This is a genomic window from Stenotrophomonas sp. KH_029, assembly GCF_057839765.1.
Genome location: NZ_CM174498.1, coordinates 479,268 through 707,048, shown reverse-complemented (window position 1 = coordinate 707,048; position 227,781 = coordinate 479,268). Strand labels below are relative to the sequence as shown.

Sequence of the window (227,781 nt, the reverse complement as noted above, 5' to 3'; positions counted from 1 at the left end):
TGGATCGGGAACACGCCCACCGACATCCCCGACAGCCAGTCCACGTCGAAGATCTCCACCGTGCGCAGGTAGTTCTCCAGTTCGGTGCGGGTACCGCCCAGGGTGATCACGTTGCGCCCGCTGTCGACGTTGACGATCGCGTTCGGGCGCGCATACGGCTCGAGCACCTTCTTCATCTCGGTGGCCGAGATGAACTGCAGCGGCACCACGCGCACCTCGAAACCGCGTGCGCTGGACGCCGGCGCGGTACTGGGGGCGACCGTACCGGCCAAAGCCTGGTCGGCGGCGACGATGTTGTAGCGCCCGCCGCTGTAGACCATGCGCGCGTTGTTCCAGCCCAGCACCATCTCCAGCAGGTTCAGCGCCTGCGCCGAGGACACCGGCTTGGGCGTGGCCAGGGTGACGGTGCCCTGCACGCCCGGGGCGATCACGTAGTTCTGTCCGAGCATGTCGCCCAGGATCGCCTTGACCACGGCATGCACCGACTCGCCTTCGAAGTTGAAGGTGGCCTGGCCGCTGCCGGCCTGGGACAGCGACGGGGCCGCCGCCGCGGCCGCGCTGCGGTTGATCATGGTGCCGCTGCCGCGCCGGATTACCGCCTGCGGGGCGCCGCTGTCGGCCAGCGGCTCGGCGGCAACGCCGTCATGCGAGCCGTCGCCGGCCACCACCTGGTGGCCGCCGTCCGATGCCGCGTTGCGGCGTACTTCCGGTGCCGGCACCGTGGCGCAGCCCACCAGCAGGGCCACGGCGAGTGACAGGCAGAAATGACGCGGGGAGAAAAGACGCAGTGTCATGCTTTGCACTCTAGTTGTTTTTGCCGGAGCCGCCCGCGGGCGGTTGCTGCGACTGTTGCTGCTGTTGTTGCAGCTGCTGGCGGCGCGCCTGGATGCGCGCGCGGATGGCTTGCATCTGCTCGTCACTGGGGCCCTGGGCCGGGGCGGCCGGCGCCGGTGCCGGTGCCGGTGCAGGCATGGCCGTAGCCACCGGTGGGGGCACAGGCCGTGGGGCGGCCGGGGCGGGAACCGGGGGCGGCGGCGCCACACCGGCACCGGCCGGCGGTACCCGCGGGCCATTGGCAGTGTTGACCAGCACCGTCGGCGGCTCACCGCCCTGCCCGTTGAAGACGTTCAACTCCAGGGTCTGGGTGCCGCCCGGGCCACTGACCGTGGCGCTGCGCGGTGCCAGCGACAGCAGCTGCCAGCCGTTGACCGGCTCGCCATTGAGGCGCAGCCGCAGCGACTGCTTCTGGTCGGTGGTCAGGATCGCCATGCCGAACTCGCCGGTGAGCAGCACCCCGGTCAGACTGACCGTGCTCGATGCGCCCGGCTCGCTGCCGCCCAGCAGGTACGGGCGCGGCTTGCGGTCTTCGGCGAACAACGGGCGCGCGCCGATCTCGGCATAGGCCTGGGCCGAGGCGATGCGTTCCGGTGCGGCCGGCGCCAGTACCGGCAGCGCCGCCGCGCCGCGCGCGGTGCCGTCGGCGGCGGCGATCCGCCCGCCCAGCCCGAACAGGCTGGCCACCCAGATCGCGGCCGCCCACAGCACCACCACCCCCAGCCAGCCGCTGCGCAACGAGGCCAGTTCAATCTTCATGGCTGTCCTCCTCCCCGCCGCCGGCCGCGTCGGTAGCGGCGTCGGCGGCAGCATCGGCGGCGCGGGAGGCCTCCTCGTGCGGGGCCTGCGGGTCCGGCGGCACCGCCATCGCCGCTGCCGGGGCAAGCCCGGTGCCGGCCGGGGTGGCCGGCGCCGCCGCGCTGGCGGTGTTGCTGTCGGCCAGCGCATCCGGCTGCAGGTACCCTACCAGTTCGAAGGACACATCCAGCCCGGTGCCGGCTTCATTGGGCGATTGCTGGAAACGCTGGGCCAGCAGGTTGAGATTGCCCACCAGCAGCCGTGGGCTGCCGGTTTCCAGGGTATGCAGCACCGCGGCCATTTCCGGCACGCCGCAGCGCAGCCGCACCTGCAACGCCACCCGCGGGAACGCCGCATCGGCGCGGGTGTCCTGCAGCGGCGAGCGGTTGCTGATCACGCAGCTGCGGTTGCCCGGGCTGGCCGAAGCGACCGCGTCCTGCAGGCGCGAGGACAGCGCGGCGGCGGCCGATTCGGCGGTGGCTTCGCGCAGGAAACCGGGGCGCTCGGCCAGGGCGCTGCGCACCTGCTGCAGGGCCTGGGCGACCTGGCCGCGCTGCTGCAGCTGTGCCTGCACGCGTTGCTGGCGCTCCTGCAAGGTGGCGATATCGGCATTGATCGCCTGCAGCGGTACGGTGAACCAGGGGTGCACCAGCACCAGGTAGGCTGCGGCGATCACCGCCAGCAGCAGCGCCAGCGCCAGCCAGCGGTCACGGCGTGTGGTCGGCACTGCCATCGGCAACCTCCGTGGCAGGCGTGGCGGCAACCGGTGCGCCGGGCAGCGGCTGCAGTTCGGCGGTGAGGGTGAAGCGGTCGCGGCCACTGGCGCCGCCATCGGCCTGCAGCACGCCGGTCAGGTTGACCTTGCGCCACAGCGGCGAGTCCTGCAGCAGCGGTACCAGCTGCGCGGCTTCGCGGCTGAGCCCGATCAGCTGCAGGGTGTTGCCCTCGACCGAGAGCTTTTCCAGGTAGGTGCCGTCGGGCAGCAGGCGGGTCAGTTCGTTCCACAGCTCCACGGTGCTGGCATGCGCGCCGCGCTGCTGTTCCAGGAAGGCCGCGCCGTCGACCAGGTTCTGCAGCTGCTGGCGTTGCGCGGCCACCGTGCGCGCCTGGCGCGCGGCGGCATCGACCTGCGCGCGCAACGCATCGGCGGCGGCCTGGCGGTTGGCCAGGATCTGCTGGCCGGCCAGCGCAAGCAGCACCAGCGCCGCGACGGCCAGGATCAGGTTCCAGCGCCGCATCGGATCGCGCGTGGTCTGGCGCTGCTCGGCCGGCAACAGGTTCACGCCCAGCGGCTGGCCATCGGCGTCGGCCACGTCCACCCCGGCCAGGCCCTGCGCCCAGGGACCGACCTGCCCGGCCCATTGCTCCAGCGCCAGCCGCGGCATCACCACCAGTTCGACCTGCAGCTGGCCGTCTTCCAGGACGCCCAGCTCGCGCACGTCATAGCTGACCTGCGCCGGCTCGAACGGGGTCTGCCGGTCGATCTCGAATCGGACCACGTCGCGCAGCCGCGTGGCGGCGGCCGCCGGCAGGCGCAGCGGCCGGCGCAGGGCCGCGCCCGGTGGCAGCAGCCAATGCCGCGGCAAGGTCCGCAGGCGGGCATCCAACCGTTGTTCCAGTGCCTGCGGGGTTTGCGGCCAGGGCAGTTCAAGCACGGCATCGCAGCGCGTGCCGGTATCGCGCTGCAGCACCAGGCGGTCGCCGTCGTGCTGCAGCAGCAGCCGCGAACGCGACCAGCCCAGCGCCCATTGCCAACGCTCGGGCAACCAGGCCAGCAGCGAACGCCGCCACCAGCGCAGCCCGTTGCCCACGCCCGGCGCCATCTGTTCCCGCGCCCGCACCAGACTGTCCCGCCATGCCGTCATCGTGCTGCCATTCCCTGTTCCCAGCGAAGTACTGTGTAAGTCGTCCCCGGCGTGCCCGCCGTACCCATCCGCACCACGCCACGCAGGACCGACACGCGGCCGCGCGCATCCATTGCGCGGCTCTCGATACTATAGGTGCCGCTGCCGCTGGCAAGCGTTGGGCCGGTCACGTTTCCATCTTCGCCGTTGCCGGTCTGTTCGCGCTGGGCAAGCAGCGCCTCGGCATCCAGCCCCAGCGCGGTCAGCACCGGGCCGGCGGCAAAGCGCGGATCGGGGCGCGGCTGTCGACTGTACAGGGTCAGCATCGGCTCCAGCCGTTCATACAGGGCATTGTCCATGCCGAGCACGCGCTGCAGTTCGCCCAGCGTCTCAAAGCGGTTGTTGCGCGGGCCATACGGCAGGCCGGCGGCGAGATAGTCGGGCAGTTCGGCGCCACCGCCGGGCTGGGTCAGGCTGTCGGCATCGCGCCAGTCCACGATCGCCCCGGCCAGCTGCGTGGCGCGCTCGGGGGGCTGGCCCATGGCACGCAGGAACGCGGCCAGCAGGGTGGCATCGGCCAGGTTGAGATTGATCTTGCCGTTCTCATCGATGATCCGCAGGTCGATCCGGCGCGCGTCGAACTGCCAGCGGTAGCGGCGCCCGTCGGCCAGCCACGGCGGGCGCGTGGCGCTGGGCTGCAGCCGGTACAGCGCATATTCCAGGCCGGCGCGGGCATGTTCCTGGCCGATCGCATCATCGCCGGTGACCCGCTGCTGCATGTGTTCGATGCGCGCGCTCAGCGCGAACGCGCCGACCACCGCGGTCAACAGCGCGATCAACCACAACACCAGCACCAGCGCCGCGCCACGGGTACGGTTCATCGCTGCAGCCCGCGCGCCTGACCCTGCGCCTGGGCCAGCGCGGCCACCATCGGCGGCCACGGCGGGCCCTGGCGCGGGGTGACGCTGATCCAGACCAGGCTCGGCAGGCGCCGGGTGTCTTCCCAGCGGTCCTGCCAGTCGCCCAGTTCGCCGTTGCGCGGGTCGATGCCACGGTACTGGAAACGCACCGCGCGCAGCCCATCGGCCAGCACCTCCGGGGCGCGCGGCGGGTCTTCCTGGATCTGTTCGCCGTTCTGCACCAGGGTCAGCGCCAGTTCCAGCCGCTGCGCATCGCCGCTGCCGCGGACCTGCAGGTCATGCACATAGGGGCCGCCACGGCCGAGATAGCCGGGCAGGTCCGAGACGAACAGCAGCTGCTGCGGCTGGCCCAGGAAGTACACCGGTTCGCGGGTCGGGTCCGGCGGCGTGGTCGCGGTCGGCATGGCCATGGTCAAACGTCGGCGCAGGAAGCCTTCGACCGCGCGCATGCGTTCGTTGTGCGCGGCCATCCGCTCGCCGCGCTGGGTGATCGCCAAGGCCGAGCGCACCGTGGCGAAGGCCAGCGCCAGGCCACCGACCAGCAGGGCGGTGGCCAGCAGCACTTCGATCAGGGTGAAGCCGCGCGGCGCGCGCACCGGCCGGCTCATCGCAGCGTGCCCGCGTTGGCCGGCAACAGGCGCAGGCTGCGCCACTGCAGGCGCTGGGCGTCGGCCTGGCCCCACCACACCTGCAGGGTCAGCTGCGCCAGCACCGGCCCGGCCACGGTGTCGGCGGCGGCCAGCGCGTCGGCGCGGGCGTCCACGTAAGGCTCCACCTGCAGCCGCCAGTGGTAACGGCCGTCTTCCCATTGCCCGCTGCGTTCGCCCTGCTGCAACGGTTCGATCACCCCGGTGGTAGCCAACAGCGATTGGGCATGCAGCACCGCGCGGCTGCGCAGTTCGGCCTGCCCGACCTGGCGGGAGGCACCGGACAGGCTGCCCAGCAGCAGGGTCAGGGCCAGCGCCAGCAGCGCGAAGGCCACGATCACCTCCAGCAACGAGTAACCGCGCTGACGCTTCATCGGCCGCCCCGCGGCTGGCCCGAGCGCACTTCGCCGGTGATCCAGCCGACGTCGATCTTCCAGACCGCATCGCGTACCTGCAATTCGATGCCGCCGCCGCTGGAGGCGCCATCGGGGTAGAACGCGATGGCGCCCTGGCTGGGCGCAACGGCCACTTCGCGGGCACCGCGGAAGCGCACTTCCAGCGCGGCCGGCAAGGTGCCGTGGCGGCCGTTGGGGGCCTGCCAGGTGCGTGCCTGCGGGTCGATCAGGAACCGCTGCCGCTCACCACGGGCGATGGCCTGGGTACGGGTATAGCGCAGCTGGCTGGCCAGTTCCTTGCCGGCCGTGCGCAGGCGCAGGCCGTCGATGCCGCCGCTCATCGCCGCTGCGGTGACCACCCCGACGACGGCGATCAGCGCCACCACCAGCAGCATTTCCAGCAGCGACATCCCGCGCGCGCCCGGAGGCGCGCGGTAGGGCCGGAGCCTGCGCGGGGATGCGGAACGGGCCAAGGGCGCTTACTCGTACTTGATGTCCGCGTCGTAGCTGCTGCCGCCGACCTTGCCATCCTTGCCGAGGCTGATCAGGTCGAACGGCTGGCCCTCGCCGGGCACGCGGTATTCCAGCGCATTGCCCCACGGATCGTTGAGTTCGGCCGGCTTGGCGTACGGGCCCAACCAACCGCTGCTGCCACCGGGCTGGGTGACCAGGTCGTCGAGCTTGGCCGGCAGCTTGCCGGTGTCCAGCTGGTAGTTCTCGACCTTGCCGGCCACGGTCTGGATCTGCGACTTGGCGATGTTGGCCTTGCCGCGGTCGGCGCCGCCGAGCACGCGGCTGCCGACCAGGGTCAGCACCGCGCCGATCAGCACGATCACGATGATGATTTCCAGCAGGCTCATGCCCGACTGGTGGCGCGGCGAAGCGAAACGGGTGAGCTTGCGGCGGTGGGTCATATCGGCTCCTTGCAGGGCATCGGGTTGTCATTCACCACGGCCGGTCAGCCGATGGCATTGGTCAGGTCGTACAACGGCACCAGCACCGCCACGATCACCAGGCCGACCACCGAGGCCAGTACCAGGGTGATCACCGGCACCAGCGCCGACAGCAGTCGGTCGATCGCGCGTGCGCTTTCCTGTTCGAAGGTATCGGCGGTCTTGAGCAGCATGGTGTCCAGCGCACCGGACTCCTCGCCGACCTGGATCATCTGCAGCGCCAGCCGCGGGAACCGCTTGCCGCGCGCCAGCGACACCGACAGGCCGTTGCCGTTCTTGACCTCGTCGCTGGCGGTATCCACATCGGCGGCCAGCGCGCGGTTGCCGAGCACGTTGCGGGCGATGCCCAGCCCGGCCAGCAGCGGCACGCCATTGCGCAGCAGCGTGCCCAGGGTGCGCGCCAGCCGCGCGGTTTCCAGCTTGGCCAGCAGCGCGCCGATGCCCCTGCGCTGCAGCAGCCAGCCATCCATCGCCAGGCGGAACGCCGGCTGGCGCAGCTTGCGCTCCAGCACCAGGGCGGCCAGCGCCGGCACCACGATGAAGGCCAGCCAGCCATCGCGCACCACCAGCCCGGCGCTGAGCACCCACTGGGTGAACCACGGCAATGCCACATCCAGGCTTTCGTACATCAGCGCGAACTGCGGCACCACGTAGCCCAGCAGGAACAGCAGCGCCCCGCCAACCACCGCCAGCAGGATCGCCGGGTAGATCAACGCGTTGATCACCCGGCCCTTGAGTTCGGCGCTGCGCTCCAGGTAGTCCGACAACCGCTGCAGGGTGTCGTGCAGGCTGCCACCGGCCTCGCCGGCGCGCACCATGTTGACGTACAGGCGCGAGAACAGCCCATGCTGGCGTTCCAGCGCCGAGGACAACACCGCGCCGCCGCGCACCACATCGCGGATGTCGGTGATCACCCGTCGGCTGCGCTCGTCCTCGGGCAGCTCCAGCAGGATGCTCAGCGCGCGGTCCAGCGGTTGCCCGGCACCGAGCAGGGTGGCCAGCTGCTGGGTGAACTGCAGCAGTGCGGCTCCATCGAACGGCTTGCGCCGCAGCAGCGCCGCCCACGAGGTGGCGCTGGCCACGCCCTCGCTGGCCAACCGCGCCTCCATCGGCAGGTGGCCCTGGTCCTGCAGGCGCGCGACCACGTCAGCCTCGCTGGCAGCCTCCATCTGGCCGTCGAACAGCTCGCCGTGCGCGTTCAACGCCTTGTAGCGGTACTGCGCCATGCTCAGCGGCCGCCCTGCCGGATGTGTCCACGGCGCATCAGGATTCCTCCGTCACGCGCAGCACTTCCTCGATCGTGGTCAGGCCCAGCAACGCCTTGGACAGGCCATCCTCGTACATGGTGCGCATGCCGGCCGCGCGTGCCAGCTGTTCGATCTCGCCCATGCCGGCGCGGCGCATCACCGCGCCGCGCAGCGCATCGTTCATCACCAGGAACTCCATGATGGTGGTGCGGCCGTGGTACCCGGTAGGCGCCAGCGCCGAGGGCTGGGCGCGGTACAGGAAGATCTCGCCATCGGGCTGCAGCCGGCGCAGGCCGAACTTTTCGATCTGCTCGGGCGAGGCCGGGTAGCGCAGCGCATGCTGCGGCTCCAGCCGGCGCACCAGGCGCTGGGCCAGGATGCCGTTGATGGTGGAGGTCAGCAGGTAGTCTTCCACGCCCATGTCGAGCAGGCGGGTGATGCCACCGGCGGCGTTGTTGGTGTGCAGCGTGGACAGCACCAGGTGGCCGGTCAGCGCGGACTGGATGGCGATGCGCGCCGTTTCCAGGTCGCGCATTTCGCCGATCATGATGATGTCCGGGTCCTGGCGCACGATGCTGCGCAGCGCATTGGCGAAATCCAGCCCGATCTGCGGCTTGGCCTGGATCTGGTTGATGCCTTCGATTTGGTATTCGACCGGGTCTTCGACGGTGATGATCTTGACGTCGGCGGTGTTGAGCTGGCTCAGCGCGGTGTACAGCGTGGTGGTCTTGCCCGAACCGGTCGGGCCGGTCACCAGCAGGATCCCGTGCGGCTGCTCCAGCACCCGGCGGAACTGCGGCAGGAAGGCATCGGTGAAGCCCAGGCGGTGGAAATCGAATACCACCGTGTCGCGGTCGAGCAGGCGCATCACCACGCTTTCGCCGTGCGCGGTAGGCACCGTGCTCACCCGCAGGTCCAGCTCCTTGCCCTGCACGCGCAGCATGATCCGGCCATCCTGCGGCAGGCGGCGCTCGGCGATGTTGAGCCGGGCCATGATCTTGACCCGGCTGATCACCGCCGCGGTCAGGTTGGCCGGCGGGCTCTCGCCCTCGATCAACACGCCATCGACGCGGTAGCGCACCTTGAGCCGGTTCTCGAACGGTTCGATGTGGATGTCCGAGGCGCGCAGTTCAAACGCACGCTGGATCACCAGGTTGACCAGGCGGATCACCGGCGCTTCGGAAGCCAGGTCGCGCAGGTGTTCGATGTCGTCGATCACCGTGCCCTCGCCGTCGGCGGTTTCGATGATCGCGCCCATCGCACTGCGGCCCTGGCCATACCAGCGTTCGATCAGGTCGTCGATCTCCGAACGCAGGCCGACCTGCAGGCGCACCGGCGTGCCCATTGCCAGGCGCACCGCCTGCGCCGCATACGGGTCGTGTGGATCGCTGACCCACAGCTGCAGCACGCCATCGTGCAGGGCCAGTGGGCAGACATGGAATTGTTTGAGGAAACGCAGCGACAGCGGCAACGCGTCGAGCAGCGATTCGGGCGGCGCTTCGGGGACGGACTTGGCCTCCAGCAGCGGCAGGCCCAGCACCTCTGCGCTGGTCTGGGCATGGTCGCGTTCAGACACCAGGCCCAGGCGCACCAGCAACTGCAGCAGGCTGCCGCCGGCCTGGCGGTGCAACGGGCGGGCACGCGCCAGGTCGCCGTCCTTCAGGCGTCCGTTGCGCAGCAATACCTCGACGATGCGGGTTTCCGCGTCGGATTCTGCAGTGGGATCGTGGGTTACCGCGTTCACGAAGCTCTCCTGGCGACCCCGCGACTTTAGCAGTTCGCCGCGACGCCAGACGCGCCGGGCCACGTGCCGATGAAAAAACGGGAGCCCGTCACAAGACGGGCTCCCGCAGCCACACACGCAGTATTACTGGTTGGCAAGGATGCTCACGCCGCTGAACGCGGACTCGCCCACCAGCTTGATGTAGTACGTCCCGGTGACCGGCGCGTTGAAGCGTACGGTTTCGCTATTGCCCGGGCGGGTCGACTTGGCGTCGTACACGGTGGCGGTCGGCTCCTTGCCCTGGCTGACGTACAGCGACACGTTGCCGCTGCCGCCGTAGGTGATCAGGCTGAGCTTCTTGCCTGCCTGCGCGTCGAAACTGTACAGCGCTTCGCTGCCGCCGGCGCCGCTGAGACCGGTCACCGCCACCTTGTTGGTCAACGGCGTCGCGGTCGGGCCACAGTTCTCGGTGCACTCTTCTTCCAATGCCTTGTCCAACGCGGCCTTGGCATTGACGATGCCGGTCCCGATCGGGGTGGCAGCCGGAATGGTGACCGGGAAGGTGCGTGCGGTCTGCTTGAGCAGGGTCTCCAGCTGTGCCGGGGTCAGCGGGTCCTTGCCGGCCGCCGCCAGCGCGCCCTGCACCAGAGCCGCCACCGCCGCCACGTGCGGTGAGGCCATCGAGGTGCCGCCCATGCCCATGTAGCTGTAAGCACCGGAGGTCGGGGTGGTGGTGCCGTCGTAGCCGGACTGCCAGACGTAGCCGCCCGGGTTGCCGTCCACGCTGCCGCCGCCGCCGGGACCGGACAGATCCACCACCGTACCGAAGTTGGAGTAGTAGGCGATGCCGCCGGTGATGCGGGTAGCGCCGACCGAAACCACGTTCGCGCAACTTGCCGGACGATAGCCGGACGCATTGGAGGCCTGGTTGCCGGCTGCGACCACCACGGTAGTGCCGCGCGACACCGCGCCGTTGATCGCGTCCTGGTAGGCTGCATCGCACGCACCGCCGCCGCCCAGGCTCATGTTGATGACTTCGGCCGGATTGGCGTTGGCCGGAATCCCGGCCACGGTGCCACCGGACGCCCAGGTGATGGCGTCGGCGATGTCGGACAGGTAGCCACCGCACTTGCCAAGCACGCGCACCGGCAGCACGCGCGCCTTGTAGGCAACGCCCGCCATGCCCACCCCGTTGTTGGTCGATTCGGCGATGGTGCCGGCCACGTGGGTGCCGTGCCAGGAGCTGTCTTCGGCCAGCGAGCCGGCATAGCACTCGTTGTCGTTCTCGACCCAGTCGCCGTAGTCCAGCGCGCCGGGCACGCGCTCGTCGGTGGCGCGGCGCGAGGTTTCCGCATCGCTGATGAAGTCGTAGCCGGCCAGCAGGTTGCCGGAGAAGTCCGGGTGCTGCGGCAGGATGCCGGTGTCGAGCACGGCTACCACCACTCCCTCACCCTGGGCGACGTCCCACGCGGCCGGAGCGTTGATGCCACCGGTGGCGCTGTTGAGGTGCCACTGGTACTGCGCGTAGTACGGGTCGTTGGGCACCAGCTGCGGGGTCGCTTCGCGCGGGCGGACGTCCACGCGCTGCAGCTTGACGTCCGCTTCGGCGTACTGGACCGACGGATCGGCCTTGATTTCCTTCAGCACCTTCTGCAGCTCGACGGCACTGAGGCGGCCCTGCAGGCGGATCAGGTCGGCACCGGTGCCGAGCTTGCGCACGTGCTGCGGGCTTGCGCCGGCCGCGCGGCCGGCGGCGGCACCCAGGCTGGCACGCGCCACCGCCGACTGCACCGCGGCCAGCTTGGCCGACCGGTCGGTGGACGCGGCGGTGCCGGTGCGGTACTTGACGATGATGCGCTCCACGCCCTGCTGGGCAGCGGCGGACTGGCGGACCGGTTCCTTGACCGGCAGGCCGGCGGCGTAGGCGCTGGCGCCGACGGAGAGCGACAGCACGGCGGCTGCCAGCACGTTGATGCGAAGGTTCTGCTTACTGGTCACGTTGAAATCCTCTTCAAGGTCATGATCAAACGACTGTTCAGGCCAACATTCCATGCGAGTTCCCTGGCCGGCCCTGGCCAGGGTTCCCGTGACCCGCCCCCTCAGGCCTTGCATTGCTTTCAGCGTGGCCCACCAGGCCACGCCTTGCCGCCTGCGCCTACCAGCCGAAACCGGCGCCCACACCCACCGAGCTGTCATCGCTGCTGAACGCACCGCCGATGGTCACCGTGGCGCGCTCGCTGAGCGCACGCTGGTAGCCCAGCGACAGGGCCGACTCGCCGCCCTGGTAGCCGACGCCGACGCCGACCCGGTTCTGGGTGCGCACGCCGGCAGCACTGGTGGCCATGTTGAGCATGGCCGCGCTCATCGCGCCCTGGCGATCGATGCGACGGTCCTGGTGGCGCAGGCGCTGGTCGATTTCGCCCTTGTAGATGTCAAAGCTGTCGGCCATCGCGCCGAAGCGCTGGTCGGTATAGCTGTTGGCGGTGGCGATGCCACCGTCCAGCTGGCCCTTGTTGACCGCGTCGGTAGCCTGGGTACCGGCGGCGACGTTGGCGACCTGGCGTTCGTTGCCGACGCTGCCCACCGACACCGTGTCGGCACGGTCGGCGACCGAGCCCTGGCCGAGCGCGACCGAGTTGGCGGCCGATGCGTTGGCCCCCTGCCCGATCGCCGTGGCCGACGCGCCACTGGCCACCGCGCCATCGCCGCTGGCCAACGCGTTGATGCCGTTGGCCGGCGCAGGTGCCACCGCCGGTTGCGCGCTGCCGACGCTGGCCACCGTCGGGCTGCCCTGCACGGCGGCTGCGGCGGCCGGAGCGGTGTCCATCACCGTGGCACTGGCCAGACTGGCCGCCGCCGGTGCCGCGGCAAGCCGCGCCCGTGCCGTGCCACTGCCGCCACCGGCCACGCGCTGGTCCAGATCGCTGACCTTGCGGTCCAGCGCGCCCAGCGCATCGCCGACGTTGTTGTAGGTGGTGCCCTGGATCACATAGTTGGGCGCCACGAACACCCCCTGCATGCCGACGCTGGCACCGCCGCCGAGGAAGCTGGCGGCATCGGACAGCGACTGGAACAGCTGGCCGCCGTTGATCGCCTGGCGGCTGCCCGAGGCGATCGAGCCGCTGCCGACGTTGTCCAGCACTGTGCCCTGAACCCCGGACAGGGTGACCTTGTCGCGGCTGGCATCGTCGTAGCTGAGCGCATTGGCGGTGACGGTCTCGACCGAACCGATCCGCTCGTCGATATCGCCCACGCGGGTCTCCACCGCACCGACGCGCTGGTTGGTGGTGTTGAGCTGGCCGCCGGTAACCGCATCGGTGCTGCCGGCGGCGATGCGGCCGGCGCCGACATTGACGATGCGGCGCGTGGCCGGGCTGTCGCTGCCGTTGCCGCCACCGACCGAGACCACATTGGCCTCGACCGCACGCGAGCCTGCACCCAACGCCACCGAACCGGCACCGGACACGCCCGCACCGGCACCGATGGCGATGCTGCCGGCGCCATTGCTGGCAAACGCGCCGTTGCCGATCGCCACGCCGTTGACCGCATTGGTCGAGGCCTGCCGGCCCAGCGTGGTGCTGTTGTCACCGCGCGCGGACGCATCGGCGCCCACCGCCGTGGCGCCGGTGGCCGAGGCGACCGCCGCAGTGCCCAGTGCGCTGCTGCGGTTACCGCTGGCCGCCGCAGCCGATCCGGCCGCCAGCGCATCGCTGCCGCTGGCGCTGGCCACGCCGCTGCCGCTGGCCTGGAAGTGCTTGCCGAGCGCATCGGCGGTGGCCGCCACGCTGTCCAGCTGCGCCTTGTTGACCGCGTCGTTGGCGTTCACCGCCGCGCCCACGTTGGTGATGCGGCGCGTGGCCGGGCCGGTGCTGCCGTTGCCGCCACCGACCGAGACCACGTTGGCCTCGCTGGTGCGGGCACCGGCGCCGAGCGCGACGCTGCCGGCACCGCTGGCCGACGAACTCTTGCCCAGCGCGGTGGCGTTGATGCCGCTGTAGGCATAGCTGTCCTGGCCGAGCGCGGTGGAACCGGCCGAGGTGGCCCAGGCCAGCTGGCCGACGGCGGTGGTCTGCGCCGCGGTGGCCCAGGCGTTGGAACCGGCGGCCACGCTGTTGGCACCGCTGGCCTGCGAGGAATAGCCGATCGCATTGGCATAGGCACCCGATGCGGTGCTGCCCCAGCCCAGCGCGGAGGCATAGTCGCCGCTGGCCTCGGCGCCGTAGCCGAGCGCGGTGGTGCGCACGCCGCTGGCGGCGCTGAACGCACCGACGGCGGTGCTGTAGTCGCTGCCGGCTTCGGCGCTGTAGCCGAACGCGGCCGACTGCAGCCCGGCCGAGGTGGCGCCGGCCCCGCTGGCGGTGCTGAACACCCCGGTCGCCTGTGCACCTGCACCCAGTGCGGTGGCGCCGGTGCCGCTGGCGCTGGTGGCCTTGTCCAGGACCACGTTGCCGTTGGCATCTTCGTAGTACAGCGCGCCGCCGATGGCGGTGGCCGAATCGGCGGTGGCCGATGCATTGAAGCCGGATGCCGAGGCATTGCGGCCGGAGGCCAGCGCGCCACTGCCGTAAGCCGACGCACCAGTGCCGAACGCATTGGCCGCCTCACCGGCGGCGGTGGCGTAGGCACCGTCGACGTAGCTGCCGACGTCATCGCCGTTGCCACTGCCGGAGGCCTTGAACTGGCGGTTGGTCTGCTCGGCCACCTCGGCCACCGCACTCAACTGGTTGACGTTGACCGCATCGGTGCCCTCGGTGCCGTCGGCGACGTTGGTGATCTGACGCTGCGCCGTCGCCGTGCCGACCGAGACCGTGTTGTCGCGGTCGGCGGAGGAACCGGCACCCAGCGCGACGCTGTTGACGCCTTCGGCGCTGGCGTTGGCGCCCAGCGCGGTGGTGTTGGCCGCATCGGCCCAGGAATTCCAGCCGATCGCGGTGGCGTAGTCGTCGGTGGCCCATGCGCCGGCACCGAACGCCGCCGCACCGGTACCGCTGGCACGGGCGGGGATCAGGCCAAAGAACGTGGAACCGCCGATGGCCACGCTTTCATCGCCGGTGGCTTCACTGGATTCACCCAGTGCCACCGCGCTGGCACCGGAGGCGGTGGCCGAGGTGCCGACTGCGGTGGCCAGCGTGTTGGAGGCGATCGCGCCGTAACCCAACGCGTTGGACAGGCGACCACTGGCTTCGCTGTAGCTGCCGAACGCGGAGGCGCCGGCGTCGGAGGCGCTGCTGCGGAAGCCGTTGGCGGTGGCCTGCTGGCCGCTGGCCGCCGATTCGAAGCCATTGGCAGTGGCATAGGCGCCGCTGGCGATGGCACTGCCACCGACGGCGCTGGCACCGATCTCGCTCGCATTGGCATTGCTGCCCAGTGCCACGCTGTTTTCACCACTGGCCTGGGCATTGCTGCCCAGTGCGGCGGCGCCGTCGGCACCGGCCAGGGCGCTGACGCCCACGGCGGTGGCGTTGGCGGCCACGGCCGTGGCCCCGGCACCCAGCGCGGTGGCGCCATCGCCGATCGCGTTGGCCGCTTCGCCTGCGGCCAGCGCGTCATCGCCTTCCACATACGCGCCAGCATCGCTGTTGTCGTTGCCGCTGGCCTGGAAGTACTTGCTGGTGGCTTCGCCTGCGGCAGCCACGGCGTTCAACTGATTGAGATTGACCGCGTCGGTGCCTTCGGTGCCGGCGGCCACGTTGGTGATCTGGCGCTGCGCATCGGCACTGCCGACCGACACGCTGTCATCGCGGTCGGCGATGGAATCGGCACCGAGGGCAACGCTGTTTTCGCCGCTGGAAGTAGCCGCATTGCCCAGGGCGGTGCTGTTCAGGCCCGGCGACCACGCCCCGCCACCGACGGCGGTGGAGTAATTGCCCGAGGCCTCGGTGGCCAGCAGGCCGAACAACGAACCACCAACGGCCACGCTGTTGGTGCCGGTGGCCAGGCTGCCCTGGCCGGTGGCGGTGCTGTACGCGCCGGTTGCCTCGGCATCGCCGCCGACGGCCACGCTGTTGGAGCCGGTGGCCTGGGCGAAACTGCCCAGCGCGGTGGCGTTGAATGCACTGGCCACGGCCAGCCCGCCGATCGCGGTGGTGTAACCGGCGGTGGCCTCGGCGCCGAAACCATAACCGGACGACAGCGTCCCGCTGACCACGCTTTCAGCGCCCACGGCGGTGGCGCCCTGGCCGCTGGCAGAGCTGTAGTACCCCAGCGCAACCGACTCCTCGCCGGCCGCTTCGGACAGCGCGCCGCCAGCCAGGCTGCCGGCACCGGAAGCGATGCTGGCCGCGCCGGTGGCGGTGCTCTGCTCGCCGGTGGCCTCGCTTTCGGCACCGCTGGCGGTGGCGTACTCGCCGCTGGCCTGCGCATTGGCGCCGACCGCGATTGCATTGGCACCACTGGCCACTGCATTGAAGCCCAGCGCACTGGCGTTGTCGGCCAGCGCGAAGGCACCGCTGCCCAGTGCGGTGGCGCCGCTGCCGACGGCAAAGCTGGCCGAGCCCACCGCGGTGGCGTAGTCGCCATCGGTGGCGGCATTGGCACCGGCGGCCACGCTGTCCTCGCCGCCGGCCACGGCCACGCCCTCGCCGCTGGCCTGGAACTGCGCGGTGGCCGCGCCGAGCTGGTCCACGTTCACCGCATCGGTGCCTTCGGTACCGGCGGCCACGTTGGTGACCTGGCGCTGGCGGGTATCGCTGCCAACCGACACCGTGTACGCACGGTCGGCGACCGAACCGGCACCGAGCGCCACTGCGTTGGACCCACTGGCATTGCTGCCGGCGCCGATGCCGATCGCGCTTTCGCCGCCGGCCACCACGTTGGTGCCGATGGCGATGCTGTTGATGCTGTTGCCCAGTGCCTGGAAGCCGACCGCCACGCTGTTGTCGCCGTAGCCGAAGGCACCGCGGCCGAGCGCGGTGGCGCTGCTGCCACGGGCCCAGCTGTTGTAGCCGATCGAGGTCGAGCCGGTGCCGCTGGCCCAGGCCGACTGGCCTACGGCGGTGCCGTTGGCGGCGGTGGCCCAGGCGCTGGCGCCGTATGCGCTGGCACCGTCTTCGGTAGCCCACGCATAGGCGCCGGTGGCGGTGGTTTCCTCGCCGCTGGCGAAGGCATTGTCGCCCTGCGCCACGCTGTAATCGCCGGTGGCGCGCGCCTTGTAGCCGGCCGCCAGGCTGTTGTTGCCGGTGGCCTGCGCGCCGCTGCCGAAGGCATTGCTGGTGGTGCCGGTGGCCTGCGCGCCGGCGCCCACCGCCACCGCATCCTGCGCGGCGCTGGTGCCCACCTTCACCGCGTTGCCGTCGGCATCGACCAGCGGCTGGTTGTACTGGTCGTAGGCCTGGCCCAGGCCACCGATGGCGACGCTGCCGTTGCCGTTGGCGCTGACGTTGCGGCCGACCGCCACGCTGTCATCGCCGATGGCGTTGGCACCGTTGCCGAGCGCGGCCGCACCGGCGCCCAGCGCGTTGCTGGCTTCGCCGGCGGCCACTGCGCCATCGCCGTCGGCGAACGCGCCGACATCGCTGCCCTCGGCCGCATTGGCCTTGAAACGACTGGCGGTGGTATTGGCCACCTGCGCCACGCCGTCCAGTTGCGCCTTGTTGACCGCGTCGGTGGCTTCGGTGCCGGCGGCGACGTGGGTGATCTGGCGTTCGTTGCCGGCATCGCCGACCGACACCGTGTTGGCGCGGGTAGCGGTGGAGTTGGCGCCCAGGGCCACGCTGTTGGCGCCGCGCGCGGTGGCATAGAACCCCACCGCGGTGCTCAGTTCGCCGCTGGCCCAGGTTTCCGCGCCGAGCGCGGTGGCGCCCTGGCCCGGTGCGTAGGCGAAGTAGCCCACCGCGGTGGCTTCGGCGCCCGATGCCTCGGTCAGGGTGCCGTTGGCGGTGGCGTAGTCGCCACTGGCGATGGCGCCGGCGCCCACGGCCGTGGCCGCTTCGCCGCTGGCCTGGGTCTGGACGAAGAAGCCCAGGCCCGGCAGCAGGTCGGCCGGGCCGCCGATGGCGGTACTGCTGTTGCCGGTGGCCACGCTCTGGGTGCCCACCGCGGTAGCGTAGTCGCCGGTCGCATTGGCGACCGCGCCGAACGCCGAGGACTGCGCGCCGCCGGCATAGGCGCCGACGCCGTAGGACGATGCGGCAAAGCCGGACGCTTCGGCGCTGGCGCCGACTGCGGTACCGCCGACCCCGGCACTGGTGGCGCCGGTATCCACCGGCACGCCGCCGTTGGTGATCAGCGGGTTGCCGTCGGCATCCACCGCCGCGCCGCCTACCGCCACGCTGCCCGGGCCGGTGGCCTGGGCGTTGTTGCCGAACGCGGCGCTGTTCTGGCCGCTGGCCAGCGCATTGAAGCCAACCGCCGTGGCGTTCTGCGCGTAAGCCGCCGCGCCGCCGCCCAGCGCCGTGGCCCCGTTGCCGATCGCGTTGGACGCTTCGCCGATGGCGGTAGCGTTGTCGCCGTCGGCGATCGCACCGGCATCGCTGTCGGCGCTGCCGGTGGCCTGGAAATACTTGCTGGTGGTGGCGGCAACGTCACCAACCGCATCCAGCTGGGCCTTGTTCACCGCGTCGCCGGCTTCAGTGCCGTCGGCCACGTTGGTGATCTGCCGGCGCAGGCCGGTTTCGCCATTGCCCACCGACACCGTGTCGATGCGATCGGCGTAGGAGCCGGCGCCCAGCGCCACGCTGCCCACGGCAACGGCAGCCGAGTTGGAGCCCAGCGCCGCGCTGAAATCGGCCACGGCCACGCTGAACGCGCCAACCGCGATGGACGCTTCACCGCCGCTGCCGGCGCCGCGGCCCAGCGAGGTGCTGCCCGCGCCGATGGCCAATGCGCCGCCACCAATGGCAGTGGCACCGTCGGCGCTGGCTTCGGCCAGGCCACCGATCGCGGTGGCGGCGCCATTTTCACTGGCGGCCAGCGCGTGCGCCCCCAACGCCACATCGCCCAGGCCGAACGCTGCCGCGCTCTGGCCCAGGGCGGTGCTGGCGTCGCCGATGGCGAGCGTGTTCTGGCCGAACGCGCTGGCGCCCAGGCCCGCTGCAATGGCCTGGCTGCCGGTGGCCGTGGTGGCGTTGGCCAGTGCCTGGCTGCCCTGGCCGACGGCGGTGGCGGCATCGCCTTCGGCGTTGGCGCCGGCACCAGCGGCCAGCGCGCCGTCACCGTCGATCGTCGCCGCGTCGCTGTCGTTGCCCGCGCCATCGGCCTTGAAATAGCGGGTCGCGCCTTCGGCAGCGACCGCAACCTTGTCCAGCTGGGCCTTGTTCACCGCGTCGGTCGCGGCCGTGCCGGCCGCCACGTTGGTGACCTGGCGCTCCTTGCCCGCATCGCCGACCGACACCGTGTTGGCACGGTTGGCCCGGGAGCCTGCACCGAGTGCCACGCTGTTGGCGGCCGAGGCGGTGCTGTTGCTGCCGACCGCCACCGCGTTGCTGCCCGAGGCGGTGGCATTGCCATCGACCACACAGCTGTCGATCACGTTGCTGTTGAGCACCACGCAGTTGGCATTGCCACCCACTTCCACCGACTGCGCCTGCGCGACCGGCGCAATGGCGGCCGTGCCCAATCCCAACGTCAATGCGATGGCGGCCGACAGCAGCGAAGCGGCGCGCGTGCCGGAGGATCGTCGCTGGTCGATGACCACGCCGGCCGATGCGCTGGTGGCCAGTTCCGAGGCAACAACCATCTGCCCCAGTGCTTTGTTCCAGACCTTGCGATAAATCCGATTCATCGATGCGACTCCTGAGTGGGCTGGTATTGGGCAAAGCGACGCCAACGCCGGACCGCATGGCCCAACGTCCCCTGGGGGCGTTCATTCGCTTGATTTACCGCATTGCGCCGAATGGCTTGCGACAGAGGTGCTGCTGATTCGCCGTCCGTGCGGTTACTGCAGAACTGAATGCATTCCTAATGAGCAATCAGTGTTAACGCAGCCTGCCGATAACGTCAAGACTTTGACATCCAAAAATGTACGACCGCGATGTTCGTCACAAAAACGACGGAAATACCGGTGTTTTCGTTAGCTCGTTGTGAACAAATGGCATAAGCGCATTTCACCTTGTAACGCGCTGTAACTCCTTGCTGCGGATGGTTTTTGCCAACGGCAAAAAAAAACCGCCGGATATTCCGGCGGTTTCTTCACGCGACTTTCATCGCATCAAACAGGTGGCGTGCTGCCGATCAGCCGCACCATGCGCGGGCGTTGCGGAACATCCGCAGCCACGGGGAATCGCCCTGCCACTCGGCCGGACGCCAGCTCAGGTTGATCGCACGCGGGGTGCGTTCGGGGTGCGGCATCATGATGCTGACCCGGCCATCGGTGCTGGTCAGGCCGGTGATGCCGTCCGGCGAACCGTTCGGGTTGAGCGGGTACTGGGTGGCCACGTTGCCATCGCCATCCACATAGCGCAGCGCCACGCGTGCGGCGGCCTGGTCCACGGCCGAGGCGAACACCGCCTGGCCTTCGCCATGCGCCACCGCCACCGGCAGGCGCGAGCCGGCCATGCCACGCAGCAGGATCGACGGCGACTCCACCACTTCCAGCAGCGCGGTGCGGGCTTCGAACTGCTCGCTGCGGTTGCGGCGGAACTGCGGCCAGTGCTCGGCACCGGGAATGATGTCCTTGAGCTGGCTCATCATCTGGCAGCCATTGCACACGCCCAGCGCGAAACTGTCCTCGCGGGCGAAGAAGCCGGCGAACGCATCGCGCAGGGCGTTGCGCTCCAGCACCGAGGTGGCCCAGCCGCGACCGGCGCCAAGCACATCGCCATAGCTGAAGCCGCCGCAGGCGACCAGGCCGGTGAAGTCCGACAGCGCCACGCGGCCTTCGATCAGGTCGCTCATGTGCACGTCGAACGCACTGAACCCGGCGCGTTCGAAGACATTGGCCATTTCGATCTGGCCGTTGACGCCCTGCTCGCGCAGCACCGCCACGCGCGGACGCGCGCCGGTGTTGATGTACGGCATGGCCACGTCGTCGTTGAGATCGAAGGTCAGCTTGGGCTTCAGGCCCGGCGCATTGAAGTTGCGTGCGATCGCACGCTCCTGGTCGGCATTGTCCGGGTTGTCGCGCAGCTTCTGCATCGCATGGGTGACCGACCACCAGGCATCGAACAGCGCTTCCCAGCGCCACTCTGCCAGGCTCTCGCCCTGCAGCGACACCCGCACCACCGGCGCGGTGGTCGGGCGGGCGATGCGCTGGGCGCACTCGGTCAGTGCGTGGCGCTCGACCAGGTCGGCGAACGCGGCACGATCTTCCTTGGCGATCTGCACCACCGCGCCCAGCTCTTCGTTGAACAGGCTGCGGAACGGATCATCGCCCCAGGCGTCCAGGGCGATGTCCAGGCCCAGCCGCGAGGCGAACGCCATTTCGCACAGCGCGGCAAACGCGCCGCCGTCGCTGCGGTCGTGGTAGGCCAACAGCAGCCCGGCCTGGCGCGCATCGCGGATCAGTTCGAAGAATGCCCGCAGGCGTTGCGGGTCGTCCAGGTCCGGCACCGCGCCGCCGAAGGCCGGCAACGCGCTGTGGTCGGCATGCACCTGGGCCAGGATCGAGCCGCCCAGGCGCTGCTTGCCGGCGCCCAGGCCGATCAGCCACAACTCGCTGTCGCCCTCGCGCTCGAGCAGCGGGGTCAGCTGGCCGTTGGCATCGGCCACCGGGGCGAACGCGGAGATCACCAACGACACCGGCGACACCGACTTGTGCGCCTGCCCGGCCGCCTGCCACTGCGCCTGCATCGACAGCGAGTCCTTGCCCACCGGAATGCTCAGGTCCAGCTGCGGGCACAGTTCCATGCCCACCGCCCGTACCGCGTCATACAGCAGCGCGTCTTCGCCGTCGTGGCCGGCCGCGGCCATCCAGTTGGCCGACAGCTTGACCGTTTCCAGCGTATCCACCGGCGCGGCGCACAGGTTGGTGATCGCCTCGCCCACCGCCATGCGGGCCGAGGCGGCCGCATCCAGCAGGGCCAGCGGGGTACGCTCGCCGATCGCCATCGCCTCACCGGCGACGCTGTCGAAACCGGCCAGGGTGATGGCCACGTCGGCCAGCGGCAACTGCCACGGGCCGATCATCTGTTCGCGTGCGGTGAGCCCGCCGACGCTGCGGTCGCCGATGGTGACCAGGAAGTTCTTGGAGGCCACCGACGGGTGCGCCAGCACGCGCAACCCGGCTTCATGCAGGTCCAGCCCGGCGGTCTTCAGCGCCGGCCAGCGCGGTGCCGGCGGATGCACGGTGTCGCGGTGCATCTTCGGCGCCTTGCCGAACAGCACGTCCATCGGCAGGTCGATCGGGGCATCGGCGGGAATGTTGCCCGGCGTGGCGCCATAAGCGACCACCAGGTGTTCTTCGGCGGTGGCCACGCCGACCGCGGCGAACGGGCAGCGTTCGCGCGCGCACAGCGCGGCGAACTCGGCCAGGCGCGCCTGCGGCACGCCCAGCACATAGCGTTCCTGCGATTCGTTGCACCACAGCTGCATCGGCGACAGCGACGGGTCATCGGTGGGCACCTTGCCCAGGTCGATCACCCCGCCCACGCCGGAGTCGTGCAGCAGTTCGGGGATGGCATTGGACAAACCACCCGCGCCGACGTCATGGAACCAGCGGATCGGGTTGTCCAGGCCGAGCGCGACGCAGCGGTCGATCACCTCCTGGCAACGGCGTTCCATTTCCGGGTTGTCGCGCTGCACGCTGGCAAAATCCAGGTCCTCGGCGCTTTCACCGGAAGCCACCGAACTGGCCGCGCCGCCGCCCAGGCCGATCAGCATCGCCGGGCCGCCGAGCACGATCACTGCGTCGCCCGGCTGCAGGCGCAGCTTCTCGACCTGGTTCTGGTCGATCGCGCCCAGGCCGCCGGCCAGCATGATCGGCTTGTCGTAGGCACGGGTCAGGCCGTCGCCTTCGGCAAGTTCGAAGCTGCGGAAGTAACCGAGCAGGTTGGGGCGGCCGAACTCGTTGTTGAACGCCGCCCCGCCCAATGGGCCGTCGAGCATGATGTCCAGCGCCGGGGCCATGCGCGGGTTCAGCGCGCGCGGCGCTTCCCACGGCTGCGGCAGGGTCGGGATGCGCAGGTGTGACACCGAGAAACCGGTCAGGCCGGCCTTGGGCTTGCCGCCGCGGCCGGTCGCGCCTTCGTCGCGGATCTCACCGCCCGCACCGGTGGCCGCGCCGGGGAACGGGGCGATCGCGGTGGGGTGGTTGTGGGTTTCCACCTTGATGCAGAACGCCGAATCGACCACCGGCTCACTGCGGTATTGGCCGCTGGCCGGATCGGGGCGATAGCGCGCGGCCGGGAAACCGGCAACCACCGCGGCGTTGTCGCTGTATGCGCTCAACGTGTGCTGCGGGGTCTGCTGGTGGGTGTGCTTGATCATCCGGAACAGCGAGTGCGACTGCTCGGCGCCGTCGATGGTCCAGCTGGCGTTGAAGATCTTGTGCCGGCAATGCTCGGAGTTGGCCTGCGCGAACATCATCAGTTCCACGTCCGACGGCTTGCGGCCCAGTTCGCCGAAGCGCTGGCGCAGGTAGTCGATCTCGTCCTGGGCCATGGCCAGGCCGAGGCGGCTGTTGGCCGCCTCCAGGTCGTCCAGTGCGATCCGCTCCAGTTCACCGCGCGCCGGCGCGCTGAACAGCGCCTGGGCCTGCGCGGTCCCGGCCAGCACGGACTGGGTCATCGGGTCGTGCAGTGCACCGATCACCGCTTCCTGCGCGGCGGCATCGGCCGGCCAGCCGGCCAGATCGATGCGCAGGCCGCGTTCGACCCGGCCGATCGGCTGCCCGGCCCCGCGGACCAGTTCGGTGGCCTTGCTCGACCACGGCGACAAGGTCCCCAGGCGGGGGACCACGAAGCGCGAGGTCGCGCCTGCCTCCAACGGCGCCAGCGCGGGCCGGGCTTCCAGGATCCGGCTCAGGATCGCCGGGTCCGGGGCCACATCGCCCTCGGTCTGGATGAAGTAGACATGCCAGGCACCGGTGATGCGCAGATCGGCGGCCAGGGACTGCAGGCGGGATTCAAGACGTTCGCGGCGGAACGGCGAAAGGGCGGATGCGCCCTCGAGGACCATCATGTCCGGGGAACCGTGGTTGGAGACGGGGCCGGCTATTGTACCCAAGTCGACCGCCGCGACCTGCCCCGCAGGGCCACCCGACGCCCCCGCTCCCGGCACAAACCTTTAACTGGCTCACAGTTGGAACCATCGACTGGTTCACAGATTGGCGGCAGGCTTCATGACAACGTTATCACCGCCCGGCCAGGGGGACTCCCTGGCCGGTCCCGCGTCCGCCCCCACTGCTGTCGCCGGCCTCTCTCACCGGCATCCGGACCTGCTGCACGCGAGCCGCCATGCCGGCGGCCCGCGCCCATGACCAGATCGGAGAAAGACCATGCCTGACCCGATTGCGCGCAGTGCGGTGACATCGATATCTTCCCTCCTCCCGGTTCCCCGCAGGCGCTGGGGGCTGCTGCTGGCCCTGGCCGCGGCGGCCAGCCTGCCCGGCCTGGCCCAGGCGGCCAACTGTACCGGGGTGGCCGAATGGAACCCGGCGGTGATCTACCTGTCCGGGACCACCCTGCAGAAGGGCGGCGTGCTGTACCGGGCCAACCAGGACATCTGGAATGCCCCGCCCGACCATCCCGCCGGGGCGCCCTACTACACCAACCTGGGCGCCTGCGACGGCAGTGCCGGCAACCAGCCGCCCAGCGTGGCCCTGACCTCGCCGACCGCCGGGGCCAGCTTCAGCGCCGGCAGCACCATCACCCTCAGCGCCAACGCCGCCGACAGCGATGGCAGCATCAGCAAGGTCGAGTTCTTCCGCGGCGGCACCTCGCTGGGCATCGACACCAGCGCGCCGTACAGCGTGGCCTGGGCCAATGCCGTGGCCGGCAGCCATACGCTCAAGGCGGTGGCCACCGACAACAACACGGCGGTGACCTCCTCGGCCACGGTGACCATCACCGTCACCGCAGCCAGCAACGACACCACCGCGCCCAGCGTACCCGGCGGGCTGGCCTCGCCTTCCCACACCGCCAGCACGGTCAACCTGGCCTGGAACGCGGCCACCGACAACACCGGCGGCAGCGGCGTGGCCGGCTACGACGTGTACCGCAACGGCAGCCTGGTCGGCTCGCCGGCGGCCACCCAGTACACCGACGGCGGCCTGGCCCCCAGCACCGCCTACAGCTACACGGTGCGGGCACGCGACAACGCCGGCAATGCGTCGGCACGCAGTACCGCGATCAGCGTGACCACCGCCGCCGGCGGCGGCGGCGGGGCCAAGCGGGTGATCGGCTACTTCACCCAGTGGGGCATCTATGGGCGCAACTACCGGGTCAAGAACATCGACACCAGTGGCTCGGCGGCCAGGCTGACCCACATCAACTACGCCTTCGGCAACGTGCGCAACAACCGCTGCGAGGTCGGCATCACCCAACCCTCCGATGCCAACACCGGCGCGGGCGGGGATGCCTTCGCCGACTACACCAAGGCCTTCGGTGCCGGTGAAAGCGTCAGCGGCGGCGCCGACAGCTGGGATCAGCCGCTGCGCGGCAACTGGAACCAGCTCAAGCAGCTCAAGGCCAAGCATCCCAACGTGAAGGTGCTGATCTCGCTGGGCGGCTGGACCTGGTCGCGCGGCTTCTCCAGCGCGGCGCAGCCGGCCAACCGCCAGGCCTTCGTGGCCTCGTGCGTGGACGCCTACATCAAGGGCAACCTGCCGGTGACCGACGGTGCCGGCGGGGCGGGCGCCGCGGCCGGGGTGTTCGACGGCATCGACATCGACTGGGAATACCCGGTGGCATGCGGGCTGAGCTGCGGCAGCGCGGCCGACAATGCCAACTACACCGCGCTGCTGGCCGAGTTCCGCCGCCAGCTCGATGCGGTTCGGCCGGGGCTGCTGTTGACGGTGGCGGTGGGTGCGGGGATCGACAAGGTGCGGGTGACCGACCCGGCCGCCTACCATCCCTACCTGGATTTCATCAACGTGATGACCTACGACTTCCACGGTGCGTGGGATGCGCAGACCAACCATCACTCGGCGCTGTTCGACTCACCGGCCGACCCATCCACCGGCGACCAGAAGCTGTACAACAGCAACGATGCGATGGAGGCCTTCATCAGCCGCGGGGTGCCGGCCGGCAAGTTGAACCTGGGCATCGGCTACTACGGGCGCGGCTGGACCGGCGTGGCCAGCGGCAACAACGGCCTGTACAAGAGCGCCAGCGGTGCGGCTCCGGGAACCTACGAAGCCGGCATCGAAGACTGGAAGGTGCTCAAGAACCTGGCCTGGCCGGGTTATACCGACCCGGTCGCCAAGGCCACCTGGATTTCCAACGGCAGCACGTTCTGGAGCTTCGACACCCCGGCGATGGTCACCGAGAAGATGGGCTACGTGAAGGCCCAGGGCCTGGGCGGCGCGTTCTTCTGGGAGTTCAGCGGCGACGATGCGCAGGGCACGCTGACCAAGGCGATCAGGGACGGGTTGAACTGACAACAGCCGGCCAACGGCCGGCACCTGCGGCATGACCACAACGCCCCGGCACTGCCGGGGCGTTGTTTTTTCAGCGGCTGCCGCCGGCCGTGATGCGCTCCAGCGCGGCTTTCAACTGCGCCGGCGGCAGGTAACCGCCGAGCTGGGTGCCGTCGGCGGCGAAGATCGCCGGGGTGCCGTTGACGCCCATCTGCTGGCCCAGCTTGTACTGCATGGCCACCGGGTTGGTGCAGTTCTTCGCCGCCACCGGCGTGCCGGTCTTGGCCGCGGTCAACGCCTGCTTGCGGTCGGCTGCGCACCAGACCGAAATCATGTCGGTGTAGTCCTGGCTGCCCAGGCCCATGCGCGGGAAGGCCAGGTATTCCACCGTGACGCCCTGCCGGTTGAGCTCGGCGATGTCCTGGTGCAGCTTGCGGCAGTAGCCGCATTCGATGTCGGTGAACACGCTGACGGTGTACTTGGCATTGGGCGCGGCGAACACGATGCGCTCGTTGTGCGGCACCTGCGCCAGCAGCTTCTGGCGGTAGGCCAGCAACCCGGGGCTGCTGACCGGGGCCTTGTTCTGGATGTCGTAGGGCTGGGACTGCATCAGGTAACGGCCATCGTCGGACACATACAGCACCTGCCCGGACACCAGGACTTCACGGAAACCCGGGAACGGCGCCGCGCCGATGTAGTCCGGCTTGAAGTTGGGGTCCAGCTTCAGCAGGGCCGCGCCTACGCGCTGGTCGGCAGTGCCGGCCGCGGGCGCGGCGGCGGCCTTGCTGGTGGCGGGCGCGGACGGTTGCTGCGCGCAGGCAGTCAGGCTGAGCGCGCCAAGGAAGGCGGCAAGGGCGACACGGAGCATCGAGCATTCCGGTGGGGAAGAAGGTAAGCGCGATTCTCGCACAGCCACCCTGTCACCCGGCTGCACCACCGCCCAGCCGGCCGGCCTCAGCCGCGCGGATGATGGCGGGCGTGCAGCTTCTGCAGGTGCTCGCGGGCGACCAGGGTGTAGATCTGGGTGGTGGACAGCGAACTGTGGCCCAGCAGCATCTGCAGCGCGCGCAGGTCCGCGCCCCGGTTGAGCAGATGGGTGGCGAAACTGTGGCGCAGGCCGTGCGGGCTGATCCGCACCGGATCGATCCCGGCCAGCACCGCGTACTTCTTCACCAGCGCCCAGAACTGCTGGCGACTGAGCGGGTGCAGCGACGGTGCCAGGAACATCGGCACCGCACCGTCCTGGGCCACCGGCACCGGCCGCTTGCCGGCCAGCTGCGGCCGCGCCTGCGCCAGGTAGCGTTCCAGCCAGTGCTGGGACTCCTCGCCCAGCGGCACCAACCGCTCCTTGCTGCCCTTGCCGGTCACCCGCAGCACGCCCTGGCGCAGGTTGACCGCATTGGCCGGCAGCTGCACCAGCTCGCTCACCCGCAGGCCGGCGGCATACATCAGCTCCAGCATGGCGCGGTCGCGCAGGCCGATCGGATCGGCGATGTCCGGCGCGGCCAGCAACGCATCGATCTGGCTTTCGGCCAACGCCTTGGGCAACAGCCGCGGCAACCGCGGCGGGTCCAGCAGCGCACTGGGGTCTTCGCTGCGCCGCCCCCGGCGCACCGCATCGGCGAAGAACGCGCGCAACGCCGACAGCAGGCGCGCGTTGCTGCGCGGCGACCAACCATGCCGCGCGCGCCAGGCCAGGTAGTCGAACAGACCGGCGCGGTCGACCCCGTCCAGGCCGCCGCCGGCCCCATCGCGCCAGCGCGCCAGCCCTTCCAGGTCGCGCCGATAGCTGTCCAGGCTGGCCCGGGCCAGGCCTTGTTCGGCCCAGATCGCATCGAGGAAACGCTGGATCGCCGCATTGTCGGCATCGCGCAGCGGCGGCAGCTGCTGGACCCGTTGGCGGCGCTGTGCAGGGGTGGAGGCATCGGACATGCCATCAGCATACGGAGCCTGCCGCGCGGCGGCCATCGAACCGGCGCGGCGGCGCAGGTATGCTCGGCGCATGCCCACCGCCACGACAGCCGCCGCCCCCCCCGACCGCCCCGCCGCGCTGCTGGGCTGGCGGCTGCTGGCCCTGCTCTACGACTTTTTCCCGGCCCTGGCGCTGTGGATGCTGCTCGGCGCGCTGTTCACCGCCGGCTATACCCTGGCCGGTCACGCCGAGCGCGACAACATCGCCCCGTTCAGTGCCCTGCAATGGCTGCTGTGGCTGTGCTGCTGGGGCGTCACCGGGCTGTACGCCACGCTCAGCTGGCGCCGCGGCGGCCAGACCCTGGGCATGCGCCCCTGGCGCCTGCAGGTAACCGACGCCGACGGCGGCGCCCCGACCCGCCGCCAGCTGTGGCTGCGCTACAGCGTGGCTACCCTCTCGCTGCTGCTCGGCGGCCTCGGCCTGTGGTGGGCCCTGTTCGACGGCCAACGCCTGACCTGGCATGACCGCGCCAGCGGCACGCGGATACGGCGCCTGCCCAAGCGGTGATCGCGGGAATGCCGACCCTGGGACGGCATGCAGCGACGACCGGCGGTCGTCGCCTACCTGCCATCCTCCAGGCGCCGCCGCGCTCTACCGCGCCTTACCCCGACTTGCGCCGGAACAGCATCCCCGACACGGCCAGCATCACGATCGGCGGCAACGCATAGGCCAGGCGGTAGTCGAACTTCAAGGCACCGGCCATGCGCCCGAAGAACAGCTGCAGCAGCCAGAACCCCAGCGCGAACAGGATGCCCAGGAACAACCGCTTGCCCATGCCGCCGCTGCGCAGCGAACCGAACGCGAACGGCACCGCGGCCAGGCACAACGCCAGCACGTTGACCGGATAGAACCAGCGGCTCCAGTAGATGTCCTCGTAATCGCGCGCATCCAGCCCGTTGCGCTTGCGGTACTCGATGCTGGTGCGCAGATCCATCGCGGTCAGGTTGCGCGGCTTGGACAGCCCGCTGGCCAGCGCGGCCGGATCCAGCTGCGTCTGCCACGGCTCCGATTCCACCGTCTGCCGCGTGGCCGAACGTTCGCCGAAGGTATCGCGGCGCACCTTGTTGAGCACCCAGCCGCTGTCGCCATGCTCGGCGCTGCCGGCATAGGTCAGCGAGGCCAGCTGCCCGTCCGCGCCGATCTTGTACAGGCGCACATCGCGCAGCACCAGGCGCGTGCCGCCGCCGGGCTGCAGCAGCTCGTCGCCGCTGCCGGCACTGAGGAAGGTATCGCCCTCGCGCGCCCACAGCCCCGAATACCGCGACGCGGCCAGACTGCCGCCGGACTTGGCGCTGAGCTTGATGTTGTCGGCCCGGCTCTGCGCCCACGGCGCCACCACTTCGCCACTGAACACCATCACCGCGGTCAACAGCGACAACGCGATCGCCACCGACACGCTCAGGCGTTTGCGCGACAGCCCCAGCGCGCGCAGCGCGGTCAGCTCGGAGGTGGCCGCCAACTGGCCCAGGCCCATCAGCGAACCGATCACCGCGGCGGTCGGGAAGAACGTATAGGCGCGGCGCGGCACCGTGTACAGCACCCAGGCCGCAGCATGGCCCAGCGTATAGCCGCCCTTGCCGACGTCCTTGAACTCGCCGGAGAACGCCATCACCACGTCCAGCCCGACCAGTACCGCCCAGGTCAGCAGCACCGTGCCGAACACCGCCCGGCCCAGGTAGAGGTCAAACCGCATCGGTCGAAGCTTCATGCGGTCCTCCGCGGGCGCGACAGCTTGCCATCGCGCAGATACATCCAGATGGCCAGGCCCAGCAACGGCAGGCTCAACCACCACAGGCCCAGCGTGCCCGACAGCTTGCCGTCGGCGATCCAGCGGGTACCGATGAACATCAGGTTCATGCCCACCATGTAAGCCAGGAAGGCCAGCATCATCCGCCCGTAACGCTGCTGCCGCGGCGAACTACGCGCCAGCGGCAGGGTCATCAGCGCGAACGCCAGCGCGATCAGCGGCGGGGTGATCCGCGAATGCAGCTGCGCCTGCGCGGCCGGCCGCGGGTCACCGAACAGCTGTGCGGTGGGCAGCAGCTCCGGGTCGTCCTTGTCGCGCGTCTGCGCGCCATCGGGCATGGCCACATCGTTGCGCGCGAAGGTCATCAGCTTGTAGTCCAGCGCCCCGTTGGCCGGGCCCTCGACCTGGTGGCCGTCTTCCAGCTCCAGGTAGCGCTGGCGCGCGCCCTCGAAGAACATCCGGCCACGGTCGGCCGACACCACTTCGATGCGGTCGTCCTTCTGCCGCTGCAGGAACACCTTGCCCAGCCGGGTGCCATCGGGCGATACCGAAGACAGGTAGACCACCCCGCCATTGGGCAGCGAGGTGAACTTGCCCGATTCCAGCCCGGCCATCACCACGCTGCGGTTGGCCTCCTCGATCATCGCCTCGCCGGTGCGGTCGGCCCAGGGGCCCAGCCACAGCGAGCACAGCCCGATCAGCACGATCACCGGCAGCACCAGCATCAGCACCGGGCGCAGCAGCCGTTTGGGCCCCACCCCGATGGCGGTCAGCACGGCCATTTCCGAGTCCCGGTACAGCCGCGCGGTGGCCAGCAGCAGGCCCAGCATCAGCGCCAGCGGCAGGATCAGCGGCATGTAGACGATGAACTGCAGGCCCAGCTGGGAGAACAGCAGGCGGGCCGGCAGGCGGCCGTCGGCGATGTTGCCCAGGATGTCCACCAGGACACCACCGACGCTCACCACCAGCAAAACGATCAGGGTGGCCAGGAAACTCTGGACGAAATCACGCAGGAGATAGCGATCGAGCTTCGACATGGGGCGGTGGTTTAAACTCTCGGATTCGTTCGCGGTGCTGCCCAGTCTACTGACGGGACGTAAACAGCCCGCGATTGTACGGATTTGCCAACGGAATCTGATCAATGGCCCTGGAATTCACCCTGAACCACGTCGCGCCGGCCTCGGCCGAGTGCGATTGCGTCATCGTCGGCGCCTACGCCGACCAGTCCCTGAGCCCGGCGGCGCAGGCCCTGGACGCCGCCAGCGGCGGCCGTCTGGCCAGCCTGGTCGCCCGTGGCGACGTCGGCGGCAAGACCGGCAACACCACCCTACTGCACGACCTGCCCGGGGTGACAGCCCCGCGCGTGCTGGTGGTCGGGCTGGGCGAGCCGGCCAAGTTCGGCGTGCCGCAATACCTCAAGGCGGTCGGCGATGCCAGCCGTGCGCTGAAGAGCGGGGTCAACCACCACGCCCTGTTCACCCTGAACGAAATCCCGGTCAAGGGCCGCGATGCAGCCTGGAGCATCCGCCAGGCCATCATCGGCGCCGACCATGCCGCCTACCGCTACAGCGCCACACTGGGCAAGAAGAAGGCCGACGCCCCGGGCCTGACCCGGCTGGCCATCGCCGGCCAGGACACCCAGGCGCTGGCCCAGGGTCAGGCCATCGCCGCCGGCGTGCAGTACGCCCGCGAGCTGGGCAACCTGCCGCCGAACCTGTGCACCCCGGCCTACCTGGCCGAATCCTCGGTCGCCTTCGCCCAGGCCCATCCCGGCGCCGAAGCGGAAATCCTCGACGAGCACCAGATGGAAGCCCTCGGCATGGGCTCGCTGCTGGCCGTGGCCCGCGGCTCGGCCAACCGCCCGCGCATGGTGGTGCTCAAGTGGAGCAACGGCGGCGACGCCAAGCCCTACGTGCTGGTCGGCAAGGGCATCACCTTCGATACCGGCGGCGTCAACCTGAAGACCCAGGGCGGCATCGAGGAAATGAAGTACGACATGTGCGGTGGCGCCAACGTCATCGGCACCTTCGTCGCTGCGGTCACCGCCAAGCTGCCGTTGAACCTGGTGGTGGTGGTGCCGGCGGTGGAAAACGCCATCGACGGCAACGCCTACCGCCCGTCGGACGTGATCACCGCGATGTCGGGCAAGACCATCGAAGTGGGCAACACCGATGCCGAAGGCCGCCTGATCCTGTGCGATGCGCTGACCTACGCGCAGCGTTTCGAGCCGGCTGCGCTGATCGACGTGGCCACCCTGACCGGTGCCTGCGTGGTCGCCCTGGGCCACCAGACCGCCGGCCTGATGAGCAAGCACGACGACCTGGCCAACGAACTGCTGGCCGCCGGCGAGCATGTGTTCGACCGCGCCTGGCGCCTGCCGCTGTGGGACGAGTACCAGCCGATGCTGGATTCGACTTTCGCCGACGTCTACAACATCGGCGGCCGCTGGGCCGGTGCGATCACCGCCGGCTGCTTCCTGTCGCGCTTCACCGAAGGCCAGCGCTGGGCCCACCTGGACATCGCCGGCGTGGCCAGCGATGAAGGCAAGCGCGGCATGGCCACCGGCCGTCCGGTCGGCCTGCTGAGCCAGTGGCTGCTGGACCAGGCCGCGCGCGCCTGATGCCGTGCCGATCGGGGCTGCCGCCAGGCGGCCCCGATCACGCCCGGCCTGGCGCCGGGCCTCCCCTTTCGTTCCAGGCCTGCCCATGTCCCGTGCTGATTTCTACCTGATCGCCAAGCCCCGTTTCCTGACCGAGCCATTGCGCCTGGTCTGCGAACTGGCGCGCAAGGCCAACGACGCCGGACTGTTCACCCTGGTGCTGGCCCGCGACCAGGCCCAGGCCGAGGAACTGGACGAGCTGCTGTGGTCGTTCGACGACGAGGCCTACATCCCGCACCAGATCGCCGGCGAGGACATGGACGAGGAAGAAGCCCTGGTGCTCATCGCCGTCCCCGGCACGCCGGCCCCGGCGCGCCCGCTGGTGATCAACCTGCGCGACGATCCCTACCTGGCCGACTGCGACCGCGTGCTGGAAGTGGTGCCGGCCGATCCGCAGGCGCGCGAACCGCTGCGCGAACGCTGGCGCCAGTACAAGGCCCTGGGCTTTGACCTGAACAAGTACGACATGTAGCCCGACGCCGGCCCCCCTTGATGGGCGGCCCCGGCGCCCTGATCCTTCTACGATTGCCTTCCGGTTCCCCCGCATGACCCAACTCGCCTCCAGCTACGACCCGAAAACCTTTGAAACCGAGTTGTACGACTCGTGGGAGAAGGCCGGCCATTTCAAGCCGTCCGGCAAGGGCGAGCCGTACACCATCCTGCTGCCGCCGCCGAACGTGACCGGCACGCTGCACATGGGCCATGCCTTCCAGCAGACCCTGATGGATGCGCTGGTGCGCTACCACCGCATGCGCGGCTACGACACCCTGTGGCAGGTCGGCACCGACCACGCCGGCATCGCCACCGAGATGGTGGTCAGCCGCAACCTGGCGCTGGAAGGCAAGGGCGAGACCCGCGATTCGCTGGGCCGGGAGGGGTTCATCGGCAAGGTCTGGGAGTGGAAGCAGCAGTCCGGCGACACCATCGAACGGCAGATGCGCCGCCTGGGCACCTCGGCCGACTGGTCGCGCAGCACCTTCACCATGGACCCGCAGCCATCCGAAGCGGTGATCGAGGCCTTCGTGCGCTGGCACGAGCAGGGCCTGATCTACCGCGGGCAGCGGCTGGTCAACTGGGACCCGGTGCTGAAGACGGCCATTTCCGACCTGGAAGTGGAGAGCGCCGAGGAAGACGGTTTCCTGTGGTCGATCGCCTACACGCTGGATGAGGGGCTGAGCTACGAACACGTCGAGCGTGACGCCGATGGGGTGGAAACCCTGCGCGAAACCCGTGATTACCTGGTGGTCGCCACGACCCGCCCGGAAACCCTGCTGGGCGACACCGCGGTCATGGTGCACCCCGAAGACGAGCGCTACGCGCACCTGATCGGCAAGAGCGTGGTGCTGCCGCTGACCGGCCGCCGGGTGCCGGTGATCGCCGATGACTACGTCGACCGTGCGTTCGGCACCGGCGTGGTCAAGGTCACCCCGGCGCACGACTTCAACGATTACCAGGTGGGCGTGCGCCACGGCCTGCCGATGATCAACCTGTTCACCCCGGTGGCCGCGATCAACGACAACGCGCCGGAACGCTTCCGGGGCCTGGACCGCTACGATGCGCGCAAGGCCGTGCTGGGTGAGCTGGAAGACCTGGGCATCCTGGTCGAAACCAAGGCACACAAGCTGCAGGTGCCGCGCGGTGACCGTACCGGCCAGGTGATCGAGCCGTACCTGACCGACCAGTGGTTCGTGAAAATGGACGAGCTGGCGCGTCGTGGCCTGGAGCTGGTCGAGGGTACCGATGGCAAGCCGGGCGCGATCGGTTTCGTGCCGCCGAACTGGATCAATACCTATCGCCACTGGATGGGCAACATCCAGGATTGGTGCATCAGCCGCCAGCTGTGGTGGGGCCACCGCATCCCGGCCTGGTTCGATGCCGCCACGGGCGCCTGCTACGTGGGCCGCAGCGAAGCGGAGGTGCGCCAGAACAACGCGCTCGGCGCGCAGGTGGTGCTGAACCAGGAAAGCGACGTGCTGGAGACCTGGTTCTCCTCGCAGCTGTGGCCGTTCTCCACCCTGGGCTGGCCCAACCCGCAGGCGATGGCCGAGCGCGGTTTCGACCGCTACCTGCCGTCGTCGGTGCTGGTCACCGGTTTCGACATCATCTTCTTCTGGGTGGCACGCATGATCATGGCCACCGACAACCTGACCGGGAAGATCCCGTTCAAGGACGTCTACTTCACCGGCCTGATCCGCGACGGCCAGGGGCAGAAGATGTCCAAGAGCAAGGGCAACGTGCTCGATCCGCTGGACATCATCGATGGCATCAGCATCGACGACCTGGTCGCCAAGCGCACCGGCGGGCTGATGCAGCCACGCATGGTGGAGAAGATCGAGAAGGCCACGCGCAAGGAGTTCCCCGCGGGTATCGCCGCCCACGGCGCCGATGCGCTGCGCTTCACCATCGCCGCGCTGGCCACCCACGGCCGCGACATCAAGTTCGACATGAGCCGCGCCGAGGGCTACAAGAATTTCTGCAACAAGCTGTGGAACGCCAGCCGTTTCGCGCTGATGAATACCGAAGGGGCAGCCTTCACCGGCGTGCCGAGCCCGCGCACCGATGCCGAGCGCTGGATCCTGGCGCGCCTGGCCGCGGTGTCGGCCGAAGCGCAGGGCCATTACGCCAACTACCGCTTCGACCTGCTGGCGCAGTGCCTGTACGAGTTTGCCTGGAACGAGTTCTGCGACTGGTTCCTGGAACTGAGCAAGCCGGCACTCAACGCCGGCGATGCCGCCGATGCGCACAGCACCCGCCACACCCTGCTGTACGTGCTGGAAGCGCTGCTGCGCCTGCTGCACCCGCTGACCCCGTTCATCACCGAGCAGCTGTGGCAGCAGGTGGCCCCGCGCCTGGGCCTGGCCGAAACCACGCTGTCGCTGCGCCCCTACCCCACCGCTGCCGAGTTCCAGGGCGATTTCGCCCAGGCCGAGGCCGATGTGGAATGGCTCAAGGTGGTCATCAGCGCCCTGCGCCGGGTCCGCAGCGAACTCAACGTGGCCCCGTCCAAGCTGGTCCCGCTGCGCCTGCTGGGCGGGCTGGAACTGGACCGTGTACGCGTGCAGCGTTACAGCGCATCGCTGTCGTTCCTGCTGAAGCTGGACAGCATCCAGTGGCTGGACGATGCCGCCGGCACGCCACCGGCCGCGACCGCCATCGTCGGCGAGCTCAAGCTGCTGGTACCGCTGGAGGGCCTGGTCGACCTGGGTGCCGAGCGTGCCCGCCTGGACAAGGAAATCGCCCGGGTGGAGTCGGAGAAGGAAAAGAGCGAAACCAAGCTGTCCCGGTTCACCGACAAGGTGCCGCCGGCGGTGATCGAGCAGGAGCGCGTGCGCCTGGTCGAATGGACCGCGCAGCTGGCCGGGCTGGTCGAGCAGCGCGCCAAGCTGTAAGCGCGGCGCGGTTTGTCCGGGGGTACCGGCCGATGGTCGGTACCTGTCGGGCGGGCCACCGGCGCGTACCCGTCGGCTGGGCCGATACCTGCAGCCCTCCATGGGGTGGCGCCACCGGGTGGGGGCCGTTGCCGATATACATCGCCTGACACACGGTTTTCCATCTGCGGCATGATGCGCATTCGCCCATGGAATGCGTGCCTACCGACACGATGTCGCCCTCCATTTTCTGCACCGTGCTGCTGGCCGCCCTGTTGCATGCCAGCTGGAACGCAATCGTCAAACGCGGCAGCGATACGCTGCTGACCACGATCCTGGTCACCGGCTCGGCGGCGCTGATCGCGGCGATCATGCTGCCCTTCCTGCCCGCGCCGTCGTCGCGCAGCTGGCCGTGGCTGGCCGCATCCACGTTGCTGCAGGTCATCTACTACGTCCTGGTCGCGCGCACCTACCGGGTGACCGACATGAGCGCGTCCTACCCGCTGATGCGCGGCTGTGCGCCGATCGCGGTGGCGCTGGTCGGTGCCCTGCTCCTGGGCGAATCGTTGCCGGCGGTCGCGTGGTGCGGCATCGCGCTGATCTGCACCGGCATCCTGTGCATGGCCCGCGGCAGCGCGCGCCAGCACCTGTGGCTGCCGCTGCTCAATGCCGGGGTGATCGCCACCTACACCCTGGTCGATGCCTGGGGGGCGCGCCAGTCCGGCGCCGCGCTGAGCTACACGCTGTGGCTGTTCCTGCTGTCCGGGCTGCCGCTGCCGGTGTGGGCGTTGTGCACGCGCGCGCCACGGCTGTGGACCTACGCCAGGGGCAACTGGGGATTGGGCATCATCGGCGGGATCGGCACGCTGACCTCGTATGGGTTGGCGCTGTGGGCGATGACGATCGCACCGGTGGCGATGATCTCGGCGCTGCGCGAAACCTCGATCCTGTTCGGCATCCTGATCTCCGCGTTCGTCCTGCACGAGCGGGTCACCCGACCGCGCTGGATCGCGGCGGGGTTGATCGTAGCGGGCGCGGCGGTGTTACCGGTGGCGTGATGCGGATCAAGGCGGTCGTGTTCGACCATGCCGCTCCCGCGTTCGCATTTGTGATGGACGGCACCGGCAATGACGCCAATCGCAATGCTGTTGTTCGCCTTTGAGCGGGTCGGCCTTGCCGCGCACGATTTGACGTTATCGGCCATGGCAGTCCCGGCCTTGCATCCGCATACTCTGGGCAGGCGGGCTAGGCAGGTGCGCAGTAGTATTCCCCATCCCGGCGACAACGGAGGTCCAGCGTGTTCAAGTTCGATGGTCTGTTCAAGAAAGTGACCGCACCACTCAGCGCCCCCGCCGAGCGCCCCGACTGGCCGCTGTGGTTCGATGACTATTCATTCGGCGCACGCTGCTACAACACGCTGCGCTGCAGTACCGTCTTTGCGCGGAAAGAGCATTCTCTGCGTCTCGATAGGCCCTCCGGTCAACCTCATGCACCAGACTGGAAAGACAAATGGGAAGCCTCCTTCGGCAGCGGCGGCGACTTCAAGCGCCATGGCTTCCCCAGCCCGGTGGAGATCCGCTGGACGGCCCTGGACGGCATCGAGCGCGGGGTGGTGCTGGATCTGGACGCGGTATTCCCTGAGCGTTTGATCCTGCACAAGGTGCCGCGCGAAGAGGTGCGGGAAGATTGGCCGACGTCGCGCTCATTGCGGCGTGTTGAAATCCTGCTGGAAGTCAATGACCGCACGCTCAACGTATATATGCGGGCCTGGGTGGTCACCAAGCATCTGCTGGATCGTGCCAATCCACACAGCGATAGTCGCCGGGACCTGATGCTGGCCTGGACCCACACCTATGCCGAGGGTGTGCGCGATGCCGGCTGATCAGCCGTCCCCGGCCGCCCGCCCCCCTCCACGGGTGGTGATACGCATGGGCGCCGATGGGCTGCCGATGGATGATGTGCCACATTTCAGCGCCGACCAGACCCATCTGCACAGCTATACGCAGGCCTCCGAGGCACTGTCGCGCTTCAAGGCGCCAATCCTGTTCGACCGCGCCGATCCACACTCGCATTTGATCGTGGCTTTGATGGACGGCACCGGCAACGATGTCGAGCAGGATCCGGTGCATGCCACCAACGTCGCTCGGTTCCAGGATCAAATTGAAGATTTGAAGCTGGCGGGCGTAGAACGCATCCACGTCGAGTACACCGCAGGCCCGGGCACCCAGGCCAACCCACTGACCCGGACCCTGGACGGCGCGCTGGGGCGCACCAGCCTGGAACGCGCGGCAATGACCTATGACATGGTGCTGGAGCGTGCACAGACCATCTTCGAAGCCGACCCCGCCGCCAAACTCAGCCTGCACCTGGAGGGCTTCAGCCGCGGCGCCAGCCAGGTCCCGCTGCTGGCGCGGATGATCGAGCAGCACGGCATACCGGATATGAAAAGCGCCACGCTGTTGCGCGGTGCCGACGGCGAGCTGCACCCCATGTACACCCGCTACCACAAGGCCCCCGGCCTGACCCCGATGTCGGTCGGCCTGTACGACCCGGTGCCCACCGGCTATATGGAGCTGATGGACCGCCGCCTGCCGCCCTCGGTGGTGTCCGGCTTCCAGATCAGCGCCGCGCATGAGCGGCGCGGGCTGTTCCCGGCCGACCAGATCCTGCCGCAGGGCATGTCCGAAGATGGCCGCTTCCTGCAGGTCAGCGTGGCCGGTGCGCATTCGGATATCGGCGGCAGTTACCTGCGCGGCGGGCTGGGGGTGCGCAGCCTGAACCTGATGACCGACTACCACAATGCCCTGCTCAGCGAGCCGCTGCTGCAGCGCGTGCACGAACCGCAGGACCCGCGGATCAACGTGGTGCACCACTCCGAGCAGGGCAACCTGCTGTTCCGCCTGGCGCCGAAGGTAGAGCGCGCCGCACTGGCCGGACAGATCCACCAACTGGTGGCCGACCCGTCGCGGCACAGCCCGCCCGGGGCGGTGGTGGATCTGCCGGTGCAGCGCCACGCGCCGATGCGCACCATCCTCGAACAGGCCATCGGTGCGCGCCAGGATGTGGGCCGGACCGCCGCGCCAGCGGCCCCGTCAAGCAACGACGGGGAGGCACTGGTAGCGCGGCTGCGCGGCAAGGGGTTCGACCCGCTGCCCTATCAAACGCCGCTGCTGGAGCGTCCCGGCGTGCGCATGGCCGCGGGGCTGGGCGCGCTCGGGGTGGCCACCAGCATTTACGACGCCCGCCACACCGCCCACCGGGTTGGTCTGTTGTACGGGCAGAGCAATCCCGACGGCGCGCAGGCCGAACTGAACCAGTACATGGGCCGTGGCATGGGCGGCTGGTCGGGCGGGGCCGCGGCCGGCGCCGCGGCCGGCAGCGGCACCGGGCCGGGCGTGCTGGTGTTCATCGCCTACGGCGCGCTGCTGGGCGGTACGGTCGGTGAGAAACTGGCCGAGCGCTGGGACCAGTACCGGATCTTCAACCAGAGCGACCGCGAGCACGTTGCCTGGTCGTTCAACGGGTCGCAGTGGACCCGCGAGGAACTGGCCGACCTGTCCGGCACTGGCACTGGCAATACCGACGCCGCAGGCGCGTCGGCCGACGCCCGCCCGCAGCGGTTTTCGGCGTTGCCGGAGAAAGCCTCGGAATTGAATTACCTGGCCAGCAACCGGGCCGCGGCCCTGGCGATGGGCGATGCGCCCCGGCCGATGGACCCGTACAGCCTGCCGACCACCGCGGCCGACCGCCCCAGCCTGCGCCCGGCCAACTGGGAGCAGGACCCTCATACCAGCCAATGGTCGCGGCTGGTGGCGGCCGGTTACATGGAAAAGGGCGTCCCCTATTACGAGCGCGAGGATGCCAGCACGCAGCGGGCGGCCGAACTGGACCGGCTATCGGCGCAGGTGGTGGAGAGCAACGTGGCCCAGAGCAGCGCGGCCATTGCCGCGCGCTACGAGGCGGTCTACACCGCCCAGGACTGGCAGCGCCACGGCTGGGTGCCGCCGGCGATCCAGGCGGCGCTGGATGCCGAGGCGCTGGTCGCCTCCGATGGCCGGCAGTACCAGCGCGGCGCCGATGGCCATTGGCGCGACGGCGAGCGCCCGGCCGAAGGCAATCTGCGCCGCGAGCTGGACGCCACCCATGCCGTGCTGCAACCGGCACTGGCCGAACACCGCGCGCAGATCGCCGCGATTGAACTGCCGGCGCCGCTGAGTGAACGCGAGCAGGAGCGGGCCGACCTTGCCGCCACCTATCTGCAGCATGGGGTGCAGCCGTTCCCGCAGACCCTGGATGCGGCCCTGGAGGCGGTCGAGAAGACCCGCGCGGCGCACGGCATCGCGGCGGGGACGACTTCGTTGGCGTTGGAGCCACGCGGGGACGGCAGCTGGGACGTGGACAGCCCGATCGTGCATCTGCAGCGTGTTGATGGCGTGGTGGTCAAGGCGGCGGCAACCAGTACCGCGGAACTACGTGAGTCGCTGCAGGCGCACCAGGTCGCCCTGCCGACAACGACTACGGAGGCCACACAAGCGCAGGCCGCCACGAATGCGCACACTCCGCCCATCGTGCCGGCATCGGCCTCCAGCGTAGAACAGACACCTCCATCTGCACACATCGAGCAAGCCACCCATGAGTTGACCGCGCCGTTGGCTGGCAGGCAGGAGGCACCGTTAGCTGAGTCCACACAACAGGACGTCGTGGGTGGCCCGATGATGCCCCTGCATCCTGCTCACCCCGACCACGCGCTGTACCAGCAGATACGCGACGGTGTGGCGGCGCTGGATGCCAAGCACGGACGCGGTTTCGATGCGGTCAGTGAGCGGATGACTGCCAGTCTGCTGGTGCTGGCCAAGGCCAACGATCTGGACCGGGTGGATCATGTGCTGCTGAGCAATGCCACGGCCGATAAAGGCGCCGGGTATACCGTGTTCGTGGTCCAGGGCGCGCTGGACAACCCGGCCCATCAGCGTGCCGCCATGCCGACCGAACAAGCCGTGCAGACACCGGTGGACGACTCCATGGAGCAACTGGACGTGGTCAGCCGGGAACAGAAGCAACGGGCACAGGCGCAGTTGCTGGAGCAACAGATGCACGATGAGCGCGAACAGCAGGCGATCCAGGTCGCCGCGGCCAGCGCGGGCGGATGAGCCTGGGCACCCGTGCGGTCGCCGCTCATCGCTCCACGCTACGGATCTGCGCTGCGATCTGCATGATCCATGCATCCGGCGCCGCTACAGCGGCGGCATCGTCTGGATGTCCCCGTCCACCAGTTCCATCGCCATCACCAGCGCATCCTCGCGGCCCTCGCGGGCCGGGTAATACCGTGGGCGGCGGCCGATCTCGTTGAACCCCTCGCTGTGGTACAGCGCCACCGCCGGCGTATTGGACGGCCGCACTTCCAGGAATACCCGCTGCGCGCGATGCTCGCGCGCCAGCGCCACCAGCGCGCGGAACAGATAACGCCCCAGCCCGCACGACTGGCGCTGCGGATCCACGCATACATTCAGTACGTGCGCCTCATCGGCGGCCAGGCTCAACACCCCGTAACCGATCAGCGCGCCGTCGTCTTCCAGCGCCAGTGCCGGGTAGCCGGCACGCAGACAGTCCACGAAAATACCGCGCGTCCATGGAAACGGATAACCGCGCAGCTCGATCTCCATCACCACATCCAGGTCCGCCTCGCGCAACGCACGCAGCGACAGCGGGCGCGGTGAACTGACCGCACTCACGGCCGGCCCCGCTTGCGCAGGGCCCGCAGCTGCGGCCACAGCGCGCGCTTGGCGGCCGCGTTGCCGCGCAATTGGTCCAGATTCCAGCCGGCCATGAGCGCCTGGGTGTCCGGCTCGGACGGGTTGCAGCCCGATGCGCGCAGCAGCGCGATCTGCAGGCGGTCGGGCATGCGGACCGCCGGGCGCCGGGCGCCACTGCCACGCTCGGGCAGCACCGCCGGGGCGGCAGCGGCCGGCGCCTCGGCACTGGCCGGTGCGCTGCGCCGCGGCGGCGCGGCGCGCGGGGCGCTGTCGGTCGCTGCCGGCGAATGCGGCGGCGCGGCCACGGCGACCTGTACTTCCATCGCCGCCACCGGGGCGACTTCCTCGATCTGCCCGTCCACGAACACGGTGTAGCCCATCGCCTGCAGCCACGACTGCTGCGCCGGGGACCACAACGGCGGCAGGGCCGGCGTGCTCACGCGCCCGGCTCGGCCGTCTTGCGCACGCGCTGCCACAGCCAACAGCCCGGCCCGGACAGCGCGTAGACGAAGCCCACCGCGAACAGCACGCGCGGCAGGTCGATGACCATGATCGCAATGGCGATCGGCACCAGCGCCAAGGCCAGGAACGGCACCCGGTCGGCGCGCGGGCCCTTTTCACCGCTGCCCTTGAAGCTCCAGAAACGGATCCGGCTGACCATCAGCAGGGCGGCCACCAGGGTCACGCCCAAGGCCACATAGCGCAGTTCGTTGCCGTCCCAGCCCAGGTTGCCATCGGCGAAGGCCCACACGAAGGACATCATCAACCCGGCCGCGGCCGGGCTGGCCAGGCCGATGAACCAGCGTTTGTCGACCACGCTGACCTGGGTATTGAAGCGGGCCAGGCGCAGCGCCGCGCAGGCCGCATACAGGAACGCCACCGCCCAGCCGACCCGGCCGAGCACCGGATCGTCGAATTTCAGCCATGACAGCGACCAGTGGTACATCACCAGGGCCGGGGCCATGCCGAAGCTGACCAGGTCGGCCAGCGAGTCGTACTGCACGCCGAATTCGCTGCTGGTGCCGGTCAGCCGGGCCACGCGGCCGTCCAGGCCGTCCATGACCGCCGCGACGAATACCGCGATGGCGGCATTGACGAAGTCGCCGTTGGCCGCGGCGATGATCGCGTAGAAGCCGGCGAACAGGCCTGCGGTGGTGAACAGGTTGGGCAGCAGGTAAATACTGCGCGAGCGCGGCGGGGGTTTCATCTGATCCATACCGGCCAGTTTAGTGGCTGCGGTGCCCTTTGGGGCAGTACCGTGCCGCAAGCGCCGGCGACCGCTGCCGCCGCCCGGGGGGCCGCCTGTCGCCAGCGGCTTGCCAGCGCCCGGCCGGGATGCTGCAATCGGCGGCCTGACCCGATGCCCGGAGTTGCCATGCGTGCCCTGCCCTCGCTGTGCTGCCTGCTGCTGCTCGCCAGCGCCAGTGCCCATGCCGGTACCGTCTACAAGTGGAAAGACGCCAATGGCGTGACCCAGTATTCGGAAAAACCCCCGGCCGGCCAGAAATACGAATCCCGCCAGGTCCAGGGCCGCGACCCGGCCCCGCGCAGCGAACCGGTCGCCGCCGCACCGGCCGAACCGGGCGAATGCACCACCGCGCGCAGCAACCTGGAGCTGCTCGACGGCACCGGGGTGGTGATGCAGGACACCAATGGCGACGGCAAGGCCGATACCCCGCTCAGCCCGGAACAGCGTGGCGCCCAGAAGGAACTGGCCACGGCGGCGATCAAGGCCTACTGCAAGCCGGCCGGCTGAGTCCGGCCGGGCCGTGCGGGCCCCTGCTTCGGACCTGATCGGCACCGTGATGGGCAGCGCGGCGGCAGGGCTGGCAGAATATCGGCTTCTGCCGTTCAGCGAAGCCGACGATGCGCCTCTCCCAGTTCCACCTGCACACCACCAAGGAAACCCCCAGCGACGCGGAGCTGACCAGCCACCGCTTGATGCTGCGCGCGGGCATGATCCGCAAGCTGGCCTCGGGGCTGTACATCTGGTCGCCGCTGGGCCTGCGCGTGCTGCGCAAGGTCGAGCGCATCGTGCGCGAGGAAATGGAACGCGCCGGCGCGGTGGAATTCCAGATCCCGACCATCCAGCCCAAGGAACTGTGGGAAACCACCGGGCGCTGGGAAAAGTTCGGCCCGCAGTTGCTGAAGATCAAGGACCGCAAGGAGCAGGTGTTCTGCTACAGCCCCACCGCCGAAGAGGCCGCGGCCGATTTCGCGCGCCAGGAGCTGTCCAGCTACAAGCAGTTGCCGGTCAATTTCTTCCAGATCCAGACCAAGTTCCGCGATGAGATCCGCCCGCGCTTCGGGGTAATGCGCGCGCGCGAGTTCCTGATGAAGGACGCCTATTCCTTCCACCTGCACGATGAGTGCCTGGTGCGCGAATACGAGAACATGAAGTCGGCCTACAGCCGCATCTTCACCCGCCTGGGCCTGGACTTCCGCATGGTGCAGGCCGATTCGGGCGCGATCGGCGGCGATGCGTCGCAGGAATTCCACGTGATCGCCGATTCGGGCGAAGACGCGCTGGTGTTCTCCACCGGGTCGGACTATGCGGCCAACCAGGAGGCGGCGGTGGCCGCAGCACCGGGCCCGCGCCCGGCTGCCAGCGAAGCCCGGCGCATGGTGGAAACGCCCACCCAGAAGACCTGCGAGGCGGTTGCCGCCCTGCTCGGCATTGGCCTGGAGCGCACGGTGAAGTCGATCGCGATCATGAGCGAGGGCGGTTTCGTGCTGGCCCTGGTCCGCGGCGACCACGACGTCAACGAGATCAAGCTGGGCAAGGTGGCCGGCCTGCAGGGCCACCGCATGGCCAGCGAAGCGGAGATCGCCGCGCACCTGGGCAGCGAGCCGGGCTTCCTCGGCCCGCTCGACCCGGTACTGCCGATCCGCATCGTCGCCGACCGCGACGTGGCGGCCATGGCCGACTTCGTGATCGGCGCCAACCAGGCCGGCCGGCATATCGCCGGGGTCAACTGGGGCCGCGACCTGCCCGAACCGGGCACACCTGGTACCGACGTGGCCGATATCCGCAACGCCAAGGAAGGCGACCGCGCCGCCGATGGCGGGCAGCTGAAGATCGCGCGCGGTATCGAAGTGGGCCATGTGTTCCAGCTCGGCCGCCAATATGCCCAGGCACTGAATGCCACCGTGCTCGATGAGAACGGCAAGGCGGCGGTGCTGGCGATGGGCTGTTATGGGATCGGTATCTCGCGCATCGTCGCCGCGGCGATCGAACAGAATCACGACGACGCCGGGATTATCTGGCCCGAAGCGATGGCGCCGTGGCAGGTGGTGGTGTGCGTGATCAACCCCAAGCAGGACGAAAGCGTCAGCGCCGCCGCCGCCGAACTGCTCGCCCAGCTGCAGGCCGCCGGCCTGGATGCCGCGCTGGACGACCGTGGCCTGCGCCCGGGCGCGATGTTCGCCGACATGGAACTGATCGGCGTGCCGCATCGGGTAGTGGTATCCGAGCGTGGCCTGGCCGCCGGCACGTTTGAATACCGCTCGCGCCGGGCCAGCGAGGCCGAAAGCCTGGACCGGCAAGCCCTGCTGGGCCGGTTGACGGGTTGAGCGGATGCCGGGTGCAATATCCCGGCATTTGGTTTGTGCGGCCGGTCGGGAATATCCGCGGCGGCGCTGTGCAGCATCGGAATGGAAATGTATGCTGTCGGCGACGCCAAGGACCGGCTCACCCCGTCCTTAATCAGATTTCGGAGTAGTTGAATGAGTATTGACCTGAGTGGCCTGTCCGCCAAAGAGCTGGGCGCCCTGATCAAGAACGCGAAAAAGCAGCAGACCATCGTGGCCAAGCGCCCGGCGGTGACCAAGGTGCGTGCGCAGCTGACCAAGCTGGCCAAGGCCCACGGTTATTCGATCGAAGAAGTGTTCGGCGGCACCGCCCCGGCCCGCGGCCGTGCGGCCAAGGCCACCAAGGCCCCGGCCAAGGCCGTGCGCAAGCTTGGCAAGGTGGCCCCGAAGTACCGCAACCCGGCCAACCCGAAGGAAACCTGGACCGGCCGTGGCAAGCAGCCGCGCTGGCTGGCCGCGCTGACCAGCAAGGGCAAGAAGGTCGAGGAGTTCCTGATCAAGAAGGCCTGAGCAGGCCTTGCTGGTCTGAACGACGCCGGCTGCGAAGCCGGCGTTTTTTTTCTTCTTCGCCTGGCATGCGCGGTGCCGGAACGAAGAGCGTCCGATCATGGGCCGGATTTGCCGACTTTCCATTCCGCACACTTGGAACTGTCCAGAGGAGGGTGGGCAACCCCATGCGGGACTGTCGAAAACATGGGTCCGGCGTATACGCCGGACGGGTTGGGCAGGATGCCCAACCCCGGCCTTGCCGGATGCGCAGGAAAGCGCGTGCGAGCAAGTTTTCGCCAAGCCCCCAGGGGTGAGGGCGGATTGCTTGCGAGGCACTGCCTCGCATTCGCCCGAACGCACAGCCGCCAGCGGCTGGGCCGGACCGCGGAGCGGGGTTTACGGCGTGTCCCGCATGGGGTTGCCCGCCCTCCTCCCGCGCGGAAGATCAAGACGCCGCTCTTCACCGTGCATCCATGCAGTTGCCGGCAAACACCGGTTGTTCAGAGATTCTTCCGCGCCGGAATCAACAGATTGCCGAACAGCAGCCCGGCCACCAGCGCCATCACCACGTTGAGCACGGTCATCAGCACCGTCTGGCCGGCGCTCATGTCCTGCTGCTGGACCAGGGTGAGCACGCCGCGCAGGCTGGTGCTGCCGGGCACCAGCATGATGATGCCGGGCAGGCGGATGATCGCGCCGGGGCGCTGCACCAGGCGGCCGAACAGATTGCCCGCGGCGGTCATCGCCATTGCCGACATGAAAATGCCGGCCGGCAGGCCCCAGGCCTGGCCGGCGAATTTTGAAATCGCATACCCGGCCACCGAGGCCGCCATCACCCACGGATAATCGCGGCGGTTGGCCTTGAACAGCATCGCGAAGGCGAACGCGGCCAGCAGCAGCGCGCACCATTCCACCCAGTCGGCCTGCGGGCGCGAAGCGCGCACATCCGGGTCCAGCCCGATGATGCCCGACAGCGTTACCGCGATCACCGCGCCCACCGTCAGTTTCAGGATGGTGGTGATCGCGCCGGCAAAGCGCGCCGTCCCGGACACCCAATGCTGGCTGGCCAGCTCGTTGACCGCATTGGTCAGCGACATCCCCGGCAACATCACCACCAGCGAGGCGATGATCACCGTATTGAGATTCAGCGGGCCCAGGAACGAGGCCACCAGCGCGGCCACCGTACCGGCCAGTAGTGCCGCCAGCGCTTCGCTGGCTTCGCGGCTGGCCGGGCGGCGGTCGGTATACAGCGTCATTACCCCGATCAGCAGGCCGATCACGCCAGCGGTGGCGATATCCAGCCACGGCAGTTTCCACAGGCCGGCCACGCCGGCCGCGCCCAGGCTGTAGGACAGGATCATGCGGATCTTGCCGCGGCGCCCCGGATCCTTGTCCAGTTGCCGCAGTGCGGTATGGCCCTGGGCGATGCTCATCGTGCCGTTGGCCACCGCGTCGGTGATCTGGTCGGCGATGCTGAGTTTATGCAGGTCGTTTTCACCGGGGGCCAGCCGGATCACGCGGGTGATGTCCGATGAACCGATCGCCTTGGTCGGGTCGCTGAAACTCAGGATCAACCCGGTCGGGTTCGACCAGGGCTCGCAATCCAGGTCCAGCCGCTGCGCCAGCGCCACCACGGCCGCCTCCAGGCGCTGGGCGGTGGTGCCATAGCTGTGCAGGCGCCCGGCGATCTCGGAAACGAACGCCACCCGCTGTGCGTAGGTGGCCTGGGGGGTTGCGATGGTGGCGGTATCGGCGGACATGCGACGTAGTATTACCCGAAGCCCGCCCCGGCTGAACAACCGTGTCGTCCTGCGCATACTTGCCGTCCACGCGGACAAGGTATGCTGCGTGCAGGACGCCCCCATGACGCCAGCCCAAGCCCCCCATCTCGAACTGGATGCGCAGGACCCCGGCCTTGTCCGGTTGTCCGGCCACTGGACCCTGCATACCGCGCTGGCCGCGGCCGAAGTGCTGCGCGGCATGCCCGAGGGGCTGACCGCGATCGACGCCAGCGGCATCACCCAGCTCGATTCGGCCGGCGTGCTGCAACTGCTGCGCGTGGCCCACCGCGCCGACCTGGCCGAAGACGCATTGAATTTCCGCGCCGATCACCGTGCGCTGGTCTGCACCATCGAAGAGGTCGCCGACGACCGGCCCAAGCCCAAGCGCGACTTCGGCGTGCTCGCCGCGCTGGAACGGCTCGGCGTCAGCGTGCATGGCATGGGCCACAACATCGTGGCGCTGGCCAGCTTCCTCGGCGAAAACCTGGTCAAGGGCGGCCGGCTGATCCGCGAGCCGCGTCGTTTCCGGCTTACCGCCACCGTGCACCACATGGAACAGGTCGGGCTGGACGCGGTGCCGCTGGTCGCGTTGCTGTCCTACCTGGTCGGTGCGGTCATCGCCTTCCTCGGCTCGACCATCCTGCGCGACTTCGGCGCGGAGATCTACGTGGTCGAACTGGTCAGCATCGCCTTCCTGCGCGAGTTCGCGGTGCTGTTGACCGCGATCGTGCTGGCCGGGCGTACCGCCAGTGCGTTCACCGCGCAGATCGGCTCGATGAAGGCGCGCGAGGAAATCGATGCGATCCAGACCCTGGGCCTGGACCCGGTCGACCTGCTGGTCCTGCCGCGCCTGATCGCCTTGCTGGTGACCCTGCCGCTGCTGACCTTCGTTGCGATGGTCGCCGGCCTGGCCGGCGGCGTCACCGTCGGCGCGTTCGACCTGGGCATTCCGCCGCAGATGTATATCGCGCGCATGCACGACACCATGGAAGTGCGCAACATGCTGGTCGGCCTGTCCAAGGCCCCGGTGTTCGCCCTGGTGATCGGCCTGATCGGCTGCCTGGAAGGGCTGAAGGTGGAAGGCACCGCGCAGTCGGTCGGCGAGCGCACCACCTCCAGCGTGGTGCAGGCCATTTCGCTGGTGATCATCATCGATGCGTTCGCCGCCCTGTGGTTCATGAAGATGGGCTGGTAGCGATGAGCGCCGACACCGACACCGCTACGGTCACCGACGACAGCACCGCCGACGCCGCCGGCCTGGCCATCCGCGTGCGCGGGCTGAGCAACCGCTTCGGCAGCCAGACCGTGCACGATGGCCTGGACCTGGACGTGCGCCGCGGCGAAATCCTCGGCGTGGTCGGCGGCTCGGGTACCGGCAAGTCGGTGCTGATGCGCAGCATCCTGGGCCTGCGCACGCCCGATGCCGGGCAGATCGAAGTGCTCGGCGTGGACGCGCGTTCGGGCAACCGCGCCGACCGCCTGCATATCGAGCGCAATACCGGCGTGCTGTTCCAGGACGGCGCGCTGTTCTCCTCGCTGAGCGTGGGCGAAAACGTACAGGTGCCGCTGAAGGAACACCACGGCGAACTGCCCGAACGCTGGCATTACGAACTGGCGCTGCTCAAGGTGAAGCTGGCCGGCCTGCCCGCCGATGCGATCAACAAACTGCCCTCGCAGCTGTCCGGCGGCATGCGCAAGCGCGCCGGCCTGGCCCGCGCGCTGGCACTGGACCCGCCGCTGCTGTTCCTGGACGAACCCACCGCCGGGCTGGACCCGATCGGTGCGGCCGCCTTCGACCGCCTGATCAAGACCCTGCAGGAAGCCCTGGGGCTGACCGTGCTGCTGATCACCCATGACCTGGATACGCTGTATGCCATCTGCGACCGGGTGGCGGTGCTGGCCGACCACAAGGTGATCGCCAATGCGCCGCTGCACGAGATCGAGCAACTGGACCACCCGTGGATCCAGGAGTACTTCCACGGGCCACGTGCGCGTGCTGCGCGACGTACGAAGAACGAGACCGAGTAAGCCATGGAAACCAAAGCCAATTACGTCCTGATCGGCGCTTTCACCCTGGTGGTGGGGCTGGCCCTGCTGGCCTTCGGCCTGTGGGCGGCCAAGTACTCCTCCGATCGCACCTGGACCGAGTACCGGGTGGTGTTCCGCGAAGCGGTCACCGGCCTGACCGTGGGCAGCCCGGTGCAGTACAACGGCATCGCGGTCGGCTCGATCACCGAACTGAACCTGGTACCCGACGACCCGCGCCAGGTGGTCGCGCGGATCCGCCTGAACTCCAACACCCCGGTCAAGACCGACACCCGCGCCAAGCTGGCGATCACCAGCCTGACCGGGCCGTCGATCATCCAGCTCAGCGGCGGCACCCCGCAGGCGCAGGCCTTGACCACGGTCAACAAGGACCCGGCACCGATCATTCCGACCACGCCCTCGGCGCTGCAGAACATCACCGATGTGGCCAACCGCATCGTCGAGCGCATGGACCAGGTACTCAGCGACCGCAACGTGGCCAGCATCAACGCCACCCTGGCCAACCTGGAAACCATCAGCGGCGGCCTGGCCGACCGCGACCAGGGCACCCAGGCGCTGCTGCTCAGCGCACGCGATGCCGCGCGCAGCCTGGATGTCACGCTCAAGACCACCAACGGCACCATCGAGCGGCTGGACCAGAACCTGGTGCAGCAGCTGCCGACCATCCTGGCCAAGCTGGAAACCACCCTGACCAAGCTGGATTCGGCCGCCGGCAGCGCCGATTCGATCCTCGGCGAGAACCGCGCGGCGATCAACAGCTTCGCCAACGACGGCCTGGCCCAGCTCGGCCCGACCCTGACCGAACTGCGCGGGTTGATCCGCGACCTGCGCCGGGTCAGTGACCGTCTGGACAACAACCCGGCCCGCTACCTGCTGGGCCGTGACGCGCCCAAGGAGTTCGAACCCAAATGAGCCGCCTGCCGCTGATCCGTTCCCTGTTGCCGATCGCCCTGGCCACCCTGCTTGGCGGCTGTTCGCTGCTGGGCAGCAACGAGCGCAGCGCGGTGACGATCTATTCGCCGATCGTGCGCATCCAGGCCGACCCGGGCTGGCCGAAGGTCGACTGGCAGTTGATCCTGGTCAAGCCCAGCGCCGCCCGCGTGATCGACAGCCCGCGCATCAACGTGCGCCCCACCCCGTCCGAACTGCAGGTCTACAAGGGCGTGAGCTGGGCGCAACCGGCCACCGACATGCTCGATGACGCGCTGCTGCGCGGTTTCGAGGATTCGGCCCGGATCGGCGGGGTGGCGCGCGCCACCACCGGCATCCGCGCCGACTACAAGCTGGCCATGGATGTGCGCCGCTTCGAGGCCGACTACCGCGGCCAGCCCACCCCGACGGTGGTGATCGAAGCCAATGCCAAGCTGATCCATGTGATCGACCAGCGCGTGGTGGCCGACCGCAGCTTCCGCCAGGAACGGCCGGTGGCCGGCACCGATACTGCCGAGGTGGCCGCCGCCTTCGAACAGGGCCTGCAGGCGCTGACCACCGAGGTGGTCGGCTGGACCCTGGTCACCGGCGAGGCCGATTACCGGTAGCACCACGCCCTACAACAGCATGTTCCATCGCGCTGCGGCCAGCTCCCGGCGCGTGGCGACGCGTTCACCCCATCGGCGCGCGTCGGTCAGGGGGCGCTATCCAGCGGAAAGTGAGGTTGATGCGCTCGGCCAGCGGCCGCGTGCTTTTCGGCAGCGCGTGCTGGTAGTGCTGCTGGGTAGGCCCGCCCATCAGCAGCAGGTCGCCATGCCCGAGCACCACTTCGGCCTTGCGGGCATGGTCGTCGCGGCGGCGCAGCAGGAAGCGCCGCTCCGCGCCCAAGCTGAGTGAAGCGATCAGCGGTGCCGGGCCCAGCTCGGGCTCGTTGTCGCTGTGCCAGCCCATGCCATCGTCGCCATCGCGGTAGCGGTTGAGCAGCACGCTGTTGAACGGCCCGCCGCAGAACCCGGCCAGCCGCTCGCGCAGCGGCAGCAGCGCCGGGTGCCAGGGCACCGGCACGAAGTCGGTCCCCGAATAGCGGTAGCGCGCATCAGCATCGCCCATCCAGCAACTCAGGCGTGGTGAATCCACCTGGCGGCCGAACAGGCGGATGCGGTGCACTTCCCATGGCACGGCCTCGCGCAGGGTGCGTTGCAGGGCGTCGGCTTCGGCGGTGGGGAGCCAGTGGCGGTGCCAGCTGACGTGTGCGTCGCGCAGGTGCAGGTCCATGCCCGCAACGCTAGCACGCAGGCCGCGGCGTCGCCCCGCCCGCGGCCGGCCGCACTACTGCGCCCGCTGCGCGGCCATGCCCGCGCCACTGGTCGATCACCACCAGCAACGCATACATCAGCAGCAGGTTCACCGGCAGCACGGTACGGCGCACGCTGGCGCTCAGATGCCAGTCAAGATCATGCGGCGAGCCCAGGTAGACCGCATAGAGCACACCGGCATAGGCTACTGCCGCCAGCGCACCAGCCAGCACTGCCGGGCTGCGCCAGGTCCGGCGCCACACCACCAGCAGCACCAGCAGCGGCAGCAGCGCCCAGCCACGCAGCAGCTTCTTCAGGATCAGCACGCTGTTGGACAGCTCCGGCAGCCGTGCCAGCAGCTGGCCCTTGAGGTCGCTGCCGGCCAGGTCGTTGCCCAACTGCGCATGGGCCACGGCCAGCTTCCAGGCCAGCGCCGGCAGCAGGGCCACCACCAATGCCGCCGCCAGCGCCCATGGTACCCGGCGGTCATGCAGCGTGAAGGCGAGCATGCCCGCCACCGCGACCAGCACCGCCAGCACCAGCCCCTCGTTCTTGATCAGCGCCAGCGTGGCGGTCACCAGCACATAGGGCAGCAGCGCCGACCTGGCGCTACCGCTGGCCGAGGAGCGGCATTGGCTCAGCGTGGCCAGCGATGCCACCGCATACACGGCCAGCAGCGCATCCATGTAGCCATCGGCCAGGTAGGTGCCGCCCACTCGCAGGGTGACAACGGCAAACAGCCCGGCCACCCACCACGCATGCAGGCTGCGCGCGATCAACAGCAGTGCCGGCAACAGCAGCAGGGTGCCCACCGCCTTGGGGAACAGCTCATTCCAGTGCCCCACCAGCCTGGCAGCGGTGGCAGACAACAATGGCAGCAGGGTCGGGTAGTCGTTGTGGCTCCAGCGCGCGTAACCATCGAGCTGGGCATACAGCGAACCGTCGACGAAGATGCGCCGGGCATGGAACAGCCAGATCGAGCGCGGGTCCCATTCGTCCGACGGGCTGCCCAGCGACAGCGCCAACAGCACCAGCACCACGGCCACCATCCACACCGCGCGCCGGTCGCGCACGGCCAGCAGCGACCATGCCGCGCACCCAAGCACCGCGACCAGGGCCAGCACCGTTGGCAAGCCGAACCCGCCCAAGGCAGCGATCACGTAGGTGGCCAGCACGCAGCCCAGCATGGCGGTGGCCGCGCGCGGTCCGGTTTTTTCAGCGGCAGTGGGCGAGAACAAGGCTGTCGCTCCTTCCAATCTCGGTGCAACCGGCGCGCTGCGGGCCGGGCAGCTTCCACAGCATCCGGCCGCGCTGGGCATAGTGCAGCCTGACCGGGTACAGGGTCTCCCCCAGACGCTGCTCCAGCAGCGGGTCCTCGACCAGTCCCGGGGCCAATGCCAGCAACACCCCCGGCGCCGGGTGCGCAGCCACCAGTCCGCGCGCCTGGACCACTTCGCGCGGAACCGATGCCGCAAAGCCGGCGTCGGCACGGAACGCCTGACCGAGCAGGTCCATGCGGAAGCCCACATCCTTGGCGATGCCATGCAGCGAGGCGATGATGGCCACCGCAATGGCCAGGGCAGCGGCATAGCGTCCAAGCGACGCACGGCCCGTCGTGCTGATTGTGTTCACAGCGGCATCCGGCAAGCATGATCGTGGAAACCCGCGCCCCGGCACGTCATCTGCGCGCGGGCCCGGCAAGCATTCCAGCTTAGCAGCCGCCGCGAAGGCCCCGCAACGCGGTACCACCCTGCAGCGTGCAGGCCCCGCAGCGGGGCCTGCACCGCGCTACGGCTCAACCGGTGAAGGCCACGCCGGTCTTTTCCTTCAGCTCGGCCGAATCCACGCCGGGAGCGGCCTCCACCAGCACCAGCCCGGTGTCGGTCACATCGAACACGGCCAGCTCGGTAATGATGCGGTCGACCACACCCACCCCGGTCAACGGCAGCGTGCACTCGGGCAGGATCTTGTGCTCGCCATTCTTGGCGGTGTGCTCCATCAGCACCACCACCCGCTGCACGCCGGCCACCAGGTCCATCGCCCCGCCCATGCCCTTGACCATCTTGCCCGGCACCATCCAGTTGGCCAGGTCGCCCTTGTCGGTCACCTGCATCGCGCCGAGGATGGCCAGGTTGATATGACCGCCGCGGATCATCGCGAAGCTGTCGTGGCTGCCGAAGTAGCTGGCCCCGGCACGCGCGGTGACGGTCTGCTTGCCGGCATTGATCAGGTCCGCATCCACCTCGGCCTCGGTCGGGAACGGGCCGATGCCGAGCAGGCCGTTCTCCGACTGCAGCCACACGTCCACGCCGTCGGGGATATGGTTGGCCACCAGGGTCGGCAGGCCGATGCCCAGGTTCACGTAGGCGCCATCGGTCAGTTCACGCGCGGCGCGCTGCGCCATTTCATCACGGGTCCAGGCCATCTCAGTTCGCCTCCTGGCGCACGGTGCGTTGTTCGATGCGCTTTTCAGGCGTGGGGTTGTGCACGATGCGGTGCACGTAGATGCCCGGCAGGTGCACCTGGTCCGGGTCGATGCTGCCTACCGCCACCACTTCCTCGACCTCGACGATGCACAGCTTGCCGGCCATCGCGCAGGCCGGGTTGAAGTTGCGCGCGGTCTTGCGGAACACCAGGTTGCCGGCTTCGTCGGCCCGCCACGCCTTGACCAGCGCCACGTCGGCGCGCAGCGCGGTCTCCAGCACGTAGTGCTTGCCGTCGAACTGGCGTGTTTCCTTGCCTTCGGCCACCACCGTGCCGTAGCCGGTCGCGGTGAAGAACGCCGGAATGCCCGCTCCACCGGCGCGCAGGCGCTCGGCCAGGGTGCCCTGCGGGTTGAACTCCAGCTCCAGCTCGCCGGCCAGGTACTGCCGCTCGAACTCCTTGTTCTCGCCCACGTAGGACGAGATCATTTTCTTGATCTGGCCGGTCTCCAGCAGCTGGCCCAGGCCGAAGCCATCCACCCCGGCGTTGTTGGAGATCACCGTCAGGCCCTTGGCCCCGCTGTCGCGCAGCGCGGCGATCAGCGCCTCGGGAATGCCGCACAGGCCGAACCCGCCCACCGCCAGCGTCTGGCCGTCGGCGACCACGCCCTGCAGTGCCTCGGCGGCGCTGGCGTAACGCTTGCCACGCCTGGCCGCCGTGTTGGACTTGTCCATTGCTCTACTTCCCCAAACGATAAGGATCCGCGCATTCTAGCGGGACAACGACGCCTGGCAGGGATGCGCCGCAACATCGGCCGCGCCGACCACGAAGGCCGGGCCTGCCCCACCCACCACAGCGCTGGTAGAGGTCGCCCGATGCCCATCGGACGGTCAGCCCGCACTAGCGGCAGCGGTAATCGACAGGCATGTGGCTGTCGCGGAACGGATCGGTCAGCGCATCGGTGTACCGGCCCATCAGCAGACGGTGGGTGGGCAACAGGTTCTGCCGATAGAAGCGGCTGAACGATGCCAGGCGCGCGCCGCGCGCGGTCAGCCTGACGCAGCCGTCGTGGATCTCCACCGTGCCCGACTGCAGCTGCTCGGTCAGCCGCACCTCCACCAGATGGTGCTCGCGCATATATTCGTCGGTGAATACTTGGCCGAACGCATCCTCACGGATACCGCCGCCGCGCTGCTGCAGTTTCTCCAGCAGGTAGAACGACAGCGAACGATCGATCACGGTCGGCACGGAAATGGCGAACACATACCCACCCAGCAGCCAGATCACCGCCAGTTGCAGCCGTTCGAGCCGGCTGAAATCGTGGAACCACTTCAGCAGGTACAGGCCACCGAACACCAGCACCAGGGCGATGACGGCGTCGAACATACTAGCATACAGCACCACGTCCACGCGGAAATGGCGCATGTGCAGGTAATACACCAGCAACAGGCCGGCGATGAAAACAAGCGTGGCCAGCATGGCGCGCAGGTATTTGTTCATTTGAACACCAGGAATTTGTTGGCAAGGAAGCTGAAAGCCATCTGCATGCCGGTGGTCAACACGAACCCGATCCGGTAATCGTAGCCAAGCCGGTCGGCCCATGCGTACATCACCAGCGCGTGCAGGAGGGCAATGCCGGCATACACCAGCACGAACAGCGCGCCCTGCCGCACCACGTTGCCGGCCTGCCCGCGGAACACGAAGTAACGGCTGCCCATAAACGAAACGGCGATACCGAATACCGCAGCGATCGCATTGGCGGCAGCGGCCAATGGTACGTGCAGCACTTCGATGCAGAAGTGCAACACGCCGAAATGCACGGCCGTGGCGACCACGCCGTTGACCACGTAGCGCAGCAGCTGGCCAGCAGGCAGGTCAGGCGCTGCGACGGCGGGCATGCTGGACCTCGTCGACGAACTCGCGATAGCCGCCGATGCCGAGCACGCCACCACTGCGGATCATGCCCGACAGCATCAGGATGATCAGGGTCAGCGCGGCGGTCTGCAGGAACACCAGCAGCAGGATGCCAAATGCCAGCGAGAACCAGCCCGGCGTGGCGAACCCCAGCATCTTGAGCACGGTGGCGATGATGCCGCCGGCCACCGACAGCGCAGCCACGATCGTGCAGGCGATGCCCACCCGCACCAGCACATCCTCGGCAAACACCATCAGCGCGCGGAAGCCATGCAGCGCCAGGCCGACGAAGTTCATCTTGCTGCGGCCGGCGTAGCGCGGGCCGCGGTGCAGTGCGCAGCTGTGCACGCGCAGCTTGGAGCCGAGCACGCAGGCGGCCACGTGCGTCCACAATTCCTGCATCGCGGCCAGGCGGCGCACCGCCGGCATCTTGGCCGCCATGAAGTTGCCGAAGCTGATGCTTCGCCCACTGAGCAACCAGAACAGCAGCTTGTAGACCAGGTAGAAGGATTTGAACTTCAGCGTTTCCACCCGGCTGCGGCGGCTGGCGACAACCACATCCACGTCGGCCGCTGACAGCCCGCCCACCAGTTCGGTGATGCTCTCGGGGGTGTCTTCGCCATCCGAATCCATGGTAACCACCACGGCATCATCGCCGAAGTGCTCGGCCACATAACTCAATCCGATCGCGATCGCCCGCTGGTGGCCGACATTGCGGCGCAGCTTGATGACCACGCCCTCCAGTCCCGATGCCTCGATGGCCGCAACCTCCAGCGGCTGCCGCACAGAGCCATCATCGACCGCGACAATGTAGGTATCACCGCCCTGGGTACGGGCCAACTCAAGGAACAGCCGCGAGGCGGCTTCGAGATCCTCGTATACCGGCATCACCACAATCTTGCGCATCGCGTTGCCCTCAGGCCTGCAGCCGGTGGCGGAAGTAGGCGATGGTTTCCTTCAGCCCGTCTTCCAGCGCCACCTGCGGCACCCAGTCGAAGGTCGCCTTGGCCAGGCTGATGTCCGGCTGCCGCTGGCGCGGGTCATCGGACGGCAGGGGATGGAACACGATCTTCGAGCGGCCGCCCACCAGCCGCACCACCGTTTCGGCCAGCTGCAGCATGGTGTACTCGGCCGGATTGCCGATATTGACCGGGCCGGTGAAGTCGGCCGGGGTCTCCATCAGCCGCAGCATGCCTTCGATCAGGTCGTCGACGTAGCAGAAGCTGCGGGTCTGGTTGCCATCGCCGTAGATGGTGATCGGCTCGCCCCGCAGCGCCTGCACGATGAAGTTGCTGACCACCCGGCCGTCATTGGGGTGCATGCGCGGCCCGTAGGTGTTGAAGATGCGCATCACCTTGACCTCCAGCTGGTGCTGGCGCCAGTAGTCGAAGAACAGCGTCTCGGCGCAACGCTTGCCTTCGTCGTAGCAGCTGCGGATACCGATCGGGTTGACCCGGCCCCAGTAGCCTTCCACCTGCGGGTGGATCTCCGGGTCGCCATACACCTCGCTGGTGCTGGCCTGCAGGATGCGCGCACGGACCCGCTTGGCCAGGCCGAGCATGTTGATCGCACCGTGCACGCTGGTCTTGGTGGTCTGCACCGGATCCTGCTGGTAGTGGATCGGCGATGCCGGGCACGCCAGGTTGAAGATGCGGTCCACTTCCACGTACAGCGGGAAGGTGACATCGTGGCGCATCAGTTCGAAGCGTGGGTGGCCCAGCAGGCCCTCGACGTTGGCCTTGCTGCCGGTATAGAAGTTGTCCACGCACAGGACGTCATGGCCGGCCTGGACCAGGCGGTCGCACAGGTGGGACCCCAGGAAGCCGGCGCCGCCGGTCACTAGTACGCGATGCTGATCGTGGGCGAATTTCAAGGCATTCCTCGGCGTAGCGGAGCGTGGCAGGCCTGGCCTGCGACGGCAGGAAGGCACGGCGCCACAGCGGCGCCTGCGTCCAACAGCAGGCGATTGTATGCGAACTCCCCGGCAGGCAGCCGGCAGGGCGATCGCAGGGGATCGCCCCAGGCTATCGCGTGGCCTGGCCTGCGGCGATCTGCGCCATCACCATCGCAAGCCCGTCCTGCCAGGGCGGCAGCACGATACCGGTATCGCGTTGCAGCTTGTGGTTGTCCAGCACCGACCACGCCGGCCGTTGCGCGGGCGTAGGGTAGTCGGCACTGGGGATCGCCTTGATATCCGGCGCCTTCGCCAGCAGCCCACGGGCCACTGCCTCGGCGAAGATGGCCTGGGCAAAGCCATGCCAGCTGGTCTGCCCTGCCGCGGTCAGGTGCCAGGTACCGGAAAGCGCCGGGGCGCGCTGCAGTGCGCGCACGCTCGCCTCGGCGATCCAGGCCGCCGGCGTCGGCGTGCCGACCTGGTCGGCCACCACCGACAACGCGTCGCGTTCGGCGCCCAGCCGCAACATGGTGCGCAGGAAGTTGCGGCTGTGCGACGCATACACCCAGGCGGTGCGGAAGATCAGATGGCGGCCACCGGCCTGGCGCACCGCTTCTTCCCCGGCCAGCTTGCTGGTGCCGTATACGCCCAGCGGCGCGACAGGGTCGTCTTCACGATACGGTCGTGTGCCGCAGCCATCGAACACATAGTCGGTGGAGTAATGCAGCAGCGGCACGCCGGCGTCGGCGCACCAGCGCGCGAGCACGCCCGGGGCCTGCGCGTTGACCCGCCAGGCCAGGTCCTGCTCGACCTCGGCGCGGTCCACGGCGGTATAGGCGGCGGCATTGACCACCGCGGTCGGGCCGATGCGGTCGAGCAACGGCGCCAGCGATGCCGGCGCGTCGAAATCGGCTGTTTCACAGGCCGCCCCCTCCGGCAGCCTGCCACTGCGGGTGGCGGCTACCACCCTGCCCAGCGGCGCCAGCGCACGCAGCAGCTCGGTGCCAAGCTGCCCATTGGCGCCGAGTACCAGCACGGTCACGGCGGGTAGACCGGCAGACGCTCCTGGGCAATATCGCCCAGGAAAGGCGCGTGCTCATCCTTGGCCGAAATGGTCGGTGCACTGATCGGCCAGTCCACCGCGATATCGGCGTCGTTCCAGCGGATGCCGGCATCGGCCTCTTTGACATAGACGTCGGTGCACAGATAGTTGAACAGCGCGTTGTCGGACAGCACCGCAAAACCGTGGGCAAACCCCGGCGGGATCCACAGCTGGCGGCGGTTCTTGCCGCTGAGGATGAACGCTTCCCAGCGGCCGAAAGTCGGCGAGCCACGGCGGATGTCGACGGCGACGTCGTAGACCTCGCCTTCCAGCACGGTCACCAGCTTGCCCTGCGGGCGTGGCCACTGGTAGTGCAGGCCGCGCAGTACGCCCTTGCTGGAGGAAGATACGTTGCTCTGCACGAACGTGGCGGGCAGGCCATGCTCGGCATACCGCTCGGCATTCCAGGTTTCAAAGAAGAACCCGCGCGCGTCGCCGAACACCACCGGCTCAAGTAGCACGCAGCCCGGCAGCGAGGAAGGAATCACTTTCACGGCACCACGCCCCGCTGCACCAGCTTGTGCAGGTACTGGCCGTAGCCATTCTTGATCAGCGGCGCGGCCAGGGCCTCGAGCTGTTCGGCATTGATCCAGCCACGCCCGAACGCGATTTCCTCCGGGCAGCACACCTGCAGGCCCTGCCGGGTCTGGATGGTCTCGATGAAGTTGGAGGCTTCCAGCAGCGACTGGTGGGTGCCGGTATCGAGCCAGGCGTAGCCGCGGCCGAGCGCTTCCAGGTGCAGTTGGCCTTCGCGCAGGTAGCGCTGGTTGAGATCGGTGATTTCCAGTTCGCCGCGCGGCGAAGGCTGCAGTGCGGCCGCGTAATCGCTGGCGTTGCCATCGTAGAAGTACAGCCCGGTGACGGCGTAGTTGGAACGCGGTTGGGTCGGCTTTTCGACCAGGTCGATCACCTTGCCGGCGGCGTCGAACTCGGCCACGCCATAGCGTTCCGGGTCATTGACCCAATAGCCGAACACCGTCGCGCCCTGCTGGCGCTCATCGGCGCTGCGCAGCAACTGGGTCAGGCCATGGCCGTGGAAGATGTTGTCGCCCAGCACCAGGCAGCTCGGCTTGCCGCCGACGAAATCTCGGCCGATCAGATAGGCCTGGGCCAACCCATCCGGGCTGGGCTGCACCGCATACTCGATGCTCATTCCCCACTGCGAGCCGTCACCGAGCAGCGCCTGGAACAATGCCTGTTCGTGCGGGGTGTTGATGATCAACACCTCGCGGATACCGGCCAGCATCAGCACGCTGAGCGGGTAGTAGATCATCGGCTTGTCGTACACCGGCAGCAGCTGCTTGCTGACGCCCTTGGTGATCGGGTACAGGCGGGTGCCCGAACCGCCGGCGAGGATGATGCCTTTGCGTTGTGTCATCGATGGGTTCCTTGCCTTGGGGGGCGCGCGGCAAGGGCCCGCACCCGGGGTGCAGGGCCGCGCGCCGGACGCGCGTCAGATGTCGGTGCCGATACGCTGCAGGCGGTAGCTGCCGTCGAGCACCCCCTCCACCCACGGCTGGTTGTCCAGGTACCAGTCCACGGTGAAGGCGATACCCTGGTCGAAGCTGTACTTCGGTTCCCAGCCCAGCTGGTCCTTCAACTTGCTGGCATCGATGGCATAGCGGCGGTCGTGGCCCGGGCGGTCGGCGACATGGGTGATCTGGCTGCTGCGCGGCTGGCCGTCGGCACGCGGGCGGCGCGCATCGAGCAGCGCGCAGATCGCGTGTACCACCTCGATGTTCTCTTTCTCCGCGTTGCCGCCGACGTTGTAGGTCTCGCCAACCTGGCCCTTGGCCAGCACGGTGCGGATCGCCTCGCAATGGTCGGACACAAACAGCCAGTCGCGCACCTGCCTGCCGTCGCCATACACCGGCAGCGGCTCGCCGGCCAGCGCCTTGGCGATCACCAGCGGAATGAGTTTTTCCGGGAAGTGGTACGGACCGTAGTTGTTGGAGCAGTTGGTGGTCAGCACCGGTAACCCGTAGGTGTGATGGAAGGCGCGCACCAAGTGGTCCGAGGCGGCCTTGGAGGCCGAGTACGGCGAGTTCGGCGCGTAGGCGGTGGTCTCGCTGAATTTGCCGGTCGCGCCCAGGGTGCCATAGACCTCGTCGGTGGACACGTGCAGGAAGCGGAACGCCTGGCCCTGCCCGGCCGGCAGCGCCTTCCAGTAGTCGCGCACCGCTTCCAGCAAGCCCAGGGTGCCGACCACATTGGTCTGGATGAACGCGCCGGGGCCGTCGATGGACCGGTCCACATGGCTTTCGGCGGCGAAATTCAGCACCGCCTCGGGCTGATGCTCGGCCAGCAGCCGTGCCACCAGGGCGCGGTCGCCGATGTCGCCGTGCACGAACACGTGGTCCGGGTTGCCCTCCAGCGGGGCCAGGGTCTTCAGGTTGCCGGCATAGGTCAGGGCATCCAGAGTGATGACCCGCACGCCCTTGGCGACCGCTTCGAGCACAAAGTTACCGCCGATGAATCCGGCTCCGCCGGTGACAAGCCACGTGGGCACTAGCCGTTCTCCTGTTCGATATGCGTACGGCCCCCTCTCGGGGCCCCGGTTCAGCACAACAGGATACATCGCACCTGCGTTCACCACTGCCTGCCACAGGTGAACGAGGGGCTGCGGAGGTCGTTTTGTGCCGCATTGCAGCATAACCATACGCATTCGCATGGTCACCCCGGGCCAGTTAGAATCGCGGTCCCACCCCCGAACCGGTTGCTGTTGCCAGGACCGGATGCTCAACCGCAATGCGAGCCGGCCAGCGGCCTGCACTACAAGGATCCCGCAGCAGATGAAAATCCTCGTCGCGTACAAGCGCGTGGTGGACTACAACGTCCGCATTCAGGTCAAGCCGGACGGTTCCGGCGTGGTCACCGACGGCGTCAAGCTCTCGCCCAACCCCTTTGACGAGATCGCACTGGAAGAAGCCCTGCGCCTGCGCGACAAGGGCATCGCCAGCGAAGTGGTGGTGGTCACCATCGCCCCGGCCGACGCCCAGGCGCACCTGCGCAACGGCCTGGCCATGGGCGCCAACCGCGCCATCCACGTGGTCACCGACCAGGCCATCCAGCCGCTGACCGCCGCGCGTACCCTGCTCAAGCTGGTCGAGAAGGAACAGCCGGACCTGGTGATCCTGGGCAAGCAGGCGATCGATGACGACGCCAACCAGACCGGCCAGATGCTGGCCACCCTGTGGGGCCGCCCGCAGGCCACCTTCGCCAGCAAGCTGGACATTGCCGATGGCAAGGCCACGGTCACCCGTGAAGTCGACGCCGGGCTGGAAACGCTGGAAGTGGACCTGCCGGCGGTGGTCACCACCGACCTACGCCTGAACGAGCCGCGCTTCATCAAGCTGCCGGACATCATGAAGGCCAAGGCCAAGCCGCTGGAGACCCTGCAGCTGGCCGACCTCGGCGTGGACGCCGCCGACACCTTCAGCACCACCCAGTACGCCGCGCCGGTCAAGCGCAGCAAGGGCGTGATGGTCAAGGACGCGGCCGAACTGGTCGCCGCACTCAAGCAGAAGGGGTTGCTGTAATGACCAAGATCCTCGTTGTCGCTGAACACCACGACGGCAAGCTCAACGCCGCCACCGCCAAGACCGTCAGCGCCGCAGCCGCCATCGGTGGCGCCAGCATCGACGTACTGGTACTGGCCGCCGACCCGGCCGCCGTCGCCGCCCAGGCCGCCCAACTGGCCGGCGTGGCCAGGGTGCTGACCGTGGCCAACCCGGCCAATGCCCAGGCGCTGGCCCAGGTGCTGGCCCCGCAGATCGCGCAGCTGGCCACCGGCTACACCCACGTGTTCGGCCCCTCCACCACCTTCGGCAAGGACCTGATGCCGTGCGTGGCCGCCCTGCTCGGCGTCAACCAGGTCTCGGACCTGATGACCGTCGAAGGCAGCCACAGCTTCAAGCGCCCGATCTACGCCGGCAACGCGATCATCACCGTGCAGGCCCCGGCCGACCAGATCGTGGTCGCCACCGTGCGCGCGGCCTCCTGGCCCGAAGCAACCGGCGGCGGCAGCGCCAGCATCGAAGCGGCCAGCGTGGATGCGGCCCTGCCCACCCACACCCGCTTCATCGGCCTGGCCGCCGGCGCCAGCGACCGCCCGGACCTGCAGAGCGCCAAGCGCGTGGTCTCCGGCGGCCGTGGCGTGGGTTCGGAAGAGAACTTCAAGGTGATCTTCCAGCTGGCCGACAAGCTTGGCGCCGCCGTCGGTGCCTCGCGCGCCGCGGTCGATGCCGGCTATGTGCCCAGCGACCTGCAGGTCGGCCAGACCGGCAAGATCATCTCGCCGGAGCTGTACGTGGCCGTGGGCATCAGCGGCGCGATCCAGCACCTGACCGGAATCAAGGACGCCGGCACCATCGTGGCGATCAACAAGGACCCGGATTCGCCGATCTTCGAGATCGCCGATATCGGCCTGGTGGGCGATCTGTTCACGCTGCTGCCGGAGCTGGAAGCGGCGCTGTAAGCGCCCCGCCCGCGGCTGTGGGCACCGCGCCGCGGGCACCTTACGTCGAAAATCCCGATGCAGGCCCGGCCATCGTCTGGGCCTGGGTCAGCCCTAGGTCGGCCGGTGAAGCTATAATCTCCGACCGCTGGCACTGATCGTCGCGCGGGCCGTGGGATGCCGGGATGAAGTGCGGCGTCGCGTCGTCGGCCACGCCGCTGAAAACGTGTCCACCGACCCTCAACGAGCCTGGGCGCCGAAGGATGCTTGACCCGATGACAGCCACTCCCCTATCTGCCCCCTCGACCGATCCAGGCGATCGCGTCGAGCTCTCCGTGGTGGCCCCGGTCTATGGCTGCCAGGGTTGCCTGGAGGATCTGGTGGACCAGATCCAGGCAGCGGCGACCATGATGGGCGTGGCGTTTGAGGTCATCCTGGTCGACGACGCCAGCCCTGACGGGGCGTGGGCGCGTATTCAGGAATTGTCGGGCAGCCGCCCGTGGCTGCGTGGCTTGAAACTGTCGCGGAATTTTGGCCAACATTCGGCGATTTCCGCGGGGATCGAGCATGCCCGGGGCCGCTGGACCGTGGTCATGGATTGCGATCTGCAGGATGCGCCCAGCGAAATTCCGGCGTTGTATCGTAAAGCCAACGAGGAACAACTCGATGTGGTTTTCGCACAACGCACCGAACGCCAGGACAGTCTGCTAAAGCGATTGTCCTCTTGGGGATTCTTTACCTTGCTGGGTTGGCTGACCGGCGTACCCCAGGATCCTTCCACGGCCAACTTCGGCATCTTCCACCGCAAGGTGATCCAAGCGGTCTGCGCGATGCCCGAGCGCGACCGCTCATTCCCGCTGATGGTCAAATGGGCCGGGTTCCGCACTGGCAAGTTGCCGGTCCAGCACCAAGCCCGCACGGTCGGCGAGACGTCCTACACCTTGCGCAAGCTGCTCAAGCTGTCGATGAACATTGCCTTGGGCTATTCGGAAAAGCCGCTGCGCATGGTGGCTGGTACCGGCATCGTCTGCTCCCTGGTCGCCTTCATTCTGGTTGGCATGAGCTTGATGCGCTGGTGGGAAGGTGACGTCGAAGTGGCCGGTTACACGTCCATCATCGGCTCAGTGTGGTTGATCGGCGGCTTGGTGATGTTCTGCCTGGGTGTGGTCGGGTTGTATGTCGGGCAAGTGTTCCGCAATGTGCAGAAGCGCCCGTACTACATCGTTGCCGATGCCGTGAACTACGAGCAGGAGGCCCGATGACCGTCAGCTTCGACCATGGCCAGGGCCGCCTGTCTGCGCGCCTGACCCCTTGGGACCAGCGCGCGTTGGGCTTTGTCACCGCCGAAGTCACCGCACTGGAGATCGATTCGATAGAACAGGCTGCACCATTGCTGGCCGAACTGGAGCGATGGTGCGCCGAGCAGTCGGTGCACTACCTTTTCGGTCGCATCGATGCGACCCGGCCGATCGCCAAGGCCGCACTGCTGCAGCATGGCTGTGCATTCGTGGAAACCTCGTTGACTGTCTCGCGCAGCGGTTTTGCCAATCTGCCAGCAGTTCCGCGCGGCATGCTGCCCACGCTGCGCCCGGCCACTGTCGCCGATATTACGGAACTGCGCCGAATAGCGGTGACCGATTTCGCCCACGGCCGCTTCCTTGAAGACCCCGCCATCGATACGGCGAAAGCCGCCGCGCGCACTGCGAACTGGATCGAAGACCTGGTCAGCGGGGGCTTGGCGTATGTGGCCGAGTCCCGCGGACGCACCGTCGGCTTCCATGCCGAGCGGGTAGACACGGCCCAGCGCAGCGCCGAGCTGCTGCTGACCGGTGCGACTGGCGCCTACGCCATGCTCGCCCTACCGCTGTGGATCACTGCGCTCGACGCTCTGGCTGCGCGCGACATCCAGCAATGCACCACCCTGGTTTCTGCCGCCAATACGGGCATCCTCAATCTGTATGCCCGGCTCGGCTTCCATTTCAACAGCACCCTGCTTGGGTTCAGGAAATTCCTATGAACGATGCCGTTACCGAAGATCAAGTTGTCGCCGTGTTCGCCCGCGTGTTGGGGATCGCTGCCGACGCCGTCAATGATGACCTGCGCTATGCGACCATCCCGCAGTGGGATTCGATCGCCCATATGTCGGTCATTGCCGCGCTGGAAGAAGCGTTCGGTGTGATGATCGACATGGATGAAGTAATCGACATGAGCTCTGTCGGCAAGGCGCGCGAAATTCTGCGCAAACACGGCGCGGCCGTCTGAACATGTCCGGATCGGCGCCTGTCGTTCTGGTCACCGGCGCCTCGCGCGGGATCGGCCGAGCCATTGCCCTGCGTCTGGCCGCACAGCAGGCCCAGCTGGTGCTGGTCGCACGTGATGCACAGGTATTGTCCAGTCTGGCCAGCGAAGTGGAGGCATGTGGCGCTCCGTCCCCATTGGGCGCACCGCTGGACCTGACCGATGACAAGGCCATTGCGGAGTTGTTCAAGCAGATATTCTCACGGTTCGGCCGGCTGGACGGTTTGGTCAACAACGCCGGGGTACTGCATGAAGGCCTGCTCGGCATGATCCGCGCCGAGGATATCGACCAAGTGCTGGCGGTGAACGTCAAGGCACCACTCATGACGATGCAGTACGCAGCACGGCTGATGGCACGCGCCAACAAAGGCAGCATCGTCAACCTGGTGTCCATCATGGGCGTCAACGGTGCAGCCGGCCTGAGCCTCTACGCCGCAAGCAAGGCCGCGCTGATCGGTGCGACCCGCTCGGCATCCAAGGAACTGGCGGCGCGGGGAATCCGCGTCAACGCGGTCTCCCCCGGCTTCATCGACACCGATATGACCCGTAGCATGCCCGAGGCCGCGCATGCAAAGCGCGTGGCCTCGATCGCCATGGGTCGCGCCGGCACTCCAGAAGAGGTCGCCGCTCTGGTTTCCTTCCTGCTCGGCGATGAGTCGGGCTACATTACCGGCCAGGTGATCGGCATCGACGGGCAGATGGTGGTCTAATGGCCTTCTGGGACCTGGAACAGCACGGCACGCGCGTCGCACTGATCGGCGGCCAACAGAGCTGGGATTTCAATACGCTGGCGCAGCTGGCCGATCAACAAGCCGCCATGCTGCCGTCCGGGCACGGCATGGGTCTGCTGTACATGCCCACCCATGTCGAGGCAGTCGCGCTCTATCTCGGTGCGTTGCGCAGCCGTCGCCAGGTTCCACTGCTGCTGCCTGACACCACCCCTGAAGTTCTCGCCGCACTCGCAGAGCATTATTGCCCGGACTGGGTCGCCAGTCCGGGCGACGCCCCTGACGGCTATCACACCGTCCATCGCGGCCATGCACTAGCGGTGCACGTGCGCAATAGCGATGCCGCCGACATCGCGCCACACCCGGAACTGGCACTGCTGCTCAGCACCTCCGGCAGCACCGGCTCATCCAAGCTGGTCAGGCTGTCGGCCAACGGCCTGGATGCCAATGCAAACGCCATCGTCGAGTACCTTGCGCTGCAGCCGTCGGATCGGGCGATCACCACGCTTCCGCTGGCGTATTCGTTCGGCATGTCGATACTCAACAGCCATCTGGCTTGTGGCGGTTCGGTCGTACTCAGCAACGATAGCCTGATGACCCGCGAATTCTGGGACAGCGCACGCGCCAATGCGATCACCTCGCTGTCCGGTGTACCGGCCACCTATGAGATTCTTCGCAGGATGGGGCTGGCACGCCTGCAGTTGCCAAGCCTGCGTATGCTCACTCAGGCCGGCGGCCGTCTGCGCGACGAGCTGGTCCAATATTTCGCCGAATCCTGTCAGCAGCATGCGTTGGAATTTTTCGTCATGTATGGCCAGACCGAGGCGTCGCCGCGCATCAGCTACGTCCCTGCGGCGCGCTTGCTCGACAAGATCGGCAGCATCGGCATACCGATTCCCGGCGGCAGCGTGCGGGTTGAGCCCGACAGCAGTGAACTGGTCTACAGCGGGCCGAATGTGATGATGGGCTACGCTATCGGTCGTGAAGACCTTGGCAGGGGGGACGAGATGCAGGGTGTCCTGCATACCGGCGACCTGGTGCGAATCGACGCCGATGGCTTCCTCTACATCACCGGCCGTGCCAAGCGCTTCCTGAAGATCTCAGGCAACCGGATCAACCTGGACGAGGTCGAGGCAATGCTCTCGGCCGAGTTCGGCCAACAGATTGCCTGCTCGGGCAGCGACGACGACCTCGTGGCCTTCAGCCATGGCGACAGGGTCATCGACCAGGCCCAGCTTCGCCAACTGGTTCAGGAGCGCTACAAACTGTTTGCCGGCCATGTCCGCGCCCTCCACCTGGAGGAGCTGCCATTGATGGGAAGCGGCAAAGTGGACTACCAGAGCCTGCGGCAGAAGACCGAACGAGGAACTCCAAAGTGAACCTGCCCACATTGCCTTCGGGCTCCGCCGTTGCCGCACTGGACGCTGATGTCTTCGGCCTGGACCGTGTAAGCAAGCGCAGCTGGCTGCTGGATGGTCTCAACCGCCTGACCGCTCATCATCAGGCGCACTGCACAGCATACGCACGCATTCACCAAGGGCTGTGGCCACACGGGCCCGTTGACAACCTGGAAGCGGTGCCGTGGCTGCCGGTGCGACTGTTCAAGCTGCTCGACCTGAAGAGCATCGAAGACGTCCAGGTATCCCGCACGCTGGTTTCCAGCGGCACCAGCGGTACGGCGGTGTCGCGCATCTTTCTTGATGCCGATACCGCTCGCGCTCAGGCCCGCGCGTTGACCCGGATCTTCTCGCACTTTGCCGGCACCAAGCGTATGCGCATGCTGGTGGTTGACGATGACAGCTTCCTGCGTGACCGCAGCCGCTTCAACGCGCGCGCGGCTGGCATCCTGGGCTTCTCCAACTTCGGCCGCGACCACCTGTACCTGCTGGACGAAGCGTTGCAGCCGGACTGGTCTGCGCTGGACCAATGGCTACAGACGCATCCGGACGAACCAGTGCTGCTGTTTGGGTTCACCTTCATCGTCTGGCAGTCATTCGTGCAGGCCGCTCAGCGCGACGGCAAGCAGATCCGCTTCCCCCCCGGCAGCATGCTTGTCCATGGTGGCGGCTGGAAGAAGATGGAGGAGCAGAAGGTTGACAACGCTGCGTACAAGGCCGCGCTATCGGCCACCTTCGGCATCGAACGCGTGCACAACTACTACGGCATGGTCGAGCAGGTCGGCTCCATTTTCTTCGAATGCGAGCACGGCCATCTGCATGCACCGGCCTACGCCGACGTGATCGTGCGCGACCTGCAGGATTTGCGGCCGGTGCCGAATGGCACTGCTGGCGCAATCCAGGTACTCAGCCTGCTTCCTGAAAGCTACCCCGGCCACAGCCTGCTGACCGAGGACATCGGCGTGATTCACGGCGAGGATGACTGCGCCTGTGGACGCCCCGGCAAGCACTTCGCTGTCTTGGGGCGTATAAAGAACGTGGAAATCCGTGGTTGCAGCGATACTCGGACGGTACCCAACGTATGACCACCCTGCTGTTTTCCATTCATCCCCGGGCCACTCTGGAAAGCGAACTGACGAGGCTTGCGACGTTACCGCCCCTGCTGCCATTCGACGCCCCGCAGCGCGATTTCGTCGCCGAGTTCTCCAAGCGGATCTTTGCCTTGCCGCAATTGCGTGAGCATCCCGAGCTGGCCACACTTGGCCATTGGTTTCGCAGTGCAGCCGTCAACCAGCTGTCGCAGCGGTTGGCCGGCCGGCCCTCGGAACTGCATCTGGCGCGCGGACTGGTATTCCACTTGGCGCCAGCCAACGTGGATGTCCTGTTTGCCTATGCCTGGTTGATGTCGGTGCTGTCGGGCAATACCAATGTGGCCCGGCTGTCGCAGAAGCCGAGCGCCCAGCGCGATGCCCTGGTATCGATCCTGCACGACATGCATCAGCAAGGCCTGCACACTCAGGTACTGGAACGCGCAGTGCTGTTGACTTACCCGCACGATGATTCGATCACCAGCCTGATTTCCAGTCACTGTCATGCCCGCATCATCTGGGGCGGCGATGCCACTGTCGCCAAGATTCGTTCGCTTCCGATCGCCCCACTCGCCCTTGAGCTGGCGTTCCCCGACCGCTTTGGGGTCGCCGTAGTGCGTGCCAGCGCCATTGCCGATTGCAGTGAGGTAGATCTGCAGGAACTTGCACGGCGTTTTTGCAATGACGTGCTCTGGTTCGGCCAGCAGGCCTGTTCCTCGCCACGCTGTCTGTACTGGATCGGGGACGCCAACGAGGCACTGGCAGCCAAGTCGCGCTTCTGGCCGGCGATTCGTGCCCAGGCGCAGAATGTCGAGGATGAACCGGCCGCCCTCATGGCCCGCGTCACCGATGCCAATCTATTGGCGGCGCTCGGCCATGAAGTACACAGCCCCGATCCGCTCGGCTTGTATCCGCTCCGCCTGGAAGCCGCTCGGGCCGATGGCCAGATCCGAGAGATTCAGTCCGGGCACGGCTTGGTGATCGAGATCGAGCTTCCGTCACTGGCCGCTTTGGGTGCTCAGCTGGACGACCGCGACCAGACCCTGGTCCAACATGGCTTTGATGCCGGCACATTGACCGCCTTCCTGTCCACACTCGGCAACCGCGCCGTGGATCGCGTGGTGCCGTTCGGACGTGCGCTTGATTTCCACCCCGTATGGGACGGCACCGATCTTCTCGACGTCCTCACCCGCAAGATCACCCTGCCTGCGAACTGAATTCCGATGAGTTACGTTTTTATCGCATTGACCATCCTGCTGACCGTCTATGGTCAGATCACGTTGAAGTGGCAGGTTGGGCTGAATCCGGGCGCCACCATCGACGGGCTCAACCTGCGCGCCATTCTCGCCCTTCTGCTCAACCCGTGGGTCATCAGCGCCTTCGTCGCCGCATTCGGCGCATCCCTGTGCTGGATGGCAGCCATCGGCAGAATGCCCCTGAGCAAGGCATACCCGTTCACTGCCTTGAGCTTTCCGCTGGTCGCGGTGCTTACGGTGTGGCTCTTCCGGGAGTCCTTCGACTCCCATAAAATCGTCGGCACTGCCCTGATCATCCTTGGGGTCATTGTTCTATCACGATCGGGAGCTTGAATATGTCGCAGAAGACAGATGGTTTGCATGCGGTGCTTTCCCATCCAAAGATCTATGATCTTCTACAGAACGTGCTCGGTGCGAAACGCTCGCGTGCCAAGCTGATCCGCGACCATATTCGGCCGCGCCCCGGCGACCGCATCCTGGACATTGGCTGCGGTACTGGTGAGTTGTATAGCCAGTTGCCCGATGGTTTGCACTACGTCGGCTTCGACCTGTCTGAGGACTACATTTCCGCAGCGCGCCAACGCCACCGCCAAGCGCGCTTCGAGTGCATGGACGTGGCCGATTACCAGGTAGCAGGCGGCGACGAGCAAGGCGCAGACCTGGTCCTGGCAATTGGCATCCTTCACCACCTTGACGATGATCGTGCACGCGCGCTGATGCGTACTGCGCACGCGGCGTTGAAACCTGGCGGTCGTTTCATTTCGCTCGACGGCACATATATCCATGGACAGTCGGCTATCGCCCGTGCACTGATTTCACGTGATCGCGGCAAGAGCATCCGCACCCCGGAGGCTTATCTCGCATTGGCGCAAGCCGAATTCCGCGAGGTAACCAGTCGGGTACGAGGCGATATGCTCTATGTTCCCTACACCCACTACATCATGGAATGCGTGCGTTAGGCGTCGCCCAGCCACGATCAGGAGCAACAGTGATCCCGTTCAACAAGCCCTACATGACCGGCCAGGAGCTGGTAAACATTGGCCACGCGCACGCCAACGGCCATCTGAGCGGTGACGGCCCGTTCACCAAACGCTGCAGTACTTGGCTGAACGAACGTACCGGAGCCAGTACTTCGCTGCTCACGCACTCCTGCACCGCCGCATTGGAAATGGCCGCATTGTTGCTGGACCTGGTGCCGGGCGATGAAGTGATCATGCCGTCCTACACCTTCGTGTCGACCTCCAACGCCTTCGTCCTGCGTGGTGCGGTGCCGGTGTTCGTCGATGTCCGCGCCGACACGCTGAACATCGATGAAACCCTGATTGAAGCAGCCATCACCCCGCGTACCAAGGCCATCTGCGTGGTGCATTACGCCGGCGTTTCGTGCGAGATGGATGAAATCCTGGCAATCGCCGCGCGACACGGCCTGGCCGTGGTCGAGGATGCGGCCCAGGGCATCATGTCCACCTACAAGGGCCGCCCGCTGGGCACCATCGGCGAGATGGGCGCCCTGAGCTTCCACGAAACCAAGAACATCATTTCCGGCGAAGGCGGCGCATTGCTCTGCCGTGACAGCACCCACGCCGAGCGTGCCGAGATCATCCGCGAGAAAGGCACCAACCGCAGCCGCTTTTTCCGCGGCCAGGTGGACAAGTACACCTGGGTCGACGTGGGCTCCTCTTTCCTCCCAGGAGAGATCACCGCTGCGTTCCTGTCTGCGCAGATGGATGCGGCCGAACAGATCACCGCTCAGCGCTTGGCCATCTGGGACCGTTACCATGCCTGGGCTGAAACGCACGAGCGCAACGGCCTGGTCCAGCGCCCGACCGTGCCGGCGCACTGCACCCATAACGCGCACATGTATTACCTGCTGCTGCCCTCGCTGGAAGTGCGCACGCGGTTCATCGCCGAGATGAAGCAGCGCGGGGTACAGACCGTATTCCACTATATCCCGCTGCATTCCTCGCCGGCAGGTCTGGAACATGGCCGTTGCGGTTCAACCATGGCCGTCACTGACGACATCAGCGCCCGCCTGGTGCGGCTGCCGCTTTGGGTGGGCGTGGAGCCCGACATGGACACCATCCTGGAACAGGCCGACGCGGCGCTGCAGGCCGCGCTGGGCTGAGCAGGGCCGCCCTTGGCGGCCCTGGCTGCCAAGGAGAAGCTGAATGCCGGTTCCAGACCACGGTTTTCCGGCTGACGCGCCCTTACATGGGCTGTCGTTATAATCAGCGGCTACTCCCAGCGAGGACTTCATTGATGACGCTCCCCTGCTTCAAAGCCTATGACATCCGTGGCCGGGTACCGGACGAACTGAACCCGGCCCTGGCCGAACGGATCGGTGCCGGCACCGCAACCCTGCTGGGCCCCGGCCCGGTCGTGCTGGGATACGACATCCGCTTGAGCAGCCCCGGGCTTCACCAGGCGGTGGCCGCCGGCTTCCGCAATGCCGGCCGTGACGTGATCGATATCGGCCTGTGCGGTACCGAGGAGGTCTATTTCCAGACCTTCCACCGCCAGGCGGCCGGCGGCGTGATGGTGACCGCCAGCCACAACCCGATGGACTACAACGGCATGAAGCTGGTGCGCGAACACGCGCGTCCGATCAGCGGCGACACCGGCCTGTTCGACGTGCGCGACTATGCCGCCAGCGACACCGTGCTGCCCGCGGGCGGTGCCGGCCAGCTGCGCCAGGACACCGATAAAAGCGCCTACATCGACCACCTGCTCGGCTATGTCGACCGCACCGCGCTCAAGCCGCTGAAGATCGTGGTCAATGCCGGCAACGGCGGCGCCGGCCTGGTCATCGACCAGCTTGCCCCGCACCTGCCGTTCGAGTTCATCCGCATCCAGCATGAGCCCGATGGCAACTTCCCCAACGGCATCCCCAACCCGCTGCTGCCGGAAAACCGCGCCGCCACCGCAAACGCGGTACGCGAACACGGCGCCGACTTCGGCATCGCCTGGGACGGTGATTTCGACCGCTGCTTCTTCTTCGATGCGCAGGGCGATTTCATCGAGGGCTACTACCTGGTGGGCCTGCTGGCCACGGCCCTGCTCAAGCGCCATCCCGGCGGCAAGATCATCCACGACCCGCGCCTGACCTGGAACACCGTGGAGATGGTCGAACAGGCCGGTGGCGTGCCGGTGATGAGCAAGACCGGCCATGCCTTCATCAAGGAGCGCATGCGCGCCGAAGATGCGATCTACGGCGGCGAGATGAGCGCGCACCATTATTTCCGCGACTTCGCCTACTGCGATTCGGGGATGATCCCGTGGCTGCTGATCGCCGAACTGGTCTCGCAGACCGGCACGTCGTTGGGCGACCTGGTCGCCGACCGCATGCAGGCCTTCCCGTGCAGCGGCGAGATCAACTTCCGCGTGGAGGACGCCAAGGCCACCGTGGCCCGCGTGATGACCCACTACGCCGCGCAGGAGCCGATCCTGGATTACACCGACGGGGTCAGCGCCGAGTTCAAGGACTGGCGCTTCAACCTGCGCAGCTCCAATACCGAACCCCTGCTCCGCTTGAACGTGGAGACCCGTGGCGACGCGGCCCTGCTGCGCGCCCATACCGAAGAGCTGACCGCCCTGATCGGCGGCAGCCCGGCCCAACACTGATCCAGGACCCGTCCATGTTGCCCATCGTTCCCGTCATCCTTTCCGGTGGTTCCGGCACCCGCTTGTGGCCCGTGTCGCGCGAGGCGTATCCGAAGCAGTTCCTGCCGCTGGTCGGCGAGGACACCATGCTGCAGGCCACCTGGAAGCGCGTGGCGCAGATTGCCGGCGCCGCGCCGATCGTGGTGGCCAACCAGGAGCACCGCTTCATGGCGGCCGAGCAGCTGCGCGAGTGCAATGTCACCCCGCAGGCCCTGATCCTGGAGCAGATCGGCCGCAATACCGCACCGGCCATTGCCATTGCCGCGCTGCAGGCCCTGGCCGGCGGCAACGACGCCCTGTTGCTGGTGTTGCCGTCGGACCACGTGGTGCGCGATGAGAAGGCCTTCCACGACGCCGTCGCACAGGCCGCCGCCGCCGCCGACACCGGCAAGCTGGTGACCTTCGGAATCGTGCCGACCGCGCCGGAAACCGGCTATGGCTACATCAAGGCAGCCAAGGGCGATGGCGTGCGGCCGGTCGAACGTTTCGTCGAAAAGCCGGACCTGGACACGGCCAAGCGGTATGTAAGCTCCGGCGAATACTTCTGGAACAGCGGCATGTTCCTGTTCAAGGCCTCGCGCTACCTGGCCGAACTGGAACGCCTGCAGCCGGCGATCCTTGCCGCCAGCCGCGCCGCCCTGGAAAAGGCCTCGCGCGACAGCGATTTCATCCGCCTGGATGCCGACGCCTTCGCCGCCAGCCCGAATGATTCGATCGACTACGCGGTGATGGAAAAGACCGCCGATGCCGCGGTCGTGCCGCTCGATGCGGGCTGGAACGATGTCGGTTCGTGGTCGGCGCTGTGGGAAGTATCGGACAAGGACAGCAATGGCAATGCCTGGCACGGCGATGTGATCGCAGTGGATTGCCGCAACAGCTACGCCTACGGCAGCCGCCTGATCACCATGGTCGGGCTGGACGATGTGGTGGTGGTGGAGACCGACGATGCGGTGTTCGTCGGCCACAAGGACCGGGTCCAGCACGTCAAGGAAATCGTCGCGCAGATCAAGCGCGATGGCCGCAGCGAAGCGGCCGCGCATCGCAAGGTGTACCGCCCGTGGGGTGCCTACGATTCGATTGACAATGGCAGCCGTTTCCAGGTCAAGCGCATCACCGTCAAGCCCGGCGCCACCCTGAGCCTGCAGATGCACCACCACCGCGCCGAGCACTGGATCGTGGTCAGCGGCACCGCCGAGGTGACCCGCGGCGAGGAAGTGATCCTGCTCACCGAGAACCAGAGCACCTACATCCCGCTGGGCGTGACCCATCGCCTGAAGAACCCGGGCAAGCTGCCGCTGGAGCTGATTGAAGTGCAGTCGGGCAGCTATCTGGGCGAAGACGATATCGTGCGGTTCGAGGACAGTTACGGGCGCGCTTGATAGGCGTGACCTCCCCTTCCAACCCCGCCCTCTGGCGGGGTTTTTTGATGCCTAATCAACCCCACTTCGGCACTAGCATTTGCGCCGAAAAATGTCTGCAGGTCACAGTGCACCACGACATGATCCACGCCCGCTACACACACCAGGCGCTTGAGAACGCGGTCTGATGCGGCGGTGGCTCAGGATCGGCGCGCGCGTTGGTGAACGCCGGCGAAGCGGTTTCATACAGTTTACCAACGGCTCCGGGAACGTCGGCACCAGCCTAGCCATAGTGGGGCTGGCGCCTTTCGTTCAGGGCACCGGAGAAAGTGTCAGGCCGCGGTAGGTGACCTCACCGCCTCCGTTGGAAAGAACGCGCATCTCGAGATTGGATACTGACTTGTCCAAGCTAAATTCCAGCACCTTTCTATCCGTTCCGTCGGCATGAATTTCCGCCCGCGCAAACTCCTGCGTCCCTTCCCCAGATACGACATCAACGGCAGCCAAAGCTGCCTGTGCATCGTCGGCCTTGGCCGACACATCGAAGACGACTCTGTAGCGCCCTTCAGCCAGCATCATGTAGGGACCGAAGTGAAGATAGCCAGCCTCGCCCTGCGCCGATCTCAGCGCCTGCTTTGCATCCACCCAGCGACCGACCGTCTTCTGTCCATCGGGTGCGGCATCCAACCTCAGTGGTTTGCGCAAATGAATACTCCACCCGGGAAGATCAAGCGACAGGTTCCGTTTGAACACGAACACTTGCTTGTCGCCAATTCGTGTTTCCCGTATGGGCTGCCCCACATAACGGACTAACGCACCCCAGTTGATCGCCGCGACCTCGGCATCAGTCAACAACAGAAAGCTGGAGCCCTGCCACGCCTCAGGTTCATACCATTGTTCGGAGGACAGGTGACGCATCGGCGTTGGCAGCCCGTTGATAATCAGGATCTGACGAACCTTGACTTGGTCTTCGCTGAGCACGGTGAGTGCGCCTGCGTTCCAATAGCTTGCATAGCCATAATGAAGCCCCATGGATCTGAGCTCCTCAACCAGTGCATCGCGCTGTGGATTCTTCCAGCCCGGATTGATCAGTGAGCCCGTATTAGTCCTGACAATACTATTGGACGCCAGCAGAATTGCGAGCCCGACGATCAGAACCGTCTGTAGCCACGAGGCCTGTCTGATGGGCGAGGCGAACAGGACCATTAGGCCAAAGGCCAATGAGGGTGTCAGATAGCGGGCGGAAACCAACGGGTCGTTCATGACTGGTACTGTAGTGGTGACCTGCAGGAACAGGAAACACAGCGCCAGCCCTCCAACCAACCCTCCAACAAAGCGGGCCTGCGGCGAGGAGTCGCGGCAGAGATGTATCACCTTCCGCCCGATCAATACGATAACGATGAGCGCCCCAACAAGTCGCAGTGCCGCATAGATGCCCCTGCGCGACACGACGTCGCTGTTGACCTCAGGAATCCCGCCCAACAGTCCCATCAAACCATGGAGCGTATGGACAGCGTTCTGCACCATACCGTTGAAATCAAGCCAGCGCGCCGAACCCGCGCCAGGAATATTGTTCACATGAGCCAACGTCCAGAGACTCAATGCTACGCCCACGACAAAGCCAGAAAGCGTTATGGCGACTACTGGCCACATGACGCGTACTCGCGAATTCCAGCCCTCGCCCCACAGATAGGCGGCCAAACCAATGTACAGGGGCAGCAGGTACGTCGGCGCAGAGCGTTGAGGATTACTCCAGGTTACGAGCACCACCAGCACAAACAACAGGAACCAGTAGACAGGCCGCCGACGATCGACGGATGTGATCGACTTCCATGCCAGTACCATGAGTAGGCAGGTCAGGCTCAACAGAACGCCGTACGCAGCCTGCCCGAACATGTCTTCAGCAAAGTGGACTGAAACGCCGCCAGCCAGAATCGCCACTGTCAGCACGCGTTGCCACCTAGTGCCACCAAGCAGCCCGGTAAACCACCAGACGCAACCTAGAACAAACAGAACGGTGAGAACGCCAGCCATCGCAAAGAGCATGTAGCTGCTCTGGAAAAAGAACAACAATCCCCACACGATGAGATGGGGAAAGAGCAGCATCAAATCCTTGTTGACGTAGTTCCATCCTGGCGGAAAGAAGCTGCCGGTGCTGTGCATTTCCTGGGCGAGCAGAACCCGCACAGAAGAATCGGAGTGAAAATACCCCTTATAGGACGTAAAGAGGAACACCGCCAAGGCGCCGATGTTCACCATCAGCAACAGGCTAGCCAGCGATATCCGCGCAACGTCCTTGGAGAAAATCAAGGAAAGCGATGTGATCATCCGCCTGCCCGCATGTGAGGGCAACAGCGGATCGAAAGGAATCTTACTCACGCGGGCGCCCCGTACATCCAGCTCAGGGTGGAAGAGAAATCGAATTCTGGCGCTCCGCCCAACACAAATTCCAGCTTTGCGTTTGAACCACGTAACGTTTTCACTTCATTATCGCGGACAAAATCCGGGTTTATCCGGACTTCAATGTCGTGGCCCGACAACCCCCGCAGCGCATCTAACACCTGGTTCAGTGACCATTCGGTACCCGAGCACACGTTGTATACTTCACCCGACGCAGGCATGGATAGCAACCCTGCATAGATGGACGCGACAGATCGCACGTCGTAGAAATCACGTGACACGTCCGTGTTTCCCAGTTCGATCACAGACGCTCGGCGACGAAAGTGGGAAACGATCTTGGGAATCAAGAAGCGCTCAGACTGACCAACACCGGTGTAGTTAAACGGCCGCACGATGGTCAGCGGCAAGCGTGACTTCCAAAGTGATGCCATTGCCTCCATCGCCATCTTGCTGACTGCATAGTCATTCTGTGGCGAAAGCGGCGAATCCTCGCTCAGGACACCTCCGACGTTGCCGTACACGTTGGCGCTGCTGGCCAGCAAGACATGAGAGGGTACTGCGGGAAGATCCGCCAGCCCCTCCAACAGGTTGCGGGTACCAACAACATTGACTCGGTAGATTTCATCCACATCACCATGGGCGACGAACGAGATCGCTGCCAGATGAACCACCAGCTCGGGCTGAAGGCGCTGCAGCGTCTCGCGCAGCAACTTGCGGTCAAGCAGATCGACTGAGGTCTCTACGCCCGATGGCGTACGGGAGCCAAGAGTCAAGACCTGGCATCCCGCATCGGTCAGCTGCTGGCTCACATAGCGCCCGGTAAAACCAGATGCTCCCGTGACCAGCACCCGCTTCCCAACAATATCAGAACGAGAAACCACGCGCGTTCCTCTTAAGATCGGCTTCGACCATCATCTGGCACAGCTGTTCCAACGTGGTCTTCGGCTTCCAGCCGAGAATGCGCTCGGCCTTTTCCGAATTACCGATCAACAGATCGACCTCGGCGGGGCGATGGAACTTGGCATTGATACGCATCACCGTCTTGCCGCTGGCACTGTCGATCGCAACTTCGTCGACGTCCTTGCCTTTGAATTCAACATCGATCCCAGCGCCTTTGAAAGCCATGCTGACGAAATCACGCACGGTTTCGGTACGATTGGTGGCCAGCACGAAGGTATCCGGCTGATCAGCCTGCAGCATACGCCACATGCCTTCCACGTACTCCTTGGCGAAGCCCCAATCGCGCTTTGCATCGAGGTTACCCAGCTCCAGGCATTCCAGTTGGCCCAGTTTGATCTTGGCAACCGAGTCGGTGATCTTACGGGTCACGAACTCGCGGCCACGCAACGGACTTTCGTGGTTGAACAGGATGCCACTAGAACCGAAGATGCCGTAGCTCTCTCTGTAGTTCACCGTCATCCAGTGAGCGTAGAGCTTGGCTACGCCGTAGGGGCTGCGCGGGTAGAACGGGGTGTCCTCGATCTGCGGCACGGCCTGCACCTTGCCGAACATCTCCGAGGTCGACGCCTGGTAGAAGCGAATCTTCGGATTTAAAAGACGGATTGCTTCCAGCAAGTTCAATGCACCGACGCCAGTGATCTGCGCGGTGGTGGCCGGCTGTTCGAAGCTGACACCAACAAAGCTCTGTGCAGCCAGGTTGTAGATCTCATCCGGCTGGATCTTCTGCACCATTGCCAGCGATGTGCCCATATCGGTCAGATCGTACTCGATAAGGTGAAGATTCGGATGGTTGGTGACTCCGACTTCGTCCAAGCGCCAGAAATTCACTGAGCTAGTGCGGCGATAGGTGCCGTACACCTCGTATCCCTTCTCAAGCAGAAGCTCGGTCAGGTAAGCACCGTCCTGGCCGGTGATGCCGGTAATAATCGCCTTCTTTTTGCTCATTCCGATCTCTCTTCAAAAGTCTGGTATGGCCGATCCCGCCAGATCGCGGGAACTGACAGGCCGGGGGACCATGCGGGTCCATGCAACTGCGAATCATATCTCAGGAACACTGACGGGGCCGTCCATGCCGGGCCTGTTCCTGCAGCAACACCTGCTGTAGTTGTGAAGCGCTCTGCGCCCAGGTGAGCCACGGCAAGGTATCTGAACGCGGATGGGACCCCTGCGCTTGAAGCAGGAGCCAATCACGGATCGCCTGCGCGATCGGCGCATTGCCGTGTCCAGCGAAGTAATGCGCATGTTCCCCGGCCACCTCCCTGAATACGGGGATATCGCGAGCGATGATCGGCAACCCACGCTGCGCTGCCTCGATCAGCGGCAAACCGAACCCCTCGCCTTCTGACGCAGCCATCAAGCAGCTGGAGTTCGCGTAGATGGCGTCCAGATATTCGTCGCTGGCGCTCTCGAACCAGAACAACTGACGACCGAGCCGCTCATGGCCTGCCAACCGGCTGCACAAGGCATCGACCAGCCAGCCCTTGCGGCCGACGATGACAAGATTGATGTCCTGACCCTCCGCCCATAGCTTCTCGAATGCAGAGAGCACCACCTCGTGCCCCTTGCGGGGTTCAATTGTCCCCACCATCAGGAAACTGGGCACAGCGGTGACGCGCGAAAGCACCCGCCCCGCATCCTCGGGGAGCCCCCGGGAAGGAACACTGCCATCAAGATCGGCACCGAGGTGGAACCAATCGATCGAGGCACGGCTCTGTACTTGCTGCTCGTCCATCCAAGCGCAGACGTCGTCGGCCACGGCCTTGGAGATGCAGATAAGCTGGTCTGCGCAACCGAGGATTTCGCGCAGCCAGGCTTCGTGATGGGGACCGCCACCGCCCGGCCACCACTCGGAATGACGGACCGGCAGAATGTCGTACACCACGAAACTGATTTTTACGCCACTTCGACGCAGATAGCGGAACCACTCGCTGCCCAGCTTTACCGCAGAGCCGACGAGATCAAGGCCCAGGAAGACGTCACCGGCATGGCAGACCACCGGCACATCCGCCTGCTGCGGCAAACCCAGCAGGGTCGCCGCATACATATTTGCGCAGACATGCTGGCCAGTGCTGCGGTCCAGACGCACCAGCTGCAGTCGATAGCCCGCCGGCGCCACCTTTGCCCATTCGGCCACCACCGCGCGGGTGACCCGCTGGATGCCCGTGCGCAGGTCCTTTTCGGCCAGTTCGGTCACGTCCACCAGCAATTGCGGCTCAGCCGCACAGCTGCGATCAAGGGCATCGGCGGCGGCCAGCAGATCATGGGGCTGCGCGCCGTCGAGCGCGCCCAGCTTCGCTGCGGCCTCTCTGATCGCTGTTTCCGGCGAGCTGCTTTCCAGCCCCAACGCAACCACGTTCTCGCAGGCATCGATGAAGACAGAAGCAACTTTGTCCCAGGAAAACGCTTGTGCCCTCTCCAGCGAATAGGCACGCAGGCGCTGGTTTTCTTCTGGATTGAAGAGGAAGTGGGCCATACGCTCACGGAGCGAAGCGATGTCCATGGGATCGAACAGCGCCGTGGTTTCGGTTGCGATCTCGCGGATGCTGGAAGCATCCGACGCGACCACCGGGGCCCCACAGGCCATGGCCTCCAGCACCGGCAGGCCGAAGCCTTCGTGCCAGGACGGGAATACGAAAAGACTGCATTCGTTGTACAGCGCGACCAGCTGTTCGTCGGAAACATAACCAGTAAAGACCAGGTCCCGCTCAGCCAGACCCAGCGCCGCAGCCTGCCGCTGAAGCTCAGCCACGTGCGGCCCGGGCATGTGCCCGGCAAATACCAGTTGCAGGCCCGCGCGCAGTTGCGCGTCCAGGCCCGCATAGGCTTCCACCAGGCGCGGCAGATTCTTGCGCTGATCCGCGCCGCCGGTGTAAAGCACGAAGCGACCGATTACACCCATCGCTATGCGGGTCAGGCTGCGCTGAGGGTCGGCGACACCCAAGGGACGGAACACGGCATCACAGGCTGCTGAAATGTTGAAGATGCGCTCTGCCGGGAACCCCGCCACCTCATGGGCTTCTTGCGCCGAGCTTTCTGAGATCGCAACGAGCGCGTCGGCCCGCTTCAGCTGTGCCACCTTCCCGTCGTAGAACTTTCTGTAGCGCGGATCGGGATCCAGGTACAGCGTCGGATTCATCAACGGAATCATGTCGTACAGCGTGACGATCGTCGGCACCCGGCAGTGCTGGTTGACCGTTCCCACCGCGTTGTCTGCAAAGCCTTCAAACAAGCTGGATACGTGCACGACATCAGGCTGCAGCGTAGCGATTGCTGCCTCACGCACGATCTCAGCCTGGGCGCGGCGCAGGTCGTGTTCCGCCTCACGCTGGGCAACAGGCAGCGGGACGTGCAGCACATGGATATTGGCCATCGGCAGCAGGCCGGTGAAGGCCTCCCGGATCTGATCGATGCTGTCGGGGAATGCCCCGTTGACAAGCAGGTGCAGCTCGTGGGCGCGCGCATTACGTGCCGCAGACAGCGCCAACGACAACGAGTAGCGACCAATGCCACGAAGGCGGCTTTCACCTTGGGCGCCCTGCAAGTCCAGAAGAATCCGCATTACCTGCTCTCCTCGCGATCACCAGCGGTGATTTCCATATAAATCGCCCGTCCGCGCAGTGAGAGGCTCTCCATGGCTTGCGCTTCGGAAAGACCAGCGAATGACCCGACGCCACCTATCACGCCTTCCTGCAGGGCCATCGGCACCTGGGCGATGATCTGGTTGTTGACTGCCACCGACACCAGCTTGCCGTGCAGGGCCGGCACCCGCTTCAGCAACGTGTTCAGCGGACGGGCCAGCGCGGGACGCCGGACAACACGGCGCATCGCGGCCAGAACCACGCGGCGCAGGACCATCATCGGCTGCGTGATCAAATACTTCACCCCGCGCAGCGGGCGGGTGAAGCGCCACGAACGACTGTTGAACACGGCATGCAGGACCGCATTCTGCCGCGCGATCTCCACATCACGCCGGGCAACCTCAGAGTCTCGCTGGGCAATCTCGGTGACAGCGCCATTGCTCTGCGCCAGCGCCCACTGGTAGTCCTCCCTGAACCCTCTTGCAGCGTCGAGAAGAATGTCGCGCTCCTGCTGGAGAACTGCCGCCGCAGCCTTCTGGGCCTGCAGCTGCGCCTCCAGCCCGTCGCTCTTCTGCACTGCCGCCGTCAGCTGCGCTTCCAGCGCTCCGCTGTTCTGCACTGCAGCCATCAACTGTGCGTGCTGCTGCTCCGCCGCTTCCGCAGCGAGCGCATTGGCTGCCGCACAGAAAGACGATTGCGGCGCGAGCACGAAGTCGTCGAACACGTTCGGGCCGCACGTCAACGCGGCTGCCAGTTCGGCGTGTGCGTCGCTCACGTAGAAGCGGTTCAGCCCGTCGAAGTAAGCAAAAGTATATCCCTTGCCCACGACCATGGGATCCCATTCGTGGTGGCTCAATTCCGGACTCTGCGGTCGCGTCGCTTCGATTACCAGAACCCAGGGGCGGTGGGCACCCTTCCAGCCCTGGACAACCTCGCGCTCGGCGCCCTCGACATCAATCTTGAGCCAGTGGATCTCGCCAGGGCCGGCCAGTTCGAGCACATCATCCAGCGTCACTGCAGGGACGCGCACTTCACTGACCTGGAAGCCTGCGTCACGATGTTCCTGGGCAATCTGCTCATCCAGCGTACTCAGGCCAGTGTTGGCGACATCGAAGAAACGGAATTCGCCGGAAACGTCGCTCACGGCAACCTGCAGCACCTGTTCATCCGGGCGCCTGGTGCGCAACAAGTCCGAGTAATGCTGGGTCGGCTCGACGTGGATACCGCGCCAACCACGTTCGTGGAACACGCGACTCACCGAATCGATGTCCGGACTCTGTGCACCCACGTCGATGTAACGGCCACCTTCAATGTGACCCAGTACGCGCCACAGAATGACGTCTTCAAAATTCTGGGCGTAGGAAATGAGCTTGGACATGATTACCCGGGAGTTCAAATGACAGTAGTACGTTCGACAGCGAACTCGGCGTCCAGCCAATTGCTGCCGATAAACATGGCGTGGTCTGCGTTCATCACTTCGAAGACCAGCAAATTATCGACCCACTCGAAGTTGTCGATCATGTGCGTATCGCTGCTGACCAGTGCTGGCGATACCGAGTAGGAACCCGGCCCCATCCTGCAGGTGAAATCCAACGTATAGCGCAGACGCTCACCCGCGCGCACGTCGCTCTGGACCTGTTCGGTATGCCAGGTATTGCTGCCCCAGACCACATGCCCCTGCTTATCGCGGATCATGAAACCCAGCACCAGACTCGGCAGCGCAACACGCACCTCCGCCTCGAGTACCAACCGCAGTTGCTGTCCGACCATTGCCAATGCGACCTCGCTGCCGGTAGCGGCATCGATCAGCTTGAGACTACTGACCACGGCCTGGCCGCTGCCGCTGCGCGTGGTCACCCAACCCGACCCATCGCGTTGCTGTTCAATGCTGAGCTTCTCATTTTCCTTCCGGGCGATCAGCGCGTTGTAGAAATCGATCACCTCGTCCGGGGCGCCATCCTTCAGCACCTGCCCTTTGTCCAGCAGGATCACACGGTCACACAGCGCCTTGACATCGCTGGGACTGTGCGACACCAGCATGATCGAGGTACCTTCGGCACGGAACCGCCGCATGCGCTCGAAACTCTTGTGCTGGAAGTAGCTGTCGCCGACGGCGAGGGCCTCGTCGACAATCAGCAGGTCCGGAGTGAACGCGGTCGCGACCGCGAAAGCGACGCGGACTTGCATGCCACTGGAGTAGGTCCGCACGGGCTCGTCGAAGTACTCGCCGATCTCCGCAAAGGCTTCGATTCCTGGCATGGCCTCCGTGATCTGCTCCTGGCTGTATCCCATCAGCCCGGCAGAATGGAACGCATTCTGTCGGCCGGTCAGGTCCTGGTTGAAGCCCATGCCCAGTTCAAGGATGGCGGCGACCCGCCCGGTACGCGTGACCGTCCCCTCCGTCGGCTGCGCGGTACCGGTGATCAGCTTGAGCAGCGTGCTTTTACCAGCACCATTCTGCCCGATCACGCCCACCGCTTCGCCTGGCGCGATCGAGAACGACACATTTCTGAGTACCCAATGCTCCTCGCGCGGGCGGGTTGGCAGACCGAACCAGCTCGCTGCACGCAGCCACTCGCTGCCCCATACCCGATAGGCCTTGCCGACCCCTTCCACCTGCAGCTCACCACTCATAGCGCATCCACCATCTCGGGACTGGCACGACGGAAAACGATCAGCGACGCCAGCGCCAGTACGCATGCAGCGCCAAGCAGCCAAGCCAGGTCAGCCCAGACCGGCGGCTTGTCGTACAGCAGGACGTTCTGGTAGCTGCTCACCAGCGGATACAACGGGTTCAATTTGAACAGGCTCTGCACCTGCTCAGGCAGGATTCGGATGTTGTAGACGATCGGCGTCAGCCAGAACAGCGCCTGCAACACAACGGGCACCACCTGGCCGATGTCACGCATGAACACGTTCAGCACCCCCAACAGCAACCCGATCGACATCGCAAAGAAAAGCGTGATCAGGACCAAGACCGGCAACCACAATGCCTGCACACCGGGGTAATGGCCGAGTACGGCAAACACCGCGAAGATTGCAACGAGCAGCAGCAGGTTGTTGACCAGCATCGTGCCGCCGGCGATGAAGGGCAGGCAGATGCGCGGGAACGCCATCTTCTTCATCAGGTTGCCACTGTCCACGAACAACGATACGCACTTGCTGACCGTTTCAGAGAACATGCTCCAGCACAGCGTGCCCGCCATCAGGTAGAGAGCGTAGGCATATTTGTTGTCAATGCCAGGCAGCTTCGCCGACAGCACCTCGGACAGGATGGTGGCGAAGATGACGACCTGCATCAGTGGGTGGATGATCATCCACAGCGCACCGAGCTTGCTGCGGATGAAGCGGACCCTCAGTTCATTCCTGATCGACGAAAGGATGAAATACCGGTAGGCCCATATGGAGCGGATCATGTCACTCATTGTCTGCCTCGTACTTCATTATCTGCATGACATCCTGCGTCTGTGGTGCGTGGGTCTGGAGCTGGCGGACACGTTCAACGATGCTGCCGGCGGCGACCAGCGGGGATAGAGTTGCCTCGGCTCGCTTGCGCCCTGCCTGGCCCAGCGCAGCGGCAAAGCCGGGGTTGTCGGCCAAACGGCGCATCCACGCCGCAGCTGCGGGAACATGCGGCTCAGCCCAGCGCTGACCCTTGCCGGCGGGATATTCACCGTTACGCAGCGGCACAAGGGTGAAATCAACCAACGCAGCCGACTCGGCATCCATGAATTCCATGTTGCCCGACCACCCCGTGGCAATCACCGGCTTGCCCATGGCCATGCATTCTGCCAGCCCAAGCCCGAAGCCTTCGGCACGGTGCAGTGACACGTAGGCATCGCTGCAGCGCTGCAGCGCATTGAGATGCTCGCGCGCGATCACCTCGTCACGGATGATGATGCGCTCGTCGCCGCTGGCGGCAGCCAGAAGATGCTTGAGCAGATGCGGAAAGCGGTGGCCGTTGCTGCTTTTGACCAGCAGTCGCACATCACCACGCTCCGGTGGAAATGCTTCGCGGAAGGCACGGATCACGGCTTCCGGATTCTTGCGTTCCATCCGCGAACTGAAATCAAAGGACGTCAGAAAGACGAACGCTTCATCCGGCAAGCCGAAATCCGGGCGCTGCAATCCACTGTCCTGCAGCACGCCCAGCGGCATCGGGATTCGCGTCACGGGCTTGCGGGTAACCTGCGAAACAGCCCGCTGGACGAAATCTGTGGCGACGAGTACTTCATCCACCAGCTCCAGTGCCGGCACCCAACTGTCGGGGATGCGCTCCAGTTCCCAGAACCAGCAGGCGATCAGGTGATGTCCCTGCCTCCTGGAAAGCGCGACTTTGGCCAACGCCTGTTCAAGGTAATCCGGATTGACGAAGACGATGCTGACCGCATGAGGCATGCTGTCGTCCAGATACGCATCCAGCGCATGCTCGTCACGTGCATTGGGCAGACCCAGGTCGACATCGCGCAGCGCGACCGGCACGCCGTTGTCGATCAGTGCGCGTGCATAGCTGCGCGCGGCTTCGGCAAGACCGAACTGGCCGTGGATGTAACCGATGATGTTGACGCCTGCAACGCCTGCCAGAGGGGCAGCCGCGCGCGCAGGCAGGGCCTGTTCACCTGGCTGCCATGCCAGCCAGGCGGCCGTGCGCTCGAAGCGGGTCCGTGCCTGCAGCCGACGGGTCAGCCGACGCAGCATGCGTTCGCGCAGCGGGCCGGGCAGCGCACGGTAGGCACTGCGCAACCACGACTGGTCACGCAGCCATGCCAGCATGCGCACCGGTAACGTCGGATGGCTGGGGTCGGAGGGCTTCATGGCGGCCGAAGGCGTGCTCAGGCGCCCAGCGCCCGTTCCAGATCCACCTGCAGGTCGCCCAGGTCTTCCACGCCCACGCTCAGTCGCACCAGCGCATCGCTGATGCCCAGCTGGTTGCGGCGCTCCACCGGGATGGAGGCATGGGTCATCACCGCCGGGTGGTTGACCAGGCTTTCCACGCCACCGAGCGATTCGGCCAGGGTGAACAATTCGGTCTTCTCGCAGAAGCGCTTGGCCGCCTCGAAGCCGCCCTTGAGCACGATCGAGACGATGCCGCCGTAGCCATTCATCTGGCGCGTGGCCAGTTCATGCTGCGGGTGCGAGGCCAGGCCGGGGTAGATCACCTTTTCCACGGCCGGGTGCTTGTCCAGCCACTGCGCCAGGGCCAGCGCGTTGGCGCAGTGCGCCTTCATGCGCAACGGCAGGGTCTTCAGGCCGCGCAGGGCCAGGAAGCTGTCGAACGGGCCCTGGACGGCGCCGATGGAGTTCTGCAGGAAGGCCATCTGCTCGGCCAGCTCGGCGTTGTCGCCGGCCACCACCATGCCGCCGACCATGTCCGAGTGCCCGTTGAGGTACTTGGTGGCCGAATGCAGGACCAGGTCGGCGCCCAGTTCCAGCGGGCGCTGCAGCATCGGCGAGGCGAAGGTATTGTCGACCACCACGATCAGGCCATGGCGCTTGGCGATGGCGGCCACCGCGGCGATGTCGACGATCTTCAGCATCGGGTTGGTCGGGGTTTCGATCCAGACCATCTTCGTCTGCGCGGTGATCGAGGCCTCGAACGCGGCCAGGTCGGTCAGGTCGACGAAGCTGAACTGCAGTCCGGCGGTGCGCTTGCGCACGCGCTCGAACAGCCGGAAGGTGCCGCCGTAGATGTCGTCCATCGCCACCACGTGGCTGCCGGCATCCAGCAGTTCCATCACCGTGGAGGTGGCCGCCATGCCCGAGGCGAACGCGAAGCCGCGGCTGCCGCCCTCCAGGCTGGCCACGCAACGCTCGTAGGCGAAGCGGGTGGGATTGTGGGTGCGCGAGTATTCAAAGCCCTGGTGTTCGCCGGGGCTGGACTGGGCGTAGGTCGAAGTCGCGTAGATCGGCGGCATCACCGCGCCGGTGCTCGGGTCCGGCGACTGGCCGCCGTGGATGGCCAGGGTGGCCAGGGCGAGCGCACGGTTGCCGTGCCCGGAGGATGCGTGGTCGGACATGTTGTTTCCCAGCAATGGAGAGCCCCTATCGGGGCCCCCGCAAAAGGAGCGGAAGTCTATCAGCGCTGGCTTAATCAGCCGTTGACGCGGATAAACGGGAGTTCAGCGCGGCGCGCGGGCCGTTGCCGGCTTACTGCACGCGCCGGCGCAGGTAGTTCAGCAGGTCGATGCGGGTGATCAGGCCCAGGAACGTACCGCCGTCCATGACGATGGCGACCTGGCCGCGGTCGAACACCGGCAGCAGGGCCTCGATCGGCGATTTGACGTCCAGCCGGTCCAGCTTGCTGACCATCGCGGTGGCGACCGTATCGCGGAAGCGGGTTTCATCGCCATAGACGTGCAGCAGCACGTCGCTTTCGTCGACGATGCCGACCAACTGGTCGCCGTCCATCACCGGCAGCTGGGACACGTCATACAGCTTCATGCGCTGGTAGGCGGTGGTCAGCAGGTCGTTCGGGCCGATCACGACGGTGTCGCGCTGGCCGTACGGACGCAGGATCAGGTCGCGCAGGTCGCCGCTCTGCGGGCGCTCCAGGAAGCCGTTGTCCAGCATCCAGTAGTCGTTGTACATCTTGGACAGGTACTTGTTGCCGGTGTCGCAGACCAGCACCAGCACCTTCTTGGGGGTGGTCTGCTCCTTGCAGTACTTCAGCGCCGCCGCCAGCAGGGTGCCGGTGGAGGAACCGCCGAGGATGCCCTCCTTGCCCAGCAGCTCGCGCGCGGTATGGAAGCTTTCGGCATCGCTGATCGCATAGGCCTTGGTGACCCGGCTGAAATCGGCGATCGAGGGCAGGAAGTCCTCGCCGATGCCTTCCACCAGCCAGCTGCCGGACTTGTCGTTGAGCACGCCGTCGTTGATGTACTCGGCCAGGATCGAGCCGACCGGATCGGCCAGTACCAGTTCGGTGTTCGGCGAGGCGGTGGCGAACGCGCGCGACAGGCCGGTCATGGTGCCCGAGCTGCCGCAACCGAATACCACCGCGTCCAGCTCGCCGCCCATCTGCGCCAGGATCTCCGGGCCGGTGCCGAATTCATGCGCGGCCGGGTTGTCCGGGTTGCCGAACTGGTTGATGAAGTACGCGCCGGGGGTTTCCTCGGCCACGCGCTTGGCCATGTCCTGGTAGTACTCCGGATGGCCCTTGGCCACGTCCGAACGGGTCAGCCGCACTTCGGCGCCCATCGCCTTGAGATTGAAGATCTTCTCGCGGCTCATCTTGTCGGGCACCACCAGGATCAGCTTGTAGCCCTTCTGCTGGGCGACCAGGGCCAGGCCCAGGCCGGTGTTGCCGGCGGTGCCCTCGACCAGGGTTGCGCCGGGCTGGAGTTCGCCGCGCTTTTCAGCCGCTTCGATCATCGACAGGCCGATGCGGTCCTTGATCGATCCTCCGGGATTGGCGCTTTCGAGCTTCAGGTAGAGCTCGCAGACACCGGTGTCCAGGCGCTGGGCCTTGACGATCGGGGTCTGGCCAATGAGGTCGAGTACGGAGGAGTGGATTGCCATCGGTTCACGTCGATTCGCGCCGCAATGCGGCCGGACCGGTGATTATCCGACGGTTGGCGTAGAAAGTCAGGTAACGGCGTGACCGGCGGCCCGCGCAGGCCGGCGGACGGCACACCGCTGCGGCCCCGGCAGGGCCGGAGCGACGCGGACGGCGCCCGTCGACGAGGAATCGGACGCCGCCCGCGGCGTTGGGTGGCAGTGCCGGCCGCTGGCCGGCACACATGGAGCGTCAATGCATGGGGGAGTGGTACATCCGTTCCAGCTTCTGCTTGGCCAGCAGCTTCTCACGCTTCATCCGGCCCAGGGTGAGACCATCTATCGGAAGTACGCCCAGTTCGGCATCCATGCACTTCTTGTTCAACTTCTGGTGCCGTTCGTAAAGCGCCTTGAATTCCGGGTCACGCTGGCGGCGTGCGTCGATCTCGCTCTGGGGTTGCCCTTCAAACATGATGAACCTCCTCTCGCTGTCTTACAGAAACAAGAACGCCCCGGCCTTGCGGCACGGGGCGTTGCTTTCGGGTGGAGTGCAGAACCATTGCCTCGGACGTACCTGCAGGCGCACCCGGAACTGCCCGGACTGCAGACTGCTGTGGTGCGTGCCCTCGGTTCATCGGCCCGGCCCTCCAATCGTCCGGGGCGCGGAAGGCGACCCGGACAATCGACCCTACGCCTGCCGGCGAGGGGGTTCAAGCACTTCGACGACTATTTTCGATGCGCCCCAGCCGAGGTTCAGTCTGAACGCGCAGTTCAACGAAATTTAAACAAAAACAGTGGGTTGCGTCACGGCCAACGGTCGTGACCCACCCCCCATCACGGCGCGATGATCACCTCGGCCGCGCGTGCCTTGGTCGCCGCTGCCTTCTTGCCGCTGGCCTGCAGCCGGCCGGCATTGACCCCGGCGGCCACCAGCGCATCGCGCAGGGCCTGGGCACGCTGCTGGCCCACCCCGGCGGCGGCGTCATAGGCCTCGATCCGGATCCGGCCCTTCTTGCCGATGTTCAGGTATTCGGCCAAGGCCTTGGCCTGGCCCTTGGCCCCGGCCGACAGGCTGCCGTTGCCGGCGGCAAAGGCATCGCCGTTGAAGGTGAAGACCTCGCCGCGGCTGTCGAACTTCGAGCCCGGCAGCTTGTTGCCCGAGACCAGCTCGGCCTCTTCGCGGGCCAGCCGCGCCGCGTTCTGCTGGGCCGCGCTCAGCCGTGCGGTCTGCTTGCCGGCCACGCTGGTCAGCGCGGTTTCGGCATCCTGGCGGGCCAGCGCCTCGGCCTCGGCGGCCTGGCGCAGCTGTTCGGCCTCCTCGGCCTGGATCTGGGCCTGCACGCGCAGGCGCTCGGTTTCCTGGCGGGCGCGCTGGGCGTCACGGCGGCTGGCTTCGATCAGCAGTTCGCTGCGGGTGCGTTCGAGCCGGTCCACCTCGCGCCGGGCCAGCGCGGCGCGCACGCTGGTTTCGGCGATCTCGACCCGACGTTCGGCCAGGTAGCGCGCCTGGTCCTGGTCGCGGCGCTTGGCCTTGGCCAGTTCGGCCACGGCCTGCTGGGCCTGCAGGCGCTCGAAGGCGGCCAGCTCGGCGGCATCGGGATTGGCCTGGATGGTCATCAGGCGCTGGCTCAGCTGGGCCACCGCCGGGTCCTCGGCGGCGGCGGCCAACCCCGGCAGGGCCAGGCTGAGCGCCAGGAACAGGCGGCAGGCGCGCAGCGCGGTGGTTTTCATCGGTGCAGGCTTCATCAACGGCTCTCCCCGGTGGCCAGCTGGCGTTGCAGCTGGGCCACTTCATTGCGACGCAGCTGCAGCTGGGCGGTGGCGGTGGCTTCGTCGCTGCGGGCGCGGGCCAGGTCGGCATCGACCGTGGCGCGAACGGCCAGGGCCGGCGCGTTCTTGCGCTCGCGGCGGTCGCCGGCGGCCCGCTGGGCCTGTTCCAGGCCCTGTCGGGCCACCGCGATCAGGTCTGGCGCGTACTGGTCGGCGTCGGCCTGGGTGGCCTTGTCGACCGCCTGCCGGGCCTGCATCAGCTCCAGCGCACCGTCCTGCGCCTGGGCGGCACCGGCGAGCGCAAATGTGCCCGCCATCACGCAAATCAGGATGGCCAGATACGGGATGGGGCGTATTTGTGCGAAGCTAGATTTCATTGGGGGTGCCGTCGCCAGAGGGTTGGGTGCGCGGCCATTGTCGGAAGCCTGCGGCGTGCTTGCAATGGCACGCGGCCGATTGTTGGGGAAACATTTCGCATGGATATCGGCTATTTCCTGAAGCTGATGACCGAAAAGAACGCTTCGGACATGTTCTTGACCACCGGAGCACCGGTATACATCAAGATCGAGGGCAAGCTGTACCCGTTGGGGAACACCGGGTTGCCGCCGGGCATGGTCAAGAAAATCGCCTACTCGCTGATGGACGAGGGCCAGGTGCCCGAATTCGAGCGCGAGCTGGAACTGAACATGGCCATCGCCCTGGCCGAGGCCGGGCGTTTCCGCGTCAACGTGTTCAAGCAGCGTGGCGAGGTCGGCATGGTGATCCGTGCGATCCGCAGCAAGATCCCCAGCATCGAAGAGCTCAACCTGCCGCAGGTGCTCAAGGACGTCATCATGACCCCGCGCGGGCTGGTGCTGGTGGTCGGCTCGACCGGTTCGGGCAAGTCGACCTCGCTGGCGTCGATGATCGACCACCGCAACAGCACCACCACCGGTCACATCCTCACCATCGAGGACCCGATCGAGTACCTGCACAAGCACAAGATGTCCATCGTCAACCAGCGCGAGGTCGGGCTGGACACGCACGCCTTCCACAACGCGCTCAAGAACGCGATGCGCGAAGCGCCGGACGTGATCCTGATCGGCGAAATCCTGGATGCCGAAACCATGGAGGCGGCCATCGCCTTCGCCGAGACCGGGCACCTGTGCCTGGCCACGCTGCACTCCAACAACGCCGACCAGACCATCGAGCGCATCCTCAATTTCTTCCCCGAGAGCGCGCACCGCAACGTGTTGATGAACCTGTCGCTGAACCTGCGCGCGGTGGTCTCCCAGCGCCTGGTCAAGGGCAAGGACGGGCGCCGCCTGCCGGCCACCGAGGTATTGATCAACACCCCGATGATCCGCGACCTGCTGCGCCGCGGCCAGGTGCACGAGATCAAGGCGGCGATGGAAGCGTCGCTGGAGGAAGGCATGGAGAGCTTCGACCAGTGCCTGTTCCGGATGGCCAAGAGCGGCATCATCGAGCAGGAGGAAGCCCTGCGGGCGGCCGACTCGCGCGATGGCCTGGCGCTGAAGTTCCGCCTGTCCGAAGGCGGCAGCGGCGATCACGACCCGTACGCCGATTACTCGGCCAGCACCCCGGCGGCGATCACCCACGGGTTCTGACCGGGAACGCGTGCCGACCAACGGTCGGCACCTACCGGTTCAACGTGGCCGGTGACCATCGGTTCAACGTGGTGGGTATCCAGCGTTGGCGGATACCCCTTTTCAGGCCGACGCGTCGGCCTGAACCTCCGGGCGCGCCGCATCGAACGCCGGCAACGCCGCGCAGGCCGCATCGATCCGGGCGATGGTCGGGTACGGCGCCAGGTCCAGGTTGAACCGGCGGGCGTTGTACAGCTGCGGCACCAGGCAGCAGTCGGCCAGGCTCGGGCTGTCGCCGTGGCAGTAGCGGCCGGTATCCACCGACTCGACCAGCATGCGCTCCATTGCCTCCAGGCCGACCCGCATCCAGTGCCGGGTCCAGTCGTCGCGCTCGGGCGCCGGCACGTTCCAGGTATCGCCAAAGAACTGCATCACCCGCAGATTGTTCAGCGGGTGGATGTCGCAGGCCACCAGCTGGGCCAGTGCACGCACCCGCGCCCTGCCCGGCGCATCGTCGGGCAGCAGGGCCGCGGCCGGGAACAGCTCGTCCAGGTATTCCAGGATCGCCATCGACTGGGTCAGCACGCGCCCGCCATGGCGCAGGGTCGGCACCAGTTCCTGCGGATTGAGCGCCGCATAGGCGTCGGTGTGCTGCTGGCCACCGTCGCGGACCAGATGCACCGGGGTGATCTGGTGCGGCAGGCCTTTGAGGTTCAGCCCGATCCGCACGCGATAGGCCGCGCTCGAGCGCCAGTAGCTGAACAGCTCGATCGGCTCCATCGGCGGGGCGGCGGAGGCGTTCAGGGCGCGGCGGCCGGTTCGATGCGCTGCTCGATCGCACCGAAGATGCTGGCCCCGGCGGCATCGAACATTTCGATCCGGACCACATCGCCGAACGACATGAACGGCGTGCTCGGCTTGCCGTCGCGCAGGGCTTCGACCGTGCGCAGTTCGGCAAAGCACGAGGCGCCCTTGCTGGTGTCCTCATTGGCGATGGTGCCCGAGCCGACGATCGCCCCGGCGCCCAGCGGCCGGGTCTTGGCGGCGTGGGCGACCAGTTGGGCGAAGTTGAACTGCATGTCCACCCCGGCCTCGGGCGCGCCGAACCAGGCGCCGTTGACGTGGGTGACCAGCGGCAGGTGCACCTTGCTGTCCTGCCAGGCCGGGCCCAGCTCATCGGGGGTGACGAACACCGGCGACAGCGCCGAGCGCGGCTTGGACTGCAGGAAACCGAAGCCCTTGGCCAGTTCGCCCGGGATCAGGTTGCGCAGCGACACATCATTGACCAGGCCGACCAGCTGGATATGGCCGGCGGCCTGCTCGGCGGTGACCGCCATCGGCACGTCGTCGGTGATCACCACCAGCTCCGCTTCCAGATCGATGCCGTAGTCCTCGCTGACCACCTTGACCGCATCGCGCGGGCCATGGAAGCCGGCACTGGTGGCCTGGTACATCAACGGGTCGGTATAGAAGCTCTCCGGCACTTCGGCACCGCGGGCGCGGCGCACGCGCGCCACGTGCGGCAGGTAGGCACTGCCGTCGACGAATTCATAGGCGCGCGGCAACGGCGCGGCCAGGGCCTGCAGGTCGATGTCGAACACCCCGTCGGCACTGCCGTCGTTGAGCGATTCGTACAACGCGTTCAGTCGCGGCGCCAGATGGCTCCAGTCTTCCAGTGCCTGCTGCAGGGTTGCCGCGATGCCGGTGGCGCGCACGCCATGGCGCAGGTCGCGCGAAACCACGATCAGGGTGCCGTCGCGGCCGCCTTCCTTCAAAGAACCAAGCTTCATGGGTGGGTATCCGGGATCGCGAAATAGGTTTCAAGTGTAATCAAATGCGCGACAGGGTCGCCAGTTGCACCGCCGCATCGCCCACCCTAAAGCATCCTTGCCGCTGCCGGGGCCAAGTGGCAATGCCCGTAGATCCACGCTATGCGTGGATAGCGCGCACAGCGCGGCCCCCCTCCGAAGCCACCTTTTCCTCGTGCTCGCCCCCAACCGGTGTTGAACACCGATCGAAGCCCCCATCAGGGCGTGCAGCCCGGGGCGGAGAGCATCCACGCATGGCGTGGACCTACGGCGTCCGATGCGCTCCGCCAAACTGAACAGGGGGATTTGGTATGGATCTCAACTATCCGTTAGACTATCCGGGTCTGCAACGGCCGTCCGTTTCCCTTCGGGACCGCCGGCGATATGGATCAACGATCCGTCGCCCGCCCCCACTCCGACGCCATTCGTCATGCATTCCAGTCTGCGCACCGCGCCGGCTGCACCCAATTCTCGCAGCGCGGTTTACGGGAACGCTCCGAGTCAGCCGATCACTTTGATCTGCCTCGCGTCCGGCCATTCGGCCTGGCGTTACTTTGTCTTTGGAGCTTCCACCCGATGTCTTTTGAATCCCTGGGCCTTGCCCCGTTCCTGCTGCGCGCGTTGGCCGAGCAGGGCTATGAAACCCCCACCCCGATCCAGGAACAGGCGATCCCGCTGGCCCTGGCCGGCCGCGACCTGCTGGCCGGCGCACAGACCGGCACCGGCAAGACCGCCGCGTTCGGCCTGCCGCTGCTGCAGCACCTGGGCACCAACCCGCAGGCCGTCAACGGCCCGCGCAAGCCGCGTGCGCTGGTGCTGACCCCAACCCGCGAACTGGCCACCCAGGTGCATGACAGCCTGCGCGGCTACAGCAAGTACCTGCGTATCCCCAGCGCCTGCATCTACGGCGGCGTGGGCATGGGCAACCAGTTCGACGTGCTGCGCCGTGGCGTGGACCTGCTGGTGGCCTGCCCGGGCCGCCTGATCGACCACATTGAGCGCCGCAGCGTGGACCTGTCCGGGATCGAGATCCTGGTGCTGGACGAAGCCGACCGCATGCTGGACATGGGCTTTTTGCCCTCGATCAAGAAGATCCTGGCCAAGCTGCCGCGCCAGAACCGCCAGACCCTGCTGTTCTCGGCCACCTTCGAGGAAAGCATCAAGCAGCTGGCGCTGGAGTTCATGCGCGACCCGGAACAGATCCAGGTCACCCCGAAGAACACCGTTGCCGAGAACATCAGCCACCGCGTGCACCCGGTCGATGGCCCGCGCAAGCGCGAGCTACTGCTGCACCTGCTGGCCCAGGACAGCCGTGAGCAGACCCTGGTGTTCGGCCGTACCAAGCACGGCTGCGACAAGCTGGCCATGTTCCTGGACAAGTCCGGCATCAAGACCGCGGCGATCCACGGCAACAAGAGCCAGGGCCAGCGCCTGCGTGCGCTGGGCGACTTCAAGGCTGGCCGGGTGACCGTGCTGGTGGCTACCGACATCGCCGCGCGCGGCATCGACATCAACGAGCTGCCGAAGGTCATCAACTACGACCTGCCGATGGTGGCCGAGGATTACGTGCACCGCATCGGCCGCACTGGCCGCAACGGTGCGACCGGCCAGGCGATCTCGCTGGTGGCCCAGGACGAGGCCAAGCTGCTGCGCCAGATCGTGCGCCTGCTGGACAAGGACATGGACATCCGCGACGTGCCCGGCTTCGAGCCGCAGACCCCGATCCGCTGGGGCAACAGCGCGCCGGGCAAGGCCGAACTGCCCGGTGGCGATCGTTCGCCGCGCAAGCACGCGCGTCGTCCGCACAGCGAGGCCCCGCGCCACGCCCATGCCGGCCCGAAGAAGGCCGGCGGTGGTCAGCGTGATGGTGCCGGCCGCGGTGCGCCGCGTGGCGGCCAGCCGCAGGGCCAGCGCCGTGGCGGTGGCGGCGCCAATGCCGGTGGCGGCCGCAGCCAGGGCGGCGGTGGCGCGCGCGCCAGCTGATTCCTTCGGGCATCGCTGAAACGCAAAAAGGGCGACGCATCTGCGTCGCCCTTTTTTTGTGTCTATCGGGAGCCGGCCATCGGCCGGCACTACCGATCCGGCCGATGGTATCGACCCGGCCGTTGATCGGTGCGTTGTCTCAGAAGCTGTAGGCCACCGTGATCCGCGCATTGCGGCCCGGCTCGCTGTAGCGGCCGATGCCCTCATCGTTGACGTAGCCGTACAGCGTGTTGGTGCCCTTGTTGATGTTGCGTACGCGCTGCCAGAGGTAGTACTCCTCGTTGGTCAGGTTGTAGATGCCGGCGCTGAGCTTCCACTGCGGGGTGACGTTCCAGGTGCCGTACAGATCCAGCACGGTGTAGCCGTCGGCCTTGTCGACAAAGGCCGGCGTGGTAACCCTGCCGGTGACGGCATCGGTGGTGTAGGCATCCTTGGCCTTCTTGGCCACGGCGTGGGTCAGGCTGGCGGTGACGTTCCACACCGGCGACGGTGCATAGCGTACGCCGAGCACGGCACTGGCCGGCACGATGCTCTCCAGCGGATCTCCGTTGCGCTTCTCGCCTTCGCTGTACGAGGCAGCCAGGCGCGAGGACCACGCATCGCTGATCTGCCAGCGCCCTTCCAGTTCAATACCCTTGACCGTCACTTCGCCCGCGTTGGTCGGCATCGTGTAGTTGCGCGAATACAGCACCGGGCCGGTTGCCGTCGTGCGGAACCCACCCGGCACCGACTGCGCCAGGTTGGTGTACTCGATGAAGTTCTCGTAGCGGTCGCGGAACACCGACAAGCCCAGCTGCGCGCGGTCCGTGCTCCAGCGGTAGCCGAACTCGAGATTCAGGCTTTTCTCCGAGTCCAGGTCTGGATTGGACACGGTGTCGTTGAGCAGCAGCGGCTGGCCAGTCTGCGCGTTGATCACCTGGGTGGCGCTGGTCGGCGAGTACATGTCCGCCACGGTCGGCGCACGGAAGCCTCGACCCACCTGGGCCCACAGCGCGTGGTCGGGCAGGAAGCGATATTCGGCACCGGCCTGCCAGCTCGGCGAGGCGAAGCTCACATCACGCACGGTACCGGTGCGATCCACGAAGGTGGCATCCACCTGCGGCGAATAGTCATAGCGGTCATAGCGCGCGCCGGCGCTGAGGGTCAGACGCTCGTCGAGCAGCTGCACGCTGTCGCGCCGGTACAGGTTCCAGGCGGTCACGTCGGTCTTGGGAACCTGGCGCGGATCGATCTCCACCGAGGCGACGGCGCCGGCGGCATTCCAGCGCGTGTCGACCGCGGTGAAATCGATGTCGCGCTGCTGCCAGGCCAGCCCGTACACCACGTCATGGCGCGCGCCCGCGGTGGCGAACACCTTGCTGAAGTCGGCCGCGGCACGGTCCAAGGTCTGCTTGGTCGAGCGGTTCTCGCTGCGCAGGCACGGCGTGGCGCCGCCCGGGCAGCCGCTGCCGGCCACGATGGTGGTGATGCCACGGCTGTCGGTGACCTGGCGGTCCACCTGCGCATCCAGGGTATCGAACAGCGCGTTGTCGGCCCGCCACTGGTAGTTCACCCCGTAGCGGTCACGGTCGTTGCTGTCATGGCCTTTGCGCGACAGGTACCCCGGTGCATAGACACGCGACAGGTTGTCCACGTCGTTGGTGGCGCGGCCACGCTCGTACAGAAAGCCCAGCGTATTGGCATCGTCGAGCTGCAGGTCGAGCTTGCCGAGCAGGTTGTCGCGGGTGCTGTCGACCGGATCGGGCGTGCGGCGACCGACACCGATGCGATCATTCGTGGTGTCGTACCACGACTCGGATTCATGGCCTTCGCGCCGGGTGTAGACCAGCATCGATTCGACGATCCCGCTACGGTTGGCAAAGGTGAGCGTGCCCATGGATTCATCATTGGCGCCCGAATGGCCCGCCTTGAAGCCCAGGTGGGTATCGTTCCCGGTGGGCGTGAGGTAGTCCGCCGGATCCTTGGTGGTGAACACCACCGCGCCGCCCAGTGCGCCGCTACCCGCGCTGATCGCGTCGGCGCCCTTGATCACGGCCAGGCTCTTGAGCGTATCGATGTCCACGTCACCGCGGCCACCGCGGAAGAACTCGTAGGAGCGCGCGGTTTCCACCGATTCGCCCAGGCTCAGGCCATCGACAGTGATCGCCACGCGGTCGCTTTCCAGGCCACGGATGTTGAAGCCGTTATCGCCGAAACGGCCCATGTCCACGATGCTGACACCGGGGATGTAGCGGATCGCTTCTTCCATCGTGTTGGCCATCTCGCTGTCGAGATCGGCTGAAGTAAGCACGGTGACGTTCTGGTTGGCCGAGCGCGTTTTCTTGGCACGCTCGGCCTGCACGCGCACGGTATCGAGCGTACTGGCATCGTTCGCCGTTTCGGCGTGTACGGTGGCGGTCAGGCTGGCGGCGACCGCCAGGGCCAGCAGGGTGAGGGACGACTTCATGATCAGACTCCGCAGGAGGAAAAGGGAATGGCGTGAGCACCGCGGTGGCGGCGGGCCGTTCCTGGCTGCGGCGATCGGTGGATCGGGCTGGGCTGGGAGGCACAAGGGCGCGCAGGGAGCCGCGCGCCGGGATCATCCTTGGGTGATGCGGGGGACGTGCACGGCACGTCCGGGCCGGCCCCTCCCCGGGCAGGCCATCGAACAGGTGGCAGCGCCGCCGATGGGCCGCTAGCGGTTACCGTTGGCCGAGTGCGCGCCGGCGACCGGCTCGGGATCGCGTGCATCGACGACGCCGTCGCCGTTGCTGTCGGCACGCTCGAACATGCGCCTGCCCGACAGCTGGTACTCGGCGAAGGTCATGCGGCCATCCTTGTCCTTGTCCAGCGAGGCGAAGCGCACCCGGGCCTGGCGCTCGGCATCGGCGCGGACACGCTGGCGCTGCTGGTCCAGGCGGCCTTCGAACTCGGTGCTGTACTCGGCCAGCGACAACGTGCCGTTGCCGTCGGTATCGGTGGCGGCGAAGCCCGCCGCACGCACCGCGTCGAACTCTTCGCGATCGACCGCGCCATCCTTGTTGCGGTCGTACAGGTCCAGCATGCCGTTGGCGGTATGCGAGGTCGGCATCTTCAGCGGATCGCGCGAGGACGCCGCGGCAGTCTCCTGCGTGGCGTTCTGCGACTTTTCGTAGCCGGCCCAGGTGCGTTCGCCGGCGGCATCGTATTCGGCGCGGCTGATCGCCCCGCTCTTGTCGCGGTCCAGGGCCTTGAAGCGGGTGTCGGTCTGGCGCAGGTGGCCGGCGCGCGCGTCGGCCAGGCGCACGTCGAAGCGCTGCAGGTACTCGTCGACGTATTCCTGTTCGTCGACATGGCCGTCGTGATTGCGGTCGGTCTCGGCGTAACGCTGTTTGCGGAAGGCCTCGAACTGGGCCCAGCTGACGCTGTCGGTGCCCTCGGTGGCGAACTGCGCGAGGAAGGCGGCGGCGGTCGGCGAGGCGGTGGCGGTCCTGGTGGCCGGCTGCGCGTGGGCGGCCGGGTCCAGCACCAGTACCAGCAGGGCAGCGGTGAGTGGGACGATCTTCATGGTGGTTCCCCTGGAGAAAGGACGGTTACGGTTCGAGGACGCGGAAGCTCAGCGTGTAGTTGTTGCCGTACATCGGGGCGGCAGCGCCGGCCGGTGCCGGACCGCGATAGCGGATCAGCGCGAGGTAGGTCCCGGCCTGATCGAGCGCGAACGAGGCCTTGCCTGCGGTATCCGTAGTGAGCGTCAGCGGCGCGGGCTGGCGGGCGCCGTCGCCGAGCGCGCGGTGGATCTCGACCGTCTGCGCAGGCAGCGGCTGACCGTCGTACTGCACGGTGAAGTCGAAGCGCTCGCCACGGTACAGGTCGCTGGGGTGCGTGACCGGGACCAGTTCCAGGCCGGTGCCGTAGGGCTTCAGCGCGGCGGTGGTCGGTGCGCCGGCGGTCAGGTAGACCTCCGAGCGCGACAGGCTCTGGTAGTGCGTGAGCAGCGTGGCGCCAGCGGGCAACGGCATGGCCGGATCGCGCGAGGAGCCAGTCTTGCCGTTGAGCGACCAGGTCCGGAACACCGCGCCCAACCGGTTGCCGGTACTGAAGCGGTAAGTGCCCTTCTGGCCCGGCAACGTGTGTTCGATCACCGCACGGCTCTTCAGGCGTACGACGGTGTCCGGTGCCTTCTGGCTGCCATCCGGGACGGTGACGACGAACTCACTGTTGTCGAACACCACCTCCGGGACGAAAAAGGTCTCGGCGAAGCTGGCGTCCAGCGTGACCCGGCTGTCGGGGCGGACCTCGAAGCTGGCCGGGGCCAGATACGGGGTATGCGCGGCCGCGGGCAGGGCCAGGGCGGCCAACAGCAGCGCAGCGATCGGGCGGAACGACATGGCGGATTCTCGCGGACGGAACCGGGCGATCCCGGCGGGCGCCATCCTATTCGTATTGCGAATGATTCGCAATACGAAATTTTCACATAGGGTGTGATGGGTGTCCGACAACGGAAAACAGCCGACGTGGGTCGGCTGTTTCTGGGCGATGGTCCGGAAGGCCGACGCGTTGCGTTGGAATCGGTCGAGCGCCGGCCAGCGGCCGGCACTACCCCGGCGCGGTCTCAGCCGCGCGGCTTGGTCGGGTTGAGCTGGTTACCGAAGAAGATCGCGTTCAACAGCAGGCGCTCGGTGCCGTGCCAATACTTGCGGTGCGCCGGATCATCGGCGAACAGCACCACATTGCCCTGCCCCTGCGGCGACACCACCAGCCACGCGGCACCGGCGACGCGGCTGCGGTTGCGCTCGGAGAGGTAACCGTTGACCTTGGGCGCCTGGTCGATGCGCACCACAGTGGAGAACGGGTTGCGGCTGGGCTGGAAGCTCAGACCGTTTTCCTTGTTCACCGCCAGCTGCCGACGCGGCACGCCGAAGCCCAGCGGATGGGTGTTGTCCACGTCCGCGCTGAGGATGTTGCCGCTCACACGTTCGATCGCCGCGATGTCGCGTTGATCGCCGAACGCACGTCGTGCTGCTTCGGGCTCCTTCTCCTCCGGCCCGAGCACTTCATCGCTGAGCTTCTGCTCGATCGCCCAGCGCGCGGCGGTGCCATAAGTGACCAGCGAGCCACCGGCGTTGATCCAGCGCTTGAGCGCGGCCACGGCGGTGGCGTCGACGCCGGCATAGGTACCGCCGGCCAGGACGATCGTGGTGTAGCGGTCCAGCGTGATCTTGCCCAGCTGGGCCGGATCGATCTTGCTGGCCGGCAACTGCAGGTGCTGGTCGAGCAGGAACCAGGCCGAGCCGATTTCGGTGGCGCTGACGCCCTCGCCCATCACCAGCGCGACCGCCGGCTTGCGCAGCGCCTTGACGCTGTCGCTGCCCAGATCGATGCCGCCACGGCTCTGCCCGCTGGACAGCGCCTGGATATGCACGCCACTGCTGCGCGCCACCGCGTCGACCGCGGCGAGCAGTTCGGCGCCTGCCAGCGGCTGGCCCGCGACCGGCACCACGATGCTGCCGTAACCGAACGACTGCTCCCCCTGCGCGGTGGCCGCCGTGAACGGCTGGAATGCGGCCCGGGTCAACAGACCCTTGGCCTGCAGTGCGTACAGCGCGCGGCTGGCGTTGTAGTCGCGCCAATCGAACACATAGGCGTAGCCCGCCTGGCCACCCGCCACGCCACCGTTAGCGGCCGGCACGCCGGCCACACGCTCGCCACCGTCGATCCGGCTGCGGCTGGCGGCGAAGGCGATGCCGTAGGCCGGCGCGATCGCGTAGGAGGTGCTGCCGTAGAACACATCGCCCTTGATCGGCGGCGTATCGGCGAAGATCGAATGCACCAGGCGGAACTGCGGTTGCGCTGCCGGTACCACATAGGCGCTGCCCGGCTCGAAACGCTGGCCGTCCACCGTCACCGGCGCGCTCAATGCCTGCACGGTGATCTGGTGCTGCAACAGCAGGTCCAGCAGCCGCTGGGTCAGGCCCGGATCGGCCGCATCGCCGAACACGAAAGACTTCACCGGCTGCTGGTTGGCCTGCTTCAACGCGGACTGGAAGAAGTCCTTCTGCAGCTTCAGCAGCCCATCGCGTTCGGTCACCGCACCGCGCACCGTGCCCAGGCCGGTCGCCACCTGGTTGCGGATGGTGAAGCCGAAGGTCAGCAGGCCGTTGGCCGATTCCTGCACGCGGCCACGCGAACTGGCCTGCTCGACGGTCACGCCGACCGCACCGTGGAAGTCCGGATAGGTCGAGCCGTACACCGGGGAGAAGTTGTCGAAGTTTTCCCCGGTGTAGTACAGCGAGCCCAGCGCATCCAGCGACTGCGCGTGGTACTTGGCCAGGGTCTTGTTGAAGTCATACGACGCCGCCGGAATCAACGGGCTGTGCATGCTCGCCGGCGACGGTTCGAAGTAGTAGGTGCTGTCCTTGCCCATCTCGTGGAAATCGATCTGGACGTTGGGATACCACCGGTGGAAATAGGCGATCTTTGGCCGCGTGTCTTGCTGGGTCAGGGCCAGCCAGTCGCGGTTGAGATCGGTGAAGTAGTGATTGGTGCGACCCTGCGGGAACGGTTCGACATGTTCCTTGTCGGCCGGATCGGCCGAGGCCGGCGAAGATGCATAGGCGTTGTGCCAGCTCGCCGCGCGGTCGCGCCCGTCCGGGTTCTGCGCCGGATCGAACAGCACCACCGCCTGCTGCAGCCACTGCGCGGTTTCCGCGCTGCGGTTGGCGACCAGGTAGTAGGCGGTCAGCATCGCCGCTTCACCGCTGGAGGTCTCGTTGCCGTGCACGCTGTAGCCCAGCCACACCACCACCGGACTGCTGCCGGCGGCCGAAAGTGGCTGCGCCGGATCGGCCAGGGTGACGTGCTGGCGACGCAGCGTCTCCAGGTTCTGCAGGTTCTGGGCCGAGGTCACCGTGGCGATCAGCAGCGGGCGGCCCTCGTAGCTGCGGCCGATCTCTTCAACCTTGATCCTGTCGGAGTGCCTAGCCAGCTGTTTGAAGTAGGCCACTAGCTGATCGTGCCGGGTGAAGCGGCTGCCGATCTCGTAGCCCAGGAACTGTTGCGGGGTGGGGATGGACGGATCGAAGTCACCGCCCTGCGGAAAGAAGTACGCGCTCTGCGCGAACGCCGGCGCAGCCAGCAACCACAACGAACCCACCAGCCAGGCGATGGGACGCGACACGACACGATGCAAGGACACAGCAATTCCCCATGGAACGGGGGCCGGCATCGACGCCGGCCCCGATGGATACGGACGGTGTTAGAAGCGGTAGTCGAAGCCGACCGTGAAGTAGCGCCCGCGCAGGTCGTACTGGCTGAAATCGTACGGCGCGCGGATGCCCGGGAACGAGGCGTCGTACGGCGGTTCCTCATCGGCCAGGTTCTGGATCTTGGCGTAAACGGTCAGCTTGTCGATGCCGCTGTAGGCCAGATACAGATCGAACTGGCTGTAGGCATCGACACGATCCTGCACGGCGGTGGCCGCCGCGCTGGCCTTCTGGTCGTAGCCGCTGGTGTAGTACCAGGTCAGCGCGGTGCGGAAGTCGCCGTAGCTCCAGTCGAAGGTGGTGGTGGCCTTGTTCCTGGGCAGGGTGGCGCCCAGGTTGCTGCCGGCATAGTCCACCAGCGGGCCACCCACCACGGTCGGGCGGCTGTAGTTGCGCACGTGGGTGAAGGCGCTGCTGAGCGCGAAGTCGCCGGCGCGTTCGATGGGGAAGCGCTGGCGCAGTTCCACGTCGAAGCCGGAGGTCTTCAGTTCGCTCAGGTTCTGGTAGCGGTTGTATACCGCCAGCAGCTTGCCGCGTTCATCGCGCAGCACCGCGCCGGGCACGTTGTCGTTGACCAGGGTCTGGGTGTTGTTGGTACCGACCAGGTTCTCCAGTTCGATGCGGTAGTAGTCCACGCTCAGGCTGGTGTTGGACCACGGCGACAGCACCGCGCCGACGTTGTAGCTGCGGGTACGCTCGGGCTTGAGCGCGTTGTTGCCGACGGTGAAGAAGGTCGGGTTCTGGCGCGAGCCGGGCACGTCCGGGTCGCGCGGGTCGATCACGCTGCCGTAGGCGATGCTGGTGCTGTTGGAGTTCTCCGACAGCGACGGCGCGCGGAAGCCCTTGGAGGCGGCCGCACGCACCAGCAGGATGTCCAACGGCTGCCAGCGCAGGCTCAGCTTGGGCGAGAACGCATCGCCGAAATCGCTGTAGTGGTCCGCGCGCGCGGCGGCCTGCAGTTCCAGGCGTTGCGCCAGCGGCACGTTGACTTCGGCATAGGCCGCGGTGACCTTGCGCTCGCCATGCACTTCGGCGATGGCCGGGCGGATCTGCAGGCCGGCGTCGATCTGCCAGGGGTTGTTGGAATCGAGCTTCTCGCGGCGCCACTCGGCCCCGGCGGCGAAGCCGATCTCACCGGCCCAGGTGTGGCCGAGCGCGCCGGAGATCTTGGCATCCACGCCCTGCAGCACCGACTCGGCCGGGCGCAGCGTGCTGATGTTGATCGCGTTGAGCACGTCGGCCGGGGTGGCCGACGGGTTGAGCAGGTTGTAGCTGCCACTGGCCAGTGCGCTGGCCAGCGCGTAACGGTTGGCGAAGCCGCCGGAGACGGTTTCGCGCTCGCTGCTGCGCGCGCCGAACGCGCCCACTTCCCAATCCCAGTTCTGCAGGCTGCCGCGCAGCCCGACCAGGCCGCGGTAGGCCTGCGAACGGTTGGTCTTGATGGTCGGGCCGAGGTTGAAGAAGGTGTATTCGATCGGCACCGCGCGGCCGTACGGGTTGTACGGGCTGCTGGCCGGCAGGCTGGAAGACACCGGCTCGGCCAGGCCGGTTTCGGCGTTGAGCGCGAAACGCCCGCTTTCCAGGGTGAAGAACGGGCTGCTGCCGAACCAGGCCACGCCCTTGATGTCGCTATACAACGCCTCGGCGAAGGCTTCGACGTTGTCGTTCACCCTGAAGGTGCCGTTGACGTAGGCCTGGTAGCGTTTTGTCGACGGAATCAGAGTGGTGTACGGGGCCTGGTTGAAGCCGCAGGTGTTGCCGGCCAGGCCGTCGATCGGCGCGCTGGCCACCAGTTCGGTGCCCTGCGGGCACTGGCCGTTGGCATCGAGCATCGGCACCGAGGTGCCGTTGATCAGATAGCGGGCGCCCTTGGCCGACCAGCCGTTCCAGCGCCCACCGGGCTGGTCGCTGTAGATGCCCGATCTGGTCAGGTCGCGCTGGTCCTGGTCCAGGCGTTCGCGGTTGTACCCCTCCAGGCTGACCAGGATGTTGTAGCCATCCGCATCCAGGTCGCCGATGCCGCCGATGAATTTCAGCTTCTGCTCGTCCAGCCCGCCCTGGTCGGCGGTGCCCAGGCTGCCGCCGAGTTCGGCGCCCTGGAAATTCTGCCGGGTGATGATGTTGACCACGCCGGCCACGGCATCGGAGCCGTACACCGCCGAGGCGCCGTCCTTGAGCACTTCGATGCGCTCAACGGCGACCAGCGGCAGCGCGTTGAGGTTGACGAAGGTGTCCGACAAGCCGCCGGCCGGGAAGCCGTAGTTGGCCAGGCGGCGGCCGTTGAGCAGCACCAGCGTGTTCTTCTGCGACAAGCCGCGCAGGCCGATGCCGGCCGAACCGGAGGCCCAGCCGTTGTTGGTGGTTTCGTTGTTGGCATTGCCGGTGTTGGCCGAGATCGAACGCAGCAGGTCGGCGACGGTAGCCTTGCCGGTCTCCTCCAGTTGCTGGCGGTCGATCACCTGCACCGGGTTGGCGGCCTCGGTGTCGCTGCGCTTGATGTTGGAACCGGTGACCCGCACCGCGGCGAGGGTCTTGCTGTCGCCGGCGGCATCGGCAGTGGGGGAGGCATCGCCGGCGGCGAGGGCGGAGGCGGGCAAAGGCGCCGCCAGCGCGGCAGCAAGTGCCGCTACAAGAAGGGTTGGCTTGGGCATGACTTCAGTGGGGTGGTGAACGACAAGTTCCGCAGTAGTCCATGCCGGGCCATGAACCGACCAATAACATCTCTTCATACGGATATAAGAGAAAATAACATCTCTTCATCCGGATGGACATGTTTTGGTGAAGGGCAGAACGGCCATTGCCGTCACCGCCCGGCACCGGCCCCGTACAATGGGCCCATGGAAATCTTCAAAGTCTTTGCCCTGGAGGCCGCCCACCGCCTCCCCAACGTGCCGCCGGGCCACAAATGCGCGCGCCTGCACGGGCATTCGTTCCGGGTGGAACTGAAAGTGGAAGGCGAGCCGGGCGAGCACAGCGGCTGGATCATGGACTTCGGCGATGTCAAAGCCGCCTTCCAGCCGATCTACGAGCGCCTGGACCACCACTACCTCAACGACATCCCCGGCCTGGGCAACCCCACCAGCGAACGCCTGGCGATCTGGATCTGGAACGAGCTCAAGCCGTCCCTGCCCCAGCTGAGCGAAGTCACCGTGCATGAAACCTGCACCTCCGGCTGCCGCTACCGCGGCTGAGGCCGCACGACCAACGGTCGTGCGCTACCGGTAGGTACCCACCGTCGGTGGGTACGGCGCTGCCGTAGCCAACCCTTCGCAATCACACAAGTCATTGATTTAATTTTATTTTCATCAATCCCGGATCATCCCGGAAAAATTTTGTTGCAACGCACCACAATCGGCGTATGCTGCAATGCATCAACGTTCTCGAGCCGTCCCATGACGTCCGCGTTCACCGATTCCTTCAGCGACTACACCCGCCAGCTGGCCGCCACGGCCACGCGCGCCAATCGGCTCGCCCTGGAAAATGCCGAAAGCATGTTCGGCGTGCAGTTGAAGACCCTGGAGAAGAGCATCACCGCCACCAGCGGGTTCCTTGGTGACATCGTGCAGTCACACGAACCTGCCACGCTGGTGCCCAAGGGCGCTCAGCTGGCCCGCGACAACCTCGCCCGTTGGGCCAGCGCCAGCCAGGAAGTGATGGGACTGGGGCTGAAGGCCTCCCAGGCCCTGGGTGAACTGGCGCAGCAGCCCCTGGCGGGCGTCGGCAGCACCCCTGGCGCCAGCAGACGCTGAGCCCTACCGACATCGAATTTGCGTGGGTCCCTCCCCCCACGCAATCCCAGACCCGACAGAACCCTCCCTCTGTCGGGTCTTTTTTTTGTTCTTCGCCTATGTGCGGGACTACAGCCGACCATTGTCCGGATGCATTGGCGTTGCTGTTTCCGCTTCGCTGCTAAGTTCAAAAGCGTTTCGTGCCCCTTCGGGGCGCGAGTCACTTTCTTGCTCGTGCAAGAAAGTAACCAAAGAACACGCCCCCATCCGCTCGCCGTCGGGCTACGCCCGCCGGTGCCCTGCGCTTCTCGCGTCGGCAAGGGACGGTGCGGAACTCGCTACGCTCAGACACCCGCACCTCTTCGCCCTTGCCGCCGCTGCGATGCTCGGCTCGCTCCAAGGGGGTGGTAGATCAAGATCGCGGGCAACAGCAACAGCAACAGCGGCCGATCAACGGTCGGGTCTACGCAGCTTGGTCCAAGCCCTACCATCGCAGGTAGTTCCGACCCGCGGTCGGACACCTTTATTTGGACGCCGGGCTGTCTGAACGTAGCTCGGATCTGCCGTTTTTCTGTGAGTGCCAGCAATGTATGAAGGGTTGGCGCGGGTGGATTGGCGGGACTGTCGAAAACATGGATGTTTTCGCCAAGCCCCCAGGGATGGGTTCACGGCGTGTCCCGCCAATCCACCCACGCCAAGCCCAATCAGCTCACACGTCAGTCACTGTCTTTGATCTGAGGCTGTAGTTCGCAGCTGGCACCCCATAAATCGGCGAAGAACCTTTTTTGCCCGTCATGCACGCGCAGGTCCGGGCCATGCCCGGACATTATGGTGCCCGAACGCGGCCCTTCAGCCCGGTGGCGACGCCAGCTCGGCCTGGTAGCGCGCGTACCAGGCCTGGAACATCAGGATCGGCCATAGGTGGGTGTGCCATTTGCGCTGGCCGGCGCAGAAGTCCTGCCACATGCCGCGCACGATGCGCACCTGGAAACAGCCTTCGCGCTGCAACCGCACCGGATCCAGCAGTTCCTCGGCCCAGGGCCGCAGCGGACCGGCCAGCCAGCTCGCCAGCGGTGGGCCGAAACCGCGCTTGGGGCGATCCACCAGCGCATCGGGCAAGTGCCGGCGCAGCACCGCCTTGAGCACGCGCTTGTGCATGCCCCCGGCGTACTTCAACTCATCCGGCAGCGACCAGGCGAACCGGATCACCTCTAGGTTCAGCAGCGGGGCCCGGGTGTCCAGCCCGAACGCACGGCCGGCGCGGTCGACCTTGGCCAACACCCCATCGCCCAGGTCCATCCGGAAGTCGAGGTAGCGCACCCGGTCGGCATCGCTGCCGGTGCGCAGCCATTGCGCCGGGTCGGTGAAACAGGTCGCCGGTTCGGTAGCGCCGCGTACCACCCGGGCCGGATCGCGCCACCGTGACACGCGCAGCAGGTAATGCCCTTCCACCTGCTGTGCCGCCGCCTCGGCAGCAACCGCGGCCAGCCCACCCAATCGCGCCCGTTCGGGGTCGCGCGCCTGCCAGGCGCCCAGCCGCCGGCGCAGCGGCGCGGGCACCTGCCGCGCCCAGCGCGCATTGCGTACCGCCCGCGCATAGCTGGCGTGGCCATGGAACAGCTCGTCGCCGCCGTCGCCGGTCAGCACCACCGGCACGTGCCGGGCCACCAGGCTGCTGGCCAGCAGCGTCGGCAGCTGCGAGGCGTCGGCGAAGGGCTCGCACCATACTTCGGGCAGGCGTTGCACCTGCGCCAACGCCTCCTCGCCCTGCATCACATGTTCGGTATGCCGGGTGCCCAGCTGGCGCGCCACCTGCGCCGCCCAATGGCGTTCGTCATGGCCAGGATCGGCGAACCCCAGGGTGAAGGTATCGATCGGCAACGCGCTCTGCGACTGCGCCAATGCCGCTACCACCGACGAATCGGTACCGCCGGACAGGAACGTGGCAACGCGGCCGCGTTGTGGCCCGGCGCTGGCGACGGCGCCGCGCAACAGCACATCCAGCTGCCCGGTCGCGGTAGCCAGGTCGCAGGCCGTTGCCTCCACCTCGGCCTTGGCCGTTTCGATCTCCGCGCGCGGGCACCAGTAGCGGCACACCGCATCTTCGGGGCGGTGCGCCGCCGCACCGGCGGCCAGCGCGGCGGCATCGAGCTTCACCGCGTGGCCCGGCGCCAGCTTGAACACCCCCTGCAGGATGCTGTGCGGCGCCGGAATATAGCCGTAGCGCAACAACAGGGTCAGCGCATCGCGGTCGACCCCGGCATGGAAACGCGGGTGGCCGAACATCGCCTTGAGCTCGGAACCGAACAGGAACATGCCCGCGTTCCAGCCGTAGTACAACGGTCGCTGCCCGGCGCGGTCGCGTACCAGCCACAGGTGCCCTTCCTGCGCATCCCACAGCACCAGCGCGAACGCACCCCGGCAGCGCGACAGGCTGCGCCGCAGCCCCCAGCGGACGATGGCCTGCAGGATCAGCTGCGCATCGCAGGCCGGATGCTCCGGATCCAGCCGCAACGCCCGCCGCAGTTCGCTGCGATTGCACACGCTGCCATCGAGCGCCAGCACGAAACGGCCGCACGGCGATGCCACCGGTTGGGCGTCGCTGGTGCGCAGCGTGCCGCAGTGGGCCAGCGCCACGCCGCTGGCCGGGTCCAGCCAGCGGTGCTGGCCGCCGCATGCGCTGCGATGCAGGCGCTGGATCATGCTCTGGATGGCCTGGGCCTGCAGCGCCGAGCCACTGTCGGTGCGATCTACAACGCCACATATCCCGCTCATGACAGCCTCCTGTCACAAGCACACGGGCGGGGCTGGTATTTCATTTGACCTCTCCTTCGGTGACATCGGTCGGCAGTGCCTTCCGTCGATCAGAACCGGTAGTTCAGGCCGGCCGTCCATTGCCCGGTGGCCAGCGTCTGGGCACCGATGGCATCGCGGAACTCCTTGCTCGAGATGCCCAACGTGGACCATTCCATGCGTACCGACAGCGCACGGTTGAGGTGGTAGTTCGCGCCCAGCGCCAGCATTGGCGAGGAACTGGTGCCGCGCACCGTGCGCGGGCCGGTGCGCTCGGCCGCGGGCTGGAAGTCGTAGCGGGTCCTGCCCACGCCGGCCTTGCCAAACAACTCAAAGCGGCTGCCGATCGGCAGGTAGCCCACCGCCCCTACCGCCAACGATTTGCCGTCCACGCCACCGATGCCGTCGCGCCGCACCTGTCCGGCCATGTCGGCATAGGTGCTTTCCACTCCGAAATAGTTGTTGAAACGGTAGCCGGCGCCCAGCTGGTAACCGGTGTTGCTGCTGGTGCTGCTGCGCTTGCGCCCGGCCGGCGGCGTCTCGGCCTTGCTCTTCCACTCGGTGCTGGCCGAGCCCACGCCGGCAAATACGTAGGTGCCTTCACGGCCATCGGCCATGGCCGGAGCACTGGCGGCGAACAGGGACAGGCATACCGCGATGACAACGTTGCGTTGAATGGACATGTTGCATTCCTTGGTTGGGGTGCATCCATGCTCGCAGCGCCACGCCCGGCACTCAGCCGCAAAATCGTCGGCGGTGTGCAACCAAGCCGCAGCATTGGGTAACCGTGTGTAACCACGCGCCATATACGACACCCCTCCGTGCCTGCGAACCGACCCCTGCCACCTCCACTGGACCGATTGCGACATGCCTTCCCCCCCGGCAGATCGGCAGCGGCGGGCACAGATGCCGCCGCATCCACCTCTGCGCGGCAGCTGAACCGCGCGGTCGGCCGGGTGGTTGCCCGGCGCGCAGCGCCGGCAGCAAGATCGGCCCGATTCGTCTTCCTGCCTGGAAGCGACAGGAGCATGCAGATGGTCGATATCGTGGTGGTCGAGGACGATCCGCGCCTGGGCGCGTTGATAACGCAATACCTGGAACGGCACGGTTACCGCGTGCTGCTTGAAGCGGACGGGGCACAGGCCGAGGCCACCGTATTGGCGCACGCGCCGGCCGCCGTGCTGCTCGATGCCACCCTGCCCGGCCGCGACGGTTTCGACATCTGCCGCACGCTGCGCCCGCGCTACGCCGGCGTGATCTGCATGCTGACCGCCCGCAACGACGATATCGACCAGGTGCTGGGGCTGGAGCTGGGCGCGGACGACTACATCGGCAAGCCGATCGAGCCGCGCGTACTGCTGGCACGGCTGCGTGCGCACCTGCGCCGCCAGTCGCCGGCGCGGCAGGAACCCGATGCGCTGTGTTTTGGCCGGCTGCGGATCGACCGCGGCAGCCGCGAGGTGCACCTGCACGAGGCACGGGTAGACCTGACCGATGCCGAGTTCGACCTGCTGGTGGTGCTGGCCGAAGGGGCGGGGCGCATTTTCAGCCGCGAGGACCTGTTCCAGTCGCTGCGCGGGATCAGCTTCGATGGCACCGACCGATCCATCGATGCGCGGGTGTCGCGGCTGCGCCGCAAGCTGGGCGACGACCAGGAGCCGGCGCAAGGGATCAAGACCGTGCGCGGCCGTGGCTATCTGTTCAACCGGGGCGCCTGGGAATGAACCGCATGCCACCATCCGGTGCCGAGCCATCCATGCCACCCCAGCCCGGCCATTTCCGTGTCTTCCTCAGCTACTGCCTGCCGTTCGTGCTGGTCTATCTGATCCTGCTGGTCGCCGGGATATGGCTGTGGTCGGGGGTGACGTTCTGGGAAGAAGGCGAAGAGGACAGCGTACATTGGCGCGCACAGGCCCAAGGCACCCATGCCCTGCTGCAGGACCGCTACGCTGCCACCGAACCGGCCCAATGGCCGGCGCTGACCGCGCAACTACAGCGCAAGTTCGCCTACCCGCTGCGGCTGCAGCCACTGGCCGACGCCGCTGCCGATCTCAGCCCCGCCAAGGCCAGGGCGCTGCACGCGGGCAGGCAGGTGGTTTCCGGCGAGGACACCAAGAGTTATGAGCGCCTGCGCGGCAGCGACCAGGTGGCGGTGTTGGGCGACTTCCTGGACTACCCCGATCCGGACAAATCCTGGCAACAGACCGCCGAACAGATCGCCCATCTGATCGTACTGCTGCTCAACATCATGCTGGCACTCGCCTTGCCGCTGTACTTCCTGGTCTACCGCGTCTGGGCCGATGTCTATGCGCTGCGCGGGGTGGCCCGGACCCTGCGCGAAGGGCCGGCGCACGCCGGCATCCCGTCGGTGCGCACGCGCCTGGTGCGCCCGTTGCAGGAGGCCCTGCGCACGCTGTCGGCGCGCCTGCAGGTGCTGCTGGAGGGCCAGCGCATCCTGTCCGATGCGGTCGCCCATGAGATCCGCACCCCGCTGGCACGGATGCGCTTTGGCGTGGAGATGCTGCGCGAGGCCGGCAGCGAGCACGAGCGCGAGCAGCTGCTGGACGGCATCCTCGGCGATGTGCTGCGGCTGGAACAGTTGGCCGAGGCCGGCATCGACTATTCGCGGATCGGGCGCATGCAGCGCCTGGACGGCGAACGCATCGGCGTACGCGCGCTGTTCCAGCAGCTGCGCCATGCGGCCTGCGTGCCGGCTGCGGTCGACATCACCCTGCACGGTACCGAGGTCGGCGTACTGCATGCCAACCGCGCGGCGCTGCAGCTGGCGCTGCGCAACCTGCTGGGCAATGCCCTGCGCCATGCGCGCAGCCAGGTGCAGCTCAGTGCCGAGCGCAGCGGACAGTGGCTGGTGCTGGCGGTGGACGACGACGGCCCCGGCGTGGATGCCGCGCTGCGCGAGCGGGTTTTCCAGCCCTATGTGCAGCTGCAGCCGCATGACGATGGCTTCGGCCTGGGGCTGGCGATCGTGCAGGTGATCGCCGAGAAGCACGGCGGCCACGCCGACGTGGTCGACTCGGCGCTGGGCGGAGCGCGTTTCCGCATCCTGCTGCCGCCGGCAGCGTCGCCGGGATCGGTCAGCGCGGGGGCGCCGCCGCCGGCAGGGTGAACACGAACAGGGCGCCTGCGCGGCTGTCGAGCAGGCGGATCTGGCGCTGATGCAGCTGCACGATGCGGTGCACGATCAACAGGCCCAGCCCGCCGCTGTCCGGGCGCTGGCTGCCCAGTGCCGGCGGGGCGGTGAACAGGGTGTCGCGGCGCTCGGCCGGAATGCCCGGCCCGCTGTCGGCGATGCTGACCTGCACCTCGCCGTCCTGCGCACGCAGCACCACCTCGATGCGGCCGCCTTCGGGGGTATGCCGGATCGCGTTGTCGAGCAGGTTGGTCAGCACCCGCTCGATCAGGCCCAGGTCGGCCACCACCGCCGGCAGGCCCGGGGCGATATCGGCCTGCAGGGCCTGCCGGCGCGCCTGCGCGGCCAGTTCGAATTTCTGGAACACGTCCTGCACCAGGTCCGGCAGCGAGAACGCCTGCCGGTCCAGCACCACCGCGCCATGCTCCAGCCGGGCCAGTTCGAACAGCGCGCGGGCCAGCGCACCGACCTTCTGGCTCTGCGCCAGGGCAATGCCGAGGTAGCGTTGACGTTCGTCGGCACCGAGCGTGGCGTCCTTCAGGGCCAGCGTTTCCAGGTAACCGTGCAGCGAGGACAGCGGCGTGCGCAGGTCGTGGGAGATGTTGGCGACCAGTTCGCGCCGCTGCAGGTCCTGCTGGCGCAACTGCTGCCACTGCTCGCCCAGGCGCTGGGCCATATGGCCGAAACTGTGCTGCAGGATGGCCAGCTCGTCGCGCTCGCCGGCGCGCAGCGGGGTCGGTGGCAACGGCGTGCCGGCACCGGCGGCGTCCACGTCGAAGGCCTGGATGCGCCGGGTCAGCTGGCGCAGCGGGCGGGTCACCCAGCGGAACGCGACCATGCCGGCCAGCAGGCCCACCACCGCCACGATCGCCAGCGACCACAGGGTGGTGCGCAGCGTGGCATTGCCGGCGATGCTGGCCGCCAGCGCCTCGCGCTGCTCGCCCACCAGCACCACGTAGATATAGCCGGCCTGGCGGCCCTGCACCCACAGCGGGGCCGCGTTGAACACCTTGCGCCCGCTGGCGCTGCGCGGGTCATCGCCGAGGATCGGCAACGGCGCGCCGCCGAGCAGCGCGCGTACCGGTGCCAGGTCTACCCGGTCGCGCTTGAGGTGGCCGCTGGGCGCATCGTGGCCGAGGATGCGGCCCTGCTCGTCGAGCAGATACACCTCCACGCTGGGGTTGACCGCCATCAGCTTGCCGAACAACGCGCGGACTTCACCGCCGCGCATGCCACGCGCATCCATCAGTTCGCCACTGCGCGCGATGTGTTCGGCCAGGCCGCGCGAGAGCCGCTGCACGGTCTCCTGCTCGTGCATGCTGGTGCTGCGCATCTGGATCCAGACCAGCGCGCCGCAGCACACCAGCAGCAGCGCGCAGAACACCACCGACAGCCGCTGCGACAGGGTCAGGCGGATCATGCCGGCGCCCCTTCGTTGGCATCGACCAGCTTGTACCCGCGCCCCCACACCGTCTGGATGCGTTGCGGCGCGGCCGGGTCGCGCTCGATCTTGTTGCGCAGCCGGTTGATGTGGGTATTGACGGTGTGTTCGTAACCGTCGTGCTGGTAGCCCCAGACCTGGTTGAGCAGGTCCATGCGCGAGTACACCTGGCCGGGATGGCGGGCGAAGAAGTACAGCAGGTCGAACTCGCGCGGGGTCAGCTCCAGCGCACGACCTTCCAGCTGCACGGTGCGCGCGACCGGGTCGATGCGGATCCCGGCCACGTCCAGTTCGCCGGCATCGATGCGCGCGTTCTGCGCCATCGCCTCCACCCGACGCAGCAGCGCCTTGACCCGCGCCACCAGTTCCAGCATCGAGAACGGCTTGGCCAGGTAGTCATCGGCGCCCAGTTCCAGGCCAAGGATGCGATGCACTTCGCTGGCGCGCGCACTGGTGATGATGATCGGGGTGTAGCGTGCCATCGCGCGGGCGTGCTTGCAGATTTCCAGGCCATCTACGCCGGGCAGCATCAGGTCCAGCACCAGTGCGCTCCACGGCTGCGCCTGGAGCAGGGCCAGGCCTTCATCGCCGGTGGCGGCGTGGGTCACCTCGTAGCCCTCGTCGCGCAGGTGCATGCGCAGCAGGGTGGCGATATGGACATCGTCCTCGACGATCAGGACACGCTTGGCGCTGCTCATCGGTGCGGGGTGGCCGGCCAGGGGAATGGCTGCATTGTCGACGGATCCGGCCTGGAATGTGTCACGGAAAATTTAACCCTGCGTGAGGATTCGTTGATCGGCCCGGGCGCAGCATGGCGCCATCGTCCTCAGACCCGGAGATCGGCCATGCGTTACACCCGTCGCAATATGCTTGGCATGGGCGGCATGGCCGCCGCGGCCGGCCTGTTCGGCCTGACCGCGTGCAGCGGCCCGGCCCCGGCCGCCCAGCCGGCGCCGACGCGCCAGTTCGAGGTGATGCGCAGCGATGCGCAATGGCGCCAGCAGCTCAGCCCGGCGCAATACGCGGTGCTGCGCCGGCAGGGCACCGAACGGCCGTTCAGCAGCGCGCTCAACAAGGAGCATCGGCGCGGCACCTTCAACTGCGCCGGCTGCGCACTGCCGTTGTTTTCCTCGTCCACCAAGTTCGACAGCGGCACCGGCTGGCCCAGTTTCTGGGCCCCGCTGCACAACGCGGTCGGCGAAGACCGCGATACCACGCTGGGGATGATCCGGGTGGAAGCACATTGCCGTCGTTGCGGCGGCCACCTCGGCCACGTGTTCGACGACGGCCCGCGCCCGACCGGACTGCGTTACTGCATGAACGGCATAGCCATGACCTTCGCGGCCGCCTGAGCGCCGCCCTCCTCCCCTTCCCCGCAAGGACCTTCCATGCTGCTTCTGTTGGCCTATCTCGGTGGCGTACTCACCATCCTCAGCCCGTGCATCCTGCCCGTGCTGCCGTTCGTGTTCGCCCGCTCGGACCGGCCGTTCCTGCGCAGCGGCCTGCCGCTGCTGGCCGGCATGGCGCTGATGTTCGCGGTGGTCGCCAGCCTGGCCGCGGTGGGCAGCCAATGGGTGGCCCAGGCCAACCAGGTCGGGCGCTGGATCGCGCTGGTGGTGATGGCGGTATTCGCGCTGGCGCTGCTGTGGCCGGCGCTGGCCGACCGCCTGCTGTCGCCGTTCCAGCGGCTGGGCGCGCGCCTGAGCGCCTCGGCCGACGCCGCGGCCGATGCCGGCCGCGGCGGGGTCGGCACGTCGCTGCTGATCGGCGTGGCCACCGGCCTGCTGTGGGCACCGTGCGCCGGGCCCATCCTCGGCCTGATCCTCACCGGCGCGGCCCTGCAGGGCGCCAGCGTCGGTACCAGCGGGCTGCTGTTGGCCTATGCGCTGGGCGCGGCCACCTCGCTGGCACTGGCGATCTGGATCGGCGGACGGGTGTTTGCCGCGCTCAAGCAACGCCTGGGCGTGGGCGAGTGGATCCGCCGCGGGCTGGGCGTGGCCGCGCTGCTGGGGGTGGTGGCGATCGGCATGGGCTGGGACACCGGCGTGCTGACCCGGCTGTCGTCGGTCAGCACCGCCCGGCTCGAACAGGGCCTGCTCGATGCCGTGCCCGGCCAGGCACCGGCGCCCGGCAGCGCGATGATGATGGCCGCCGCCGGGCAGGCCGGCGGCGAGTTGCCGGTGGAAGGCACCCTGCCCTCGCTGGCCGGCGCCACCGGCTGGCTCAACAGCCCGCCGCTGAGCGCCGAGCAACTGCGCGGCAAGGTAGTGCTGGTCGATTTCTGGACCTACTCGTGCATCAACTGCCTGCGCGCCATGCCCTATGTGCGCCAGTGGGCCGAGCGTTACCGCGACCACGGGCTGGTGGTGATCGGCGTGCATGCCCCCGAGTTTGCCTTCGAGCGCAACCTGGGCAATGTGCAGCGCGCGGTGAAGGACCTGAAGGTCACCTACCCGGTGGCGATCGACAACGACTTTGCGATCTGGCGCGGCTTCAACAACCGCTACTGGCCGGCGCATTACTTCATCGATGCAAAGGGCCGGATCCGCGCGCACCACTTCGGCGAAGGCAATTACGTCCAGTCCGAGCAGATCATCCGCCAGCTGCTGCGCGAGGCCGGCAACCGCCTGCCCGGCGAACCGGTGCAGGCCATGGCGATGGCGATGAGCGCGGACGCACCGCGCGACGGGGTGGAACTGCAGGCGGACATGCGCAACCTCAAATCCCCGGAGACCTACCTGGGCCACGCCCGCGCCGAGAACTTCGCCTCGCCCGGCGGCCAGCAGGCCGACCGCGCCAGCGACTACCGCGCACCGGCGGTGCTGACGCTCAACCAGTGGGCGCTGCACGGACGCTGGACGGTAGGCGATGAAGACGCGCGCCTGGACCAGCCCGGCGGTGGTATCGCGTTCCGCTTCCATGCCCGCGACCTGCACCTGGTGCTGGCCCCGGGCCAGGACGGCAAGCCGGTGCGTTACCGCGTGCGCATCGACGGGCAGGCACCGGGCGCCGCAGCCGGCGGCGACGTTTCGGCCGACGGCAGCGGTCAGGTCGGCGAACACCGTCTGTACCAGCTGATCCGCCAGACCGGGCCGGTGCGCGAACGCACCTTCGACATCGAGTTCCTCGATCCGGGCGTGCATGCCTACGCCTTTACCTTTGGTTGAGTCCGGGAGGACACCGATGAAGATCGCCATGGACAAACTTGCCGCCGGCGGTATCGCCGCGTTGATCGCCGCCGTCATGGTCACCGCCGTGATCAGCCTGGACCGCCCGGCCCATGCCGCCTCGGCGCTGGTGGCCGTGCCTGCCCCCAGCGGCAGCGCCGAGTTCAGGCAACCGGGCGTCCGCCGCGCCCAGGTGGTGTTCGCCGGCGGCTGCTTCTGGGGCGTGCAGGGGGTGTTCCAGCACATGACCGGAGTGGACAACGCGGTGTCCGGCTACATCGGCGGCAGCGCCGCCGACGCCAGCTATCCGCGCGTGGGCAGCGGCAGCACCGGCCATGCCGAGGCGGTGCAGGTCACCTACGATCCGGCGCAGGTCAGCTATGCGCAGCTGATGCAGGTGTTCTTCTCGGTGGTGCACGACCCGACCCAGCTCAACCGCCAGGGACCGGACCGTGGCACCCAGTACCGCTCGGCGGTGTACACCGATGATGCCGCCCAGCGCGATGCCACCAAGGCCTATATCGCCCAGCTGCAGCGCGCCCGCGCCTACGCCGCGCCGGTGGTGACCCAGGTCGACGGCGGCAAGCGGTTCTACCCGGCCGAGGGCTATCACCAGAACTACCTCACCCTGCACCCCGAATCGCTGTACATCCGCATCAACGACCTGCCCAAGGTGGAGGCGCTCAAACGCCAGTACCCGGCGCTGTACCGGGACAAGCCGCGGTTGGTGTCCACGTTGTCGGCACGATAATCGGCCAGGACAACGCCGGTACGTCCGCACCATGCCCGGACATCGCGGTACCGAACCCGGCGCGCCCAACCACGGATTGGACCTACCGGCTTTACTGCACCCGCTCTACGTTCCGGACATCCGAATCTGTCTGGAGGAGGGCAGGCAGCCCGAGGCGGGACTGTCGAAAACATGGGTCCGGCGTATACGCTGGACGGGTTGGGCAGGACGCCCAACCCCGGCCTTGCCACATGCGCAGGACAGCGCATGCGAGCAAGTTTTCGCCAAGCCCCCACGGATGGGTTTACGGCGTGTCCCGCCTCGGGCTGCCTGCCCTCCTCCCAAGCGGAAAACGAAACGCTGCGCTCAGACGTTCGTGAGGTTGCTGACCAGCGACCGGCACTATCCTGCGCTGTAACCCCAAGCAGCACATGCCCACCGACGTTGAGCGACGAAAGAAAATAGCGCACGGCCAAATACAGCACCGCCGTGCGCCAGGGAAATCCGGCAAGGCGCATCGAGCGATCCCGATGCGCTGGCCAGACCATGCTAGGCTGCGTAATCCAGCGGATACAGTGCCAGCGACAGGCCATCCGCATGGATACAGATTCCCTCGGACCGTCTGATGGCAGCCAACCTCTACCAATCCCTGGCCGATGAAATGGCCGATGCCATCCACAGCGGCCGGCTGCCGGTCGGCACCCGCCTGCCTTCGTTGCGCGGGCTGGCAACGCAACGGCAACTCAGCCTCAACACCGTGATCGCCGCCTACCGGCAACTGGAAGACGCCGGCCTGGTCACCCCCCGGCCCAAGGCCGGCTTCGTGGTCAGCCCGCGCCTGCCCGAGCCGACCCGCTCGCTGCGCCAGGCTCCATCGCTGGCCACCACCCAGGCCCAACAGCTGATGATGGCCCGGGTACTGGCCGCACAGCAGCAACCGGGCGTCATCGACCTGGCCTTCGCCGGACCGCGCGGCCGCCGCTTCTATCCCGGTGCCAAACTGGCGCGCAGCACCGCGCAGATACTGCGCCGCTCGATCGGCATGGTCGAAACCTATGCGCGCCCCAATGGCGCCCGGCGGCTGCTGGAACAGATCGTGCGGCGCGGCCCGCGGCTGGGCCTGCATACCAGCGTGGAACGCCTGGTGCTCACCCATGGCGCGATGGAAGCCCTGCAGCTGGCGCTGCGCGCGGTGACCCGGCCCGGCGATGCGGTCGGCATCGAAGCACCCTCGTATTTCAACCTCTATCCCTTGCTGACCAGCCTGGGCCTGAAGGCGATCGAACTGCCCACCGACCCGCGCCAAGGACTGGACGTGGACGCGGTGGCCGCGCAGCTGGAGCAACGCGCCCTGGCCGCGATCGTGGCCATGCCCAGCGTGCACAACCCGCTGGGCTGCACCATGCCGGTGGCGGCCAAGCAGCGGCTGGCGGCGCTGGTCAACCAGTACCGCATCCCGTTGATCGAAGATGCCGTATACGCCGAACTGCAGTACCAGGAACCGCTGGCGCCGCTGCTGAAATCCTTCGACGAGGACGGCTGGGTGATGGTGTGCAGCAGCTTCTCCAAGACCCTGGCACCGGATTACCGCATCGGCTGGCTGGACGGCGGCCGCTTCGCCGCCGATATTGGGCTGCTCAAGTTCCAGTCCACCGGGGCCGAATCGCGCCTGCTCGGCGAAGCGGTGGCCGCCTTCCTGGAAGCGGGCAGCTACGAGCACCACCTGCGCGGGCTGCGCCGCCTGTACAGCGAGCAGGTCGGGCGCGTGCGCAGCCTGGTCGCCCAGCATTTCCCGCCGGGCACCTCGGCCACCCAACCCAGCGGCGGCTTCCTGCTGTGGGTGGAACTGCCGCCCGGCATCGACACCGGCGCGCTGTTCGAACAGGCGCTGGCGCGCGGGGTGGTGTTCATGCCCGGCCAGGTCTATTCGCGCGGCGCGCGTTACCGCCACTGCCTGCGCCTGTCGTGCTGCCAGGAACTGGACGCGGCCTACGTCGCGGCGATCGCCACGGTGGGGCAACTGGCCTGCGCACTGCTGGACGGCGCGCCAGCCTGAACCACGCCGTGCAGGTGCCCGGCCAGGCTGGCCGGATCGGCGCCCGGCGCGTACGGCAGGCGGCCCCAGCACGGCATCGGCAGGCGCGCCTGCAGCATCGCCACGTTGTCATCGATGCGCGCCATCGCCGGGTCGACCTCATTGGCGATCCAACCGATGCATTGCGCGCCACTGGCTGCGATTGCCGCAGCGGTCAGGCGCGCGTGGTTGAGGCAGCCCAGGCGCAGCCCGACCACCATCAGCACCGGCAGGCGCAGCGCGCCGACCAGGTCGGCCTGGTCCAGGGTGGCCGACAGCGGCGCCAGCCAACCGCCCACGCCCTCCACCACGACGTGGTCGGCCTGCGCGCGCAGGCGGGCGAAGGCCGCCTCGATCGGTGCCAGCGCCAGGCTCACCCCGGCATCGGCGGCGGCCAGTTCCGGCGCCAGCGGCAGCGGCAACGCATAGGGGTTGAGATCGGCATAGACCGGGGCCGGGTAGCTGGCCGCCAGCAGCGCACTGGCATCGTCGTTGCGCAGGCCCTGGGCGGTGCGCACGCAGCCGCTGGCCACCGGCTTCATCCCCAGCGCGGTAGCGCCACGCCGGCGCAGCGCATGCAGCAGCACGCAGCTGCTGAAGGTCTTGCCGATCCCGGTATCGGTACCGGTGACGTACAGCGCGGGGGGAAGCAGGTCGGTCATGGGCCGGGCCGTCGGAAAAGAGCGGTGCATTATCCGTGGTCCCGGCGCGGGCTGCCGCTTGCTAGACTCCGGGCATGTTCAGTACTTCCTCGCTCACCGGCAGCAAGCCGGAACAGTACGCCCAGCTGACCGCCCAGGCCCGTGCGCTGGTGCATGGCGAGCGCGACCGGATCGCCAATGCCGCCAACCTGGCCGCGCTGGTCTACCACGCGCTGCCGCACCTGAATTGGGTGGGCTTCTACTTCCACGACGGCCGCGAGCTGGTGGTCGGCCCGTTCCAGGGCCTGCCGGCCTGCGTGCGCATTCCGCTGGACAAGGGCGTCTGCGGTGCCGCGGCCAGCCAGCGGGTGACCCAGCGGATCGAGGATGTGGATGCCTTCCCCGGCCATATCGCCTGCGATGCGGCCTCGCGTTCGGAGCTGGTGGTACCGCTGGTGCGGGGCGATACGCTGGTCGGGGTGTTCGACCTGGACAGCCCGCTGCTGGCGCGCTTCGATGCCGACGACCAGGCCGGGCTGGAAGCCATCGCCGCGGTGTTCGTCGAGGCGCTGGGATGAGTGCCAAGCTGCGCAACATTGGCCCCAAGAGCGCGGCCTGGCTGCGCCAGGTCGGTCTGCGTACGCCCGAAGACCTGGTTGCCGCCGGCTCGGTCGGCGCCTTCGTCAAGGTCAAGCGCGCCGGCTTCAAGCCCAGCCTCAACCTGCTGTACTCGCTGGAAGGCGCCCTGCTGGACTGCCACTGGCAGGAACTGCCCGAAGCACGCCGGATGGAACTGGTCGCCGCCTACGATGCGATCATCGCCGACAAGCCGCTGAAGAAGCCGCCGCCGGCCTCCGGCCCGGTCTACGACCGCACCGCCGAACGCATCGATGATGATGATGCCGGCGATGCGGCGCCGTTCGCGCTGGACGACGATACCGTCTGATCGGCAGGCGTACCGGCCAACGGCCGGTACCTACCCGGGTTTGGCGTACCGGCCAACGGTCGGCACCTACGGCTGCTGCCGTTCCAGCAGCTCGCCCCACCGCCGCCCGTCCTCGCGTTCGGCGCTGATGCGGCGCCGACTTTGCTCTACACTGCGCGCACTTTCAGGTGACCTGCGGCGCATGCCGGCAGGTTGAAACGGGAAGCCGGTGACGCATGGGCCCTGCCCGCCGCCACTCCGGCGCTGCCCCCGCAACGGTAAGCGTGGAAACACCAGGCAATCGACCACTGTGCTTCGGCATGGGAAGGCGCCTGGCACGATGGCCCCGCCATCGACCCGCAAGCCCGGAGACCGGCCTGGAAGACGACTGGTTGCGATGCGGCGGGCATGGCGGCGGCAAGCGGCGCCGTGCGTCCGCCCACCGTCGAAAGCCCCCTGCAGCGCCACCATCCCCACCCCTTGCCGCGCGGGCGTGCGCGGTGCATGGAGTCATTGATGAAGCTGCAGAACCGAATCCTCACCCTGGCCGTGCTGTCCGCGCTGCCCCTGCTGGCCGCCGCACAGGACGATGCCACCGCGCTGGACCAGGTGCTGGTGACCGCCACCCGTACCCCGATCGCCCTGCAGGACAGCATTTCGCCGGCGCAGGTGATCGACCGCGCCGAGATCGAGCGAAGCCAGGCGCCATCGCTGCAGGACCTGCTGCGTGGCCGCGCCGGCATCAACCTCAACAACAGCGGCGGCCTGGGCAAGCAGAGCTCGCTGTTCCTGCGCGGCACCAACTCGGCCCACACCCTGGTGCTGGTCGACGGGGTGCGCATCAATACCGGCGACCTTGGCCTGGCCATGCTGCAGGACCTGCCGCTGGCGCAGATCGAGCGCATCGAAATCGTGCGCGGCCCGCAGTCCAGCCTGTACGGCGCCGACGCGATCGGCGGGGTGATCCAGATCTTCACCCGCCGCAACACCGGCAGCTTCGCCCCGCACCTGCAGCTGGGCGCCGGCAGCAACGGCCTGCGCGAAGCCAGCGGCGGCTTCGGCGGCAGCGGTGAGCGCGGCTGGTTCGGCACCGACATCGCCTACCAGCACACCGACGGCATCAATTCCTGCCGTGGCGATGCGGCCACCTTCGCCGGCTGTGGCGCCGACGAGCCCGACCGCGATGGCTACCGCAACCTGTCGATGAGCCTGCGCGGCGGCTATGCGCTGACCGATGCGCTGAGCGTGGAAGGCACCGCGCTGCGCGCCGAAGGCGAGAACCACTACGACGGCTACTACAACTATTCGGAAACGCTGCAGCAGGTGCTGGGCGGCAAGGTGGTGTACCGCCCCGGCGAGCGCTTCACCCTGACCGCCAACGTCGGCCGCGCCGACAACGAGTCGGACAACTACAACGGCAGCACCTGGCTGGGCGCGGCGCAGACCCACCGCGACAGCGCCTCGGTACAGGCCGATGTCGGCATCGCCGACGGCCAGTTGCTCAGTGCCGGCGTGGACTGGAGCCAGGACAACCTGGACGGCAGCAGCGCCGGCTACCTGGTCGACAACCGCGACAACACCGGCGTGTTCGTGCAGTACCAGGGCCGTTTCGGCGCCCACCAGCTGCAGGCCAGCGTGCGCAACGACGACAACCAGCAGTTCGGCAACCACACCACCGGCAGCCTGGGCTGGGGCATGGCACTGGGCGGCGGTTTCCGCCTCAACGCCAGCTACGGCACCGCGTTCAAGGCGCCGACCTTCAGCGATCTGTACGATCCGTGGAGCGGCGTGCCGGGGCTGGACCCGGAGAAGTCCAAGAGCGCCAACCTGGGCATCGCCCAGGAGGGCGACGGCTGGCGCTGGGGCCTGGACGTGTATGAAACCCGCATCGACGACCTGATCACCTATGACGCCACCACCTTCATGATGTCGCAGGTGGAAAAGGCCCGTATCCGCGGCGCCGAGTTGACCGGCTCGATCAGCGTGGCCGGTGTCGACTTCAATGCACAGCTCAGCCACACCGACCCGCGCAACCGCACCGACGGCAGCGCGCAGTTCGACAACTGGCTGGCACGCCGCGCGCAGAACACCGCCCGCCTGGACATCGACCGCAGCTTCGGCGACTTCCGCGCCGGGGTGACCGCCAACGGTGCCGGCAAGCGCTATGACGATGCCGCCAACACGGTGCGCCTGGCCGGCTATGGCACCGTCGATCTGCGCCTGGAATACGCGATCAGCCGCGACTGGTCGGTGCTGGGCCGGGTCAGCAACGTGTTCGACCGCGACTACGAAACGGTGGCCTGGTACAACCAGCCCGGCCGCGAGTACCGCCTGAGCGTGCGTTACCAGCCCAAATGAGGCGCCGGGACGGCGGTACCGCCGCCGTCCCACCCGTAGCGGGTGCCGACCGCTGGTCGGTACACGTTCGCCCGGTAGGTGCCGACCGTTGGTCGGCACACTGCCCAACGCGTCACAGCGCCAGCAACTCTCGCAGGTCATCCACCACCGCCACCGCCTCGACGTTGTCCAGGTCCAGGCCGCGCGGATACCCATAGCGCACCAGCGCCACCGGCATGCCCGCCTCCACCGCGGCGCGGAAATCGGTGATCGAATCGCCCACCATCAGCGCCGCTTCCGGCGCGATCCGGAAGTGCGCGGCAATGTGCCGCAACGGCGCGCCGCTGGGCTTGCGCTCGGGCAGCGAATCGCCGCCCAGTACCAGCGCGAAATGGTCCTGCAGACCGAAGTGCTGCAGCAGCGGCGCCACCAATGCCGACGGCTTGTTGGTACAGATCGCCAGGATCACCTGTCGCTCGCGCAATGCGGCCAACGTCTCGGCCACGCCCTCGAACAACTGCGGGCTGCGCAACAGGCACGCCTGGTAATGCCGCATGAAACCGGGCATGACCGCGTCCAGATCGATAACGCTGCCGGCCGCGTCGAACGCCTGTTCGACCAGCCGCCGCACGCCATCGCCGATCCAGGTCAGCACCGTCGCCTCGGGCACGCGCGGCAGCTGCCAGTCCTGCAGCGTGCGGTTCAGCGCTTCGGCGATATCGGCGGCGCTGTCCACCAGCGTGCCATCCAGATCGAACACCACCAACGGATACGGGTAGGACAAGGTACGGCTCACTTCGACGGCGTGGGGGCGCCCAGTGTAACGGTGCCGGCCGGCGCGCCGACCGCGAGCGGATCATCGTCGCCGAACGGGTCGCCGGCGAAACGTTCCACCAGGTAGTCCAGGAAGCTGCGCATGATCGCCGGCAGCTGCCGACGCGAGGCGTACACCGCGTGGATGCCCATCTCTTCCAGCGCGTACTCCGGCAGCAGCGCCACCAGTTCGCCACTGCGCAGGTACGGTGCCACCTGGTAGCTGGGCAACATCGCGATGCCGGCACCGGCACGCACCGCCTCCAGCAGCAACGAGGCCTCATTGGCACTGATGCTGCCACCCACCGCCACCGCGATCGCACGCCCACCGCGCTGCAGCTGCCATACGCTCTTGCCGACATAGTGGTGGGTCAAACAGTTGTGCCGGGCCAGCTCTTCGGCGCTGGTCGGCGTGCCGTGCCGGGCCAGGTAGGCCGGTGCGGCGCACAGCAGCGACCGGCAGGTCGCCAGCCGGCGTGCGATCAGGGCCGGGTCGATCGCGCGCGAAATACGTACCGCCACGTCCACCCGCTCCTCCACCAGGTTGACCAGCCGGTCCACCGCCAGCAGCTCGACCCGCGCCAGCGGATAACGCTGGACGAAGCCGGCCACGGCGGCGGCCAGGTGGCTCTGCCCGAACGAGACGCTGCTGGTGACCCGGATCAGCCCGTGCGGTTCGGGGTTGTCGCTGGCCAGCTCGCCACGCAGTTCGTCGCCGATCGCCAGCATCTGGCGGAAGCGCAGCAGGGCCGCCTCGCCCGGCCCGGTCAGGCTGATCCGGCGCGTGGTCCGGTGCAGCAGCCGCGCGCCCAGCCAGCGTTCTACCTCGGCCAGGTAGCGGGTGACCATCGCCCGCGACATCTCCAGCGCCTCGGCCGCCGCGGTCAGGCTGCCGCGCTCGACCACTTCGACGAACACATTCATGGCGGTCATCCGGTCCATCTGCTCGATCCGTGCAACAAATTAGGCCGTTATACGGGATTTTTCGCACCATTTCAGGCGCATATGCTGGGCGTCCTCCCTCAACGGACCTGCCCCATGAAAATCGCCCTCGTTGGTGCCACCGGCAACATCGGCCGTGAAATCGCCCGCCAGGCCCTCGCCCGCGGCCACCAGGTGACCGCCATCGTCCGCCGTGAAACCGACCTGCCAGCCGAACTGGACGGTGCCCAACTGGCCGTGGCCGCGCTGGACGACATCGACGCCCTGGCTGCGGTGATCGCCGGCCACGACGTACTGGCCAGCGCATTCGGCCCGCGCCCGGGCGATGCGCCCGACACGGTCACCTCGGTCAGTGCCGCGCTGGTCCAGGCCGCCCGCCAGGCGCGCGTGCCGCGCTTCATCATGGTCGGCGGCGCCGGCAGCCTGGAAGTGGCCCCCGGCGTGCAGCTGGTGGATACCGAAGGCTTCCCCGACGCCTACAAGCCCGTCGCGCTGGCCGCGCGCGCAACGCTGGCGCAGCTGCGCAGCGTCGACGACCTGGACTGGACCTTCTACTCGCCGGCCGCCGAAATCGGCCCCGGCCCGCAGCGCGGCGGCTTCCGCACCCAGGCCCGCAACTTCCTGGTCGGCGCCGACGGCCACAGCCGGATCAGCTATCCCGACTACGCCGACGCCTTCGTCAGCGAAATCGAACAGCCGCAGTACCTGCGCCAGATCGCGACGGCGGCGTATTGAAGCAGCCGCCTGAAAGTAAGCCGAGCATGGCTCGGCTCTACCCCCGACCCCGCACAGGAGTTCCTGCAATGCCGAACCTCTCCCGCACCACCCTGGCCCTGGCGCTGGCCATCGGCACGGCGCTCGGCGTGACCGCTGCCAGCATCGACCACGCCGCCGCTGCCACCAGCACCCAACAGCGCGCGCTGCAGGTGCAGCCCTACCATCCCGGCGACAAGGCCCTGTTCGCCGTCGCCTCGACGCTGGTCACCGGCCCGCACGACGCGATACTGGTCGATGCCCAGTTCGCCGCCGCCGACGCGGCCCAGCTGGTGCAGCGCATCCGCGATTCCGGCAAACGCCTGACCACCATCTACATCAGCCATGGCGACCCCGACTACTACTTCGGCCTGGCCACCCTGCAGGATGCCTTCCCCGACGTGCGCATCGTTGCCACCGCCCAGACCGTGGCCCACATCAACGCCACCCAGGCCGGCAAACTCGCGTACTGGGGCCCACAGATGGGCGCCGACAAGCCTGCGCGCATTGTCATTCCCGAGATCCTGGAAGGCGACAGCCTCAACCTCGAAGGCCAGGCCATCCAGATCATCGGCCTGGACGGCCCCACCCCGGACCGCAGCGTGCTGTGGATCCCCGCCCTGCGCACCGTGCTGGGCGGCATTCCTGTCGTGGCCGGCGAACACGTGTGGATGGCCGACACCCAGGGCGCGCAGTCGCATGCCGACTGGTTGAAGACCCTGGCCACGATCAAGGCACTCACGCCCACCCGCGTCATCCCGGGCCATTACGCCCGCGGCGCGAAACTCGATGTCAGCGCGGTCGATTTCACCAGCGCCTACATCCGGGCGTTCGATGAAGAAGCGGCACGCAGCAAGGATGCCGATGCGTTGATCGCCGCAATGAGAAAGCGTTACCCGACCCTGCAGGGCGTGGGTTCGTTGGAGATCAGTGCGAAGGTTGCGAAGGCGGAAATGCAGTGGCCGTGATGGCGTGACAAGCAGCAGAGGAAAGCGATGTAACGCGTCAAAGAAAATGCGCCGCGTTGGTTTTTGTCATGCCACAACAGAACGTTGACAGAGCATCGGCAGTCGATCGGGATGCGACCCTACCAAGCAGAATTTTCCGAGCACGATAGGCATGACGTGCACGATGAGCATTGAGCGAATGTCGCCGTTGCCCGCCCCAACGCGCCGACCGGGTGTCAGGGGGGTGGTGCGGGTGGGTTGGCGGGACCGTTGGGCGCCATGGATGGCGCTCACGAGCCTACACGGACGTACTTGCGGCGTGTCCCGCCAACCCACCCGCGCCACCCAGCCCCTAAGCAGGCACGCCCCAACGCACTGGCTCTTAGCTTTTAGCTATTCGCTACAAGCGAAAATCAATCATCATCCAGATGATCAAACAACCCCGGCTGGCTTACCGCCTCGCGCTCGCGGAAACCGCCCAGGCCCACGCCCACCAGCCGGTAGCGCGTCTCCGCCGGCAAATCCACCCGCGCCCGCAGCGCCAGTGCGATATCGCGCAGTTCCTCCAGCGTTTCCGGCGGCGACTCCGGGGTAAAGCTGCGCGTGATGATCCGGAACTGGGAGGTCTTCAACTTCAGCACCACCGTATGCCCCACCCGCTCGGTGCGGCGCGTGGCATGCCAGGTCTTCCCGGCCAGTTCCACGATCGCCGGCTCCAGCGCTTCCAGTGGCAGATCCTCGGCAAACGTATCCTCGGAGGACACCGACTGCACCGGCTGGTCCGGCTCCACCGCCCGCTCATCCACACCGCGCGCGCGGTTGTACAGGCGCGCCCCGAAACTGCCGAACCGCGCTTCCAGCTGCTCCAGCGGCAACGCGCGCAGATCGCCCACCGTGACGATGCCCAGCTCGGTCAGCTTGGCCTCCATCACCTTGCCCACCCCCGGCACCCGGTTCACCGGCAACGGCGTCAGAAACTGCTCCACCCGGTGCGGCGGCACCACGAACTGCCCGTCGGGCTTGCGCCAATCCGAGGCGATCTTGGCCAGGAACTTGTTCGGCGCGATCCCCGCCGACGCCGTCAACCGGGTTTCCTCGCGGATCTGCGCACGGATCTGCTCGGCGATCTCGGTGGCCACGGTCATCCCGCCCTTGTGCACCGTCACGTCCAGGTAGGCCTCGTCCAGCGACAACGGCTCCACCAGATCGGTATGCCGCAGGAAAATCTCGCGCACCTGCCGCGACACCGCCTTGTAGCGCACGAAATCGGGCGGCACGAACACCGCATCCGGGCACAACCGCTCGGCCCGCAACGCCGGCATCGCCGAACGCACCCCGAATACGCGCGCCTCGTAGGAGGCCGCGCACACCACCGAGCGCGCGCCCTTCCATGCCACCACCACCGGCCTGCCGCGCAGCGACGGATCGTCGCGCTGTTCCACCGACGCGTAGAACGCGTCCATGTCGACATGAATGATTTTGCGGAGAGCGGGCACGGCGGAAAGGACTCGGGCCTGGAACGGCGGGATCAGATGAACAAGATTACAGCCACACGCCTGGGTATGGTCTTTTCATAACAACGACATGCGTTTTTCAAGCTGAAAACACTACGCCGGCGTACGGTTAAAACGTTTGATTGAATCACCTTTCCTCTGCACTCTTGAGCACTTGTATCCAAGCAAGATAGCCGACCGATGGCCGGCTTTACCCGATGGCAACTTCCTCAGGATTGCGTTTTCCATGACTCGTCTCAACGCGTTCTCGCGCGAACAACTGCTGGCCAGCGCCCGCGGTGAACTGTTCGGCCCGGGCAGCGGCCGCCTGCCCAACGATCCGATGCTGATGTTCGACCGCATCACCGACATCCGCGACAACGGCGGCCCACACGACAAGGGACTGGTACGCGCCGAACTGGATATCCGCCCCGACCTGTGGTTCTTCGGCTGCCACTTCATCGGCGACCCGGTGATGCCCGGCTGCCTCGGCCTGGACGCCATGTGGCAGCTCACCGGCTTCTTCCTGACCTGGCTGGGCGCGCCCGGCCGCGGCCGCGCACTGGGCTGCGGCGAGGTGAAGTTCACCGGGCAGGTACTGCCGCAGGCCAAGCTGGTCAGCTACGAAATCGACATCACCCGCGTCATCAACCGCAAGCTGGTCATGGCCCAGGCCGATGCCCGCATGCTGGTGGACGGCCGCGAAATCTATTCCGCCAAGGACCTCCGCGTAGGTCTGTTCACCTCCACAGAGAACTTCTGATGCGTCGCGTCGTCATTACCGGAATGGGCATCACCTCGTGCCTGGGCAACGATCTGGACACGGTCTCCAGCGCACTGCGCGAGGGCCGCCCCGGCATCCGCCACCTGCCCGACCACGCCGAGGCCGGCCTGCGCAGCCATGTCGGTGGCAACATCGAACTGGACCTGGACGCGCAGATCGACCGCAAGGTCAAGCGCTTCATGAGCGATGCCTCGGCCTACGCCTACATCGCCATGCGCGACGCGATCGCCGACGCCGGCCTGGACACCGAACAGGTAGCCAACCCGCGTACCGGCCTGATCGCCGGCTCCGGCGGCGGCTCCAGCCAGTGGCAGGTCGAATCGGCCGACATCCTGCGCGCGCGTGGCGTGCGCAAGGTCGGCCCGTACATGGTGCCGCGCACGATGTGCTCGACCGTGTCGGCCTGCCTGGCCACTGCGTTCCAGATCAAGGGCCTGAGCTATTCGCTGTCGGCCGCCTGCGCCACCTCGGCCCATTGCATCGGCGCGGCCGCCGACCTGATCCGGCATGGCGCGCAGGACGTGATGTTCGCCGGCGGCGGTGAAGACCTGCACTGGTCGATGAGCGTCATGTTCGACGCCATGGGCGCGCTGTCCACCCGCTTCAACGACACCCCGGCTAGTGCCTCGCGCCCGTACGACAAGGACCGCGACGGCTTCGTCATCGCCGGCGGCGGCGGCATGCTGGTGCTGGAAGACTACGACCACGCCGTGGCACGTGGCGCGCGCATCCATGCCGAACTGATCGGCTACGGCGTCACCTCCGATGGCGCGGACATGGTCGCTCCCTCCGGCGAAGGCGCGGTGCGCTGCATGAACATGGCCATGGCCAACCTGTCGGCCCCGATCGACTACCTCAACACGCACGGCACCTCGACCCCGCTGGGCGATGTCACCGAGCTGAAGGCGGTGCGCGAAGTGTTCGGCGAAGCGGTGCCGCCGCTGTCCTCGACCAAGGCGCTGTCGGGCCATTCGCTGGGTGCTGCCAGCGTGCATGAGGCGATCTACTGCCTGCTGATGATGCGCGACGGCTTCATCGCCGGCTCGGCCAACATCGGCGAGCTGGACCCGCTGGTGGAAGGCTTCCCGATCGTGCGCGACAGCACGCCGGCGCAGCTGAACACGGTGATGTCCAACAGCTTCGGCTTCGGCGGCACCAATGCGGCGCTGGTATTTGGCCGGGTGTGACCGGCGGTTGATGCGGTGACGAAAAGCCCGGCCGATGCGCCGGGCTTTTTTCATGGTTCCCGGCCAACATCGCCAATGTACGCGCGCGGACAGGGGCCCCGGCACCTGCGGCGATCGGCGCGTTCTGTTTCGGCAGGGTCGCATCCGGATCGACTGCCGATGACCTGCGCAACAATCGTTGATGGCATGACCTGAAAGCGAAGCGGGCGTCGGTGCAGGTCATGCGTTGGTCGTGCCGATCACCGGTATCTGCAGTCGTTTGGGAACCGACCCTACCGGCCGGGAGCCTGGGTGCCTGCGGCGGGTTCTGCTTCGGTAGGGTCGCATCCCGATCGACTGCCGATGACCTGCGCAACGTTCATTGATGGCATGGTCTGGGAGCGAAGCGGGCTTCGGCAGGGGTCATGCGTTCGTCGTGCCGATCACCGTTCTCAGCAGTCGTTTGGGAACCGACCCTACCGGCCGGGAGCCTGGGTGCCTGCGGCGGGTTCTGCTTCGGCAGGGTCGCATCCGGATCGACTGCCGATGACCTGCGCAACAATCGTTGATGGCATGACCTGAAAGCGAAGCGGGCGTCGGCGCAGGTCATGCGTTGGTCGTGCCGATCACCGGTATCGGCGGTCGTTCGGGAACCGATCCTAGCGAAGATGGGCCAGCAGCAGGCTGTGCGCGTCGGCCAGCGAGCCGACGATGCGATGGCCCAGCGCGCGCAGTTCTTCGTCGGGGTGCACCAGGTCCGGAACCTGGATGGCGGTCATGCCCGCGCCTACCGCCGCGCGGATCCCCGCCGGCGAATCTTCCAGCGCCAGGCAGCGCGTGGGGTGCTTGCCCAGCCGCTGCGCGGCCAGCAGGTAGATGTCCGGTGCCGGCTTGGGGTGGGCGACATCGCCGCTGGTCACCACCACCTCGAAGAACCGCAGCAGCCCGGCCGCCGCCAGCTTGCGCGACGCCCGTGGCTGCCGCGTGGTGGTCGCCACCGCGCGGGCGATGCCATGTTCGTCCAGCAGCTGCAGCAGCTCCACAATCCCCGGCCGCAACGGCAGGCCGGCCTGCGTGCGTGCCTCGTACAGATCGTGGCAGCGCGCCAACAGGGCCGCCACCTGGTCCGCATCAATGCGCTGCAGCAACAACTGCCCGCAGTCGCGGTCGCCCAATCCCACCATCTGCAGCCAGAACCCGTCTTCGAACGGCAACTGCAGCTCGCGCGCGGCCTGCGACCAGCACGCGATCGACACCCGCTCGCTGTCGATCATCAAGCCGTCCATATCGAAGATGACGGCGTCGGGCAGGAACGGCAGCGCCGCGATCATGGTCATGGCACGTTGAACAGGGTGTCCAGGTCGCCTGCATCGAGCATGCGCCACTGGCCTTCGCCCAGATCGCCCAGCGACAGCCCGCCGATGCGGCTGCGGTGCAGCGCCTGGACATGGTTGCCCACCGCGGCGAACATCCGCCGCGCCTGGTGGTAGCGGCCTTCATGCAGCACCAGCTGCGCCTGGCGCGACGACTGCACCAGCAGCTCGGCCGGCAACAACGGTTTGTCATCGGACTCCAGCAGCAACGTGCCGCTGGCGAAACGCGCGGTCTCATCGCCGCGCAGGTCTTCGGCCAGGGTCACCTCGTAGGCCTTGTCCAGGCGCGACTTGGGCGACACGATCCGGTGCAGCAGCGCACCGTCGTCGGTCATCAGCAGCATGCCGCTGGTGTCGCGGTCCAGCCGGCCCACCGAGGACAGCAGCGGCGAGCGCTCGCGGTAGCGCGGCGGCAGCAGGTCGTAGATCAACCGGCCCTTGTCCTTGGTCGAGCAGGTATACCCGCGCGGCTTGTGCAGCAGCAGGGTCAACCCCTGCGGCGGGTCCAGCGGCTCGCCGTCGACCCGGATCGCCTCGTGCGCGAGCAGGTCATCGGCATACAGCACCTCGCCGTCGGCGTCGGTGACCCGGCCCTCGCGGAACATCAGCTGCACCTGCTTGCGACTGCCATAGCCCAGGTTGGCCAGCAGCTTGACCAGCTTCATGCACGGTCCCAGTTGCGGCCGCGCGGGCTGTCCTTGACCCGGGCCGGCTCCCGGGCGCGGCCGGTGTCCTTCATGCGGGTCGCTTCGATCAGCTTGAAACCGTCGCGCTCGGCCGCCACCCGCACCTGGCCGAAGCTCTCGTTGAGGATCTGCTCATACGGCAGGTGGCGGTTGGCCACCAGCCACATCCGCCCACCCGGGCGCAGTGCCTGCGCGGCCACGGCGATGAAGCGCTGGCCGATGTCGGGGCGGTCGGCGCGCGAGGGGGTATGGAACGGCGGGTTGGTGACGATGAAATCGTACTGGCCTTCGATCCCGGCGGTGACATCCTGCCAGTGGAAGCCCAGCAGCGCCGGCTTGCCCAGCGCGGCCAGGTTCTCGCGGGCCAGGGCCAGGGCGCGGCCCTCGGCCTCGAACAGGTCCAGCGCGGTCACGCCCGGGCAGCGGGACAGTACTTCGACCGAGAGATAGCCGAAGCCAGCGCCCAGGTCGGCGCCACGGCCGGCCAGGTCGGCCGGCAGCTGCTCGACCAGCAGGGCCGAAGCCGGGTCGATGCGGTCCCAGGCGAAGATGCCCGGGCGGCTCTGGAAACGCCCACCCAGGATCGGCCGCGGCGCATCCAGCGTGGCCCAGCGCTGGGCCAGGGCGGCATCGTGCTGGCCGTTCAGCGGCGCGGTCCAGTAGCTGCGGCAGTGGTTCTTGGTCAGCTTGCCGCCCAGACCGGCCAGCTGCTGCAGGTCGCCTTCGCCGGAGCGTGCGCCTTCGTTGTTGTGCTGGCAGGCCACTACGATGCCGCCCGGGGCGGCCAGGGCCAGCGCGCGGGCGAACAGCGCCTTGGCTTCTTCACGCTGGCGCGGCGGCAGCACCAGTACCAGCGCGTAGCGGATGGGGTCGGTGGCCAGCTGCTGTTCGTCGCGCACGGTCCAGCCACTGGCTTCCAGCGCATCGGCGAACGGGCGGAAGCTCTGCTCGCAGACCAGTTGGCCGGGCTGGGCATGCTCGCGCAGCGGCGCGCCGTCGCGGGCACGCAGGAACAGCACCGGGCCGGCGGGCCAGGACAGCACGCCACTGGCGAACGGCAGGAACAGGGTTTCCAGGGGGGCGTCGTGCTGGGCAGCCATTGGGGGCACATCTTGAAAGAGACGACCATTCTACCGGTTCGCCCGGATCGGGCCCGGCGCGACCGGATTTGCGTTTATTCAACGCTGCCTTGATGCCCTGCCAACATCCAAACCGGCAGGGTGGGGGCTCACCTGCAATGGAGATGGCTCATGCGTGCATTGTTTGTCGGCGGCGTGGTGGACAACAGCGAAATGGACATGGAGGGCGCGCAACCACCGGTGCACTACCCCCAGGACACCGGCGGCGGGCATTCGCGCTACCGCCTGCACCAGATCGGCAAGCAGGCCGACGGTACGGTTGCCTACGCGGTCTACGGCGCCCCGGACATGGCCGACGACGAAGTGGCGCGGGTGGCCGATGAGCGCGCCTATGCGCGCCGTTTCGAGGCCGAAGCGGAACTGTTCGTGCAGTAGAACCTGGCCTTGCCCGGCTGCGGGGCTGGGGGCCTATGGACCCAGGGTGGCCGGGCAGCGCCCGGCCCCAAGGCAACGGCCTTGGCGCAGGATCACTCCACCGGCGGCAGCTGGCGCACGCTGGCAATCCGGTCCAGCCACACCAGATGCTGCTGCACCGGGGTATCCAGGTCGTCCAGCCGCAGCTGTCCGTTGCTGCCTTCGTTTTCCTCGGCGTCGCGGTACTGCTGCACGCTGGGCTGCACGGCCACCGTGCCGAGCAGGCGGCTGCCGTCGTCCAGGATGATTTCCACCCGGGCCTGGCCACGAAGCTGGGGTAGCAAGGCTTCCAGGGCGGCAATCCGGGCAGGATCGGTATGGATGTGCGGTGCGTAGCGGGACATGGGGCACTCCTATCGGTCGGGGGAAACCACGCGCGATGCAGCGCTAGCGGTTGGCCAGCACGCTGCGGACCGCCGACACCAGCTGGGCCACCGAATACGGCTTGGCCACATGCTCCTGGAAGCCCGATGCCAGCGCGCGCTTGCGGTCGTCGGCGCGGGCCAGGGCGGTGACCGCCACCGCTGGCAATACCTGCGATTCCACCCCGATATCCTCGCGCAGGGTACGCACCAGGCCGTAGCCGTCCATGCCCGGCATGCCGATATCGGTGAGCAGCACGTCGATGCCGGCATGGCCGCCGGCGTCGAGCAGGGCCAGGGCTTCGCCGGCCGAAGCGGCGGCGGTGACTTCGGCGCCCTGCTCTTCCAGCAGCCGGCGCAGGTATTCCAGCACTTCGGGCTGGTCTTCCACCGCCAGCAGGTGCAGGCCCTTGAGCGGGAACGGTTCGATCACCTGTTCGCTGATCGGGCCGCTGAATACTTCGCGCAGCGGGCGGCCTTCGGCCTGCGGCTGGTAGCGCGGTAGGCGCACGGTGAAGGTAGCGCCGCAGCCGTGGCCTTCGCTGCTGGCCGCCACCGCGCCGCCATGCAGCTCCACCAGTTGCTGGGCGATGGCCAGGCCCAGCCCGAGGCCGCCGTGGCGACGGGTGGTGGTGCCGTCGGCCTGGCGGAAACGGCTGAACAGATGGCGCAGGAATTCCGGGGCGATGCCGTCGCCGGAATCGGCCACGCTGATCGACCAGTGCCCGCCATCCTCGTCCAGGGTCACCACCACACTGCCTTCGGCGGGGGTGAACTTGATCGCATTGGACAGCAGGTTCCACAGCACCTGCTGCAGGCGGGTAGCATCGCCGAGCACCCAGGCGGCCTGCTCGGGCAACACCAGGCGCATCGCCAGCGCCTTGCCCTCGGCCACCAGCTCCTGCGCGCGCAGGGCTTCGGTCAGCAGGTCGCGCAGGTCCAGCGCTTCCACTTCCAGCTGCACCTTGCCCAGCAGCATGCTGCTCAGGTCCAGCATGTCCGAGATCAGCCGCTTCTGCGCCATCGCGCTGTTGGCGATCACGCCCAGCCCCTTGTACAGCGGGCTGCTGGCGTCCACCCGCTGCAGCAGCAGTTCGCTCCAGCCCAGGATGGTGGTCAACGGCGTGCGCAGTTCATGCGACAGCGTGGCCAGGAATTCGTCTTTCAGCCGTGCCATGTTTTCGGCGGCACTGCGCGCGGCGCGTTCGGACTGCAGCAGTTCCTCGCGCGCCATTTCGATCTCGCGCCGCTCGGTCACATCCGGGCTGCTGCCGGCCAGGCCGATGAAGCGCCCCATCCGCGAAAAGCGCGGCCGTGCGTTCATCTCCAACCAGCGCCACTGGCCGTCGGCACGCCGGCCACGCACCAGCGCATGCATCGAACGTTGCGCCTTGAGCGCCTCGTGCAGCTCGTACTCGAATACCGACGCATCGTCGGGGTGCACCAGGCCGCGCCAGACGTCTTCGGGCACGCGTTGCTCATCGCCGCCGAAGAACTCGGTGAAGGCGCTGTTGACGAAGCGGGCGTGGCCACGTTCGTCCAGCACCCACACCGGCATCGGCAGGCCGTCGGCCAGCGCGCTGAAGCGCGCCTCGCTTTCGGCCAGTTCCACTTCGATCTGCTTGCGGTTGGTGATATCGAAGAACACCACCGCCACGTGGTGCTCCTGCGGGTCGCCGACCCGCACCGCCTCCACCGAGTACCAGCGGCCCAGCGCGCGGGCCTCCAGTTCGAACTGCTGGGCCATGCCGGTCAGGGCGACCTGGCCATACACGCGGTACCACTCGGTTTCATGCGCGGGCTGCAGCACGCTCATGCGCTGCCCGCAGGCATTGCTGAGCCCGGTGTTGCGTTCGAAGGCCTCGTTGACCTCCAGGAAGCGGTAATCCACCGCCACGCCGTCCTCGAACATCACCTCGACCACGCAGAACCCGGCATTCATCTGCTCCAGCACGCTCCGGTACAAGCCGGGGTCCGACGCCGTGGCCACGAAGGGGGGTCGTTCCAATGTTGAGGTGGGCAGGCTGGGCAAGGGCGTCAAGGGGGCAACTGGCGAAGCGGAGGGACACAGCATCGTCCAGGGCGCGTATTCGTAGCGTCAAGCGCGGGCACCGATGGCCCCTCTGGATGAAGACGCGGGTGAATTGGCGGCAACGGACACCGTATGGCGAGGATACTGCCGATTGTCCCGGGGGCCTATCAGGATCACACTGACTGCCTGCTCGATCCGTGATCACCACCGAGGATTCGTCATGAAACGCTCCCCTCTGCTGTTGACCGGCACCTTGGCCTGCCTGCTGGCGATCGGAGCGGCCCAGGCCGCCGCGCCACGCACCGTGACCGATCCCCAGGCGCCACGGGCCCTGGCCGGCGACAGCGCGGTCCAGGTGCAGTGGACCGATCCGGCCCAGTTCAGCGAAATCCGCCAGAGCACCAACCGCTTCGAGGCCGAACGCGGCAACTGGGTGGAGCAGCTGGCGCAGTATCTGCGCAGCGCCGCCGGCAAGCGCCTGGCGCCGGGGCAGTCGCTGGAGGTGACCATTACCGACATCGAACGCGCCGGTGATTACGAACCGTGGCATGGCCCGCGCGCCAACGACATCCGCATCCTGCGCGACCTCTACCCGCCGCGCATCAGCCTGACCTTCAGCCTGCGCGATGCCCAGGGCCAGGTGCTGGCCCAGGGCGAGCGCAAGCTGTCCGACAGCGGTTACCTGCACAACCTGGGGCTGCAGCGCAGCTCCGACCCGCTGCGTTACGAGAAGAAGCTGCTCGACGACTGGATCCAGCGCGAGCTGCGTGCCACGGCAGGCCGGTAGCGCCGGGCCGCCCGGCGCCGCGCGGAAGGCATCCACGCATGGCGTGGATCTACCCGCTCATCCTGCCGGGACATAGCGCCACGCCATGTGTGGCCGGGCCTTCAGCCGCCTACCACCTCGTGCGGCACGCGCTTGACCGCGCAGGGCAGCTGGTAGGCACTCACCCCGCACAGCGGGGCCAGCACATCCAGCCGCGGCGATGCGCCCCACAGGGTTACCGTGCTGCCGATCCCGGCCTGCGGCAGGTCGGTCAGGTCCACGGTCAGCATGTCCATCGACACCCGCCCGATCAGCGTGGCTGCCTGGCCATCGATCAGCACCGGGGTGCCGTTCGGCGCGAACTGCGGATAGCCGTCGGCATAGCCCAATGCCACCACGCCGACCCGGGTCGGTCGCTGGGCGACGAAGCGCGCGCCATACCCGACCGGCTCGCCCACGTCGATCTGGCGCACCGCGAAGATCTTCGACTGCATGGTCATCACCGGGCGCAGCCGCCGGGTCTGCGCGGTCTGTACCGGCAACGGGTTGGCCCCGTACAGCATCAGGCCCGGGCGTACCCAGTCGCTGCGCACGTCAGGCCAGCCCAGCAGGGCCGGCGAGTTGCACAGGCTGGTTTCCCCGGCCAGGCCTTCGATCGCCGCGGCAAAGGCAGCGGCCTGCTCGGCGGTGCGCGGGCTGTCCAGTTCATCGGCGCGCGCCATATGGCTCATCAACACCATCGGCGCGATCTGCGGCAGGGCCGACAGGCGCGCATGCGCGGCGCGGAAATCGGCCGGCGACAGGCCCAGGCGGTGCATGCCGCTGTCCAGCTTCAACCACACCTGCAACGTCGCGGTGGTCTGGAACGCGGCCACCGCGTCGACCTGCCAGGGTGCGGCCACGGCGAACCACAGGTCGTGCTGCACGATCAGCGGCAGCTCGTCGGCCTCGAAGAAACCTTCCAGCAGCAGGATCGGCGCGGTGATGCCGGCGTCGCGCAGCTCCAGGGCTTCTTCGATGCAGGCCACGCCGAACGCATCGGCCTGGCCCTGCAGCGCGCGCGCGCAGGCCACCGCACCATGCCCGTATGCATCGGCCTTGACCGCGGCCAGGGTCTTGCGGCCCCCGCCAAGTTCACGGGCCAGCTGGAAGTTCGAACGCAGCGCGTCCAGGTCGATCAACGCGCGGGCTGGGCGCATGCTTTGGGCTCACTGTGGACAACGGACGCGGCCGCATGGCCGTAACGGAAAATATCCAGGCCTTCGGTGCTGATCTGCGGCTGGCGCGCGCTCATCAGGTCGGCCAGGTAACGGCCCGAGCCGCAGGCCATGGTCCAACCCAGGGTGCCGTGGCCGGTATTGAGGAACAGGTTGCGGTACGGCGTGGCGCCGACCACCGGGGTGCCGTCCGGGGTGGCCGGGCGCAGCCCGGTCCAGAACTCGGCGCGCGCCAGGTCGCCGCCGTGCGGGTACAGGTCGCCCACCACTTTTTCCAGCGTGGCGCGGCGGCGCGGCGACAGCGACAGATCAAAGCCGCCCACTTCGGCCATGCCACCCACGCGGATGCGGTCGTCGAAACGGGTCACGGCCACCTTGTAGCTTTCATCCAGGATGGTCGAGGTGGGTGCCATCGCCGCGTTGGTGATCGGCAGGGTCAGCGAATAGCCCTTGAGCGGGTACACCGGCAGGCGCAGGCCGAGCGGGTCGACCAGCGACGGCGAGTAGCTGCCCAACGCCACCACGTAGCGGTCGGCGGTTTCCAGCTTGCCGTCGATGCGCACGCCGGTGATGCGGTCGCCGTCGGTCTGCAGGGCGGCAATGTCCTGGTCGAAGCGGAACTCCACCCCGGCATCGACGCACATCTGCGCCAGGCGGCGGGTGAACAACTGGCAGTCGCCGGTCTGGTCGCGCGGCAGCCACAGCGCGCCGACCAGCTTGTCGGCCACCCCGGCCAGCGCCGGTTCGTGGGCGATGATGCCGTCGCGGTCCAGCACCTGGTAGGGCACCTGGTACTGGGCCAGGATCTCGATGTCCTGGGCGGCGGCGTCGAGCTGCTGCTGGGTGCGGAACAACTGGGTGGTGCCCAGGTCGCGGCCTTCGAATTCAATACCGGTCTGCTGGCGCAGTTCGTTGAGGCAGTCTCGGCTGTATTCGGACATGCGCACCATGCGCGCCTTGTTGACCGCATACCGCGCGTGCGTGCAGTTGCGCAGCATCTGCGCCAGCCACGCGTACTGCCGCCAATCCAGGCCCGGCCGGATTGCCAGCGGCGCATGTTCGGCGAACAGCCACTTGACCGCCTTCAGCGGCACGCCCGGGGCGGCCCACGGCGAGGTGTAGCCGAACGACAACTGGCCGGCGTTGGCGAAACTGGTTTCCAGCGCCGGACCGGGCTGGCGGTCGACCACCGTGACTTCAAACCCGGCCTGCCGCAGGTACCAGGCACTGGTGGTGCCGATGACGCCGCTGCCAAGGACTAGAACGCGCATGCTGCTTCTCCAACCCGATCATTCCCTGCGCTGGAGCGCGCCGGGACCATAATTGGGGAAGTATATTCCGGACAAATCCGGCATTTGACCTGTTTTATCGCCACATGGCAGGGTATTGTCCCGCCAACACCCCCGACCGGATGACCCGATGGCCGCCCGCGCCCGCGAACTGGACAAGATCGACCGCAAGATCCTGCGCATCCTGCAGGCCGAGGGCCGGATCTCCTTCACCGAACTGGGTGAACGGGTCGGCTTGTCCACCACCCCGTGCACCGAACGGGTACGCCGGCTGGAGCGCGACGGCGCCATCACCGGGTACTACGCCAAGCTCGACCCGCACTACCTCAAGGCCAGCCTGCTGGTGTTCGTGGAGATCAGCCTGGCCTACAAGTCCGGCGACATCTTCGAGGAATTCCGCCGCGCCGCGCTGAAGCTGCCCAACGTACTGGAATGCCACCTGGTCTCGGGGGATTTCGACTACCTGCTCAAGGCCCGGATCAGCGAGATGGCCTCCTACCGGAAGCTGCTCGGCAGCACCCTGCTGACCTTGCCGCATGTGCGCGAATCCAAGAGTTACATCGTGATGGAAGAGGTCAAGGAGACCCTGACCCTGCCCATTCCCGACTGAGCGCATCCGGACGGGATGCCAATGCAAAGAGCGGCGCGCTTGCGCGCACCGCCCTCGCTCATGCATCACACCGGTCAGCGTTGCTGCTTGGAATCGGGGGTGCGTTGATCCTGCTGCTTGCCGCCTTTCTGGTTCTGCTGGTCCCACTGCTGCTGGTTCTGCTGGCCGGCCTTCTGGTGCTGCTGCTGACTGCCCTGCTGTTCCTGCGGCATCTTGCCGGGATTGCGGTTCTGCTGGTTGGTCATGATTGCACTCTTCTGGAAAACCCTGGAATACGCCGCGTTCCGGCGCACGCACAGGGTCCGGCAAAAACGGTTAATCGCAGGCGAAAAAGCAGTGAGTTGGCACGTTGATGCAGATGACTGCGGGGCGTGGTTGGTAAAGCGTTCATGCACTGCGCCCATGGCGTTCGAGGCTCATGCCGCCATCGAACGCGGCGCGGCCGCGTGCAGTCGACCCGGGTGCGACCCTGCCGGGCCATGGGCACGGCCAGCCGCCGTCTTTCCGCCACGCCGGCCTGACCGACACAGCGCCATCAGGGCCGGATCTGCTGGCCGTCGCCACGGGGAACCGCGTCGTAGTACTTGCCGGTCCGCGTGTCCAGCACGCGGTTCGGCGCGACCTGCCTGGCCCCGGGAATGATCCGGCCGTGGCGGTCGTAGACCTTGGTCTGCGGTGCCGGCGCGCGGATCGGCGCGGGCTGGGCCGGGCCGCGGCTCTGGATCGGGTGGCGACGCAGTTGCTGCTGCACCTGGCCGCTGGACTTCACCGGCGCCATCTGCCCGGACAGGCTGTCGGCCGGGGCCGGCCGCACCGGCGTGGGCAACGGGGCCGGGGCGGGCGGCGCCACCACTACCGGGCGGGTCGTGGTCGGATTCGGCGGGGGCCCGATCTGGGCGATGGCCGCAACCGGCAGCAACAGCCCCAGCGCGGCGGCGAAGCGGGCGTGGCGGGACATGGCAGGCTCCGGCGTGGCGTGTGGGAGTGCACTGTGCGCCGACGCCGGTATCGGCACCATGAACGGCCCCGGATCGCCCGGCGCCGGCTTGAAGCGCCGGCCGCCGACCCAATCTCAACTGCACCCCCGCGAGGAACCGCCGATGACCGCCTTCGACCTCTCTCCCCCCAGCGACGCCCAGCGCCAGGCCCTGGAAGCCGGCCTGGGCGCCGACGAGCGCCGCGTGCTGCTCCAGCACGGCACCGAAGCCCCGTTCTGCGGCGTGTTCCTGGACAACAAGCAGGACGGCGTCTACGGCTGCCGCCTGTGCGGCCTGCCGCTGTTCCGCTCCGGCACCAAGTTCGACTCCGGCACCGGCTGGCCCAGCTTCTTCGCCCCGTTCGACCCGGCGCATGTGCGGCAGATCCGCGACAGCAGCCACGGCATGGTCCGCACCGAAATCGTCTGCGCCAGGTGTGACAGCCATCTGGGCCATGTGTTCCCGGACGGCCCGCCGCCGACCTTTGAACGGCATTGCCTGAACTCGGTCTCGCTGGCCTTCACGCCCAATGGCCATGCCTATCCGGACCCGCTGCAGCGCGGTGGCGCCGAGGCCGGAGCGGCGGCGTAGGTGCGGACTGCCGGCCCGCACGCCTGAGGGTTGGCCCGCATGCTGACCACGGCTGACCACGCAAAAGTGTGACATCGAACGAACAGCGCCCTTCAGGAAACCGGGGGCGGGGCCGACATGGAGGTATCCCCCACTCCGCGCCGGCCCCATGCTCATCATCGTTGGATTCCTGATCGTCATTCTCAGCGTGCTCGGTGGCTACATCGGCGCGCACGGCAAGCTCGGCGCCCTGTGGCAGCCCTACGAGCTGGTCATCATCGGTGGCGCGGCGCTGGGCGCGTTCCTGGTGGGTACCCCGCTCAAGACCGTCAAGCAGACCCTGCACGCCATCGTGGGCGTGTTCAAGGGCCCGGCCTACAAGCAGCAGGACTACATCGACGTCCTGAGCCTGCTCTATGAGCTGCTCAACAAGGCGCGCCGCGAAGGCTTCATGGCACTGGAAGACCATGTCGAGCGCCCGGCCGAGAGCTCCATCTTCGCCAACTATCCCAAGGTGCAGGCCGACCACCACCTGGTCGACTTCATCACCGACTGCCTGCGCCTGATGATCGGCAGCAACATCGAACCGCACGAGCTGGAACCGCTGCTGGAGATGGAACTGGAAAAGCACCACGCCGAAGCCATGCAGCCCTCGGCGGTGCTCAACAAGGTGTCCGACGGCCTGCCCGGCTTCGGCATCGTGGCCGCGGTGCTGGGCATCGTGATCACCATGGGCTCGATCGGCGGGGAAATCACCGAGGTCGGCGCGCACGTAGCCGGCGCACTGGTGGGTACGTTCCTGGGCATCCTGCTGGCCTACGGCTTCGTCGGCCCGCTGGCCGCGGCGGTGGAAGCGCGCGCCGAGCAGGACAGCCGCATCTACGAGTCGGTCAAGACCGCCCTGCTGGCCTGCCTGCGCGGCTACAACCCCAAGATCGCCCTCGAATTCGCCCGCAAGACCCTGCCGTCCAACGTGCGCCCGGGCTTCAGCGCGTTCGAAGCGCACCTCAAGACGGTCAAGTAAGGCACTGCCATGGCCGAGAACAAACCCACCGTCATCGTCCGCCGGGTCAGGAAGGCCGGCCACGCCGCCCATCATGGCGGCGCCTGGAAAGTGGCCTACGCCGACTTCGTGACCGCGATGATGGCCTTCTTCCTGCTGCTGTGGCTGATGGCGGCCACCAGCAAGCCCGAGCGCGCGGCCATTTCCGAATACTTCCGCAACCCCAGCCCGCTGGCCGGGCAGAGTTCCACCCCTGCCCCGGGCATGGCCGGGCCGGGCGGGGCCAGCACCTCGATGATCAAGCTGGGCGGCGCCACCGACATCTCGCGCGGCAACAGCAACGACCCGTTCCAGAAGCAGCAGGCGGCCAAGCCGATCGCGCAGACCGATCGCGAGCGCGAACAGCAGCAGCTCGAAGCGCTCAAGCAGGAGCTGGAAGAGGCGATCAGCAAGAGCCAGGCACTGGAACCGTTCAAGGACCAGCTGCTGCTCGACCTGACCCCGGAGGGGTTGCGCATCCAGATCGTGGACAAGCAGAACCGGCCGATGTTCGACATGGGCAGCGCCGCGCTCAAGCCGTATACGCGCGAGATCCTGCGTGAGCTGTCGCAGTTCATCAACCACGTGCCGAACCGGATCAGCATCACCGGCCACACCGACATCACCGCCTACAACGCCGTGCATGGCTACAGCAACTGGGAACTGAGCGCCGACCGCGCCAACGCCGCACGCCGCGCCCTGCTCGACGGCGGCATGGCCGAGGAAAAGGTGACCCGCGTGGTGGGGCTGTCGTCCTCGGTGCTGTTCGACCGCACCCAGCCGGACAACCCGATCAACCGCCGAATCAGCATCGTGGTGATGACCAAGGCCGCCGAAGCAGCCGCCCTGGCCGGCGCCGGCCAGGAACTGGCGCTGTCGCCGACCGCCGCCGACGCCGACATCCACGCCGCCCAGGCCCCGGCCGGCACGCCCTGAGGGCGGGGGCAGGAACGGTGCGCCCGCGCCCCGGCCTGCCCCGCGCCGCCTGCCGACAGCGCCGGCCAACCCCCATTACAATGGCGGTCTTTCCCATTACAGATCACCCCCATGTCCAAGCAGTCCAAGGCCAAGCGCGACAAGCGCAAGAAGCTGCAGCCCAAGCGCCCGATCAACCGCCTCAACGCCCAGCAGCCGGTGCAGAACCATGCGGTACTGACCAACGAAGAAGGCCAGGTCGTGGCCGCGATCGGCCTGCAGGGCACCGAATGGCTGCTGGCCATCGGCGGCCAGACCATGGGCAACGCCGACAACCCGATCCCGATGCTGGCCATGCTCAAGCACCTGTCCAACGTGCAGGAAAAGGAAGGCCGCAAGGTCACCCTGGAGTATTCGACCCAGCTGCAGCAGTTGATCGACGACCTGGCCGCCGATGAAGGCAAGACCGCCGATGACTACCTGACCCAGCTGGTGTCCGAGTTCGAAGGCGTCGAAGGCGAAGACAACGAAGAAGAACAGGCAACCGGCGAAGACGCGCAAAGCGTCGACGAAGCCGCCGCCGAGCCTGCCCCGGCCGCCAGCGACGACAAGCCGCAGGCCTGAGCCACGGCGATCCGGTGACGGTCTATATCGACGATGCGGTACACCCCTGGCGCGGCGAGCGCTGGGCGCATTTGATGGCCGACACCCTGCCCGAGCTGCACGCCATGGCCGCCCAGCTCGGGATTCCGCGACGGGCCTTCCAGAACCGCCCCAGCGGCGCCCACTACGACGTCCCGGCCCCGCTGCGGCTGCAGGCGATCGAACTGGGCGCGCAGGCCATCTCGCGGCATACCGACCGCGCACTGGTCAAAGCGGTCATCGCCAATGCGAGAAGCCAATACCGGTAGGTGCCGACCGTTGGTCGGCACACGCATGAACCCATGCATCGCCCGGTAGATACCGACCGTTGGTCGGTATGCGAGAACCCATCAGAACGGATCGCTGCCCGGGCGCACTTCCACCCCCAGCAGCGAGCACAGCGCCAGCATGGCGTCGTCGTCGCGGCTGAGCGCCATCCAGCCGCACAGGCCACCCTCGCCGGTATCCACGCTCCACAACGAGTAGTTGTGCTCGCGCAGCCGGTCGTAGGCGGTAGCCATCAGCAGCGGCGCATCCACCCTGGCGGCGAAATCCTCATCGTCCAGGTCGCCGCCCCAGTCGATCTGCAGGTTCCAGCGCGCGGACAGCTCGTTGACCGCCGACATCAGCGCATCGGCATCGCCGCGCTCGACCTCGAAGCCGGACTGCCAGGCGATCGCGGCCATCAGCGGCGGCAGCCAGTCGGCGTCCTCGTCGATCTCCTGCCCGCTTTCCAGCAGCGCCTCGCGCCAGCGGTTGAACTGCTGCAGGGCCAGTTCCTCGTCGGCCGGGTTGATCAGCACGAACAGGTTCCAGATCCGCGCCTCGAAGTCGTCTTCGTCGAAATCGCGTTCCTCTTCTTCGAAGTCGAAATAATCGCTGTTGTCGGGCATGACCGGGTTTTCCTGGAGACAGGCACGCATTCTGCCGTGCAGGGGCGTTGGCAGGAAGCGAAATTCGGCGGAAGCCGCGGCGCGGTTTATCCTGTACCGCAGAAGGCGGCCGTGGTGGCCGCCAGCATCCGACGACCATGAGCGATACTCCTCCCGATCACCTGGCGATCAACCCGGCCAGCCCCTTCCACGATGCCGCCGCGCTGGAGCGTGGGGTCGGCATCCGTTTCAACGAGGTCGAGCGCGACAACGTCGAGGAGTATTCGGTCAGCGAAGGCTGGATCCGCGTCCAGGCCGGCAAGGCCCGCGACCGCCGCGGCAATCCGATGACGATCAAGATCAAGGGCACCGTGGTTGCCTATTACCTGGATCGCGCCCCCTGACCGGCGTGCGCCGGTCTGATGAGCGCGTCGCCACGCGCCCGTGACCGGCCGCGTCAACACGGGACATGGCTGTTGACGCCCTGGTAGCGCCCGACCGTTGGTCGGGCCACCTTCAATCCCGTTGCCGCGTCTCCAGCAGGTCCAGGTTGCGGATCAGCTTGCGCGAGACCTCGTCGGAAATCTTGCCGCGCCGGGTCAGCCGGAACAGTTCTTCGCGTTCGGCGGTGAGCCCGGCGGTGCGCAGCTGGCGGTAGCCCTGCTCCATCCGCTGCACCTTCTCCGGGTCGGCATCGGGGCCGTTTTCCTTTTCCAGGTTGCGCTGGTACAGCAGGCTGACCCGCGAGGCGGCGTCGTTGTACAGCTGCACGTTCTCGGTGGTCTGGTGCTGCACCAGCTGCTGGCGCATGCGTTCCACCCCGGCCAGCGCGGCCTTGGAGGCCAGTTTGCGGGCCAGGTCCTCGGCCTTGCGCTCGCCCGAGTCGGCCGGCAGCTCCAGCCCCTTCAACAGGCGTGGCAGCGCCACGCTGGCGCCGACCAGCGACACCAGGATCACCGCGGCGGCCAGGAAGATCACCAGATCGCGCGCCGGGAAGGCACTGCCGTCGGGCAGGAACAACGGCAGGGTCAGCACGCCGGCCAGGGTGATCGCACCGCGTACGCCGGCCACCGAGGTGGCCACCACCACCCGCCACGGGGTGCCCTGGCGGACTTCGCCGCGGTGGCGGGCGCGCAGCAGGCTCCAGCGCAGCGACAGCCATACCCAGGCCAGGCGCAGCAGCACCAGCGCCAGGTTGATCACCACCACATACACCAGCAGCCACCACGCATTGCGGTGGCCGCTTTCGCTGACCGTGGTGATCGCGCGCTCGACAATGCCCGGCAGCTGCTCGCCGAGCAGTACGAACATGATGCCGTTGAAACTGAACTGCAACATGCCCCATACCGCCGCGCGCTGCACCCGCATGCTGCCCGAGACGCGGCCGGTCAACTCCACGTAGCTCATGGTGATGCCGGCGGCCACCGCCGACAGGATGCCCGACGCATTGGCCTCTTCGGCCAGCAGATAGGCCGCAAACGGGATCAGCAGGTTGACCAGCAGGGCCGCGCCGGGCTCTTCGCCGAAACGCCGCCACAGCCAGCGCTGGGCCGTGGACACGCCCAGGGTCACCGCCACGCCGATCGCCAGGCCGGCCACCGCCACCCACAGGAAGGTCAGCGAGGCGGTCGCCAGCGAGAACGAACCGGTCATCACCGCGGCCACCGCGAAGCGGAAGCAGACCAGGCCGGAGGCGTCGTTCAACAGCGACTCGCCTTCCAGGATGTGCATCAGCCGCTTGGGAATCGGCGCGCGCGCCGCGATCGACCCGACCGCCACCGGATCGGTCGGAGAGATGATGGCCGCCAGCGCAAAGGCCACCGCCAGCGGCATCACCGGGATCATCCAGTGGATCAGCAGGCCGGCGCCGATCACGGTGAACACCACCAGCCCGAAGGCCAGTTCCAGGATCACGCCCTTGTCGCGGAACAGGCCCTGCTTGGGAATGCGCCAGCCGTCCAGGAACAGCAGCGGCGGCAGGAACAGCAGGAAGAACATCTCCGGCTGCAGCGCGTGGCCACGGTTGAACACCCCGGCAATCACCGCGCCCAGGCCGATCTGCACCAGCGGTAGCGGCACCGACAGCGGCAACACCCGGACCAGGTAGCCGCTGGCGACCACGGCCACCAGCATCGCCAGCACGACTTCGATGGTATGCATGCATTTTCCAGAAGCGGCGCGAGGGGAGGCTGCAGGCAGCCGGCGCCGGAAACTGCAAAAAAACTATCACAGCACTGCGGTCAATGGTTCCGATCGCGGTATCGCCGTTGCTGGGCCGTTGCCGCGCGGGCCCGCTCAGCCAGCGCGCGCAGCACCGTCGAAGCGGTAGATGTCCATTGCCAGGAACCCGGCCTCGATCCCGGCATCGATGCGCTGGGCACCCAGCACCTCGCCGCCGGCCGCGCCCATGGCGAAATGCAGCGGTTGCAGGTGCTCATCGGTGGGATGGGCCTGCGCGGCATACGGCGCGCGCTGGCGGTAGTCCAGCAGGGCCGCGCTGTCGTCGGCCTGCAGGCGCTGCTCCACCCATGCGATGAAGGGCCGCACATAGGGCGCGTCCTTGCCCTGGGCATAGCTGCCGGCATCGTGCAGGTTGTGGGTGATGCTGCCCGAACCGATCAGCAACACGCCCTGGCCGCGCAATGGCGCCAGCGCGCGGCCCAGCGCGAACTGGTGGGCCGGACCCAGCCGCGGCTGGATCGCCAGCGGTACCACCGGGATGTCGGCCTGCGGGTACAACAGGCGCAGCGGTACCCAGGCGCCATGGTCCAGCCCGCGCCGCGGGTCGATCTGCGCCGGCAGGCCGGCAGCGGCCAGGCGCGCGGCGATGTCCTCGGCCAGGGCCGGATCACCAGGCGCCGGGTACTGCAGGTCGAACAGCGCCTGCGGGAAACCGCCGAAATCATGGATGGTAGGCGGCTGCGCGTGGCCGCCCACGGCCGGTTGGTGGGTCAGCCAGTGTGCCGAGGCCATCACGATGGCGCGCGGGCGCGGCAGCTGCGTGGCCAGTGCGGCCAGGCGTTCGCCGACCCGGCCCGGGGTAAGCGCGGTCATCGGCGAACCATGGGAGATATACAGCGCGGGCAAGGTGGGCATCACAGGCTCCGGGGACCAGGAAGAACCACAGGTTATTGCACTCGCTTCCACCCATAAATACGATCATCCGACCTTGTTTATTCCAGGAATTGCAACAATGGACACTCTGGCGGCAATGCGTGTGTTCGTAACCGTGGTCGAGCGCAACGGCTTCAGTGCCGCCGCGCAGGCCCTGGACATGTCCACGGCGGGCGTCACCCGGCAGATCGCCGCGCTGGAAAAACGCCTGTCCACCCGCCTGCTCAACCGCACCACCCGCCGGGTCAGCCCGACCAGCACCGGCGCGGCGTACTACGCGCAGTGCGTGCAGTTGCTGGCCCAGTTCGATGCGCTGGAAGCGGGCATCGGCGCACAGGCGCTGGCGCCATCCGGGCTGTTGCGGGTCAACGCGCCGGTCAGCTACGGCATCGCCCGGCTCGGCCCGCTGCTGGCCGGCTACCACCGGCGTTACCCGCAGGTGCAGGTCGAGCTGTCGTTGTCCGACCGGCTGGTGGACATGGTGGAAGAAGGCTATGACGTGGCCATCCGCATCACCGGCCAACCGCATCCGAGCCTGATCGCGCGCAAGTTGGCCGACACCCGGATCACCCTGTGCGCCGCCCCGGCCTATCTGCAGGCGCATGGCTGCCCGCAGCAGCCCGAAGACCTGGCCGACCACCAATGCCTGGGCTACAGCTACTGGGGCGGTGGCGACCGCTGGCCGCTGCGCGGTCCGCGCGGGGAGGTGTCGGTGGCGGTGCAGGGCAGCCTGCGCGCCAACAATGGCGATGTCCTGCGTGAAGCTGCTCTGGCCGGCATGGGCATCATCCTGCAACCGGATTTCCTGGTCGCCGACGCACTGGCCGACGGCCGCCTGGAACGCGTGCTGCCGGACTGGGAGGTGGCGCCGATCGGCATCCACGCCGTCTACACCAGCCGCAACCATCTGGCCCCGAAGGTGCGCAGCTTCATCGACTACGTGGTCGATGCGTTGGGGTGATGGTGCGGCTGCAGCGTCGTTGCCCACTGCAAGCGATTCAACAGGCCATGTCGCCAAGTCCGGCGATTGCGCTGGCCAGAATCAACAGATGGCGGGCATGCGAAGTGCGACGGCGCATCCACTCCCGGCGATGGGGATGGCATTGCCCGGGACGCTGCCGAGGGATGGTTGGGCACGTCTGTTTTGCGCTTTTGTCGTAAACGGACTGATGAAACAGGTGCGGCATCACGCTTCAACTATTTCATGCAACTTTCAGACCTTCTGCCGTTGTAGCCAGTGCTGAAATGATGGATAAAAAGTGCGCGGATGTCTGTCCCGGCAAACGATGTCGAAGACCGATCGTCCCATGGTCCCCGCACAGGAACGTCCATGCGCCCAATCCGATTACTGTCGATGCCATTGGCAACCGTGTTGGCATGCACGTTGGCCGCATGCAGCTCCCCCGAACCACCGCCTCCGCCGTTCTACAGCCCACACCAGGCCGTTACCCGCACTGCCGTTCCCCTGGTCCGACCGTTCCCGCTGGTGCCGATGAGCGAACCGTACGTGCTGGAGTTCGATCTGCTGCCGCCGGGGCGCAATTCGTCGGCATCGCTGGCCATTGCGCTGCGCGCAACCGATGCCGCTACCGGAAATGCCTGGGACATTATCGACAAGATCCGACATTCGGATTTGAACGCGACGGTGGTACTGACCCCGTTGGATGCACAAACTTCGGTACCGCAGCTGTACACGCTGGACTTTGACGTTGTTGGCCATGCGCAGCAAAGGCCGACAGTGCCGGTAGCCGCCGATGGTCGCGTGCATGGCGTCATGGCCACTGGCGTGGACAGCATCGCACTGGATGAGGCCGGGCTGACAGAGCCAGGCAGAGACTACCGCGAGGTGGCGTTTGCGTGGGCAAAGGCCCCGCCACCGGGGCGGTATCGCCTGGAGCTGCAGCTGATTGATCCTGCGCCGGAGCTGGCCTCCGTTCCTGTCGAGTTGTTGCTGGCGTATAGGAGGCTGCCAAAGTAATGAATGAAAGCCGCGCCAGATACACCGTGACCATCTACGTGGCAGCGCCTGGAACCCCACTGCAAGACGGCGGAACCTCCCTGGCCGGGCATGTTTACTACACGATCTCCGCTGGACATGAAGACCTGAGTTTCGGCTTTGCACCGGCTACTCATGGAGCAAGCTCCGGACCGGGCAAGGTCTTCGAGGATGACCTTGAGCGGTACCAGCGTCCTTTGTATTCGAGAACCATGGAAGTGAGCGGAGAGCAGTACCTCAAGCTCCTGAACTTCGGAAAAAACCCACACCTCCACGGCTTCGACATGGAGTACCAAGGCGCCACCAACAGCTGTATCGACTTCACCTGGGCGGCGTTGAATCACGCCGGACTGCATCGCACCTCCATGCTGTTCATGCCGGACAAGGATTTCGAAGGCGGCCTCAAGCCGCTCAGCAACCGCGAGTTCATCCGCAGCATTCGCGCGCCGTTTCCCGATAGCGAGCTCAATGGCGAGCAGCATCATCCGATGCCCAAGCGCACGCTGCTTCAGCGCTTGATCAGCGACGAGGATCTGCAGCCACCGCAAGGCCGGACGCCAGGGCAACGCAGCCCCAGCGGCGACCCGGCCTTCGATGAGGTGTTCTACGCGCTGCAGTCCCACGACGAGCGGGCCCTGGAGCAGGCGATCAGCCGCATGATGGCCAGCCCCGCCGCGTTGGCCATGCAAGAGCAGGCCCGCGAGATGCTGGAGGCCACACAGCTGGAGCAGGCCCAGACACTGGCGCAGGCGGCCGAGCTGAACCCGGAGCTGGCTATGGCCGCGGCGGCCGAGCTGGAAACCCGGCGCAGCCCGGTACGGGTGATGACGCTGACCGATCCGCGGATGCAGGGCGGGCCGATGTATGACGGCGGTGGTGGCGATGGCGGAGGCGGCGGTGCGGGTTGATACCTGCCGGATGGCCGATGAAGGGAGCATGCAATGAACGCACCTGTCCGCCCGGACGGCGAACCCACCGCTGCAACGCGGGAATTGTTGCTGCTGATCGGGGCGATGCAGCAGCGCGAAGAGCGCCTGCGCGGCATCATCAACGAGCAGCTGCAGATGCTGCACGCTGGTGTGCAGCGCGCGGGTGGCGATGTGGGCAGGGTGGTCGAATCGGCCCTGCCGCGGCTGACCCAACTCTCGCAGCAGGCCCTGGCCAGCACCCTGGACCCGGCCTCAAAAAAGTTCGAACAGGCCCTGCAGCGCGCCAGCACAACGCTACAGGCCGCCACCGGCGATTACGCCCAGGCCCAGCAGCGGCTGACATTGAAGGCCTCGCGCAGGATGCTGCTGGCCACCGCCGCGCTCGGGGTGGCGGCGCTGATCGCCGCCGCCAGCGCGATCTACCTGCTGCACAACACGCGCCAGGAGCTGGCGCGGCTGCAGCCACAGCGCGACTACTACGAGGCGATGGCAAAGGCCGACCTGGTTCCCTGCAGCGACGGCAGGTTGTGCGCGCGGATGGAATCCAAAGGCCCGCGCTTTGGCGAGGGCGGGCAATACCGTCGGATCGAACTGCGCCGCTGACGGCGGGCTGCCGTCCACGCGCCCGGCGCTACGCGCAACAACAGTGGCAACATCCACCCGCACGGGACTACACCTCCACCGCCTCCAGCCGCGCGATCACCTGCGCCAGCGGTGCCGGCCGGCCCAGCAGGTAGCCCTGCACCTGGTCGCAGCCATGCGCGGCCAGCCACTGGTGCTGGCCCGGCGTCTCCACGCCTTCGGCAATCACCGTCAGCCCCATGCTGTGCCCCAATGACAACAGCGCCCGGCAGATCGACGCATTGCGCGGATTGGTTTCCACGTCGGCAACGAAACTGCGGTCGATCTTCAGGATGTCCAACGGCAGATGCTGCAGGTAGGACATGTTCGAATAGCCGGTACCAAAATCATCCAGCGAAATGCAGATGCCCTGCTCATGCAGCCGCTGCATGGTCTGCTTGGCCTGGGCCGGCTTGCGCATCAGGCTGCTTTCGGTCAACTCCACCTGCAGTGCCCCGCGCGCCAGCCCGAACTCCTGGCTGGCGCGGCTGAACTCGGCCACCAGGTCGCTGTTGAAGAACTGCACCGCCGACACATTCACCGCGATCGGCAGCGGCCAACCGGCATCGGCCAACTGCCGCTGCGCCTGCGCCGCGGCGCGGATCACCCAACGGCCCAGCGCCAGGATCAGGCCGGTGTCCTCGCACAACTGGATGAACTCGCCCGGGGGGATGAAGCTGCCATCGGCCTGCGGCCAGCGCAGCAGCGCCTCCAGGGTCGCCGGGGTGCCATCGCTGGCATGGCAGATCGGCTGGAAATACAGCTGGAACTCGCTGTCGATCGCGCTGTGGATGCGCCCGGCCAGGCGCAGCCGCTCGGCCAGGCGCGAGGTGACCGTGTTGTCGAACCAGGCGATCACGCTGCCTTCGTCGCGCGCGGCATGCGCGGCCTGCGCGGCCATGCCGATCACCTGCTCGGCCGGCACCTTGTCGCCGTCGAACTTGACCGCAACGCCGATCCGCGGCTCGAACTGGTGCAGCCAGTCCTGCCCGCGCACCGGCTCGGACACGGTCTGCACCAGTGTATCCAGCGCGGTCTGCCGCTCATGGTCGTCGCGGATGGCGAAGATGAAGTCCTCGGCCGGCTGGAACGCCAGCAACCCATAGCGCGTGCCCAGGCCGCCCAGGCGCTTGGCCATCGCCTGCAGCACTACATCGCCCACCTCGCGGCCCAGCGTATCGGCCACCAGCTGCAGGCCGCGGAACTGCACATAGGCGATGGTGTAACTGCCGCCCTCCTCGTCCAGCTGCGCGGCCAGCGCACGGGTGTTGAGCAGGCCGGTGGCCGGGTTGTGGGTGGCGTGGTAGGCCAGGTCGCGCTCGTAGGCCAACCGCTCGCTGATGTCCTCGGCCAGCACCAGGCAGGCCTGGCGGCCATCGAAGTCCAGCCGCGACAGGTGCGCACGGACCTCGAACAGGGTGCCGTCCTTGCGCCGGTGCATGCGTATCTGCGCGTCCTGCGGAGCGCCCAGCGTCGCCCGCGAAATCGCCCCGCGAATCTCATCCCAGCCTTCGCGCGGGCGGATGTCGAGGATGCTCATCGCCAGGAACTCGTCGCGGCTGTAACCGTACTGCTGCACCGCCGCCTCGTTGACCTCCAGGAAACGCAGCGTGTCCGGGTCGAACACCCAGAACGGCGCCGGGTTGCGGTCGAACAGCAGCCGGAACTGGCGTTCGGCCTGCTGCACCCGCGCCAGTGCCTGGACCCGCTCGCTGACGTCGGTCAATGCGCCGATCATGCGCCGCTGCCGGTCCACCACCGCCACCCGCTCGCCGCGCGCCGATACCCAGCGCACCGCGCCACCGGGCCACCGGGCAGCACCACCCGGAACATTTCATCGAGCACGCCGTTGCCGGCGAACGCCTGGTCGAAGGCGACCTGCATGCGCGCGGCATCCTCGCGGTGCACGCGCGTGAAGAAATCGGCCACCGGCAGGCTGTCGATCCCGATCCCGAAGATGTCCCGGGCCAACGGCGACCAGCGCAGCACGCAGGCATCCTCGTCCACGTACCAGGTGCAGACCTTGCCGACCTGGTGGGCCATCTGCAGCTCGGCGTGGCCGGTGCGCAGTTCTTCGGTCAATGCCCCCTGGCTGCGGGTGGCGCGGCGCAGGCTGACATAGACCAGCGCGAACACGCCCCAGTAGAGCAGGAACAGCGCGACCGAGGCCTGTACATACGGCCACCAGGGCGCCAGCACGTCCTGCCGGCCCAGCCCGGCATACACCGCCACCGGGTACTGGCCCAGCGTGGTCAGGGTGGAGATGCGTTCGATGTTGTCGATGGTGCTGGTCTCGATGCCCAGCGGAATGACCGCATCGCCGCGCAGCATCTCGCGCCTGCCCAGGCTGAAACGGCGGCCGGACAGCCCGCCGGCGTCGGGGCTGCGGGCCAGCACGTAGCCCTGTGCATCGGTGATCGAAATGACCCCGTGCTCGCCGGTGTCCAGGCCACCGATGATCGATTGCAGCTCGCTGGTATGCATCCGGCTCAACAGCCAGCGGTCCTCGCCCATGCGCAATGCCAGCGGCAGCACCCAGCGCTGGGCGGCGCGCTGCTGCGGCGGGCCCAGGTACAGGCGGCTGTCGGTGCCGCGATTGGCCTCCACTGCCCACAGCGGCAGATACAGATCGCCACTGCCGCTGGTCAGCGCACGCCCGTACTGGTCCACCACCACGATGCTGTCCAGTTCGGCATGCCGCTGCAGCACGCCATGGATGGCGTCATCGAGCAGGCCCGGGGCCTGCGCCGGCACCCGCTCGAACAGCAACGCTCCGTCCTCGGCGGTACCCAGCATGGCCCGTTCCAGATTGCGCAGTTGCAGCCGCAGCAGACGCTGCGAGCCGGCCGCCAATGCCGAACTCTGGCGCTGCGCAGCTTCCTGGCGGCGCTGGAAATCGTTGACCAGCATGGTGGTCAGGCCCGCCGCCAGCAGCACGCCCAGGCCCACGCCCAGCCATACGATGGTGCGCAACGGCCGCGCCATCGCCTGGTTCAACGCGGGCATCGCGAACGGCTCCCGCTTGTGGTGGGCTGACTTCATGCGTAAACGCTTCCTGGTTTCCCCAAACCTGAGCGGCCGAAGCCTGGGATTCTTGACTCCCGATCGCCCCGCGCCCGGTCTCCGGTATGCGCGGCAGAACCCTCCGTGGCCCAGCATGCACCAGCGTGCGCGGCACGGGAAGGGCCGCAGCGGCCAGGACCGCATCGACCTACCTGCAACGCTGGCCAGGCAGCTACCGGTCAACGCCGTGCGCCGTGCCGGCGGCAAAACCCGCTGATCGCCTGCTGTCTGGCGGTGCGGGCGGCAGCACAACCGGCCGCGGTGGGGGATTAAACTTGGGGTTTCCGCTTGCCTGAGACCTCCATGCCCAAGCTACGCCGCCCTACCCTGATGCTTGCCATTGCCGCCAGCCTGTCGCTGGGCCTGGCCGCCTGCGACCGTGAACCGGCCGCGCCCGCCGCGACCCCGCCGGACACCGCCGCCGCGCCGGCGCCGGCCAAGCCGCAGTTGGGCAGCTTCGGCTTCGATGCCGCCGGCATGGACCGCAGCGTCGCCGCCGGCGATGACTTCTTTGGCTTTGCCAACGGCAGCTGGGTGAAGAACACCGAGATCCCGGCCGACCGTTCCAGCTACGGCAGCTTCAACGTCATCGCCGAGAAGACCCTGGCCGATACCCGCGCCATCCTGGAAGGCGCCGCGGCCGATACCCAGGCCAGTGGCCAGGCCAGGCTGATCGGTGATTACTACGCCGCGTTCATGGACGAGGCCGGGATCGAATCGCGCGGGGTGGCCGCGGTCACGCCGGAGCTGGAGGCGATCGACGGCATCGCCGACAAGGCGGCCCTGACCACCGCGCTGGGTGGCACCCTGCGCGCCGACGTCGACCTGCTGAATGCGACCAATTTCTACACCGACCGCCTGTTCGGGCTGTGGGTATCGGTGGACCTGCTGCAACCGGACCGCAACGCACCGTACCTGGTGCAGGGCGGCCTTGGCCTGCCCGACCGCGATTTCTACCTGCAGGGCGGCCGCATGGCCGATATCCGCAAGCAGTACCAGGCGTACATCGCCCAGGTGCTGCAGCTGGCCGGGGTCGCCGATCCAGCCACCAAGGCCCAGCGCATCCTGGCGCTGGAAACCAGGATCGCCCAGGCGCACGCCAGCCAGGAAGACACCAACAATGTGGCCAAGGGCGCCAATGCATGGAAGCAGGCCGACCTGAGCGCCAAGGCGCCGGGCATGGACTGGAACGCCTTCCTGGCCGGCGCCCAGCTCGGCCAGCAGCAGGACTTCATCGTGTGGCAGCCCAAGGCCATGGCCGGCATCTCGCGGCTGGTGGCCACCGAACCACTGGAGGTGTGGAAGGACTACCTGGCCTTCCATGCGCTGGACCGCGCTGCGCCGTACCTGCCCAAGCGCTTCGCCGATGCGCGCTTCGCCTTCCATGGCACCACGCTCAACGGCACCCCGCAGCAGAGCGAACGCTGGAAGCGCGCGGTGGATGAAAGCAACCACGCCGTCGGTGAAGCGATCGGCAAGCTGTACGTGGAGCGCCATTTCGACCCGGCCACCAAGGCCCGCGCCGATGCGATGGCCAAGAACATCATCGCCGCCTTCGCCAAGCGCATCGATGCGCTGGAATGGATGTCGCCGCAGACCAAGGCACAGGCCAGGGCCAAGATCGATGGGCTGACCGTGGGCATGGGTTACCCGGACAAGTGGCGCGACTACACCGGCCTGGAGGTCAAGCGCGACGACGCGCTGGGCAATGCCGAGCGCGCCGCGCGCTTCGAATACCAGCGCAACATCGCCAAGCTCGGCCAGCCGGTCGACCACAGCGAGTGGGCAATGCTGCCGCAGACCATCAATGCGATGAACGTACCGCTGGAAAACCGCCTGGTATTCCCGGCGGCGATCCTGCAGCCGCCGTTCTTCGACGGTGCCGCCGACGATGCGGTCAACTACGGTGCGATCGGTGCGGTGATCGGCCATGAGATCAGCCACGGCTTCGACAATGCCGGCGCGCAGTTCGATGAAACCGGCAAGCTGCGCAACTGGTGGACGGCCGATGACCTGGCCCGCTTCAACGCCGCCGGCGACGCGCTGGCCGCCCAGTTCAGCGGTTACCAGCCGTTCCCGGGCGTGTCGGTCAACGGCCGCCTGACCCTGGGCGAGAACATCGCCGACGTCGCCGGCCTAGCCACCGCTTTCGATGCCTACCAGCTGTCGTTGCAGGGCAAGCCCGGCCAGACCCTGGAAGGCTTCAGCCCGCAGCAGCGGTTCTTCCTGGGCTTTGCCCAGGCCTGGCGCAGCAAGGCCCGCGAGCAGGCCCTGCGCAACTCGCTGCTGACCAACGTGCATGCGCCGGGCCAGTTCCGCGCGCTGACCGTGCGCAACCTGGATGCGTGGTACCCCGCATTCGAGGTGAAGGAAGGCCAGAAGCTGTACCTGGCGCCGGACAAGCGGGTCAAGGTGTGGTGACCATCGCGATGCGATGAAGGTGAAAACGGGCGCTTCGGCGCCCGTTTTTCATCCCCACTGGTCCAGCACGCCCACCGGCAGGCCCATGCGCGTGCACGCACGCGTGGCCACCCCATCCTGCAACGCGCGCCGGAACAACGGCGCCATCCCGCGCAGCGCATGTGCCGATACACCGGCCTGCGCCCGCTGCAGCGGCGTACGCGCCAGCATCGCCCCGGCCCACGCCGGCAGCAGCGCCGCCCCCGCGCCCAGGAACAACTCACGCGACACCCCTGCCATCGGCACCGGCAGGCGGATCGTCGACAACACCGCCAGCACCTCGCGCGAGCGTGCGTCGAACTGCAACTGTGATTGCTGCTGCGCGAAGTAGGCCTCAACCTCGGCCTGCGACGCCGGCACATCGGTGGCGCCCAACGCCTGGGCCACCCGCTTGTACTCGCGGTAGTACTGGTCGGCAACCGCGGCCGGCACATCGCGGCAATAGCGCCGGCAGCCCTGCAGGAAGCCGTAGGCCTCGGTCACGTGCACCCAGGTCAGCAGCGCCGGAGCGTCGGCCGAATACGCCCGGCCATCGGCCGCGTGTCCGCGTACCTGCGCATGAATGCGGGCGACCCTGGCCACCAGCGCCTCCACCTCCGCGCGCGGCGCATAGCTGGTGCCGGCCACGAACGCGGTGGTGCGGCGCAGCCGGCCGACCAGGTCATGGCGGAAGTTGGAATGGCCATACACCCCGGCCAGCGCCAGCGGATGCAGGGTCTGCAGCATCAGCGCGCACAGCCCGCCGGCCAGCATCCCGGGCAACTCGGCATGCACCCGCCAGGTCGCGCTGTGCGGCCCGAACCAGCCCGGATCGCCCAGCGGGTGGTCGTAGTCGATCCCGCTCTGGCCGCGCGGGAATGCCCCCAGCACCCAGCGCCGGATCGGCGCGGTGGCGGGGCGGGAAAGGCGGTGGAGCAGGGACGGCATTGCAGGTCCAGGCAGGCGGGAGGGCACCGCGGCCTGCGCGGTGGGCCCCGATTCTGGCCGATCGCCGCAGCCATCGCGAGCCCGGGCGTTCTGCCTGCGTTCCATGTGCGCCCGCAGCACGAATTTGGCTGCGACATCTTGTCGCAGGCCGCAGAGCCGATGATGCAATGCACCACGGTCTACCCATTCAGAAACCGACGCGTCCCGGCTTCGCACCGCCCCCATTGCACGATGCGCTGGAAGTGCTAGAACTGAATCCGCCTCAACGTCGTCCAATGCGCCGCTGCACGTTCCAGAAGGAGCACGTCATGATCGCTTTGTTCAAGGGTTTGGGTTTGCTGTTGCAGGACAACGAGCTGTACAACAGCCCGTTTGAAAAACAGGTCGCGCATTGGCGTAACAAGAGCGAGCAGCAGATCCGCGAGGAAGTGGCGGTGCTGGCCAAGGCCAAGGGCCAATGGCTGATGGCCTCGATCGTCGGCTGGCAGGCCGCCTCGCTGCTGATCCTGGGCTTGATCAGCAACTACCTGTGGCGGGACGACTTCCATATCACCTTCACCCGCGTGGTGATCGTGTTCGGCTCGTGGATTTCGATCCTGTTCGTGATCTGGTTCATGGCCAACATGTTCGACCATACCGCCGGCTTCGAACGCTGGATGAAGGCCTTCAACAGCCGCGCACGGATCACCTCCGACGCCGACAGCGTGGAATGCGTCGCCGAGGCGCTGGACATGGCCCAGCTGTATCCGGAAGTGCTGGATTACAAGCAGGTGGTCACGGCCCGGCGCGAACTGCGCCATGAAGACATCCGCATCATGCGCGAGATCGGCCGGATGAAGCAGCACTCCGAACTGGTGGGCCAGCTCAACCATGTGGGCGAGCAGGACAACCGCGGCAACATGCATCTGCAACCGGCCTTCTGACCATCCCGGAAAGCGGGGGGAGCCACAATGCCACCGTGATCACTCACGGTGGCATTGTTCTGTCTGGGGAACTGCCCCACCGCCGGTAGGGTCCCATCCCGATCGACTGCCGATAGCCCGCGCAACGTTCATGGATGGCATGACCTACATCGGAGCCGGCTTCGGGGTGGGTCATGCGTCCGTCGCGCCGATCACCGGTATCGGCAGTCGTTTGGGAACCGACCCTGCCAGCGACGCGAGCGGTGGCTTTGTCGTGCCGCCGTGCGGGTTACATGCCGCGGAACAGGCTCATGAACGGTTGGCTGACATTGAGCAGTTCGCTGCGCTGCTTCAGGCGCAGTTGGCCGCGCCCGCTTTCATCGCGGCTGACCGCCGCCACCGCCTTCATGTTGACTATGGTGGAGCGATGGATCTGGCGGAACCGCTGCGGGTCCAGCACCTCCAGCAGTTCGCGCAGCGGCGTGCGTAACAGGCTCTCGCCCTGCTCGGTGACCACCGTGGTGTATTTGCTGTCGGCACGGAAATAGATCACGTCTTCCAGCATGATCAGCTGGGTGTCGCGGCCGTTGCTGGCGGTGATCCAGGCCAGCGGTGGTGCGCTGGAGCGCGCTCCGGGCTGCTGGCCCAGGCGCTGCAGCAGCTGTTCCAGCAACGCACCGTCGGGGCGGCCCTGCTGCAGGCGCGCCAGGATCCGTTCGCGGGTGGCCAGCAGGCGCTCATCGCTGACCGGCTTGAGCAGGTAGTCGATCGCACCCTGCTCGAACGCGTCGATGGCGTACTGGTCGTAGGCGGTGACGAACACCACCTGGGTGCGCGGGCTGAGCTCGGGCAACGCGCGGGCCACCTCGATGCCGCTGATGCCGGGCATGCGGATGTCCAGGAACGCCAGGTCGGGCTTGAGTTCGGCTAGTTTCTCCAGCGCGCCGGCACCGTCCTCGCAGTCGGCCACCAGCCGCAGCTGCGACCACAGCCGCTGCAGTTGCGCCACCAGCGACTGGCGCAGCAGGTCTTCGTCTTCGGCGATGAGGGCGTCAAGCTGCATGGATGGCCTCGCGCGCATCGTGCGGCAGGGTGATCGTTGCCGCCACGCCGCTGGGGAAGTTGGACACGATCGCCACCACGGCGCGCTCGCCACAGGTCAGTCGCAGGCGCTCGCGCAGGTTCTTCAGGCCGATCCCGGTGCCGCTGCTGCCCTGCCCGAAGCCCAGGCCGTCATCGGCCACGGTCAGGGTCACGTGGTCGTCGAAGGCGCGCGCGATGATCCACACCGTGCCACCGCCGGGCTTGGGTTCCAGTCCATGCTTGATCGCGTTCTCGACCAGGGTCTGCAGCGCCATCGACGGCAGCGGCAGCCCGAGCAGCGCCGGCGGCACATCGACCTGCAGGGCCAGCCGCGCGCCCATGCGGATCTTGAGGATCTCCAGGTAGGCCTGGGTGCGCTCCAGCTCCACCCCCAGGGTGGACATGGATTCCTCCACGCTGGGCAGCGAACTGCGCAGGTACTGGATCAGGTGCCCCAGCATCTGGTCGGCGCGCGGTGGATCGGTGCGGGTCAGCACCTGCGCATTGGCCAGCGTGTTGTACAGGAAGTGCGGCTCGACCTGGGCGTGCAGCAGGTTCAACCTGGCCACCGACAGTTCCTTCTCGGTGGCGGTCTGCTCGGCGGCCGCCTGCTCGCCCCGGCGCTGCTCGGCCACCCGGCGGGTGATCGCGCGGCCGACCGCTTCGGCGTTTTCGTAGTTGCTGCCTTCGTCCACCGCCAGCAGGTCGGCCCAGACCCCGGCGTCGGGTTCGAACAGCAGCGTCACGCTGCTCGTGCCCTGCCCCGGGGTGACCGTGGCCAGCACGCTGTTGCGGCGGATCGCCAACCGCGCCGGCAGGTTCCAGCGCGACGGCGGACGGCCGTTGTAGGGATCCACGCGGCGCACATAGGCGCGCACCTGCAGGCTGCCGGCGGCACTTTCGATGTCTTCCACCCGCGGCAGTTCGGCGATGGCGGCCTCGACCAGGGCGAAGGCCGGGCCGGCATCCATCGGCAGTTCGATCTGGCGACGCTGGCGGCTGGACAGGGTGGTGGCATCCAGCCGCCCGGCACTGAGCCAGACCCGCCGGATATGGGTGATGCAGCTGCCGATCGCGGTCACCATCAGGAACAGCGCGAGCAGCCCGAACACCCAGCCCGGGCCTTCGTCCATGCCGTGGAAGAAGCCGCTCCAGACAAAACCGGCCACCACCAGGGCGGCGGCCCAGGCCAACAGGATGCGCAGGATCAGGACGAGGCTGGCGAACACGGCGGTGTCTTCATGATGGGATGGGGCGAGCATAGCCCTGCCGCCGGCCAGGACAAGCGCGATGCGACGAAGACGGGGTTTGCGGGGATGAAGCCGGCCGGTGGCCGGCGGCCAACGATAGCCGAGCGTGGCTCGGCCCTGCCTGGCGTGTCCCCGCCGGCGTGCCGGCGGGGACGGTCGGCCTATTTCCGTTCGGCGACACTGGCATCGCGCGGGGCACGGAACTCGGAATCTTCACTCCAGTTCGGCCAGGGACGCGAATTGGCCAGCTGGTTGCCCAGCGTGTACAGCACCTCCAGGTCGCGCGCGGCGCCGGCGAAGCTCCAGTCCGGCTGCCACTGGTCGCCCTGCTGGTGGTAACGCTTGGCGGTGTAGTCGTCCGAGGCGGCCTTGCCTGCGGCCACGCCACCGTCCACCCAGTCCTGGCCGGCCGAATAGGACACCGCCGGCACGCCGCGCTTGGCGAACGGGAAGTGGTCCGAGCGGAAGAACAGGCCGGCTTCCGGCTTCGGGTCAGGGGTGTAGCGGATGTCCCAGCCCTTGGCCACGTCCTTGAGCTGGTCCAGCAGTTCCAGCCTGGCCGAGCCATAGATGCCGAAATCGCGCGACGGGCCGAACGGCGCCATGCCGTCCATGTTGATCACCGCCACGGTCTTGCCCAGCGGGTACAGCGGGTGGCTGGCGTAGTACTCCGAGCCGAGCAGGCCCTTCTCCTCGGCGGTCACCGCCAGGAACAGCACCGAGCGCTGCGGGCGCGGGCCCTTGGCATAGCCGCGCGCCAGCTCCAGCAGCGACGCGGTGCCGCTGGCATTGTCCAGCGCGCCGTTGAAGATGGTGTCGCCGCTGGCGTCGGGCTTGCCCACCCCGATGTGGTCCCAGTGCGCGCTGTACACCACGGTCTCGTCCGGGTGCTTGCTGCCTTCCAGGCGCGCGGCCAGGTTGTGCGAGGTGATCACCTCGGTCTTGACCGCATACCTGGCCGAGAAGGTCTCCCCCTTCAGTTCCACCGGCTTGAAATCGCGGGTCTGCGCCTGCTGCTTGAGCTGCTCGAAATCCAGCCCGGCGCGCTTGAACAGGTCCACCGCCAGATCGCGCTGGATCCAGCCTTCCAGCAGCGGATGGGCCTGGGCCGGCTTGTCGCGGACCACGTCGAACATGGTGTTGGTATTGGAACCGGCCACGGTGGCCCAGCCATAGGAAGCCGGTGCGGTCTCGTGCACGATCAGCACGCCCAGCGCGCCCTGGCGCGCGCCTTCCTCGTACTTGTAGGTCCAACGGCCGTAGTAGGTCATGCCCTTGCCGTCGAAGTCGCCCTGGCCGCTTTCGAAGTCCGGGTCGTTGATCAGCACCACCGCGATCTTGCCCTTCAGGTCCACGCCCTTGAAGTCGTCCCAGTTGCGCTCGGGCGCGTTGACGCCGTAGCCGAGGAACACCAGCGGTGCGTCGTTGATGTCCACCGCGTTGGCGCCGTTCATCGCCGCGCGCACGGCGATTTCCTTGCCCTGGCTCAACGCCTGCGGCTTGCCCTGGCTGCGCAGCGACAGGCTCGGCGTACCGACGATATCGCCCTTGAGCAGCGGTACGGCCTGGGTCCACAGGCGCTTGCCGTCCTGCAGGTCGCCAGCAGGCTGCAGCCCGGCCGCGGCGAACTGCTTGCTCAGGTAGGCAATCGTCCTGGCTTCACCGGCGGTTGCCGGCGAGCGGCCTTCATAGGCGTCGGAGGCCAGCTCCTTGACGTCGGCGGAAATCCGCGCGCCATCGAACTTCGGCGTTGCCGCCATCAGGGCGCCGGACACCGACAGGGCCAGCACGCTCAGTACTACTCGCTTCATCGCTCTCTCCACACACGGGACCACTTGGATCCCGAGTGTAGGCGATGGACGCAGCGGCGGGCTCTGCCCGGTCGGCGACCCGGCAGCGGATGCAACCGGTAGCCGGGCAACGCCCGGCCCCACGCTCCGGCCAGCTACGGTTGGCCCGTTACCAGTTCGGGTCTTCGGCCGGCGCCGCCGGCTTCGGGGCCGCCGCACGCCGGGCTGCCGGCTTGGCCGTGCCCGCTGCCGTGGCGGTCGCGGCGGCCTTCACCGGCGCGGCCTTCTGGCGCAGTTCGATCGCGCCGGGCTTGAAGCTGCCGCCGCCCAGGTCCGCAGCGCCTTCCAGGGTGCCATAGGAGGTCTGCGCGGCCACCCGGTCGATGCGGATGGTGCAGCACGGGGTCTCGGTGCGGCCCAGCGAACGGCCGGTCTGCGGATCCTTCAGGGCTTCGCCCAGCATCACCGCCTGCCAGCGCTGGCCGACCTGCAGCGAATCGCCGCCCTGGCTCAACACCACCTGGTCGCCGCTCATCGACACCACCGACACCGGGAAGATCTCGGTGATGATCGCGCTGCCGATCTGGCCGGACAACGAATCCATCATCGCCGCGGCCATGCCCTTGCCGTTGACCACCCGGGGCAGGGTGCTCGGGCCGGTCGAGGCCAGCTGGTGGTCGAAGCTGTCGGACATCACCACCTCGCCGGTGGCGGCGTTGATCAGCCGCAGGGTGATGCGGCCACCGCCGGAGTACGAGCTGACCTGGCGGTCGGACATGCGCAGCTGGCGCACGCTACGCGGGTACTCGAAGCGTTCGATGGTGGGGATCAGGATCAGGTCGGTAGCCAGCTGCTGGCCCAGCCGCGCGGTGTCCTGCAGGCGCACGTTGCCGCTGTTGATGTGGTCGATCTCAGCCTGCATTTCCTCGCCGAACTCACGGTCGAGCACGATGAAACGCTTGGTCTGGGTCAGCGTGTCGTTGAGCCGGGCGCGGATCGCGCGGGCCACTTCGTCGCTGTCGACCCGGCCGTCGCCGACCGCATAGGTACCGGCGCGCACATGCGGCTGGGCCACCACGATCTTCGGCCGGCCCTGTTCGTCCGGTGCACGGTACTTGGCGATATCCGCCTTGATCCGCACCTTCCAGTAGCTGCGCAGGGTGCGGCGGTTGACGTCCGATTCGAACGACTGGGCGCCGCGCTTGGCATCCAGCTTGGCCTGTTCCTTGTAGCTTTCCTTGATGCTGGCCGAAGCCGAGCCGACGCCATCGCTGGCTTCGGCACTGGCCTGCGCCGAGCCACTGGCCGAGGCGGAGGCCGAATAGGTGAAGCCGGCATCGCTGGCGCGTACGCGCGCGATCACTTCTTCATCGAGCTGGGTGACTTCGTCCTGCGAGAGGATTTCATAGCCCAGCACCGCCCCCTGCGAGGCGGCGATCATCTGCTGGGAGAACGCGTCGGCGCGGATATCGCCGACGTGCTCGCCGTCCACGTCCACATGCAGGCCAGCGCGGATGCCCTGCATCTGGCTGGCCACGCGCACGCCGTTGACCTGGGCCACGGCCGACTGCAGCGCCGCCAGCACCGCCAGCTCCGGCGTACTGCCGATGCCCTCGGCTTCGCGCGCCACCTGGGTGGTGCCGCCGAAATCCGGGGCGCCGCGCAGCGGTTCGTCGGCCGGTTGGGCCAGCTTGGTTTCAGGCTTGGCCGGTACCGCCTCCACCGCTGCCTCCTGCTTGCCGCAGGCGGCAAGCAGGGTGGCGGTGAGGGCCAGGCTCAACAGTCGGATGGAGGTCTGCATGCGTGGCCGTCCTTGGATCAGTTCAGGCCGTCGAGCATCGAATCGGCATTGCCCGGCACCTTGATCTTGCTGGCGCGGGCGAAGGTCATCGCCGACTTGGAGGAGTTGTACAGGCCCTTCAGGTAGCCCGGCGATTCCTTGGCAACCCAGGCGCCTGCCGCCAGCTTGCGGCCGGCGGTGGCCAGCTGGGTGGCGCCCAGGCTCTTCATGCCGGCGGCGAAGTTGCTGGCTTCACCGCTCAGCTTCTGGCCTTCGGCAGCCGAGGCGACCAGGGCCACCAGGCCGTCGGCGTAATGCTTCTTGGACTCGGCGCTCAGCTCCGGCTGCGCGGCGACGCGCTCGTTGATCGCGGCCTGGGCGTTTTCGCTGACCGACACCGACTTCTTCATCTGGTCGACGTTGACCGAACCGGACGACAGCGCGGTGCGCTCGGCTTCCAGCAGCTGCACCTGTTCGGCCAGGCCAAAGGCGCGGGCGAACGAGGTCTGGGCCTGCAGCGAATGCGACTGCGAGCTGACGAAACGACGCACCAGGGCTTCCTGCGCGGCTTCATCCGGGGCTGCGGCGCTGCTGGAGGCGGCGCTGTCGCCGCCGCCGACCAGGCCCTTGAGCTTGCCGAGCTGGGCGTGGGCCGGGGCGGCGAAGGTGGTGGCGATGGCCAGTGCGATCAGGGTCTTGCGGATCATGATGGATTCCTTATGGGTGGGTTGTTGCCGACCATCGGCCGGCCGTCGTGCGGGTAGCTGCCGACCGTTGGTCGGCAGGCATTGGCCTGCGCTGGATCAGCGCACGGCCTTGACGTTGAGCTCGTTGATCATCTGCTGGGCAGCCTTCTCGGCCGCTTCGCGCAGGGCATTGGTACGGGCCACGGTTTCATTCGGGCCCAGGCCGGCGTACTGCACCGGGCCGACCGAGGACACGGTGCGCGGGAAGCGCCCGGTCACGTCCAGCACCTTGCCGGTCACGGTCACATACACGCGGGTGTTGCCCGAGACCGGGTCACGGTCGCGCATGCCGATGTCCAGCGTGCCCACCGCGATGTAGGGGATGTTGGCCGCGCGGATGCCGTTGGCGGTGTCGCGCAGGGTGGCCGCGGACAGGTCGTTGCCGGTGCTGAAGTCCTTGCGGATGCGCTCGATGCTGAGCAGGCCGCGGCTTTCGCCTTCGACATATTCCGCTTCGACCACTTCATAGCCGGCGCTGCTGAAGGCACCGGTCATGGCGGTATTGACTTCGGCGGCGTTGGCCACCTTCCAGCTGATATTGTCGCTGCGCGCAGTGGTGCTGCCGCCGCTGGTGACCGACACCGACGCGTTCTGGTTGATGCTGCCGTTGGTGCTGACCGAGTTGCCGCGGAAGCTGTCGCCTTCGCGGGTCTTTTCGTCATAGCTGCGGCTGGCGTCGACGCGGCGGTATTCCTTGTCCTGGAACGACTGCACGGTGTCCTGCGAGCGCGCCATGAACAGGAAGGTCAGCAGCGAACGCTCGTTGCTGCGCGCACCGGCCACGGCCGAACCGGCATCCAGCTTGGTCTGCAGCAGGGTGGTGTTGATTTCGGCACGGACGGTGACCGAGTAGGTCTTGGCCTTCTTGTCTTCGTCTTCGGACAGCGGCACCGCCGACAGCACGTAGCGGTCGATCTCGCCGATCATTTCGGCGCGGCGCGCCTCGAACAGGCGCAGCTTGGCCGCGCCCGATTCGGCGATGTAAGCCTCCAGTGCGTTGACCTTGGCCTTGTTCAGTGCCTGCGCACGGGTGTCCGCGCTCAGGCGCAGGCCATAGCTGGCCGACCCGGTGCCACGCGAACTGGCGGTCTGCGCGGCGACCGGAGCGGTTACCAGCAGCGCGATGAGAATCAGCAGTACGGTACGAATCAACGACATGATTTGATCAACTCCTGGAGGGCCTGGGTCTGTTGCTGCAGCGGGCGTCCGCCCGGCTTCTGTTCGTCCAGCCAGGCGCGCGCATCGGCGCGCTTGGCGGCGGCACCGGCGAAGGCGTCCAGCCCGGCCAGCACGGTTTCATAGCCGGCCGACCACTGGTCGACCTGCCACTGGGTGACCGGCACCACCTTGGTGGCGCCCTTGCGCAGCGGCTGGTCGAAGTACACCTTGCCGGAGAACGGCTCGACCACCGACACCTGGAAGAACGCGCCGAACAGCATGGTCTTCATCACCGGCGTTTCGCTGACCACCCCGCTCTTCATCGCATCCAGCTGCAGCTTGATCACGTAGTCCGGCTCGGGAATCTTCAGCTGGTAGACCTTGCCGTCGGCAAAGCGCGCCGCCATCGCCCCGCCGATCGCCTCGCCGCTGGCCGGCGGCAACAGGCCGATGCCGGTGTTGGACGACAGCGCCTTGGACAGTTCGTGGGCCAGCGTGGCGCGCAGCGGCGCTTCCATGGCCGGATTGGGCAGCTTGGCGCGCGCGGCATCGGACAAGGTCACCGCGCCAACCTGCAGGCGGCGGACCGAGGCGTTGGGTAACTGGGCGTTGGCCAGGGTCTTGGCCAGCACCGTGGGCAGGCCGGTGGCCGCCCCGCCGTACAGCAGGTCGGCGACGATCGCATCGATCTCGTCCTGGTCCGGGCGGTATTCCAGCAGGTCGATGCGCTGCAGGGTGAGCGGATAGGAGGCCACCACCTGGCGCTCGCGGAAATCGAAGAACAGCGCCTGCAGCGCCACTTCCACCAGCACCTTGTACTGGTCGCCGATCGGCTCGACCGAGACCAGCTCGCGGTCCAGTGCAGCAGCCAGCACGGTGGCGCTGGTAGTGCCGTCGAGCTTGGCCAGCTGGTCGCTGATCAGCTGCAGGTGGGCAGGCGGCTGCCGGCGCAGGGCCGCGCCCAGCTGCTGGTTCAGGGTATCCGCGCCGCGGGCCTGGATCACCCGGGTGCTGTGCGGGGCCACGTCGTTGCGTGCCGATGCTTCACCGGTAAAGGCGAAACCGGCCCAGTAGACCTGCTGGGACTTGTCGGCGGCGTACGCGCCCCCGGTCACCATCACCAGGCACAACACCACCCACGCGCCAACCGCGCGTGTCCGCTTCTTCCCTGAAACCATCTGCCTGCGTCCCTTGTCGTGGTCCGGCCCAGGGACGGTCCCGGGGTCGGTAACTTGAATGCGCGCAACGATAGCCCTTAGCTTGGGCGTGGGCAAGATGTGATTACGTCAGCCTTCTGCGAGGGCCTGGGCCCGCGCCTCCAGGACCGCGCGCTCGCGCGCGTTGCCGGTCAGCCCGGCCGCGCGGACAAAGGCGGCGCGGGCTTCGGCACGGCGGCCCAGCTGGGCCAGCAGATCGCCCTGCACCGCTGCCAGTGGCGCGTAGCCCTGCAGGCGGGCATCGGCGGCCAGCTGTTCGACCAGCGGCCAGGCCGCCGCCGCACCCTGTGCACGCGATACCGCCACGGCCTGGTTCAAGGCCACCACCGGCGAGGGCTGCCGTTGCGCCAGGCGCGCATACAAGGCGGCCATCGCCGCCCAGTCGGTGTCCTGCGCCCGCCGCGCGCGCGCATGGCAATCGGCGATCGCCGCCTGCAGCACATAGGGGTCGTCGGCGCCGCCCAGCGCGACCGCCTGGCGCAGCGCGGCCTGGCCCCGGGCGATCTGCAGCCAGTCCCAGCGGCTGCGGTCCTGGTCGGGCAGCAATACGGCATTGCCGTGCGCATCCACCCGCGCCGCCGCGCGCGAGGCCTGCAGTTCCATCAACGCCACCAGCCCATGCACCTGCGGCCAAGTTGGCAGCCGGTGCTGCAGGACCCGGCCCAGGCGCAACGCTTCTTCGCAGAGCGCCGGGCGCATCCAGTCATCGCCGGCACTGGCGGTATAACCTTCGTTGAACACCAGGTAGACCACCTCCAGCACCGATGCCAGCCGCTCCGGCAGCGCGGCGTGGCGCGGCACCTCGAACGGCACCTGCTTTGATGCCAGGGTGCGCTTGGCGCGCACGATGCGCTGGGCGATGGTGGGTTCGGGCTGCAGGAAGGCACGCGCGATTTCATCGGTGGTCAGCCCGCCCAGCAGGCGCAGGGTCAGCGCCACCCGTGCGTCGGCCGACAACACCGGGTGGCAGGCCACGAACATCAGCCGCAGCAGGTCATCGCCGATGTCATCCTGCAGCGCATCGCTGTCGTCGGGCAACGGCAGCGGCTGTGGTTCCAGTTCGCTGCCCCACTGCGCGTGCTGGCCAGCCACGCGCTGGTGCTGGCGCAGCACGTCGATGGCGCGATTGCGTGCGGTGGTCATCAGCCACGCTCCCGGATTGTCCGGAACTCCCTGTGCGGGCCATCGCTCCAGGGCGGCCAACCAGGTGTCCTGGGCCAGTTCTTCGGCACGCCCGACATCGCCGCCCAGCATCCGGGTCAGGCGCGCGATCAGGGCCGGCGCTTCCATGCGCCAGAGAGTGTCCAGTCGTTGCGTCAGCGCGGTGTCCATGCTGCTGATGGAAACACCGCGCAGCGCAGCGCACAAGCCACGGTGGTCATGCGTGGGCCGGCCTCAACCCGGCTCGCCGTCCATGTGCGCGATCTCCCACAGGTGGCCGTCCAGGTCCTGGAAGCCGCGCTGGTACATGAAACCGTAGTCGCGCGCCGGCTGCGGTTCGCTGGCACCGGCCTTGAGCGCCTTGCCCAACAGGTCGTCCACCGCCTTGCGGCTGGTTGCCGACAGGGCAATGATCACCTCGGTCTGCTGGCGCGCATCGCTGATCGGCTTGTTGGTGAACTGGGCGAAGAAGCTCTCCACCAGCAGCATCACCAGGATGGTGTCGCTGATCACCAGGCAGGCCGCGTTGTCATCGGTGTAGGTGGGATTGAAGCTGTAGCCGAGCGCGGCGAAGAAGGCCTTGGTGGCGTCCAGGTCGCGGACCGGCAGGTTGACGAAGATCATCTGGGGTGCATCGCTCATCGTTGTGGCTCCTTGGGCTGGGGATCAGGGTTGTTTCATGCAGTTGACCATCCACGGCTTGCCGTAGCGGTCGATCAGGAAGCCCCAACGGTGGGCCCAGAAGGTTTCGCCGATCGGCATCTTGATTTCGCCGCCGTCGGCCAGCGCCTTGAACACGCGTTCGGCCTCCTCGGGCGAGTCCACGTCGATGTTGATGGTGGTGGTGCCCTCGCCGGGGCCGGATGGGCTGTCGGCGGCCATCAGGATGGCCGACCCCACTTCCAGCTGGCTGTGGGCGACGTGGTCCAGGGTCTCCGGCGGCATCCCGCCACAGCCTTCGGTGCTTTCCATCGGCGGCATGTCGCGGTACTTCATTTCCGAGGTGACCTTGCCGCCGAGGACCTGCGCGTAGAAGGCCATGGCCTCGTGGGTCTTGCCGTTGAAGCTCAGGAACGGAATCAGTTTCATGGAAATGCTCCAGGGGTACGGGGGTGGGAGGTCAGTCGGGGCTGCCGATCTGGTCGCGCAGACGCTGTTCCTGCGCACGTAATTCCGGGGTGAAGGCCTCGCCGAAATCTTCCATGCCGAAGATCGGGCGGATTTCCACCACGTCGCCGGGGCCGAACGGTGCGCGCTTGAGCCACTCGGTGGCTTCCTCCAGCGAACGCACCTGCCACAGCCAGAAACCGGCGACCAGTTCGCGGGTTTCGGCGAACGGGCCGTCGATCACCCGCGGCGTGGCCTCGCCGAAGGCGACCCGGCGCCCGCGCGAGGTCGGGTGCAGGCCTTCACCGGCCAGCATGATCCCGGCCTGCACCAGTTCTTCGTTGAACGCGCCCATCGCGCGCAGCTCGGCTTCGGTCGGCATCTGGCCAGCCTCGCTGGCCTCGGAGGCCTTTACCAGGACAATGACTTTCATCGTTGCTTCCTCTACGGCGGCCCGGCAGTGGGCCTTTCATTACCTACGACGCCGCAGTGGAACGGAAATCGACACCCCCGCAAAAAAAACTTCCGATCCCGTCAGCACCACGCCGCGACCGGCCTGAACAGGCGTTCCTCCTGCCGCGCTGCAACACCGCCGACACGCGGACTGCGGCATCATGTACCCCCTGTCCGCGACCGGTCCGCCATGCAATTCCTGCTGCTCATCTATATCGACGAGGGCCTTCTGCAGGCCCTGCCCAGCGACGAATACGACCGCCTGATGCACGACTGCCTGGTGCACGCCGATGCGCTGCAGGCCCAAGGCACCCTGGTGATCGCACAGAAGCTGGAGCCGGTAGCCAGTGCCCGTACCCTGCGCGTGCGCCAGGACCAGGCCCGGATCACCGATGGCCCGTTTGCCGAAACCCACGAACTGCTGGCCGGCTTCAACCTGATCAACGCCGACGACCATGAGCACGCCATGCAGATCGCCCGGCAGTTCCCGTGGTCGCGGTTCGGCAGCATCGAGGTGCGGCCGCTGGCCGACATGGATGCCGAGCGCCAACGCGTCGGCGCCTGCCGCTGACCCGCCTGGCCGCAGCGGCGCAGGCGGGGGTGCGGGCAAGCGCGGTTACGGCAGCAGAGTGACCTTCAGGTCGCGGGCGCCGACGCCTTCATTGCCGCTGTAGTCGCGCACGCTGGCGCGGATCAGGTAGTCGCCGGCCGGCAGCGCATCGGGCTGCCAGCGCCCGCTCTGCACCAGGCCATCGCGTACGGTGTTGGTTACCAGGTAGCGGAAGCGGGTGAGCGCACTGCCGTGCACGGTGATGCCGCTGTCCGGTGCGTAGGCGACCAGGGTCGCACTGCGTTCGCGCGGCATCCGGTTGAACACGATGTTGAAGCGCGGCTGCTCATAGCCCGGCAGCGACTGACCGCGCGCGTCCAGGATCTGGTAGCCCACCTGGTAGGCGCCCAGCCGCCGGCGCGGCAGGTTGCGGTCGACCTGGTCCCAGGCCTCGACCACGATCTGCACGCCCGGGCCCAGCCGCGGCACCGCCACCCGGCCATCGCCGCCGGGCGTGAGCGGCAGGTCCTGGTCGTCCAGCAGTTCAACCCCGGTGATGCGCGGTGCGAACGCGTCGGCATAGCCGGTGAAGCCCAATGCCACCGCATTGCGCTCGAAACCGCTGGCGCCCACGCTGAGGTGCACGTGGGCCATGCGGTTGATGCTGCCCAGCGCATCGCCGGCAGCAAAGCGCGTACCGCGGCGCACGCGCACCCGTTCCAGCTTGCCCTCGTCATCGAACACCTGCGGCCAGCGCGCGTCGAGGGGACGGTCGCGCGGATCGCGGCCGACCTTCATGTGGATGTAGCGCAGCCGGTCCAGCGACAGCCCCTCGGCCTGCCCGCCCACTGACCAGGTGGCCGCCGGGCTGCTGACCTTGCCTGCGGCGACCGCCAGCACGGTCTGGCCGACATCGCCGCGCACGTCGAAGCCGTCGTGCAGGTGGTGGCGGCTCTCGCCGGAGAACGTGCCGCGCACTTCGCCCAGGGTACCGACCACCTCATGCCAGCCATCCTGCGGCGCCAGCGGCCAACGCCCGGCGGTGACCGGCAGCGGTGCCTGCGGCGCCGGCCCGATCAATGCCGGTGCCGCGGTGGCCGTAGCCGCCAGCGGGCGCAGCCGGTGCACGCGGTAGGACGCTGCATCGGCCAGGTACAGCCCGCCGCGGCCGTCCAGGGCCAGCGCCGTGGGCCGCGAAAAACGCGGCTGCGGTGCAACACCGGCCAACGCGACCTGATGCCCGTGCGCGGAGACCTGCACCACCTTGCCGTTGACGTCGCTGACATACAGCACGTCATCGAAGGTGACCGCCACCGACAGCGGGCCGCTGAGCACCCCGCCATCGGCGACTACGGTCTGCAGGCTGCCATCGGTGTCCAGCCGGCGCACGGCATTGTTGAACAGGTCGGCGATCAGCAGCCGGCCGTGGTGGTCCAGTACCACGGCCACCGGCGTATCCAGCCGGGCCAGTTGCCCCACGCCATCCACCAGCCCCGGCGCCGCGCCGCCGGCCAGCGTGCGAACCTGCCCGTCCGGCTCGATCACGCGGATGCGGTCGTTGTAGGTATCGGCCACGAACACGCGGCCATCGCGGCCGACCGCCACGCCCATCGGCGCATCGAAACGCGCCTGCGCGGCCGGGCCATCGGCGAAGCCGCGCTGACCGTCGCCGGCGATCGTGCGGACCTGGCCGTCCGGCGCGACCGCGCGGATCACGTTGTTGCCGGTATCGGCAACGTACACCGTGCCGGCCGCATCCACCGCGATGCCCGACGGCGTATTGAACTGCGCCTGCAGCGCAGGCCCATCGCGCCAGCCCTCGCCCTGCCCGGCCAGCGTATCCACGCGCCCGTCCGGATACAGGCGGCGGATGCGGTTGTTGTCGCCGGCATCGGCGATGTAGACCACGCCATCGGTACCGACCGCCAGCCCGTATGGATCGGCGAAGCGCGCCTGGCCTGCCGTTGCCGCATCGAGCAGGCCACCGACGCCATCGCCGGCCACGCTGTCGATCTGCGCGTTCCAGCCCAGCGCGGTCGTCGCCGGTGCCGGTGGTGGCGGCGGCGGGCCGGGCTCATGCAGAAAGGTCCATGCCAGCAACGCCAGGGTCGCCACACCGATCACCACCGCCCACGCGCTGCGTCCCATTGCCATCTCTTTGCTCCGAAGGGCACTGACGATAATGGCTGGGCGTGCATCTGCAAACCCATGCGCGGCGGCGAATGCGTCGACGACGCTTGTGCCGCCGCGCCCTCCCGGGTTCCAATCAGGGTTCATTCCATGGAAGGAGGCACCCATGCCGGGTTTGCATCGACACCCCATCGCGTTGCTGATCGCACTGACGCTGGCCGGCGCTGCCCCGGTGCACGCCATGCCCGACAGCCGCGCTGCCACCACCGAAGAACAGACCCGGACACTGCAGCAGGCCCTGCGCGAGGCGGCGCAGCAAGGTGCGCAGGGCGACACCCTGGGCGCGCTGGTCGCCTTCGAACGGCTGCTGGCCGAGCCCGGCCTGGCCACACTGCCCGCAGGCGACCGCACCGAGGCCTATGTGGTGGCCGGCTGGATCGCCCTGCAGCTCAGCCAACCGGCCGCCGCACGCAGCTACCTGGGCAGCGCGCGGCAACTGGCGCCGGAAGAACCGCGCGCGTTGTATCTGCTCGGCGTGCTCGAATCCGAGCAGGGGCACCACGTCGAAGGCGCGCGCCTGATTACCCGCTCACTGCGCCAGGCCGATACCTTCCTGCCCGAAGTCGGCTTCGCCATGGCCGGCACCCAGGGCCAGCTGTTGCGCGGCCATGACACCGAGTACCGCGACTTCCTGCAGGTCCTGTTCGACCGCAACTGGAAACCGGACGGGATCGAGCCGACCGACTTCTGGCGGCTGCTGGCGGTGCTGCAGATCCAGAGCGGCCAGTCCGACCTCGTCGCCGCGACGCTGGAGCGCATCGACAGCCCGATGGAAATCCTGGCCATGCGTGCGGACAAACGCTTCGACCGCTACATCGACCGCAACAACCCCCGTTTCGATCCGGTCCAGGCCGCGCAACGCCACCTGGATGCACTGCGGGTCAATGCCCTGCTGGCGCCGGACCAGCCCAGCGCGCTGGTCCATATCAGCCAGGCGATGCTGGTGCTGGGCCAGCACGAAGAGGTGCTGGCGGTGACCGAGCCGATGGCCAGCGCCGTCGCAGGCGCCAGGGTGCCGCCCAATATCGACGAAGCCGGCGATATCGCCTGGCTGCTCAACAACCGCGCCATCGCCCAGCGCCGGCTGGGCGATATCGACGCCGCGCTGGCCACGCTGGAGGCCGCCGCGCAGTTCAAGCAGGAAGGACAGACCAACATCAGCCAATGGTTGAACCTGGCCGCCTGGCAGGCCGCGCTGTTGCAGCCACGCAAGGCGCTGGAGACCAGCGCGCGCGTCGGCGACAACCTCAGCCCGTACGGCGAAGCGGTGCAGCAGTGGGTACGCTTCAGCGCCCACCGCCAGCTCGGCGACACCGAACAGGCCGACCGCGCCAAAGCCTGGCTGCAGGCCCATGCCGACAATGCGGACGGCTACGTGATGGAAACCCTGCTCTACGACAATGCCCTGGACCAGGCCGCCGCCGACCTGATTGCCCGCCTGCAATCCACCGAAACGCGCAACGATGCGCTGCTGTCGGTGCAGCGGTTGCGGACGGTGCCGCCGCTGCCCGGCGATGTCGAACAGGAACGGCGTTGGTGGCAGGTGGTCGAACGTGCCGACGTGCAGGCCGCGCTCAAGGCCGTCGGCCGCAGCGAGCAGCACGCCCTGTTCCGGCCCGGCGGCTAGCCTTGCAGTGAATGCCCGGCGCTAGCGCGCCGGCGTTTCCACCTTGAAGCCCATCGCCTCGCGGTAGCGCAGGTACAACGCGCTGACCTTCTCCACATAGGCCAGCGTTTCGGCATACGGCGGCACGCCCTTGTAGCGGCTGACCGCGCCGATGCCGGCGTTGTAGGCGGCCGCCGCCAGCGTGCGGTCGCCCTTGTAGCGTTTCAGCAGCGCCTTCATGTAACGCGCCCCGCCATTGATCGACTGTTCGGCCGACAGCGGGTCGGCCACCCCCAGCTCGGTGGCGGTATCGGGCATCAGTTGCATCACCCCCTGGGCGCCCTTGGGCGAGACCGCGCCGGCATCGAAGCCGCTTTCGGCATGGGCGATCGCCCGCAGCCAGGCATCGTCCACCCCGGTGGCGCGCGCGGCGGCCTTGAACTGTTTGGCATGGCGGTTGAGCTGCGGCGCGCCGACCTTGCCCAGCCCCGGGTGGGCCGGCTCGCCCGGCGGGGTGGCCACGGTGAACTTCAGGAACACCCGCGAACCGGGCAGGTTGCGCGTGGAATACACCAGCGCCCCGTCCTGCTCGCGTTCGTACAGGGTGCCGGCGAACACGCCCATGTTGCCCCACAGGTTGGGGGTCTGCACCGCGCCGTCATCGATCTGCTGCGGCGTGCAGCGCGACCCCGGCTCCGGCGCGGTGGCCAGGCTGACCGTGCTGTCGCGCACGCAGCGGTACACCGTGCGTGCCGAGGCCGGGCACGGCAACAGCAACGACAGCAGCACCAGCACGGCAGGCAGGGTCGGTTTCATCGGCTCGGGTCGGGGCACGCCAGTCGTGCGGCGCGATGATCCGGCCCGGGCCGCGAACCGAAGGTGAACACCGCTCCGGCAGCGGCAAGGGGGCCAGCCGGGGCAGCGCCCACCCTGGGCCGCCGCCGGACGGCCGGCTGTGACAGCGGACGGTCCTGACGGTTTCGCCCCAGCCGGCCCCCGCCATGCCCCTACCGGGGCCACGCCGACGGCCATCGGGGAAGAATCCGATTCCAATCCCCTCCGCCAAGTGGTGATATAGCGCACCAGGGCTACGGCTCGGCTGCCGTCGCCGTCCGCCGTTCCCCACCCATCCGGCTTCGAGGTCTGCTTGAACCGCGCCAGGATCATCGCCGCCACCGTCCTGTTCGCCCTGCTCGGGGCCCTGCTGCCGATCGCCATCCTGGGGTACTTCACCTGGGCCCGGGCCACCGACAGCGAACATGCGCGCCTGCAGCTCACCGCTGAGCGCACCCTGCTGCGCACCCACCGCGCCTACGAGGGCGGGCTGAAGGCGCTGCGCCGGCTCAACCAGAGCACGCTGGCCCCGTGTTCGCCCGAGCACGTGCAGCTGATGCGCGCGCTGGTGGTAAGCACCCACTCGGCCGAGCAGATCGGCTACTTCGAGCAGGGCCGGCTGCGCTGCACCTCCTGGGGGATGATGGAACAGCACACCCCCGAACCGGTGCCGGACCACATCACCGCCGACGGCGCCGGCATCACCCTGGGGGTACGCCCGATCGCCGGCGACGGCGCCGGGCTGCTGGCCGTGCAGCTGGGCCGCCACGACGTGCTGATGGACCCGGCGCGGCTGGTCGATGTGATCACCGACCCCAACGTGCGGCTGGCCGTGGCCAGCCCCGACGGGCGCCTGATCGCCCAGCAGCAGATGCCCGACCAGCAGCTGCTGCAGTTGCTGCTGCGCCAACCGCACAGCGGCATGGACGGCAACAGCCTGTATGCCACCGCGCAGGACCAGCAGTGGCTGGCCATTGCCACCGCCCCGCGCACCGACCTGATCGCCAGCTTCCGCGCCCAGTTCCGCCAGTACATCCCGCTGGGCGTGCTGGGCGCGCTGGGCGCGGTCGGGCTGGTGCTGTGGCTGTCGCGCCGGCGGCTGTCGCTGCGCGGTGAACTGGCCACCGCCGTGCGCCGGCGCGAGTTCTTCCTGCACTACCAGCCCATCATCGAACTGGACACCGGCATCTGCGTCGGGGCCGAATCGCTGCTGCGCTGGCGCCGCCCGGACGGCAGCCAGGTCCGCCCGGACCTGTTCATTCCGCTGGCCGAGGAAAACGGCCTGATCGAAGACCTGACCGACCAGGTCATCGACATGGTGATCGCCGACATGCGCGATCTGCTGGTGCGCGACCGCAGCGCGCACATCGCCATCAACCTGTCGGCCTGCGATGTCAGCAGCGGACGCGCGCTCAAGGTGCTGTCGGCCAGGCTGGCCGGCACCGGCATCCATCCGCAGCAGATCTGGCTGGAGGCCACCGAACGCGGCTTCATCGACATCCAGCGCGCGCGCACCACCCTGGCGATCGCGCGCCGCGCCGGCCACTGCGTGGCCATCGACGATTTCGGGGTCGGCTACTCCAGCCTGCAGTACCTGCAGCAGCTGCCGCTGGACGCGTTGAAGATCGACAAATCCTTCATCGACGCGATCGGTACCGACAGTGCCACCAGCCCGGTCACCTCGCACATCATCGACATGGCCAAGACCCTGGGGCTGTTCACCGTTGCCGAAGGCATCGAAACCCCCGCCCAGCTGACCTACCTGCAGGCCCGCCAAGTCGAATTCGGCCAGGGTTGGCTGTTCTCCAAACCGCTGCCGCCCGATGCCTTCATGGCCTTCCACCAGCAGCGCCGCGAGCAGTACGGCAAGGCCCGCGAAGACATGCAGAACCCCAACAGCGCCGTTGCCGAGTAAGCCACGCTGGCGCGTTACTCGTTGTCGATCCCGGCCAGGACCAGCACCCAGCGCGGCACCTTGGGCTCGCCGGCATAGAAGCCCGGCGGCTTGCCTTCGGCCATCGCCCAGCGATGCACCCAGCCGATGCCACCGGCGCCGAAGTAGCCATCGGCATGCGCATAGGCCGGGTCCTGCAGGGCCTGCTCCAGGCTGATGAAGGTGTAGCCGCGGCGCCGGGTCGCGGCGACCAGCTCACCGATGCAGTCGGCGTTGAGTGCATTGGCATGCACCAGCCACACCTGCGCCGGCAGGCGGCCCAACAGTTGCTGCGACTGCTGCTGGTAGTAGTCCAGCTTGTTGAGCATGTACGGCACATAGCCGCGCCGCAGCTGGCGCAGGCGCGCTTGGCGCACGCCCGGGTCGGCCTCGGTATCGCGCACATGATCGTAGGCGAACGCCCAGATCCATTCGCTGTTGTCCACCGTGACCGGCGCGATCCGATAGCCATGCTGCTGCAGGAAGTCGGCCAGGGCGGCGCGCTGCTGCAGGTCCTGGCCGGTCCGCAGGTAGGGGTGGCGGAACCAGCGCGGCGGCTGGCCGCGCCGGGCCAGCAACGGGCGCAGGGTCTGCTCGCCGCGCAGGATGTCCTGCTCGTAGGCCGGCAGCCCCACCGCGTGCAGATCGACATGGCCGTAGGTGTGGTTGCCCAGCTCGAACCCGGCATCCAGCCAGTCGCGCAGCATCTGCACCCGTTCGGGGAGCACCCGCCCCTGCTGTTCCAGCTTGCCTTCGTTGACGAAGCCGACCACCGGCAGCTGCGCGGCCTTCAGCGCGGCCAGCAGTTGCGCATGGCGCCGGGCCAGTTCCGGATCGTGGCGCTCGTCCAGCCGCTGCCAGGGCAGGTCATCGATGGTCAGCGCGATGCGCTGCGCCGGCGCGGCCTGCAGCGCCCCGGCCCACACCAGCAACGCCACCCCCACTGATCGCAGCAACCTCGTCCGCACGCCTCACTCCCGTATCCAGCCCCGGCCAGCATAACGCCGCATCCGTGCAGCACCGGCTGTGGGTCCGCTCACTCCACGGCAGCGGCCCATGCCGCAGGCCGGCGCATCACCACCGCCAGCGTGGCGGCCAGCAACACCAGCAGCACGCCCGGCAGCCACCGCTCGCCCAGGGTTTCCAGCATCACCCCACCCACCACCCCACCCAGGGCGATCGCCAGGTTCCAACCGGTCACCACGAACGACTGCGCGATATCCCCGGACGCACCGGCCCGCCGCGCCACTGCCGTCTGGAACTGGGTGGCCACGCCACCGAAGGCCACGCCCCAGGCCAGCGTGCCCAGCACCAGCACCAGCGCCGACCCCGGCCACACCGCCAATGCCAGGGCCGCCAGCGCGAAACCGGCGGTACTGGCGATCACCAGCCGGTGCAGCCAGCGGTCCACCCACAGCCCGGTGATCCAGATACCCAGCAATGCCGCCACCCCGAACACCAGCAGCAGGCGGTCCAGCCAGGCCACCGCACCGGCCAGCGCGGCGAACGGTTCGATGTAGGTGTACAGCACGTTGTGCGCCAGCACGAACAGGAACATGGTCAACAGCGCCGCGCGCATGCCCGGCAGCCGCCATACCCGGCCCAGCGTCTGGCGCGCCCCGGCGCCGGGGGCGGCCAGTGCCGGCAACGCCAGGCGCGCCCACAGCAGCAGCCCCACGCTGAGCAGCGACATCAGCCCGAATGCCCAGCGCCAGCCGATCGTCTGCCCAAGCAGGGTGCCGGCAGGAATGCCCAGCGACAGCGCCAGCGGTGTTCCCACCATCGCCACCGCGATCGCCCGGCCCTGCAGTTGCGGGGCCACCATGCGGCTGGCATAGCCGGCCACCAGCGACCACAGCAGGCCGGCGCTGATGCCGGCGATGAAGCGCGCCACCAGCATCACCGGGTAGGCGTGGGTCAGCGCGGTGACCGTGTTGACCACCACGAAGCCGGCGATGGCCGCCAGCAGCAACGGCCGCCGCGGCAGCCGCTGGGTCAGCGCGGTCATCGGCAATGCCGCCAGCAGCGAGCCCAGCGCATACACCGTCACCAGCTGCCCTACCAGCGCACGGCTCACGCCCAGGTCGGCGCTCATCGGCGACAGCAGCCCGGCCGGCAACGCCTCGGTGAGGATGGTGATGAAGCCGGCGCTGGCCAGTGCCAGCAGGCCGCCCCACGGCAGCCGCGCGGCCGTGGGCGGCGCGGCGGCAAGCGCACACGCCGCGGCCTGGCCGCCTTCGCCGGCGCCGCTCATGCCTGTTCCCCTGCGGCGAGGCCGGCATACACCGCATCGCGCACCTGCTCGACGAAGGCGCCATGCATGCCTTCGTACAGGGTATTGGTCAACGCCACCACGCTCAGGCCACGGGCCGGATCGACAAACCAGCTATGCCCGTACGCGCCACCCCAGCGCCAGCTGCCGCCCGCCTGCGGCGTGGCAGTGGGGAGCGGGTCGCGCAGCACCGCAAAGCCCAGGCCGAAGCCCCAGCCCGGCGCGTCCGGCGGCCCCTGTTCGCCCACCTGGGCGCGTGCCATTTCCGCCACGCTGGCCGCCGGCAGCCAGCCGCGGTGCGCGTCGCCACGCAGCGCTTCCAACAAGCGCATCACGTCCGCCGCCGTGCCCACCATGCCACCGCCGCCAGAAGCAAAGGCATGCCGATTGCCGGCCCGGGCAAGGCTGTAACTGATCCCGGCCGTGCCCTCGAACGGCGGTACCACCTCGCCCTCGCGCAGCCGGTGCGGCTGCGGCGCATCGCTGACGTAAGGCGTGGCCAGGCGGGCCGGGCTATCGGTGTGGAAGCCGGTGGCATCCATTCCCAGCGGCGCGGTGACCTGTTGGCGCACCACCTGTGCCAGGTGCAGGCCGGTAGCCGCTTCCAGCACGGCGCCGGCCACGTCCACCCCGAGCGAATAACCCCACCCCTGCCCGGGCGCAAACAGCAACGGCGCCTGCGCGATCCGGCGCAGGTTCTCCTCCAGGCTGACCGTGCTGTCGTCCATGCCGTCGCTCACCCCGGCACGGGCCAGCGGGCCGTGCGCGTCTGCCTCCAGGAAACGGTAGCCCAGCCCGGCGCTGTGGCTGAGCAGCTGGCGCAGGGTGATGACCGGCCGGGTGCCATCGGGCAATGCGGGCCGGAACTCGGGCAGCCAGTCGGTGACCGGCGCATCCAGCGACACCCGGCCCTGCGCTACCAGGCGCATCACCGCGGCCGTCACGATCGGCTTGCTCACCGATGCGAGCCGGAACAGGTCATCGGCCTGCATCGGCCGCTGCTGCTCGCGGTCGGCCCAGCCGCTGGCGCTGGCATGGCGCAGCCGGCCGTGCTGGCGCACCAGGACCACCGCGCCCACCACCTGCTGGCGGGCATGGGCGGCGGACAACACCGCCTCCAGGGGCGGCAGGCACGGTTCGGCCAGCGGCCGGGCATCAGGCAGGGAAGACATGGCAGGGTCCAGCAGGAAGGGAGCGCCATGCTCGGCGTTCACCCGGCCGGGAAACACCCGGTCCGGGCTCCGTACATTCCGGACACCTCATTCCGCAATTGCGCTGTGCCCCGTACTGGCAAGGGATGCAGCCCGTCGCTGCCCGCCGCGCACCACTGCGTCCCACCGGCATGCCCCCGCCGCCCCTGCGGGCCGCTAGAGTGGCTGCTTTCTCCCTTGGCGCGGCCCATGTCTGCACTGGAAAACCTCGGCAACCTGCAGACCTTCGTGCACGTGGCCGACACCCGCAGCTTCGTCGAAACCGGGCGCCTGCTCGGCGTATCCGCCTCGGCCGCGGGCAAGACCGTCAGCCGCCTGGAGTTGGCGCTGGGCGTGCGCCTGTTCCACCGCAGCACCCGCAGCATCACCCTCACCGCCGAGGGCGAGCGTTTCCTGCTGCGCTGCCGGCGCATCCTGGACGAACTGGATGCCGGCCGCACCGAACTGGCCCAGCAGGCGGCCGCCCCCTGCGGCGTGCTGCGGCTGGGGCTGCCACTGGTGGGCGACCTGTCGCTGCCGATCCTGTCGGCGTTCATGGCCGCCTACCCGGGTATCCGCCTGGAGCTGGATTTCGACGACCGCCTGGTCGATGTGATCGAAGAAGGCTTCGACGCCGTGCTGCGGGTCGGCGAGCCCACTGATTCGCGGCTCAGCGCGCGCCGGCTCGGCGTATTCCCACGCTACCTGGTCGCCGCCCCGGCCTACCTGGCCGCACGCGGCACCCCGCAGACCCCGCGCGACCTGCTCCAGCACGACTGCCTGCACTACCGGTTTCCCAGCAGCGGCAAGCTGGAGCCGTGGCCACTGCCGCGCGAACCGGACGCGCCCGCGCTGGAGCTGCCGGTGGCCATGGTCAGCAACACCATCGAGGCGCGCATGGCCTTCGCCCTGGATGGGCGCGGCATCGCCTACATCCCCGAGCATTCCGCGCGCCAGGCACTGGCCGACGGGCGCCTGGTGCGGGTGCTGGCCGAGCAGGTCCACGCCTGCGGCACCTTCCACCTGCTGTGGCCGTCGGGCCGCCACGTGCTGCCCAAGCTGCGGGTGCTGATCGATTTCGTCAGCGCCCGGCTGACCGGCGTGAGCTGCTGAACAGCAGGCATTCATCGCCATCACGGCAGCCGAACCTATACTGGCGCTGCGACAGCCAGTCGCCCGTGTAATGAGGTATGCCCGCATGCGCCAGTGATGCCCCGCCGTCTGCTGACGGCCAGTGTTCTTGCCCCCTGCCCGCAGGGAGGCGTCCACGGCATCCATGGAGGTCGCATGACCGCATTTACCCTCACGCTCGACCGCGTGACCTGCACCCTGCCCGACGGGCGCGTGCTGTTTTCCGATATCAACGCCAGCTTCGACACCACCCCGACCGGCCTGGTCGGGCGCAACGGGGTCGGCAAGAGCGTGCTCGCCCATCTGCTGGCCGGGCAGCGCGCGCCGACCGCCGGGCAGGTCCAGTGCAGCGGCCGGGTGCACCTGCTGGGCCAGCACAGCGGCGTACTGCCCGGCCGCATCGCCGACCTGGCCGGGGCGGCCCCGGTACTGGATGCGCTGGCCCGGATCGAGGCCGGCAGCGTCGACCCGGCCGACTTCAGCGCCGTGGGCGAGCGCTGGGACCTGCGCCAACAGCTGCAGGCGCAGTGGCAGCTGCTCGGCCTGCCACCGCTGGATCCGGCACGGCCGGCGGCCACCCTCAGCGGCGGCCAGGCCATGCAGGTGGCGCTGGCCGGCGCGCTGCTGTCCGATGCCGACGCCCTGGTGCTGGATGAGCCCAGCAACCACCTGGACACCGCCCATCGCCACCGGCTGCTGGATGCCTTGTCGGCCTGGCGCGGCGGCTTGATCGTGATCAGCCACGACCGTGGCCTGCTGCAGCAGATGCAGCGCATCGTCGAACTGTCGTCGTCGGGCCTGCGCAACTATGGCGGCAACTACACGTTGTACGCGCAGCAGAAACAGGAAGAGCGCGCTGCGGCCACCGAGCTGCTGGCCCTGCGCAAGCGCGAACGCCGCCACCAGCAGCAGGCACTGCGCGAGCAGCGCGAGCGCCTGGAGCACCGCCAATCGCGCGGCCAGCGCGACGCGCGCAGTGCCAACCAGGCGCCGATCCTGCTGGGCGGCATGAAGAATCGCAGCGAGAACAGCAGCGGCCGCTGGCAGGCACAACAGGCCCAGCGCAGCGCGGAACTGGAGGCGCGGGTCCAGGAGGCCGCCGCCGGCGTCGACGCAGCCGCGACCATCACGCTGTTCAGCCCCAGCCCGGCGCAGCCCGGGCCGCAGCGCGTGGCCGAGCTGGTCCAGGCCGAACTGCCGTGGGTGCCTGCCCCCTGGCAGCGCATCGACCTGGACCTGCAGCGGGGCCAGCGCATCGGCGTGCGCGGCGGCAACGGCAGCGGCAAGTCCACCCTGCTGCGGGTGCTGGCCGGGCAACTGCAGCCACGGTCCGGGCAGGCGCGGCTACTGGCCAGCTGCGCGCGGCTGGATCAATCGCTGGCCGACCTGCCGCCCACCCGCTCCGCGCTGGACCTGCTGCAGCACGCCAACCCCGGCGCCGACCCGGCCACGCTGCGCACCCGGCTGGCCCTGCTCGGGCTGGATGCCGAACGCAGCCTGCGGCCGCTGGCCACGCTCAGTGGCGGCGAACGCCTGAAGGCGGCACTGGCCGCGCTGCTGTACGCGCAATCGCCGCCGCAACTGCTGCTGCTCGACGAGCCCGGCAACCATCTCGACCTGCCCTCGCTGGCCGCGCTGGAACAGATGCTCAACCAGTACACCGGCACGCTGGTGGTGGTCTCCCACGACCAGGCCCTGCTCGATGCGCTGAGGCTGACCCACGACCTGCAGGCCACCAGCACCGGCTGGGAGCTGCGCGCGGTGTAAGCGCGCCGCACCGGCATCGCAACCCGGCATCACGCGTGGTGATGCCGCGGCTGCGTGCACGCAGTGATCAAGGCAGTGCCTGAGGTACCGGCACGTCAGGTCGCTGCCGCGTGGCGACGCGTTCTACGGCGCGAGATGCGCAAGTAATGGACTGCCTCAATTGGCCACCCCGCGCGACCACGCCGGGAACGCATCGGGCAGCAGTTGCCACAGCATCGGCCCGGCGCGCAGTTCCACGTCGGTCAACAGGCAGGCATCGAAGGACGCGCGCACCGCGCGCTCATCCATCTCGATCCCGATCACCGCCAGCTCCTGGCGGCGGTCGCCCCACCACGGGTGCCACATCCGTCGCATCGCCTGGTACTCGCCGGCATCCCCGACATCGGCCGCGTCCGGCATCGGCGCGGTCCAGCACGCCGCCTGCTGGCGCACCCAGCCCACGTCGGTATAGGGCACCTGCGGGGGCGGCAGCAGTGGCACGCTGTCTTCCAGCCCGGCGTCCACCCGCGCGCGGGCGGCGTACCAGAAGCCGGCCGCCTGGGTGCGGGTGGCCGCGCCCACGCTGGACAGCTCGCCCACCCAGTCCATGCGGTTGGCCAGCCAGAAGAAGCCCTTGCTGCGGATCACCGCGCCCAAGCCGTGCTCCAGCAGGTGCGCCAGCCGCTGCGGATGGAATGGCCGGCGCGACCGGTAGACGAAACTGGTGATGCCGTACTGCTCAGTTTCCGGGCTGTGCTCGCCGCGCAGCGCCTGCATCCAGCCCGGGGCCAGCTGCGCCTTGATGAAGTCGAAGCGGTGCGTGTCCAGCAGTTCGTGCAAGGGCACATCGCCGTGCCGGGACAACACCAGCCGCGCATCGCGGTTGATCGCACGCAGCACCGCCAGGGTCGACTGCAGATGATCATCGTCGACCAGATCGCATTTGCTGACCACGATGACATTGGCGAACTCGATCTGCTCGGCCAGCAGGTTGACCACCGCCCGTACATCGTCCTCGCCGGCCTGCTGGCCGCGGTCGGCCAGGCGCTCGGTGGAACTGAAGTCGTGCAGGAACTGCTGCCCATCCACCACGGTCACCAGGGTATCCAGGCGGGCGATGTCGTTGAGGCTGAAGCCATCGGCGTCGCGTACCTGGAAGGTCGCCGCCACCGGCATCGGCTCGGCGATCCCGGTCGATTCGATCAGCAGGTAGTCGTAGCGGCCTTCGCTGGCCAGGCGCTTGACCTCCTGCAACAGGTCATCGCGCAGGGTGCAGCAGATGCAGCCATTGCTGAACTCCACCAGGGTTTCCTCGGTCCGGCTCAACGCCGCGCCGCCGTCGCGCACCAACTGCGCATCGACATTGACCTCACTCATGTCGTTGACGATCACCGCCACCCGCCGGCCTTCGCGGTTGCGCAGCAGCTGGTTGAGCAGGGTGGTCTTGCCGGCGCCCAGGAAGCCGGACAACACGGTGACCGGCAGGCGGGCATCAAGGGGGACGGGGGAGGCAGTCATGGCTACGCTGGGCTCGGGCTGGAATCAAATGTTACTATATAACATTGTTGAAGCGAGACACCCCCCTCCATGAAACGCTCCTCCAACCTGCTCGATGCCGGCGCCATCACCCTGTCCAGCCTGTGCCTGCTGCACTGCCTGGCCCTGCCGCTGCTGGCGGCCGCATTGCCGCTGCTGGGTACCTGGGCCGAAGCCGAATGGGTGCATGCGCTGTTCGTCGCCATCGCCGCGCCGGTGACCGGTTTCGCCCTGTGGCGCGCGCACCGGCAGCACCGCTTGCCCGCCCTGGCCATGGCCAGTGCCGCTGCGGGCTTGGGCCTGCTGCTGGGCGGTGCACTGGGTTGGCCCAGCCATGCCAGCGAGACCCCGATGACGGTGGCCGGCAGCCTGTTGCTGGCCGCCACCCACGTATGGAATGCCTGGCGCCGGCACCGGCATTGATGGCGCCGGCGCAGGTGCACGCCCGCTTCGCCCGGCAGCCCCCCGGGGCGGCTCGCTAGCGCCCGTAGGCGCGCAGCAGCTTGACCAGCACCTGGGCCTGCGCAGCGCGCTCGGCGGGATCCTCCGCGCCCACCACATGCTCCTGCAGGTGTTCATCCAGCAGGGCCATCAGCAATCCGTGGGCCGCCCCCCGCACCGCTGACGCCTGCATCAGCACGTTGGTGCAGGCGGCCTCGGTCGACTGCAGCGCCGATTCCAGCGCGGCGACCTGGCCGGCCATGCGCCGGACCCGGGCCAGCAGGGCGTTGCGGTGGTGGTGGATGTGCGACATGGGGCCGGAGCATATACCCTATAGGGGTATATTCCCATCCTCCTGTCGACCCCTGCCACCGCCATGTCCCTGACCGCCACCGCTGACGCACGCCGCCACAGCCACCGCTTCGACGACGGCAACCCGCTGGCCGAGCGCCGCACCCGCCATGCCCTGTACCTGACTGCTGCGATGATGGTGGTCGAGATCATCGGGGGCTGGTGGTACAACTCGATGGCGGTACTCGCCGATGGTTGGCACATGAGTTCCCACGCGCTTGCCCTGGGCCTGGCCGTGTTCGCCTACGCCTGCGCACGCCACTATGCGCATGATCGGCGCTTCGCGTTCGGCACCTGGAAGATCGAGATTCTCGGCGGCTACACCAGCGCCATCGCCCTGCTGGGCGTGGCCCTGCTGATGGCCGTGCAATCGGCCGAACGGTTGTTCGTCCCCAGCGCCATCCACTACAACCAGGCCATTGCGATCGCGGTGGTGGGCCTGGCGGTCAACCTGCTGTGCGCGTGGTGGCTGCGCGACGACCACGGTCATGGTCATGGTCATGGTCACCACCATCATGCGCACGCGCATCCGCCGGGGCACACCCATGACCACGACCACGGTGCGGCGGGCCATGCCGGCCACGACCTCAACCTGCGCTCGGCCTATATGCACGTCCTCGCCGATGCCGCCACCTCGGTGCTCGCCATTGCCGCCCTGATTGGCGGCAAGCTCTGGGGCGCGGCATGGCTGGACCCGGTGATGGGCCTGGTCGGCGCGGTGCTGGTCACGGTCTGGGCGATCGGCCTGCTGCGGGATACCAGCCGTGTGCTGCTGGACGCACAGATGGATGCCCCGGTGGTGGCCGAGGTGCGCGAGGTAATCGAACAAGGCCCGTGGCCCGCCCAACTGGCCGACCTGCATGTCTGGCAGGTCGGGCGCGGCAAGTACGCGGTCATCGCCAGCATCGTCACCGACGCTGCGCTCAACGCGGACCACATCCGCCAGGCCTTGGCCGTGCACGAAGAACTGGTGCATGTCACGGTGGAAGTGCATCAGGTCGGCGCGCCGGCCTGAGCAGCCTCGCTGCCCTGCGCAGCGGCCCCGTGGATGTTTGGCACAACAACCACCATCACGTGGAATCGGCACCCGTCGCGTGGCGCTGCAGCCGCGCGGGACCACTGCCGCACAGTGCCGGTGACCCGTCCCGGCTCCCGGCGCTGCAGATCGTACTGTCGACTACGCCCAGGCGAATGCTCCGTATAAAACGGCTCAAGTCGGTGTGGGCTTCCATGCCAGGGACAATGCCGTTGACAGCGTCACCCTTGCCGTCAGGTGATGCGACGTTCTCTACACCGGGCACTACGCCTGCGTGCCTACAATGCCGCATGCCCGCCCAGGAGTGCTGCCATGCGCCCGATCCTCTGCCTGCTGCTGTCCGCTCCGCTGCTGACCGCCTGCGGCAATCAGGACAGCGGCGTCGGGGTGTTCTCCTCCGATCCCATGCTGGGCTGCTATGCCACCCACGCGCGCAAGCCGGCGGAGTTCCGCATCGAGCAGCAGCAGGGCCGGTACCTTGTGTCGTTCAACCGCGATGAGCAGTGGCAGCGCGACCCCACCGCGTTGCAGGTATCCACCCGTGCCGATATCGCCCGCTTCTTCAAGGACGATGCCGACCAGATCGACAAGGCATTGGTGCACCCCAACGGCGGCTTCGGGATCTTCCACTTCAACGCCGGTGCCACCCTCAAGGGCAAGGCCAAGGACAGCGATTACATGGCGCTGGTGCTGATCGGCGCCGGCCCGGTGTTCAAGGTCCGCTGCCCCTGACCGCCACTGCAGCGGGCACCACCACCGCAGCGGCGAGCCTCGGATGTGCAGTTGCGGCGGCGGCAGCCGGGGCGGCAGATGCCGCCGCCGCTGCGCACTCATAGCGCGCTGCAGATGAGCCGCACGCCGGCCGTGTCCGGATGCCCGGGGCCATCCAGACCCCGCGCCGGCGGCCGGCTGGCCCTGCTGCCAGGCTGGCTTGCCGGTCCACGCGCGCCTACCGGCACGGCAGCCTGCGGCCACTGGCATCCCCGCCGCGTTTGCCGCTCCGGTGGCGCCTTCGCCTCGCCGCCGCATCCCCCGCGCTTCTCCAGGCGCGCCCGGCCGCGCCCTGCCACGCAACGCAAGCGCACAGCGCCCCACCCGCAGGCGCGTGCATGACGGCAACCGGCGGCCGTACTTCAGCATGGCACCGGCTCCACACATCCCAGGCGATGGATGGAGCTGTACGGCCATGCCGCCGGGTCGCGCACATGGCCGTGCCGGACCGGGTTCTGGTGCACATACGCCACGTGCCGGCGCAGGTCCTCGGCATCGACAATGCGGTGCTCGCGGAAACTGCTGTGCCAGAGCGGGCGCGCGCGACGGTCGCGGCGCAGCACCGCGCGCGGCGGCAGGCCCGGCAATTGGCGGTCGAAGATGGCCTGGATCTGCACCCAGCGCCGGTGGCCGTCTTCATCGCCTGCCGGCAGCGTCCAGATGCCATGCAGGTGATCGGGCAGCACCACGATGGCGTTGATGCGGAACGGCCGCGCCTGCTGCGCGACACGGAACGCAAGGCGCAGGCCCTGCGCGTGGTCGACCAGCAGCCGGCTGCTGCTGTCGCGCAGATGCGCACTGAAGAAGTACGCGGTACCTGCTGGCCATTGGCATGTTGGCTGGGACATGCGCACAGTGTGCAATCCCGCCTGCACCGCGACGATCAGCGGAACAACGAGGCTGCTGTCGGCTGGCAACGGCGCCGGCTGTCAGGGTTCGCCTTGTATGTGCAGGTTGCCGCACAACCGCCACAGGAACGGTCGCGGCGCTTGCATTCAACGCGTGGCGGCGGTGTTGCTGCCGGCGCATTCGGCGTCGGCGGCGCGCGCGATCCGCCCGACCAGATCCGTATCCTCGCGTGCTGCCAGGCGCCGGGCCGCCAACGACGACGGTGGCAGCAGGCGCAACAGGGCCTGGCTCACCGGTACCGACCAGAACGCTACCGGCGCGTTGGTGCCGGCAACCGGGTCTTCCCGGGTCCAGGGCAGCATCTGCAGTTTCTGCGATTGCGAATGGAACACCAGTGCAGGCGCATGTTCATAGTCGATGACCACCCGCAGCGATGGCGCATCACCGCTCCAGCGCGACGGCCCGTAATACCCGTCCACCTGCCGGCGCAGCGCGCCACCTCGCAGGGCGGCGCGCAGGTGCCGCGGCCTGTCGCCGGCACTGCAGGGCAGCCTGCCTTGTGCGTTGAACGCGCCGGCCTGCGCCAGCACCTGGGCCGGACGTACCCGCCGCGCCACCGCCTCCACGCCGCGCTCGCGCGCCACCGGCGGCGCCGACAACGCCCACAGCAGTTCCCCGATCCGCTGTGCCGGCACCACGTCGTCGGCCGTGCCGGCCTGCGCGCCACCAGCCACCAGCGAGCGGCGCGCAAAGGCACGGCGGCTGGCACCGGGCCGCAGCTGGTACACCTCTTCCACCGGATGCAACGGTCCGTGGCGGTATTCGATCCGGATCGACCGTACCTCCTGCAGGGAGACCGGATGCGGGGCGTCGGCCGGGCCCCCGCAACCGGTCAGGCCGACGAGCAGCAGCAGGCCGATACCGGCACCCATGGTTGGCAGAACAGCACGCATGCATCGATTCCCTGGTCACGGCCCGGAACGGCCGTACCGCTGACCGCAGACTATAGCGATCGGCCCCGTTGCGCAGGTGACCTGCCGCCGTTCCGGTTCCGGCCCGCAGCACGGGCCGGCCGCGCGGTTCGCCCCCGGCCCATCTCGGGTACGATGCCCCCCCCTGACCAGTTTGTCGTCCGGTTGCCTTGCGGCATCGGCGGCCCCGACTCCCGTGCCCCATTACACCGGCCCCCTGCTGACCCGCCCGCTTGCCGACGCCCTGCTCGCTGCCCGTGATGCCGGGCACGGCCAATGGAGCGGCTCGCTCGACCTTGGCCGCTCGACCGGTACCGCCACCCTGGCTGCCGATCACTGGCAGTGGCAGGGCAAGCCATACCCCTACCCGGGCAAGACCCGCGACCGCACCCTGTACTACTGGGACGGCGAGGAATTCCTGGCGATATCGCGCTTCGGTTCGGCCCTGATCAAGCTGGTGCCCACCGACTGGGACGCACCGACCTTCGAGATCGATGGCATCAAGATGCTGCCCAGCGCGCAGGTTTCCCCGTTCGAAGATGCACGGCGCAAGGTGGCGCTGATCGCCCCGGCCGGCAAGACCGTGCTCGATACCTGCGGCGGGCTGGGCTACTTCGCCGCCTGCTGCCTGGAAGGCGGGGTCAGCCGCATCCAGTCGTACGAGAAGAACCCGGACGTGCTCTGGCTGCGCACGCTCAACCCATGGTCGCCGGACCCCGACGCGGCCAGCAGCGGCGGCCGCCTGTCGCTGACCCAGGCCGATGTATCGCAGGCGATCGAATCGCTGGAGACCGCCTCGGTCGACGCCATCCTGCACGACCCGCCCCGCTTCGGCATTGCCGGCGAGTTGTACTCGCAGGTGTTCTACGACCAGCTGGCGCGGGTGATCCGCAAGGGCGGACGGATGTTCCATTACACCGGTGCGCCCAACAAACTCACCAGCGGCCGCGATGTGCCGCGCGAAGTGGCCAAGCGGCTGGAGAAGGCCGGCTTCAAGGCCGAGCTGGCGCTGGACGGGGTGTTGGCGATCAAGCGATAGGGTCCTCCGCTCATTTGTAGGGAAAGCCCTATACGTCTCCCAGAACCCGGCCGCTATCCTGTGTCGTCAGCAGTGCGTGCATCCCCTCACGCAGTAGCCCTCATTCGTAAGCAGGAGTAATCAAAATGCAGCAGAGCATTGGTCATTCGCGTTGGCTTTTGCTGGCATGCCTCACCGTCAGCACCATGGTGGTCGCGCAGAGTACATCGCCCATCGGCGACCTTCCTCCTGCCGGCACCATGAGTGCGCAAATGCCCGAAGGCATGCAGCTGTACATCGGGCTTGCGGTCAGCGACGCCACCCAACAGGTGGTCACGGCTATCGGCAGCACCGACACCGAAGCCCGATTGCGTGCGAAGAAGGAATGCAACGCCAAGGGCGGCGGCAATTGCGGTGAGTTGGCGACATTCCCGGTACGCGACCATTGCATGGCGGTTGCCGCTGACAAGGGCGCCAAGCCCAATGTCCGCGCGATCTTCGTCAGCAGCGGCGAAGCCGGCAAGATCAAGCCAGGCCAGCTCGGAAAGAAGGCGATGTCCGATTGCGTGGCTTCCGGCGCCAAACAATGCGAGCTGCAGAATGATTACTGCTTCTAATCTTGGCTGGGCCGGATTGCTTGCCAGCATGCTGGTCCTGGTGGTGCCCTCGGCCCAGGCACAGATGGGGCGTCAGGCACAACTGCAGCAGCATCAGCAGAATACGATGCACTACGAGAACTGGATGCAGAACCAGCAATCCACGGCCTACATCAACGGCGCCGAGGTTGCTGCCCAGAATCAGCTCGCGGCCAACATCGCCGCCGCAGAGCACGCCAAGGTTCGCAAGGATGCCAGCCGCGACTGGTGGGCCACCATCGTGGTCAGCACTGAAAGCGGCTCATGGAATGCCCAGCTCAACGCTGCATCAAAGGAGGATGCGATGCGCCAGGCGATGGAGAAGTGCGAAGGCGTCTGTTACCCGGTTTTGAGCTTGGCCAACTCCTGCGTTGCCCCGGCATACAGCGGGCAGGGCGGCATGTACTTCAGTCCGGGCGAGGACAAGGCCAAGGCAATCGCCGCAGCCTTGCAAGCATGCAAGACTGCCGGCGGCAAAGACTGCAAGAGCCCCCCCGAGCAGGCGTTCTGCAATGGTTGGAAATACGCATACAGCCCGCTGGACCGCTTCCTGCGTCGTGTCGACTTTACCGCCCAGGGCAAGATCGCCGAACCACAGTATCTTCCGTTTCCAGGTGCCGCCGAGTTCATTGCCAAGCCCCTTGAAAGGCGTGGCACCACCAAGGCTGCGGAAAAGCCCGCCAACAGCAACCCCAGGGCAAGCATGGCGCAAGCCTGGACCGCCATCGCCGGTGGAAGTGCCAGCAAGGCATACGGTATCCACCTGGGCTTGAACGAGCGCGACGCCAGCGATACCGCCATCGCCCGATGCGGTCAGCAGGACTGCAAGGTGATTGTGGCTTTCACCAGCGGGCAGTGCGCTGCAGTGGTGCGCTTCGGCAAGCCCGACCAACCCATCAACAGCTACGGCAGCGTTGGCAAGACCGTCGATGAGGCTCGAGAGGAAGCGGTCATGAAGTGCCTTGATGCCGATGAGGCCAGGTGCCCGGTCGCGTTCAATCACTGTATGTGAGCCCCTCTGCGGGATGACGCTCAAACACCGGCACCGGTCCGTCTCAATCCATGAGACAAGCCCACCGCACAGTAGCGGCGGTACAACACCTGGCTGGAGCCGGACCAGATGGAACTTCGTCCGCTATACCCGCACGCCGTCTCCCCCTACGGCCGCGACCTGCGCCGCGCCGCGTGTTGCGGGCTCGCCCGCACCCTGCTGCTGCATGGCCTGGGCGTGCACCCGGCCGAACACGCCGCATTGAAGAAGGCGCTGCGCGCCGGCGGCAGCACCGCACGGTGCGCCGATTGCCTGGCCGGCACAACCTCGCGGCCGGCCGCGCTGCGCGCACCGCACTGGCGCATGGGCAACCTGCCCTGCAGTGCACCGGTAGCGGGCTGGTGCCCCACCGCGCCCGCCGGTTTGCCGGCCAGCAGGCCGAGCCCCGGCTTCGCCGCAGATCGCGGCTAGGGAACCGCCGGGGCAGCGGCGGGCTCACAATCGCGCCGGCCGATGATCGGACTGGCCTGACCGAAACGGGCGCCGAGCTGATGCATCGCATCCGGCGCGATCACGTAATGGAGGATCATCTCGCGGCCCAGTGCCTGCACCGGCCGCGCCGGTGCGGTGGCGTGCTGCTCCAGCACATGCCAATGCCCGCCGATGCGGCCCCATAGCGTGGACTGCCGCCACAGGTCGACGCCGGTCTGCCCCACCGCGATTTCATCGACGAAGCCCTGCATGCGCCAGTGCTGCAGCTGCCCGTCGGCAACCGGCAGTGCACGCTGCAGCACCGCCGACGGATGGAAATAGTGGCCGGCCATCACCAGCGGCATCGACAGCGCCGCACCCACCAGCAGTTCCGGTGGCAACTGCAGGCCGGCACTGGTGATGGCCAGCATCAGCAGGGCCAGCAGGCACTTCCGCGACACCACATACAGGCCCTGCCAGCGGCGACGGCGCAGTGCCTGGACGGTGTTGGCCGGCACCGGCAATTCGGCGCGGTACGGCTTGATCTGGGTGGGGTATTCCACGCCCAGCAGCAGGTTGCCGCCGTGCTCGGGCAGGTACAGTCGGATCGGCTGGCCCAGCAGCGCGCTGCGCACCAGCACGATGCCCGGCAGCTGCGGCCCGGGCAGATCGCACTGCACATCGTGCACGATGCCATCGATGATGTAGCGGCAGTACGCGCGCCCGGCATGCCGGCCCACGGTGATCCGCTGCAGGCGTTCCAGCCGGCCCTGCACCATGCGCCCGCGCCCGCTGGCCAGGGCGGCGGCAAGCACCGCCCGGTCCACGTCGGTACCGGTGAAACACGGCAGGTAGCGGGTCAGCACCAGGCCGGCGGCGACCAGTGCCAGCACCGCCAGCATCCACCCCAGGTGCAGCAGCGGCCAGCGCCAGGTACACAGCAGCACCGGGATCGACAGTGCGGGCAGCAGGAACCACAACGACATCCGCCCCGTTGCAGCCGGCAGCAGACGCTGCCGCAGGTGCAGGAGCACCAGCGGTGGCAAGGTCACGGCCTGCAGGGTGGGTTGCGCAGTCAATAGCCTGCTCCAATGGAATTCAGAGGAGCATGTTGCGAGGCCTTTTAAATTGAATCCATGAAACTAATTGCAATCGCATGGATACCGCCAGTTGCAGCATCGATCAATTGCTTCGACGTCTCCAAAGACCCGCCCTGCAAGGCGATGCGCGACATTCGATAACTGCAACCTATGGAAGTAATGTGCAGGGCCTATCGATGACGCGCACCGCTCGGGCCGCATCCGGTTTACGGCAGCGGCGCCGAATGACGCAACAGTACGTGGCGGTCGCCGAGCACGGCATAACGCACGCTGATGGTCCCGCGCAGGTCCAGCCCCGCGTGCAGCGCACGGGCGCTGCCAGCGGTGCGCAGCAGATGCCAACGCCCGTCCAGCCGCGCCAACAATGCATATTCCACGCCCTGCCGGCCCTGGTGCCGGCGCGCCAGCATCAGTTCCTGGACCGGTCCGCGTACCGTCTGGCCGTGCACCTGCGCGCGCCGCAGCCACATCCACCACGCCGGCACGCACACCACCAGCAGCCACGCCAGCAGCACCGCCAACCCGGCGCCCAGCCACAGGCTGAAACCACCGCTCACCGCCGGCAGCCCTGCCAGTACCGCCAGGCCCAGCAGCATCGCCCCGCCCAGCCATGCCGCCGCACCCAGCGCCGCGCGCGGGCGCGCCATCAGGTCGGCCCAGTCACGGGCATCCATCGGGGTGGATTCAAGCTGTGCTGGCGGCAAACCGGGGTACTCCACCTGCAGCAGGTGCTGCGCGTGCCCGGCACTGACGACCAGGCGCACCGCCGATGCAGCCTCCACTGCAGCACGCACCTGCTGCGCTACACCGCCCAGCAATGCGTCGCTGCCCGGCGATTCGGCCACGATGCGATGCACCTGCCCGTCCAGCGCATACACGCGCAGGCCGCGGCCGGAGGCCTGCGTGGCCGGCAGAATATCCGGCGTATCCAGCCGTCCCTCCAGCACCACTACCTGCCCTGCCGCCAGCACCGCGCGCAGCGCTGCCGTGCGCCGACGGCGATGCCACCCCGTGGCGATCACCGCCACCAGCCCCGCTACCGCGGTGGCGAACATCGGCAGCAGGGTCGGCACCGTGCCTACCGTGCGCAAGCCCAACCAGGCGGCGAATGCCGTGGCGGCCAGGGCCAGGCAGGCAACACCGAGCAGCCACGCCGTACCCGTGGCGCGCTGGAAGCGCAGGTCGGCCTGCAGGCGGTGGCGAAGTTCGGGCGACAGCATCTGCTGCCGCCCGCCAGGGGAAGTGGACATCCTTGATCTCATGCGTCGGTCTGCCCTGCAGTATGACCGATGCGCACGCCCCGCATGGACGCGTTACAGCGCGATCCGCGCCACGCTTTCCGCGCTGCCCTTGGCCTCGGCGTCGCCATTTTTGACCGTCACGTACAGCACGTTGCTTTGGGTATCCAGGGCCAGGCTGTTGGGGTGGGCCGGCACCGCGTAGGTGGCCACCGGCGCGTAGGTATCGCTGTTGTAGGCGGTGACCGTGCCTGCATCGCGGTTGGTCACGTACAGGCGCTTGCGCCCGGCGTCCAGCAGGATGCCGAGCGGGCCGGCGTCGGTGGCGATGCTGGCCAGCTCCTTGCCGGTGCTGCGGTCCAGCACCAGCACGCGCTGGCCCGGGTGCGCCGACACGAAGCCGGGGGTGCTGCTGGCCTGGTACTTGCGGATCATCGCCGAGCCCTGGTCGGTGACGAACAGATGCTTGCCGGACGGGTCCAGGGCGATGTTCATCGGCTGCTCGGCGCTGATCTTGAAGCGCTGCTCGACCTTGCCGCTGTCGGTGCCCACGGTGACTACTTCGGCCAACAGGTTGGAGGTGTATACGCGCTTGCCCTTGGCATCCAACGCCAGGCCCGGTGCCTTGGCCTTGCCCAGCCCGGCGATGGTGTCCACCAGCTTCAGCGACTGGGTATCCACCACGAACAGCACGCTGCCTTCGCCAGAGTGGCCGGTGACGTACAGGCGATGGTTCGGCGCATCCACCACCAGCTCGCGCAGGTCGTGGCTGTAGGCGGCCTTGCCGTCCTTGCCCACCACCTTTTCCATCAGCTGCACGGTGCCGATCGCCTTGTTGGCGGCGGTGTCGACCACGGTCACCGAGGTATCCACCGTGTTGCCGACGTACAGGCGGTTGTTGCTGTCATCAAGTACCACGCCGAAGCCCTTGCGCTCCAGTGCGATGGCCGCTTCCACCGCCAGCGTTGCCGGGTTCAGGCGCAGCACCTGGGCCGGGCCGGCGTCATCGCCGAAGCCACCGGAGGAGGCGACGAACACGGCATTCTGCTTCGGGCTGAAGGCCAGCTCGTACAGGCCTTGTGCGATGGGTTTGCGCTGTACCGCGGCGGCGGTGGCCGTGGCGCCGGCAGCGGGCGCAGCATCGGCGGCCGCCTGCGCGGCGGGAACCGCCACGGCCAGCGAGATCGCCAGCGAAAGGGCGGCGGAACGGAAAACAGAGTGTGCAGACATGCGAGCGTCCTGGTGAGGGCAGAGGAGGTAAGTCCTTGGCTCGCGCGGCCGCTGCAATGGGCACCCTCAACAACGGTGCTGCATCAGCGGCCGGCCACACAACAATGGAGCGTGGGCAGGCTGGCAGGTCGGGGCATGTTAGCAGGTGCGGTGCCGCCGGGGTGCCCTGCGCTGCCGGCGGTGCGCGGCAACGCGGTATCCGGCGCCATGCTTGGGTCGTTGCGCCGGGCACATCCGGGTTTGGTCGGCGCACCGTGCTGCTGCAGCCGTTACCGTGCCCGCCCCGGTCCAGCCACCCGCTGGAAAACCCCGCCTCGCCGCCGCTTCACTTGCCGCGCTTGGACGCCGCGTCCGCATCGGGCTTGGCCGCCACTTCGGTGGGCATGCTGGCACGCAGGTGGGCCGGATCGTCGCGGTCGCCCTGCACGATGAAGATCTTCTGCGCGGCATGCGCGTCTTCGGTGCGCGTGCTGAGCAGCACGTGGTCCACCCGCGAGAGATTGTTCTGCTTGGCCAGCGCCAGCAGGTTGGCGCTGATGCGCTCGCTGGTGGCGTCGAAGGTGCGGCCGTTGGCGGCGTCCAGCTCGGCCACCTTGCTGCTCACCTGGGCCAGCAGCCCGTGGTCGGGGTGCATCGGATCGGCCGGGGTGATCACCGTCGGCAGCGGCCGTGTCGCCTCCGGTGCCGGCGGTGCAACCTGCGCGGACAACGGGCGGTGTGCGACGTCGCGCCCGGGCAGCGGATGGTGGCGCTCGGCATTCAAAGGGCTGGCCGGGAACGGCGGCCGGACGCTCTGGATTTCCGGCAGGTTGAACAACACCGAGAACGCGCTTTCCTGCACCGTCTCCGCGCCCAGGCCCAGGTAGCTGTGAATGCCGGCGTGGTCCAGCGCCGCCCAGGCGAAATCGCTACAGCGGTTGGCAGCGAACGGCTGGGCCATATCGAAGCCATGCTGCCGTGGGTCTGCGCCGAACGCGCGCAGGCTGTCGTAGTGCGCCCGGCTGATTTCCAGCGTGCGCGCATAGTAGGGATCCTGATAGGCAACCGCATCCCCGCGCGACACCTCCGCGCCTGCCGAGGCCGCGCCGGCCGCGTCGTGCCCACCGGCACCAAAGCCGTAGCTGTCGTGGTTCACCCCATCGCTGACCTGCAGGTACATATGCCCGGACAGCGAGGTATTTCCGTCGCGCAGCGGCGTCCCCGGCGCGGCCAGATAAACGGTAACCGTGTAGCGGTGTTCGTGCTCCATGCTCATTCAGCCTCGTCTGAAACCGATCCTTCCCCGCGCCGTCCAACCTGCCGCGGCACTCGTCTGCACCGATGATCGCATACGACGGTGAAGGGGCGGAAACCTATTGCCCACCCACCCTGCCCCCGCATGCGCCCGGAAAGGTGACCGCTGCACTGGAGCCCTGGCGGCCGGTTGCCTATAGTTGGCCGCATTACCGCAATGGAATGCCCATGAACGTCATGTCATCCGGCCGGTGCCTGACCGTTGCAGTGGCCATCGCGCTGAGCGCCAGTGCCTGTGCACGCACGCCGGCACCGGAACAGAAAGGGAACTCGAATATGACGCAACCTATGGAACAAGGCCGAACGATCAACGGCCACACCTACACCGACGCCCCGGTGGAAGTGAAATTGGGGCCGAACACCTTCCGGATTCCGGCCAACTATTTCGACAACCAGATCGGCCCGTTCGGCGAAGGCCTGAGCCTGAAGCTGGAATGGCCGGACATGACCCCGACCGCGCCAGGGGCCAGGGCGGCGCCAAGAACCAACGACTTCCGCAAGGAAATATCGGTACTTGTCGACTACATCGACAGGGCACCGATCGAAACCTCGCTGGAGCGGCTCTCGTCAAACGAGGCGATCACCCCCGAAGATTCCGTGGAACGCCAGGACCCGAGGGATCGCCTGGATCTGCGCAAAGCCCAATCAGAACGCATGGGATTGACCCCCTACGCGATCGATGAAGAGCGCATGGCGACCTACGGCAAGGCCTACCAGGCCGTCTATGGCCGGCCGCCCGTACGCAACCCGCTTTATGAAGCGGATTGGTACGTCGCGCGCGCACCTGACGGCAGGCTCACTACCTTCATCAAATGCGACAATCCTACCGCCCGGGAGGACGGCGTTGTGCTCGATGGCAACCAGGTCATCAGCATCGACAAGGCTGTGGCCGCCGGATGCACGCATTACCTCTCCGATACCGGCAATAGCCTCTCGATCAGCTTGAGTTACAAGCGGGCTTTCCTGAAAGACTGGAAGCGCATGGAAGATGCAGTGCGGGACATCTTGAGCCGCTACAAGGTCAAGTGATCCACGTAGACAGGGAGTAGTTCATGGCAGGATTGACCGATCACGACACCAGAATTCTGAAGAGCTACGCCGATAGCGGGAATCGCGAGCTGTACTGGAATTATCTCTCCCAGCTTCCCGGGGCGGACGGCTACGGAACGCTTGCCCTGGGTGTCGTGCGCAACGACAGCGTGCCGGGCGCAGTGGCCAACAGCTACGCGCAGGATTACGCAGCAACGCAACAAGACAAGGGTTCTCGCTTCGCCAATGCGGAATTGTCAGAGCGGGAATGGGATGCGTTCGGGCAAACCCTTCTCATGCAGGACCTGGAGCGTCGCAACCACTGGATGCAACAGAGCCGCCCAGACCTGGCGCTGAACCTTCCAGGCAAAGACGTGATGCAGGCCCACGACCGTGCATTCGAGATGCATGGGCTCGACCCCAACTGTTGGACGCCACGCGTTTTGCTCCAGGCGGCCACGGAGAAAAGCGGCCCCGAAAAAGCCGAGCATATCTGGAAGGACATGCTCGACAACGAGTGGGGTGGCGCAATCCGGGCGGGCCGAACGGCCGCACATGTCCGTTCCGAAATGCCGGCCATGGGGGGCATCGGCTACTTTGCCAAACTCAGTGCGCTGGAAGCCTCGGCCATATTGGCAAGCCGCGCCACCGTTGACCCGAACGTGATTGGCAGCAAATCGGTCTTCCATATCTACGATGGAAAGGAACAGAAGTGGTACGCCGCCAGTATCGGTGCCGGCAACGTGGCACTGCTCGAGGAGAAGAACCCGGCGCGCATCGACAGCCTGAACGACACGCGTGAACTGCGGCTTGAGCGCCAGGAAAAGGCCGGTGCCTTCCATCCGGACGACCCGTACCGGGATATCACCCGCAGCCCGCGCACGGTGTCGGTCGATGGCCCGGACCAACCCGGCCAGACCGCCACGCGGCTGGCCGATATCGGCCCGGGGCATGCGGACTACGCATTGCTGCAGCAGGTTCGCCAGGGCGTGGCCGCGCTGGACGCCAGGCAGGGCCGCAGTTTCGATGACACCAGCGAGCGGTTGACCGCCAGCCTGATGGTACTGGCCCGGCAGAATGACCTGGAGCGGGCAGATCACGTGGTACTGAGCAACGCGACCCCAAACCATCACGCCGGCCGCAATGTCTTTGTGGTGCAGGGCGCGATTGCCGACCCGGCGCACCAGCGCGCCATGATGCCCACCGAGTTGGCGGTGCAGACACCGGTCGAGCAGTCCTTGCAGCAGCTTGAAGTGATCAGCCAGGACCGCCAGCAGAAGGCGGTGGCGATGCAGGCCGAACAGCAGGTGCAGGACGAGCGGAGCCAGCAAAGCCAAGGTGCAGCGATGCGGATGGGGTGAGAACCCCGTCATGTTCCGGAGACCGAGATTGCCCTAGCATCCACTGAGCACCACTGAGGTCGCACCATGGCACGTTTCCACCTGCTAACTGCCGTCATGAGCCTGGTTGCGTTTGCGCTGCCCACCGCCTGCGCGCGCACCACCGCCCCGGCACAGGCCCCATCGCCGGGGCCTGTGCATGAACAAGCCGCTGTGCCGATGCACTTGAGCGAACTGCAGGAGCGCCTGATCGGTTACGCAAGATCGGTGAAGCAACCCTCCGATGTTTCGGCTGATGCGTTCGCATTGGCGTTCGGCGTGACACTCGTACCGGTTGCATCCGGTGCCGCTGGCGGCGAGGCCAAACGCCAGCCGTTGGCAGATGGGTACCTTTTCTACGCAAACTTCGTACCACTCCCGCAGCCAACCGCTTTGCCCATCCACGAAGTGATGTTCTTCGCTCCAGGGGGCGAGGCGCTCACCGAGGGCAACAACAAGCCCTGCCTGTGGGACGCAGCTGCCGCCGGACGGTCACTGCAAGCCGCCGGGTACCATGATGGCGGCGAAGTGCCATTCCAGCGGGGTCATCTGCAGCGCTACTGGCGTCCACTGGCAGACGGAGGAACGACCTTCGATTCGAGCCTGCTTACCCACACCACTGGTAGCGCTGGAAATTTGAAGACGTGCGTCTACGGCATGCGCTTCTCGGGAGGTGTTGAATGAAGCCAGTAGATGCGCGTATCGAACCGCTGCTTGCGCCGCTCAAGCAGGACCGCCAGTTGCCACCAGGTGCTGAAAGCGGCATCCGTCAGGCCATTGGGGAATCACCGCTTCTTTCAGATCTTCTAGCCAATGCTGCCGACGACGGAAAGGTTGGCCGCATTGCCGTTTCATATGGCGAGAACAACGGCGGCCATTTCCAGGCCGGCGAACGTGGCCAACCCGGCACCATCTTCGTCAGCGACTCCATCTTTCGCAGTTGGCACGGTACAGGCCGAATTGATGTCCTGACTGAAGTTCTCGGGGCACGAGACCATGCACGGCGTACTCGCAGATACCCGGTCAGACGCGCTTGAGCAATTTTCTGCAGGCTACAAGACTGCAATAGATGAGGCCTACAAAGCGCGCGATACCACAGTGGACCTTACCAGCCACGTTCGTACCTATCTCAACAAGGGCAGACAGGACGAGGCATTGGCGGAAGTGGCAGGGCTGCGCGCCCTGAACAGCCGACTGAAACATCTCGACCCGGCAGCACCGGACGCTGTGATTGAGTCCCGTCTGCTTGCAACCTCAACCTCGCGCTGCATGCAGGGCGAAGGGGGTGCCAAGGCATTCGCACCGGGGCTGTCTTATGACTCGCTTACAAAGCCACCGTTCAAGGATGGTCATCACGTCACCAGCGCAGTGGAGCGTTGCTATTACGACGGCAAGGGAACGCTGGGAAAGCATGGCGACTCCGACTACCGCAACTACTACGGTGTAGACCCGCTGGCACGCATCGCGCGCGACTACGACTACCTGGCCGGTGGCAGGAAGCCACCGGACGTACGCATCGACCTGCGCGAACTCGGGCTGGATCCCAGGCAGCTGGAGCGCAACGGGTTGGACCTGGGCAACGCAAGGATCTTCCCCGTGGTAGACCGGGGCCGGGATGGGATGGGCTGGGTGGAGCTGAAGAACACCGCCGAACAGGAGCGCCGGCAGGACAACGCACCCAATCGCCCGGTTGCAGAACAGACCGCAGAACGACCGCCGGTATTGAGCGAAACGGACCAGCGCATGCTCGACCAGATCCGCGGCAAGGTAGGCGAGCTGGACAAGGCCAATGGCCGGTCCTTCGATGACGCCAGCGAGCGGATGTCGGCCAGCCTGCTGGTGGCCGCCAAGGGCGCCGGACTGACCCAGGTGGACCACGTGCTGCTGAGCATCCAGACTCCCGCGCTGCCGCCGGCCCACAACCTGTTCGTTGTGCAGGGCGACCCGACCAACCCCGCTTCAACCCGTGCGCATGTGCCCACGCTGGAAGCCGCCCAGCGCCCGGTAGAGGACAGCCTTGACCAGGTGGCCGCCATTGGCCAGCGCCAGGCGCAGGACCAGGCGCTAGAGCAACAACAGACGCAGGAACGGCAGCAGCGTGCAGCCTCGCCGTCGCTCTGAAACGACCACGGGATGGGCTGCCGGCGCACTATTCGCGCTTGGCTCAGCCGCAGCTGCGGCAGCGGATAACCCGCTCAGCGTGGATCGGTTCGTAGCACATGCCAATGGCGACCTCCACGTGATCAGAACCAGCGAGTGGGACGACCTCAACGGCGACATCGTGCAGGTGGAACAGCGACTGAGCCCGGACGGCTTCGGGAGGCTGATCTATCGTTACCATGAGCAGAGCGAAGCCACCAAACGCTTCCACCGGAACTTCTGCGCAGCGATGGACATGGTGCCTTCGGCGGGTGATGGCATCCCCGGCGGCGCCTCAGTTGGCTGGGTATGCAGCAGTGAGTGAACCAGCGGCCCCGCAATGGCGCATGTCCCTGCAGTACGCAGCGACCGGGGCTATGGCGACTGCACCCGGCGGCGGCGCGACCGCCGGGAGTTCCTGCCCGTCCATGGACGGATAGGGAGGCGGTGCGCTATGGGCAGCACGCAGTGATGTGTCCGCCCCCCTGCCGACAGCGCAAGCCCGCCACCTAAGGGGGCCTGCCCCCTCGTCCTTGCCGGGCAACTGCCCGGCAACAGCCGCTCACTCCGCGCCAAACGGGCTGTCGTGCCAGCCGTATTGCCGCTGCGCCATCTGTTCCAGATCGCGGTCGCCGCCGGCATAGCACGGCGGCGGGTCGGGCGGCTGCGACGCCGCCAGCGTTTCATCCGCCCCCAGCGGCGCCGCCACGGCCCGGGCCGCTTCAAGCGGCTGCCGGCCTGCGGCCATCGCCGGCGCCGATTGGCGGGCCACATACTCCCGCATCAACTGCCGGATCACTTGGGCTGGCGGGCGCTGTTGTCGCCCGGCCGCCTGCTGGAAGCTGGCGCGTAAGCCCGCTTCCACCTTCAACTGCACCACAACGTTGTTGTTCATGGGGTTCTCCCACTGCTGGGTAATGAATCAGGATCTGTCTGCCCGCTGCACCGGACGCGCCGTGCGCGGCTGGCGTAGCGCCGGCCACCGCGGCGGTGCTGCCACGGGCAGCGGCCCTGGCCCTGCGACTAGGCGCGCCGCCCAAGCTGGCCGGCTATGAGCGTGCATGTGCCCGCCAGACAGGCAGGCGCTGCCGCTCAGCCGGTTTTGCGCTGCAGCTTTCGGGGGATCTTCGGGGGTGTTACCACCGGCCGCTGCACCACGGTGAGGGTGATGCTGCCGTGGGTGGCCTCCACCTCCAGGCGGGCACCCACGTCGAAGCCGAGCTTGTCCAGCCAGCGGCCACGCAGCTTGAGGTAGGGCACCCGCTCACAGGGGCCGTACTCTTCGCGCTCCGGGTACGTCAGCGCGCCTACGCGATAGGTGCGCGCGGGGCGAGCATAGGGTTTGCGTTTGGGGGGCTCGAAGAAGGGTGAGTCATCCCAGGGCGTCAGCATGTTGGACCTCCTGCATGGCGTGGCCTTGCCAAGGTGGCAAGGGAAGTGGGCTGCCAGAGGAGTTTCTACGCTCGGAGAGCACCATGCCGGATGGTGCAGAAGATGGGAAATCGCTTTTTTCTGTTGATCGTTGGGGTTTGGTCGGCGGCATCTACGGCGCGTCGCAATCGGCCCAGCTCAGTCGCAATCGGTGGGATGGTGGACCGGCATGCTTGCGGCCCATCAGGAGAACTGCGGATGATCAGGATTGACGACGAGTGGCTGCAAGAGTTCGACGAAGCGATGATGACCTTCTTTGCGATCGACCATGCGGATGCGGGGATGGATCGGGTTTTGCTGGAGTGCTATTCGGATCTGCCGGCCAGAGAAGCTGCGTTAGCGTTTGGGGAGGACTACGAAATTTGTAGAGTTGATACATTCTGGCCTCCTCCTAGACTTGTTCTAAGCAGCTAATACGCATCAAAGGAACATTGAAGCTCCGATGCCCCCCCCCCGCGGACTGAGTAGCGGGCGAGTTTAGAACCCGCTGCTGATGTTATCTCGCTTCGTTCCAACTGCGCGGCGTGCTGGGCAGCTGTTAGCCCGCCCAACACTATTTTTGGTCTCTCTTCATTGTAGTTGCGCCACCAGCTTTCGATGCTGATACGGGCATGAAGCAATGCCGGGAACCAGTGCTCGTTGAGGCATTCATCGCGCAACCGGCCGTTGAAGGACTCGACGTAAGCATTCTGATCAGGTTTGCCCGGATCGATCAGACAACGATCAGACAAAAGGCCACTCCCTTCTCGTACGCTTCCTGCGACGCATCTGCCAGGTGCTTCTTCAGACGCGTGTTCTCTGTTTCCAGGTCTTTGAGCCGCTTGGCATCGGGCAGGCTCACGCCCCTGAACTCGCTGGGCTACGGGTGTACGAGGCCTAGCTGAAGCGATGCTGTCGGCAAAGGCTCTTGATTGGCATGCCGGCCTCAACTTCGCGCAGGAAGCCGATCATCTGTTCTTCGGTTAAGCGCCTTTTCACGTTTAATCTCGCTGTCATTGGGGATTGGACTCCAAACCGCTGCGCCACTCAATCTTGGGGACGTCGCATATGAAAAGGCCTTCTACGGTACCCGAGACGCTACGTTGGTCTCGCACAATAGTCCAGATGGCCTAGACATCTACTTCCCGGCAGGTGGAAATTATCTTCTCCACCAGATGGTCAACCTCAACCAGTTCAACATCTTCCACCTTATTGAGCCCCCTGGAAATTATCATGACGAGCTCCGCCAGATCTTTCATCGGCTTGCAGTCCGGATCGTATGTAGGAATATTGATATAGCTACTAACGCTCGTTCCAAAACTCAACGTCGCTCCATAGGAGGCAACCGCCTTAGATATCGGCGTTGAGCCAAGAAATCCAGTTAAAAATGCTGCTTCATATTCGGTCTCAACCGGAATGAAATAGAGCTTGTGATCTGGCACCACCACTACCTGGCGCCCCGAAACGTCGGCACTTCCAACATACGCCACCTCAAACTTGCTTCCACCAATTTCCTTCCATAGGACTTTGAATGGAGCAAACGTGTACTCACCAATCGACCAAAGTGAGTAATAGGGCTGTCCCCGCTGAAAGCGCTTAAGGCTTGAGCGCTTTTCAAGCTCTTCCCTAAAATTCTTCAAGAACGAGTAGGAGAAGGGGCTATTTTCATGCAAGTCGGGATCGCCGTGCATCGAGCGCTGAGGAACGAAGTAGCGAAGCTCTGGCTCGGGTCGGGCTCTGAACCTGGAGACACCCCTACCGCGCAGGAGGGGGAAAACGTGCTCAGCCTCCACAGGCGCCTTTACAATAGGTATCCCCTTTGTTTTACCTATTCCAGCCTCATTTTCAATCATGGTGAGCCCATTCTTCTCTGCGCCGACCACCTTGACCCAGAAAATTCCGTTTCGATCAGCGGTAACGCCCTTGCGAGCCTGATATCTTGGATTTGCGGAACCAAACGCTGCGTTCAACGCCCCAATCTCGCTTAACTTCCCTACGATCCAAGGCCTGTCATCACCACCTGGCACTGGCCAGGCACACAAGTCTTCAGACGCTGCCACACTTTCAAACTCGGTCGATGTGCGGATGTAGCGAGCAGCGGTCGCCGGAGCAGAATCGAAACTCCATTTCCTGTACTGCACCGGGAATGAAGTAAATGATCCTTTTCGTATGAGGACGGCCCTTGGCATATTGGCGACACCGTCGAAAGGTGCGATTTCATCAAAGTCTTCAATTTTTTCCACGGCGCAAGCCATAGAGTCCCTACCAACCCTCATCCTTCGGAATCCCGCACTCGAGGGAGTTTCGAAGATTGAACCTGGTAGCAGCAAACACATCTGCCCGTTGTTCACCAAGTAGGTCTGGAGTGCCTGATAGGCAATCACAGTTGATACATCGCCCTCAATACCTCCTACCCACTTGTCATCACTAAATACACCAAGCTCTTTACAAAGTTGTTGAATTTGCCTTGTATATTCCCTAGGCAAATTACTCCACTTTATCCAGGGTGGATTCCCGCAAACAAACTGTGCAGGCTCAATTGCACCCGCCGCAAATCGGTCTGCAACAATGGAACACCAAATTCCATTCCAGCCCTGCCGATGCAATTCAACAAATGACTCAATTGTTGGAAGAAGGGCATCGCTAAGATCCGGACTAAGATCGTATCGAACTAGGACTCTCTCCACATCAGCGACGATCCAGTCAGAATCTCGGTCTTCCTCGATGAGATCTCTTATTCTTCTAAAGACAGGATAGAACCCATCACTCTTGATCAGCTCCAGCGGGACCGAGAATTCCACCTGACCCCTTTCGGTGCTTAGCGAGTAATAGAACGAAGGGAATAGCCCGCCCCCCGGCCTAGCTGGGTTTATGCTATCCGCGAGATACACTGGTAGACGCACTGGATCCTTCGGGTCCATGTGTGGCGCTATAAATACAGCAAGCGAGGCTTTTGCTGTGAGCACAGCCAGAGGATTTAGGTCGACCCCGCTGATGCCTACAAGGAGTTCTCGTGCGCTCCGCGGATAGCCGCTAACAAGACGACGCCGAAGTGCTTCGAGTAAGAATGTTCCAGACCCGCATGCAGGGTCTGTCATGGAGTTCTCTGGATTCCACTCGGTCATCGCGAGTGTGAATTCTGCAAGCCAATCCGGAGTGTAGAACTCCCCGAGCGCATGGCGGATCTCACGAGGAATGAATTCTTCGTATATCCCCTTAAATAAGTCGCGAGTCGTCGTCGCGTCCTTTTTTGCAATAGCAAAGTCTACCCCAGCCAGCTTGCCCACCATACTGGAAAGGCTCTCTTCCAGCGAACTCCAACCGCGACCATCCAGGTACCAAGAGAAGAAGTCCCCGTCAAGCATATTGAGGATCCCAGACCCCTCATACAGGGATCCATTTTCAATAGCGGCAAGCCTAGTCTTCACAGGAACTGAACTATCAAGGACGTTCTGCGCGGCATTGGGAAGGGCTGATGCGACGACAATCTTTGCAACGATGGCCACATAAGTATTGAGAGCAAATAGATATGCCGACGGATTTTCTTCATAGGGCTGCCCATGCGAAATCTCCTGCCTTCTAAGCAAGCGCTTCATGCCGTCCGGCTGAAAGCCAACAACTTGTGCGAACAACCTGCCCCATTCAGTAAAAAGCATCTTTGTCTTGCTTGAATCATCCCTTAAACTGCTGCATATCTGAGCGTACAGCAGAGGAATCAGCCGAATCCCTGACGCCGAATCAGGACCGATCAGGGACTGAAGCAGCTTGGGATGGACCAATGGTCTCCCACTAGACTCCATCGATTGCAAAAGGCGTCGTGCGGCCTGCAAGTCAAATGGGACCACTTCCTCCCAACTGAACTCGTGGCCGTCAATTTGCTGTCTTCCAAAAGTAATCGACGCCCCATCCCATGCAACCAACAGATACTCAGAAAGCGGCCGACCCTCCTCAAAAGAGATGAGGTTAGAGTACTCCTCCACCTGTCTTCGAGCGTACCTTGCCTTCGCGTTTGCACCTCCAGAAAAACACTGAGGTGGCTCGTACTCGATAAGCACGCCGCCATGAGCAACATCAATAAACTTGGTGGAGGCGCCACGCCGCTTAAGCGCACGCTCAAGCTGAAATGGCGTCCAAACAATACCCAACGAGGAACACGCGAGTTGAAGCGCGAGTTCAATTTCATGTCGTAACTGCGCTTCATTCCTTGCTGAACTTGAAGCGCCGGAGACTGCGCTCACCAGAGCTCTACAAGCCTCGTCCAGTAGACGTTCTCGCGTCATATTATCGCCTCCTGCGAGAGGGCTTTCGGTCGACCAACCCCTCTCCAGTGAACAAATGTCGAAACATGATTTCGGCAAGCATTGGCGGCACAGCGTTTCCAATCTGCGTAAATTTGGAATCTACGTCTCCAATTGGCTCAAAGTCGTTTGGGAATGTCTGAATTCGTGCGCACTCACGCCAGGATAACCGCCGCGGAACTTCAAGCTTCTGGCGTGCCTCACCTTCGACGAGGTGATCGTACTCATCAGTGAAATCCCAGCGCTGCTTCCAACCGTCAGCCAAGTTGGACCATGTGAGCTTCATCTTGGGGCTTGCAGGATGAAGCGTAATATGACGCGAGTTAGCTACCACAGTAAAGGCGGGCTCGTCCCATTTTGCCTTTCTATTACGGGACATGAAATACCAAGAAAAGTGGCCTTCTGGATCATGGGGTCGCTCGTAGAACTCGCCTACGGGCCACAAAGGAAGATCCTTAATTACCTCTCCATGTGATGCGTAAGGCTTCAAATCAGGAGCCTTTTTTGTGGGCTTTCCATGCGTTGGTTCGGGGAACGAAAATTCTTGAAAGAGATCCTCCCTTACACCGACAATGAAGAGTCGCTTTCGAGACTGAGGAACACCAAAGTCACGAGCATTCAAGAGTTGGTGGGCAACTGCATAACCCGCCTTTTTATAGGCCCTTTCTTGTTCTTCGAGGAAGCTACCTGCACCAAGCTGTTTCAGACCGGAGACATTTTCAGCCACGAAGTACTTCGGCTGCACGAGCTTAATAACCCTAAGGAACTGTTTGTACAGGTTGGTTCTAGCATCCTTCTTTGGATCTCGATTGCCCGCCATCGAAAACGACTGGCAGGGGTATCCACCGACTACGACCTCCGCTGCGGGAAAGGCCTCAATCGAAGCTATGTCACCGCAAGATACCTGGGAGTCGGGGAAATATTTTTTTAGGGTGCCGCAGGCATCCGGAAGGATATCGTTGCTAAAGACAATCCTTCCGCCAGCGGCCTTAATTCCGAAATCCATTCCGCCGCAACCAGAGAACAAGGAGATGACTCTCGGGCCACTGCCATTGATTTCGAGTTCGCTACTCTTTTTTTTCATCGTACTTATTAGTTTTTTGCGAATGATGAAGCTGCGACAGCTCTCGTAGAGTGGACAGCATGACTGGCGCCGTTCGCAGGGGTTGAGACCGGAAAGGGGTTTGCATAGTTATAGCGCGAAAAGGGCGACCTTGCGGCCGCCCTTTCATTTGACTCCAACCTGGGGAGGATCAAACCCCTACAGGATTAGCCTTCTCAGGATCAATCTTGTACTGCTTGATCGCCCGGGCCACATCCTTACCCGTCATCTTCCCTTCCTTGGCCAGCGCCGCAATCGCGGCGTGCGCGATGTAGTACCGGTCCACCTCGAAGAAGCGGCGCAGGTTGGCGCGGGTGTCCGAGCGGCCGAAGCCGTCGGTGCCGAGCACGGTGTAGCCCATCGGCACGAACGCGCGGATTTGGTCCGCATACGCACGCACGTAGTCGGTGGCGGCAATGGCCGGGCCCTGGCGGCCTTCCAGCAGTTCGGTGACGTAGGCCTTGCGCTGCTCGCCTTCCGGGTGGAAGCGGTTGTAACGTTCGGCGTCGAAACCGTCGCGGCGCAGTTCGTTGAAGCTGGGGCAGCTCCAGATGTCGGCGGTGACGCCGAAATCCTTCTCCAGCAGCGCGGCCGCTTCGATGGCCTCGCGCAGGATGGTGCCCGAGCCCAGCAGCTGCACGCGCAGTTCGCCCTTCTTGGGCTTGCCGGCGTCGGTGAGCAGGTACATGCCCTTGACGATGCCTTCGGCCGCCCCTTCGGGCATTTCCGGGTGGGTGTAGTTTTCGTTCATCAGGGTGATGTAGTAGTACTCATCAATCTGATCTTCCATCATCGCCTTGGTGCCGTGCTGCAGGATCACGGTCACTTCGAAGCCGAAGGTGGGGTCGTAGCTGCGCACGTTGGGGATGCCGCCAGCGGCCAGATGGCTGTGGCCATCTTCGTGCTGCAGGCCTTCGCCGTTGAGCGTGGTGCGGCCGGCGGTGCCGCCGAGCAGGAAGCCGCGGGTACGCATGTCGGCGGCCTGCCAGGCGATGTCGCCCACGCGCTGGAAGCCGAACATGGAGTAGTAGATGTAGAACGGCAGCATCGGCACGTTGCTGACCGAGTAGCTGGTGCCGGCGGCCATCCACGAGCTGATCGCGCCCGGCTCGCTGATGCCCTGCTGCAGCACCTGGCCGCTCTGGTCTTCGCGGTAGAACATCAGCTGGTCGGCGTCGACCGGCTTGTACTTCTGGCCGAACGGCGCGTAGATACCGATCTGGCGGAACAGGCCTTCCATGCCGAAGGTACGGGCTTCGTCGGCCACGATCGGCACGATGTGCGGGCCCAGTTCCTTGTCGCGCAGGGTGATGTTGAGGCTCTGCACGAAGGCCATGGTGGTGGAGTAGCTGCGCTCGCCGCTGCTCTTGAGCAGGCGCTCGTAGGTTTCCAGCTTCGGTGCGTTGAAGCTCTTGGTGGCCTTGCGGCGGCGCTGCGGCAGGTAACCGCCCAGGGCCGCGCGGCGTTCCTGCAGGTACTGCACTTCCGGCGAATCCGGGCCGGGGTGGTAGAACGGCACCTGGCCATCGGCCAGCTGCGCGTCGGTGACCGGGATGTTGAAACGGTCGCGGAAATGCTTGACCGCTTCGTCGTCCAGCTTCTTGGTCTGGTGGGTGGGGTTGAGCGCCTCGCCGGCGCTGCCCATGCCGTAGCCCTTGACCGTCTTGGCCAGGATCACGGTGGGCATGCCCTTGGTGTTCACGGCCTGGTGGTAGGCCGCGTACACCTTGTGCGGGTCGTGGCCACCACGGTTGAGGCGCCAGATGTCGTCGTCGCTGAGGCCGGCCACCATGGCGGCGGTTTCCGGGTACTTGCCGAAGAAATGCTCGCGCGTGTAGGCGCCGCCGAAGGCCTTGCAGTTCTGGTATTCGCCGTCGACGGTTTCCATCATCAGCTTGCGCAGGACGCCGTTGGTGTCCTTGGCCAGCAGGGCATCCCAGTAACCGCCCCACAGCAGCTTGATCACGTTCCAGCCGCCGCCACGGAACACGCCTTCCAGTTCCTGGATGATCTTGCCGTTGCCGCGCACCGGGCCGTCCAGGCGCTGCAGGTTGCAGTTGACCACGAAGATGAGGTTGTCCAGGCCTTCGCGGCCGGCCAGGGCGATGGCGCCGAGGGTTTCGGGCTCATCGCTTTCGCCGTCGCCGATGAAGCACCACACCTTGCGGTCGCTCTTTTCGATCAGGCCGCGGTTTTCCAGGTAGCGCAGGAACTGCGCCTGGTAGATGGCGGCCAGCGGGCCGAGGCCCATCGACACGGTGGGGGTCTGCCAGTAATCGGGCATCAGCCACGGGTGCGGGTAGCTGGACAGGCCGCCACCGTCGACTTCCATGCGGAACTTGTCCAGCTGCTGTTCGTCGATGCGGCCTTCCAGGAAGGAACGCGCATAGATGCCCGGGGCGCTGTGGCCCTGGATGAACAGCAAATCGCCGGGGTGGTTGTCGCTGGGCGCGCGCCAGAAGTGGTTGAAGCCCACGTCGTACAGGGTGGCGCCGGAGGCGAAGGAGGCGATGTGGCCGCCCAGGTCGCCCGGCTTGCGGTTGGCGCGGACCACGGTGGCCATCGCGTTCCAGCGGATGATGGAACGAATGCGCCATTCCAGTTCGGCGTTGCCCGGGCTCTTGGCCTCCAGGGTCGGCGCGATGGTGTTGACGTACTCGGTGGTGGGAGAGAACGGCAGGTAGGCGCCCGAGCGACGGGTCAGTTCCACCATGCCTTCCAACAGTTGATGCGCGCGCTCAGGGCCCTCGACATCAATAACGGCCTTCAGCGACTCGATCCATTCCTGGGTTTCCACAGGATTCGGGTCGTTGTTCAGCACCTCGTTCAACCAGTTCATTTGCGCTCCCATGACCGCACGCACGCGCGCGACTGTTTTAGATTTCTAGCCGCAAAGTGTAGCGCACCAACGGGTTTGCTTACTTGGCTACGGTTGCGTATGGAACCATCGCGCGGTGTCCGCCGGGACAGCGCGCGACAGCGACAGAGCGCTGTGTGCGGTTCCACGGCGCGCGCCAGCATCGCGCGCGGCGATGACATGGGCAGGTCAGCGGGACAGTGCGGCGTAGGCCGACGCGCTGCTGACGGGCTCGGGTGCCGTAGTGGCGGGGCCTGCGGCGGTGGGTGCGCGCGAGCGACGAGGTTCCACGCGGGCGGTCCGGGCTACGGATTGTTCCACCACGGGCACGCACCATCGCGGCGAACGGTCAGCTGAACGCTTCCCTGCCGGGCGTGTGCGGGGGCTGGTGGCGCGGGTAGTTTTCGATATATCGTTCCGCAATCGCATTCGATATATCGAAATGACCACGCCGCGCGACCTCGACCGCCCTGCCCGCCCGCTCACCACCCGGCCGCTCAGCCGTGGCGACCTGCGCCTGCTGGTGCTGTCGTTGCTGTCCGAGCAGCCGCGCCATGGTTACGAGCTGATCCAGTTGATCAGCGAGATGTTCGTGCGGGTATATACGCCCAGCGCGGGCTCGATCTACCCGGTGCTGGCGCAGTTCGAGGCGGCCGGCTGGGTGGACGCGGTGGAGGACGGCGGGCGCAAGCGCTACCGCTTGAGCGCGCTGGGCCAGGCCGAGCTGGCCGCGCAGCGCGAGGCGGTGGATGCCGCCTTGCGCCGGGTGCGCGACAGCGCGCGTACGATCACCAAGGCCAACCTGCCGCCGGGCGTGCGCGAGGCGTTGCGCGAGGTCAAGCATGCGCTGGCGTCGTGCCACGGGCGCTGGCAGGACGACAGCGCCGCCAGCGCCGCCGAGGCGCTGCGCGAGGCGGCCGCGCGGATCCGCGCGCACGGGCGCTGAGCATGCGCTGCGCCCTTGTTTTGAATTGTTCGACCCAGCCAGCCTTGGCCAGCCAGGTCCTTCCCCCTACGCCGCGCTGCGGCGCACTGCATACAGGCATTCCCCATGGCTTTGCATGAAAACAAACTGCTGCGTCATACCGTGACCTTCCGCCCGCTGCAGGTGCTGCGCACCGAGGAGATCAGCCCGTGCATGCGCCGGGTGATCGTGGGCGGGCCGGCGCTGGAGGGCTTTGTGTCGCCCTCGCCGGACGACCACGTCAAGCTGTTCTTCCCCAATGCGGACGGCCAGTTCGTGCTGCCGACGCTGACCGCCGAGGGGCCGCGCTACCCGGAAGGCCAGGCACCCTCGCCGGCACGCGACTACACCCCGCGCTGGTGGAACCTGGAAACCGGGGAGCTGGCGCTGGATTTCGTCATGCACGGCCATGGTGTGGCCTCCAGCTGGGCGGCCAATGCCCAGCCGGGCGATGCCATCGCGGTGGGCGGCCCGCGCGGCTCGCATATGACCGCAGCCGATTTCGATACCTATGTGCTGATCGGCGATGAGACCGCGCTGCCGGCGATCGGCCGTTGGCTGGAGACGCTGCCGGCCGGTGCGCAGGCCGAGGTGTATATCGAGATTCCCGAAGCCGGCGACCGCCAGGCGCTGCCCGAGGATGACCGGATCCGGGTGTCGTGGCTGGAGCGCAACGGCTTCGATGCGGCCAGCAGCACGCTGCTGGAGGACGTGCTGACCGATTTCGAGGCGCCCGACGGCGATACCTTCTACTGGATCGCTACCGAATCGCGGCGGGCGCGGATGATGCGCAAGTACATCGAAGGCCACCTGGGCGTGCCCAAGGACTGGATCCGCTCGACCGGCTACTGGAAGGCCCACGCCGACGAGCACGACGGTGATTGAGCCGCGACGGGCACCGGGTACGGATGCGATAATTGCGTTTTGTGCCGGTGCCTTTCCATGCAAGCAGTCTCTTCTTCGGCACTGACCGACCTGATCGACCGCGCCGGGCGCGGCGATGCCGCCCTGGATGCGGTATTGGCCGCGCTGGCGCCGTCGGTGGCGGGCAATATCGCGCCGCTGCGCGCGGCGCTGGTGCCGCTGGCGCAGGCGCAGATCGCGCTGGCCCAGGCCACGATCGATATCGGCCTGGTGGCCGATGAACTGCGCCGTTACCAGAAGTACGCGATGCCGGGTAAGCCGAGCCTGCAGATCGTGCAGCTGCGCAAGCAGCAGGCGTCGGTGAAGCAGGCCGCGTTGATCGCCCGCCAGGGCTTTGCCCAGGCCACCCATGCGTTCCTGCGCGACAGCGGCTTGAGCGCGCCGGCGCGGCGGGTGCCGACCGATTTCACCACCGCGTGGTTGGTGAAGGTGGCAGCGGCGGTGGCTGCGGGCTGAGACGCGTCTGGGTGACGCGGTATTCCGCCGGACGACCAAAGCGGGTAGTGCCGGCCGCTGGCCGGCTCCTGGGCGAACCGGCATCGTGAGGAGCCGGCCAGCGGCCGGCACTACCAGATTGGGATCGCGAGGAGCTGGCCGGCGGCCGGCATTGTCGGGTTGGGGATCGCGAGGAGCCGGTCGGCGGCCGGCATTACCGATCGGGGGTTGCCGGAACGGCTGCTGACCGCGGGCGCTGCCAGCCGTAGTGTCTGGCCAGGGCGATCTCCAGCAGCACCAGGGCCATGACGATCAGCAGCGGCAGCAGCAGGCCGAGGTAGATGCCGGGCATCATGCTGGTGAGCTGGGCCTTGAGCAGGCGGATGGCGCCCTTGGTATGCAGCAACTCGTTCATGCGCATGCCCAGCGCTTCGCGGAAGACCTGCTTGTCCACGCCGCTGTAGCCGGCCACTTCCTTCGACAAACTGTCTTCCACCCATTGCGACATCAGCGCGCCGCGCACGTGTTCGATCCCCTTGCGGGTCCAGCGCGTGAGCGTGCCCTGGCCCTGCAGATAGGTGGCACCGGGCAGCGGGTGTTCGGCCAGGTAGGTGTCCACTACCTGGGTGGTCACCTCGTGCACGCTGGCATCGCTGCGCAGCAGCGTGGCCAGGGCCGGGTCGTCCAGGCTGTCTTCAACATCCACCATCCACCCGGCGACCAGGGTCTGCAGGTGCGGCTGGAAGTGGTCGATCTGTTTGTACAGCGCGCGCTGCGCACCGGCGGTAAAGCCGAGCTGCAGGCCGGTGAAGGCGAACAACAGCGGCAGCACGAGCGCGTAGGTGGCGATGCCGGCATGGTGCCAGCGGTTGCGCCGGGCCAGCCAGCCGCGGCGGCGCAGGGCGTACCAGCAGGCGATGCCGGCCAGCAGGCCGGCCAGGGTGCCCAGGATGCTGCCGCCGACCAGGTCGAGCAGGCTCAGGCCGGTCCAGAATTCCTTCATCCAGAACTGTGCTTCTTGCACGGGGTGCTCCATTGCGCGAAGCGGGGAGTTTACGGGATGAGGATGCGTGGGTAGCGCCACGCCATGCATGGCTGGCGCGGTGGGGAAGGTTGTGCGCCGAGTGCAGCCATGCATGGCGTGGCGCTACCGGGGGTGGGTGTTGACGGCCTGTCGCTGCGCCGGGGCACCAACAAAAAGCCCGCCTTGCGGCGGGCTTTGTGCTGCTACTGCATCAGTGGCCGATCAGGCAGCCGGCTTTTCGCCGGTGGCTTCGGTGGTGATGCGGATCTTCACTTCATCGCTGACGTTCGGGGCGTAGGCGCCCACGCCGAAATCGCTGCGCTTGACGGTGGTGGTGGCGTCGAAGCCGGCCGCCGGCACCTTGGCCATCGGGTGCTCGCCGCCGCCGTTGACGGTGACATCCAGGGTCACCGGCTTGGTGGTGCCCTTGATGGTCAGGTCGCCGGTGACGGTCAGCTTGTTGGTGCCGGCCGCTTCAACCTTGGTGCTCTTGAAGGTAGCCGACGGGAACTTGGCCGCGTCGAAGAAATCGGCGCTCTTGATGTGCTCGTCGAACTTGGCGGTGAAGGTGTTCAGGCCGCTCAGCGGCAGGGTCACTTCCACGGTGGACTTGGTCACGTCAGCGGCGTCGTACACCAGGGTGCCGTCGGCGTTGCCGAAGTGGGCCGAGGGGTTGGAGAAGCCGAAGTGGCTCCACTGCACCAGCACGTCGGTGTGGGTCGGGTCGAGCTTGTAGGTGCCCGAGGCGATCTGCACGGCGGCAGCGGCCGGGGCCGCAGCCGGGGCAGCGTCGGCAACCGGGGCGGTTTCGGCGGCGGCGGCCGGGGCATCGGCGGCCGGGGCGGCAGCCTGTTCGGCCGGCTTGGAGCAGGCGGCAATGGCCAGGGTCAGGGCCAGCGGCAACAGCAGTTTGCGGGTCACGGTCATGTCAGGTCTCGTCAAAATCAAGGGAAAAAGAAGGGTAATGCAACAGCCCGTCGGCACAGGCGGGCCAGAACGCATGGCCGTCGCTGCGCGACGCTACCAACGGCACCTGCCATTGCCTCTGGCAGGAACGCTTACTCGATGCGGGCCGCTTCGTCGAAGGCCAGGCGCGGCAACCGCGGGAACAGGCCCGACGGGTCACCGTACCCCAGATTGACCAGGAAATTCGACTTGATGGCGGTGCCCTTGAAGAAGGCCTCGTCGACCTTGGCGTTGTCAAAGCCGGACATCGGGCCGGCATCCAGGCCCAGCGCACGCGCGGCCAGGATCAGGTAGGCGCCCTGCAGGCTGCCGTTGCGGAACGCCGATTCGGTGCGGCCTTCGCGCGGGCCGTCGAACCAGGCCTTGGCGTCGGCGTGCGGGAACAGGTAGGGCAGCTTTTCGTGGAAGTCTTCATCGAAGGCCACGATCACCGTGACCGGGGCGGCCAGGGTCTTGTCGTGATTGCCTTCGGACAGGGCCGGGGCCAGCTTGGCCTTGGCTTCGGCCGATTTGACGAACACCAGGCGCGCCGGGCTGGAGTTGGCCGCGGTGGGGCCCCACTTCAGCAGTTCGTACAGGGCCTGCAGCTGGCTGTCTTCGACCGGCTTGTCGAGGAAGGCGTTCTGGGTACGGGCGGTACGGAACAACTGGTCAAGCGCAGCAGCGTCGAGTACGTGGGACATGAAGCCTCCAGAAGAAAGGGGAAACCGTGGCGGGATCGGCTACCGTGGCAGGGCGAGCGCGCCGTCGGTGAAGGCTGGCAGTGTAGAGTGTCGCGACAGTTGCAACACCCAGCCTGACTGAAACGAATTAATGCCATACGTGAAACGATGGAGTCCCCCCTGGACGATCACCGACGGCCGTGCCGGCAACGTGCGGCAGGCGGTGGCGCTGGCCTCGGCGCTGAAACTGGGGGCGCATCGTCCGCTGGTGCTGAGCCCGCGTGCACCGTGGCGCTGGCTGGCGCCGCGCTGGCTACCCGGCGCCGCCGCCGGCTATGGGCAGGCCTTCAGCGAACTGGCCGCCGAGCCGCCGGCCCTGGCGATCGGCTGTGGCCGCCAGGCCGCCGGGGCGCTGCGGGTGTTGCGCCGGCGCGGTAGCCGGGTGGTGCAGATCCTCGACCCGCGCCTGCCGCCCCGCCACTGGGACCTGCTGGTGGTGCCCGAACACGACCGCCTGCGCGGCGGCAACGTGCTCACCCTGCTGGGCAGCCTGAACCCGGTCAACGACGATTGGCTGGCCTGCGGGCGGGCGGCGTTTCCCACGTTCGATGAACTGCCCGGCCCGCGCACCGCACTGCTGGTGGGCGGGCCCACCCCGCATGCGCCCTGGCACGAGCCGGACATGGTGCGGGTGTTCCAGCAGTTGGCCGCGCAGCTGCAGGCCGAAGGCGGCAGCCTGCTGGCCACTACCTCGCGGCGCACTCCGCCGGCACTGGTGGGCGCGCTGCGCAGCGCGTTCGCCGAGCTGCCGCAGGTGATCTGGGGCGACGGCGGCGATGGCGTCAACCCGTATGCCGGGCTGCTCGGCTGGGCCGATCGGGTCGTGGTCTCGCCCGATTCGGTGAACCTGCTGTCCGAAGCCAGCGCCACGCGCCTGCCGGTGGCGGTGGCGCTGGCCGGGCAGGCACAGGGCCGGTTGGCGCAGTTCCAGCACGCCTTGCGCGACCGCGGCCGGTTGCAGCCGCGCTGGCTGGACTGGCACTGCGATGCGCGGATTGAACCGCTGCGCGAGACGGCGCGGATTGCCGCACAGGTGCGGGCGCGATTGCTGTCGGTATGATGCCGCTGCGGCCGTTGCCGCTGGAGAAGCTGTGACATGGACGCACCCCGCCCTGCGCTGTTGAAGCGCCTATACCTTCCTGCCGCACTGTGCATTGCGCTGGCCCTGGCCGCGCCCGGCGCGCAGGCCGAGCCGCAGTGCGTGGAACGCTACCCGACCCCGGCCGCGCTGGCCTCGATGTTCGACGTGGCACTGGCCACCACCGAAACGCTGGATGCGCTCGATGGCGTGGACGTGGTGTTGATCGCGCGTGGCGGCCAGGACCTGAGCAGGTACGGGCTGCGCCACAGCCATGTGGCCTTCCTGCTGCGCGAAGACGATGGCCAGTGGCGCGCGGCGCATCTGCTCAATCCGTGCAAGACCGCCGAATCGCAGTTGTTCCGCGAGGGCGTGGCCACCTTCATCGGCGAAACGTCCAGCCACACCGACCTGCGCATCGGCGTGCCCACGCCTGCGCTGCGCGCCGCACTCAAGGCGATGCTGGCCCAGCCGGCGATCCAGGCACGGGCGCTGCACGAGGCGCGCTACAGCGTGGTGGCCTACCCGTTCCGCGCCGAGTACCAGAACTCCAACCAGTGGGTGCTGGAAGTGCTGGCCGCCGCGCTGGCACAGCTCGAAGACAACACCCTGATCGTCAACCGCACCCAGGTGCAGGGCTGGCTGAAGCAGCACGACTACCAACCCAGCACGCTGCATATCGGCGTGGCCAAACGGCTGGGCGCGCGCTTTTTCGTGCCCAATGCGGCAGTTACTGACCATCCTGCCAGTGAACGTATCTCGGGCAACTATTCTGTGGTGACGGTCGAATCGGTGTTCGACTTCGTGCAGCAGCAGAAGGGGCTGCAGCAGGAGCTGTCGGTGCCGCATGTTCCGGTGGCGGGAGTTACCGCGCCCAAGCCGTGATCCCAAAGTGCCCTGCTCCCCTTGGCGCGTGCCCTGACAGCGATGAGCAACAACGTTCTGTGGATCGCGGCGCAACCCTCCGGTCAACGCTGGTAAGCGATACTGGCCCTTGCTGGACCCCTACCCAGGAAACCACTGCATGAAACCGATCTCCCTGCTTGCCGCTGCGCCATTGCTTGCGTTGGCCGTGGGCGTCGCACCGGCCCAGGCGCAGTATTACAGCAAGCATCCGGTGGCCAGCAGCGTGCTGATCACCTCGGTGGCCAGCCTGGCGGTGGTGACCGCGCCGGTCTGGTTGACCTCGGCCGGGCTGGGCAAGCTGCACGATGGTTCGGCCCGCCGCAGCCGCATTGCCCATGCCGCGCGGACCAAGGCCGGCCCGTTGCCACCGCTGACGGTGGAACGGGTGGAGCAGCAGGCCGATGGGGGGTTCCAGGTGGCCCTGCAGAACCCGCAGGCCCCCGATGACCTGGCGGTGCTGCAGTGGCCGGCACGCCCGGACAACCCGGCCGCCGAGGTCAAGGTGGGCGATGTGTTGGCCTTCGAGCCGACCCCGGCCGGCGCCGGCTGGACCGTGGCCGCCGCCGATGGCACCGCGCTGGCGTTCCTGCCCACCGCCGATGCGGCCGCCGACAACCTGAGCGAACGCTTCTAAGTGAACGGGCCGGGGCTGGCCCCGGCTGGGCCAAGCCCGGATAATCCGCGGCTTCCCCGACTTCCCGGTGCGCCATGCCTGTGCGTCCTGCCATTGCCTTTGCCCCGTTGACCGTACCGTCGCTGCTGTTGGCGGTGCTGGCGATGGGCGTGGTGGTGCTGGGCAGCAACGTGCTGGTGCAGTACCCGATCAACGACTGGTTGACCTGGGGGGCGTTCAGCTATCCGGTGGCGTTCCTGGTGAGCAACCTGATCAACCGCCGTTTCGGGCCGCAGGCGGCGCGCAAGGTGGCCTGGGCCGGCTTCGCGCTGGCGGTGCTGCTGTCGATCTGGATCGCCACCCCACGCATCGCGGTGGCCTCGTGCCTGGCCTTCATCGCCGCCCAGCTGCTGGACATCACCGTGTTCGACCGGCTGCGCCGCGGGCATTGGTGGCGCGCGCCGATGGTGGCCACCACCTGCAGCGCCACGCTGGACACCACGATCTTCTGGAGCATCGCCTTTGCCGGCTCCAGCCTGCCGTGGGTGAGCTGGGCCGCCGGCGACCTGGCGGTGAAGCTGGCGATCGGCGTGTTCCTGCTGGTGCCGTTCCGCGCGCTGCTGTGGCGCATGGCGCCCCGCACCGCGTAGCCCGGGTAGATCCACGCTATGCGTGGATGTTTTCCGGCCCGTGTGCGGTGCCTTGGCACGTGCGTGGCGGGCACCGCGCCATCCACGCATGGCGTGGATCTACGTTGGGTCTATCCGCGTTCGGTCAATCCGTTGTTTCTGCCGGCGCCTGGAACGGAAGGCCGGCGGCCTCGCAGGCGGCGCTGATCACCGCGCGTGCTTCTTCCAATGCCGGGGTGGGCGCAGCCAGGCGCGGGCGGCGGTCCAGCGTGCAGGCCAGGCCGACGTCCAGCAGCGCCGCGTGCGCTTCATGCAGGCCGGCGCGGGTGCCGCCGGGCAGCCAGGCGGTGTCGGCCAGCGCATCGATCAGCTGCGGCGTATCGCGCGGCTGCAGTACCTGCGGGTGGCCGCCGGCGCTGTCGAGCACCCCGGTCTGCAGCAGGAATTCCAGGTCGACGATGCCGCCGGCGCCCTGCTTGAGATCCAGCCGCGCCGCATCGCTGCGGTCCAGTTCGGCGCGCATCCGCGCGCGCATCTTCAGCACATCGGCATACAGCACCGCAGGGTCGCGCGGGCGGGCCAGGGTCTGCGCGCGTACCTGCTCGAAATCGGCCAGCAGGCTGGCATCGCCGGCAATCCCGCGCGCGCGCACCAGGGCCTGATGTTCCCAGGTCCAGGCGCGTTCGCGCTGGTACTCGGTGTAGCTGGCCAGCGAGGACACCAGCGCGCCCTTGCCGCCGTCCGGGCGCAGCCGCACGTCGATGTCGTACAGGCGCCCGGCGGCGGTGACCGCGCCCAGCAACGCCATCACCTTCTGCGCCAGGCGCGCATACCAGCGGCCCGGGTCGAGCGGGCGCTTGCCGTCGCTGCTGTCCTGGTCGGCCGGGTGGTCGTGCAGGAACACCAGGTCCAGGTCCGAGCCGAAGCCCAGTTCCAGGCCGCCCAGGCTGCCGTAGCCGATGATGGCAAAGCGCCCGCCGGGAATGCGGCCGTGTGCATGGCCCATGTCGGCCTCGGCCATGGCCAGCACGGTGACCACCACCGCCTGGGCCAGCTCGGCCAGCTGGCGGGTGCTGTCCACCGCGCGCTGGCGGCCGTCCAGGGTGGCCAGGGCCATGCGGAAACTCAGCGCCAGGCGCACTTCATTGAGCAGGCGCAATGCCGCTTCGGGGTCGTCCACGGCCAGGGCGGTATCGCACTCGGCCTGCAGCGCGGCCGCGTCGGGGATGGGCCCGGACACGCGCACGTCCAGCAGTTCGTCCAGCAGCAGTGGATAGGCGGCCAGGCGTTCGGCCAGCAGCGCGCTGCGCGCCAGTACGTCGACCAGCCGGGCCAGCGCACTGGGCTGTTCGTCGAGCAGGGCCAGGTAACTGGTGCGGCGCAGGATCGCCTGCAACAGGCCAAGCACGCGCTTGAGCGCCGCGTCCGGCCGTGGCGAGCCGGTGGCGGCATGCAACAGCGCCGGCAGCACCCGGTCCAGCCGCGCCCGCGCGCTGTCGGACAGCGACTTCACCCCCGAGGACTGGGCGAATTCGCGCAGCGACTGGTCGGCGCTGGCCGGGTCGTGGAAACCGGCATCGGCCAGGATCTGCGCGCTGCCGCCCTCGGGCAACCCGCGCCAGTAACTGGACAGCGCATCCGGTGCGGCCTGGCCCTTGCGCGGGGCCAGCAGCGCGCCGAATTCGGTGCTGACCCGCTGGCGCTGCACGTCCAGCGCGGCCAGCAGCGCGTCCGCGTCGGGATAGCCCAGGCCGACGGCGATGCGCAGCCGGTCGATGGGGTCGGCCGGCAGGGCGTGGGTCTGCGCATCGCGCAGCATCTGCAGGCGGTTTTCCAGGCGGCGCAGGAAGGCATAGGCGTGCAGCAGGTCCTGGCCGTCCTGCGCGGCCATCTGCCCGCACGCCACCAGCGCCGGCAGCGCGTGCAGCAGGCGGCGCTCGCGCAGGCTGGCTTCGCGGCCGCCGCGGATCAGCTGCAGGGCCTGGGCCAGGAATTCGATTTCGCGGATGCCACCGGGGCCGCGCTTGATGTCATCGAACATCTCGCGCCGCGACACTTCGGCGGTGATCGCCGCCTTCATGTCGCGCAGGCCGTCCAGCGCGGTGAAATCCAGGTAGCGGCGGTAGACGAACGGGCGCAGGGTCTGCAGCCAGGCTTCGCCGGCGGCGATATCGCCGGCCACCGCGCGTGCCTTCAACCAGGCGTAGCGTTCCCAGTCGCGGCCTTCGCGCTGGAAGTACTGGTCCATGCCGGCAAACGACAGCGCCACCCGCCCGGCACTGCCGAACGGGCGCAGGCGCAGGTCGACGCGGTGGCTGAAGCCGTCCACGGTGGTTTCATCCAGCAGCCGGGCCAGGCGCTGGCCGAGCCGGGCGAAATATTCCTCGGCGGCCAGCGGGCGCGCGCCATCCGATTCACCGCCCTGCGGGTAGGCATAGACCAGGTCGACGTCGGAACTGAAGTTCAGTTCGCCACCGCCCAGCTTGCCCAGCCCGAACACCACCAGCTGCTGGGCACTGCCATCGCTGGCGCGCACCACGCCGTGGCGGCCGGCGAATTCCTGTTCCAGCGCGGCCAGGGCCAGGCCCAGGCAGTGCTCGGCCAGGGCGGTGGCGCCGGCCAGGGTGGCCGGGACGTCGTCCAGGCCCTCCAGGTCGCGCCAGATCAGGCGGGTGGAGGCGGCGCTGCGGTAGCGGCGCAGGCGCTGCGGCCAGTCGGCCGGCTGCTGCGGGTCCAGCACCGGCAGCGGCAGCGGCGGGCAGCCGGATTGGGTCAGATGCGACAGTAGCGCCGGTTGCCGGCACAGGGTGTCGATGGCGAAGTCGCTGGTGATGGCCAGCCGGCGCAGGCGATCCAGCGTTTCGGCCGGGGGCGGCCAGTGCCCGCCATCGGCCAGCGACACGGCCAGGCGCGCCAGGGCGCGGTCAACCAAAGGAACGAGGGCGGCGGGAACAGCGTCGGCGGGGATCGGCATGCGGGGATTATGTGGCATCGCGGGGAGGGTTCCGCGGCCGGAAGCCGGTCCCTGTCGTGTGGGGAACCCACCGGTGCGTGGCAAGGCGCCAACCGGACCGGCGCCACACCCCCGAACGGCGCGCATAAAAAAGCCCGCCAACAGCGAACTGTCAGCGGGCTCTGCTCCCTCCCCCACGTCGGGATGCAGGTCGATCTTCTAGGGTCGGCGGGGAACTTGCACGCTGCACTGCAAAACAACACTTGTGGGTACAGAAGTGCGGTCAAAACTGAACAGGGACCGGCCCTGGCCGTGATTGCCATTCCACCTTGGTCGCACCCTGCGCCCTCCGGCGATCGCCGATAATGCCGTTCCCCCTCAAACGTTGTTGCCATGTCTGTCGATCGCATTGCCAACGCGCGTCTGCGTGACCGCGTCGTAACCGCCGAAGCGGCCGCCGCCCTGATCCAGCCGGGTGAAACCGTGGCCATGAGCGGCTTCACCGGCTCGGGCTACCCCAAGGCGGTACCGGTGGCGCTGGCCCAGCGCATCGAGGCCTTCCACGCCCGCGACCTGCCCTTCCAGATCAGCCTGATGACCGGCGCCTCCACCGCCCCGGAGCTGGACGGCGCGCTGGCCAAGGCCGATGGCATCGCCATGCGCATGCCGTTCCAGAGCGACCCGGATGCGCGCAACCGCATCAACGAAGGCAAGCTGGATTACATCGATATCCATCTGAGCCATGTGGCCCAGCACGTGTGGTTCGGCTTCTATGGGCAGATCGACACGGCGGTGGTGGAGGTTTCGGCGATCCGTGAAGACGGCTCGCTGGTGCCGTCCACCTCGGTGGGCAACAACAAGACCTGGCTGGACCTGGCCAGCAAGGTGATCATCGAGGTCAACGAGTGGCAGCCGGCCGGCGTGGACGGCATGCACGACATCTACTACGGCACCGCGCTGCCGCCGCACCGCAAGCCGATTCCGCTGGTGCAGGCCAACGACCGCATCGGCGAGACCTCGCTGCGCTGCGACCCGGACAAGATCGTGGCGGTGGTGCGCACCAACGGCCCGGACCGCAACAGCCCGTTCAGCCCGATCGATGCCACCAGCGAACAGATTGCCGAGCACCTGATCGCCTTCCTCAAGCACGAAGTGGCCAAGGGCCGCCTGCCGGCCAACCTGCTGCCGCTGCAGAGCGGGGTGGGCAATATTCCCAACGCGGTGCTGGCCGGGCTGGCCAGGAGCGGCTTCCGCGACCTGGCCGCGTTCACCGAGGTGATCCAGGACGGCATGCTCGACCTGCTGCGCGACGGCGTGCTCAGCTACGCCTCGTGCACCGGCTTTGCACTGAGCCCGCAGGCCAATGAAACGTTCAAGCAGAACATCGATTTCTACCGCGAGCGCATCATCATGCGCACCCAGGAGATTTCCAACCACCCCGAGCTGGTGCGCCGGCTGGGCTGCATCGGCATGAACGGCATGATCGAGGCCGACCTGTACGGCAACGTCAATTCGACCCATGTGATGGGCAGCCGGATCATGAACGGTATCGGCGGCTCGGGCGATTTCGCCCGCAACGGATTCCTGTCGGCCTTCCTGAGCCCGTCCACGGCAAAGAACGGCAGCATCTCGGCGATCGTGCCGATGGTCAGCCATGTGGACCACACCGAGCACGATGTGTCGGTGATCGTCACCGAACAGGGCCTGGCCGATCTGCGCGGGCTGACCCCGCGCAAGCGCGCGCGGGTGGTGATCGACAACTGCGCGCATCCGGATTTCCGCGACCAGCTCAACGATTATTTCGAGCGCGCCAGCCGCGACAGTTACGGCAAGCACACCCCACACCTGTTGCCCGAGGCGCTGTCGTGGCACCAGCGGTGGCTGGATACCGGCACGATGAAGGCGTGATGGGAAAGGCCGGGCAGATGCCCGGCTTTTCTTGTCGATGCGTGGCGCAATTTTCCCGACGCGCGACGCACCGGTAGGGTCGGTTCCCAAACGACTGCCGTGAACGATGCAACGGTCGGTAACGCAGGACCGGCAGCGAAGCAGAGGCCCTCCCCGCCCAGGTTCATGCCAACACCGGACGCGGGCAGTGCCACGGCAGTCGATCGGGATGCGACCCTACCAGGGCGGATGCGTGGCGCACTTTTCCCGATGCGCGACGCACCGGTAGGGGCGGTTCCCAAACGACTGCCGTGAACGGTGCAACGGTCAGTAACGCAGGACCGGCAGCGAAGCAGAGGCCCTCCCCGCCCAGGTTCATGCCAACACCGGACGCGGGCAGTGCCACGGCGGTCGATCGGGATGCGACCCTACCAGGGCGGGTGACCGCCCCCACCGCAGGCGATTACGCGGCCCGCAGCGTAGCCAGCGATTCGGCCTGCAGCCGCTCGTAGATGGCGAACTCGTCTTCCACCTGCATGCCCAGCGCCTGCTCGAAGGCCTCGCGGTTGGCGTGGGCGGCATACGCGCGCTGTTCTTCGCCGCCGAGGTTGGACTGGAAGATGCCCGCCGCGCTGACCGGCAGGAAATCCTCGTAGACGATCGGGTCGGCACTGGCCAGGCCGGCGGCGATCAGGGCCTCGGCCGGCAGCTCGCCG

The 227,781-nt window shown here is 67.3% G+C and carries 200 protein-coding genes, 2 pseudogenes and 1 riboswitch (2 of these 203 running past the window's edge); of the genes and pseudogenes, 88 read left to right on the top strand and 114 right to left on the bottom strand.

Features of this window, described 5'->3' with window-relative positions:
• From gspD to purL, 14 genes are all read right to left on the bottom strand, one after another.
• Window positions 1–794, bottom strand: partial view of a type II secretion system secretin GspD gene (gene gspD / locus AC3ITM_RS03160; RefSeq protein ID WP_489268379.1) — the 5' portion only. The gene continues 1,426 nt to the left of window position 1, outside the view; the window shows 794 of its 2,220 coding nt (coding positions 1–794); it begins with the start codon at window positions 792–794; the stop codon falls past the left edge of the window.
• Between the two features lie 10 nt (window positions 795–804).
• Window positions 805–1,593, bottom strand: a complete 789-nt coding sequence (locus AC3ITM_RS03155; protein WP_489268378.1) for a hypothetical protein — start codon at window positions 1,591–1,593, stop codon at window positions 805–807.
• Complete coding sequence (gene gspM / locus AC3ITM_RS03150; protein WP_489268377.1) at window positions 1,583–2,365, bottom strand: type II secretion system protein GspM; 783 nt, start codon at window positions 2,363–2,365, stop codon at window positions 1,583–1,585. Before gspM ends, AC3ITM_RS03155 begins: the two co-directional genes overlap by 11 nt.
• Window positions 2,340–3,497, bottom strand: coding sequence for a PilN domain-containing protein (locus AC3ITM_RS03145; RefSeq protein WP_489268376.1), 1,158 nt, complete (start codon window positions 3,495–3,497; stop codon window positions 2,340–2,342). The genes gspM and AC3ITM_RS03145 overlap by 26 nt, the downstream gene beginning before the upstream one ends.
• Window positions 3,494–4,357: a type II secretion system minor pseudopilin gene (locus AC3ITM_RS03140; protein ID WP_489268374.1), complete on the bottom strand. Its 864-nt coding sequence runs from the start codon at window positions 4,355–4,357 to the stop codon at window positions 3,494–3,496. Before AC3ITM_RS03140 ends, AC3ITM_RS03145 begins: the two co-directional genes overlap by 4 nt.
• Window positions 4,354–5,004, bottom strand: a complete 651-nt coding sequence (locus AC3ITM_RS03135; protein WP_489268372.1) for a prepilin-type N-terminal cleavage/methylation domain-containing protein — start codon at window positions 5,002–5,004, stop codon at window positions 4,354–4,356. Before AC3ITM_RS03135 ends, AC3ITM_RS03140 begins: the two co-directional genes overlap by 4 nt.
• Complete coding sequence (gene xpsI, locus AC3ITM_RS03130) at window positions 5,001–5,417, bottom strand: type II secretion system protein XpsI (protein WP_489268371.1); 417 nt, start codon at window positions 5,415–5,417, stop codon at window positions 5,001–5,003. The genes AC3ITM_RS03135 and xpsI overlap by 4 nt, the downstream gene beginning before the upstream one ends.
• The gene (gene xpsH / locus AC3ITM_RS03125) at window positions 5,414–5,833 is read right to left on the bottom strand and encodes a type II secretion system protein XpsH (RefSeq protein ID WP_489270015.1); all 420 of its coding nucleotides are present in this window, start codon (window positions 5,831–5,833) and stop codon (window positions 5,414–5,416) included. Before xpsH ends, xpsI begins: the two co-directional genes overlap by 4 nt.
• A gap of 84 nt (window positions 5,834–5,917) precedes the next feature.
• Window positions 5,918–6,352 carry a type II secretion system major pseudopilin GspG gene (gene gspG, locus AC3ITM_RS03120; RefSeq protein ID WP_228885678.1) on the bottom strand — a complete coding sequence of 145 codons (435 nt, stop codon included), beginning with the start codon at window positions 6,350–6,352 and terminating at the stop codon, window positions 5,918–5,920.
• Window positions 6,353–6,396: 44 nt separating this feature from the next.
• A complete protein-coding gene (gene xpsF / locus AC3ITM_RS03115) occupies window positions 6,397–7,617 on the bottom strand; it encodes a type II secretion system protein XpsF (protein WP_489268370.1) in 1,221 nt (406 codons plus the stop codon).
• 37 nt (window positions 7,618–7,654) lie between these two features.
• Window positions 7,655–9,382: a type II secretion system ATPase GspE gene (gene gspE, locus AC3ITM_RS03110; RefSeq protein WP_489268368.1), complete on the bottom strand. Its 1,728-nt coding sequence runs from the start codon at window positions 9,380–9,382 to the stop codon at window positions 7,655–7,657.
• Window positions 9,383–9,505: 123 nt separating this feature from the next.
• Window positions 9,506–11,359 carry a S8 family peptidase gene (locus AC3ITM_RS03105; RefSeq protein WP_489268366.1) on the bottom strand — a complete coding sequence of 618 codons (1,854 nt, stop codon included), beginning with the start codon at window positions 11,357–11,359 and terminating at the stop codon, window positions 9,506–9,508.
• Window positions 11,360–11,516: 157 nt separating this feature from the next.
• On the bottom strand, window positions 11,517–19,082 hold the full coding sequence (locus tag AC3ITM_RS03100; RefSeq protein ID WP_489268364.1) for an ESPR-type extended signal peptide-containing protein: 7,566 nt from the start codon (window positions 19,080–19,082) through the stop codon (window positions 11,517–11,519).
• 449 nt (window positions 19,083–19,531) lie between these two features.
• A complete protein-coding gene (purL, locus tag AC3ITM_RS03095) occupies window positions 19,532–23,416 on the bottom strand; it encodes a phosphoribosylformylglycinamidine synthase (RefSeq protein WP_489268362.1) in 3,885 nt (1,294 codons plus the stop codon).
• 316 nt (window positions 23,417–23,732) lie between these two features.
• Between purL and AC3ITM_RS03090 the strand changes: the two genes are divergently transcribed.
• Entirely contained in the window at window positions 23,733–25,835 is a 2,103-nt protein-coding gene (locus tag AC3ITM_RS03090; protein WP_489268361.1) for a glycosyl hydrolase family 18 protein, read from the top strand.
• A 70-nt stretch (window positions 25,836–25,905) separates the two neighbouring features.
• Here the strand turns inward: AC3ITM_RS03090 and AC3ITM_RS03085 are convergent, their stop codons facing one another.
• Together AC3ITM_RS03085 and xerD are read right to left on the bottom strand one after the other, a co-directional pair.
• Complete coding sequence (locus tag AC3ITM_RS03085; protein WP_228885685.1) at window positions 25,906–26,682, bottom strand: DsbC family protein; 777 nt, start codon at window positions 26,680–26,682, stop codon at window positions 25,906–25,908.
• Window positions 26,683–26,768: 86 nt separating this feature from the next.
• A complete protein-coding gene (gene xerD / locus AC3ITM_RS03080; protein ID WP_489270014.1) occupies window positions 26,769–27,746 on the bottom strand; it encodes a site-specific tyrosine recombinase XerD in 978 nt (325 codons plus the stop codon).
• A gap of 70 nt (window positions 27,747–27,816) precedes the next feature.
• On the opposite strand from xerD, the gene AC3ITM_RS03075 reads away from it, so the two are divergent.
• On the top strand, window positions 27,817–28,293 hold the full coding sequence (locus AC3ITM_RS03075) for an RDD family protein (protein WP_489268359.1): 477 nt from the start codon (window positions 27,817–27,819) through the stop codon (window positions 28,291–28,293).
• 94 nt (window positions 28,294–28,387) lie between these two features.
• Here AC3ITM_RS03075 and lptG read toward each other — a convergent pair whose 3' ends face one another.
• The gene (lptG, locus tag AC3ITM_RS03070; protein WP_228885687.1) at window positions 28,388–29,494 is read right to left on the bottom strand and encodes an LPS export ABC transporter permease LptG; all 1,107 of its coding nucleotides are present in this window, start codon (window positions 29,492–29,494) and stop codon (window positions 28,388–28,390) included.
• Window positions 29,491–30,570: an LPS export ABC transporter permease LptF gene (gene lptF / locus AC3ITM_RS03065; RefSeq protein ID WP_228885688.1), complete on the bottom strand. Its 1,080-nt coding sequence runs from the start codon at window positions 30,568–30,570 to the stop codon at window positions 29,491–29,493. Before lptF ends, lptG begins: the two co-directional genes overlap by 4 nt.
• Before the next feature lie 104 nt (window positions 30,571–30,674).
• Between lptF and AC3ITM_RS03060 the strand changes: the two genes are divergently transcribed.
• The 6 genes from AC3ITM_RS03060 (at window position 30,675) to AC3ITM_RS03035 (ending at window position 40,710) form a co-directional block, all read left to right on the top strand.
• Window positions 30,675–32,153, top strand: coding sequence for a leucyl aminopeptidase (locus AC3ITM_RS03060; RefSeq protein WP_489268357.1), 1,479 nt, complete (start codon window positions 30,675–30,677; stop codon window positions 32,151–32,153).
• 85 nt (window positions 32,154–32,238) lie between these two features.
• Window positions 32,239–32,664 carry a DNA polymerase III subunit chi gene (locus tag AC3ITM_RS03055; protein ID WP_489268355.1) on the top strand — a complete coding sequence of 142 codons (426 nt, stop codon included), beginning with the start codon at window positions 32,239–32,241 and terminating at the stop codon, window positions 32,662–32,664.
• A gap of 73 nt (window positions 32,665–32,737) precedes the next feature.
• Window positions 32,738–35,581: a valine--tRNA ligase gene (locus tag AC3ITM_RS03050; protein WP_489268353.1), complete on the top strand. Its 2,844-nt coding sequence runs from the start codon at window positions 32,738–32,740 to the stop codon at window positions 35,579–35,581.
• A gap of 212 nt (window positions 35,582–35,793) precedes the next feature.
• Window positions 35,794–36,618: an EamA family transporter gene (locus AC3ITM_RS03045; RefSeq protein WP_489268351.1), complete on the top strand. Its 825-nt coding sequence runs from the start codon at window positions 35,794–35,796 to the stop codon at window positions 36,616–36,618.
• A 239-nt stretch (window positions 36,619–36,857) separates the two neighbouring features.
• Complete coding sequence (locus AC3ITM_RS03040; protein ID WP_489268349.1) at window positions 36,858–37,442, top strand: hypothetical protein; 585 nt, start codon at window positions 36,858–36,860, stop codon at window positions 37,440–37,442.
• Window positions 37,443–37,509: 67 nt separating this feature from the next.
• Window positions 37,510–40,710 carry an XVIPCD domain-containing protein gene (locus AC3ITM_RS03035; RefSeq protein ID WP_489268347.1) on the top strand — a complete coding sequence of 1,067 codons (3,201 nt, stop codon included), beginning with the start codon at window positions 37,510–37,512 and terminating at the stop codon, window positions 40,708–40,710.
• An 84-nt stretch (window positions 40,711–40,794) separates the two neighbouring features.
• Here the strand turns inward: AC3ITM_RS03035 and rimI are convergent, their stop codons facing one another.
• The 3 genes from rimI to pssA are packed head-to-tail and all read right to left on the bottom strand — an operon-like array spanning window position 40,795 to window position 42,529.
• Window positions 40,795–41,292: a ribosomal protein S18-alanine N-acetyltransferase gene (rimI, locus tag AC3ITM_RS03030; protein WP_489268346.1), complete on the bottom strand. Its 498-nt coding sequence runs from the start codon at window positions 41,290–41,292 to the stop codon at window positions 40,795–40,797.
• Complete coding sequence (locus AC3ITM_RS03025; RefSeq protein ID WP_489268344.1) at window positions 41,289–41,753, bottom strand: hypothetical protein; 465 nt, start codon at window positions 41,751–41,753, stop codon at window positions 41,289–41,291. The genes rimI and AC3ITM_RS03025 overlap by 4 nt, the downstream gene beginning before the upstream one ends.
• Window positions 41,750–42,529 (bottom strand): CDP-diacylglycerol--serine O-phosphatidyltransferase, encoded by a 780-nt coding sequence (gene pssA / locus AC3ITM_RS03020; RefSeq protein ID WP_489268342.1) that lies wholly within the window; start codon window positions 42,527–42,529, stop codon window positions 41,750–41,752. The genes AC3ITM_RS03025 and pssA overlap by 4 nt, the downstream gene beginning before the upstream one ends.
• 159 nt (window positions 42,530–42,688) lie before the next feature.
• On the opposite strand from pssA, the gene AC3ITM_RS03015 reads away from it, so the two are divergent.
• The 3 genes from AC3ITM_RS03015 (at window position 42,689) to AC3ITM_RS03005 (ending at window position 45,414) form a co-directional block, all read left to right on the top strand.
• Window positions 42,689–43,069: a DUF4124 domain-containing protein gene (locus AC3ITM_RS03015; protein WP_489268340.1), complete on the top strand. Its 381-nt coding sequence runs from the start codon at window positions 42,689–42,691 to the stop codon at window positions 43,067–43,069.
• 110 nt (window positions 43,070–43,179) lie between these two features.
• Complete coding sequence (locus AC3ITM_RS03010) at window positions 43,180–44,886, top strand: proline--tRNA ligase (RefSeq protein WP_489268338.1); 1,707 nt, start codon at window positions 43,180–43,182, stop codon at window positions 44,884–44,886.
• Between the two features lie 153 nt (window positions 44,887–45,039).
• Entirely contained in the window at window positions 45,040–45,414 is a 375-nt protein-coding gene (locus AC3ITM_RS03005) for an H-NS histone family protein (protein ID WP_228885698.1), read from the top strand.
• Between the two features lie 479 nt (window positions 45,415–45,893).
• Here the strand turns inward: AC3ITM_RS03005 and AC3ITM_RS03000 are convergent, their stop codons facing one another.
• Complete coding sequence (locus AC3ITM_RS03000; protein WP_489268335.1) at window positions 45,894–47,153, bottom strand: threonine/serine exporter family protein; 1,260 nt, start codon at window positions 47,151–47,153, stop codon at window positions 45,894–45,896.
• A 103-nt stretch (window positions 47,154–47,256) separates the two neighbouring features.
• Here AC3ITM_RS03000 and AC3ITM_RS02995 point away from each other — a divergent pair, with 103 nt between their 5' ends.
• From AC3ITM_RS02995 to AC3ITM_RS02980, 4 genes are read left to right on the top strand one after another with little or no spacing between them, the layout of a single operon-like run.
• Window positions 47,257–48,369, top strand: a complete 1,113-nt coding sequence (locus AC3ITM_RS02995) for an ABC transporter permease (protein WP_489268333.1) — start codon at window positions 47,257–47,259, stop codon at window positions 48,367–48,369.
• Between the two features lie 2 nt (window positions 48,370–48,371).
• Window positions 48,372–49,202, top strand: coding sequence for an ABC transporter ATP-binding protein (locus tag AC3ITM_RS02990; RefSeq protein WP_489268332.1), 831 nt, complete (start codon window positions 48,372–48,374; stop codon window positions 49,200–49,202).
• Between the two features lie 3 nt (window positions 49,203–49,205).
• The gene (locus AC3ITM_RS02985) at window positions 49,206–50,132 is read left to right on the top strand and encodes an MlaD family protein (RefSeq protein WP_489268330.1); all 927 of its coding nucleotides are present in this window, start codon (window positions 49,206–49,208) and stop codon (window positions 50,130–50,132) included.
• Entirely contained in the window at window positions 50,129–50,758 is a 630-nt protein-coding gene (locus tag AC3ITM_RS02980; RefSeq protein WP_489268328.1) for an ABC-type transport auxiliary lipoprotein family protein, read from the top strand. The genes AC3ITM_RS02985 and AC3ITM_RS02980 overlap by 4 nt, the downstream gene beginning before the upstream one ends.
• A gap of 64 nt (window positions 50,759–50,822) precedes the next feature.
• Here AC3ITM_RS02980 and AC3ITM_RS02975 read toward each other — a convergent pair whose 3' ends face one another.
• From AC3ITM_RS02975 to rfbB, 13 genes are all read right to left on the bottom strand, one after another.
• Window positions 50,823–51,425 (bottom strand): alpha-ketoglutarate-dependent dioxygenase AlkB family protein, encoded by a 603-nt coding sequence (locus tag AC3ITM_RS02975; RefSeq protein WP_489268326.1) that lies wholly within the window; start codon window positions 51,423–51,425, stop codon window positions 50,823–50,825.
• 10 nt (window positions 51,426–51,435) lie between these two features.
• A complete protein-coding gene (locus tag AC3ITM_RS02970) occupies window positions 51,436–52,683 on the bottom strand; it encodes a hypothetical protein (protein WP_489268324.1) in 1,248 nt (415 codons plus the stop codon).
• Window positions 52,661–53,077: a hypothetical protein gene (locus tag AC3ITM_RS02965; RefSeq protein WP_489268322.1), complete on the bottom strand. Its 417-nt coding sequence runs from the start codon at window positions 53,075–53,077 to the stop codon at window positions 52,661–52,663. The genes AC3ITM_RS02970 and AC3ITM_RS02965 overlap by 23 nt, the downstream gene beginning before the upstream one ends.
• Before the next feature lie 163 nt (window positions 53,078–53,240).
• Entirely contained in the window at window positions 53,241–53,870 is a 630-nt protein-coding gene (locus AC3ITM_RS02960; protein WP_489268321.1) for a CoA transferase subunit B, read from the bottom strand.
• A gap of 1 nt (window position 53,871) precedes the next feature.
• Window positions 53,872–54,603 (bottom strand): CoA transferase subunit A, encoded by a 732-nt coding sequence (locus tag AC3ITM_RS02955; RefSeq protein WP_489268319.1) that lies wholly within the window; start codon window positions 54,601–54,603, stop codon window positions 53,872–53,874.
• Between the two features lie 166 nt (window positions 54,604–54,769).
• The gene (locus AC3ITM_RS02950; RefSeq protein ID WP_489268317.1) at window positions 54,770–55,369 is read right to left on the bottom strand and encodes a hypothetical protein; all 600 of its coding nucleotides are present in this window, start codon (window positions 55,367–55,369) and stop codon (window positions 54,770–54,772) included.
• Window positions 55,366–55,767: a GtrA family protein gene (locus AC3ITM_RS02945; RefSeq protein WP_489268315.1), complete on the bottom strand. Its 402-nt coding sequence runs from the start codon at window positions 55,765–55,767 to the stop codon at window positions 55,366–55,368. The genes AC3ITM_RS02950 and AC3ITM_RS02945 overlap by 4 nt, the downstream gene beginning before the upstream one ends.
• Window positions 55,745–56,689 (bottom strand): glycosyltransferase, encoded by a 945-nt coding sequence (locus AC3ITM_RS02940; RefSeq protein ID WP_489268313.1) that lies wholly within the window; start codon window positions 56,687–56,689, stop codon window positions 55,745–55,747. The genes AC3ITM_RS02945 and AC3ITM_RS02940 overlap by 23 nt, the downstream gene beginning before the upstream one ends.
• A 10-nt stretch (window positions 56,690–56,699) precedes the next feature.
• Window positions 56,700–57,656 (bottom strand): UDP-glucuronic acid decarboxylase family protein, encoded by a 957-nt coding sequence (locus AC3ITM_RS02935; protein ID WP_489268312.1) that lies wholly within the window; start codon window positions 57,654–57,656, stop codon window positions 56,700–56,702.
• 151 nt (window positions 57,657–57,807) lie between these two features.
• Complete coding sequence (rfbD, locus tag AC3ITM_RS02930) at window positions 57,808–58,719, bottom strand: dTDP-4-dehydrorhamnose reductase (RefSeq protein WP_489268310.1); 912 nt, start codon at window positions 58,717–58,719, stop codon at window positions 57,808–57,810.
• Complete coding sequence (gene rfbC / locus AC3ITM_RS02925; RefSeq protein ID WP_489268308.1) at window positions 58,716–59,273, bottom strand: dTDP-4-dehydrorhamnose 3,5-epimerase; 558 nt, start codon at window positions 59,271–59,273, stop codon at window positions 58,716–58,718. Before rfbC ends, rfbD begins: the two co-directional genes overlap by 4 nt.
• Window positions 59,270–60,157, bottom strand: coding sequence for a glucose-1-phosphate thymidylyltransferase RfbA (gene rfbA / locus AC3ITM_RS02920; protein ID WP_489268306.1), 888 nt, complete (start codon window positions 60,155–60,157; stop codon window positions 59,270–59,272). Before rfbA ends, rfbC begins: the two co-directional genes overlap by 4 nt.
• A 75-nt stretch (window positions 60,158–60,232) precedes the next feature.
• Complete coding sequence (gene rfbB / locus AC3ITM_RS02915; RefSeq protein ID WP_489268304.1) at window positions 60,233–61,288, bottom strand: dTDP-glucose 4,6-dehydratase; 1,056 nt, start codon at window positions 61,286–61,288, stop codon at window positions 60,233–60,235.
• Window positions 61,289–61,571: 283 nt separating this feature from the next.
• Here rfbB and AC3ITM_RS02910 point away from each other — a divergent pair, with 283 nt between their 5' ends.
• The 14 genes from AC3ITM_RS02910 (at window position 61,572) to AC3ITM_RS02845 (ending at window position 75,041) form a co-directional block, all read left to right on the top strand.
• Window positions 61,572–62,318, top strand: coding sequence for an electron transfer flavoprotein subunit beta/FixA family protein (locus tag AC3ITM_RS02910; RefSeq protein WP_228885715.1), 747 nt, complete (start codon window positions 61,572–61,574; stop codon window positions 62,316–62,318).
• The gene (locus AC3ITM_RS02905; protein WP_489268302.1) at window positions 62,318–63,256 is read left to right on the top strand and encodes an electron transfer flavoprotein subunit alpha/FixB family protein; all 939 of its coding nucleotides are present in this window, start codon (window positions 62,318–62,320) and stop codon (window positions 63,254–63,256) included. The genes AC3ITM_RS02910 and AC3ITM_RS02905 overlap by 1 nt, the downstream gene beginning before the upstream one ends.
• A gap of 254 nt (window positions 63,257–63,510) precedes the next feature.
• A complete protein-coding gene (locus AC3ITM_RS02900; RefSeq protein WP_489268300.1) occupies window positions 63,511–64,497 on the top strand; it encodes a glycosyltransferase family 2 protein in 987 nt (328 codons plus the stop codon).
• Window positions 64,494–65,252 carry a GNAT family N-acetyltransferase gene (locus AC3ITM_RS02895; protein WP_489268298.1) on the top strand — a complete coding sequence of 253 codons (759 nt, stop codon included), beginning with the start codon at window positions 64,494–64,496 and terminating at the stop codon, window positions 65,250–65,252. Before AC3ITM_RS02900 ends, AC3ITM_RS02895 begins: the two co-directional genes overlap by 4 nt.
• Window positions 65,249–65,497 carry an acyl carrier protein gene (locus AC3ITM_RS02890; RefSeq protein WP_489268296.1) on the top strand — a complete coding sequence of 83 codons (249 nt, stop codon included), beginning with the start codon at window positions 65,249–65,251 and terminating at the stop codon, window positions 65,495–65,497. The genes AC3ITM_RS02895 and AC3ITM_RS02890 overlap by 4 nt, the downstream gene beginning before the upstream one ends.
• A gap of 2 nt (window positions 65,498–65,499) precedes the next feature.
• Complete coding sequence (locus tag AC3ITM_RS02885; RefSeq protein ID WP_489268295.1) at window positions 65,500–66,243, top strand: SDR family NAD(P)-dependent oxidoreductase; 744 nt, start codon at window positions 65,500–65,502, stop codon at window positions 66,241–66,243.
• Window positions 66,243–67,640, top strand: coding sequence for an AMP-binding protein (locus AC3ITM_RS02880; protein ID WP_489268293.1), 1,398 nt, complete (start codon window positions 66,243–66,245; stop codon window positions 67,638–67,640). The genes AC3ITM_RS02885 and AC3ITM_RS02880 overlap by 1 nt, the downstream gene beginning before the upstream one ends.
• The gene (locus AC3ITM_RS02875) at window positions 67,637–68,743 is read left to right on the top strand and encodes a LuxE/PaaK family acyltransferase (protein WP_489268292.1); all 1,107 of its coding nucleotides are present in this window, start codon (window positions 67,637–67,639) and stop codon (window positions 68,741–68,743) included. The genes AC3ITM_RS02880 and AC3ITM_RS02875 overlap by 4 nt, the downstream gene beginning before the upstream one ends.
• Window positions 68,740–69,963 (top strand): acyl-CoA reductase, encoded by a 1,224-nt coding sequence (locus AC3ITM_RS02870; RefSeq protein ID WP_489268290.1) that lies wholly within the window; start codon window positions 68,740–68,742, stop codon window positions 69,961–69,963. The genes AC3ITM_RS02875 and AC3ITM_RS02870 overlap by 4 nt, the downstream gene beginning before the upstream one ends.
• A 6-nt stretch (window positions 69,964–69,969) precedes the next feature.
• Entirely contained in the window at window positions 69,970–70,335 is a 366-nt protein-coding gene (locus AC3ITM_RS02865) for an EamA family transporter (protein WP_489268288.1), read from the top strand.
• A gap of 2 nt (window positions 70,336–70,337) precedes the next feature.
• Window positions 70,338–70,961, top strand: coding sequence for a class I SAM-dependent methyltransferase (locus tag AC3ITM_RS02860; RefSeq protein ID WP_489268286.1), 624 nt, complete (start codon window positions 70,338–70,340; stop codon window positions 70,959–70,961).
• A gap of 29 nt (window positions 70,962–70,990) precedes the next feature.
• A complete protein-coding gene (gene rffA / locus AC3ITM_RS02855; RefSeq protein ID WP_489268284.1) occupies window positions 70,991–72,127 on the top strand; it encodes a dTDP-4-amino-4,6-dideoxygalactose transaminase in 1,137 nt (378 codons plus the stop codon).
• Window positions 72,128–72,261: 134 nt separating this feature from the next.
• Window positions 72,262–73,623 (top strand): phosphohexomutase domain-containing protein, encoded by a 1,362-nt coding sequence (locus tag AC3ITM_RS02850; protein WP_489268282.1) that lies wholly within the window; start codon window positions 72,262–72,264, stop codon window positions 73,621–73,623.
• Between the two features lie 14 nt (window positions 73,624–73,637).
• A complete protein-coding gene (locus AC3ITM_RS02845) occupies window positions 73,638–75,041 on the top strand; it encodes a mannose-1-phosphate guanylyltransferase/mannose-6-phosphate isomerase (RefSeq protein WP_489268280.1) in 1,404 nt (467 codons plus the stop codon).
• 291 nt (window positions 75,042–75,332) lie between these two features.
• On the opposite strand, the gene AC3ITM_RS02840 is transcribed toward AC3ITM_RS02845, so the two are convergent.
• From AC3ITM_RS02840 to AC3ITM_RS02780, 13 genes are all read right to left on the bottom strand, one after another.
• Entirely contained in the window at window positions 75,333–77,399 is a 2,067-nt protein-coding gene (locus AC3ITM_RS02840) for a hypothetical protein (protein ID WP_489268278.1), read from the bottom strand.
• A complete protein-coding gene (locus AC3ITM_RS02835) occupies window positions 77,396–78,301 on the bottom strand; it encodes an NAD-dependent epimerase/dehydratase family protein (protein ID WP_489268276.1) in 906 nt (301 codons plus the stop codon). The genes AC3ITM_RS02840 and AC3ITM_RS02835 overlap by 4 nt, the downstream gene beginning before the upstream one ends.
• Window positions 78,285–79,325: a GDP-mannose 4,6-dehydratase gene (gmd, locus tag AC3ITM_RS02830; protein WP_489268274.1), complete on the bottom strand. Its 1,041-nt coding sequence runs from the start codon at window positions 79,323–79,325 to the stop codon at window positions 78,285–78,287. Before gmd ends, AC3ITM_RS02835 begins: the two co-directional genes overlap by 17 nt.
• A gap of 100 nt (window positions 79,326–79,425) precedes the next feature.
• Window positions 79,426–81,939 carry a glycosyltransferase family 4 protein gene (locus AC3ITM_RS02825; protein WP_489268272.1) on the bottom strand — a complete coding sequence of 838 codons (2,514 nt, stop codon included), beginning with the start codon at window positions 81,937–81,939 and terminating at the stop codon, window positions 79,426–79,428.
• Entirely contained in the window at window positions 81,939–83,336 is a 1,398-nt protein-coding gene (locus AC3ITM_RS02820; RefSeq protein ID WP_489268270.1) for an FkbM family methyltransferase, read from the bottom strand. The genes AC3ITM_RS02825 and AC3ITM_RS02820 overlap by 1 nt, the downstream gene beginning before the upstream one ends.
• 14 nt (window positions 83,337–83,350) lie before the next feature.
• Window positions 83,351–84,592: an ABC transporter ATP-binding protein gene (locus AC3ITM_RS02815; RefSeq protein ID WP_489268268.1), complete on the bottom strand. Its 1,242-nt coding sequence runs from the start codon at window positions 84,590–84,592 to the stop codon at window positions 83,351–83,353.
• Complete coding sequence (locus tag AC3ITM_RS02810) at window positions 84,589–85,383, bottom strand: ABC transporter permease (protein ID WP_489268266.1); 795 nt, start codon at window positions 85,381–85,383, stop codon at window positions 84,589–84,591. Before AC3ITM_RS02810 ends, AC3ITM_RS02815 begins: the two co-directional genes overlap by 4 nt.
• Window positions 85,376–86,773 carry a glycosyltransferase family 4 protein gene (locus tag AC3ITM_RS02805; RefSeq protein WP_489268264.1) on the bottom strand — a complete coding sequence of 466 codons (1,398 nt, stop codon included), beginning with the start codon at window positions 86,771–86,773 and terminating at the stop codon, window positions 85,376–85,378. The genes AC3ITM_RS02810 and AC3ITM_RS02805 overlap by 8 nt, the downstream gene beginning before the upstream one ends.
• A 17-nt stretch (window positions 86,774–86,790) precedes the next feature.
• Window positions 86,791–87,975 (bottom strand): cystathionine gamma-synthase, encoded by a 1,185-nt coding sequence (locus tag AC3ITM_RS02800; RefSeq protein ID WP_489268262.1) that lies wholly within the window; start codon window positions 87,973–87,975, stop codon window positions 86,791–86,793.
• Window positions 87,976–88,105: 130 nt separating this feature from the next.
• Window positions 88,106–89,476 carry a pyridoxal-phosphate dependent enzyme gene (locus AC3ITM_RS02795; RefSeq protein ID WP_489268260.1) on the bottom strand — a complete coding sequence of 457 codons (1,371 nt, stop codon included), beginning with the start codon at window positions 89,474–89,476 and terminating at the stop codon, window positions 88,106–88,108.
• 229 nt (window positions 89,477–89,705) lie between these two features.
• A complete protein-coding gene (locus AC3ITM_RS02790; protein ID WP_228885734.1) occupies window positions 89,706–89,924 on the bottom strand; it encodes an HP1242/YdcH family protein in 219 nt (72 codons plus the stop codon).
• Window positions 89,925–90,286: 362 nt separating this feature from the next.
• Complete coding sequence (locus AC3ITM_RS02785) at window positions 90,287–91,198, bottom strand: OmpA family protein (protein ID WP_489268258.1); 912 nt, start codon at window positions 91,196–91,198, stop codon at window positions 90,287–90,289.
• Window positions 91,198–91,599 (bottom strand): DUF4398 domain-containing protein, encoded by a 402-nt coding sequence (locus AC3ITM_RS02780; protein WP_489268256.1) that lies wholly within the window; start codon window positions 91,597–91,599, stop codon window positions 91,198–91,200. Before AC3ITM_RS02780 ends, AC3ITM_RS02785 begins: the two co-directional genes overlap by 1 nt.
• Window positions 91,600–91,698: 99 nt before the next feature.
• Between AC3ITM_RS02780 and AC3ITM_RS02775 the strand changes: the two genes are divergently transcribed.
• Window positions 91,699–92,829, top strand: coding sequence for a PilT/PilU family type 4a pilus ATPase (locus tag AC3ITM_RS02775; RefSeq protein ID WP_228885736.1), 1,131 nt, complete (start codon window positions 91,699–91,701; stop codon window positions 92,827–92,829).
• Between the two features lie 102 nt (window positions 92,830–92,931).
• Here the strand turns inward: AC3ITM_RS02775 and maiA are convergent, their stop codons facing one another.
• On the bottom strand, window positions 92,932–93,588 hold the full coding sequence (gene maiA / locus AC3ITM_RS02770) for a maleylacetoacetate isomerase (RefSeq protein WP_489268254.1): 657 nt from the start codon (window positions 93,586–93,588) through the stop codon (window positions 92,932–92,934).
• A gap of 20 nt (window positions 93,589–93,608) precedes the next feature.
• Window positions 93,609–94,598, bottom strand: coding sequence for a fumarylacetoacetate hydrolase family protein (locus AC3ITM_RS02765; protein ID WP_489268252.1), 990 nt, complete (start codon window positions 94,596–94,598; stop codon window positions 93,609–93,611).
• A gap of 594 nt (window positions 94,599–95,192) precedes the next feature.
• On the opposite strand from AC3ITM_RS02765, the gene AC3ITM_RS02760 reads away from it, so the two are divergent.
• Window positions 95,193–96,599 carry a DEAD/DEAH box helicase gene (locus AC3ITM_RS02760; RefSeq protein ID WP_489268251.1) on the top strand — a complete coding sequence of 469 codons (1,407 nt, stop codon included), beginning with the start codon at window positions 95,193–95,195 and terminating at the stop codon, window positions 96,597–96,599.
• Between the two features lie 139 nt (window positions 96,600–96,738).
• Here the strand turns inward: AC3ITM_RS02760 and AC3ITM_RS02755 are convergent, their stop codons facing one another.
• From AC3ITM_RS02755 to AC3ITM_RS02735, 5 genes are all read right to left on the bottom strand, one after another.
• Window positions 96,739–99,045 (bottom strand): TonB-dependent hemoglobin/transferrin/lactoferrin family receptor, encoded by a 2,307-nt coding sequence (locus tag AC3ITM_RS02755; RefSeq protein ID WP_489268249.1) that lies wholly within the window; start codon window positions 99,043–99,045, stop codon window positions 96,739–96,741.
• Between the two features lie 228 nt (window positions 99,046–99,273).
• A complete protein-coding gene (locus tag AC3ITM_RS02750; RefSeq protein WP_489268247.1) occupies window positions 99,274–100,125 on the bottom strand; it encodes an EF-hand domain-containing protein in 852 nt (283 codons plus the stop codon).
• Window positions 100,126–100,150: 25 nt separating this feature from the next.
• On the bottom strand, window positions 100,151–100,945 hold the full coding sequence (locus AC3ITM_RS02745) for a DUF4198 domain-containing protein (RefSeq protein ID WP_489268245.1): 795 nt from the start codon (window positions 100,943–100,945) through the stop codon (window positions 100,151–100,153).
• Window positions 100,946–101,169: 224 nt separating this feature from the next.
• A complete protein-coding gene (locus AC3ITM_RS02740; RefSeq protein ID WP_489268243.1) occupies window positions 101,170–103,752 on the bottom strand; it encodes a M14 family zinc carboxypeptidase in 2,583 nt (860 codons plus the stop codon).
• Window positions 103,753–103,812: 60 nt separating this feature from the next.
• A complete protein-coding gene (locus tag AC3ITM_RS02735) occupies window positions 103,813–106,470 on the bottom strand; it encodes a TonB-dependent receptor plug domain-containing protein (protein WP_489268241.1) in 2,658 nt (885 codons plus the stop codon).
• A gap of 186 nt (window positions 106,471–106,656) precedes the next feature.
• Here AC3ITM_RS02735 and queD point away from each other — a divergent pair, with 186 nt between their 5' ends.
• Window positions 106,657–107,010, top strand: coding sequence for a 6-carboxytetrahydropterin synthase QueD (queD, locus tag AC3ITM_RS02730; protein WP_489268239.1), 354 nt, complete (start codon window positions 106,657–106,659; stop codon window positions 107,008–107,010).
• A gap of 201 nt (window positions 107,011–107,211) precedes the next feature.
• The gene (locus AC3ITM_RS02725; protein WP_489268237.1) at window positions 107,212–107,568 is read left to right on the top strand and encodes a phasin family protein; all 357 of its coding nucleotides are present in this window, start codon (window positions 107,212–107,214) and stop codon (window positions 107,566–107,568) included.
• An 828-nt stretch (window positions 107,569–108,396) separates the two neighbouring features.
• Here the strand turns inward: AC3ITM_RS02725 and asnB are convergent.
• Complete coding sequence (gene asnB, locus AC3ITM_RS02720) at window positions 108,397–110,322, bottom strand: asparagine synthase (glutamine-hydrolyzing) (RefSeq protein WP_489268235.1); 1,926 nt, start codon at window positions 110,320–110,322, stop codon at window positions 108,397–108,399.
• A gap of 89 nt (window positions 110,323–110,411) precedes the next feature.
• The gene (locus tag AC3ITM_RS02715) at window positions 110,412–111,023 is read right to left on the bottom strand and encodes a porin family protein (RefSeq protein WP_489268233.1); all 612 of its coding nucleotides are present in this window, start codon (window positions 111,021–111,023) and stop codon (window positions 110,412–110,414) included.
• A 351-nt stretch (window positions 111,024–111,374) separates the two neighbouring features.
• Here AC3ITM_RS02715 and AC3ITM_RS02710 point away from each other — a divergent pair, with 351 nt between their 5' ends.
• Complete coding sequence (locus AC3ITM_RS02710; RefSeq protein WP_489268231.1) at window positions 111,375–112,064, top strand: winged helix-turn-helix domain-containing protein; 690 nt, start codon at window positions 111,375–111,377, stop codon at window positions 112,062–112,064.
• A 32-nt stretch (window positions 112,065–112,096) separates the two neighbouring features.
• Entirely contained in the window at window positions 112,097–113,467 is a 1,371-nt protein-coding gene (locus AC3ITM_RS02705) for an ATP-binding protein (RefSeq protein ID WP_489268229.1), read from the top strand.
• On the opposite strand, the gene AC3ITM_RS02700 is transcribed toward AC3ITM_RS02705, so the two are convergent.
• The gene (locus AC3ITM_RS02700; RefSeq protein ID WP_489268227.1) at window positions 113,436–114,911 is read right to left on the bottom strand and encodes a sensor histidine kinase; all 1,476 of its coding nucleotides are present in this window, start codon (window positions 114,909–114,911) and stop codon (window positions 113,436–113,438) included. The genes AC3ITM_RS02705 and AC3ITM_RS02700 overlap by 32 nt on opposite strands.
• Window positions 114,908–115,630 carry a response regulator transcription factor gene (locus tag AC3ITM_RS02695; RefSeq protein ID WP_489268226.1) on the bottom strand — a complete coding sequence of 241 codons (723 nt, stop codon included), beginning with the start codon at window positions 115,628–115,630 and terminating at the stop codon, window positions 114,908–114,910. Before AC3ITM_RS02695 ends, AC3ITM_RS02700 begins: the two co-directional genes overlap by 4 nt.
• A gap of 147 nt (window positions 115,631–115,777) precedes the next feature.
• On the opposite strand from AC3ITM_RS02695, the gene msrB (AC3ITM_RS02690) reads away from it, so the two are divergent.
• From msrB (AC3ITM_RS02690) to AC3ITM_RS02675, 4 genes are all read left to right on the top strand, one after another.
• A complete protein-coding gene (gene msrB / locus AC3ITM_RS02690) occupies window positions 115,778–116,284 on the top strand; it encodes a peptide-methionine (R)-S-oxide reductase MsrB (protein WP_489268224.1) in 507 nt (168 codons plus the stop codon).
• 36 nt (window positions 116,285–116,320) lie between these two features.
• Window positions 116,321–118,099: a cytochrome c biogenesis protein DipZ gene (locus AC3ITM_RS02685; RefSeq protein ID WP_489268222.1), complete on the top strand. Its 1,779-nt coding sequence runs from the start codon at window positions 116,321–116,323 to the stop codon at window positions 118,097–118,099.
• A 76-nt stretch (window positions 118,100–118,175) separates the two neighbouring features.
• Complete coding sequence (msrA, locus tag AC3ITM_RS02680; RefSeq protein WP_489270013.1) at window positions 118,176–118,850, top strand: peptide-methionine (S)-S-oxide reductase MsrA; 675 nt, start codon at window positions 118,176–118,178, stop codon at window positions 118,848–118,850.
• Window positions 118,851–119,454: 604 nt separating this feature from the next.
• Window positions 119,455–120,885 (top strand): aminotransferase-like domain-containing protein, encoded by a 1,431-nt coding sequence (locus AC3ITM_RS02675; protein WP_489268220.1) that lies wholly within the window; start codon window positions 119,455–119,457, stop codon window positions 120,883–120,885.
• Here the strand turns inward: AC3ITM_RS02675 and bioD are convergent.
• Complete coding sequence (bioD, locus tag AC3ITM_RS02670) at window positions 120,819–121,556, bottom strand: dethiobiotin synthase (protein WP_489270012.1); 738 nt, start codon at window positions 121,554–121,556, stop codon at window positions 120,819–120,821. The genes AC3ITM_RS02675 and bioD overlap by 67 nt on opposite strands.
• Window positions 121,557–121,639: 83 nt before the next feature.
• On the opposite strand from bioD, the gene AC3ITM_RS02665 reads away from it, so the two are divergent.
• The 3 genes from AC3ITM_RS02665 to btuB all read left to right on the top strand — a co-directional run bounded on the left by AC3ITM_RS02665 (window position 121,640) and on the right by btuB (window position 124,827).
• Complete coding sequence (locus AC3ITM_RS02665; protein ID WP_489268218.1) at window positions 121,640–122,122, top strand: GAF domain-containing protein; 483 nt, start codon at window positions 121,640–121,642, stop codon at window positions 122,120–122,122.
• Window positions 122,119–122,490, top strand: a complete 372-nt coding sequence (locus AC3ITM_RS02660; RefSeq protein ID WP_489268217.1) for a TfoX/Sxy family protein — start codon at window positions 122,119–122,121, stop codon at window positions 122,488–122,490. Before AC3ITM_RS02665 ends, AC3ITM_RS02660 begins: the two co-directional genes overlap by 4 nt.
• A gap of 148 nt (window positions 122,491–122,638) precedes the next feature.
• Window positions 122,639–122,864, top strand: a riboswitch (cobalamin riboswitch).
• A gap of 121 nt (window positions 122,865–122,985) precedes the next feature.
• Window positions 122,986–124,827, top strand: a complete 1,842-nt coding sequence (btuB, locus tag AC3ITM_RS02655) for a TonB-dependent vitamin B12 receptor (protein ID WP_489268215.1) — start codon at window positions 122,986–122,988, stop codon at window positions 124,825–124,827.
• A 112-nt stretch (window positions 124,828–124,939) separates the two neighbouring features.
• Here btuB and gph read toward each other — a convergent pair whose 3' ends face one another.
• Window positions 124,940–125,590, bottom strand: coding sequence for a phosphoglycolate phosphatase (gph, locus tag AC3ITM_RS02650; protein WP_489270011.1), 651 nt, complete (start codon window positions 125,588–125,590; stop codon window positions 124,940–124,942).
• 8 nt (window positions 125,591–125,598) lie between these two features.
• Window positions 125,599–126,561, bottom strand: coding sequence for a LysR family transcriptional regulator (locus AC3ITM_RS02645; protein WP_489268213.1), 963 nt, complete (start codon window positions 126,559–126,561; stop codon window positions 125,599–125,601).
• 96 nt (window positions 126,562–126,657) lie between these two features.
• Between AC3ITM_RS02645 and AC3ITM_RS02640 the strand changes: the two genes are divergently transcribed.
• Entirely contained in the window at window positions 126,658–127,296 is a 639-nt protein-coding gene (locus AC3ITM_RS02640; protein WP_489268211.1) for an NAD(P)-dependent oxidoreductase, read from the top strand.
• 68 nt (window positions 127,297–127,364) lie between these two features.
• Complete coding sequence (locus AC3ITM_RS02635) at window positions 127,365–128,282, top strand: MBL fold metallo-hydrolase (protein WP_489268209.1); 918 nt, start codon at window positions 127,365–127,367, stop codon at window positions 128,280–128,282.
• Between the two features lie 392 nt (window positions 128,283–128,674).
• Here the strand turns inward: AC3ITM_RS02635 and dinB are convergent, their stop codons facing one another.
• Entirely contained in the window at window positions 128,675–129,757 is a 1,083-nt protein-coding gene (gene dinB / locus AC3ITM_RS02630) for a DNA polymerase IV (protein WP_489268207.1), read from the bottom strand.
• Between the two features lie 244 nt (window positions 129,758–130,001).
• Here dinB and fabA point away from each other — a divergent pair, with 244 nt between their 5' ends.
• Both fabA and fabB read left to right on the top strand, forming a co-directional pair.
• The gene (fabA, locus tag AC3ITM_RS02625) at window positions 130,002–130,517 is read left to right on the top strand and encodes a 3-hydroxyacyl-[acyl-carrier-protein] dehydratase FabA (RefSeq protein WP_489268205.1); all 516 of its coding nucleotides are present in this window, start codon (window positions 130,002–130,004) and stop codon (window positions 130,515–130,517) included.
• Complete coding sequence (gene fabB, locus AC3ITM_RS02620) at window positions 130,517–131,725, top strand: beta-ketoacyl-ACP synthase I (protein ID WP_489268204.1); 1,209 nt, start codon at window positions 130,517–130,519, stop codon at window positions 131,723–131,725. The genes fabA and fabB overlap by 1 nt, the downstream gene beginning before the upstream one ends.
• Window positions 131,726–132,363: 638 nt before the next feature.
• Here the strand turns inward: fabB and AC3ITM_RS02615 are convergent.
• Genes AC3ITM_RS02615 through AC3ITM_RS02605 form a run of 3 tightly spaced genes read right to left on the bottom strand, consistent with a single transcriptional unit; the run spans window position 132,364 to window position 134,863 of the window.
• Entirely contained in the window at window positions 132,364–133,041 is a 678-nt protein-coding gene (locus tag AC3ITM_RS02615; protein WP_489268202.1) for an HAD family hydrolase, read from the bottom strand.
• The gene (locus AC3ITM_RS02610; protein WP_489268200.1) at window positions 133,038–133,742 is read right to left on the bottom strand and encodes a pseudouridine synthase; all 705 of its coding nucleotides are present in this window, start codon (window positions 133,740–133,742) and stop codon (window positions 133,038–133,040) included. Before AC3ITM_RS02610 ends, AC3ITM_RS02615 begins: the two co-directional genes overlap by 4 nt.
• On the bottom strand, window positions 133,739–134,863 hold the full coding sequence (locus AC3ITM_RS02605) for a class I SAM-dependent methyltransferase (RefSeq protein WP_489268199.1): 1,125 nt from the start codon (window positions 134,861–134,863) through the stop codon (window positions 133,739–133,741). Before AC3ITM_RS02605 ends, AC3ITM_RS02610 begins: the two co-directional genes overlap by 4 nt.
• A 150-nt stretch (window positions 134,864–135,013) precedes the next feature.
• Between AC3ITM_RS02605 and AC3ITM_RS02600 the strand changes: the two genes are divergently transcribed.
• Window positions 135,014–135,277: a hypothetical protein gene (locus tag AC3ITM_RS02600; protein WP_489268197.1), complete on the top strand. Its 264-nt coding sequence runs from the start codon at window positions 135,014–135,016 to the stop codon at window positions 135,275–135,277.
• Window positions 135,278–135,369: 92 nt separating this feature from the next.
• Here AC3ITM_RS02600 and AC3ITM_RS02595 read toward each other — a convergent pair whose 3' ends face one another.
• Entirely contained in the window at window positions 135,370–135,660 is a 291-nt protein-coding gene (locus tag AC3ITM_RS02595; RefSeq protein WP_489268195.1) for a DUF3247 family protein, read from the bottom strand.
• A gap of 43 nt (window positions 135,661–135,703) precedes the next feature.
• Window positions 135,704–137,752 carry a hybrid sensor histidine kinase/response regulator gene (locus tag AC3ITM_RS02590; RefSeq protein WP_489268193.1) on the bottom strand — a complete coding sequence of 683 codons (2,049 nt, stop codon included), beginning with the start codon at window positions 137,750–137,752 and terminating at the stop codon, window positions 135,704–135,706.
• Between the two features lie 178 nt (window positions 137,753–137,930).
• Between AC3ITM_RS02590 and AC3ITM_RS02585 the strand changes: the two genes are divergently transcribed.
• Window positions 137,931–138,497, top strand: coding sequence for a DUF3016 domain-containing protein (locus tag AC3ITM_RS02585; protein ID WP_489268191.1), 567 nt, complete (start codon window positions 137,931–137,933; stop codon window positions 138,495–138,497).
• A 101-nt stretch (window positions 138,498–138,598) separates the two neighbouring features.
• Here AC3ITM_RS02585 and alr read toward each other — a convergent pair whose 3' ends face one another.
• Both alr and AC3ITM_RS02575 read right to left on the bottom strand, forming a co-directional pair.
• Window positions 138,599–139,675 (bottom strand): alanine racemase, encoded by a 1,077-nt coding sequence (gene alr, locus AC3ITM_RS02580; protein WP_489268189.1) that lies wholly within the window; start codon window positions 139,673–139,675, stop codon window positions 138,599–138,601.
• Window positions 139,654–140,964 carry a D-amino acid dehydrogenase gene (locus AC3ITM_RS02575; protein ID WP_228885771.1) on the bottom strand — a complete coding sequence of 437 codons (1,311 nt, stop codon included), beginning with the start codon at window positions 140,962–140,964 and terminating at the stop codon, window positions 139,654–139,656. Before AC3ITM_RS02575 ends, alr begins: the two co-directional genes overlap by 22 nt.
• A 148-nt stretch (window positions 140,965–141,112) precedes the next feature.
• Between AC3ITM_RS02575 and AC3ITM_RS02570 the strand changes: the two genes are divergently transcribed.
• Window positions 141,113–141,592, top strand: a complete 480-nt coding sequence (locus AC3ITM_RS02570; RefSeq protein ID WP_228885772.1) for an Lrp/AsnC ligand binding domain-containing protein — start codon at window positions 141,113–141,115, stop codon at window positions 141,590–141,592.
• A gap of 74 nt (window positions 141,593–141,666) precedes the next feature.
• Here the strand turns inward: AC3ITM_RS02570 and AC3ITM_RS02565 are convergent, their stop codons facing one another.
• Window positions 141,667–141,837, bottom strand: a complete 171-nt coding sequence (locus AC3ITM_RS02565) for a lana protein (protein ID WP_228885842.1) — start codon at window positions 141,835–141,837, stop codon at window positions 141,667–141,669.
• A 290-nt stretch (window positions 141,838–142,127) separates the two neighbouring features.
• Complete coding sequence (locus tag AC3ITM_RS02560; RefSeq protein ID WP_489268186.1) at window positions 142,128–142,550, bottom strand: classical arabinogalactan protein 4; 423 nt, start codon at window positions 142,548–142,550, stop codon at window positions 142,128–142,130.
• Window positions 142,551–142,692: 142 nt separating this feature from the next.
• Here AC3ITM_RS02560 and msrB (AC3ITM_RS02555) point away from each other — a divergent pair, with 142 nt between their 5' ends.
• From msrB (AC3ITM_RS02555) to AC3ITM_RS02535, 5 genes are all read left to right on the top strand, one after another.
• Window positions 142,693–143,160, top strand: a complete 468-nt coding sequence (msrB, locus tag AC3ITM_RS02555; RefSeq protein WP_489268184.1) for a peptide-methionine (R)-S-oxide reductase MsrB — start codon at window positions 142,693–142,695, stop codon at window positions 143,158–143,160.
• 148 nt (window positions 143,161–143,308) lie between these two features.
• Window positions 143,309–144,163: a flagellar motor stator protein MotA gene (gene motA, locus AC3ITM_RS02550; protein ID WP_489268182.1), complete on the top strand. Its 855-nt coding sequence runs from the start codon at window positions 143,309–143,311 to the stop codon at window positions 144,161–144,163.
• 9 nt (window positions 144,164–144,172) lie between these two features.
• The gene (gene motB / locus AC3ITM_RS02545) at window positions 144,173–145,117 is read left to right on the top strand and encodes a flagellar motor protein MotB (RefSeq protein ID WP_489268181.1); all 945 of its coding nucleotides are present in this window, start codon (window positions 144,173–144,175) and stop codon (window positions 145,115–145,117) included.
• Window positions 145,118–145,228: 111 nt separating this feature from the next.
• A complete protein-coding gene (locus AC3ITM_RS02540; RefSeq protein WP_489268179.1) occupies window positions 145,229–145,720 on the top strand; it encodes a hypothetical protein in 492 nt (163 codons plus the stop codon).
• Window positions 145,721–145,734: 14 nt separating this feature from the next.
• The gene (locus tag AC3ITM_RS02535; protein ID WP_489268177.1) at window positions 145,735–146,007 is read left to right on the top strand and encodes a DUF4031 domain-containing protein; all 273 of its coding nucleotides are present in this window, start codon (window positions 145,735–145,737) and stop codon (window positions 146,005–146,007) included.
• A gap of 81 nt (window positions 146,008–146,088) precedes the next feature.
• Here AC3ITM_RS02535 and AC3ITM_RS02530 read toward each other — a convergent pair whose 3' ends face one another.
• Entirely contained in the window at window positions 146,089–146,631 is a 543-nt protein-coding gene (locus AC3ITM_RS02530; protein ID WP_489268176.1) for a DUF6630 family protein, read from the bottom strand.
• 137 nt (window positions 146,632–146,768) lie between these two features.
• On the opposite strand from AC3ITM_RS02530, the gene AC3ITM_RS02525 reads away from it, so the two are divergent.
• Window positions 146,769–147,014 carry a DUF3297 family protein gene (locus AC3ITM_RS02525; RefSeq protein ID WP_228885780.1) on the top strand — a complete coding sequence of 82 codons (246 nt, stop codon included), beginning with the start codon at window positions 146,769–146,771 and terminating at the stop codon, window positions 147,012–147,014.
• A 112-nt stretch (window positions 147,015–147,126) separates the two neighbouring features.
• On the opposite strand, the gene AC3ITM_RS02520 is transcribed toward AC3ITM_RS02525, so the two are convergent.
• Together AC3ITM_RS02520 and AC3ITM_RS02515 are read right to left on the bottom strand one after the other, a co-directional pair.
• Window positions 147,127–148,770 (bottom strand): Na+/H+ antiporter, encoded by a 1,644-nt coding sequence (locus AC3ITM_RS02520; RefSeq protein ID WP_228885781.1) that lies wholly within the window; start codon window positions 148,768–148,770, stop codon window positions 147,127–147,129.
• A 135-nt stretch (window positions 148,771–148,905) separates the two neighbouring features.
• The gene (locus AC3ITM_RS02515) at window positions 148,906–149,706 is read right to left on the bottom strand and encodes a dioxygenase family protein (protein WP_489268173.1); all 801 of its coding nucleotides are present in this window, start codon (window positions 149,704–149,706) and stop codon (window positions 148,906–148,908) included.
• Window positions 149,707–149,803: 97 nt separating this feature from the next.
• Between AC3ITM_RS02515 and AC3ITM_RS02510 the strand changes: the two genes are divergently transcribed.
• The 4 genes from AC3ITM_RS02510 to AC3ITM_RS02495 all read left to right on the top strand — a co-directional run bounded on the left by AC3ITM_RS02510 (window position 149,804) and on the right by AC3ITM_RS02495 (window position 153,252).
• Window positions 149,804–150,685, top strand: coding sequence for a LysR family transcriptional regulator (locus tag AC3ITM_RS02510; RefSeq protein ID WP_489268172.1), 882 nt, complete (start codon window positions 149,804–149,806; stop codon window positions 150,683–150,685).
• Between the two features lie 531 nt (window positions 150,686–151,216).
• Window positions 151,217–151,702, top strand: a complete 486-nt coding sequence (locus AC3ITM_RS02505; protein WP_489268170.1) for a hypothetical protein — start codon at window positions 151,217–151,219, stop codon at window positions 151,700–151,702.
• A complete protein-coding gene (locus tag AC3ITM_RS02500; RefSeq protein WP_489268168.1) occupies window positions 151,702–152,628 on the top strand; it encodes an XVIPCD domain-containing protein in 927 nt (308 codons plus the stop codon). Before AC3ITM_RS02505 ends, AC3ITM_RS02500 begins: the two co-directional genes overlap by 1 nt.
• A 33-nt stretch (window positions 152,629–152,661) precedes the next feature.
• Window positions 152,662–153,252, top strand: a complete 591-nt coding sequence (locus tag AC3ITM_RS02495; protein ID WP_489268167.1) for a hypothetical protein — start codon at window positions 152,662–152,664, stop codon at window positions 153,250–153,252.
• Window positions 153,253–153,319: 67 nt separating this feature from the next.
• On the opposite strand, the gene AC3ITM_RS02490 is transcribed toward AC3ITM_RS02495, so the two are convergent.
• On the bottom strand, window positions 153,320–155,065 hold the full coding sequence (locus AC3ITM_RS02490; RefSeq protein WP_489268165.1) for a putative bifunctional diguanylate cyclase/phosphodiesterase: 1,746 nt from the start codon (window positions 155,063–155,065) through the stop codon (window positions 153,320–153,322).
• Complete coding sequence (locus AC3ITM_RS02485) at window positions 155,005–156,312, bottom strand: hypothetical protein (RefSeq protein WP_489268164.1); 1,308 nt, start codon at window positions 156,310–156,312, stop codon at window positions 155,005–155,007. Before AC3ITM_RS02485 ends, AC3ITM_RS02490 begins: the two co-directional genes overlap by 61 nt.
• A 324-nt stretch (window positions 156,313–156,636) precedes the next feature.
• On the opposite strand from AC3ITM_RS02485, the gene AC3ITM_RS02480 reads away from it, so the two are divergent.
• Window positions 156,637–158,754, top strand: coding sequence for a M13 family metallopeptidase (locus AC3ITM_RS02480; protein ID WP_489268162.1), 2,118 nt, complete (start codon window positions 156,637–156,639; stop codon window positions 158,752–158,754).
• A 48-nt stretch (window positions 158,755–158,802) separates the two neighbouring features.
• On the opposite strand, the gene AC3ITM_RS02475 is transcribed toward AC3ITM_RS02480, so the two are convergent.
• The gene (locus AC3ITM_RS02475) at window positions 158,803–159,720 is read right to left on the bottom strand and encodes an oxygenase MpaB family protein (RefSeq protein WP_489268161.1); all 918 of its coding nucleotides are present in this window, start codon (window positions 159,718–159,720) and stop codon (window positions 158,803–158,805) included.
• Between the two features lie 308 nt (window positions 159,721–160,028).
• Here AC3ITM_RS02475 and AC3ITM_RS02470 point away from each other — a divergent pair, with 308 nt between their 5' ends.
• Window positions 160,029–160,643 carry a hypothetical protein gene (locus tag AC3ITM_RS02470; protein WP_489268159.1) on the top strand — a complete coding sequence of 205 codons (615 nt, stop codon included), beginning with the start codon at window positions 160,029–160,031 and terminating at the stop codon, window positions 160,641–160,643.
• 268 nt (window positions 160,644–160,911) lie between these two features.
• Here the strand turns inward: AC3ITM_RS02470 and AC3ITM_RS02465 are convergent, their stop codons facing one another.
• From AC3ITM_RS02465 to AC3ITM_RS02415, 11 genes are all read right to left on the bottom strand, one after another.
• Window positions 160,912–161,685 carry a LytR/AlgR family response regulator transcription factor gene (locus tag AC3ITM_RS02465; protein ID WP_489268157.1) on the bottom strand — a complete coding sequence of 258 codons (774 nt, stop codon included), beginning with the start codon at window positions 161,683–161,685 and terminating at the stop codon, window positions 160,912–160,914.
• Entirely contained in the window at window positions 161,675–162,934 is a 1,260-nt protein-coding gene (locus AC3ITM_RS02460; protein ID WP_489270010.1) for a sensor histidine kinase, read from the bottom strand. Before AC3ITM_RS02460 ends, AC3ITM_RS02465 begins: the two co-directional genes overlap by 11 nt.
• A 182-nt stretch (window positions 162,935–163,116) precedes the next feature.
• Window positions 163,117–164,766: a M28 family metallopeptidase gene (locus tag AC3ITM_RS02455; RefSeq protein ID WP_489268155.1), complete on the bottom strand. Its 1,650-nt coding sequence runs from the start codon at window positions 164,764–164,766 to the stop codon at window positions 163,117–163,119.
• A 148-nt stretch (window positions 164,767–164,914) separates the two neighbouring features.
• Window positions 164,915–166,546 carry a CsgG/HfaB family protein gene (locus tag AC3ITM_RS02450; protein ID WP_489268153.1) on the bottom strand — a complete coding sequence of 544 codons (1,632 nt, stop codon included), beginning with the start codon at window positions 166,544–166,546 and terminating at the stop codon, window positions 164,915–164,917.
• Between the two features lie 17 nt (window positions 166,547–166,563).
• Window positions 166,564–167,232 (bottom strand): hypothetical protein, encoded by a 669-nt coding sequence (locus AC3ITM_RS02445; RefSeq protein WP_228885791.1) that lies wholly within the window; start codon window positions 167,230–167,232, stop codon window positions 166,564–166,566.
• Between the two features lie 96 nt (window positions 167,233–167,328).
• A complete protein-coding gene (locus AC3ITM_RS02440; RefSeq protein ID WP_179461088.1) occupies window positions 167,329–168,429 on the bottom strand; it encodes a hypothetical protein in 1,101 nt (366 codons plus the stop codon).
• A complete protein-coding gene (locus AC3ITM_RS02435) occupies window positions 168,420–169,547 on the bottom strand; it encodes a hypothetical protein (protein ID WP_489270009.1) in 1,128 nt (375 codons plus the stop codon). The genes AC3ITM_RS02440 and AC3ITM_RS02435 overlap by 10 nt, the downstream gene beginning before the upstream one ends.
• A gap of 168 nt (window positions 169,548–169,715) precedes the next feature.
• Complete coding sequence (locus AC3ITM_RS02430; RefSeq protein ID WP_489268150.1) at window positions 169,716–170,978, bottom strand: RNA polymerase sigma factor; 1,263 nt, start codon at window positions 170,976–170,978, stop codon at window positions 169,716–169,718.
• A 63-nt stretch (window positions 170,979–171,041) separates the two neighbouring features.
• Window positions 171,042–171,449, bottom strand: coding sequence for a VOC family protein (locus tag AC3ITM_RS02425; RefSeq protein ID WP_489268148.1), 408 nt, complete (start codon window positions 171,447–171,449; stop codon window positions 171,042–171,044).
• Between the two features lie 24 nt (window positions 171,450–171,473).
• Complete coding sequence (locus tag AC3ITM_RS02420) at window positions 171,474–171,896, bottom strand: VOC family protein (RefSeq protein ID WP_489268146.1); 423 nt, start codon at window positions 171,894–171,896, stop codon at window positions 171,474–171,476.
• Between the two features lie 31 nt (window positions 171,897–171,927).
• Window positions 171,928–172,347: a YciI family protein gene (locus AC3ITM_RS02415; protein WP_489268144.1), complete on the bottom strand. Its 420-nt coding sequence runs from the start codon at window positions 172,345–172,347 to the stop codon at window positions 171,928–171,930.
• A gap of 210 nt (window positions 172,348–172,557) precedes the next feature.
• Here AC3ITM_RS02415 and AC3ITM_RS02410 point away from each other — a divergent pair, with 210 nt between their 5' ends.
• Window positions 172,558–172,938: a YciI family protein gene (locus AC3ITM_RS02410; protein WP_489268142.1), complete on the top strand. Its 381-nt coding sequence runs from the start codon at window positions 172,558–172,560 to the stop codon at window positions 172,936–172,938.
• A gap of 45 nt (window positions 172,939–172,983) precedes the next feature.
• On the opposite strand, the gene AC3ITM_RS02405 is transcribed toward AC3ITM_RS02410, so the two are convergent.
• Window positions 172,984–175,065, bottom strand: a complete 2,082-nt coding sequence (locus AC3ITM_RS02405; protein WP_489270008.1) for an NHL repeat-containing protein — start codon at window positions 175,063–175,065, stop codon at window positions 172,984–172,986.
• A gap of 148 nt (window positions 175,066–175,213) precedes the next feature.
• Between AC3ITM_RS02405 and AC3ITM_RS02400 the strand changes: the two genes are divergently transcribed.
• Entirely contained in the window at window positions 175,214–176,734 is a 1,521-nt protein-coding gene (locus AC3ITM_RS02400; protein WP_489268140.1) for a tetratricopeptide repeat protein, read from the top strand.
• Window positions 176,735–176,755: 21 nt separating this feature from the next.
• Here the strand turns inward: AC3ITM_RS02400 and AC3ITM_RS02395 are convergent, their stop codons facing one another.
• Window positions 176,756–177,529, bottom strand: a complete 774-nt coding sequence (locus tag AC3ITM_RS02395; RefSeq protein ID WP_489268138.1) for a lytic transglycosylase domain-containing protein — start codon at window positions 177,527–177,529, stop codon at window positions 176,756–176,758.
• A gap of 331 nt (window positions 177,530–177,860) precedes the next feature.
• On the opposite strand from AC3ITM_RS02395, the gene AC3ITM_RS02390 reads away from it, so the two are divergent.
• Window positions 177,861–179,462, top strand: a complete 1,602-nt coding sequence (locus AC3ITM_RS02390) for an EAL domain-containing protein (RefSeq protein WP_489268137.1) — start codon at window positions 177,861–177,863, stop codon at window positions 179,460–179,462.
• 14 nt (window positions 179,463–179,476) lie between these two features.
• Here the strand turns inward: AC3ITM_RS02390 and AC3ITM_RS02385 are convergent, their stop codons facing one another.
• The 3 genes from AC3ITM_RS02385 to AC3ITM_RS02375 form a co-directional block, all read right to left on the bottom strand.
• A complete protein-coding gene (locus AC3ITM_RS02385; RefSeq protein WP_489268135.1) occupies window positions 179,477–180,448 on the bottom strand; it encodes a polysaccharide deacetylase family protein in 972 nt (323 codons plus the stop codon).
• A gap of 68 nt (window positions 180,449–180,516) precedes the next feature.
• Window positions 180,517–181,734 (bottom strand): MFS transporter, encoded by a 1,218-nt coding sequence (locus AC3ITM_RS02380; RefSeq protein WP_489268134.1) that lies wholly within the window; start codon window positions 181,732–181,734, stop codon window positions 180,517–180,519.
• Window positions 181,731–182,924: a serine hydrolase domain-containing protein gene (locus tag AC3ITM_RS02375; protein ID WP_489268132.1), complete on the bottom strand. Its 1,194-nt coding sequence runs from the start codon at window positions 182,922–182,924 to the stop codon at window positions 181,731–181,733. Before AC3ITM_RS02375 ends, AC3ITM_RS02380 begins: the two co-directional genes overlap by 4 nt.
• A 228-nt stretch (window positions 182,925–183,152) precedes the next feature.
• Between AC3ITM_RS02375 and AC3ITM_RS02370 the strand changes: the two genes are divergently transcribed.
• A complete protein-coding gene (locus AC3ITM_RS02370; protein ID WP_489268130.1) occupies window positions 183,153–184,055 on the top strand; it encodes a LysR family transcriptional regulator in 903 nt (300 codons plus the stop codon).
• Window positions 184,056–184,229: 174 nt separating this feature from the next.
• A complete protein-coding gene (locus AC3ITM_RS02365; RefSeq protein WP_489268128.1) occupies window positions 184,230–185,840 on the top strand; it encodes an ATP-binding cassette domain-containing protein in 1,611 nt (536 codons plus the stop codon).
• 156 nt (window positions 185,841–185,996) lie between these two features.
• Here the strand turns inward: AC3ITM_RS02365 and AC3ITM_RS02360 are convergent, their stop codons facing one another.
• Window positions 185,997–187,337: a GTP-binding protein gene (locus tag AC3ITM_RS02360; protein ID WP_489268126.1), complete on the bottom strand. Its 1,341-nt coding sequence runs from the start codon at window positions 187,335–187,337 to the stop codon at window positions 185,997–185,999.
• 69 nt (window positions 187,338–187,406) lie between these two features.
• Between AC3ITM_RS02360 and AC3ITM_RS02355 the strand changes: the two genes are divergently transcribed.
• On the top strand, window positions 187,407–187,778 hold the full coding sequence (locus AC3ITM_RS02355) for a MerC domain-containing protein (protein WP_489268124.1): 372 nt from the start codon (window positions 187,407–187,409) through the stop codon (window positions 187,776–187,778).
• A gap of 55 nt (window positions 187,779–187,833) precedes the next feature.
• Here the strand turns inward: AC3ITM_RS02355 and AC3ITM_RS02350 are convergent, their stop codons facing one another.
• Window positions 187,834–188,109 carry a metal/formaldehyde-sensitive transcriptional repressor gene (locus tag AC3ITM_RS02350; RefSeq protein WP_489268122.1) on the bottom strand — a complete coding sequence of 92 codons (276 nt, stop codon included), beginning with the start codon at window positions 188,107–188,109 and terminating at the stop codon, window positions 187,834–187,836.
• 63 nt (window positions 188,110–188,172) lie between these two features.
• Between AC3ITM_RS02350 and dmeF the strand changes: the two genes are divergently transcribed.
• On the top strand, window positions 188,173–189,162 hold the full coding sequence (dmeF, locus tag AC3ITM_RS02345; RefSeq protein ID WP_489268120.1) for a CDF family Co(II)/Ni(II) efflux transporter DmeF: 990 nt from the start codon (window positions 188,173–188,175) through the stop codon (window positions 189,160–189,162).
• Between the two features lie 333 nt (window positions 189,163–189,495).
• Window positions 189,496–189,915 (top strand): hypothetical protein, encoded by a 420-nt coding sequence (locus tag AC3ITM_RS02340; RefSeq protein WP_489268119.1) that lies wholly within the window; start codon window positions 189,496–189,498, stop codon window positions 189,913–189,915.
• Between the two features lie 401 nt (window positions 189,916–190,316).
• Here AC3ITM_RS02340 and AC3ITM_RS02335 read toward each other — a convergent pair whose 3' ends face one another.
• Together AC3ITM_RS02335 and AC3ITM_RS02330 are read right to left on the bottom strand one after the other, a co-directional pair.
• Window positions 190,317–190,802, bottom strand: coding sequence for an REP-associated tyrosine transposase (locus AC3ITM_RS02335; RefSeq protein WP_489268117.1), 486 nt, complete (start codon window positions 190,800–190,802; stop codon window positions 190,317–190,319).
• Between the two features lie 147 nt (window positions 190,803–190,949).
• The gene (locus tag AC3ITM_RS02330) at window positions 190,950–191,756 is read right to left on the bottom strand and encodes a hypothetical protein (RefSeq protein ID WP_489268115.1); all 807 of its coding nucleotides are present in this window, start codon (window positions 191,754–191,756) and stop codon (window positions 190,950–190,952) included.
• A 214-nt stretch (window positions 191,757–191,970) separates the two neighbouring features.
• Here AC3ITM_RS02330 and AC3ITM_RS02325 point away from each other — a divergent pair, with 214 nt between their 5' ends.
• From AC3ITM_RS02325 to AC3ITM_RS02310, 4 genes are all read left to right on the top strand, one after another.
• On the top strand, window positions 191,971–192,813 hold the full coding sequence (locus tag AC3ITM_RS02325) for a class I SAM-dependent methyltransferase (RefSeq protein WP_489268113.1): 843 nt from the start codon (window positions 191,971–191,973) through the stop codon (window positions 192,811–192,813).
• 125 nt (window positions 192,814–192,938) lie between these two features.
• On the top strand, window positions 192,939–193,409 hold the full coding sequence (locus AC3ITM_RS02320) for a DUF4189 domain-containing protein (protein WP_489268111.1): 471 nt from the start codon (window positions 192,939–192,941) through the stop codon (window positions 193,407–193,409).
• On the top strand, window positions 193,393–194,439 hold the full coding sequence (locus tag AC3ITM_RS02315) for a DUF4189 domain-containing protein (protein ID WP_489268109.1): 1,047 nt from the start codon (window positions 193,393–193,395) through the stop codon (window positions 194,437–194,439). Before AC3ITM_RS02320 ends, AC3ITM_RS02315 begins: the two co-directional genes overlap by 17 nt.
• Window positions 194,440–194,547: 108 nt before the next feature.
• A complete protein-coding gene (locus AC3ITM_RS02310; protein WP_489268107.1) occupies window positions 194,548–194,889 on the top strand; it encodes a hypothetical protein in 342 nt (113 codons plus the stop codon).
• Here the strand turns inward: AC3ITM_RS02310 and AC3ITM_RS02305 are convergent.
• The 4 genes from AC3ITM_RS02305 to AC3ITM_RS02290 all read right to left on the bottom strand — a co-directional run bounded on the left by AC3ITM_RS02305 (window position 194,886) and on the right by AC3ITM_RS02290 (window position 199,712).
• Complete coding sequence (locus AC3ITM_RS02305; RefSeq protein ID WP_489268106.1) at window positions 194,886–195,968, bottom strand: hypothetical protein; 1,083 nt, start codon at window positions 195,966–195,968, stop codon at window positions 194,886–194,888. The two genes, AC3ITM_RS02310 and AC3ITM_RS02305, sit on opposite strands and share 4 nt — an antisense overlap.
• A gap of 227 nt (window positions 195,969–196,195) precedes the next feature.
• Window positions 196,196–197,239, bottom strand: a complete 1,044-nt coding sequence (locus AC3ITM_RS02300; RefSeq protein WP_489268105.1) for a hypothetical protein — start codon at window positions 197,237–197,239, stop codon at window positions 196,196–196,198.
• Between the two features lie 63 nt (window positions 197,240–197,302).
• Complete coding sequence (locus AC3ITM_RS02295) at window positions 197,303–198,457, bottom strand: YncE family protein (RefSeq protein ID WP_489268103.1); 1,155 nt, start codon at window positions 198,455–198,457, stop codon at window positions 197,303–197,305.
• A 325-nt stretch (window positions 198,458–198,782) separates the two neighbouring features.
• A complete protein-coding gene (locus AC3ITM_RS02290; RefSeq protein WP_489268101.1) occupies window positions 198,783–199,712 on the bottom strand; it encodes an XVIPCD domain-containing protein in 930 nt (309 codons plus the stop codon).
• Between the two features lie 206 nt (window positions 199,713–199,918).
• On the opposite strand from AC3ITM_RS02290, the gene AC3ITM_RS02285 reads away from it, so the two are divergent.
• From AC3ITM_RS02285 to AC3ITM_RS02260, 6 genes are all read left to right on the top strand, one after another.
• Window positions 199,919–200,779, top strand: a complete 861-nt coding sequence (locus tag AC3ITM_RS02285) for a Smlt3025 familytype IV secretion system inhibitor (RefSeq protein ID WP_489270007.1) — start codon at window positions 199,919–199,921, stop codon at window positions 200,777–200,779.
• A 23-nt stretch (window positions 200,780–200,802) separates the two neighbouring features.
• Window positions 200,803–202,140 carry an XVIPCD domain-containing protein gene (locus AC3ITM_RS02280; protein ID WP_489268099.1) on the top strand — a complete coding sequence of 446 codons (1,338 nt, stop codon included), beginning with the start codon at window positions 200,803–200,805 and terminating at the stop codon, window positions 202,138–202,140.
• 66 nt (window positions 202,141–202,206) lie between these two features.
• A complete protein-coding gene (locus AC3ITM_RS02275) occupies window positions 202,207–202,842 on the top strand; it encodes a hypothetical protein (RefSeq protein WP_489268097.1) in 636 nt (211 codons plus the stop codon).
• Entirely contained in the window at window positions 202,839–203,195 is a 357-nt protein-coding gene (locus AC3ITM_RS02270; protein WP_489268095.1) for a hypothetical protein, read from the top strand. Before AC3ITM_RS02275 ends, AC3ITM_RS02270 begins: the two co-directional genes overlap by 4 nt.
• Window positions 203,155–204,279, top strand: a complete 1,125-nt coding sequence (locus AC3ITM_RS02265; protein WP_489268093.1) for an XVIPCD domain-containing protein — start codon at window positions 203,155–203,157, stop codon at window positions 204,277–204,279. The genes AC3ITM_RS02270 and AC3ITM_RS02265 overlap by 41 nt, the downstream gene beginning before the upstream one ends.
• A gap of 118 nt (window positions 204,280–204,397) precedes the next feature.
• The gene (locus AC3ITM_RS02260) at window positions 204,398–204,622 is read left to right on the top strand and encodes a hypothetical protein (RefSeq protein WP_489268091.1); all 225 of its coding nucleotides are present in this window, start codon (window positions 204,398–204,400) and stop codon (window positions 204,620–204,622) included.
• A gap of 237 nt (window positions 204,623–204,859) precedes the next feature.
• Here AC3ITM_RS02260 and AC3ITM_RS02255 read toward each other — a convergent pair whose 3' ends face one another.
• The gene (locus tag AC3ITM_RS02255) at window positions 204,860–205,192 is read right to left on the bottom strand and encodes a hypothetical protein (protein ID WP_489268089.1); all 333 of its coding nucleotides are present in this window, start codon (window positions 205,190–205,192) and stop codon (window positions 204,860–204,862) included.
• A 197-nt stretch (window positions 205,193–205,389) separates the two neighbouring features.
• Complete coding sequence (locus AC3ITM_RS02250) at window positions 205,390–205,689, bottom strand: SymE family type I addiction module toxin (RefSeq protein ID WP_489268087.1); 300 nt, start codon at window positions 205,687–205,689, stop codon at window positions 205,390–205,392.
• A 237-nt stretch (window positions 205,690–205,926) separates the two neighbouring features.
• Between AC3ITM_RS02250 and AC3ITM_RS02245 the strand changes: the two genes are divergently transcribed.
• Window positions 205,927–206,142: a hypothetical protein gene (locus tag AC3ITM_RS02245; RefSeq protein WP_489268085.1), complete on the top strand. Its 216-nt coding sequence runs from the start codon at window positions 205,927–205,929 to the stop codon at window positions 206,140–206,142.
• Window positions 206,143–206,225: 83 nt separating this feature from the next.
• Here AC3ITM_RS02245 and AC3ITM_RS02240 read toward each other — a convergent pair.
• From AC3ITM_RS02240 to aceE, 5 genes and pseudogenes are all read right to left on the bottom strand, one after another.
• A pseudogene (locus tag AC3ITM_RS02240) lies at window positions 206,226–206,441 on the bottom strand (integrase core domain-containing protein); the annotation flags it as partial.
• 53 nt (window positions 206,442–206,494) lie between these two features.
• Window positions 206,495–206,724 (bottom strand): annotated as a pseudogene (locus AC3ITM_RS02235) (transposase); the annotation flags it as partial.
• 113 nt (window positions 206,725–206,837) lie between these two features.
• Complete coding sequence (locus AC3ITM_RS02230) at window positions 206,838–209,987, bottom strand: N-6 DNA methylase (protein WP_489268083.1); 3,150 nt, start codon at window positions 209,985–209,987, stop codon at window positions 206,838–206,840.
• Window position 209,988: 1 nt separating this feature from the next.
• A complete protein-coding gene (locus AC3ITM_RS02225; protein WP_489268082.1) occupies window positions 209,989–211,089 on the bottom strand; it encodes a DNA cytosine methyltransferase in 1,101 nt (366 codons plus the stop codon).
• Window positions 211,090–211,258: 169 nt separating this feature from the next.
• Entirely contained in the window at window positions 211,259–213,946 is a 2,688-nt protein-coding gene (gene aceE, locus AC3ITM_RS02220; protein ID WP_228887387.1) for a pyruvate dehydrogenase (acetyl-transferring), homodimeric type, read from the bottom strand.
• A gap of 460 nt (window positions 213,947–214,406) precedes the next feature.
• On the opposite strand from aceE, the gene AC3ITM_RS02215 reads away from it, so the two are divergent.
• The 3 genes from AC3ITM_RS02215 (at window position 214,407) to AC3ITM_RS02205 (ending at window position 216,308) form a co-directional block, all read left to right on the top strand.
• Window positions 214,407–214,910 (top strand): PadR family transcriptional regulator, encoded by a 504-nt coding sequence (locus AC3ITM_RS02215; RefSeq protein WP_489268080.1) that lies wholly within the window; start codon window positions 214,407–214,409, stop codon window positions 214,908–214,910.
• Between the two features lie 105 nt (window positions 214,911–215,015).
• Window positions 215,016–215,813 (top strand): siderophore-interacting protein, encoded by a 798-nt coding sequence (locus AC3ITM_RS02210; RefSeq protein WP_489268078.1) that lies wholly within the window; start codon window positions 215,016–215,018, stop codon window positions 215,811–215,813.
• A 57-nt stretch (window positions 215,814–215,870) separates the two neighbouring features.
• Window positions 215,871–216,308, top strand: a complete 438-nt coding sequence (locus AC3ITM_RS02205; RefSeq protein WP_489268076.1) for a hypothetical protein — start codon at window positions 215,871–215,873, stop codon at window positions 216,306–216,308.
• A 193-nt stretch (window positions 216,309–216,501) separates the two neighbouring features.
• Here the strand turns inward: AC3ITM_RS02205 and AC3ITM_RS02200 are convergent, their stop codons facing one another.
• From AC3ITM_RS02200 to AC3ITM_RS02190, 3 genes are all read right to left on the bottom strand, one after another.
• Window positions 216,502–217,311, bottom strand: coding sequence for a hypothetical protein (locus AC3ITM_RS02200; protein ID WP_489268075.1), 810 nt, complete (start codon window positions 217,309–217,311; stop codon window positions 216,502–216,504).
• Between the two features lie 222 nt (window positions 217,312–217,533).
• Window positions 217,534–218,238: a YceI family protein gene (locus AC3ITM_RS02195; protein ID WP_489268073.1), complete on the bottom strand. Its 705-nt coding sequence runs from the start codon at window positions 218,236–218,238 to the stop codon at window positions 217,534–217,536.
• A 131-nt stretch (window positions 218,239–218,369) separates the two neighbouring features.
• Window positions 218,370–218,960 (bottom strand): malonic semialdehyde reductase, encoded by a 591-nt coding sequence (locus AC3ITM_RS02190; protein WP_489268072.1) that lies wholly within the window; start codon window positions 218,958–218,960, stop codon window positions 218,370–218,372.
• Between the two features lie 130 nt (window positions 218,961–219,090).
• On the opposite strand from AC3ITM_RS02190, the gene AC3ITM_RS02185 reads away from it, so the two are divergent.
• From AC3ITM_RS02185 to AC3ITM_RS02170, 4 genes are all read left to right on the top strand, one after another.
• Window positions 219,091–220,059, top strand: a complete 969-nt coding sequence (locus AC3ITM_RS02185; protein ID WP_489268071.1) for a mitochondrial fission ELM1 family protein — start codon at window positions 219,091–219,093, stop codon at window positions 220,057–220,059.
• Between the two features lie 36 nt (window positions 220,060–220,095).
• On the top strand, window positions 220,096–220,962 hold the full coding sequence (locus AC3ITM_RS02180) for a DUF2145 domain-containing protein (RefSeq protein ID WP_489268069.1): 867 nt from the start codon (window positions 220,096–220,098) through the stop codon (window positions 220,960–220,962).
• 139 nt (window positions 220,963–221,101) lie between these two features.
• Complete coding sequence (locus tag AC3ITM_RS02175) at window positions 221,102–221,617, top strand: hypothetical protein (RefSeq protein WP_228887378.1); 516 nt, start codon at window positions 221,102–221,104, stop codon at window positions 221,615–221,617.
• 74 nt (window positions 221,618–221,691) lie between these two features.
• Entirely contained in the window at window positions 221,692–222,246 is a 555-nt protein-coding gene (locus AC3ITM_RS02170; protein ID WP_489268067.1) for a queuosine precursor transporter, read from the top strand.
• 124 nt (window positions 222,247–222,370) lie between these two features.
• On the opposite strand, the gene glnE is transcribed toward AC3ITM_RS02170, so the two are convergent.
• Entirely contained in the window at window positions 222,371–225,199 is a 2,829-nt protein-coding gene (glnE, locus tag AC3ITM_RS02165) for a bifunctional [glutamate--ammonia ligase]-adenylyl-L-tyrosine phosphorylase/[glutamate--ammonia-ligase] adenylyltransferase (RefSeq protein ID WP_489268066.1), read from the bottom strand.
• Window positions 225,200–225,571: 372 nt separating this feature from the next.
• On the opposite strand from glnE, the gene scpC reads away from it, so the two are divergent.
• Window positions 225,572–227,086 carry a succinyl-CoA:acetate CoA-transferase ScpC gene (gene scpC / locus AC3ITM_RS02160; protein WP_489268064.1) on the top strand — a complete coding sequence of 505 codons (1,515 nt, stop codon included), beginning with the start codon at window positions 225,572–225,574 and terminating at the stop codon, window positions 227,084–227,086.
• Window positions 227,087–227,528: 442 nt separating this feature from the next.
• Here the strand turns inward: scpC and hglS are convergent, their stop codons facing one another.
• On the bottom strand, window positions 227,529–227,781 hold the 3' portion of the coding sequence (gene hglS, locus AC3ITM_RS02155) for a 2-oxoadipate dioxygenase/decarboxylase HglS (RefSeq protein WP_489268062.1). 1,121 nt of this gene lie beyond the right edge of the window; 253 of the gene's 1,374 nt are visible here — the last part of the coding sequence; its start codon lies off the right edge, out of view — the gene reads right to left on this strand; its stop codon occupies window positions 227,529–227,531.

Bases quoted from the DNA above. Each gene is read 5' to 3' on its own strand.
- AC3ITM_RS02265 (WP_489268093.1), top strand. From the start codon at position 203,155: ATGCACGGCGTACTCGCAGATACCCGGTCAGACGCGCTTGAGCAATTT.
- AC3ITM_RS02410 (WP_489268142.1), top strand. From the start codon at position 172,558: ATGCAATTCCTGCTGCTCATCTATATCGACGAGGGCCTTCTGCAGGCC.
- AC3ITM_RS02300 (WP_489268105.1), bottom strand. From the start codon at position 197,239: ATGTCCACTTCCCCTGGCGGGCGGCAGCAGATGCTGTCGCCCGAACTT.
- AC3ITM_RS02755 (WP_489268249.1), bottom strand. From the start codon at position 99,045: ATGAAGTCGTCCCTCACCCTGCTGGCCCTGGCGGTCGCCGCCAGCCTG.
- AC3ITM_RS02515 (WP_489268173.1), bottom strand. From the start codon at position 149,706: ATGCCCACCTTGCCCGCGCTGTATATCTCCCATGGTTCGCCGATGACC.
- AC3ITM_RS02980 (WP_489268328.1), top strand. From the start codon at position 50,129: ATGAGCCGCCTGCCGCTGATCCGTTCCCTGTTGCCGATCGCCCTGGCC.
- AC3ITM_RS02380 (WP_489268134.1), bottom strand. From the start codon at position 181,734: ATGAGCGGCGCCGGCGAAGGCGGCCAGGCCGCGGCGTGTGCGCTTGCC.
- lptG (WP_228885687.1), bottom strand. From the start codon at position 29,494: ATGAAGCTTCGACCGATGCGGTTTGACCTCTACCTGGGCCGGGCGGTG.
- AC3ITM_RS02495 (WP_489268167.1), top strand. From the start codon at position 152,662: ATGAACGCACCTGTCCGCCCGGACGGCGAACCCACCGCTGCAACGCGG.
- AC3ITM_RS03035 (WP_489268347.1), top strand. From the start codon at position 37,510: ATGGATGATGTGCCACATTTCAGCGCCGACCAGACCCATCTGCACAGC.
- AC3ITM_RS02715 (WP_489268233.1), bottom strand. From the start codon at position 111,023: ATGTCCATTCAACGCAACGTTGTCATCGCGGTATGCCTGTCCCTGTTC.
- AC3ITM_RS02960 (WP_489268321.1), bottom strand. From the start codon at position 53,870: ATGGCCTGGACCCGTGATGAAATGGCGCAGCGCGCCGCGCGTGAACTG.
- AC3ITM_RS02845 (WP_489268280.1), top strand. From the start codon at position 73,638: ATGTTGCCCATCGTTCCCGTCATCCTTTCCGGTGGTTCCGGCACCCGC.
- AC3ITM_RS02400 (WP_489268140.1), top strand. From the start codon at position 175,214: ATGCCGGGTTTGCATCGACACCCCATCGCGTTGCTGATCGCACTGACG.
- xerD (WP_489270014.1), bottom strand. From the start codon at position 27,746: ATGTCCGATGCCTCCACCCCTGCACAGCGCCGCCAACGGGTCCAGCAG.
- AC3ITM_RS02395 (WP_489268138.1), bottom strand. From the start codon at position 177,529: ATGAAACCGACCCTGCCTGCCGTGCTGGTGCTGCTGTCGTTGCTGTTG.
- maiA (WP_489268254.1), bottom strand. From the start codon at position 93,588: ATGGAGCCGATCGAGCTGTTCAGCTACTGGCGCTCGAGCGCGGCCTAT.
- AC3ITM_RS02425 (WP_489268148.1), bottom strand. From the start codon at position 171,449: ATGAGCGATGCACCCCAGATGATCTTCGTCAACCTGCCGGTCCGCGAC.
- AC3ITM_RS03075 (WP_489268359.1), top strand. From the start codon at position 27,817: ATGCCCACCGCCACGACAGCCGCCGCCCCCCCCGACCGCCCCGCCGCG.
- AC3ITM_RS02950 (WP_489268317.1), bottom strand. From the start codon at position 55,369: ATGAACAAATACCTGCGCGCCATGCTGGCCACGCTTGTTTTCATCGCC.
- AC3ITM_RS02665 (WP_489268218.1), top strand. From the start codon at position 121,640: ATGTTCAGTACTTCCTCGCTCACCGGCAGCAAGCCGGAACAGTACGCC.
- AC3ITM_RS02750 (WP_489268247.1), bottom strand. From the start codon at position 100,125: ATGAAGATCGTCCCACTCACCGCTGCCCTGCTGGTACTGGTGCTGGAC.
- AC3ITM_RS03060 (WP_489268357.1), top strand. From the start codon at position 30,675: ATGGCCCTGGAATTCACCCTGAACCACGTCGCGCCGGCCTCGGCCGAG.
- AC3ITM_RS02645 (WP_489268213.1), bottom strand. From the start codon at position 126,561: ATGGACCGGATGACCGCCATGAATGTGTTCGTCGAAGTGGTCGAGCGC.
- AC3ITM_RS02485 (WP_489268164.1), bottom strand. From the start codon at position 156,312: ATGAAGTCAGCCCACCACAAGCGGGAGCCGTTCGCGATGCCCGCGTTG.
- AC3ITM_RS02370 (WP_489268130.1), top strand. From the start codon at position 183,153: ATGTCTGCACTGGAAAACCTCGGCAACCTGCAGACCTTCGTGCACGTG.
- AC3ITM_RS02870 (WP_489268290.1), top strand. From the start codon at position 68,740: ATGACCACCCTGCTGTTTTCCATTCATCCCCGGGCCACTCTGGAAAGC.
- AC3ITM_RS02170 (WP_489268067.1), top strand. From the start codon at position 221,692: ATGCCTGTGCGTCCTGCCATTGCCTTTGCCCCGTTGACCGTACCGTCG.
- asnB (WP_489268235.1), bottom strand. From the start codon at position 110,322: ATGAGCGGGATATGTGGCGTTGTAGATCGCACCGACAGTGGCTCGGCG.
- aceE (WP_228887387.1), bottom strand. From the start codon at position 213,946: ATGAACTGGTTGAACGAGGTGCTGAACAACGACCCGAATCCTGTGGAA.
- AC3ITM_RS02895 (WP_489268298.1), top strand. From the start codon at position 64,494: ATGACCGTCAGCTTCGACCATGGCCAGGGCCGCCTGTCTGCGCGCCTG.
- AC3ITM_RS02560 (WP_489268186.1), bottom strand. From the start codon at position 142,550: ATGTCCCGCCACGCCCGCTTCGCCGCCGCGCTGGGGCTGTTGCTGCCG.
- AC3ITM_RS02700 (WP_489268227.1), bottom strand. From the start codon at position 114,911: ATGATCCGCCTGACCCTGTCGCAGCGGCTGTCGGTGGTGTTCTGCGCG.
- AC3ITM_RS02605 (WP_489268199.1), bottom strand. From the start codon at position 134,863: ATGGCTGCCCAGCACGACGCCCCCCTGGAAACCCTGTTCCTGCCGTTC.
- msrB (WP_489268184.1), top strand. From the start codon at position 142,693: ATGACCGCCTTCGACCTCTCTCCCCCCAGCGACGCCCAGCGCCAGGCC.
- AC3ITM_RS02525 (WP_228885780.1), top strand. From the start codon at position 146,769: ATGAGCGATACTCCTCCCGATCACCTGGCGATCAACCCGGCCAGCCCC.
- AC3ITM_RS02785 (WP_489268258.1), bottom strand. From the start codon at position 91,198: ATGAAGCCTGCACCGATGAAAACCACCGCGCTGCGCGCCTGCCGCCTG.
- AC3ITM_RS02805 (WP_489268264.1), bottom strand. From the start codon at position 86,773: ATGAAGCCCTCCGACCCCAGCCATCCGACGTTACCGGTGCGCATGCTG.
- AC3ITM_RS02905 (WP_489268302.1), top strand. From the start codon at position 62,318: ATGACCAAGATCCTCGTTGTCGCTGAACACCACGACGGCAAGCTCAAC.
- fabA (WP_489268205.1), top strand. From the start codon at position 130,002: ATGACTCGTCTCAACGCGTTCTCGCGCGAACAACTGCTGGCCAGCGCC.
- AC3ITM_RS02435 (WP_489270009.1), bottom strand. From the start codon at position 169,547: ATGGTGACCGGGGGCGCGTACGCCGCCGACAAGTCCCAGCAGGTCTAC.
- AC3ITM_RS02470 (WP_489268159.1), top strand. From the start codon at position 160,029: ATGATCGCTTTGTTCAAGGGTTTGGGTTTGCTGTTGCAGGACAACGAG.
- AC3ITM_RS02615 (WP_489268202.1), bottom strand. From the start codon at position 133,041: ATGACCATGATCGCGGCGCTGCCGTTCCTGCCCGACGCCGTCATCTTC.
- AC3ITM_RS02185 (WP_489268071.1), top strand. From the start codon at position 219,091: ATGCCATACGTGAAACGATGGAGTCCCCCCTGGACGATCACCGACGGC.
- gspM (WP_489268377.1), bottom strand. From the start codon at position 2,365: ATGGCAGTGCCGACCACACGCCGTGACCGCTGGCTGGCGCTGGCGCTG.
- AC3ITM_RS02310 (WP_489268107.1), top strand. From the start codon at position 194,548: ATGGAACTTCGTCCGCTATACCCGCACGCCGTCTCCCCCTACGGCCGC.
- AC3ITM_RS02985 (WP_489268330.1), top strand. From the start codon at position 49,206: ATGGAAACCAAAGCCAATTACGTCCTGATCGGCGCTTTCACCCTGGTG.
- rfbA (WP_489268306.1), bottom strand. From the start codon at position 60,157: ATGACACAACGCAAAGGCATCATCCTCGCCGGCGGTTCGGGCACCCGC.
- AC3ITM_RS02290 (WP_489268101.1), bottom strand. From the start codon at position 199,712: ATGAGCATGGAGCACGAACACCGCTACACGGTTACCGTTTATCTGGCC.
- AC3ITM_RS02975 (WP_489268326.1), bottom strand. From the start codon at position 51,425: ATGGACCTGCACCTGCGCGACGCACACGTCAGCTGGCACCGCCACTGG.
- AC3ITM_RS02820 (WP_489268270.1), bottom strand. From the start codon at position 83,336: ATGTCCAAGCTCATTTCCTACGCCCAGAATTTTGAAGACGTCATTCTG.
- AC3ITM_RS02330 (WP_489268115.1), bottom strand. From the start codon at position 191,756: ATGCGTGCTGTTCTGCCAACCATGGGTGCCGGTATCGGCCTGCTGCTG.
- AC3ITM_RS02205 (WP_489268076.1), top strand. From the start codon at position 215,871: ATGCAAGCAGTCTCTTCTTCGGCACTGACCGACCTGATCGACCGCGCC.
- msrB (WP_489268224.1), top strand. From the start codon at position 115,778: ATGCGTTACACCCGTCGCAATATGCTTGGCATGGGCGGCATGGCCGCC.
- AC3ITM_RS03085 (WP_228885685.1), bottom strand. From the start codon at position 26,682: ATGCTCCGTGTCGCCCTTGCCGCCTTCCTTGGCGCGCTCAGCCTGACT.
- AC3ITM_RS02585 (WP_489268191.1), top strand. From the start codon at position 137,931: ATGAAACGCTCCCCTCTGCTGTTGACCGGCACCTTGGCCTGCCTGCTG.
- AC3ITM_RS02945 (WP_489268315.1), bottom strand. From the start codon at position 55,767: ATGCCCGCCGTCGCAGCGCCTGACCTGCCTGCTGGCCAGCTGCTGCGC.
- AC3ITM_RS02860 (WP_489268286.1), top strand. From the start codon at position 70,338: ATGTCGCAGAAGACAGATGGTTTGCATGCGGTGCTTTCCCATCCAAAG.
- alr (WP_489268189.1), bottom strand. From the start codon at position 139,675: ATGCGCCCAGCCCGCGCGTTGATCGACCTGGACGCGCTGCGTTCGAAC.
- AC3ITM_RS02350 (WP_489268122.1), bottom strand. From the start codon at position 188,109: ATGTCGCACATCCACCACCACCGCAACGCCCTGCTGGCCCGGGTCCGG.
- AC3ITM_RS02510 (WP_489268172.1), top strand. From the start codon at position 149,804: ATGGACACTCTGGCGGCAATGCGTGTGTTCGTAACCGTGGTCGAGCGC.
- AC3ITM_RS02355 (WP_489268124.1), top strand. From the start codon at position 187,407: ATGAAACGCTCCTCCAACCTGCTCGATGCCGGCGCCATCACCCTGTCC.
- AC3ITM_RS02745 (WP_489268245.1), bottom strand. From the start codon at position 100,945: ATGTCGTTCCGCCCGATCGCTGCGCTGCTGTTGGCCGCCCTGGCCCTG.
- msrA (WP_489270013.1), top strand. From the start codon at position 118,176: ATGGTCACCGCCGTGATCAGCCTGGACCGCCCGGCCCATGCCGCCTCG.
- AC3ITM_RS02375 (WP_489268132.1), bottom strand. From the start codon at position 182,924: ATGTCTTCCCTGCCTGATGCCCGGCCGCTGGCCGAACCGTGCCTGCCG.
- AC3ITM_RS02275 (WP_489268097.1), top strand. From the start codon at position 202,207: ATGGCACGTTTCCACCTGCTAACTGCCGTCATGAGCCTGGTTGCGTTT.
- AC3ITM_RS02760 (WP_489268251.1), top strand. From the start codon at position 95,193: ATGTCTTTTGAATCCCTGGGCCTTGCCCCGTTCCTGCTGCGCGCGTTG.
- btuB (WP_489268215.1), top strand. From the start codon at position 122,986: ATGAAGCTGCAGAACCGAATCCTCACCCTGGCCGTGCTGTCCGCGCTG.
- AC3ITM_RS02890 (WP_489268296.1), top strand. From the start codon at position 65,249: ATGAACGATGCCGTTACCGAAGATCAAGTTGTCGCCGTGTTCGCCCGC.
- AC3ITM_RS02315 (WP_489268109.1), top strand. From the start codon at position 193,393: ATGATTACTGCTTCTAATCTTGGCTGGGCCGGATTGCTTGCCAGCATG.
- AC3ITM_RS02780 (WP_489268256.1), bottom strand. From the start codon at position 91,599: ATGAAATCTAGCTTCGCACAAATACGCCCCATCCCGTATCTGGCCATC.
- AC3ITM_RS02195 (WP_489268073.1), bottom strand. From the start codon at position 218,238: ATGACCGTGACCCGCAAACTGCTGTTGCCGCTGGCCCTGACCCTGGCC.
- AC3ITM_RS02420 (WP_489268146.1), bottom strand. From the start codon at position 171,896: ATGAAACTGATTCCGTTCCTGAGCTTCAACGGCAAGACCCACGAGGCC.
- fabB (WP_489268204.1), top strand. From the start codon at position 130,517: ATGCGTCGCGTCGTCATTACCGGAATGGGCATCACCTCGTGCCTGGGC.
- AC3ITM_RS02245 (WP_489268085.1), top strand. From the start codon at position 205,927: ATGATCAGGATTGACGACGAGTGGCTGCAAGAGTTCGACGAAGCGATG.
- AC3ITM_RS02335 (WP_489268117.1), bottom strand. From the start codon at position 190,802: ATGTCCCAGCCAACATGCCAATGGCCAGCAGGTACCGCGTACTTCTTC.
- purL (WP_489268362.1), bottom strand. From the start codon at position 23,416: ATGATGGTCCTCGAGGGCGCATCCGCCCTTTCGCCGTTCCGCCGCGAA.
- scpC (WP_489268064.1), top strand. From the start codon at position 225,572: ATGTCTGTCGATCGCATTGCCAACGCGCGTCTGCGTGACCGCGTCGTA.
- AC3ITM_RS02285 (WP_489270007.1), top strand. From the start codon at position 199,919: ATGAACGTCATGTCATCCGGCCGGTGCCTGACCGTTGCAGTGGCCATC.
- AC3ITM_RS02635 (WP_489268209.1), top strand. From the start codon at position 127,365: ATGCCGAACCTCTCCCGCACCACCCTGGCCCTGGCGCTGGCCATCGGC.
- AC3ITM_RS02255 (WP_489268089.1), bottom strand. From the start codon at position 205,192: ATGAACAACAACGTTGTGGTGCAGTTGAAGGTGGAAGCGGGCTTACGC.
- xpsI (WP_489268371.1), bottom strand. From the start codon at position 5,417: ATGAAGCGTCAGCGCGGTTACTCGTTGCTGGAGGTGATCGTGGCCTTC.
- motA (WP_489268182.1), top strand. From the start codon at position 143,309: ATGCTCATCATCGTTGGATTCCTGATCGTCATTCTCAGCGTGCTCGGT.
- AC3ITM_RS03155 (WP_489268378.1), bottom strand. From the start codon at position 1,593: ATGAAGATTGAACTGGCCTCGTTGCGCAGCGGCTGGCTGGGGGTGGTG.
- AC3ITM_RS03050 (WP_489268353.1), top strand. From the start codon at position 32,738: ATGACCCAACTCGCCTCCAGCTACGACCCGAAAACCTTTGAAACCGAG.
- AC3ITM_RS03005 (WP_228885698.1), top strand. From the start codon at position 45,040: ATGAGTATTGACCTGAGTGGCCTGTCCGCCAAAGAGCTGGGCGCCCTG.
- AC3ITM_RS02850 (WP_489268282.1), top strand. From the start codon at position 72,262: ATGACGCTCCCCTGCTTCAAAGCCTATGACATCCGTGGCCGGGTACCG.
- AC3ITM_RS02565 (WP_228885842.1), bottom strand. From the start codon at position 141,837: ATGACCAACCAGCAGAACCGCAATCCCGGCAAGATGCCGCAGGAACAG.
- AC3ITM_RS02340 (WP_489268119.1), top strand. From the start codon at position 189,496: ATGCGCCCGATCCTCTGCCTGCTGCTGTCCGCTCCGCTGCTGACCGCC.
- AC3ITM_RS03135 (WP_489268372.1), bottom strand. From the start codon at position 5,004: ATGAGCCGGCCGGTGCGCGCGCCGCGCGGCTTCACCCTGATCGAAGTG.
- AC3ITM_RS02790 (WP_228885734.1), bottom strand. From the start codon at position 89,924: ATGTTTGAAGGGCAACCCCAGAGCGAGATCGACGCACGCCGCCAGCGT.
- AC3ITM_RS02865 (WP_489268288.1), top strand. From the start codon at position 69,970: ATGAGTTACGTTTTTATCGCATTGACCATCCTGCTGACCGTCTATGGT.
- AC3ITM_RS02570 (WP_228885772.1), top strand. From the start codon at position 141,113: ATGGCCGCCCGCGCCCGCGAACTGGACAAGATCGACCGCAAGATCCTG.
- queD (WP_489268239.1), top strand. From the start codon at position 106,657: ATGGAAATCTTCAAAGTCTTTGCCCTGGAGGCCGCCCACCGCCTCCCC.
- AC3ITM_RS03000 (WP_489268335.1), bottom strand. From the start codon at position 47,153: ATGTCCGCCGATACCGCCACCATCGCAACCCCCCAGGCCACCTACGCA.
- AC3ITM_RS02640 (WP_489268211.1), top strand. From the start codon at position 126,658: ATGAAAATCGCCCTCGTTGGTGCCACCGGCAACATCGGCCGTGAAATC.
- AC3ITM_RS02910 (WP_228885715.1), top strand. From the start codon at position 61,572: ATGAAAATCCTCGTCGCGTACAAGCGCGTGGTGGACTACAACGTCCGC.
- lptF (WP_228885688.1), bottom strand. From the start codon at position 30,570: ATGTCGAAGCTCGATCGCTATCTCCTGCGTGATTTCGTCCAGAGTTTC.
- AC3ITM_RS03100 (WP_489268364.1), bottom strand. From the start codon at position 19,082: ATGAATCGGATTTATCGCAAGGTCTGGAACAAAGCACTGGGGCAGATG.
- AC3ITM_RS02990 (WP_489268332.1), top strand. From the start codon at position 48,372: ATGAGCGCCGACACCGACACCGCTACGGTCACCGACGACAGCACCGCC.
- AC3ITM_RS02590 (WP_489268193.1), bottom strand. From the start codon at position 137,752: ATGCTGTGTCCCTCCGCTTCGCCAGTTGCCCCCTTGACGCCCTTGCCC.
- AC3ITM_RS02765 (WP_489268252.1), bottom strand. From the start codon at position 94,598: ATGAAGCTTGGTTCTTTGAAGGAAGGCGGCCGCGACGGCACCCTGATC.
- AC3ITM_RS02295 (WP_489268103.1), bottom strand. From the start codon at position 198,457: ATGTCTGCACACTCTGTTTTCCGTTCCGCCGCCCTTTCGCTGGCGATC.
- pssA (WP_489268342.1), bottom strand. From the start codon at position 42,529: ATGGATCAGATGAAACCCCCGCCGCGCTCGCGCAGTATTTACCTGCTG.
- AC3ITM_RS03055 (WP_489268355.1), top strand. From the start codon at position 32,239: ATGTCCCGTGCTGATTTCTACCTGATCGCCAAGCCCCGTTTCCTGACC.
- AC3ITM_RS02190 (WP_489268072.1), bottom strand. From the start codon at position 218,960: ATGTCCCACGTACTCGACGCTGCTGCGCTTGACCAGTTGTTCCGTACC.
- AC3ITM_RS02885 (WP_489268295.1), top strand. From the start codon at position 65,500: ATGTCCGGATCGGCGCCTGTCGTTCTGGTCACCGGCGCCTCGCGCGGG.
- AC3ITM_RS02600 (WP_489268197.1), top strand. From the start codon at position 135,014: ATGCGTGCATTGTTTGTCGGCGGCGTGGTGGACAACAGCGAAATGGAC.
- AC3ITM_RS02360 (WP_489268126.1), bottom strand. From the start codon at position 187,337: ATGACTGCCTCCCCCGTCCCCCTTGATGCCCGCCTGCCGGTCACCGTG.
- gmd (WP_489268274.1), bottom strand. From the start codon at position 79,325: ATGAGCAAAAAGAAGGCGATTATTACCGGCATCACCGGCCAGGACGGT.
- AC3ITM_RS02280 (WP_489268099.1), top strand. From the start codon at position 200,803: ATGGCAGGATTGACCGATCACGACACCAGAATTCTGAAGAGCTACGCC.
- AC3ITM_RS02880 (WP_489268293.1), top strand. From the start codon at position 66,243: ATGGCCTTCTGGGACCTGGAACAGCACGGCACGCGCGTCGCACTGATC.
- glnE (WP_489268066.1), bottom strand. From the start codon at position 225,199: ATGCCGATCCCCGCCGACGCTGTTCCCGCCGCCCTCGTTCCTTTGGTT.
- xpsH (WP_489270015.1), bottom strand. From the start codon at position 5,833: ATGCTGCTGGTGGTGGCGCTGATCGCCGTCGTCGGGGTGGTCACCGCA.
- AC3ITM_RS02430 (WP_489268150.1), bottom strand. From the start codon at position 170,978: ATGGACACCGCGCTGACGCAACGACTGGACACTCTCTGGCGCATGGAA.
- AC3ITM_RS02695 (WP_489268226.1), bottom strand. From the start codon at position 115,630: ATGAGCAGCGCCAAGCGTGTCCTGATCGTCGAGGACGATGTCCATATC.
- AC3ITM_RS02825 (WP_489268272.1), bottom strand. From the start codon at position 81,939: ATGCGGATTCTTCTGGACTTGCAGGGCGCCCAAGGTGAAAGCCGCCTT.
- AC3ITM_RS02710 (WP_489268231.1), top strand. From the start codon at position 111,375: ATGGTCGATATCGTGGTGGTCGAGGACGATCCGCGCCTGGGCGCGTTG.
- AC3ITM_RS02705 (WP_489268229.1), top strand. From the start codon at position 112,097: ATGCCACCCCAGCCCGGCCATTTCCGTGTCTTCCTCAGCTACTGCCTG.
- AC3ITM_RS02450 (WP_489268153.1), bottom strand. From the start codon at position 166,546: ATGCAGACCTCCATCCGACTGTTGAGCCTGGCCCTCACCGCCACCCTG.
- AC3ITM_RS02725 (WP_489268237.1), top strand. From the start codon at position 107,212: ATGACGTCCGCGTTCACCGATTCCTTCAGCGACTACACCCGCCAGCTG.
- AC3ITM_RS02530 (WP_489268176.1), bottom strand. From the start codon at position 146,631: ATGCCCGACAACAGCGATTATTTCGACTTCGAAGAAGAGGAACGCGAT.
- AC3ITM_RS03045 (WP_489268351.1), top strand. From the start codon at position 35,794: ATGTCGCCCTCCATTTTCTGCACCGTGCTGCTGGCCGCCCTGTTGCAT.
- AC3ITM_RS02940 (WP_489268313.1), bottom strand. From the start codon at position 56,689: ATGCGCAAGATTGTGGTGATGCCGGTATACGAGGATCTCGAAGCCGCC.
- dmeF (WP_489268120.1), top strand. From the start codon at position 188,173: ATGTCCCTGACCGCCACCGCTGACGCACGCCGCCACAGCCACCGCTTC.
- AC3ITM_RS02500 (WP_489268168.1), top strand. From the start codon at position 151,702: ATGAATGAAAGCCGCGCCAGATACACCGTGACCATCTACGTGGCAGCG.
- AC3ITM_RS02250 (WP_489268087.1), bottom strand. From the start codon at position 205,689: ATGCTGACGCCCTGGGATGACTCACCCTTCTTCGAGCCCCCCAAACGC.
- AC3ITM_RS02575 (WP_228885771.1), bottom strand. From the start codon at position 140,964: ATGCGCGTTCTAGTCCTTGGCAGCGGCGTCATCGGCACCACCAGTGCC.
- AC3ITM_RS02465 (WP_489268157.1), bottom strand. From the start codon at position 161,685: ATGCAGCTTGACGCCCTCATCGCCGAAGACGAAGACCTGCTGCGCCAG.
- AC3ITM_RS02415 (WP_489268144.1), bottom strand. From the start codon at position 172,347: ATGAAAGTCATTGTCCTGGTAAAGGCCTCCGAGGCCAGCGAGGCTGGC.
- AC3ITM_RS02475 (WP_489268161.1), bottom strand. From the start codon at position 159,720: ATGCCGTCCCTGCTCCACCGCCTTTCCCGCCCCGCCACCGCGCCGATC.
- AC3ITM_RS02215 (WP_489268080.1), top strand. From the start codon at position 214,407: ATGACCACGCCGCGCGACCTCGACCGCCCTGCCCGCCCGCTCACCACC.
- AC3ITM_RS02815 (WP_489268268.1), bottom strand. From the start codon at position 84,592: ATGAGTGGTGAGCTGCAGGTGGAAGGGGTCGGCAAGGCCTATCGGGTA.
- AC3ITM_RS02445 (WP_228885791.1), bottom strand. From the start codon at position 167,232: ATGATCCGCAAGACCCTGATCGCACTGGCCATCGCCACCACCTTCGCC.
- AC3ITM_RS02270 (WP_489268095.1), top strand. From the start codon at position 202,839: ATGAAGCCAGTAGATGCGCGTATCGAACCGCTGCTTGCGCCGCTCAAG.
- AC3ITM_RS02505 (WP_489268170.1), top strand. From the start codon at position 151,217: ATGAGCGAACCGTACGTGCTGGAGTTCGATCTGCTGCCGCCGGGGCGC.
- AC3ITM_RS02175 (WP_228887378.1), top strand. From the start codon at position 221,102: ATGAAACCGATCTCCCTGCTTGCCGCTGCGCCATTGCTTGCGTTGGCC.
- AC3ITM_RS02210 (WP_489268078.1), top strand. From the start codon at position 215,016: ATGGCTTTGCATGAAAACAAACTGCTGCGTCATACCGTGACCTTCCGC.
- gspG (WP_228885678.1), bottom strand. From the start codon at position 6,352: ATGACCCACCGCCGCAAGCTCACCCGTTTCGCTTCGCCGCGCCACCAG.
- AC3ITM_RS02455 (WP_489268155.1), bottom strand. From the start codon at position 164,766: ATGAAGCGAGTAGTACTGAGCGTGCTGGCCCTGTCGGTGTCCGGCGCC.
- xpsF (WP_489268370.1), bottom strand. From the start codon at position 7,617: ATGGCGCAGTACCGCTACAAGGCGTTGAACGCGCACGGCGAGCTGTTC.
- motB (WP_489268181.1), top strand. From the start codon at position 144,173: ATGGCCGAGAACAAACCCACCGTCATCGTCCGCCGGGTCAGGAAGGCC.
- AC3ITM_RS02365 (WP_489268128.1), top strand. From the start codon at position 184,230: ATGACCGCATTTACCCTCACGCTCGACCGCGTGACCTGCACCCTGCCC.
- AC3ITM_RS02320 (WP_489268111.1), top strand. From the start codon at position 192,939: ATGCAGCAGAGCATTGGTCATTCGCGTTGGCTTTTGCTGGCATGCCTC.
- AC3ITM_RS02405 (WP_489270008.1), bottom strand. From the start codon at position 175,065: ATGGGACGCAGCGCGTGGGCGGTGGTGATCGGTGTGGCGACCCTGGCG.
- AC3ITM_RS02660 (WP_489268217.1), top strand. From the start codon at position 122,119: ATGAGTGCCAAGCTGCGCAACATTGGCCCCAAGAGCGCGGCCTGGCTG.
- AC3ITM_RS02900 (WP_489268300.1), top strand. From the start codon at position 63,511: ATGACAGCCACTCCCCTATCTGCCCCCTCGACCGATCCAGGCGATCGC.
- AC3ITM_RS02795 (WP_489268260.1), bottom strand. From the start codon at position 89,476: ATGGCAATCCACTCCTCCGTACTCGACCTCATTGGCCAGACCCCGATC.
- AC3ITM_RS02995 (WP_489268333.1), top strand. From the start codon at position 47,257: ATGACGCCAGCCCAAGCCCCCCATCTCGAACTGGATGCGCAGGACCCC.
- AC3ITM_RS02610 (WP_489268200.1), bottom strand. From the start codon at position 133,742: ATGAAGCTGGTCAAGCTGCTGGCCAACCTGGGCTATGGCAGTCGCAAG.
- AC3ITM_RS02595 (WP_489268195.1), bottom strand. From the start codon at position 135,660: ATGTCCCGCTACGCACCGCACATCCATACCGATCCTGCCCGGATTGCC.
- AC3ITM_RS02230 (WP_489268083.1), bottom strand. From the start codon at position 209,987: ATGACGCGAGAACGTCTACTGGACGAGGCTTGTAGAGCTCTGGTGAGC.
- AC3ITM_RS02440 (WP_179461088.1), bottom strand. From the start codon at position 168,429: ATGTCGTTGATTCGTACCGTACTGCTGATTCTCATCGCGCTGCTGGTA.
- AC3ITM_RS02775 (WP_228885736.1), top strand. From the start codon at position 91,699: ATGGATATCGGCTATTTCCTGAAGCTGATGACCGAAAAGAACGCTTCG.
- AC3ITM_RS02810 (WP_489268266.1), bottom strand. From the start codon at position 85,383: ATGAGTGACATGATCCGCTCCATATGGGCCTACCGGTATTTCATCCTT.
- AC3ITM_RS02955 (WP_489268319.1), bottom strand. From the start codon at position 54,603: ATGGACAAGTCCAACACGGCGGCCAGGCGTGGCAAGCGTTACGCCAGC.
- AC3ITM_RS02520 (WP_228885781.1), bottom strand. From the start codon at position 148,770: ATGCATACCATCGAAGTCGTGCTGGCGATGCTGGTGGCCGTGGTCGCC.
- AC3ITM_RS02480 (WP_489268162.1), top strand. From the start codon at position 156,637: ATGCCCAAGCTACGCCGCCCTACCCTGATGCTTGCCATTGCCGCCAGC.
- AC3ITM_RS02735 (WP_489268241.1), bottom strand. From the start codon at position 106,470: ATGCCCAAGCCAACCCTTCTTGTAGCGGCACTTGCTGCCGCGCTGGCG.
- AC3ITM_RS02675 (WP_489268220.1), top strand. From the start codon at position 119,455: ATGGCAGCCAACCTCTACCAATCCCTGGCCGATGAAATGGCCGATGCC.
- AC3ITM_RS03010 (WP_489268338.1), top strand. From the start codon at position 43,180: ATGCGCCTCTCCCAGTTCCACCTGCACACCACCAAGGAAACCCCCAGC.
- AC3ITM_RS02685 (WP_489268222.1), top strand. From the start codon at position 116,321: ATGCTGCTTCTGTTGGCCTATCTCGGTGGCGTACTCACCATCCTCAGC.
- AC3ITM_RS03090 (WP_489268361.1), top strand. From the start codon at position 23,733: ATGCCTGACCCGATTGCGCGCAGTGCGGTGACATCGATATCTTCCCTC.
- AC3ITM_RS02225 (WP_489268082.1), bottom strand. From the start codon at position 211,089: ATGAAAAAAAAGAGTAGCGAACTCGAAATCAATGGCAGTGGCCCGAGA.
- AC3ITM_RS02800 (WP_489268262.1), bottom strand. From the start codon at position 87,975: ATGTCCGACCACGCATCCTCCGGGCACGGCAACCGTGCGCTCGCCCTG.
- AC3ITM_RS02540 (WP_489268179.1), top strand. From the start codon at position 145,229: ATGTCCAAGCAGTCCAAGGCCAAGCGCGACAAGCGCAAGAAGCTGCAG.
- AC3ITM_RS03015 (WP_489268340.1), top strand. From the start codon at position 42,689: ATGCGTGCCCTGCCCTCGCTGTGCTGCCTGCTGCTGCTCGCCAGCGCC.
- AC3ITM_RS03140 (WP_489268374.1), bottom strand. From the start codon at position 4,357: ATGAACCGTACCCGTGGCGCGGCGCTGGTGCTGGTGTTGTGGTTGATC.
- AC3ITM_RS03145 (WP_489268376.1), bottom strand. From the start codon at position 3,497: ATGACGGCATGGCGGGACAGTCTGGTGCGGGCGCGGGAACAGATGGCG.
- AC3ITM_RS02180 (WP_489268069.1), top strand. From the start codon at position 220,096: ATGGACGCACCCCGCCCTGCGCTGTTGAAGCGCCTATACCTTCCTGCC.